Raw genomic sequence first — 228625 nt, forward strand, 5'->3', positions numbered from 1 at the left:
CGCTCAGCCTTCCGAGGGGGCGGGTGGATCAAGATCAAGAGCTGCAGGCGAGCTAACGCTCGGCCTGATGAGTGGTGAGAAGCGTGGGTGTACGCCGATCAACTGTAGGAGCTGGCTTGCCAGCGAAGGCGGCCTGACAGCCGACCAATCTCTCACAGACATACTCGGAACAACTGTAGGAGCTGGCTTGCCAGCGAAGGCGGCCTGCCAGCCGACCAATCTCTCGCAGACATACGCTGATCAACTGTAGGAGCTGGCTTGCCAGCGAAGGCGGCCTGCCAGCCGACCAATCTCTCGCAGACATACGCCGATCAACTGTAGGAGCTGGCTTGCCAGCGAAGGCGGCCTGACAGCCGACCAATCTCTTGCAGGCATACCCGGATCAACTGTAGGAGCGAGCCTGCTCGCGATGACGGCCTGTCAGTCGACCAGGTACCTCACAGACGAACGCACCCGACAACCAGGCCGGCCGGTAGGCCGCCTCGGATGCTGTTGCGGTGTACGCCCCCTCGTGAGGCCGAGAGGAGGTTCTGCGCAGTGGGCAACCCGGCATGGATGCCGGGTTAGCCGCGCACGGCCATGGAGGGCCGATCGCGGCGGGCCCACGGAGCAGGACCGGAGCGAGGGCATGCCGAGCCTAGGCGAGGCACCGAATGTCAGGGGCAAGAGCGTTTGGTTACTTTGCGCTTTTTAAAGTGACCCGCTGTAAGAGCGGAACCCTAAGCGGCCGTTACCGCAGAAACGGATATGTACACCCTCAAAAATCCATGCCGCCTGACACAAGGCCATCGTCGGAACGCCGCCCGGACCAAGCTCGCTCCCACAGGGATCTTCAGTGGCCACAAGTCCCGATTAAAACAGGGGGACCAATGTGGGCCTGCCCGCGAAGACGGCCTGCCAGCCAACACATCACTTTCTGATACACCCCCCAGATACCTGTTCCCCCAATCCCACATGGTCCGTTTGAGGGATGTCCCCTGCGTTGTGCATTGCTTGAATGCGAGTGTAGGGGCGCTACACCCGCCCCGTTGCACGCGCGCCCCGGCGGATGGGGTGAACAAAGGAGAACAATAAAAATGCTCAACCAAGACCTGATTCGCCAGCGTCTGAGCCAACGTGCCCGCGAGTTGGTGCCGATCCTGCGTGAACGCGCCCTGAATGCCGCGCAAGCAGGCCAGTTGCCTGAAGAAACCCTGAAGGATTTCCAGGACGCCGGTTTCTTTCGCATCCTGCAACCGTCCCGTTGGGAAGGCTATGAACTGGAGCCCAAGGATTTCTTCGACGTGCAGATGACCCTCGCCGAAGGCTGCATGTCCTCGGCCTGGGTGCTGGGGGTGGTGGCGATCCACAACTGGCAACTGGCACTGTTTGACGACCGCGCCGCGCAGGATGTCTGGGGCAGCGATTCCAGTGTGTTGATCTCGTCTTCCTATATGCCGGTGGGCAAGGTCGAGCGGGTCGACGGTGGCTTCAAGTTGAGCGGACGCTGGGGCTTTTCCTCCGGCAGCAAGCATTGCGACTGGGCGTTCCTCGGTGCGCTGGTGCCGCCGGCGGAGGCGGGCGGGGCGCCGGATTACCGGACGTTCCTGGTGCCGCGCAACGACTACCAGATTCTCGATAACTGGAACGTCATGGGCCTGGAAGCCACTGGCTCCCACGACATTCTGGTGGAAAACGCCTTCGTGCCCGAGTACCGCACCCATCGCGCGTTCGACGGTTTCATGCAAAACAGTCCGGGCAACGAGGTAAACACAGCACCGTTGTTCCGCCTGCCATTCGGACAGATTTTCGTGCGTGCGGTTTCCTCCTCAGCCATCGGTGCCCTGCAAGGCGCAGTGGATCAGTTTGTCGAACACAACCGCACCCGGGTCGGGGTCAATGACGGTCGCAAGATGGTCCAGGACCCGGCCGCGCAATCGGCGCTGGCCAATGCCATGGTCTGCGTCGACGAGTGCAAGACCGTGCTGCATCGCAACTTCGCCCTGATGCTGGAGCGTGCGCAAAAAGGCGAGCCGCTGAGCATGCCCGAGCGGGTAAAGATGCGTTACGACTCGGCACTGGTGGCCGACAAGTGCGCCAAGGCCGTTGGCGAGCTGATGTTCAACAGCGGTGCTTCGACGATCTTCCGCAGCCATCCGATCAACCGTGCGTTCCGCGATATTCACACCGGGCGCGCCCACGTCGCCAACAGCCCGGCCAAGTACGCCTGGAACCTCGGCGGGGTCAGCATGGGCCAGGACAGTAGCGACTTTTTCCTCTGACGTTTCCCTGCAAACCGGCTAGTCCGTTTGCGTGATTCGAGCGCCCTGCCAATACCCGAGCATGGGCGCAAGGCACAGGTCTCTGGCGCCGACTGCGCATCCAAATAAGCACAAGGATCAACCATGAAATTTTCCCTGATTTACGAAGCCCAGACGGTGGACTCCAGCCGCGAAGGCGACCGCAAGATTTTCGAAGACACCGTCGAACAGGCGGTGCTGGCCGACAAGCTTGGCTTCGACACCTTCTGGTGCGTGGAGCACACCGCACTGAGCAACTACTCGCACATGTCCGCGCCGGAAACCATGCTGGCGTTCGTTGCCGGTAAAACCGAACGCATCGGCATTGGCCACGGCGTGGTCTGCCTGCCGCCGGCGATGAACCACCCGGTGAAGGTCGCCGAGCGCATCGCCACCCTCGACCTGCTGTCCAAGGGCCGTGTGCATTTCGGCGTGGGCAAGGGCGGCACCCAGCAGGAAGCCGGCACCTTCGGTTATGACCTGGCGACCTTGCAGCCGCAGATTGACGAGATGATGTACCTGATCCCGAAAATGTTCGTGCAGGACGAGATCGAGCACAACGGCGACTTCGTGCAGATCCCCAAGCGCCCGATCCATCCAAAGCCTTACCAGGATCCGCACCCGCCGATGTACCTGGCGTGCACCAACACCGAGTCGCTGAAGAATGCCGGCGGCCGTGGTATGGGCGCGCTGGTGCTGGGCTTCGGTGGCCCGGAAGAAATCGCCAAGAAGGTCGAGGTGTATCACACGGCCTACGACAACCGCGATGAGAAGAAGCAAGTGGGCTTCCGTCCTAACCGTCACATCGCCGCGCTGTGCCCGGCCATCGTGCTGGACGACAATGAAGAAGCGCGCCGCATCGGTATCCGTGGTCAGCGCTACTTCATGGAATCCCTGGGCTACTGGTACGGCGGCGGCGAGCGTCCGGACCCGGAGAAGTGGAAAGACGACACCTTCGTCGATGGCAACGGCCAGAGCGTGATCAAGTCGCGCTTTGCCTCGGAAGAAGTCAGCGTCGATTTCTCCGACCCGACCATGGCCATGATGAACCCGAACCACGCCTACGGTACCGTCGAGGATTGCATCGGCTACGTGCAGCGCCTGATCGATGCCGGCGCCGACGAAATCCTGTTCATCTGCCAGATGGGCACCGTGCCGCAGTGGGCACAGCTGGAGACCTTGAAGAATATTGGCGAGAAGGTGATTCCGCACTTCCGCAAAGCGTGATGCCCCCCTGTAGGAGCGAGCTTGCTCGCGATAAACCGAAGAGCGCCGCGTGGTGTCAGACTTGCAGCGTTATCGTTGGCGACCATCGCGAGCAAGTTCGCTCCTACAGTTTGATCGCATTTCAGGCCTGGCATGGACATCAGGCCAACTTTCCTACGGGTCCCCAAGACCCGTTTTTTTATGCCTGCATCAATCTTGACCACGACATACCCCTTGTAGGAGCGAGCCTGCTCGCGAAAAACCGGAGAACGCCGCGTGGCGTCAGACTTGCAGCGTTATCGTTGACGACCATCGCGAGCAGGCTCGCTCCTACAGGTTTTGGGCCTATAGATAGGGCCTGTTTAACGGCTGTCAGTGTTACTTGATGAAAGCTACAACGCCTTGCGTCGTTGCCTACAGGTACGCCAGAATCCGCCGGCTTGTGCGCCTTGGGGCCCCTCGGTAACTTGATTCGCGTCACTGCCCATCAGTGATCGGGTTTAGTCGCCCGTTGTGACACGAAGCGCATTTGCATCCCAAACAGTCAGGCCATTTCATGCCCTGCACTTCATGGTAGCTGTGCGCAGGGCGCCTTCGGGCGCGCCGGTTTCGTGCTCCGCCGGTCGACTAACCTGCGTACAGCTGCCACCCCTCTTGTTTAGTCGCAAGTAGGTGACGGCTCCACATTTTGGAGCATTCAACTATGGTCAAACCTTCACCAAATCCGCCGGACACCGATCCAGCATCCCCGTACGAACCCGATTCAAAAAAACTCAATGAGGCCGCCGAGCGTGCCCTCGCTTACCACTTCCCCTCGACAGCCGACATCAAAGCCACTCCTCGAACAATCAGCACACTGTTTACCGTCGACCCTGAGGCCACAACCGAAACCCTGGTGGTTTATCTGGTCGAGACGCTGGCCTCGGTGGATGTGATGGTGCATCAATTGGTGGATCACCTCGAGGGCGGTGACCGCAATGCGCTGCTGGGCATTTCCAACAGCGTCATGCTCGCCGAAATCACCGCGAACCGCGTGCTCGATCAAATCGACCCCTCTGAGTAACTCTCCCCTGTAGGAGCTGCCGCAGGCTGCGATCTTTTGATCTTGATCTGAAAAACAAAATTAAAAGATCGCAGCCTGCGGCAGCTCCTACAGGAATTGCGTTCTGCCTGTTTTCCGCTAGTCCCATTGGACGATGTTGCCCCTCCCCGAACCCGTTTGAATAGGCCCTACATAAAGTCTCCCCCGGCAGTCGCCGAAGGGCGGCACCGCCTGAGAAAAACGAGGAGTGCATCCATGGATATCCGTGGTCTGGGTTACGTCACCCTGCTGTCCAGCGACCTGGCGCAATGGCGTCACTACGCAAGCCAGGTGCTGGGCATGATGGTCAGCGGCGACGATGAGCTTTTGTACCTGAAGATGGACGAGCGTCATTACCGCGTGCTGGTGCAGAACAGCGCCGAGAACGGCTTCGGTGCCTGCGGCTGGGAAGTGGCCGGTAAAGCGGCGCTGGAACAGGCGGTCAGCGAGCTGCAACAGGCCGACGTGCAAGTGACCCGTGGTACCGCGGCCGAGGCCGAGTTGCGCAAGGTCCAGGAGCTGGTGCACTTCAGCGACCCGGATGGCAACTGTCACGAACTGTTCTGGGGCCCGTTGCAGGACTTCGCCCGTTTCGTCTCACCGGTCGGCGTCAAAGGTTTCGTCACCAACGACCTCGGCATGGGCCACGTGGTACTACCAGCTCCGGCCTTCGAGCGCTGCCGCGACTTCTACGAACAGGTGATGGGTTTCGGCCTGTCGGACCTGATGAAAGTCCGCTTCACCCCGGACCCGGCCGAGCCGCAAAAGCGTATTCACTTCCTGCACTGCAACAACGGCCGGCACCACTCGCTGGCGATTTTCGAGTGCCCGATGCCCCACGGCTGCGTGCACATGATGGTCGAGGTCAACGCGCTGGACGAAGTCGGCCGTGCGCTGGATCGCGTCCACGCCAACGGCGTGAAGCTGTCGGCCACCCTCGGCCAGCACACCAACGACCAGATGATTTCTTTCTATATCAAGACCCCGTCCGGGTTTGACCTGGAATACGGCTGCGACGGCCTGGTGGTCGACTGGGACCGCCACACGCCGTTCGAAAGCACCGTGGTCAGCCACTGGGGCCACGACTTCAGTGTCGGTCGCCAATGAGGAACAAGACGATGGACAAGCAAATGAGCACCGCCGAGATCGTCGGCCAACTGCGTGACGGCATGACCATCGGTATCGGTGGCTGGGGCCCGCGTCGCAAGCCGATGGCGTTGGTGCGCGAAATTCTGCGTTCGGACCTCAAGGACCTGACCGTGGTCGCCTACGGTGGTGCCGATGTCGGCATGCTCTGCGCGGCCGGCAAGATCAAGAAACTGGTGTTCGCCTTTGTTTCCCTGGACTTCATTCCGCTGGAGCCGTACTTCCGCAAGGCGCGCCAGGAAGCGGCGCTGGAAGTGATGGAGATCGACGAAGGCATGCTGCTGCTCGGTCTGCGCGCGGCGGCGATGAATGTGCCGTTCATTCCGACGGCGGTGGGCCTGGGCACCGATGTGCTGCGCCACAACCGCCAGATCAAGTTGATCGCCTCGCCCTATGCCGATGGCAAGGACTGGGTGGCGATGCCGGCGCTCAAGCTCGACGCGGCGCTGGTGCACGTCGACCGTGCCGATAAACGCGGGGTGTGCCAGATCAGCGGTCCGGATCACTACATGGACGACCTGTTTGTGCGGGCCGCGACCCACAGCTACGTGACCTGCGATGAACTGGTCGACAGCGAGTATTTCCATCAGGACAGCGCCCACGCCCATCAAGTGTTCTGGGAACGCAACCTGACCACCGCCGTGGCCCATGTGCCGGGCGGGGCGCATCCGTCTTCGTGCGCGCCGCTGTACGGTTTCGACGTCGCGCACTTCAAGGCCTACAACGCCACGGTCCAGGCGGCCGATGGCTGGCAGGGCTATGTGCGCGACTACGTCGACTGCACCCACGAACTGTATCTGGAAAAGGTCGGCGGCCTGGCTGCGATCCGTGAACTGCCGTTGCCGATTTTCTAAGGGAACCTTCCGATGAGCACTACTGATTACAGTCTCGCCGAGTTGATGATCTGCGCGGCCTCCGAAGCCTGGCGCGAAGACGGCGAAGTATTGGCCTCCGGCATCGGCGTGATTCCGCGTCTGGCCGCTTCGCTGGCCATGCTGACCAGCAACCCGCAACTGCTGATGACCGACTCCGAAGCCTACATGGTTGCCGAGCCGGTGCCGTTGGGCGCGCGCAAAGGCTATGAACCCAAGCGCGACAGCTGGATGGGTTTCTCGCGGATTTTCGACAACGTCTGGGGCGGCAAGCGTCATGCGCTGGTCGGCCCGACCCAGATCGACCGTTACGGTCAGGCCAACATTTCCTGCATCGGCGACTACGCCAAACCCAAGGCGCAGATGCTCGGTGTACGCGGTTTCCCCGGCAACTCGATCAGCCACGCCAACTCGTTTTGCGTGCCGAGCCACAACCGCCGGGTATTCGTCGAAGGCGAGGTCGATATGGTCGCCTCGGTCGGCTACAACCCGGCCCGACTGGCACGGGGCTGGTCGATGAACGACATCGACATCCGCCTGATCATCACCGACCTCTGCGTGCTGGATTTCCAGGGCCCGCAACGGCAGATGCGCATCCGTTCGCTGCACCCCGGCGTGACGGCGGCGCAAGTCCAGGACAACACCGGCTTCGAGTTGCATGTGCCGGACGATTGCCCGACCACTGCCGCGCCGACGGCCGAGCAGTTGCAGCTGATCCAGCGTCTGGACCCGCACAACCTGCGCGCCCTGCAACTCAAAGACAACCCGCCAGGCCAACGCTGAGCAACGCGTTGCGGAGAAAAGTGATGGCTGAACATAACGATAACAATCAGGCCGAGGTGGTGCTGTACGAGGTGCGTGGCGCGGTGGCCCTGGTCACCATGAGCCGCCCCGAGTTCCACAACGCGCAGAACTCGCAGATGACCTATGCGCTGGACGCGGCGTTTCGCCGGGCCTGCGATGACGATGAAGTGAAGGTCATTGTGTTGCGTGGCGCCGGCAAGCATTTCTCCGCCGGGCATGACATCGGCACCCCGGGCCGCGACGTCGACAAGACGTTCGACCGCGCCAGCCTGTGGTACGACCATGTGAACAAACCGGGCGGCGAGTTTTTGTATGCCCGTGAGCAGGAAGTCTATCTGGGCATGTGCCGCCGTTGGCGCGAGATGCCCAAGCCGACCATCGCCATGGTCCAGGGCGCGTGCATTGCCGGTGGGTTGATGCTGGCCTGGGTCTGCGACCTGATCGTGGCCAGCGAGGATGCTTACTTCGCCGATCCGGTGGTGCGCATGGGCATTCCCGGGGTCGAGTATTTCGCCCACGTGCACGAATTGAATCCACGCATCGCCAAGGAATTTTTGTTCCTCGGCGAGCGCATGCCGGCACCGCGTGCCTATCAGATGGGCATGCTCAATCGGGTGGTTGCTCGCGACGAGCTGGAACAACAGACCCTCGACATCGCCGGGCGCATCGCACAGATGCCGCGCCTGGGACTGCAGCTGAGCAAGCAAGCGGTGAACAACGCCGAAGACCTGATGGGCAAGCGCGCGACCATGGACATGGTGTTCGGCCTGCATCACTTCGCCCATGCCCACAATGAACTGGTGTCCGGCGACCGCCTCGGCGGCTACGACGCCAAGGCCATGGCCAGTTCCCAACGCAAAACGGGCGAGGCGTGAGCATGGCGATTTCGTTGAATACCCGTTTGACACAACTGCTCGGGTGCCGTTATCCGATCATCCAGACCGCCATGGGCTGGGTCGCCGACCCGAAACTGGTGGCGGCCACGGGCAATGCCGGTGGTTTCGGCTTTCTCGCCGGGGCGACCATCGAACCGCAGCAGATGGAAGCGGCGATCATCGAAACCCGGCGCCTGACCGATCAGCCGTTCGGGGTGAACTTCCACATGTACCAGGCCAATGCCGGCGAGATCGTCGAACTGGTGTTGCGCCATAAAGTCCGGGCGGTGAGCTACAGCCGTTCGCCGGGCAAGCAGATGATCAGTCGCCTGAAGGACGCCGGCGTGGTGTGCATTCCCACCGTCGGCGCGCTCAAGCATGCGCAGAAAGCCGTGGAAATGGGCGCCGATGCGGTGACCGTACAGGGCGGCGAGGGCGGGGGGCATACCGGTTCCGTACCGACCTCGATGCTGCTTGATCAGGTGGTTAACGCGGTGTCGGTGCCCGTGGTGGCGGCCGGTGGTTTCAAGGACGGCAAGGGCCTGGTTTCGGCCCTGGCCTACGGCGCCGAAGGCATCGCCATGGGCACACGATTTTTGATGTGCGCCGACAGCCCGGTGCCCCAGGCGACGTTGGCCCGTTACCTGGCGGTCAAGGACCCGGCGGCGATCATCATCAGCCGCGCCATCGACGGCATGCCGCAACGAATGATCCGCAACGAATTGCTTAACCAGCTGGAAAACAGCGGTGGCCTCAAGCGCCTGTTGCTGGCGTTGCAGAGTGGCCTGGCCTACCGCCGCCACACCGGCATGAGTCTGACGCAACTGCTGACCAGCGCGCTGAAGATGCGCGGCAGCGGAGAGTTGACCGCCGCGCAAAGCATCATGGCCGCCAACGCGCCGATGGTGATCCAGAAAGCCATGGTCGACGGGCAACCGGCCGCGGGCGTGTTGCCCGCCGGGCAGATCGCCGCATCCATCGACAGCTTGCCCAGCTGCGCCCAATTGATTGAACAGATCGTCCGCGACGCCGAAGCGCGCCTGGGCGAGCTGTGCCGCCGTGTGTCGTAAGGGGCCATGCATTGTGAAGGAAGGAAACCATGAAACCATTTAGCGTCAGCATCGATAACGGCATTGCCGAACTGGTCTTCAACCGACCACCGGTCAACGCCTTCAACTGCCAGGGCTGGGCCGATATCGCCAGCGAGATCGAAGGCCTGGGCCGCAACAACGACGTGCGGGTGATCGTGATCCGTGCCGAAGGTCGCGGCTTCTGCGCCGGGGTCGATATCAAGGAACTGGCCGCCGACGGCAACCTGATCGTTGCGGTGAACAAGGGCAATTACGACAGCTTCAAGGCCATTCACCGTAACCCGAAACCGGTAATCGTGGCCGTGCACGGCTTCGTGCTGGGCGGCGGCATCGGTATCTGCGGCGCTGCTGACATCATCGTCGCGTCCGAGTGCGCCACCTTCGGCGTGCCGGAAGTGGATCGCGGGGCCATGGGCGGCGGTGCGCATTTACAGCGTTTGTTCCCGGTGCAGAAAGTCCGCCACATGTACTTCACCGGCGAGGCCATCGACGCCGCCGAGGCTTACCGCCTGGGCGCGGTGGAGCGGGTGGTCAAGCGCGAAGACTTGCGCGAAGCCGCGTTGCAGATCGCCCGCACCATCGCCGCCAAGAGCCCCGGCATGATCAGCCTTGCCAAGGAAGCGCTGAGCGGTATCGAAGACGGCAATCTGGAAGACAAATACCGCTGGGAGCAGGGCTTCACCCTCGAAGCCTACCGCTCACTGGACTCTCAGGAAGCACGCGACTCGTTCGTCGAGAAACGCGATGCCCGATTCAACGGCTGAAGGCATATCCATGGACCTGACCTATACCCCGGCCCAGCAGGCCTTTCGTGCCGAGGCACGGACCTGGCTGGCGGCCAATGTACCGAGTGAACCGCTGCAATCGTTCGACACCGAGCCTGGCTTTGCCCAGCACCGGGCCTGGGAAGCCAAGCTCAATGAAGGCCGTTGGGGCATGGTCACCTGGCCGACCGAACTCGGCGGACGCGGCTGCGACCTGATCGAGTGGTTGATTTTCGAAGAGGAATACTACCGTTCCGGGGCGCCGGCACGGGTCAACCAGAACGGCATCTTCCTGCTCGGCCCGACCCTGATGGAATACGGTAGCGAAGAACAAAAGGCACGGTTTCTGCCGCGCATGGCCACTGGCGAAGACATCTGGGCCCAGGCTTGGTCGGAGCCGGGCGCCGGTTCCGACATGGCGGCGATCCGTTCCAAGGCTGAACGGGTGGGCGACCACTACGTGATCAATGGCCAGAAAACCTGGTCGACCCGTGCGGTGTGGGCCGATTGGGCGTTCGGTATTTTCCGTACCGACTCGCAGTCCCAGCGTCATCATGGCCTGACCTTCATCCTGCTGCCGCTGGACACGCCGGGCATCACTGTGCGGCCGATTCCGCAGCTCAACGGTTTGCCAGGTTTCGCCGAAATTTTCTTCGACGACGTCAAGGTGCCGGTGGAAAACGCCCTCGGCGGCGAAGGCATGGGGTGGCATGTGGCGATGTCCACCGCCGGTTTCGAGCGTGGTTTGTTGCTGCGTTCACCGGCGCGCTTCCAGGAAACTGCCAAGCGTCTGGTGCAGTTGTATCAGGCCAACCGTGAGCAGGCCGACCGCGACCCGGCCATCGGCGAAGCGGTCATGCGCGCCTGGCTCGATGCCGAGGCCTACACCCTGAGCACCTACATGACTGCCTCGCAACTGGTGCAGGGCGGCAAGATCGGGCCGGAGTCGTCGACCAACAAGATCTTCTGGTCGGAACTCGATCAGCGCATGCACGACACCGCCATGAGCATTCTCGGATTGCGTGGCGAACTGCTGCCGCAAGCCCCGGCCGCCGGTGACGTCAGCCATTGGCTGGAAGGTTTCCTGTTTGCCCAGGCCGGGCCGATCTACGCCGGCACCAACGAGATCCAGCGCAATATCATTGCCGAACGCATGCTCGGCATGCCGCGTGCCTGAGGAATAGACCATGGACTTTAGTTTCAGCCGCGACCAATTACTGTTTCAGGACAACGTCCGCAGCTTCCTGATCAACGAAGTCACCCCGGAACGCATCCGCGAGCTGTGGCAGAGCGACAGCGGGCGCAGTGAGCAACTTTGGGCGCAACTGGTGGAACTCGGCCTGACCGCCCTGACCGTGCCCGAGGCACAGGATGGCATGGGCATGAAGGAGCTGGATTTCGTGCTGATTGCCCAGGAATGCGGTTACGCCGGTCTGCCCGAACCGCTGGTGGACACCATGCTGGTCGGCGTGCCGCTGCTCGCCGCCCTCGATGAGCAACACGCGCCACTCAAACAAGAATGGTTGTCGCGGGTTGCAGAGGGCCTTGCGCGGCTGGCGGTAGCCGAGCCGGGTAACCCGCTGGTGAGCGATGCCCATGTTGCCGATCTGCTGCTGTTGGCCAATGGCGATGAAGTGCACGCCCTGGAGCGTGATGCCGTGCGCCTGACCCGCAACGAGTCGGTCGACCCGAGCCGTCAACTGTTCCAGGTCGAGTGGACGCCAACGCCCGCCACCTGCGTCGCCAGCGGCGAGGAAGGCCGGCGTTTGTGGGCGGCCGCCTGCAACCGTGGCGCCCTCGCCAGTGCCGCGCAATTGCTCGGGCTGGCCAAACGCATGGTCGACCTGGCGGTGGACTACACCTTCGAGCGCAAACAGTTCGGCAAACCGGTGGGTTCGTTCCAGGCGGTCAAGCACTTGATGGCCAACGTCGCGGTGCAGATCGAGTTCGCCAAAGGCCCTCTGTACCGCGCCGCTTATGCGCTGGCCGAGCAGCAACCGGGGCAGGACGTGCTGGTGTCCCACGCCAAGCTGGCAACGGCGGAAGCGGCGATGCTCGCGGCGAAGAACAGCATCCAGGCCCACGGCGCCATGGGTTACACCTGGGAAGTCGATTTGCATCTGTTCATGAAGCGCGCCTGGGCTCTGGACAAGGTCTGGGGCGATCGCAGCCATCACAAGGGGCGGATTCGCGCGGCGCTGTTTGACGGCAACCCAGAGCTGGGTGCGGGCAGTACGTTCTAACCAGTCAGTAAGGGTGACTACGTCCCTGTGGGAGCGAGCTTGCTCGCGATGGCGGTGCGTCAGATGGCATCAATGTTGGATGTGCCGGCCTCATCGCGAGCAAGCTCGCTCCCACAGGTTTTTCGGCGCTCTCAATACCAGATTTCAATTTCTTCACCGAGGTAGACCATGCCTGAAGCTTATATTGTCGACGCCCTGCGCACGCCCACCGGGCGGCGCAAGGGTGGTCTGAGCCAGATCCACGCCGCCGACCTGGGCGCCCACGTATTGCGCGCGCTGGTCGAGCGCAATGCCATTCCCGACGAGGATTACGACGACGTGATCTTCGGCTGTGTCGACACCATCGGCCCGCTGGCCGGGGACATCGCCCGCACCAGTTGGCTGGCGGCCGGCCTGTCGCAATCGGTGCCGGGCACCACCATCGATCGCCAGTGCGGTTCGTCCCAGCAAGCGGTGCACTTCGCCGCCCAGGCGGTGATGAGCGGCACTCAGGATGTGGTCATCGCCGGTGGTGTACAGACCATGACCCAGATCCCGATTTCCTCGGCGATGATCGCTGCCGAGCCCCTGGGCTTCACCGATCCGTTCAGCGGCTCCGAAGGCTGGGTGCGGCGCTACGGCGCCCAAACCCCGACGCAGTTCCGTTCGGCGCAGATGATCGCCGAGAAATGGGACCTGTCCCGGGCGCAGCTTGAAGCTTATTCGCTGGAGTCCCATCGACGAGCCTTGCAGGCCATCGAGCAAGGCCGCTTCAACCGCGAGATCGTGCCCCTGGCCGGTGTGCTGCACGACGAAACCCCACGCCAGACCAGCCTGGAAAAAATGGCCGAGCTGGAGTTCCTGTTCGGCTGCGACCGGGTGACTGCCGCGGTATCGAGCCAGACCTGTGACGCGGCCAGCGCAATGCTGATCGTCTCGGAGGCGGCGCTCAAGCGTTACGGCCTGACGCCACGAGCACGTATCCATCACCTGAGCGTGCGCGCCGAAGACCCGATCTGGATGCTCACCGCGCCGATCCCGGCCACCGCTTACGCGCTCAAGCGTGCCGGCATGAAGCTCGAAGACATCGACCGGGTGGAGATCAACGAAGCCTTCGCTTCGGTGGCCATGGCCTGGTTGAAAGAGACCGGCTATCCCCATGAGCAGACCAACGTCAACGGCGGCGCGATTGCCCTCGGTCATCCATTGGGCGCCACCGGCACCCGCTTGATGTGCACCTTGCTCCATGAGTTGGAACGCAGCGGCGGCCGTTATGGCATGCAGACCATGTGCGAAGGCGGCGGCCAGGCCAACGTGACGATCATCGAACGTTTGTAAAGCCAGATGTACACCGATCCTGTAGGAGCGAGCCTGCTCGCGATGGACTCAAGAACGACGCGGTTATCCAGATACCCCGCGTATTCGTTAACGACCATCGCGAGCAGGCTCGCTCCTACAGACGATTGTGTCGACCATTGATGAATTTGAAGGATGAACAACATGAAGATCTGTGAAAACCGTGTGGTGATCATCACCGGTGCCGGCGGTGGCCTGGGCCGGGCCTACGCGCTGGCCTTCGCCGCTGAAGGCGCGAAAGTGCTGGTCAACGACATCAACCGCGAAGCGGCGCTGGCCGTGGTCGGCGAAATCCTCGGCCAGGGCGGCAGCGCCGTGGCCAACAGTGACGACATCATCCGATATGACTCGGCGGGGCTGATCGTGCGCCAGGCCATCGAAACCTTCGGCGACCTGAATGTGGTGGTCAACAACGCCGGCATCTGCCGCGACCGCATGTTCGCCAGCCTCAGCGAAGCCGACTGGGACGCTGTGGTAGCCGTGCACCTCAAGGGCCACTTCTGCATTTCCAGCCACGCCGTGAAGTACTGGCGTGAGCAGGTCAAGGGCGGCGCCAAGGTCGATGCGCGGATCATCAACACCAGTTCCGGCGCCGGTTTGCAGGGCTCCATTGGCCAGTCCAACTACGCGGCGGCCAAGGGCGGTATTGCCTCGCTGACCTTGGTGCAGGCGGCGGAACTGGGCCGCTACGGGATCACCGCCAACGCCCTGGCGCCGGCCGCGCGCACTGGTATGACCGAGCAAGTGTTCGCCGACACCATGAAAAAGCCTGAAGAGGGCTTCGATTACTTTGCCCCGGAAAACGTCGCGCCGCTGGTGGTGTGGCTCGGTTCCGAGGCTTCCGCCGAGGTGACCGGGCAGATGTTTGAAGTCGAGGGCGGCAAGTTGTCGATCGCCGACGGCTGGCGCCGTGGTCCGCAACTGGATCGCGAGGGCCGCTGGGCAGTCGGCGAGATGGGCGATGCCGTCGCACAGCTGGTGGCTCAGGCCGTTCCGGCGGCCAAAGTGTACGGCAGCTGAAAAAGACCGGTCTCGGGAGGGCGGCGCGCGGCTATAATCGGCCCCTGATGCCGATCACCTGTAGGAGCGAGCCTGCTCGCGAAGAACTCAAGCGCAACGCGTTCATCCAGACAGGGCGCGTTTTCGTTAACGTCCATCGCGAGCAGGCTCGCTCCTACAGATGCAAATGACCCACGTTCCCTCCAGACGAGACCTGCCATGACCATTTCCCTGTACGACGCTTCCGTGCCTGTTTTCCAGCAAATGCTCAACGCCCTGAGTGATGTACTGAAAAAGGCCGAGGCTCACGCCACCGAAAAAAACATCGACCCTAACGCCTTACTGCAAGCGCGCCTGTTCCCGGACATGTTCCCGCTGGTGCGTCAGGTGCAGATCGCCGTTGATTTCGCCAAAGGCATTTCTTCACGTCTGGCCGAAGTCGAACTGCCGAAGTACGACGACACTGAAACCACCTTCGCCGAGCTGCAAGCACTGATCGCCAAGGTTCTGGCTTACATCGGCGAGTTCACGCCAGAGCAGATCAACGGCAAGGAAGGCATCGAGATCGTCACCCGTCCGGGCACGCCTAAAGAAAAACGTTTCAGCGGCCAGTCCTATCTGCTGACCTACGGCCTGCCGCAGTTCTTCTTCCACGTCACCACCACTTACGCACTGCTGCGCCACAACGGCGTGGAAGTGGGCAAGCGTGACTACATGGGCGCGTTCTAAACCGTCCAGGTACAAAAAAGCCCGCCAAGGTTTGCGCCTTGGCGGGCTTTTCATTGGTGAATCAAAAGATCGCAGCCAGCGGCAGCTCCTACAGGTGCACGCTCTCCAAAGTAGGAGCTGCCGAAGGCTGCGATCTTTTGATCTTTTTCGGTATCAGGCCAGGCGTTCTGTTTTTGCCTCTTCACCCAGGCAAGCCGCCGCGGTGAACAGCACATCGGTGGACGAGTTCAGCGCGGTTTCCGCCGAGTCCTGCAATACGCCGATGATGAAACCGACCGCCACCACCTGCATGGCGATTTCGCTCGGGATGCCGAACAGGCTGCATGCCAGCGGAATCAGCAACAGCGAACCACCCGCCACACCCGAAGCACCGCAGGCGCAGATGGCTGCGACGACGCTCAGCAGGATCGCGGTGGGAATGTCCACGGCGATGCCCAGCGTGTGCACCGCCGCCAGGGTCAGCACGGTGATGGTGATCGCCGCGCCGGCCATGTTGATGGTCGCACCCAGCGGGATCGATACCGAGTAGGTGTCTTCGTGCAGGCCCAGACGCTTGCTCAATTCCAGGTTGACCGGAATGTTCGCCGCCGAACTGCGGGTGAAGAACGCGGTGATGCCGCTCTCGCGCAGGCAGGTCAGGACCAGCGGGTACGGGTTGCGACGCAGTTTCCAGAACACGATGAGCGGGTTCATCACCAGCGCCACGAACAGCATGCAGCCCAGCAGTACGGCCAGCAGGTGGGCGTAGCCGATCAAGGCGCCGAAACCGGAAGTGGCCAGGGTCGAAGCCACCAGGCCGAAGATGCCCAGCGGGGCGAAGCTGATCACCAGGCGCACGATCACCGTCACGCCGTTGGACAGGTCACCCAGCACTTCACGAGTAGTGTCGCCGGCATGACGAATGGCGATGCCCATGCCGATGGCCCACGCCAGAATGCCGATGAAATTGGCGTTCATCAGGGCGCTGACCGGATTATCGACCACGCTCAGCAACAGGCTTTGCAACACCTCGCCAATCCCGCCTGGCGCTGTGACCGCGACGTCCTGGGTCGACAGCACCAGGCTCGACGGGAACGTCATGCTGGCAACCACCGCGACCACGGCCGCGGCGAAAGTGCCCAGCAGATACAGGAACAGAATCGGCCGGATATGGGTTTCCTGACCGTGCTTGTGGTTGGCAATCGACGCCATGACCAGTACGAACACCAGAATCGGCGCGACGGCTTTCAGTGCCGAGACAAACACTTTGCCGATGAACGCCGTGGACTTCGCCATGTCGGGGGCAAACAGCGCCAGGGCAATACCGGCGATCAGGCCGATCACGATCTGCGTGACCAGGCTAAGGCGTTTGAGGCGGTGCAATAGAGAAGGGGATGAAGCAGTCATAAAACGGCATCTCTGATTTTTTATAAGTGCGAGGTTTCGCCGCGCTTGCAGCAACGAACAGGGCAGGCCGCAGGCAGGAAACCGAGAAGGAAACACAGGGTGTAGAACGCCGCAATCCTTGTGGGAGCGAGCTTGCTCGCGATGACGGTGGCACAGTCGACACTTGCGTTGTCTGACAGTCCGCCATCGCGAGCAAGCTCGCTCCCACAGGTTTTGTCCCTTAAATGATCGACATTGAACACAGGGTGTACGTTTTTCAGGGCGCGGACTTTATCACAGCGTAGGAGCGATCTTTCACACCTGTGACGAACTGCCACCATGGCATTCAACGAGATAGGCAGGTTCGTGCAACCGCGTTCGGAAACACTCTGTTAAGATTCGCCATCCTCATTTTCATGTCTGCCAGTGGGCCTCCGGGCTATCGCTGGTGTCGTCGTTTTTTCTGGAGTTCTGCATGCTGTTGCCCATTCTTCTGTTGTCTGCAGCCGGTTTTACGGTGCTGACCACGGAATTCATCATCGTTGGCCTGTTGCCGGCCATCGCCCGGGACCTTGACGTCAGCATCCCGCAAGCGGGTTTGCTGGTGACTTTGTTCGCCTTCACCGTGGCCGCGTTCGGGCCGTTCCTGACGGCGTACTTCGCCCGCTTCGAACGGCGCAAGCTGTTTATCTCGGTGTTGATCATGTTTGGCCTGGCCAACACGCTGGCGGCGCTGGCGCCGAATATCTGGGTGATGGCGTTTGCCCGGTTGATCCCGGCGCTGGGGCTGCCGGTGTTCTGGGCGCTGGCCAGTGAAACGGCGGTGGACATCGTCGGGCCGGATTACGCCGGTCGCGCCATCGCCAAGATCGGCTTCGGTATCGTCTGCGCAACGGTGTTCGGCATTCCCGTGGGCACGCTGATTTCCGATGCGTTCGGCTGGCGCAGTGCCTTCGCGATTCTGGCGGTCATCGCCTTTGCCAAGGCGTTGCTGCTGTTTATCTATCTGCCCAAGACCAACCTGCACCAGCATCAGGTGAGCTTCCGCTCGCAGTTCAAGATCCTGCGCAGCCCGCTGATGCTCGGTCACGTGCTGCTGTCAGTGATTGTGTTCAGCGGTATGTTCACCGCCTACACCTACCTGGCTGACATCCTCGAACGTCTGGCCGGCTTCAACGGCACCGTGGTTGGCTGGTGCCTGATGGGCTTCGGTGCGGTCGGGTTGATCGGCAACTCCCTGGGCGGCCGGGCGGTGGATCGTCATCCGCTGATGGCGTCGATGATGTTCTGCGCGTTCATGATCGCCGGCCTGGTGGCGCTGGTGCCGAACATTCATTCGCCGCTCGGTCTGGCGGCGGCGATGGGCATCTGGGGCGTGACCCAGGCGGCGTTGTTCCTGGTCAGCCATGTGCGCCTGATGAAAGCCGCGCCCGAAGCGCCGGCCTTCGCCGCGTCGCTGAACATCGCCGGGGCCAACCTCGGTATCGGTCTGGGCGCGATGATCGGTGGTCGGGTGATCGACAGTGTCGGTCTGCAAGGCCTTGGCTTCGCCGCGGCGGCGTTCATCCTCGCCTCGATCCTGCTGGCGATAGCGCTGATGACCTTCAAGCCGCGTGAAGTGGTCACAGCGCTGTAAACAGCTCGCGTCGGGCACCTTCGGTAATGGCGACAATGCCGGGGTGCCTGACCTTGCGCTCCACTGAGATGGCATAGAACGACTCGCTCACCGCGTCGGTCTGGCCGATCACTTCCACGCCATATTGGCGTTGCACTTCATCGGCAATCACGCTCGGGCCGATGAAGATCCCGCTGCCGGATTGGCCGAAGGCCTGCATCAGGGCGCTGTCGTCGAACTCGCCGACAATTTTCGGCTGGATCTGCTGCTCGGCGAACCAGCGTTGCAAACGGCTACGCACCACGGTTTCCGGCCCGGGAATCAGCAGAGGAGCACCGTGCAGATTGCGCGGGAAGTCCTGACCGTAACGTGCCGCCAGCTCCGGGGTGGCGAAAAAGCTGATCCCGCACTCACCGAGTTTCTGGCTGTAGCCCTTGATGTCCAGGTGCGACGGCATCGGGCTGTCGGAGATCACCAGGTCCAGGCGCTGGATCGCCAGGTCTGCCAACAAACGTTCAAGCTTGTCTTCGCGGCACGTGATGCGCAGCGGTTCGCTCAGCTCCATGGTCGGTGCGATCAGGCGATAGACGATGGATTTGGGCACCACGTCGGCCACACCGACGCGAAACAGGATCTGCTGTTCATTGGGTTGTGCCCGCAGCATCAGTTCCAGTTCGCCGCCCAGCTGAAACATTTGTTCGGCGTAGGGCAGGGCCTGGCGGCCGGCCTCGGTCAGTTCGAGTTGCCGCCCAACGCGCCGAAACAATTCGATGCCAAAGGTCTGTTCCAGCAATGAAATCTGCCCGCTGATGGTTTGTGGCGTGAGGTTCAGTTGCTCGCAGGCGCGCACGATGCTGCCGGTCTTGGCCACCACCCAGAAGTAATGCAATTGCCGATAATTCAACATATGTATGGCCCTCTGTAGGAGCTGTCGAGTGAAACGAGGCTGCGATCTTTCAATCGCCCGAGAAAGTCAACATCAAAAGATCGCAGCCTTCGGCAGCTCATACATTCGTAAAAACCGAAGTATACATGGCAAAAATACGAATTTTCCTGAAGTGTTCACTTCCCTAGAATGCATCGCTATCAACGGGCCATTGTTCAGGTCCCGTTTGTTCTAACGAGGGAAGCATCATGAAGCTGAAAACCACGGCACTGTTGATCACGTCTTTACTGGTACTGGCCGGTTGCGACCAGGCCGAGAAAAGCGCGCAACAATTGATGGGCAAGGCTGCCGAAAGCGCCAAACAGGCGATTGACGATACCCACAAGGCCGCCGAGCAAGCACTCAGTGACGCCACCAGCGGGTTGATCAGCAAAAAAGAATCATCGGAAAAAGAGTCGGAAAAAACCGAATCTTCCTCCCGGGAAATCTAAACCGTATTACAACGAGTCAGGACTGACCCATGGACTACCTTTTACAACTTGCCGCCAGCCCCACCGCCTGGGTCGCCCTCGCCACCCTGATCGTGATGGAAATCGTGCTCGGCATCGATAACCTGATCTTCATCTCGATCCTGACCAACAAGCTGCCCTTGCACAATCGCCAGCGGGCACGACGCATCGGTATCGGCATGGCATTGATCCTGCGCCTGGGCTTGCTGAGCACCATCGCGTTCATCGTGCAGTTGACTGCGCCGGTGATCGAGATTCTCGGCCACGCGTTTTCCTGGAAAGACATGATCCTGATTGCCGGTGGCCTGTTCCTGTTGTGGAAGGCAACCACCGAGATCCATCACAGCATGGACCCGGCACCGGAAGATCCGAAGTCGGCGACCTCGACCGTGACCCTGGGTTTCGCTGCCGCGATCGGTCAGATCCTGATGCTGGACATGGTGTTCTCCATCGACAGCATCATTACCGCTGTCGGCATGACCGAGCATTTGCCGATCATGGTCATCGCGGTGGTGGTGTCGGTCCTGGTGATGTTGCTGGCGGCGGATCCGCTGGCCAAGTTCATTAACGACAACCCGACGGTGGTGATGCTGGCCCTGGGCTTCCTGATCATGATCGGCATGACGCTGATCGCCGAAGGCTTTGGCGCCCATGTACCAAAAGGCTACGTCTATGCGGCCATGGCATTCTCGGCTTCGATCGAGGCGTTGAACATGATGTCCCGCCGGGCCAGGCAGAAGCGCGTAGCCACTGAAGCCTGACGGTCGCTGAAAGAAGCGGCCGCCTGAACTCCAAGGAGTGCAGGCGGCCGTTTTTGTTGGTCTCGGGTAAAGGTGTTTGTCAGTGAGCGTTGGCGTGTTGGCTCCGCGTTTTGTCCGCTTGCGGTGCAGGTGCTGGCTGAACAGGGTGATGGTGGCGGCGAGTAATGCGCAGCACGCCCCACAGCATGGCGGCGGCTACCGCCAGCCAACCGCCAATCAACATCACAATGATCATGGTCAGGCTCATCTTTGCCTCCTCTTTGCCCTGCTGTGGGCACACGCGCTTCGCTGTCGTCCCTTCAGGGAACAGTCTAGCCGTTGCTGTATTTCAGGCTATTGAGCGAAAGTCGGCAGTCACCAACCAGTTCGCTCTATCGAATGCACGCGACTACCGTTTAGAGCTATACCGTAGCGGCGCGGCGCCCTATGATCGACGGCCAAGCCGGGAATGGGATTGCCTGGCGTCTGAACCTGAACAAGAGAGAGATGATGGTGCGGGTATTTTCTCGAATTTTGTCGACCATGCTCATAGCCGGTTGCGTGGCAAGCCTGGTGGGCTGTGCCGGTAGCGTTGCGCCCGAGATCAAGCGTTTGCCGGAGCGTGTCGAGCTCAGCGGCCGATTCTACCGAGGCGATGCGTATCAAAGCGGACCGCAGGTGCTGGCCAGCATGCTGTCCCAGCAGGGTATCGTGATTACCCCGGGGTTACTCGACAAACCCTTGCATTTGCCGGGGGCCGAAGCCCAGTTGCAACAGAACATGCAGAACCTGGCCCGCGAGTACGGGATGGTGGTCTATCCCCTTGACAGCAACCTGCCGGCCTTGTTGACGCAAGTCGCCGCCGGTTATCCGGTGATGGTGCGCTTTACTGAAGGCTCGGCCATGTGGGCCGAACCGCGATACGCCATTCTGGCCGGCTACAACCGCCAGAAGCAGACGGTCCTGCTGCGGGCCGGGATGAATCACCGCGAACTGATGAGCTTCAGCTCCTTCGAGTCGGCGTTCAAGGACGCCGGCGGTTGGGCCGTGCTGATCCAGAATCCGACGCAAATCCCGGCCCAGGTCGATCAGCAGCGTTGGCTCAAGGCCGCCAGCGATCTGGCTCAGGCCGGTCAGGAACAGGCCGCCGCCAGGGCAAAAAAAGCCTTGGCCAGCCAGTAAGTCCGTTGGTCACCCGCCGGGCACCTTCGCCCGTCGCCAGCCTCTGATCCTTAAGGGCCCGGAATAATATCCCGGGCCGAGATCAGGAGGCGCCCATGGCTCATTCCACAACGCCCGTCGGTCCGCACTCGTCTGAGCATTCGTCTGGCAATGAGCTGGGCTTCGATCCCGATTCTCCGGACCTTGCCGATCCACAGGTCGACCCCATCGGGCCCGCCAAGGCACCGAGGGATGTGAAGCCGGGGGATAATCCCAAGGCCCCGGCCAAGCCCTACGATCCACTGGCAAATCTGAAACCCTAGGTCCAATGGAGGTGCGTATGTCTACCGACTCCAGTTTCGACGACAAGCGTCCAGAGGCTGTTCCCACAACCCCCGAGCAAAGCACCGATCCGGTGATGGATCCCGACAGCCCGTTGAGAGATCCATTGGCGAGGCCAACGGTGGTGCCTACTGAAAAACCAAAGGGTTGGAGAGATCCAAGTACCGGCGACGGCATCCCGGATGACGACCAGATGCCACTGCCTAACGACTAACTTCGCGACGAAAAAAAGCCCCGAATGTTCGGGGCTTTTTCATGCGTTTGCAGCAAGGTTACTTCGACGCTTCAACCACGCCGCTCTGCCGATGCTTGAGGTTCTTGTCTGCCTTGTACTGCAAGGCTACGGAAGGCACGTCCGCGCTCCTTCCGCTCTCTACCCAATTACGCATGCGCGTGGCATCGGCAAAATGGGTGTACTTGCCATAGGCGTCAAGAATCACCAAGGCCACCGGGCGGTTACCCATTCGGGTCACCAGCACCAGGCAGTGACCGGCTTCGTTGGTGAAACCGGTTTTCGTCAGCTGGATGTCCCAGTCCGGCTTGCGGACCAAATGGTCGGTGTTGCGAAAGCCCAGGCTGTAGTTGGGTTTACGGAACGAGACGGTTTTTTCCTTGGTCGTGCTCAGCTCGGTCAGAAGCGGGTACTTATGCGCGGCGATCAACAGCTTGCTCAGGTCGCGAGCGGTCGATACGTTGCGCGGGGAGAGACCGGTCGGCTCGACGAAATGCGTGTTGGTCATGCCCAGTGCCCGGGCCTTGGCGTTCATTGCAGCAATGAACGCGGCATAGCCGCCCGGATAGTGGTGCGCCAGAGTCGCCGCGGCGCGGTTTTCCGAGGACATCAGGGCAATCAGCAGCATTTCCCGGCGCGGCAGTTCGCTCCGGAGTTTGACCCGGGAGAACACGCCTTTCATTTCCGGTGTGTCGCTGATGTTGACGTCGATGTATTCGTCCATGTTCTGTCGGGATTCAACCACGACCAGGCCAGTCATCAACTTGCTGACGGAAGCGATCGGCACTACCACGTCAGGATTGCTGGCATAGATGACTTTGTTGGTCTGCATGTCCAGCAGCAAGGAGCTACCGGAAGCGAGCTTGAGTGTCTTCGTATCTCGCGGCGCTGCGGTGGTCTCGTCAGCACTGGCGATTGGCGTGAGGAAAGTCCCTGTAACTGCAAAAAATAGGCTCAGGATGGAAAGACGGATTTTCACGCTGGCAGACTCATAAAGGGTGTTGATAAGCCGTTTTGTAACGGGCTGTTTCCTGAAAAGCGCGACATTCTGGAGTATGGCTGAATAACTGTCGATGGTTGTTCAAGTAACAGGTGAAAGTCCTGAGAAGCATAAAAAAAATGTCATTTTCCGGCGGGCGGTCGAGGTTTTTTCGCAGGCAAAAAGAACCCCGCCGGGGGCGGGGTTCTTTGACTCGCTGTCAGCGTCCGCGTTGAAACTCAGCTGTGCAGGGTTTCAGCAGCGTACAGGGTGTTCTCCAGCAGACAGGCACGAGTCATCGGGCCTACGCCGCCCGGTACCGGAGTAATCCAGCCGGCGCGGGGCAGGGCGGTTTCGTAGATCACGTCACCGACCAGCTTGCCATCGTCCTGACGGTTGATGCCGACATCGATCACGATCGCGCCTTCCTTGATCCATTCACCCTTGACCAGGCCCGGCTTGCCGGCGGCCACGACGACCAGGTCCGCACGGCCGACATGGCCGGCAAGGTCCTTGGTAAAACGGTGGGTGACCGTCACGGTGCAACCGGCCAGCAACAATTCCATGGCCATCGGGCGGCCAACGATATTGGACGCGCCAACAACCACGGCATCCATCCCGTAAAGGTCGACACCGGTGCTTTCCAGCAGGGTCATGATGCCTTTGGGGGTGCATGGGCGCAGCAGTGGAATGCGCTGGGCCAAGCGACCGACGTTATAAGGATGGAAACCGTCGACGTCTTTATCCGGACGAATGCGCTCCAGCAGTCTGGAGGCGTCGAGGTGTTCGGGAAGCGGAAGCTGAAGCAGAACGCCGTCGATTGCAGGATCGTCGTTCAGGCGATCGATCAGCTCGGTCAGCGCTTCTTGAGTGGTTTCGGAAGGCAGGTCATAGGCTTGGGATAGAAAGCCGACCTCTTCGCAGTCTTTACGCTTGTGCGAGACATAAACCTGAGAGGCAGGATCGCTGCCGACCAGGATCACCGCAAGGCCGGGCGTGCGCAGGCCTTGCTGGCGACGCTCGGTGACACGTTGGGCGATCTGCTGGCGCAGGCTGGCGGCGATCGATTTGCCGTCGATAAGTTGTGCAGTCATTGCGCGTGATTAACCATCGAGAGGGGAAAAAAAGAGAACGCATTCTCGCATGTCATGCGGTGAGGGCAAAGGCGCTTGGTCTGCAAATTCCCCTAACTCCTTTAATTAAATGAATTTTTTTTAAAAATGATTTGACGACCTTCGGGGGGCTCTATACTATTCGTCGCACTTGTCGGGCACAGCCTAGCACTGGTTAAGAAGGTTAAGCGGGATTACGGTTCTGCGAGACTGGAAAGCACTTAGTTTGTAGTCCTCCAAGGGTACAGCTAACAAGGCGCCCGTAGCTCAGCTGGATAGAGCATCCGCCTTCTAAGCGGATGGTCGCAGGTTCGAGTCCTGCCGGGTGCGCCATTAGGCAGCTTTGGCACAAGTAACGCGATATGGTGGGCGTAGCTCAGTTGGTAGAGCACGGGATTGTGACTCCCGTTGTCGTGGGTTCGATCCCCATCGTCCACCCCATATTTCGAAAGGCGCCAGATTAACAGTCTGGCGCCTTTGCTTTAAAGGCTTCATCCGCGGATGTGGTGGAATTGGTAGACACACTGGATTTAGGTTCCAGCGCCGCGAGGCGTAAGAGTTCGAGTCTCTTCATCCGCACCAATTAAAGCTTCACTCAGGCTGTTGGCCTGGCTGGAGCTTGATAAAGAAGTTTGTTTGACTTCTTTAACAGGCAATATGGTGGGCGTAGCTCAGTTGGTAGAGCACGGGATTGTGACTCCCGTTGTCGTGGGTTCGATCCCCATCGTCCACCCCATATTTCGAAAGGCGCCAGATTGAAAAGTCTGGCGCCTTTTTTGTTTCAGCGGCCGCGGGTTCCGGGTCGCAGGGGTGGGGCGTTTCGTCGTATTTATGTTTCTCGATGATGCAGTCCTGCCCGCCGGCCTTGCTTGCGAGATCGGCTGTCAGGGAGATGATTGGCTGCCTTCTCTATATATGGAAAGGTCGGCGCAGAGCCCTGGCGTGATTGGTTGTATTTGCCATCGGGGCGAGGTGCATTCGTGCATTCGCACCTATAAATTGCCTGCTGCGTTTTTACCCGTTTTCAGTAGGGTGACTTCTTGAGTTTGACCCACTAGAATGCATGCCCTTGATTCTGGGGTCGGAAACGGCCGGCTAACGTCTGTGCAACGAGGAATATCCATGCAAGTTTCTGTTGAAAATACTACTGCTCTTGAGCGCCGCATGAGCGTCACCGTGCCGGCTGAGCGCATCGAGAGCCAGGTCAACAAGCGTCTGCAGCAGACCGCCCAAAAGGCCAAGATTGCTGGCTTCCGTCCAGGCAAAGTGCCAATGAGCGAAATCAAGCGCCGTTTCGGTGCCGACGCTCGCCAGGAAGCTGTAGGCGACGTGATCCAGTCTTCCTTCTACGAAGCGGTGGTTGAGCAGAAGCTGAACCCGGCTGGCCAGCCTTCGATCGAGCCTAAGTCCCTGGAAGCGGGCAAGGACCTGGAATACGTTGCCGTATTCGAAGTGTTCCCTGAGTTCACCGTTGCCGGTTTCGAAGGTATCACCGTCGAGCGCCTGAGCGCTGACGTGGCTGATGCCGATCTGGACAAAATGCTGGAAGTCCTGCGCAAGCAGAACACCCGTTTCGAAGTGGCCGATCGCGCTGCCCAGAACGAAGATCAGCTGAACATTGATTTCGTCGGCAAAGTCGACGGTGAAGTGTTCGCTGGCGGTTCCGCCAAGGGTACTCAGCTGGTTCTGGGTTCCGGCCGCATGATCCCTGGTTTCGAAGATGGCCTGGTTGGCGCTAAAGCCGGTGAAGAACGCGTTCTGAACCTGACTTTCCCAGAGGACTATCAGAACCTGGACCTGGCTGGCAAAACCGCCGAGTTCACCGTGACCGTCAACACCGTTTCCGAGCCAAAGCTGCCAGAACTGACCGAAGAATTCTTCGCTCAATTCGGCATCAAGGAAACCGGTCTGGATGGCTTCCGTGCCGAAGTTCGCAAGAACATGGAGCGCGAGCTGCGTCAGGCGATCAAATCCAAGGTCAAGAATCAGGTAATGGACGGTCTGCTGGCCACCAACCCGATCGAAGTGCCAAAGGCTCTGCTGTCCAACGAAGTTGACCGTCTGCGCGTGCAGGCTGTCCAGCAGTTCGGCGGCAACATCAAGCCAGACCAACTGCCGGCCGAGCTGTTCGAAGAACAAGCCAAGCGCCGCGTAGTGCTGGGCCTGATCGTGGCTGAAGTGGTCAAGCAATTCGACCTGAAGCCTGACGAAACCCGCGTTCGCGAGATGATTCAGGAAATGGCTTCGGCCTACCAGGAGCCTGAGCAGGTTGTGTCCTGGTACTACAAAAACGACCAGCAACTGAACGAAGTTCGTTCGGTTGTGCTGGAAGAGCAAGTTGTGGATACTGTTCTGCAGAAAGCTAGCGTGACCGATAAATCGGTCTCTTACGAAGAAGCGGTCAAGCCGGTAGAAGCACCACAAGCCGACTGATCACTTTTGCGGTAAGAAGCAAACACCATAAGCCAGCCTTCGTGCTGGCTTATGCGTATTCAAGACATAACTATTTGGGAGTGACTGCAGAGCATGTTCCGTAATTCGTATATTCAGCAGAACTCTGATATCCAGGCCGCAGGCGGCCTGGTCCCGATGGTTGTCGAGCAGTCCGCTCGTGGCGAGCGCGCCTACGACATCTACTCGCGCTTGCTCAAGGAGCGAGTGATCTTTCTGGTTGGCCCGGTAGAGGACTACATGGCCAACCTGATCTGTGCGCAACTGCTGTTCCTTGAAGCGGAAAACCCGGACAAGGACATCCATCTCTACATCAACTCCCCGGGCGGTTCGGTGACGGCGGGCATGTCGATCTACGACACCATGCAGTTCATCAAGCCCAACGTGGCAACCACCTGTATCGGTCAGGCGTGCAGCATGGGCGCGTTCCTGCTGACGGCCGGTGCCCCTGGCAAGCGTTACTGCCTGCCAAACTCGCGTGTGATGATTCACCAGCCACTGGGCGGTTTCCAGGGGCAGGCGTCGGATATCGAAATCCATGCCAAGGAAATCCTCTTTATTCGTGAGCGTCTCAACACGCTGATGGCCCTGCATAGCGGGCGCACTCTTGAAGAAATCGAGCGCGATACCAACCGCGACAATTTCATGAGTGCAGAAGCCGCGCGTGAGTACGGGTTGATCGATGAAGTGATCACCCAGCGCCCTGCTTGAAATAAGCAGCTCAAAATAGGGCTGGTCGGCGGGTCCGATCACCAGCGGGCTTGAAAAAGCCCGCAATAGCCTTCATCTTGTGTTGCAAGCCTATCGGATTTGGATCGAACGAATGACTGACACCCGCAACGGCGAGGACAACGGCAAGCTGCTCTATTGCTCCTTCTGTGGCAAAAGCCAGCATGAAGTACGCAAATTGATTGCCGGCCCCTCGGTCTTTATCTGCGACGAGTGCGTCGACCTGTGCAATGACATCATCCGCGAGGAGGTGCAGGAAGCACAGGCCGAAAGCAGCGCGCATAAATTGCCTTCGCCTAAAGAAATCAGCGGCATCCTTGATCAGTATGTGATTGGTCAGGAGCGTGCGAAAAAGGTTCTGGCCGTAGCGGTGTACAACCACTACAAGCGCCTGAATCAGCGTGACAAAAAGAATGACGACGTCGAACTCGGCAAGAGCAACATCCTGCTGATCGGCCCGACAGGCTCGGGTAAAACCCTGCTTGCCGAAACACTGGCCCGCTTGCTGAACGTTCCGTTCACCATCGCTGATGCAACCACCCTCACCGAGGCGGGTTACGTGGGTGAAGATGTCGAGAACATCATTCAGAAGTTGCTGCAGAAATGCGATTACGACGTGGAAAAAGCCCAGATGGGTATTGTCTACATCGATGAAATCGACAAGATTTCGCGCAAGTCTGACAACCCGTCGATCACCCGGGACGTATCCGGTGAGGGCGTGCAGCAGGCCCTGCTCAAGTTGATCGAAGGCACGGTCGCTTCCGTTCCGCCTCAAGGTGGTCGTAAGCATCCGCAGCAGGAATTCCTTCAGGTCGACACCCGTAACATCCTGTTCATTTGCGGTGGTGCGTTCTCTGGTCTGGAAAAGGTTATTCAAAACCGTTCCACCAAGGGCGGCATCGGCTTCAATGCAGAAGTGCGCAGCAAGGAAGAAGGCAAGAAAGTCGGTGAGTCCCTGCGTGAAGTCGAGCCTGACGATCTGGTCAAGTTCGGTCTGATCCCGGAATTCGTCGGTCGTCTGCCGGTACTTGCCACGCTGGACGAGCTTGACGAGGCTGCATTGATGCAGATTCTCACCGAGCCGAAAAATGCTCTGACCAAGCAGTATGCCAAGCTGTTCGAGATGGAAGGCGTTGATCTGGAGTTCCGTTCCGACGCACTGAAATCGGTCGCCAAGCGTGCCCTGGAGCGTAAAACCGGTGCCCGTGGCCTGCGTTCGATTCTCGAAGGTGTATTGCTCGACACTATGTATGAAATCCCCTCGCAATCGGAGGTGAGCAAAGTAGTGATCGATGAAAGCGTGATAGAAGGCAAGTCCAAGCCACTGTATATCTACGAAAACAGTGAGCCAACCGCCAAGGCCGCGCCAGACGCTTAAGCGTCACGCAGCCGGTATAAAGAAGGGGCCTTCGGGCCCCTTTGCTTTTTGCGCGTTTTACACAGTCTTTGTGCTTGTTTTTTTTGAAGGCTGCCCCCATCTTGGTTTCAAGCTTACTTCCATCTGTTTCCGGCCTTACGGCCGCCGTAGAGGCGAAATCATGAAGACAACCATCGAATTGCCTCTCCTGCCATTGCGTGATGTCGTGGTTTATCCGCACATGGTTATCCCGCTGTTCGTGGGACGCGAGAAATCCATCGAAGCCCTCGAGGCTGCGATGACGGGTGACAAGCAGATTCTTCTGCTGGCCCAGAAAAACCCGGCTGATGACGATCCCGGTGAAGATGCCCTGTATCGCGTGGGTACGATTGCCACCGTTCTGCAGCTGCTGAAGCTGCCTGACGGTACGGTCAAGGTTCTGGTCGAGGGTGAGCAGCGGGGCGCCGTTGAGCGCTTCAGCGAAGTGGACGGCCACTGCCGTGCCGAAGTCTCCCTGATCGACGAAGTCGACGCGCCAGAGCGCGAGTCGGAAGTATTCGTACGCAGTCTGCTATCCCAGTTCGAGCAATATGTGCAGTTGGGCAAGAAAGTCCCGGCTGAAGTCCTGTCATCGCTCAACAGCATCGATGAGCCAGGCCGCCTGGTGGATACCATGGCCGCGCACATGGCCCTGAAGATCGAACAGAAGCAGGAAATCCTCGAAATCATCGATTTGTCGGCCCGGGTCGAGCACGTTCTGGCGTTGCTGGATGCCGAGATCGATCTGCTGCAAGTCGAAAAACGCATTCGCGGTCGCGTCAAAAAACAAATGGAGCGCAGTCAGCGCGAGTACTACCTGAATGAGCAGATGAAGGCCATTCAGAAAGAGCTCGGCGACAGCGATGAAGGTCACAACGAAGTCGAAGAGCTGAAAAAGCGTATCGATGCCGCCGGCCTGCCAAAAGACGCGCTGGCCAAGGCCACGGCCGAACTGAACAAGCTCAAGCAAATGTCGCCAATGTCCGCGGAAGCGACTGTGGTGCGTTCGTACATCGACTGGCTGGTTCAGGTGCCGTGGAAGGCCCAGAGCAAAGTGCGCCTGGATCTGGCGCGTGCAGAAGACATTCTGGATGCCGACCACTATGGCCTGGAAGAAGTCAAAGAGCGCATCCTCGAATACCTCGCCGTGCAAAAACGCGTGAAGAAAATTCGTGGTCCGGTGTTGTGCCTGGTCGGTCCTCCCGGGGTGGGTAAAACGTCCCTGGCGGAGTCGATTGCTCACGCCACCAACCGCAAATTCGTACGCATGGCCCTCGGTGGCGTGCGTGATGAAGCGGAAATTCGTGGCCATCGCCGTACTTACATCGGTTCGATGCCAGGAAGATTGATTCAAAAGATGACAAAAGTGGGTGTCCGCAATCCGCTGTTCCTGCTCGATGAAATCGACAAAATGGGCAGCGATATGCGTGGCGATCCGGCATCAGCGTTGCTGGAAGTGCTCGATCCCGAGCAGAACCACAACTTCAACGATCACTATCTGGAAGTCGACTACGACTTGTCCGATGTGATGTTCCTGTGCACCTCGAACTCGATGAACATCCCGCCGGCGTTGCTGGACCGGATGGAAGTGATCCGTCTGCCGGGCTACACCGAAGACGAGAAGATCAACATCGCCGTCAAATATCTTTCGCCAAAGCAGATCACGGCCAACGGCTTGAAGAAAGGCGAGCTGGAGTTTGACGCAGAAGCGATCCGCGACATCATCCGCTACTACACCCGTGAAGCCGGTGTGCGTGGGCTGGAGCGTCAGATTGCCAAGGTTTGCCGCAAGGCCGTCAAGGAGCACGCGCTGGAAAAACGCTTCTCGGTGAAGGTGACCGCAGACATGCTGGAGCACTTCCTGGGCGTGCGCAAATTCCGCTACGGCCTGGCCGAGCAGCAGGATCAGATCGGTCAGGTGACCGGACTGGCGTGGACTCAAGTGGGCGGCGAATTGCTGACCATCGAAGCCGCTGTCGTGCCGGGCAAGGGCCAGTTGATCAAGACCGGTTCCCTGGGTGACGTGATGGTCGAGTCGATCACCGCAGCCTTGACCGTTGTTCGCAGCCGGGCGAAGAGCCTGGGCATTCCCCTGGACTTCCATGAGAAGCGCGATACGCACATCCATATGCCGGAAGGGGCAACGCCGAAAGACGGTCCTAGCGCCGGTGTGGGCATGTGCACGGCCCTTGTTTCGGCCTTGACCGGTATTCCGGTTCGCGCAGATGTCGCCATGACCGGCGAAATCACTTTGCGTGGCCAGGTACTGGCCATTGGCGGCTTGAAAGAAAAACTGCTGGCTGCCCATCGTGGCGGAATCAAGACCGTGATCATTCCTGAAGAAAATGTGCGCGATCTCAAAGAGATTCCGGACAATATCAAGCAGGATCTACAGATTAAACCGGTTAAATGGATTGACGAGGTCCTGCAAATTGCGCTGCAATACGCGCCGGAGCCCTTGCCGGATGTGGCTCCGGAGATAGTCGCGAAGGATGAGAAACGCGACGCAGATTCTAAGGAAAGAATTAGCACGCATTAGTACGTATTTGCCTGGGGGGCTTTCTTGACAGCTTTTTAGAGCCCTTGTTATAAAGCGGCTCTTAAGTGTCTGTAGGCCATTCAGCACTCGTTTTTGCTTTCACCAAAAAAACTTAGAATCATACTCAAATAGATATAAGGGGACTTAGAGTGAACAAGTCGGAACTGATTGATGCTATCGCTGCATCCGCTGATATCCCGAAAGCTGCTGCTGGCCGTGCGCTGGACGCTGTAATCGAATCCGTCACTGGCGCTCTCAAGGCTGGCGACTCTGTTGTTCTGGTTGGTTTCGGTACTTTCTCCGTAACTGATCGTCCAGCTCGCATTGGTCGTAACCCACAGACCGGTAAGACGCTGGAAATCGCAGCCGCCAAAAAACCAGGTTTCAAAGCCGGTAAAGCACTGAAAGAAGCTGTCAACTAAGTTCGATTCAGGTTTTTACCCATCCGGGTCGGGGTCATGCCTGACTTGGCAGCGGAGCGGCAGTCCTGACTGCAGGTCGCCGGTTCAAGACACCGAGGGTCGCCAGTTCGAGCCCTCGATCCGCTCCGCCAGTTACGAGAAGGCGCATCCTCGGATGCGCCTTTCTTCTATCCGGACTCTACCCACGCTCCACGGTTGCCTAATTTTGAAGTTCAACCGTTTCTGGGGGACGCATGCTGCAGAATATCAGGGACAATTCACAAGGCTGGATTGCCAAGACTATTATCGGGGTCATCGTTGTTCTGATGGCTTTGACCGGTTTCGACGCCATTTTCAAGGCCACGTCGCACAGTAATGATGCGGCCAAGGTCAATGGCGATGAAATCAGCCAGAACGAGCTGAGCCAGGCGGTCGATATGCAACGCCGTCAGCTCATGCAACAGCTTGGCAAGGATTTCGATGCATCCTTGCTGGATGAAAAAATGTTGCGCGAATCGGCGCTCAAGGGCCTGATCGATCGCAAACTGTTGCTGCAAGGCGCAGAAAACTCAAAATTCGCTTTCTCCGAAGCGGCGCTTGATCAGGTCATCCTGCAAACACCAGAGTTTCAGGTTGATGGCAAGTTCAGCACCGAGCGTTTCGACCAGGTGATTCGCCAACTCGGCTATAGCCGCATGCAATTCCGCCAGATGCTGGCCCAGGAAATGCTGATTGGTCAGCTGCGTGCCGGCCTGGCAGGTAGCGGTTTCGTGACCGATGCACAGGTGCTGGCGTTTGCCCGTCTGGAAAAACAGACCCGCGATTTCGCCTCCCTGAACATCAAGGCCGACCTGGCGGCTGTGAAGCTGACCGACGATGAGGTCAAGGCTTATTACGACGAACACGCCAAGGAATTCATGACGCCGGATCAGGTGGTCATCGATTACCTCGAGCTGAAGAAGGCTTCCTTCTTCGACCAGGTCAGCGTCAACGACGAAGACCTGCAAGCGGCCTATCAGAAAGAAATCGCGAACCTGTCCGAGCAACGTCGGGCTGCGCACATTCTGATTGAAGTGAACGACAAGACCACCGAGGCGCAAGCCAAGGCGAAGATCGAAGAAATTCAGGCCCGTCTGGCCAAGGGTGAGAAATTCGAGGCGCTGGCCAAGGAGTTCTCCCAGGATCCAGGTTCGGCGAACAACGGTGGTGACCTGGGTTATGCCGGTCCTGGCGTCTACGACCCAGCGTTCGAAAAAGCCCTGTATTCGTTGGGCCAGGACCAGGTCTCGGGGCCGGTTCGTACCGACTTCGGTTTCCACCTGATCAAGCTGTTGGGCGTTGAAGCTCCAGAAGTGCCAACGTTCGCCAGTCTGAAAGACAAGCTGACCCGTGGTCTGAAAACCCAGCAGGTCGAGCAGCGTTTCGTTGAGGCGAGCAAGCAATTGGAAGACGCCTCGTTCGAATCGTCCGATCTGGCTCAGCCAGCGCAGGACCTGAAACTGACCGTCCAGACGTCCAAGCCATTCGGTCGTGAAGGCGGTGAGGGTATTGCGGCCAACCGTGCCGTAATCACTGCTGCGTTCAGCCCGGAAGTGCTGGATGAGGGGGCGAACAGCACCGCCATCGAGCTCGATCCGGAAACCGTGGTCGTGTTGCGTGCCAAGGAGCATCTGAAGCCTTCGCAATTGCCGCTGGAAAGCGTTTCTGCCGCGATCCGTGTGCAATTGGCCAAGGAGCACGCCAGCGCCGATGCCAAGACCAGGGCTGAAGCCTTGATTGCCAGCCTGCGCGATGGCAAGACCCCGCTGGATCAGGCAATAGGTGGCCAGGCCTGGAAAGTCACCGAAGCGGCGACCCGCGCTCAGGAAGGTGTTGACCCTGCGGTGCTGCAAGCGCTGTTCCGCATGGCCAAGCCTGCGGCCAAGGACAAGCCGACCTTCACCAGCGTGACGCTGGCTGATGGCAGTCTGATGATCGTGCGCCTCAATGGCGTGAACGAAGCAGCGGCGCCGACCGAGGACGAGAAAGCACAGTATCGTCGCTACCTCGCTTCCCGCATTGGCCAGCAAGACTTTGCGGCTTATCGCAAGCAGCTGGAAAGCCAGGCGGACATCAAGCGTTACTGATGGCTGACCAGGTTTAGCGCTGCACAGGAGACCCCGGCCGAAAGGCCGGGGTCTTTTTATTTGGCCGTACGTCATTTGCTGCGGTGACTTTTCCGCAAAACCGGGGTCAATCAGCCTGTAACCGTTTTAAGACACGATCGATGCTCCGCTAAGCATCGATCTGTTGCACAATATGCCCCGAACCGTTTTCCTCAGGATGTTCAATGTTTAAATCACTTCCCATGCGGGTTGTCGGGCTGGCAGCCATGCTTGCCGCTGCGGCCGGTTGTTCATCGAACAAGGCCGCCATCTACGAGCATGAGAACTTCGACGATTCCGGAACCTTTTCCCGCAACTATCCGGTAACCGATGCGCAGAGCTGTGAAGCCGCCCGTCGTGCCTTGCTCAGCCAGGGTTACATTATCACCAGCAACGATTCGAAGCTGGTCAGCGGTCACAAGAGCTTCCAGCAGACCGGCGAGAACCACATGGAGATCAGCTTCAGTGTGGTCTGTACCGATGACGGCAGCGAAGGGCACCACGCGACCGTATTCGCCAACGCCCTGCAGGATCGTTACGCACTGAAGAAAACCAACAACTCCGCCAGTCTCGGTGTGGGTGTGTTGGGCTCGGTGTCGATGCCGATCGGCTCCTCTGATGACTCGATGGTCAAGGTCGCCAGCGAAACCGTATCGTCCGCCAAGTTCTACGAGCGTTTCTTCGCACTGGTCGAGCTGTTCCTGCCGCCGGAAGCGAAAAAGGCTGCGCACATCACCGAAAAGCCGAAAACAGACCTGGGCATGCCTGAAGCCAAGGCTGCACCGGCAGCGGTACCCGCTACACAGCCAGCTGCAGCTGCCCCTGCACCTGTACCCGTTGAAGCGGCGCCTGCGGCCTCCGAGCCGGTTGCCCCGCCTCCTGAAGTGGCGCCGATCACGCCGACCGGGAGTGTAGTGCCGGCACCGTCCCCGGAAATCGTCACGCCACCGTCGAACCCGAGTGACTTGCCGCCGCCGAGCGAACCCATTCCGGCGATGCCTGTCTCCGGCCAGTGAGGGTGACCCCACAGGGTCGGATCAAATGACCCGATCCTGTGACCAGCCAAAAGATTGACCCGCATCAAGCAAGTCCGCTGTTCTGCGGTCTCCCGCGAAAAAAACCAATGATAAATTCCTGACCAACTGCTACGTTTTATTCAGTGGCGACAGAGTGTCGTATCCGCGTCATTTTTCTTTCACGCGGGCACTTTATGCTCATGGAATGGGTCATTTATTCAGACGTTTTTCAATACGGGTTGGGGGATTCAAAAATGGACGATTATCAAGAAGAACTGCTCGAGTACCAGGCTTTCGAACTCGACCCACTGGAGCCGGCGGAAGACGCTACCGAGTTGTAGGCATCAGGCGGATTGGCGATGGCTGCGGCGAAATTCGCCTGGTGTCTGCCCGTTCCAGCGTTTGAATGCGCGTTGAAACGCTTCGGCTGAGGCAAAACCCAGCAGGTAGGCGATCTCTCCGAACGCCAGTTCGGTGTCGCGTATGTAGGTCATGGCCAGGTCGCGACGGGTGTCGTTGAGAATCGCACGAAATTGTGTGCCTTCATCGGCGAGCTTGCGGCGCAAGGTCCAGGTGGGCAACTTCAGGCGTGCCGCCACCTCTTGGAGGTCAGGCTCCCGGCCACCACTGAGCAACGGTCCCAGCAGCGCGATGATGCGCTCACGCAGGCTGCGGGTGCGTGTCAGTTGTTCCAGTTCCCGCTCACACAGTTGCAGCAAATGTCTCCAGGTGCTCGGGCAATGCTCGGGGTTGCGCTGGGCGAGACTTACCAGGCTCAAGCGCAGTTGATTGCGCTCGCCGCCAAACTGAATCGGACAGTCACCTAAAACGTCATAGGCCGCGCGGTAACCGGGCTCTTCGAATTCGATCTCGATGCGTTCGGCACGCAGCGGGGCAGGGCTGACACTCGACAGTTGCTGCAACCAGCCGGCGATGATCGAATCCACCACGAAGCGGTTGTAGGCGTTATAGGGGCTGATCGAATAGAAACGCAGCCAGGCGCCCTGGGCGTCTTCGTGAAAGCTTGATTGACCCCGATAATTCGAACCATACAAGGCTTCGAACCGGATCAGGCAGCGCGCGGCTTCACGTACGGTCGGCGCCTGGGCGGCGGTGACCCCTGCGAGGCCGATCTGGCTCAGGCGACTGAGCTGACCCATGCGCAAGCCAAGGGCCGGGTTGTCGGTCAGTTGAATGGCGCTGTGGCCCAGGCGCATGTAGCGCGGTATCGACAGTCGGGCACCGGCTTCGCTCAGGCGTGCTGCATCGAGGCCGTATTGATCGAGCAGTGGCTGCGGATCGACGCCATGACTGCGCACGGCATCGGCCAGGCTATGAACAAAGCCCACCGACAGATCGCCGAGGCGCATCGGCTGCGGTTTCATGGCTTACAACCAGAGGTTCAGCAAACGCGCACCCTGGGCGTTGCCGTCGGCAAAGTGCTGGCCGTTACTGCTGAGAAAACTGTGCCCGGCGCTGCCCTGATCCCAGAACTGACCCCGCAGGAACACACTCATGCCAGCGACAGCCTGACTGGCCGGTATCTGGGTCGTGAGGGTCAGGCGCTGCCAGGCCTGGCCTTCACTGACTTCTCCAGGCTTCAAGTTGACCGATGCCGGCTCCGGCGAACCCCTGTAGCCGCGCCACGGTTGATCCCAAGTGCTACGGCCGGCCACAAAGGCTGGTACTGCAACCAGCTGTACGCTTTGGTCGTTGAGCTTGAGGTAGTTTTCCGGGTACCAGCTGTCGTGGCCGATCAATACGCCCAGCCTACCTGCAGGGGTATCAACGACGCTGAGCGAGTGCTCGCCGTTCGCCTTGATCCCGTTCTGTTCTGCGAAGAACGGGTGCATCTGGCGCTGGGGCTGGCCGATCGGCAGGCCTTCGCTGTTGAACACCACGCTGCTGTTGTACAGCGCGCCGCGGCCGATTTTCAAGGTGCCGTCGATGATGCTCGGTTCGGGCAGCACGATGGAGCCCGCCACCAGCGTCACGTGGAATTCCCTGGCCAGCCCTCCGAACAATGCCTGGTAGTCTCTGGCCATCGCCTTGGCTTTCATGCGCAGGTGGGCATCGTCCAGGCGGTTGCCACCCTCGGCGCTGATCAACGCCTTGGCGAACTTCAGGGGATTGCTCACCGCCAGCCAGTTCATGGCCTCCTTGAAGGTGCTGGCCTGATACAACTCATCCTTCTCGCCACTGACCATCAGCCATGTACCGACGTGTTCCGGCAACACCACGACGGTCTTGCCGTTCAACAAACCCTGGTCCCGGGCTGCTTGCAGATAGGCCGCGAGCTTGCGGTGCAAGCGCTCGGGGCTTTGATAGTCGGTAGGAAACAGTTCGGGCTGGACGCCCAACAGATTGCCACGGTCCGCAGGCGTGCCCTGGTCGACAGCCAGGTTGATCCGCAGGTCCGAAAGGTAATGACCCACCGGCCGGTCCGCGGCCCACATCGCGTAGGTCGTGAGGGCGGCGAGCAACGCCATGGAAAATGTCAGGTACAAAAGTTTGCGCATGGGGAAACAGTTTACAGCCTGGAGCCGGGCGTGGCTTTTCAATAGGAACTGAATCGAGCATAAAGGGAATCAAGGGCTTAGTGGGCAAATTTCAGCGTTGACGTTTTTTTCGCTAACGGCTGCCGTCCTGCGCCGAGATGCCACAACGAAGGACCGGGTTGAATGAGAGCTGATTTGAAGGGGTGGGGATCGAGGAGGGGAACGCCGGTCAGCCATCATTTGGCTTGACCGGCCGGCAGGTTAGCGTTATTTGGTGACCAGCAGTTCCGGGCCGAGGTAGTCGTTGATCTGGTTGATATCGTCGTCACCCAGGCTGCCCACCGATGAGGCCAGGCGCAGGCGCGACATCAAATAGCGCACCTTGGCTTCGAACAGATCGTGGCGCGCAACGAAGAGCAGCTCTTCGGCATTGAGGACGTCCGAGTTGGTGCTGGTGCCGCCCTCTTTGAAGCCCTTGCGTGACGATGCCAGTGAGCGTTCGTTGGACTCCACTGCCTTCTCCAGCGCGCGAATACGTTTGGCGCCGCTCAGAATGCCTTGATACTCACGGGTGGTTTCGGTGATGACTTCCTGTCGCGCGGCGTCGAGTTCGTCCACGGCCTTATCGCTATTGGCACTGGCCTGGCGTGTCAACGCGCTGACGCCGCCACCGCTGTACAGTGGGATATTGACTTCCAGCCCGATCGAGCCGTAGTGGTTGCGTTGATTCAACTCGGAGAGTGACTGGCTCTCACCCGCGGTGTAGCCGGCAATGAAATCCAGTGTTGGCCAATGGCCGGCGCTGGCACGCTTCACTTCTTCTGCTGCGAGGTCGCTGCTATAACGGCGCGCATGAATCAGCGGGCTATCGGTCTGGGCTTTGACCAACCAGTCCTGCAGGCTGCTCGGTAGCAGCGGTGGTGTATCGAAGCTCGGGCGCAAGGTGGTCACTGACTCGGGGGTTTCACCGATATATTCCTCGAGCTTGCGGCGCGCGTTGATCAGGTTGTCCTGCGCTTCGATCAGCTCGGCTTCGGCGAGGTCGCGGCGAGCGGTCGACTCGTCGATGTCGGTGACGGTGCCGGCCCCCAGCTCCATGCGCCGCTTCGCCGAAGCGAGTTGCTCTTCGAAGGCGGTCAGCTTGGACTTGGCCAAGACGATGGTTTCGCTGGCCAGGAGCACATCGAAATAGCTTTCGGACAAGCGCACCGCGGCGTCCTGGGTCTTGGCATCGAACACCGCGTTGCTGTAGTCGGCACGCTGCTGACCCTGGCGGTATTCGGCCATCTTCTGTTTGTTGAACAGCGGTTGGCGCAGGCGCACGTTAGCGCCCTTTGAGTCGTAATGGAGATCTCTGTCGATGCCGCTCTGGCTTTGGGAGCCATTGACCTTGTTGTGGTAACCCGAGGCATTGATCTGCGGTAGCAGACCGGCCTTGCCGATGGCGCGGTTTTCCTCGCCGGCCTCTTTTTCATGCACGGAGGCTTGGTAGATAGGGCCCTGGAACTGCAACAGATCCCAGGCTTGTTTGAGGTCCATGGCACCAGCCGGCAGGGACAGCCCCAGCAGGCAGAAGAGCAGGCAACGACATTCCATCTCATTGTTCCTTGAATGAGCTGTCCACACGATCAAGCATTGGTTTTAGAAGATAGCTGATCATGTTGCGCTCGCCAGTCTTGATGGTGACGCTGGCGGGCATGCCGGGGCGAATGTGGTTGCTGCCAAGCAGGCCCATGCCATCGGGCGTGACCTCCACCTGAGCCAGATAGAACGGTTGCTTGCTTTCCTCGTCCATCAGCCGGTCGGCGGAAATGGTCTTCACGCGGCCGGGGATGTTTGGCGTCCTGGCATGGTTGAAAGCCGGGAAGGAAATGTCCACGGGCAGGCCGGGGACCATCTTGTCGATAGCCTGCACGGGAATCATCGCGTCGACCTGCAACGGTTCGTTGAGCGGAACGATTTCCATGATCTTGAAGCCGGGCTGAATGATCCCGCCGACGGTGGCAATGCTCAGGCCCTGGACCATGCCATCGATCGGCGAACGAATCACCGTGTGGGTCACTTCATAGTCGAGCGAGCGCAAGCGGTCGGCCAGGGTGGTGTTTTCCTTGGCGGTTTCAGTCAGCTGCGATTCGACTTCCTTCAGGTAATCGTGCTGGCGCTGCAGGATGCGCAGCTTGATTTCGGTGGTCTGGCTACGTATGCGGGCGATGTTGTTGAGGTTCTCGGCCTGGCCGGCGGAGAGGTCGGCATTGCTGCGTTCCAGCTCAAGCAGGCGGTTGCGCGGCACATAGCCTTCGGCCGTCAACACGCGGGTGCCTTGCAGTTCCTGGTTGAGGAAGCTGATCTGCGAGGCGCGGGCGCTATAGACCTGCTGCAGGCCCTTGAGCTGCACTGCCGAGGCTGCCAGGTTTTCCTGCAGGATGCTGATTTCGCCAGCGAGTCCGGCGCGCCGGGTGTCCAGCAGGCGCTGTTGCAGGTCCATGGCGGCCTCCAGGCGGTGATCACCCTTGAAGCGCGTGAGCATCTCGGGATCGAAGTTCACCACATCGCGACCGTCACGTTCCGCTTCCAGGCGGTTCTCCACCGTCTTGCTGACGATGTACTGGGCGCTGACCGCACCCTCTTCGGCAACGGCACGCAATGAGTCGAGGCGGACCACCTCCTGGCCTTTTGTCACTAAATCGCCTTCGCGAACGAGAATGGCCTCCACGGTACCGCCACTCAGATGCTGCACGGCTTTGCGATTGTTGGTGACTTTGACCGTGCCTGTCGCGACCACGCCGGCATCCAGCGGCGCCAGCCAGGACCACAGGAGGAAGCCGCCGAAGCCGGCGAGCACCAGCCACACGCCCCATCGCGCGGGTTTACCGACGTCCAGATCTACCATGCTCCGGGTATCGGCTTTGATCATCTCGGTGTGTTGGCTCATTTGCATGATCGGTCACTCCCGTGCTTTGACGGAGGCCAGAGGGGTCGACGCGCCTGCCGGCATCACACTGGCCTTGCGCAGCGCTGCGAATACTTCATCGCGCGTACCAAGCATCTGCACGCCGCCGTCGCGCAGCATCAGCACCTTATCGACGGCGCAGAGTACGTTGGGACGGTGGGAAATCAGAATGACGGTGGCGCCGCGGCCCTTGAGTTCGGCCAACGCATCGACCAGGGCCTTTTCGCCGACGTCGTCGAGGTTGGCGTTCGGCTCATCCAGCACGATCAGATTGGGCTCGCCATACAGCGCGCGGGCCAAGGCGATGCGCTGCTTCTGGCCACCGGAAAGCGGGCTGCCATCGGTGCCCAGACGGGTGTCATAACCCTGCGGAAAACGCAGGATCATCTCGTGCACGCCAGTGATCTTGGCGGCGCGGATGACCGCTTCGCTGTCTACTTCGCCAAAACGCGCAATATTGTCGGCGATGTTGCCCTCGAACAGCTCAACGTCCTGTGGCAGGTAGCCGAGCCAGGGGCCAAGTTCGCCCTTGTTCCAGGTGAATATGTCCGCGCCGTCCAGGCGCACTTTGCCAGCCTGCGCCGGCCAGACGCCAACCAGCAGGCGGGCGAGAGTGGATTTGCCCGAGGCGGATGGGCCGATAATGCCAAGGCTTTCGCCAGGGACAAGGCTGAAGCCCACCCCACGCAGAATCGTGTTGTTGGTACCGGGGGCGCCGGCATACACATTCTCCACCGCAACCATCCCCTGCGGCCGCTGCAGCGACATGCTCGGTGGCCGGCGCGGATAGTCATGCAGCATCTCGTTGAGCCGGCCCCAGGCCGAACGGCAGCCGAGCAGTTGCTTCCACGACGCGATGACCTGTTCCACCGGACCCAATGCGCGGCCGGTGAGGATCGAGCAGGCAATCATCATCCCCGGGGTGATCTTGCCTTCGATCGCCAGCAGCGCGCCGGCGCCGAGGATCAGCGACTGCAAAGTGATGCGCACGAAGCGCCCGGTGCTGCTGATCAAGGCGGCGCGGTCGGAGGCCAGGGTCTGCATTTCCAGAATGCGTAAATGGCTTTGGAACCAGCGCTTGCTGATCGACGGCAGCATGCCCATGGCCTCGATGACCTCGGCATTGCGCAGGTTGTTGTTGGCGTACAGGGCGGAGGAGAGGGCGGCCTGATTGGCTTCGGACAGCGGCTTCTGCGTCGCCTTTTCAGTGAGATAAGCCAGGCCCATCAGAATCAGCGAGCCGATCAACGTGAGCAGTCCGAGCAATGGGTGGATCAGATAGGCGACCAGCAGGTAGATCGGCGTCCACGGTGCATCGAAGAAAGCGAACAGGGAATTGCCGGTGACGAACTGACGAACCTGAGCGAGATCTTGCAGGGCCTGGGCCGGATTACCTCCGGCGCGGCTCAGGTTGCGCTCGAATGCAGCGGTGAAAATGCGCTGGTTGAGGTCCATGTCGAGGCAGTTGCCGACCCGGATCAGCACGCGGGTGCGGACCATTTCCAGCGTAGACATCAGCAAGAACAGACCTACCACCAGCACAGTCAACATCGCCAGCGTCGTGACGTTGCGACTGACCAGGGCTCGATCATAGACCTGCAGCATATAAACGGCTGGCGTCAACATCATGACGTTTATGACGCCGCTGAACGCTGCCAGCGAATAAAAACTGCGGCGCATGCGAAAGAGCGCGTCGGCCAGTTCGGAACGGATGCTCGACTGCTTGGGCATTTTTGTCCTCCCACTTCGAATAGCCGGTTGCCCTGGTGGCGCAACAGGTAACAGTAAATGTAGTCCCGTAAACAGCTTATGGGCACGCAGGCTGGTCGCTCTATGGGTGGCGAGTCTTCCGAAATCGCTGCGTTGCTCCCTTATGCAGCAGCGTAGGTGGCGGCGAAACAGTTCGAAATAACATTTTGCTCTATACCTGCACTCAACTTTCTATATGTCTTTTAAAAACAGCTAGTTGTGAGGCTCAGCACCAGTCGTCTGTTTTAACGACGTAATATTGACAAAAATTTGCTATGGAACTTTAGTCTTAGTTATCGGGTGGGCCGCCCGCCTGAAGCTTGCCATTGCTTTGGCAACGCAAGGCGCGGTGATTCTCCTGAGAGGAGCCGAATCATGTCGATCATTCCGTTCTTTTGCAGAGGGAAGGGGCTGTCCAGGACGTTCGCCTTCACTTCCAGATTCCATGGCCCGCCCAGGGCTCGAATCCGCTCTGCCTGATCGCCCGGCGAGCAATTCATTTCGCGAATTCCAGACGGGTATCCCGGGTCTCGGGTAACGCCAGAGCTCTCGCTAAAAAACATAACCAACACACTGCGCAAGCCAGCACTTGACTTGGCGCGGGAGGATTTTCTCGTCCCGTGCCTTTACCCAGACAGATCGAGGGCAATCCAAAATGGCCAACTTTAATCAATCCGATCTTGAGTTCGTTCTCCAGCAGATTTTCATCGCGGAAGCAAACTCGGCCGGCCAGTCGCTCGCCAGCCTGATACCGAGCCCGGAATTTGCTTTCGGTCTGCGTACGGTCGACGGGACCTTTAACAACCTGAGACTGGGTCAGAGCGAGTTCGGCGCAGCCGACAACTTTTTCCCGCGCTTGACCACTCCAGTCTTCCTCCCGGCTGAGGCGGGCACCTCTTACACCCAGACCAGCGGCCTGGTGATCGACTCGCAGCCACGCACCATCAGCAACCTGATCGTCGACGATACCGCCAACAACCCGGCGGCGGTCGCGGCCACGTTCGATCCCGGTCTGGATGGCATCCTCGGCACGGTTGACGATGTCTTGAAGGACGGTGCGCAGGTCGTTACTGGAACCCGTACCGACGGCACGACTTTCCAGACCTTTTTCATGCCTAACGAGGCGCCGGACGCGGGCCTGTCCGCGCCGTTCAACTCGTGGATGACCTTCTTCGGTCAGTTCTTCGACCACGGCCTCGACTTGGTGACCAAGGGCGGCAGCGGCACGGTGTTCATCCCGCTGCAGCCGGACGATCCGCTGTTCGTCCCGGGCAGCCCGACCAACTTCATGGTGTTGACGCGGGCCACCAACCTGCCCGGGCCCGATGGCATCCTTGGCACCGCCGACGACATCCACGACGCTTCAAACACTACCACGCCGTTCGTCGACCAGAACCAGACCTACAGCTCGCATCCCTCGCACCAGGTGTTCCTGCGCGCCTATGAATTCGATGCCGCCGGCAAGCCGGTGGCGACCGGCGAGCTGATCACCAATCGTGACCTGGGCGCCGATGGCCTGTTCGGCACTGCCGACGACGTTGAAATCGGCGGGATGGCCACCTGGAAAGTGGTGAAGGCGCAGGCGCGCGACATTCTTGGCATTGAGCTCGACGATCTCGACGTCCTCGACCTGCCGCTGTTGGCGACCGACCCATACGGCAACTTCATTCGGGGGGCGAACGGCTTTGCGCAGATAGTGACCGCGACCGGCTTGGTCGAGGGCAATCCGCTGGCGCCGATCGACGCATCGCTGGCGATCCGCACCGGTCACCAGTTCCTCATCGACATTGCGCACAATGCCAGCCCGGTGGACAGCCAGACCGGTACGCCACTGACGGCCGATGCCGACCTCGTTGCCGGCGGCCCGGTGGCCGCAGGCTTCTACGACAACGAGCTGCTCGACGCGCACTACATCGCCGGCGACGGCCGGGTCAACGAGAACATCGGCCTGACCACCGTCCACTCCATCTTCCACTCCGAGCACAACCGGCTGGTCCAGCAGACCAAGGACACAGTCCTCGCCTCAACGGCCGCCGGCGACCTGACGTTCCTGAACCAGTGGCTGCTGACGCCCGTCACGTCTGTTCCTGCTGATCTGTCGACCTTGAACTGGAACGGTGAGCGCCTGTTCCAGGCGGCGAAATTCGGCACCGAGATGCAGTATCAACACCTGGTGTTCGAAGAGTTCGCGCGCACCATTCAACCGCAGGTCGATGCCTTCATTGACTTCGATGACACGATCGACCCGTCGATCGTCGCCGAGTTCGCGCACACGGTCTTTCGCTTCGGCCACTCGATGCTAACCGAGACCATTGACCGGCTGGACCCCAACTTCGTCTCCAGCGAGATCGGCCTGATTCAGGCCTTCCTCAACCCGCTGGCGTTTGCGGCCAGCGGCCCGACGCCTGCGCAGGCGGCCGGCGCCATCGTCCGCGGCTTGACGCGCCAGGTCGGCAACGAGATCGATGAGTTCGTCACCGAAGCGGTGCGCAACAACTTGCTGGGCCTGCCGCTCGACCTGCCCGCCCTCAACATCGCGCGCGGCCGCGATACCGGCATCCCGTCCTTGAACGCGGCGCGCCGTGAATTCTACGCCGGCACCGGCGACAACCAGCTGAAGCCCTACACCAGCTGGGTCGATTTGGTGCAACACCTGAAGCACCCGGAATCGCTGATCAACTTCATCGCCGCCTACGGCACGCACGCCTCCATTACCAGCGCCACCACGCTCGACGCGAAACGCGCAGCGGCCACGCTCCTGGTGTTGGGCGGCGTTGGTGAGCCGGCGGATCGCCTGGACTTCCTCAACAGCACCGGCGTCTATGCCAACCTGGCAAATGGGGCAACCATTACCGGCGTTGATGCCATCGACTTCTGGATCGGCGGCCTGGCCGAGGAAAAAATGCCGTTCGGCGGCATGCTCGGCTCGACCTTCAACTTCGTCTTCGAGGACCAGCTCGAGAAGCTGCAGAACGGCGACCGGCTCTACTACCTGCACCGCACCCAGGGACTCAACTTCCTGAGCGAGCTCGAGAACAACTCGTTCGCCAAGATGGTGATGCTCAACACCGACGCGACCCATCTCCCGGCGCTCATCTTCTCGACCCCGACCTTTACCCTTGAGGTCGACCCGACCAGGCAGTTCAACTCGAGCGTGATTGCCGGTCTGGACGGCATTGTGGGCACCGCCGACGACCTGCCTGGCAACACCGATCCCACTGGCGGCATCATGATCAACGGGGTCGTGATCACGCCGCTGGTCATCCGCGACAACCCCAACACGGTCGGTCCCGATACCAACTACTTGCAGTACACCGGCGAAGACCATGTCGTGCTCGGCGGTACCGCCGGCAATGACATTCTCGTCTCTGGCGACGGCGACGACACGCTCTGGGGCGACGCCGGCAATGATCGCCTCGAAGGCGGCTATGGCAACGACGAGATCGAGGGTGGCGATGGCGATGACATCATCACCGACATGGGCGGCGACGACGTCATCCACGGAGAGGCCGGCAACGACGTCATCCACGGCGGCAACGGCACCAATATCATCCTCGGCGGTGACGGCAACGATTTCATCGTCACCGGCGAGGACTTTACGGAGGTCTTCGCCGGCGCCGGCGATGACTTCATGCTCGGCAGCCGGCTGAACGCACAAATGATGGGCGGCGATGGCGACGACTGGATCCAGGTCGGGACCCAGGACGGCGCCCCCGGCGACAATTTCACCGGTAACCTGCCACCGGCTTTGCTGGCAAAGTTGACCGACGGCAACGACGTCTTCAGCGGTGACGGCGGCTTCGATGAAATGATCGGTGAAGGCGGCGATGACATCTTCATCGGCAGTGAGGGCCCGGACAAGATGTTGGGCATGTCCGGTTTCGACTGGGCCACCTACAAGGATGATCATTACGGCGTGACTGTGGACATGAGCCGCATCGTCTTCGAACAATCGGCCCTGTCGCCTTCAGTTGCAGGCGTGCATACCAAGTTCGCCCAAGTGGAAGGTCTGTCGGGGTCGGCGTTCAGCGACATGCTGACCGGCGATGATGCCGACGCGCTCGCGATCGCCGCTGCCGGTGTCCAAGGCAGCGTGCTCACCAATATTGACCTCGTCGCCGGTCTGCGGGCGTTTCTTGGCGCGGCTGCAGCCGGCCCGGACGGTATCCTGGGCACGGCAGACGATCAGTTCGGCGCGGGCAACATCCTCCTCGGCGGTGGTGGCAGCGACATCATCGAAGGCCGCGGCGGTGACGACCTGATCGACGGCGACATGTGGCTGAATGTGCGCATCAGCGTGCGCCAGAACCTTGACGGAACTGGGCCGGAGATCGCCACCTTCGACAGCATGGAGCCCATGATCCCGTTCATGCTCGATGGTACCTTCAACCCCGGTCAGTTGGTCATCGTCCGCGAGATCCTGACGGAGGCCCCCGCCTTCGACACGGCCTTGTTCACGGGCAACCAGCTCGACTATACCGTCACCACTGTGGGCGGCGTGACCACCGTGGTCGACAGCGTCGTCGGTCGCGACGGCACCGACCGCCTGACCAATATCGAGCGGCTGCAGTTCAACGATCAGTCGCTCACCCTGCCTGGCGGGGTCGGGCTCAACAACGACCCGCTGGGCTTGCTGACCATACTCGATGCTGCCAGCAACACCCCGGACGCTACGCCGACCACGGGTCAGTTGCTGAGGGTGTCGGCTGCCGGCGTGACCGATGCCGACAACGCCGGCGGTGCCATCACCGGACCGATCGCCTTCTACTGGCAGTTCGAAGCAGTCCCGGGTACGGGCGTCTTTCAGGACATCACCCGTATTGCGGACGGGGGCGCAGCATTGGCGCACATAACCGGGCCGACCTTCAGGGTGACCCCGGATCTCGCCGGGCTGGAATTGCGCGTCAGGGCCGTTTATAAGGATCAAAATGGTGTGCTCGAGACGGCGTTCTCTGCTCCAACCGCAGCGGTCGTAGCCGGCGTTGCTCCGCCACCGGCAGCCCCGCTGCCGGTCGAGACTCCGGTCGCCAGCACCGGTGTGCACTATATCCGGGCCGATCTGCAGTTCATTCTCGATCAGATTCTGATCTCGGAAAGGAATGCGGCCGGTGAGGATCTCCTCAGCATGCTGCCGAATGCACGGATGCCTTTGGGCCTGCGCACGGTCGACGGGTCGTTCAACCACCTGGTGGCGGGTCAGAACGAGTTCGGTGCAGCCGACACGGTCTTCCCGCGACTGGTTCCGGCACAGTTCGATACGGCGGAGGCGGGCACCTCTTACGCCCAGACCAGCGGCCTGGTGACCGACTCGCAGCCTCGCACCATCAGCAATCTGGTCGCCGACAACACCGCCAACAACCCGGCAGCGATCGCGGCCACGTTCGATCCCGGTCCGGATGGCATCCTCGGCACGGTTGACGATGTCTTGAAGGACGGTGCGCAGGTCGTTACTGGAACCCGTACCGACGGCACGACGTTCCAGACCTTTTTCATGCCTAACGAGGCGCCGGACGCGGGCCTGTCCGCACCGTTCAATACCTGGATGACCTTCTTCGGTCAGTTCTTCGACCACGGCCTCGACCTGGTGACCAAGGGCGGCAGCGGCACGGTGTTCATCCCGCTGCAGCCGGACGATCCGCTGTTCGTTCCGGGCAGCCCGACCAACTTCATGGTGTTGACGCGCGCCACCAACCTGCCTGGGCCCGATGGCATCCTGGGCACCGCCGACGACATTCACGAGGCTGCAAACACCACCACGCCGTTCGTCGACCAGAACCAGACCTATACCTCGCATCCCTCGCACCAGGTGTTCCTGCGCGCCTACGAGTTCAATGCCGCCGGCGACCCGGTGGCGACCGGCAAGCTGATCACCAATCGTGACCTGGGCGCCGATGGCCTGTTCGGCACTGCCGACGACGTCGAAATCGGTGGGATGGCTACCTGGAAAGTGGTCAAGGCGCAAGCTCATGACCTGCTCGGGATCAACCTCACTGATGCCGACTTCGACAACGTGCCGCTGCTCGCCACCGACGCCTACGGCAATTTCATCAAGGGCCCGAACGGCTTCCCGATGGTCATGATGAGGGGCCCGGATGGTATTGCTGATACCGCCGATGATGTTCTCGTCGAGGGTAATCCTGCTGCGCCGATCAGCCTGGTCAATGCCGTGCGCACCGGCCACCAGTTCCTCATCGATGTCGCCCATAACGCCGTTCCGGTGGACGGCCAGACCGGTGCGCCACTGACGGCCGATGCGGACAATGTCGTTGGCGGTACGCCTGCGCCGGGCTTCTATGACAATGAACTGCTCGACGCGCACTACATCGCCGGCGACGGCCGGGTCAACGAGAACATTGGCCTGACCACCGTCCACTCCATCTTCCACTCGGAGCACAACCGTCTGGTCCAGCACACCAAGGATGTGGCCATCGCCTCCAACGATGTCAACTTCCTGAACCAGTGGCTGATGCCCGATGCCCAATTGTTGGTGTTGCCAACAACCGCGGCTGAGATCGCTGCCCTGCACTGGAACGGAGAGCGCCTGTTCCAGGCGGCGAAATTCGGTACCGAGATGCAGTACCAGCACCTGGTGTTCGAAGAGTTCGCGCGTACCATTCAGCCGAACATCGATCCCTTCCTTGGCGAACACCAAAATTATCAAACCGAGATCGACCCGGCGATCGTCGCCGAGTTCGCGCACGCGGTCTACCGCCTCGGCCACTCGATGCTGACCGAGACCATCGACCGGCTGGACCCCAACTTCGTCTCGAGCGATATCGGCCTGATTCAGGCATTCCTCAATCCGCTGGCGTTTGCGGCCAGCGGCCCGACGCCTGCGCAGGCGGCCGGTGCCATCGTCCGCGGCGTGACGCGCCAGGTCGGTAACGAGATCGATGAGTTCGTCACCGAAGCGGTGCGCAACAACTTGCTGGGCCTGCCGCTCGACCTGCCCGCCCTCAACATCGCGCGCGGCCGTGATACCGGGCTTCCGACCCTGAACGAGGCGCGTCGTGAGTTCTACACCACGACCGGCGACAGCAACCTGAAGCCCTACATCAGCTGGGCCGATTTGGTGCAACACCTGAAGCACCCGGAATCGCTGATCAACTTCATCGCCGCCTATGGCACGCACGCCTCCATTACCAGCGCCACCACGCTCGACGGGAAGCGCGCCGCGGCCTCTCTCCTGGTGTTGGGCGGCGCCGGCGAGCCGGCGGACCGACTGGACTTCCTCAATAGCACCGGCGCCTGGGCGAGTGGCCCGACCGGCGTCACCATTACCGGTCTGGACAACATCGACCTCTGGATCGGCGGCCTCGCCGAGGAAAAAATGCCGTTTGGCGGCATGCTCGGCTCGACCTTCAACTTCGTGTTCGAGACCCAGATGGAGAAGCTGCAGAACGCCGACCGCTTCTACTACCTGGAACGCAACGCGGGGCTTAACTTCGTCACCGAGTTGGAGAACAACTCGTTCGCGAGACTGGTGATGGCCAACACCGATGCGACCCACCTCCCGGCCGTCATGTTCTTGACTCCGGCCTTTACCCTCGAGGTCGACCCGACCAGGCAGTTCAACGCGAGCGTGATTGCCGGGCCGGATGGCATACTGGTCGACAATCCATTGACTCCAGTCAATGAGGCCGCCGACAACCTGCCGGGCAATGCCGACCCTGTCGGCGGCATCCTCCTCACGCCGCTGGTCATTCGGGACAACCCTGCGACGGTCGGCCCTGATACCAACTACCTGCAGTACACCGGCGAAGACCATGTGGTGCTCGGTGGCTCGGCCGCCAATGACATTCTCGTCTCTGGCGACGGCGACGACACGCTCTATGGCGACGGTGGCAATGATCGCCTCGAGGGTGGCAACGGCAACGACTTCATGGTCGGGGGCGACGGCGACGACATCATCACGGACATGGGCGGCGACGACACCATTCATGGCGGCGACGGCAACGACGTTATCCACAGTGGCAACGGCCTGAATCTGAACCTCGGCGGCTCCGGCAAGGACTTCATCGTCACCGGTGAGGACTCCTCGGAGGTCTTCGGCGGCGCGGGCGACGACTTCATCATGGGCAGTGTCGCCGACGAACAACTGATGGGTAACGAAGGCGACGACTGGATCGAGAAGGGAACCGCCGATGGTGCTCCCGGCGATAATTTCGACCCGAACGGGCTCGACCTGATACGCGGTAACGACATCTTCATCGGCACCGGCGGGCCCGACAGATTCATGGCCGAAGGTGGCGACGACATCATGTTCGGCAACGGCGGCGCGGGGGACCGCTACCTGGGTGGCTCCGGTTACGACTGGGCCGGCTTCAAGGACGACCCGTTCGGCGTGTCCGTCGACCTGGGCCTCGCCGAAATCGCTCTCGCGCCGCCACTGCCGGAGTTGGCCGCAACCGTGGCTCGGTTCCAACTGGTGGAAGGTCTGACGGGATCGCACTTCAGCGACATCCTGCGTGGCGATGATGCCGATGCCACCGTGATCGCGGCTGCCGGTGCTCAGGGCAGCGTGCTCACCAACTTCGACCTGGTCAGCGGCCTGCGCTCGTTCGTCGGCACCGCAGCAGCCGGCCCGGACGGCATTGTGGGCACGGCAGACGATCAGTTCGGCGCCGGCAACATCATCCTCGGCGGCGGCGGCAGCGACATCATCCAAGGCCGTGGTGGCGATGACCTGATCGACGGTGACAAGTGGCTCAACGTACGTATCAGCGTGCGCCAGAACATTGATGGCACAGGTCCGGAGATCGCAACGTTCGACAGCATGGTCCCGTTGGTGCCGCTCATGCTCAACGGCACTTACAACCCCGGCCAACTCGTCGCCGTCCGTGAGATCCTGACGGATGCGCCTGACCCCCTTAACCCTGGCCATTCCTTCGACACGGCCCTGTACACCGGCCTTCTGGCTGACTACACCGTCATCGAGAACGTCGACGGCACGACCACCGTGGCCGACAGCGTCGTCGGTCGGGACGGTACTGACAGGCTCAGCAATATCGAGCGGCTGCAGTTCGCCGATCAGTCGCTGGTCCTGGTGGCGGGCTTGAACGCCGAGCCGGTGGGCTTGCTGAGGATCAGCGATGGCACGCCGGCCGTTGGCCAAGTGTTGACAGTGTTGGCCGACACCGTCAGCGATGCGGACAATGTCGCTAGCGGAGGTGCGATCACCAGTCCCATCGCCTTCGTATGGCAGGTCGAAACAAATCCGGGCAGCGGTATCTTCGACGACATCGGTATTGCGCTCGGAGGCGGACTAGGAACCGCGACCGGTCCGACCTTCACGGTGACCGCGGCTGAGGAGGGACTGCTGCTGCGCGTCAGGGCCGTCTATCAGGACGCCCACGGCGTGCTGGAAAGCGTGTTCTCGGCGCCGACCGCGCCAACTGCGCCGCTCGGCGGCAGCCCCGTCAACGTCCTGCCGGTTGGCACTGTGCTGATCAGCGATACGACCCCCACGTTAGGCTCGGACTTGACCGCCACGGATGCGTTCACCGACGCCGACGGGACCACGACCTCGGTGATTACCCACCAGTGGCAGGTGGGGAGCGGTGCGGTCTTTGCCGACATCGCCGGTGCGACGGGCACGACCTTCACGCTCAGCCCGGCGCAGGTCGGTCAGCAACTGCGTGTCGTCGCGAGTTACACCGATGACCTCGGCACAGTTGAGCGAGTCACCTCTGCCGCAACGACAGTGGTCGGTAATCTGTTTGTCGGTACCGCGGGTGTCGACATATTCACCGGCACGGCAGGCGACGACGTGGCCAGTGGAGGTGATGGCAACGACATCCTGAACGGCTTGGGCGGCAACGACATCCTCAATGGTGAYGCSGGCAATGACATTCTCATCGGGGGTRCGGGTGCCGAYACSATGGCCGGCGGTGTTGGCGACGATGTCTACGAAGTCACCGACCTYGGGGACGTGGTGACCGAGCTCGCCGGTGCCGGYAACGACACGGTCTGGACCTCGCTCKCGRGCTACACSCTGRGTGCCAAYGTCGAAAATCTGTTTTTCGGCGGCAGCGGCGACTTTGCGGGCASCGGCAACGCGCTCGACAACACGCTCGTGGGCGGTGCGGGTAACGACGTCCTGATCGGTGGCGCAGGTGCCGACACGATGGTCGGCGGTGGCGGCAACGATGTCTACGAAGTCACCGAGCTTGGGGACGTGGTGAKCGAGCTCGCCGGTGSCGGCAGCGACACGGTCTGGACCTCGCTCGGGAGCTACGTCCTGGGCGCCAACGTCGAAAACCTGTTTTTCGGCGGCAGCGGCGACTTTGCGGGCACCGGAGCGACACGGTCTGGACCTCGCTCGCGAACTACAGCCTGGGTGCCAACGTCGAAAATCTGTTTTTCGGCGGCAGCGGCAACTTTGCGGGCWCCGGYAACGTGCTCGRCAAYACGMTCGYGGGCGGTGCKGGTAACGACRTCMTCATCGGTGSCGSAGGTGCCGACACGATGGCCGGYGGTGCTGGCAACGATATCTAYGAAGTCACCGACCTTGGGGACGTGGTRRKCGAGMWCGCCGGTGSCGGCARCGACACGGTCTGGACCTCGCTCGCGARCTACASCCTGGGTGCCAACGTCGAAAATCTGTTTTTCGGCGGCAGCGGCAACTTCGCAGGCACCGGCAACGTGCTCGGCAATAATATCGTGGGTGGTGCGGGTAACGACGTTCTCACCGGCGGTGGCGGTAACGACGTGATGAGTGGCGGCGTCGCCGGCAACGATACGTTCGTGTTTGCTGCCGCGGGTTTCGGCAACGATACGATCCTGAACTTCGGAGCCAATCCGGCCGGGCAGGACTTGCTCAATATCACGGCGCTGGGGATCAACAGCGCGACGTTCGCTGCCAACGTGACCATAACGGCTAACGGGGCGGACACGGTGGTAGGGATCGGGGCGGACACCATTCACCTTGTTGGTGTCAACAGCGCGGCCGTCGATCAGACGGACTTCATTCTGGCCACCTGAGGTCCTGGTCAGTACTGTCGCAGGGAGCGTGGACAGCGGAGGGGAGGGCAATGGATGCCCTCCCTTTCTCCTTCCATTCAATTGTCCACTGGCTATCGGGATGCCAGCAGCGTACTGGAACTCATCAAGGCAAGTTGGAACCGAACTGCGAAATCAAAGAAACAATGGAAAAAGGAAACCCGGCCTTGAACATTTCAGCCATCTGCCTCTTGAGCAGCCTATTGGTTGCGGTCGCGGCTTCTGCTACCGGGATCACCTCGGTCTTCGACCTGGGCTTCACCAGGTCAGCCACAGAAACGCTGAAAAAACTGGACATCAACGACGCTTTTATTATCGCCGTCTCAAGTCCTGCAGCGTTTACTTTCTGCCGCAAAGGTTCGTCAACGCTCTGGAAGTATCAGGTGTTGGATCTAGAGCAACAGGCGGCGATCCAGATTGGCCAAAAGCGGTCTTCGACGGACTATCAACTAATTACCGTTGCGCATGTCAATAGCATTGCCTGCGAACAGGGTCACCTTGCACCATTGGTTAAACCGCCTGTCAGGCGTGGACTTGTCCTCGGCCTGATCACCCTGTTTCTGTTGGTCGGCCTCCGATATACCTACCGGGCAATCATGGATTGCCGTTATGACCAAACCGGGTTTTCCAAGCCCGGCTTACAGCGCTTGAGCGAATCCCGGTTACCGCACAATTCGACAGTCATGGCGTTGGCCGCATGGGGTATAGCGGCAGCCACGGCATTTGTTTACTTCGGGTTTTGAGCATGAGCGCAGAGACTTGATTTACACCCTTATTGTTTAAGTTAATCCTGCGTTGCCATCTGCCTGAAAGGGTGGCCGAATCAGCGTGGAATTCGCAATCGGAGTTTGCTCTGGATGAGAGTCGCTCGCTATTGCGCGTGTTGTCGGATGTATAACAACTGGCGGATCCAATATGTAGTTGTAAAACTGCATGTAATCAAGCAGGCCAGTTGTGGTGGGGCATAGCGCGAAAGTTGGTTCATTACTGTCGCTTCTGGCGCACTTGCGCTATGCACCGTTTGTCGGTGGTTTGTTTAAGAAATGAACATTGGAGCGTCTGTGGCCTCTGATTCCCAAGCACGTCAGTCATGACCTGCCCCTGCAATCGCAAAAAAAGAAGTGGAAGTTGAGTCTCAAATGCAGTGAGTGCAAATTGGGGTTTTTTATCTGAAGTTCAGGGAGGTGATAAACAAGCCGTTCATTGATTTGCCGAGCGAATCAATGAGGTTAACAGTGCCGAGTCCATGATTTGGCTTATCTTTTAGAAGTAAGGTCGTACAGGGTTTTTAATAATTAAAGATTCTGTCAGGTGGTCGATCCGTACTCTCGAATAAGGTGGAGAAAATACCGTGGCGATAAATACCATTATGAGTCTGCTGGAAAATAAGGAATTCATGGAGTTTTTGCGTCTGGGCGTTATTTACGTTCATTTGGTGGCGTGTTGTGTGGCCATCGGTTTGGTGCTGACCAGTGATGTTGCGATGGTTAGAGATCTTTTAAAACGGAAAGTATTGACTGAGCATGATAATGCTCACATGGAAAGTCTTCAAAAGTCTGTCATCGTTGCACTAATAGCTCTTTGGGTAACGGGTGTCGCTGTCGTCGGTATTGATTACCTGGGTAAAGGTGTCGAATACTTCATGAATCCAAAGCTTCAAGCCAAAGTCATTATTGTCGCGTTGCTCAGTTACAACGGCGTCTTGTTGCATCGCCTGGTACTGCCGGCACTGCAAAAGGCAGGCTCCCTGCTCAATCTCGGATTCAGTGCACGGATGCTGGCGTTGGCCTGCGGCTCGTTGTCGGCCGTGTCCTGGATGTATGCCGCCATGCTGGGTGTCGGGCGCCCTTTGGCCTGGAAGTATTCCCTTTCCGAACTGTTGATGGCTTATCCGGTACTGATTGTGCTCGGGTTCCTGACGATGCTGGTGTTGACCCAGCGAGCGAAACAACAGGACGACTACGTTGCGCCTGCGCGGACGGTAGCAAGCGCATGCTAAGCCGGTTCCGCGCGTAAATCTTGCGGGCTTGTCCAGAGTCCGAAAGGTAGCGACCTTCCTGGAGCAGGTTTCAACCCGGACCTGCACCGGAAGGTCGTTTTGGTTTTGAGTTGTAGCTGCTCACTTCGATCATTAAGTTGTCAGTTACGGTCATTGAGCGACAGCGTCGCGACTCTTAGTCTGTCGAACATGACTGATGGGGGCCGTAGAGCTTCCGCACTTTCCGTGATCGCTCGATGTGGAGTTACCGATGACCGCCGCTCAATACCCGCACCTGTTGGCTCCGCTGGACCTGGGTTTCACCACGCTGCGCAACCGCACCCTGATGGGGTCGATGCACACTGGCCTTGAAGAGAAACCGGGTGGCTTCGAGCGCATGGCGGCGTACTTTGCCGAGCGTGCCCGTGGTGGTGTCGGCCTGATGGTCACCGGCGGTATCGGCCCGAACGACGAGGGTGGCGTGTATTCCGGTGCGGCCAAGCTGACGACCGAAGAAGAGGCGCTCAAGCACCGTATCGTCACCCGTGCCGTGCATGATGCGGGCGGCAAGATCTGCATGCAGATCCTCCATGCCGGTCGTTATGCCTACAGCCCGAAACAGGTTGCACCTAGTGCGATCCAGGCGCCGATCAACCCGTTCAAGCCCAAGGAGCTGGACGAGGAAGGCATCGAGAAGCAGATCGGCGATTTCGTCACCTGCTCGGTACTGGCGCAAACCGCCGAGTACGACGGTGTGGAAATCATGGGCTCGGAGGGTTATTTCATTAACCAGTTCCTCGCCGCCCACACCAACCACCGCACCGACCGCTGGGGCGGCAGCTACGAAAATCGTATGCGCCTGCCGGTGGATATCGTGCGTCGCGTGCGCGAAGCGGTAGGCCCGAACTTCATCATCATTTTCCGCCTGTCGATGCTCGACCTGGTCGAAGGCGGCAGCACCTGGGAAGAAATCGTGCAGTTGGCCAAGGCCATCGAGCAGGCCGGCGCGACCATCATCAACACCGGTATCGGCTGGCACGAAGCGCGGATTCCGACCATCGCCACCAAAGTGCCACGCGCGGCCTTCAGCAAGGTCACGGCCAAGCTGCGTGGTTCGGTCACTATTCCGCTGATCACCACCAACCGTATCAACACCCCGGAAGTGGCCGAGCAGATCCTGGCCGAAGGCGATGCCGACATGGTGTCCATGGCGCGGCCGTTCCTCGCCGACCCGGATTTCGTCAACAAGGCCGCTGAAGGTCGCGCCGATGAGATCAACACTTGCATCGGTTGCAACCAGGCCTGCCTCGATCACACCTTCGGCGGCAAGCTGACCAGTTGCCTGGTCAACCCGCGTGCCTGTCACGAAACCGAACTCAACTATCTGCCGGTGCAGCAACTGAAGAAAATCGCTGTGGTCGGTGCCGGCCCGGCTGGTTTGTCCGCAGCGACCGTGGCCGCCGAGCGTGGCCATCAGGTGACGTTGTTCGATTCGGCCAGCGAAATCGGTGGTCAGTTCAACATCGCCAAGCGGGTGCCGGGCAAGGAAGAGTTCTTTGAGACCATTCGCTACTTCAACCGCAAGCTGCAGACCACCAACGTCGAAGTGTGCCTGAACACCCGAGTCGACGTGGCCGGGCTGGTCGAGGGCGGCTACGACGAGATCATTCTGGCCACCGGCATTGCGCCGCGAGTGCCGGCGATTCCGGGCGTGGAAAACGCCAAGGTGCTGAGCTACCTGGACGTGATCCTGGAGCGCAAACCGGTCGGCAAGCGCGTCGCGGTGATTGGTGCCGGTGGTATCGGTTTCGACGTCTCCGAGTTCCTTGTGCATGAAGGCATCGCCACCAGTCAGGATCGCGCCGCGTTCTGGAAGGAATGGGGCATCGATACGCACCTTGAAGCGCGCGGCGGTGTCGCCGGTATCAAGGCCGCGCCCCATGCCCCGGCCCGCGAGGTGTTCCTGCTGCAACGCAAGAAATCCAAGGTCGGCGACGGCTTGGGCAAGACCACCGGCTGGATTCATCGCACCGGCCTGAAGAACAAACAGGTGCAGATGCTCAACAGCGTCGAATACCTGAAGATCGACGACGAAGGCCTGCACATCCGCATCGGCGAAACCGGCGAGCCGCAGGTGCTGCCAGTGGACAACATCGTGATCTGCGCCGGGCAGGATCCACTACGTGAGTTGCATGACGGTCTGGTGGCGGCGGGGCAGAGCGTGCACCTGATCGGTGGCGCGGATGTTGCGGCAGAGCTGGATGCCAAGCGGGCGATCAATCAGGGTTCGCGGTTGGCGGCGCAGTTGTAATCCACGTCCGACAAGCTCACTCGCCACAAAGGTGCTGCTAAGATGCCGGATCACTCCAATGATCCGGCATCATGCTTTCTCCTCCTGACAACTGGCTTCCTCAAGTCCCCCTCGACCCCCTTCACCTCGACTGGCTCACTCACGCCGGCATCGAAGTGGCGATCCTGCGCCTGGACCAGATCGACCCGCTGATCAGCGGCAACAAATGGTTCAAGCTCATCGAGCACCTGAAGACCGCCGAGCGCCTCGGTGCCGAAGGCATCATCAGTCTCGGTGGCGCGCACTCCAATCACCTCCACGCGTTAGCGGCGGCAGGCAAGCGTTTCGGCTTTTCCACCGTCGGCCTGCTGCGCGGGCATCCTCAGGAAACCCCGACGGTCAAAGACTTGCAGGCGTTCGGCATGCAGTTGCACTGGCTGGGTTACGCAGGCTATCGAGCGCGGCATGACGCGGGTTTCTGGCAACTCTGGCAAACCCGCTATCCGACGTTGTATCCGGTGCCTGAAGGGGGAGGTGGTTTGCCTGGCGCCCTGGGTTGCATGCAACTGCGGGCCAGCGTTTGCGCGCAACTGGAGGGCTTGGGCTGGAGCGATTACGACGGCTGGTGGCTGGCCTGCGGAACCGGCACGACCCTGGCCGGCCTGGTGCTGGGCGAAGCGGGGGATCATCCGGTGTACGGTGCCCTGGCGGTGCCTGGTGACCACGGGGTGGCTCAGCAGGTCGAGAGGATGGTGCAGGAATCGGGTGTGGTCGATGCGGTGTATGAGCTGTTCGAGGCCAGTCGCGGCGGGTTCGCCAAGGTTGATCCACTGCTGCTCGACTTTATCGAACAGACAGAGCAGGTAGGAAATATTCCACTGGAGCCGCTGTATACCGGCAAGGCACTGCTGGCACTCAAGCACCAAGTCGAAGCGGGCCGATTCGCCCAAGGTACGCGACTGATCTTCATCCACACCGGCGGCTTGCAGGGGCGGCGGGGATTGAGCTCAAAAAGCTGAGCGGCGCTGCGATCCAGTGTGGGAGCAAGCCCGCTCCCACATTGGAATTCATTGGTCTCAGGTATCGCGGTTTACCCGCTTGGGCATCATCCGCAGCAAGGTGTTATCGCCCACCACATAATGGTGATACAACCCGGCCACGGCATGCAGGCCGATCAGCCAATAGCCGATCGTGCCGCCGAGCTCATGCCAGCCCTGGAGTTGTTTGGCCAGGTCCTTGTTTTCTGCTATCAGCATCGGCAGGTCGAAACCGTAAAACATCACCTGATTGCCTTTGGCGCTGGTGACCAGCCACCCGAGAATCGGCGTGACGATCATGAAAATGTACAGCGCCCAGTGCATCAGCCTGGCCAGCGTCGTTTGCCAGTGTGGCGAGGCCGGGAAGATCTGCGGCGCCGGGCCGAGACTGCGCGCGAACAATCGCACCCAGACCAGAACGAATACGGTCAGACCGAGCAGGAAGTGTGATTCGACGATCAGCGTGCGCCCGCCACTGCCCTTGGGAAAGATCCCGCGAAACTCGATACAGGCGTAAACCAGCACCAACAGGACCAGCATCAACCAGTGCAGCGCGATCGATACGGTGCTGTAGCGCGATTCGGAGTTTTGCCACGGCATACGGTATTCCTCAGAGGTCCGGTTTAAAGCCACCGCTCTTGTCCGACGGTGTGCGTTAACTGTAATCCTGTTTCACCGGGTTTGCCTGAGGCGATTGGTCGCTGGATGCGCAGGCTCAGGTAATAAGCAGAAAAACACATTCCCCTGTAGGAGCGAGCTTGCTCGCGAAGGTCACCGACGATGACGCACACCCACTGGGTAACCGCGGCATGCTTGAGACCATCGCGAGCAAGCTCGCTCCTACAGGGGGAGTTGCGATTTCTTAGCTCGATTGCGGCATTTCGCCGTTGGCCAGACGCTTGTTGATGTGGGCGATCACGTCCGGCAGATCAGTGATGGTGTCGATCATGTAGTGCGGGCGCGAACCTTCGAACATGGCGTGGATGCGCTTGCGCTCGCTGTCCAGTTGGTCGCTGCCCAGCGCGCGATAACCTTCGTAGTCCAGGCCCAGGGCGTTGCCCGAGCAGATCAGCGCCACGGTCCACATGCCGGCGCGGCGACCTTCGAGAATGCCCGGCACCGTGTCATCGATCTTCACGCACGCGGCGACATCGTCGATGCCCAGGGCGATGACGTTGGCCAGTGCCTGGGCGGGCCATGGGCGGCCATTCGGGACTTCGTCGGTGGCGACCACATGGTCGGCGACGTAGCCGTTGGTGGCAGCCAGTTCGACCACTTTGTCCATGACCTGTTTCGGGTAACCGGAGCAGGAGCCGATCCTGATTCCTTGCTGGCGCAGGTTGGCGATGGTCTCCAGTGCCCCCGGAATCAGCGCCGAGTGTTCGGCGATTTTTTCGATCTGCAGCGGCATGAAGCGCTGGTAAATCGCGGTGACGTCATCGTCGGTCGGCGTGCGGCCGAACACGGCGCGATAGCGTTCGGCAACTTGCGGCTGATCGCACAGGGTGCGGATGTGGTCCCACTTGCCCATGCCCATCGGGCCACGGGCTTCTTCGATGGACACCTGGACATCGAACTCGGCGAAGGCCTCGACGAAAATCTGCGTCGGGGCGAAGGAGCCGAAGTCGACCACGGTGCCGGCCCAGTCGAGGATGGCGGCTTGGAGTTTGGTTGGGTTGGTGTAGTTCATGGCGTTTGGATTCCTGTGAGAACGAGCTATTCGGAAATTCAGCTTTTCTGTGGGAGCGAGCTTGCTCGCGATGAGGCCAGGTCAGTCGACACAAATGTTGAATGAAAGACCATCGCGAGCAGGCTCGCTCCTACAGGGGGAATGCGGAGTGGGTTAGATTTCGAGCACTTCCATCTCGCGCAACACTTCAGCTACCGCCGCCACCGCTTCGCGCATTTCGGCTGGCTGGACATGGCCGATGCAGCCGACGCGGAAGGTTTCGACCTGGGTCAGTTTGCCGGGATAGAGGATGTAGCCCTTGGCTTTGACCCGTTCGTAGAACTCTTTGAACTGGTAGCGAGGATCTTTCGGGGCATGAAAGGTGGCGATGATCGGCGCCTGAATAGCCGCCGGCAGGAAGCTGCGCAGCCCCAGTTTGCCCATCTCTTCCATCAACACCTGGCAGTTGGCGGCATAGCGTTCGTGCCGGGCCGGCAAGCCACCTTCTTCGTTGTATTGCAGCAGGGCTTCGTGCAGTGCGGCGACCACATGGGTCGGCGGGGTGAAGCGCCACTGGCCGGTCTTGGCCATGTAGGCGTGCTGGTCCTGCAAGTCCATGGCCAGCGAATGCGAGTTGCCGGCGGCGTTGGCCAGGGATTCTTTGCGAGCGAAGACAAAACCCATGCCCGGCACGCCCTCCAGGCATTTGCCCGAGGCGGCGATCAGTGCGTCGAACGGCACTTGCTGTGCATCCACTGGCAGGGCGCCGAAGGAACTCATGGCGTCGATGATCAGGCGCTTGCCGTGTTGCGCCACGACCTGGGCAATCTCTGGCAGCGGATTGAGGATCCCGGTGCTGGTTTCGCAGTGAATCAGGGCAACGTGGGTGATGCCGTTATCGGCGCGCAGCAGGCGGTCGACGTCGGCGGCGGTGGTCGGTTCGTCTTCTGCGGTTTCGAAAGTGCTGAAGGAGCGACCGAGCACTTCGCAGATTTTCGCCAGGCGTTTGCCGTAGGCGCCGTTGATCAATACCAGAATCTTGCCGTCCCGAGGCACCAGCGTGCCGATCGCTGCCTCGACCGCGAAGGTGCCGCTGCCTTGCAGGGGCACGCAGTGGTGAGTGGCGGCGCCGTTGATGATTGCCAGCAGTTGCTCGCAGAGGCTGGCGGTTAGTTGATTGAAGCGGTCATCCCATGAACCCCAGTCGATCATCATCGCCTGACGGGTGCGGGCCGACGTGGTCAACGGGCCGGGGGTGAGCAGGATGGGTTCGGCAGTACTCATTCTCGTGTCCTCGCAATCGATGGGATGAAGCTACGGGACCTAAATTGCAATTTGCCGTGTTATCAATCAAATTGTTTATTGTTATGCCAGCCATCAGTGAGGATTATTCATGAATCTGTTTCAGCTGCGCGCATTCGATGCCGTGGCGCGGGAAGGCAGCTTTACCCGGGCGGCGGCGCGGCTGTTCATCAGCCAGCCGGCGGTTACCGGGCACATCAAGGCGCTGGAGGAGCACTACCAGATCACCTTGCTGCGCCGCACCGCCCGCCGAGTGGAACTGACGGAGGAGGGCACCAAATTGGCGGCTATCACCCGGGCGATGTTCGGCTTGGCCGAAGAGGCGCAGGTGATGCTCGAAGCCAACCGGCAACTGCTGACCGGGCGTCTGGAGGTGGCGGCGGACGGTCCGCACATGGTCATGCCGATGCTCGCCAGCCTGCGGGCGCGCTATCCGGGGATCACGGTGAACCTGCGCCTGGGCAACGCCCAGGAAACCCTGGCGGCGCTGCTGTCCGAACATGCCGACGTGGCGGTACTGACCGAGGTCGAGCCGCGCAAGGGCTTGCATCTGCAGGCGCTGAACGAATCACGGATTTGCGCGCTGGTGCCCGCCGGGCATCCTTGGGCGCAGAAGGCCAAAGGCGTGCAGCTCAAGGAACTGGATCAGGTGATCATGGTGCTGCGCGAACCGGGTTCGATTACCCGGCGCACCTTCGATGAGGCTTGCGCCCAGGCCAGGGTCAATCCGCGGGTGCTGCTGGAACTGGACAGCCGCGAAGCGGTGACTGAAGCGGTGGCCGCCGAACTGGGGGTGGGGGTGGTGTCGTCGGTGGAGGTCAGCCACGACCCGCGGGTGGCGGCGGTGCCGATTACTGGCGAGGGGCTGGTGAATCGGCACATGATCGGGTGCATGGAGCGGCGACGGGATTTGCGCTTGATTCAGGCGTTTTTCGGGTTGGCGCCAGGCAGGTAGACCGAGTCGCCTGCAATCGCGAGCAAGCTCGCTCCCACAAGGGATTTGCGTCGACCACAGATTATGTTGACGACACACCACCACTGTGGGAGCGAGCTTGCTCGCGATGGCGTCGGACCTGCCTAAACAAGACTCTCGCGAACCATCTGCAGAAACGTCGCCACCACCCGTCGCGAACTCTGCTCGCGCAGGCAAACCAGTGTTTCAGTCAGCCGTCGTTCGCAATCGGTAATCGGCAGTGCACAAACCCTGGAGTCGGCGCCAAACTCCGCGGCCGACACCACGCCCACCCCGATCCCGACCACCACCGCTTCCCGCGCCGCCTCCCGGCCTTCGACCTGAATCGCCGGGCGAATGCGGAACCCGGCGCGTTGCATTTCTTCTTCCAGGGTCTGCCGGGTCACCGAACCGATTTCCCGCAACACCAGCGGCGTGTCGTCGAGGTCCGCGAGGGTGATGGATTCGCGATCTGCCCACGGATGATTGCGCGACACGAACGCCACCATCGGGTCGTTACGCAGGGACAGGGAGATCAGGCGTTCATCGCTGACGTCACGGCCCAGTAACGCCAGGTCGGCCTGATAGTTGAACAGTCGAAACAGCGACTCATCGGTGTTGCCGGTTTCGATCTTCACGCTGATCCCGGGGTAGCGTTCGCAGAAGCGGGCAATCTGCGGCAGCACATGCACCGGTGCATCCACCGCCAGAATCAGGCTGCCGGTCTGCAAGGCCTGGGAATCCTGCAACAGCTCCTGCGCTTGCGCCTCAATCACAAAAAGCCGCTGGGTAACGCTCAGCAGGCGCTCGCCCAGATCGGTCAGGCGCACCGAGCGCTTGTTGCGGTGAAACAGCAAGACGCCGTAGCGCTCTTCGAGTTTGCGCACCTGGTCGGAAATCGCCGGCTGCGTCAGAAAAAGCCGCTCGGCGGCTTTGGTAAAGCTTCCATGGACCGCCACGGCATGGAAGGCTTTGAGCTGGGCGTGGGACACCGACATGGAAATCTCCAGTAACAAGCTGGGCTTATTTTTGAAATACGATAAATCGATTTCACTTATTAATCAGTAATTGTTTTTATCCACCTCAGCCCCGCTGACGGGTCAGTCGAACAGCAGCGGGAGCCATGAGCCTGGGCGTGCAAAAAACAGGACTCATCTGACCGGTATCCGCCGTAGGGACAGGGCGATATCGCAGTGCTCAACAATAAAAAAACAGGCGTTTCTTCCAATTCTGCCGGCACACTCACACCCTGAGGTCAGAACCACAATGAACAAGCACATCGGCACCATCAAGCGTTGGCGCATGCAGATCTTCGCGATCACCTGGCTCGCCTACGCCGCTTTCTACTTCACCCGCAAAGCCTTCTCGGTGGCCAAGCTCGGCATCGCCGAAGACCCGACCTTCATGCTCGACAAAATGGCCATGGCCAACCTCGACGCCATCTACTTGACGGCCTACGCCGTCGGCCAATTCACCTGGGGCATCCTTGCCGACCGCTTCGGGCCGCGGGTGGTGGTGCTGGGCGGGTTGCTGATTTCCGCCTGTGCGGCGCTGGTGATGGGCAACTTTGCAACGTTACCGATTTTCGCTACCTGCATGCTGATCCAAGGGCTGGCGCAGTCCACCGGTTGGTCGGGGCTGTGCAAGAATCTCGGCAGCTTCTTTCCCTCGGAGCAACGCGGGCGGGTACTGGGCCTGTGGAGTTCCTGCTACGCCTTTGGCGGTCTCGTGGCGTCGCCGTTTGCCGGTTGGTGGGCGTATACGCTCATCGGCACCTGGCATGCGGCGTTTGTTTCCAGTGCGGCGGTGGTTGGGCTGGTCGCCGTGCTGTTTTTTATTTTTCAACGTAACAAACCGGAGGACGTCGGCTTGCCGGCGGTGGAGCCGGAACCTGAGCTGACCGCCGAACAAGCTGACGCGCAAAGCAAAATCAGCATGTGGGAGCCTTTGAAGGAAATCCTGCGCAACCGCACGGTGCTGGTGCTCGGGCTGGCGTACTTCATGCTCAAACCGGCGCGCTACGCGATTCTGCTGTGGGGGCCGGTGATCGTTTTCGAACAGATGCCTTCGGTGGGTAAGGTCGGTGCAGCAATCATTCCGACCTCGTTCGAGCTGGCCGGATTGCTCGGACCGATCATGATCGGCCTGGCCTCGGACAAACTGTTCGGCGCCCGACGCATGCCGGCTTGCGTACTCAGCCTGTTGGCGCTGACCGTGTCTTTGGCACTGTTCATGGGCGCCTTGCATACCGGTAGCGTGGTCCTGGTGGTGGCGCTGCTGTTCGTCATGGGCCTGACCCTCTACGGACCGGACTCGATGATCAGCGGCGCGGCGGCCATCGATTTCGGTACTGCCAAGGCCGGCGCCACAGCAGCCGGTTTCGTTAACGGCTGCGGCTCGGTCGGGGCGATTCTCGGTGGCCTGCTGCCTGGCTACTTCGACACCGTTACCGTGTTCATTGTCTTCGCCGGCTGCGCCATGTTCTCGGCGCTGGTGCTGATCCCGCACTGGAACAGCCGCCCGGGCGGTCTGAAAACCAACTACCCGTTCGTGCCCAATCGGACGATGACCATCAAACCCCTGCGCACCTGAATCCTGTCCCTCGTCGCCTGCTGCGTCCGCGGCAGGCTGGCGTGTGGGCCATTGACTGGAGATTTCCCATGAGACCCTTTTGGCTGGACCAGGCCTTGAAGGCTGATGCGTCCGAAACCTGTCCGCCACTGCAAGGCGACAGCCGCGCCGACGTGTGCATCGTCGGCGGCGGTTATACCGGTTTGTGGACCGCGATCATGCTCAAGGAGCAGAACCCCGAGCTGGACGTGTTGCTGGTCGAAGCGGATATCTGCGGCGCCGGGGCCAGTGGACGCAATGGCGGTTGTGCGCTGTCGTGGTCGGCCAAGTATTTCACCCTTGAGCGTTTGTTCGGCGTCGAAGAGGCCGTGCGTCTGGTCAAGGAGTCCGAGCGCAGCATCCATGCCATCGGCGCCTTCTGCGAACAGTATGCGGTGGACGCCGATTACCGCCTCGACGGAACGCTCTACACCGCCACCAACCGTGCCCAATGCGGCTCGACCGATGCGGTCATCGCCGCACTGGAGCGCCACGGCATCAACTCGTTCACCCAGCGGCCGGTGGCCGATGTGCAGCGCATGGCTGGCTCCGGCAAACACCTGGAGGGCTGGTTTTCTCCGGCCGCGGCCAGTGTGCAGCCGGGCAAGCTGGTGCGCGGTCTGCGCCGGGTTGCCTTGCAGTTGGGCGTGAGGATTCACGAAAATACCGCGATGACCGGGCTGGAAGAGGGCAAGCCGGTGGGCATTCAAACCCCCAGCGGCACCGTCCGCGCCGACCGGGTGGTGCTGGCGATGAACGCCTGGATGGCCCGAGCGTTCCCGCTGTTCGAGCGCAGCGTGGCGATCGTTTCCAGCGACATGCTGATCACCGAGCCTCGGCCGGATTTGCTCGACGAAATCGGCCTGACCAGTGGCGTCACGGTGCTCGATTCACGGATTTTCGTGCACTACTACCACAACACCCCGGACGGCCGGATCATGCTTGGCAAGGGTGGCAATACCTTCGCTTACGGTGGACGCATGCTGCCGGTGTTCGATCAACCTTCGCCTTACGCCGGTTTGTTGCAGAGCAGCCTGGCGGATTTCTTCCCGGCGTTTGCCGACGTCAAGGTCGAAGCGACCTGGAATGGTCCGTCGGACCGTTCGGTGACCGGGCTGCCGTTTTTCGGGCAGATGAGCGCCAGTGGCAACGTGTTCTACGGTTTTGGCTACTCCGGCAGCGGTGTCGGGCCCTGCCATATGGGCGGGCAGATTCTGGCGTCGATGGTCCTGGGCCTGGACAACCCCTGGACCCGTTCGCCACTGGTCAACGGACCGCTGGGTTTTTTCCCGCCGGAACCGATTCGCTACATTGGCTCGCTGATGGTGCGCAACGCCATTCGCCGCAAGGAGCGTGCAGAGGATCACGGGCGTCGGCCGCGGCATCTGGATGTGCGATTGGCGAAGTTCGCCGCAGCAGCCGGCAAGGCTGACAAGGGCTGAGTGTCAGGGCGCAAGGTCCGAGCGGCTGAGCAGCCAGTCGAACAGCAGGCGGGTATCGCCACGGGGCTCACGCGGACGAGGGCCGCGAGGTTGTGGCCGAGGGCCCATGGCCGTACAGAGCACCGGGCGATCCGGGTCACTGTCGAGGAAAATCACCAGTACCTCGCTGCCGGCCAAGGGCAGGCGGGACGGATCGATCCAGTCCTCGGCGGTGGTCAGCGCCAGCGGTAACCACAGACCGGTGGCCGTCTCTGCGGCGGATTGTGTAGCGGGCCAGAGGTTCACCTGAACCCGGCCATCCTCATCCACTGTCGCCGGTTGCCCGACCGGGCCGCACACCTGGCCGGGCTGATACCCGGGAATACTCGGCCTGGGTTGTTTGAGCTCGGGTCTGAACACCGTCGACCAGGGGATGGCGCTGAATTGATTGCGGTAACCTGGGGCCATGCCCGATGTGTCGTCGAGCAGAATCGATGAATGACGCCCCTGATGGCGGATTTCGGTGACCAGCCATTGGTCATTGAAACTCGCCAGCGGGTGCTCGGCCACCTGTACGATCCGGCCGCTGCGTAGTGCACCCTGGTTACTTTGGCCGTGGATCTGCAGGTGTCGGCAACGCAGACGTTCCAGTTGTCGACGGCTGAGCTGATCGCGATGTTGTTGTTCGCGAGCAGGAAAGTGTCTCGTCGTGGCGAACGAGTGATTGGCTGCGCCATCGCTGGTGTCCGCTGCACCAGGATTCCTGGCACCCGGGCGCACGGGGGAGAGCGCCGCGTCATGGCGCTGGAACAGTTCGCTGATCACAGGTTCGTGATGTTCGTCGAGGGCGCCGCTGCGCATCGGCATGAGCAGCGGTTCCTGGGGGAAACTCAGGCTGTCATCGGCCAACACCAGGACATGGCCATCGCGTTGATGCTCGAAGTGGTAGTGGATGCCTTCTTCCTCGCACAGCCGTTGCAGCAGCGCCAGGTCGGTTTCTTCGTACTGAATGCAAAAGGGACGCAGGGGATAGTGCCCGGTTGCCAGTTCAAAGCGATAGCTGCCGGCGGGCAACCCATGCTCCTCCAGCAAATGGCGCAGGATCATGGGCACGCTGGCACGCTGGAAAATACGTCGGCATCGTTGCTGTTCCAGCGTCTGGACACGGGGTACCAGCGCCAGTTTGTAAGCGACCCGGTATCCGCTTCGATGTTCACAACTGGCGCTGTGCAGCACGCCATGAATGCCTTGGTCGTGGCCGAAGTCGAGGAACGCCGGTCGGCGCAGTAATCGCTCAAGGTTCAGGGCCGGTGCCAGCCCGATCACCTCGATGTCGAATCGATAGGGCTGATTGAGTGCTTCATGACCACTGAACCGGACCACCTGGAAATTCAGGTCGTCGTCGAGAAGCGTCAGGGTGGTGGGACTTTCCTTGTCGTTGTGCATCGAACACGCTACCGCCGTGAAGTAGGGTGCAAAGCGTACGAAACCCCGGCGCATTGCGGGCACGGCAAAGCGACATTTCCGAATCGCCCTACAACCGTTGGTGAAGATGTCGATGCAAGTCGGGAATTTTTGGTCGATTGCCAACTTTAGGCCGTATAAACTTGCGCAAAGCGTCGGCCAATAGATGTCTCGGCGCCACAGATGCCACAGATAAGAGAGTGAGAAATGGGCGCACAGTGGAAGGTTAAACACAAAGAAGCGGCAGCCAATGCCAAGGGCAAGATCTTCGGCAAACTGGTGAAGGAAATCACCATTGCTGCGCGCAACGGCGCTGATATTGCTACCAACGCGCACTTGCGCCTGGTGGTTGAGCAGGCCAAAAAAGCTTCGATGCCCAAGGAAACACTGGATCGCGCCATCAAGAAGGGCGCGGGCCTGTTGGGCGAGACCGTGCAATACCACCGCGTGACCTATGAAGGGTTCGCCCCGCATCAGGTGCCGTTGATCGTTGAGTGCGTGACCGACAACATCAATCGCACCGTCGCCGAGATCCGCGTGGCATTCCGCAAGGGTCAACTGGGCGCTTCCGGTTCCGTGGCCTGGGACTTCAACCACGTCGGCATGATCGAAGCGTCGCCGGACACCCCGGACGCCGATCCGGAAATGGCCGCCATCGAAGCCGGTGCACAGGATTTCGAGCCGGGTGAAGAGGGTGCAACCCTGTTCCTGACCGAGCCGACCGACCTCGATGCGGTACAGAAAGCCCTGCCGGAACAAGGCTTCACCGTGCTGTCGGCCAAACTTGGCTACCAGCCGAAAAACCCGGTCAGCGGCCTGAGCGATGAGCAGATGGCGGAAGTCGAAGCGTTCCTCGAAGGCCTCGATAACCATGACGACGTGCAGGACATGTTTGTCGGCTTGGCGGGTTAAGTCTTTGTGTCAATGACGGCTCTGTTGTCTGGCAGGCCGTCATCGTCGGATCGCCGCCCGGAGCAAGCTCGCTCCCACAGGTTTAGCGCTACCCTTGTGGGAGCGAGCCGGCTCCGGGCGGCGATCCGACGATTGACCGCGCAGCGGTCACAGATTTTTCAGTTGCTCCACGACTTCGCCAAACCCCGGCCGCTCCAGCACGTGCGGCTGACAGCAACGCCGCTCCAGATCTTCCAGCACCCCACGCTGTTCAGTGCTCAACCCCGAATCAACCCGCTCCAGCAACTCCCCCAACAACACCCCGAACGCCCGCACCTCGATCCGCTGCAAGGCACGGCTTTCAAGGCTGTCGGAAATCGCGTGGAACGACGCCGCACCAAAGTCCCCCAGCAAGCAATCACCCTGTTCATTCCACAGAATATTGTGCCCATAGAGATCACCATGGGTGATGCCATGACCGTGCAGGTGCTCGGCCACCGAGGCAATGCCCGAGGCAATGCGCAGCGCCACCGCGGCACTGAAACGCAAATCGTCGGGGTAAATGTCGCGGCTGCATGACGCCAGGCTCGGCAGCGCGGCGAGGTTGCGAAAGCTCGGTGCGATCAGTTGCATCACCAGCCCGGCGGTTTGCTGCGGGTGATCGACAATCCGCCCTTCGACGCGGATCAGACTCGGGTGCAGGCCAGCGGTGATGCAGGCGTTCATTTCGTGCAATGGCGAACCGTCGCTGGTCATTTCGCCCCTGTAGAGCTTCACCGCAACGGCCATGGGCGGCTGCCCGGCGGGTTGCCAGGCGGCCTGATGAATCACCCCGGACGCACCTTCGCCGAGTTTCTTCTCCAGACGTAACGCCGACCAGTCAATGCGCGGTGTGGCGTCGAGGGCCGCGGCATCGGCTTCGGTTTCCAGCGGGTTACCGGCGTACGCCAGCCAGGTCAGGTTCGGCAGTTCCAGCAGCCATTGCGGCAACCCGGTCAACCGGTTGGCGGCGATGCGGATCAGTTCCAGCCGATGGCACTGGCGCAAAGACTCCGGCAGCGCGTGCAAACGGTTGCCGGCGAGCATGAGCTTTTGCAGGAACGGGCGCTCTCCCAGTTCGGTCGGCAAGGTTTCGATGCAGTTGTCGGTCAGGATCAGCCAGCGCAGCAGCGGTGGGAGCGCCGCTGCGGGCACGTGGTCGATGCGGTTGGCCTTGAAGCCGATCATCGTCAGTGCGGTGCATTGGCCCAGGCAGGCCGGCAACTCGGTGAAGCGGTTATCGGAACAGAACAGCACGCGCAAACGGGTCAGGCGATGCAAGTCCTCGGGCAGGGCGCTCAAGGCATTGCCGCTGAGGTTGAGCACTTCCAGCGAGTCCGCCAGATCGAAGATCTCCCGGGGGAATTCGGTCAGGCCGTCGACCAGATCCAGCCGCGTGATGCCCGACAACTCGCCGTTACGCAATTGAGCAAGGGTATGCATGAACAGATTCGCTATTGATCAAGGAATAGGCGCGTGGCCCCGGAAATGCGCGACATGATAGCGGGAAAGATGTGGCGACTGTCAGGCCGCCTTCGTCGGAACGCCGCCCGGAGCAAGCCCGCACTCACAAGGTCATGCCGATGCCCACACGGCTGTGCGTTGCCAGTGACCTAGCGCTCGATACTGCGGCTCCACCGCGCATTCCATGCCGGACGTTGTTCGTTGACCTGATCCCAATCCAGGGCAATCGCCGTATCGAGGTAATGTTTCATGGCTTCGACCTGACCATGGGTTCGCTCGGTGGTTGGGGTGTTGGGGTTGGACGGAATCTGGTCGCCATCCTCGAGTGCGACGGCCTGGGCTTGCGGGGTCAGCAAGAAGGCGGCAAGTTTTTGCGCCAGCTCCGGTTGCGTGTTATTGGCGATTGCGCATTCGGCGACGTTGAGCACCACGGCGCCTTCCTTCGGCTGTGCGTATTCCACTGGCATGCCCTTGAGCTTCAGAGCCGTCACCTGGGTCGGCGTCAACGGGAACAGCGCCGCTTCGTCGGTCTGAAGCATTTCGGAGATCTTCGCCGAGCTCGGAATGTATTCCAGTACGTTACGCCCGACGGTGTTCGGCCAAGCCTTGAAACCAGGGTCGACATTGGTTTCGGTGCCGCCCTGGATCCGGTTGAACATCAGGAAACCGTGCAATCCGAACGTCGAAGAGGCCATCGACTGGAACACCAGTTTGTCCTTGAAGCGCGGGTCGGCCATGTCCATCCAGGAGGTCGGCGCGCTCCAGCCTTTTTCTTTGAACAAGCGGGTGTTGTATGCCAGCCCGGTGACCCCGAGGCTGACCGCCACGGCCTGGTCCTTGATCCGTCCCTTGGCCGGAATCTGTTCCAGCGTCGGGCTGTCTTCGAGTTTGTCGCACAGTCCCATGGAGATCGCGCGGTACATGATGCCGTCGTCGAGGAACATCACGTGCATCTGCGGATTGCCCTTGCTGGCCTGGACCTTGGCCAGGATATCGGCTGAGGTGCCCGGCACGATCACCACTTTGACGTTGTTGGCCTTCTCGAAAGCCGGCAGCACCTTGTCGGCATAGAGCCGTTCCATGGTCCCGCCGTTCATGCCCAGATAAAGTGTCGGCTCGGCCTGGGCCTGAGTGACCGTGAGCAGGGCGCCCACGCAAGAAAAACTTAGCCAAGAGAAACCGAGCAGTGCACTGCGTTTGACATTATTCATTGGCGCGACCTTCCTCTATCAAGCTACGGAGATGGAGTGAAACCGGGTGATGGAAAACGCATCCAGCGACGTCTTTGACGCGCCGCTACAGATGATTTCGGTGAGCGCCTGGCCCACCGCGGGACCGATCTGGAAACCGGCGCCGGCAAAGCCGAACGCGTGCAACAGACCGGGTTGGGTGCCACTGTGGCCGATCACCGGTTGGCGATCGGGCAGATAACCTTCGGTGCCGCTCCAGGTACGAATCGCCTGGGCACCTTCAAGAAACGGGTAGAGCTCGACGGCCTGGCGGAGTATTTCCAGCACTGCGCCTTGACCGGGGCGGGCGCGGGCCTCGTCGAGGGAAAAGCCCTGGCCGCCGCCCAGTACGCAATTTCCCCGGGTAACCTGACGGGCATAAATGCCTCCGCCCTCGACGCCGGTGCTGGCATCCATCACCAGCGGCAACGGTTCGGTGACCAGCATCGCCGGGTGACCTGAATGCATCGGCACCGGTTCGCCGAACTGCGTGGCCAGGCTGCCGGCCCAGGCTCCGGCGCAGTTCAACAGCCAGGGTGCACGCCATTCCAGGCCAGTTTGCGTATGTACACGAAATCGTTGTCCGTCATGTTCTACAGCGCTCACCGCGCATTGTTCGTAAACCTGCGCGCTCTGTTGCCGCGCCGCCCGAGCGAACGCCGGAGACACCAGGCGCGGGTTGGCGTGACCATCGTCAGGGCAATAGGACGCGCCTGCCGCCACGTCTCCAACCCACGGAAAACGTGCGCGCAATTGGGTTCGGTCGAGCACTTGCAGATCGAGACCGAACCCCCGACTGCTATCGGCGTAGTCCCGCAGGGCTTGCAGATCGTTGAGACTGCGGGCCAGTTTAAGGTGACCGCTGCGCTGGTATTCGCCGTCGATGCCAATCAGTTGTGGCAACTGCGCCCAGATTTCGTGGGCCTTTTGCGACAGCGGCAATTGCGCCAGGGGACGACCCTGACGCCGCACGCCGCCGTAGTTCACGCCGCTGGAATGTGAGCCGCAAAAATCCCGTTCCAGCAGCGCCACGCGCCGACCGGCCCGACTGAGAAACAGGGCGGCGCTTGCACCGACAATGCCACCGCCAATGATGACTGCATCGACTTCGTTCAAAGCTCGATCTCCAGGCCAAACGGCAGCGGTTTGATCGGTGCCTGGGCACGCAACCGGCCGATATCGGACACAGCGCGCCGGCTCTGGCAGGCAATGATTTCTGCTGCTGCGGCACCGCACATCCGACCCTGGCAACGCCCCATGCCGACACGACAATGAGCCTTTACCCGGTTGATTTCCCAATGACCTTCGCGCACCACGTCGCGAATATCCCCGGCGCGTACTTCTTCACAGCGACAGACCATCACGTCATCGGCGACACCGGCGGCCCAGTTGTCGGGAAATGTAAAGGCACGTTCGAGGCCCTGACGAAATTCGCCAATGCGTTCCAGGTGGTGTTCCAGTAGCGCAGGGCGCTGTGCCGGAATCAGATGACCCATGTCTTCGAGCAGTGCTAACGCGGCGCGCTCACCGGCCATTTCCGCCGCGTCCGCACCCATGATGCCGGCGCCGTCGCCCGCCAGATAAACCTCGGCGACACTGCTGCGGCCCGCACTGTCACGCTGGGGTAACCAGGCGCGATTGAGCGGGTTCCAGGCGAATTCACAGCCGAGCAGATCGGCCAGTTGGGTTTCACTGCGCAGGCCGTGAGCGAAGGCCACAGCGTCGCAGTCGAGTGAGTGGTTGCCCCTGGCGTTGGACCAGCGCAGCGAATGCACGCGTTGCTCGCCGTCGATGGCTGCCAGGGTCGCGCCTTGATGCACAGGGATGCCGTGCGCAGTCAGCCAGCCGCGGTAATAAATACCTTTGGCCAGCGTGGACGGTTGCGCCAGCAGGCCGGGCAGGGCTCGGGCCTGTGCGTTGAAGGGTGAGCTGTCAATCACCGCGACCACGTTGGCGCCAGCCTTGGCGTATTGATAGGCGACCAGATACAGCAACGGGCCGCTGCCGGCGAACACCACGCGTTCGCCGATGGCGCAGCCCTGGAACTTCAAGGCGATTTGCGCCGCACCGAGACTGTAGACCCCCGGCAATGTCCAGCCCGGTACGGGCAGAATCCGGTCGGTGGCGCCGGTGGCGACGATCACCCGGGAGAACTCCAAGCGTGCTGCGCGGCCGTTCTGCAAAGTGTCGAGGGCGCCGTCTTCGGCATTCCACACCAGGGTTTCGGGACGGTAATCGATTTGTTCGCGCAGTGTGTCAATCGTCTGATGCAGCGCATTGGCTTTGCGTGCTTCGAAGCCATACAGCTTGACCGGCGATCGTTTGAAGTTGGCCGGTTGACGCCGATAAATCTGCCCGCCGCCGCGTGCGGCTTCGTCCAGCAGCACCGGACGCACGCCATGGGCAACCAGCGTTTGAGCCGCACGAATGCCCGCCGGACCGGCGCCGACGATGACCACAGACTTCATACTCTCACCCCTGTGGGAGTGAGCCTGCTCGCGATGACGGCGGCCCATTCAATAATTGTGCTGACTGACAGCCTGCAATCGCGAGCAAGCTCGCTCCCACATCGGATTGGCAGTGATCCTGTTTTTTGTGCCCGACGTTGCCCCCCTGTGGGAGCGAGCTTGCTCGCGATGACGGCGGCCCATTCAATAATTGTGCTGACTGACAGCCTGCAATCGCGAGCAAGCTCGCTCCCACATTGGATTGGCAGTGAGCCTGTTTTTTGTGCCCGACGTTGCCCCCCTGTGGGAGCGAGCTTGCTCGCGATGGCGGCGGCCCATTCAATAGTTGTGCTGACTGACAGCCTGCAATCGCGAGCAAGCTCGCTCCCACAAGGGATTCGGTTTCTGCAGATGGAATGTTTATTCATAACGATCGCCCCGGTTCGCGGCAGACCTGCTGCCCGGCTTCGAGCAGCGTCGAGCAGGCGCGCACCCGGCGACCATCGCCCAGTCGCACCCAGCAATCCTGACAGGCCCCCATCAGGCAGAAGCCGGCGCGGGGTTCGGCACTGAAGTCGCTGCCGCGCAGGTGTTCGCTGCAAGTCAGCACGGCGGTCAGCACGGTATCGCCGAGCAAACCGCTGGCGCGATGGCCGTCGAGGGTAAAGTCCAGGGCCGGGCGGTCAGCTTCGGCCAGTCGTTTCAGCAGAGCCATGGCGCCCTCATTGTTTACCCACCAGAACCCGATCCAGGCCGTAGACCCGATCAAGCAGAATCATCGTCAGTGCGGTCAGCGCAATCACCAGTGCCGACACCGCCGCCATCATCGGATCGATGGACTCAGTGGCGTACACGTACATGCGCACCGGCAGGGTTTGTGTGGCCGGCGAGGTGACGAAAATCGACAGCGTGACTTCGTCGAAACTGTTGATGAACGCCAGTAGCCAGCCACCGGCCACCCCCGGCAGAATCATCGGCAGGGTGATCTGGCGGAACAGCGTGAAGCGCCCGGCGCCCAAGGATTGTGCGGCGTGTTCGGCGCTGCGATCCAGGCCAATGGCCGAGGCCAGCACCAGACGCAGCACATACGGTGTAATCACCAGCACGTGGGCGAAAATCAGCCAGACGAAGCTGCCATTGACACCCAGCAACGCAAACAGGTGCAGCAACGCCACACCAAGTACCAAGTGCGGAATGATGATCGGCGACAGAAACAGGCCGTTGAGAAAGTCTCGACCGGGAAACTCGAATCGGGTGATCGCCAGCGCGGCGGGCACCGCGATCAGCGTCGCCAGGGTGGCGGCACTGAACGCCAGGATCAGGCTGTTGTAGAACGCATCGACAAAATCGGCACGCTCGAACACCGCGCGAAACCAGCGTAGAGAGAACTCCGTGGTTGGCAGGCTCAGGGTATTTTCCGGGGTGAAGGCCACGAGGCAAACCACTACCAGCGGCGCCATCATGAACAACACCACGAGGGTATGAAACAGCAGGGCTAAAGGACCGTTCCTGGACATGACGAATTATCCCAATGACTTCTTGTAGCGGCCTTCGATCATGCGATTCCACGACAGCATGATCAGCAGGTTGATGAGCAGCAGAGCCACGGCAATAGTCGCGCCCATGGGCCAATTGAGTTCCGACAGGTACTGGTCGTAGATCAGCGTGGCAACCATCTTCAGCCGACGACCGCCGAGCAGGCCGGGGATCGCGAAAGAGCTGGCGGCCAGGCCAAACACGATCAATGTGCCGGACAACACCCCCGGCATGACCTGTGGCAGCACGACCTGGCGAATCACCGTGAAGTGACTGGCGCCCAGCGACTGCGCGGCTTGTTCGGCGGCGGGATCGAGTTTCTGCAGCGAGGTCCAGACCGGAATGATCATGAACGGCAGCATCACGTGGACCAGCGCAATCACCACCGCGAACGGCGTGTAGAGCAGCTTCATCGGCGAGCCGCCGAGGGCTTGCAGGGTCTGGTTGACCAGTCCGTCGGCACCGAGCAACAGGCTCCAGCCGAAGGCGCGCACCACCACCGAAATCAGCAGCGGGGTGAGGATCAGAATCAGGAAAATCGAGCGCCAGGGTGTGCCCATGCGGCTGAGGATGTAGGCCTCGGGCACCCCGATCAACACGCAGAGCAAAGTGGTCAGGGCGCTGATCCACAAGGTGCGCAGAAAGATCTCGTAGAAATACGGATCGCCCAGCAGGTTGCTGTAGTGCTCGACAGTGTAGGCGTCGCCGTTGATCCCCGAGCTGTAGTCGAAGACGTTGAACGACAGTACCAGGGTCAATCCCAGCGGGATGATCAACAAGCAGAGGTACAAGGCCAGGGCCGGTGCAGACAGCCAATACCCCTGGCGTCCCTGGTGGATGGCGGTGAGCGTACTCATGCTGGCACCTCGTCGACACTCAGCACTCGCAGCAGCGCCGCGTCCCAGTCCAGACCGACTGCAGTGCCTTCGTTCAACGGCGCAGAGCCATCGTTGCGGCGCACCACGCAGAGTTCGCCCAGGCTCGTCCCGACGCCGTACAGCCATTGGCTGCCGAGGAAAAACCGACTGACGATCTTGCCTTGTAAACGACCGTGGCCGGCATCGCGCAGATCGATTTTTTCCGGCCGCAGGCTCAGGTTCAGATCGCCTTTGCCAACACCGCACACCTGAACCACACCGGCACCATTGCGCTCGCCGGGCAGCAGATTGGCCTTGCCGACGAATCCGGAAATGAACTCGGTGCGCGGGTGTTCGTAGAGGGTGTAGGGCGCGTCGATCTGGGTGATGCGCCCGGCCTGCATCACCACGACACGGTCGCTGATGGACAGCGCCTCCGACTGGTCGTGGGTGACCATCAGCGTGGTGATTGCAACTTCGCGCTGGATGCGGCGGATCTCGAATTGCATCTCTTCGCGCAGATTGGCGTCGAGGTTGGACAGTGGTTCATCCAGCAAAAGTACCGGCGGCTGAATCACCAGGGCGCGGGCCAGGGCGACGCGCTGGCGCTGGCCACCGGAAAGCTCCCGCGGGTAACGCTCGGCGTGCTGATTCAGGCGCACCAGTTTCAGAACCCGGTCGACTCGCTGCTGGATATCAGCGTTCGCCACCTTGCGCATGCGCAGGCCGAAAGCGACGTTGTCCTTGACGGTCATGTGCGGGAACAGCGCGTAGCTCTGGAATACCACCCCCAAACCGCGGCTGGCGGGTTTGGCGTGGGTGATGTCGCGGCCATCGAGCACGATGCGCCCGCTGGTGACTTCGACGAAGCCGGCAATCATTTGCAGAGTGGTGGTCTTGCCGCATCCCGAGGGGCCGAGCAAAGACACGAATTCACCTTTCTCGACCGAGAGGTCGGTGGCGACGACGGCGTCGATTTCGCCGTAGCGTTTGCAGAGTTTTTCAAGTTGCACAAAAGCCATGACTGCGCTCCACCTGAGATTGTTATGCGTCACCCAAAGGCGCGCTTTTTTGTATGGGCAGATACGAAAAGATGTTGCCGGGGTGCGTGGCGCTCGACTTGAGTCGGCTGCCGCTGTTGTTCGAATCGCCCCTGTCTGGACGCAGAGTAGGACGAAGACTAGGATGGGCTCAATGGCCTATTTCACTGAGGCGATGACTATTTTAAGTTTTATTCGATCAGTAAATTAATAATCGGAAAACAAGATGCAGGATTCCATTGAGCGGAATGAAAGCAAAAGTGAAGTCGGTGTCGGCGCGGTCTCAAGACTGTTTGCGGTACTGCGAACACTGGGTGATACCGTCGAGGGCGGCGAGCGGGTGACGCAACTGGCGCAGCGCATCGGCTTATCGCAACCGACGACGCATCGGTTGCTGCGCAGCCTGATGGACGAGGGCATGGTCGAGCAGGATGGGCGCAGTAAACGCTATCGCCTGAGCCTGGATTTTTTCGCGCTGGCGGCGCGTGCGGGCAACACCGGAAACTTGCGCGAACTGGCACGGCCGGCGCTGCTGCGACTCTCGGCTTCGCTGGGTGATTCGTTGTTTTTGCTGGCGCGCTGCGGCTTTGATGCGATCTGTCTGGACCGCAGCGAAGGGCCGTTCCCGATCCGTACCTTTACCGGGGATATCGGCGGGCGTGTGGCGTTGGGCGTGGGTCAGGGCAGCCTGGCGATTCTGGCGTTCCTGCCGGAGGAAGAGCGCGACACCGTCATCCATTACAACTTGCCGCGCCTGAAAGACTTCCACCTGTATGACGAGGTGTTCCTGCGCTCGGAAGTCGACAACGTGCGCGCCCTGGGTTACGCCGGGCGCAATACCGGCGTGCTGCAGGGCATGGCCGGGGTGGCCGTGCCGATTCTCGATCGTGAAGGTCGCGCGGTGGCGGCGTTGAGTGTGGCGACCGTGAGTGACCGATTGGGCCCGGATCGCCTGCCGACGGTGGTGGACATGCTCAAGCGCGAAGCGGCGCTGATCGGGCCGCGGATCAATCCGTTCGACCCGCTACTGCGCCGGCCTTCGCAGGTGTTTGGGCAAGGATGAAAAGATCGCAGCCTGCGGCAGCTCCTACAGGTTCATGTGTACATCTGTAGGAGCTGCCGCAGGCTGCGATCTTTTGATCTGTCAGAACTGAGTGGTCTGTTTGAGCATCCGGGAGGCCGGCGTATCCGCCGGGCTGACCATCGCATAGTTGTAGCCGCTTCCCGACCAGTACTCGGCCTGCAACTCGCCATCACTGCGACTGCCCCTCGGCAACATGTAGTTTTTCGGCCCTGGCGGGCGCACGTAGAAACTGACTTTCTGCCCGCCCTGGTTCTCGTAGACCACCATCGCCGCCGGGCCTTGCTCGGTGCTCAGCAGGCGCCCACTGACCGGTTTGAAACCGGCATCGGAAAGGTCGGGCAGGCGATTGGCCTGAGTGAAATAACGGTCGAGCCAGCCTTGCATATCACCGTCCTCGCCGACGTTGTAATCGGCCGGGAGGATGCCTTGCTGGGCAATCAGGCGATAGGCCTGTATAGCGTCGGCCATCGGTGCCGGGGCGCTGGCCAGGGTCATTTCCCGTGCTTGCCAACCGCTGAAACCGCCGACACTGACTGCGATCAACAGCACCGCCGCGCTGGCCAGGTGCCGACGGGACTGGCGTTTCAGGTGTTGGCGAATCACGGCTGGATCGAGGTTCGGATTGACCGGTTGCTGCAAGGCGCCACCGAGGGTCGCGCGCAGTTGCTGGGCGTCCAGTTGCCAGGCGCGCACTTGTGCGGACATTTGCGGATTGCTCGCCAGAAAAGTCTCTACCAGGCGTCGGTCGGCGTCGCTCAGTTGGTGATCGACATAGGCGTGCAGGTCACGCTCGCTGGGGGGCATGCTGATCATTTGAGTCTCCGCAGGGAAGGGCGGTTGATTTCGCCATCACTGAGTTGGCGCAGGGCCTGGCGAGCCCGGGACAGGCGGGACATCACGGTGCCGGTGGGTACGTCGAGAATCCCGGCGACCTCTTTGTAGCTCAGGCCTTCCACCGACACCCAGAGCAGCAGCGCGCGTTGCTCGGTGGGCAATTGATCGAAAGCGCTGAGGGTCGATTGAGCGATAACGGTGCGCTCCACCGAGGGCTGGGCATCGTCACGCCCGGTGAAGAATTCGAGCATGCGCGCATAGCGCCGGGTGCGACGGTGCGCATCGAGAAACTGCCGGTAGACAATCGAGAACAGCCAGGCGCGCAAGTCGCCCTCGGCGCGTTTGCCGCTCCAACTCGACAATGCCCGCTCCAGGCTCGCCTGCACCAGGTCGTCAGCGCTGCTGGTGTTGCGCGTCAACGACACGGCGAACCGTCGCAATCCTGGAATGATTTCCCTCAGTTGTTCGTCGATATCGTTCATGAAGTTCTGACTGGTCGCTACGCTTGGGACTAGGAAGACGTCCGGTACCGGAGGTTATTCCACGTCAGAAAAAATAAACACCGCATGGGGGAATAAACCTGCGTGCGGTTCGTCTGCTTGATTCTTCTCACTTGTGGCCGATGGCCCTGGAGTCTTTCATGGTAGATCGATCATCACCGCCACCCCGGCCACCCTTGAGTGCGGCGAGCCTGACGTTGCGTCTGGCCGGCATTGCCGTGGTCGTTGCGGCCGTGGCTGGGGCGTTTGCCTACGTCAACGGCACCTTCGACCCACAGCGCCTGACCCCGAAGAAACTGATCAACGTGCTGGAAACCAATAACGGCGTGCATCAGGGTTTCCGTCGCAACCATTCCAAAGGCGTGTGCGTGATCGGGCATTTCGAGAGCAGCTTTGATGCGCGCAGCTATTCCACCGCTCAAGTGTTCAACGAAGCGCGGACGCCGGTGGTGGGGCGTTTCGCCTTGCCGGCCGGTAACCCTTACGCGCCGGACAGTGCTGTGCCGATCCGCAGCATGGCCTTGCGCTTCACCCAGGCCAACGGCCAGCAGTGGCGCACCGGGATGAACAGCATGCCGGTGTTTCCGGTGGGCACGCCCGAGGCGTTCTATCAACTGCAAAAAGCCCAGTCGCCAGACCCGACCACCGGCAAACCGGACCCCAAGGCGGTACCGGCGTTTTTTGCTTCGCACCCGGAAGCCGCACCGTTCCTGGCCTGGATCAAGACCGCCAAGCCGTCGGCCAGTTACGTGACCGAAAACTACAACAGCGTGAATGCGTTCTACCTGGTCAACGCGGCCGGCCAACGCCAGGCCGTGCGCTGGAACATGGTGCCACTGGCCCAGGACGCACCGGGGGGCACTGCACCGGAGGGCAATGATTTCCTGGAGAAAGACCTGGTTCAGCGAATCGCCGCCGGCCCGTTGCGCTGGCAGTTGAACATCACCCTGGCCAACCCCGGCGATCCGGTCAACGACGCCAGCAAGGCCTGGCCCGAAGGGCGCAAGGTGTTGAATGCTGGCACCCTGGTGCTTGAAAAGACTCAACCGCAACTCAACGGTGAATGCCGTGACATCAACTTCGATCCGCTGGTGTTGCCTGCCGGGATCGAAGGTTCCGACGACCCGTTGCTCGCCGCCCGTTCAGCCGGTTACGCCAATTCCTACCTGCGTCGCACCAGCGAAGTCAGCCAGTTGCCCGCCGCCAAACAGGAGGCCCAGCAATGAGCAACCAACCGAACCACTTCGCCCCGCTGGCGCGCCTGCTGCACTGGCTGATGGCGCTGATGATCATCGCGATGCTGTTTATCGGCGCCGGCATGGTCGCCTCGGTGTCCGAGCGTCATGAATGGCTGATTCATCTGCACAAACCCTTGGGCATCGCGATTTTGCTGTTGGTGATCGTGCGCCTGGTGGTGCGTTTCTCCACCACACAGCCACCATTGCCGGCGGACTTGCCGGGTTGGCAGGTGCGGGCGGCCAAGGCGTCGCATGTGTTGCTGTACGCCTTGATGCTGGTTCTGCCGCTGCTGGGCTGGGCGATGATTTCGGCGTCGGGCGAGCCGGTCATGCTCAGCAGTTCGCTGCAACTACCGTCAATTGTGCCGGCGAACGCGCAGGTGTTTGCGTTTTTGCGCAAGGCGCACGGGTATCTGGCGTATCTGTTGTTTCTGACTGTGTTGCTGCATTTGGCGGCGGCGTTGTTTCACGGTTGGGTGCGTCGCGATGAGGTGCTGGACAGTATGTTGCGGGGTAAGGATCGCGGATAATAGCCGGGCGAAAAAAGATCGCAGCCTGCGGCAGCTCCTACAGGGAAACGCATTCCAATGCAGGAGCTGCCGCAGGCTGCGATCTTTTGATCTTGAAGGGCAATTAACGCAGGCTATCGACCATCTCGGCCACGGTGGTCAGCACATCCTTGCCCAATTGCTTCGAACGTTTGCCCGACCAACCGGTTTCCGCGTTCGGGTGGTCGTCGTGATCCTTGAACGGCATTTCCAGGGTCAACGACAGGCAGTCGTACTTCTGCCCGACGCTGTTACAGGCCAGCGTCATGTTGGCCCGGCCCGGTTCGTCGCGGGTGTAGCCGTACTTGGTCTGGAAGTCTTTGGTGGTGTGCTTCAGATGACTGCGGAAGTGCTCCTCGAGCTTTTCGATTCGCGGCGTGTAACCGGGGTTGCCTTCGCAACCGGCGGTGAATACGTGAGGGATTTCCTCGTCACCATGGGCGTCGAGGAACATGTCGACGCCGTACTTTTCCATCTGCTGCTGAACGAACAGGACTTCCGGGCTGATTTCCTGGCTGGCGCTCTGCCAGGCGCGGTTGAGGTCCTGGCCCATGGCGTTGGTGCGCAGGTGGCCGTGGAAAGCACCGTCCGGGTTCATGTTTGGCACCAGGTACAGGTCGGCGCTGGCCAGCAGTTTATTCAGCACAGGGTCGTCGTGTTTTTCCAGGCGTTCGATCACGCCTTCCATGAACCACTCGGCCATGTGCTCGCCCGGATGTTGCTGGGCAATCATCCATATCTTGCGTCGGCCTTCGGCCCCGGTGCCTTTGCGCAACAACTGAATGTCGCGACCTTCGACACTTTTGCCGGTGGCCAACAGTTCGGTGCCGGCCTTGGTCAGTGCCTGCTCGATCAGCCAGTCGTGGCGACCACGGCTGTAGGGTTCGAAGTAGGCGAACCAGGCGTGGGTTTGCTCGGCTTCAAGGCTGAAACGCAGGCAGTCGCCTTCGAAAATGGTCGGTACGCGGAACCAGTTGACGTGATCGTAGGACGCCACCGCCTGATAACCGGTCCAGGCTTTGTTATAGGAGGATTGGCTGGCATTGTTCAGGCGAAACCAGTGCTCCTGGCCAACATGCAGGCCGCTGGCCTTGAAGTGGAACCACTGGAAATGCGGACTGCGGGTGTCCGGGCGAATGGCCAGAAGCGGTTTGAGCGGGTCGCTGATGTCGATGACTTGGATGTTGCCGCTGTCGAAATTGGCACTGATGTCGAAAGAGGATTTAGCCACGCTCATAATCGGGTCCTGAATATGATTTTTATGGCGGCTACTTTACACGCAAGAGTGGGGTGAAACCGAGGGAAATTGCGGGGTGCAGGGGTGGGGGCGTCCTCCTTGACGCTGTCGCAGCTTAGAGGCTGTGCGATTGATTCTCAAGTGCTATCTGTCACTGGTTTGAACCCATGATTCCGGGCCTCTCTTGCCAACTGGCATTCTTTTGATATCATCCGCGCCATCGAATTTGCGGCACCCAAAGACTTCATTAGCCTGAAGCCAAAAGCCAGAAAACTGGCAAAAAAAGACCCGGCAAAAAGCCGGGTCAAAAACCGTGATTAGCCTGATGAGGAGATAGTCCAGGAGACCGACCTAAGGTCACCTGGTCCATCGACTGATCTCGCGATCAGCTGATGAAATAATAATCATTCTCGTTTGCAAGTCAAACGCTTTTACCTGCGCGATAGGAAAATTCTTTCCTGTCCTCTCTAATCGCCTTTTCACCTCAACCGTTTTCATACTTCTCCAGCGATCGATCGACCATCGCCTTGGCCATGTCGATCATGTGCACCGTCGAAAATGCCAGGTCGCGGTTTGCGCCTTGCAGGTGATTGGCTGATTCGTACGCGGTGGCGGCAGCACAGCGCAACAGGTCCAAAGCATGGACCAGCGCCTCTTCGCCGCTGATGTTGCGGTTCACATCAAAAAAGCGCGGTTCGGTCACTTCCTCTGAAATAGCTGGTTTCAAGTAATAGTCCAGCGCGCGTTGTGCCGCCGCTGAGCCCTGGGGCGAGGTGAGGGTGGTGTCGATTTGCATGTCCGACAGGTCATTGGTGGGTGGGTTCATGGCGATGGCAAGCTCCGTGTTAGATTCAGATCCGTGAATCGATCCTAATACGTAATGTATTTGTGACGATAATTTAAATACTACAATATGTGTTTTGATGGCCGGAGTTGCCCACGTATCGTGCCGCACATGGATAAATGGATTGAATTGGTCAAGGCCAAGATGAGTGAACTCAAAATCACTCAAGAGATACTCGCCGAGCGCCTCGGGATGTCCCAGGGCGGCATTGGTCACTGGCTCAACAAACGTCGTGAACCCGGCATCGAAGACATGAACCGTGTCCTGCGGGCGCTGGGTCTTGAATTTCTCGAAGTGGCGCTGGTAATCCGGGAACCGCAGGCGTCAACGGACGACGAAATCCCTTTGACACAGAAGTACAATCCGTACTTCCGCTACCCGGTCAGTGACTGGCGCGAACCTGTCGAAGTGCGCGATGGCGAGGTCGCGGTGTATGGGAAAGGGCACTTTGAATTGTCCGATTATCACGCGCAGGGACCGGCATTCTGGTTGAGAGTGTCAGGTGATGCGATGACCGCACCCACTGGCATCAGTATTGCGGAAGGCATGCTGATCCTGGTGGACCCGGCGGTGGACGCCGAGCCTGGCAAACTGGTCATTGCCCAGTGGCCGGGCAGCGCCGAAGCCACGTTCCGCAAGCTCATCGAGGAGGGCGGGCAGCGTTATCTGGTACCGCTCAATCCGACGTATCCGAAAGCCTTGTACGCCGAAGATTGTCGAATCATCGGCGTAGTGGTTCAGGCAACAGCCAGGTTCTGATCAGATCGGTCCTCGCGATGCGCAGGACCGATCTTCATTTCACGCTTCTTCCAGTTCAACCAGTGCACTGCCTTCGCTGACCATCTCGCCTTCCTGACAATACAGCGCCTTGATCACCCCGGCATGGGGCGCGCGAATGCTGTGCTCCATCTTCATCGCTTCCAGTACCACCAATTGCGCCCCGGCTTCGACCGATTGCCCGGCGTCCACCAGCACGCGCACGATGCTGCCGTTCATCGGTGCGGTCAGCCCGCCATGATGGCTGTGGCTGGCCTCGACGGCGCTGATCGGGTCGTAAGCCTCGATGCGGCGCAACTCGCCATCCCATTGCAAATACACCTGTTCGCCACGGCGTATTGCGCGGTGTTGACGGCGCACTCCAGCCTGCTCGGTCAGCAGCTGCTCGCCCTTGAGCCGAGCGCTGTGGGCATTGATGTCGCCCAGCGTCAGCGCCCGGTCCTGGCCTTCACAACTCAGGTGCAGGGTGATTGCTCTCGGCAGTCCGGCACGCAGGCCATTACGCGCCGCCCACGGCGAACTCGGGTCATCGGCGCGGGTGGCAGGTGGCTGGCTCTGGGCAAACGCCTGGGCGGCGGCTTGCCAGAACTCATCGCTGAGTTGCGCAGGCGTCGGCAGCAATTGTTCCTGATAGCGCGGAATGAAGCCGGTATCGAGTTCGGCAGCGGCAAATGCCGGGTGGCCGATGATGCGCCGCAGGAAATTGATGTTGGTCTTCAGTCCGCCGATGGCGAATTCGTCGAGCATGCTCAGCAGACGCAACCGCGCCTGTTCACGGTCCTCGCCCCAGGCAATCAGCTTGCCGAGCATCGGGTCGTAGAACGGTGAGATCTCGTCGCCTTCTTCAACACCGCTGTCCACTCGACGCCCCGGTCCTTGGGCGGATTCGCGATACAGCTCCAGGCGACCGGTCGCCGGCAGGAAGTCATTGCCCGGATCTTCGGCATACAGCCGCACCTCGATCGCGTGCCCTGCCAGCGGCACCTGGTCTTGCGTCATCGGCAACGCTTCGCCGCGTGCCACGCGAATCTGCCAGGCCACCAGGTCGAGGCCGGTGATGGCTTCGGTGACCGGGTGTTCCACTTGCAGGCGGGTGTTCATTTCCATGAAGAAGAACTCGCCCCGCGCATCCAGCAAAAACTCGACGGTGCCGGCACCGACATAACCGATGGCCTGCGCTGAACGCACAGCGGCTTCGCCCATGGCGCGTCGCAGCTCCGGGCTCAGGCCAGGTGCCGGCGCTTCTTCGACGACTTTCTGGTGACGGCGCTGAATCGAGCAGTCGCGTTCGTTGAGGTACAGGCAGTTGCCGTGCTGGTCGGCGAACACCTGGATTTCCACGTGACGTGGTTTAAGCAGGTACTTCTCCACCAGCATCCGCGAGTCGCCGAACGACGATTGTGCTTCGCGCTGGGCTGAGGCCAGGGCTTCGGCCAGTTGGCTGACGTCCTCGACCACTTTCATGCCTTTGCCGCCGCCACCCGCGGTAGCTTTGAGCAGCACCGGGTAGCCGATGCGTTCGCAGGCGGCGCGGAAGGTTTCCAGGTCCTGGGCTTCGCCGTGATAACCGGGCACCAGCGGCACGCCAGCGGTTTCCATCAAGGCTTTGGCCGCGGACTTGCTGCCCATGGCGTCGATGGCCGAGGCGGGCGGGCCGAGGAAGATCAGGCCGGCGTTTTCGATGGCGCGGGCGAAACCGGCGTTCTCCGACAAGAAGCCGTAGCCGGGGTGAATCGCCTGGGCGCCGCTGGCCTTGGCGGCGGCAATCAGTTTGTCGATCTGCAGATAGCTGTCGGCGGCTTTGCTGCCACCCAGGTCGACGCGAATATCGGCTTCGCGGCTGTGCCGGGCGTCACGGTCGGTGGCGCTGTGTACGGCCACGGTGGTCAGGCCCAGGGCCTTGGCGGTGCGCATCACCCGGCAAGCGATTTCGCCACGGTTGGCCACCAGCAGGGTGGTGAGGACAGGTGCGCTCATCAGCGGGGCTCCTTGGTGGATTCGGCTTGCCAGCTCGGCGGACGTTTTTGCAGGAAGGCACGCAAGCCTTCCTGGCCTTCAGGGCTGACGCGAATGCGGGCGATGGCGTTTTCGGTGTAGCGACGCAATGCCGGGGTCAGTGAGCCGTCGCCGACTTCGCGCAGCAGATCCTTGCTGGCGCGCATGGCCGCCGGGCTGTTGAGCAGCAGATTGTCGATCCACTGTTCGACTTTCTGTTCCAGCTCGGCACTTGCATAACTCTCCGACAACAAACCGATTTCCCGAGCCCGTTGCCCGCCGAAACGCTCAGCGGTCAAGGCATAGCGACGGGTAGCGCGTTCGCCAATGGCTTGCACCACGAACGGGCTGATCACCGCCGGTGCCAGGCCGATGCGTACTTCCGAGAGGCAGAACTGCGCGTCATCGGCACCGATGGCCATGTCGCAGCAACTGATCAGGCCCAGTGCGCCACCAAAGGCTGCGCCTTGCACCACCGCCAGGGTCGGGACTTTCAGCTTGGCCAGGTTGTACATCAACTCTGCCAGTTCCCGGGCGTCATCGAGGTTGGTGGCGTAATCGAGTTCGGCCGATTGCTGCATCCAGGCCAGGTCGGCGCCGGCGCTGAAATGCTTGCCGCGACCGCGCACGATCAGAAATCGCAGGCTGGCATCGCTCGCGACTTTGTCGAGGGCGAGGATCAGTTCACGGATCATTTCGGCGTTGAAGGCGTTGTTCTTTTCTTCACGGCTGAGCCACAGGGTGGCAAAACCCCGAGGATCGCTCAGCAGTTCGAGGGTGTTGAAGTCGCTCATATTCGTCCGTCTCCACGGTCCTTGTAGGAGCGAGCCTGCTCGCGATGGTTTACAGGGCGGCGCGTTTATTCAGAAAACACGCGTTATCGTTAACGTCCATCGCGAGCGAGCTCGCTCCTACAAAAAAATCACATCCGGAACACGCCGAAGCGGCTCGGTTCGATTGGCGCGTTCAACGACGCGGACAAGGCCAGGGCCAGTACGTCGCGGGTCTGGGCCGGGTCGATGACACCGTCGTCCCACAGGCGCGCGCTGGAATAGTAGGGGTGACCCTGTTCTTCGTACTGGTCGAGGATCGGTTGCTTGATCTCGGCTTCCTGCTCGGCGCTGAAACCCTGGCCGCTGCGTTCAGCCTGTTCGCGCTTGACCTGCACCAGCACGCCGGCCGCCTGCTCGGCACCCATCACGCCGATGCGCGCATTCGGCCACATCCACAGAAAGCGCGGATCGTAGGCGCGACCGCACATGCCGTAGTTACCGGCACCGAAGCTGCCGCCGATGATCACCGTGAATTTCGGCACCTTGGCGCAGGCCACCGCCGTCACCAGCTTCGCGCCGTGCTTGGCGATGCCGCCGGCCTCGTATTTCTGGCCGACCATGAAGCCGGTGATGTTCTGCAGGAACAGCAGCGGGATGCCGCGTTGGCACGCCAGTTCGATGAAGTGCGCGCCTTTCTGCGCCGCTTCAGCGAAGAGAATGCCGTTGTTGGCGAGGATTGCGATCGGGTAACCGTGCAGGTAGGCAAAGCCGCAAACCAGCGTGGTCCCGAACAGCGCCTTGAACTCGTCGAACACCGAACCATCCACCAGCCGCGCAATCACTTCGCGCACGTCAAACGGTTGCTTGGCGTCGGCCGGGACCACGCCGTACAACTCGTCACTGCTGTAGAGAGGGGCGATCGGAGTGCGTTGCTGAACCTCGCCCTGCTTGCGCCAGTTGAGGTTGGCGACGCTGCGTCGGGCGAGCGCGAGTGCGTGTTCATCGCTCTCGGCGTAATGGTCGGCCACCCCGGAAATCTTGCAGTGCACATCGGCCCCGCCGAGATCTTCGGCACTGACCACTTCACCGGTCGCGGCTTTCACCAGCGGCGGGCCGGCGAGGAAGATCGTCGCTTGTTCGCGGACCATGATCGCTTCGTCGGCCATCGCCGGTACATAGGCGCCACCAGCGGTGCAGGAACCCATGACCACGGCAATTTGCGGAATGCCCATGGCGCTCATGTTGGCCTGATTGAAGAAGATCCGCCCGAAGTGCTCGCGGTCCGGGAACACTTCATCCTGGCGCGGCAGGTTGGCACCGCCCGAATCCACCAGGTAGATACACGGCAGGCGATTTTGCTGAGCGATGGTTTGCGCGCGCAGGTGTTTTTTCACCGTCAGCGGGTAGTACGAGCCGCCTTTCACGGTGGCATCGTTGGCGACGATCATGCATTCGACGCCCTCCACACGGCCGATCCCGGCAATCACGCCAGCGGCGGGGACGTCTTCGCCATACACCTCGTACGCCGCCAGTTGGCTGATTTCGAGGAACGGCGAACCCGGATCGAGCAAGCGGTTGATGCGCTCACGGGGCAGCAGTTTGCCCCGCGAGGTGTGGCGTTCTTGCGCCTTCGGGCCACCACCTTGCGCCACTTGGGCGAGCAGGGTGTGCAACGCGTCGACCTGTTTGAGCATCGCCGCGCTGTTGGTGGCGAACTCCGCTGAACGGGGGTTGAGCTGGGTATGCAGGGTAGCCATGGGCAGCTCCGTTTAGCGGGTTTCGTTGAACAGTTCGCGACCGATCAGCATGCGTCGGATCTCACTGGTGCCGGCACCGATTTCGTACAGTTTGGCATCACGCAGCAGACGACCGGCCGGGAATTCGTTGATGTAGCCGTTGCCACCGAGAATCTGGATCGCGTCGAGGGCCATTTGTGTGGCGCGTTCGGCGCTGTACAGGATTACCCCGGCGGCGTCCTTGCGCGTGGTTTCGCCGCGCTCGCAGGCCTGGGCCACGGCGTACAGGTAGGCGCGGCTGGCGTTGAGTTGGGTGTACATGTCAGCGACCTTGCCCTGGATCAGCTGGAATTCGCCGATGCTTTGGCCGAACTGCTTGCGGTCGTGGATGTACGGCACGATCAGGTCCATGCACGCCTGCATGATCCCGGTCGGGCCGCCGGAGAGCACGACGCGCTCATAGTCGAGGCCGCTCATCAGTACCTTCACGCCGCCGTTGAGTACGCCGAGGATGTTTTCTTCAGGCACTTCGACGTCATCGAAAAACAGTTCGCAGGTGTTCGAACCGCGCATGCCGAGCTTGTCGAACTTGTTGCTGCGGCTGAAGCCCTTCCAGTCGCGCTCGACGATGAAGGCGGTGATGCCGTGGGGGCCCTTTTCCAGGTCGGTCTTGGCGTAGATCACGTAGGTGTTGGCGTCCGGACCGTTGGTGATCCAGGTCTTGCTGCCGTTGAGCACGTAGTGATCGCCGCGCTTGTCGGCGCGCAGTTTCATCGACACCACGTCGGAACCGGCGTTCGGCTCGCTCATGGCCAGCGCGCCGATGTGCTCGCCGCTGATCAGCTTGGGCAGGTATTTCGATTTCTGTTCGTGGTTGCCGTTGCGGTTGATCTGGTTGACGCAGAGGTTGGAGTGGGCGCCGTAGGACAACGCCACCGAGGCCGAGCCACGGCTGATTTCTTCCATGGCCACCACGTGGGCCAGGTAACCCAGGCCGGCACCGCCGTACTCTTCCGGCACGGTAATGCCCAGCAGGCCCATGTCGCCGAACTTGCGCCACAGGTCGGCGGGGAACAGGTTGTCGATGTCGATCTGAGCGGCGCGCGGGGCGATCTCTTTGGCGACGAAGGACTGGACCTGATCGCGCAGCATGTCGATGGTTTCACCGAGGGCAAAGTTCAGGGATGGATAGCTCATGGGTCACCTTTTGGCTTTTTTGTCGGTTGGTGAGACTGTCAATGGGTTCTCACCTTTACGTTAACGTAAGCCTGTGACGAGTGGCTGTCAATCACCCTTTACGTTAACGTCAACTTAGGTGATTCTGTAGGAGCGAGCTTGCTCGCGAAGGACGTCAACGATAACGCGTGTTGTCTGGATAAACGCGGCGCCCTGACGTTCTTCGCAAGCGAGCTCGCTCCTACAGAATAAAGACAATAGGGGTCGTCATGGATCAACCCAGTGCAAGCCCGCAACGCAGTTACACCCGTGGTTCACAGGACAAAGCCTTGCTGGCGATGACCATCGGCCAGGCGTTCGATAACACCGTCGCGCAATACCCGGACGGGGAGGCGCTGGTGGTGCGCCATCAACAGCTGCGTTTGAGCTGGCGGCAATTGGCCGAGGTCGCGGACCTGCACGCCAGAGCGTTGCTGGCGTTGGGGCTGCAGACGGGTGACCGCCTCGGCATCTGGGCGCCGAACTGTGCGCAATGGTGCATCAGCCAGATTGCCACGGCGAAAATCGGCGTGATCCTGGTCAATATCAATCCTGCGTATCGCAGTTCCGAACTCGAATACGTACTCAAGCAATCCGGTTGCCAATGGCTAGTGTGTGCCGGGGCCTTCAAGACCTCGAACTATCACGCGATGCTGCAAGGCCTGGTGCCGGAGCTGGCCGGGCAGTCCATCGGCAAGTTGCAGAGTGAGCGGTTGCCGGAGTTGCGTGGCGTCATCAGCCTGGATGCGCAGCCGCCGAGCGGTTTCCTGCCGTGGTCGCAATTGGCCGGTCTGGCGGGCAGCGTGACGGTCGAGCAACTGCATGAGCGCCAGGACAGCCTGCATTTCGATCAACCGGTGAATATCCAGTACACCTCCGGCACCACCGGTTTCCCCAAGGGCGCGACCCTCAGTCACTACAACATTCTCAACAACGGCTACATGGTCGGTGAAAGCCTGGGCCTGACGGCGGCCGATCGGCTGGTGATCCCGGTGCCGCTGTATCACTGCTTCGGCATGGTCATGGGCAACCTCGGTTGCATCACCCATGGCAGCACGATGATTTACCCGAGCGACGCGTTCGATCCATTGCTGACCCTCGGTACCGTGGCCGACGAAAAAGCCACGGCGCTGTACGGCGTGCCGACCATGTTCATCGCCATGCTCGATCAGCCTCAGCGTGCCAGGTTCGACCTGTCGAGCCTGCGCACCGGGATCATGGCGGGCGCAACCTGTCCTATCGAGGTGATGCGCCGGGTCATCAGCGAAATGCACATGAGCGAAGTGCAGATTGCCTACGGCATGACGGAAACCAGTCCGGTGTCATTGCAGACCGGTCCTTCAGATGACCTGGAGCTGCGCGTGACCACCGTCGGCCGCACCCAGCCACAACTCGAAAGCAAGATCATCGACGAAGCGGGCAACCTGGTGCCCCGTGGCACCATCGGTGAGCTGTGCACCCGCGGTTACAGCGTGATGCTCGGCTATTGGAACAACCCCGAAGGCACGGCGGAAGCCATCGACCAGGCCGGCTGGATGCACACCGGCGACCTGGCGAGCATGAACGACGAGGGTTACGTGTGCATTGCCGGGCGCAACAAGGACATGATCATCCGCGGTGGTGAGAATGTTTACCCGCGGGAGCTGGAAGAATTTTTCTTCACTCATCCGGCCGTTGCGGATGTTCAGGTGATCGGTATTCCTTGCTCGCGCTACGGCGAAGAGATCGTCGCCTGGATCAAGTTCCACCCCGGCCACAGCGCCACCGAGCAAGAACTGCAAGCCTGGTGCAAGGAGCGCATCGCGCACTTCAAGACGCCGCGTTACTTCAAGTTCGTCGAGGCGTTTCCGATGACCGTGACCGGCAAGATCCAGAAATTCCGGATGCGCGAGATCAGTATCGAGGAGTTGCGTAGCAAGCAGGTCTGACGAAGGCCGACTGTAGGAGCGAGCTTGCTCGCGAAGAACGTCAACGATAACGCGTGCAGTCTGGATAAACGCGGTGCCCTTGAGTTCTTCGCGAGCGAGCTCGCTCCTACAGGGGGCGTTGTAAACCTGAACGCCAGACAGCACAAAGGGGAGCCGAAGCTCCCCTTTAATTTCGTTGCGCGTGCTCTTTTTTTATTATTGAGGGTCGGCCTGTTGTTGTTTTTGGCAGCCGTTGCCCTTTACCGCTGTTTTTGGCGATCCCCATCCGGGATCAAGAGCAAACGTATTTTTTTGAGCGCTGATCTACTTTTTCGCTGAGCGATCCAACCAGTACGGGAGCTACCTGAAGGTAGTTTTATTATTCTCTGTCCGGTTGCGGGTAACTCCGAAAAGCACCCTGAAAAGCACATCTTCTCCAAAAAAATCTGTTAGCTGCGTCTCTGCCGTGTTGTTTTTGTTATGTCAGAGTCGTTACGTCTTGTTTTTATTAGGTTTGCCGCAATTTTTTTATTCTTGTTGTGCGATAGAGATAGCAGGAGCCATGCCAACTTTTTAAAAGCCTTTAAAATCAACGATTTGGAGAGTTGTGAGGTTTTGCGCTTCAGGCAAAACCCCACATTTTGTTTCCGTGTTACTCGCTTGCGCCCACGTTTCAGACACAGCGGTAACACCCGGACACACTCAGCACACTCACTGTGCGCTGCGAGCCTTGGCCACGCGGGAACCGGTAGGGCGACCCAGTACGGTACAAATCTGTTGACCGGCAACCATCAAGGCGTCGAGGTCGATTCCGGTATCGATGCCCAGGCCGTTGAGCAGGTAAACCACGTCTTCGGTCGCGACGTTACCGCTGGCGCCCTTGGCATAGGGGCAGCCGCCCAGACCGGCGATGGAGCTGTCGAACACCGAGATGCCTTCCAGCAGGCTGGCATAGATGTTGGCCACGGCCTGACCGTAGGTGTCGTGGAAGTGCCCGGCGAGTTTTTCCCGGGGCACATCCTTTGCTACCGCTTCAAACATCTTGCGGGTTGCGCCAGCGGTGCCGGTGCCGATGGTGTCCCCCAGCGAGACCTCATAGCAGCCCATGGCATACAGTTCACGTGCGACCACGGCGACTTGCTCCGGGGCGACGTTACCTTCATAGGGGCAGCCCAGCACACAGGACACATAGCCGCGCACGGTAATTCCGTGTTGTCTGGCGGCGTCCATGATCGGCGCGAAACGCTCCAGGCTTTCGCTGATCGAGCAATTGATGTTGCGTTGGGAAAACGCCTCTGAAGCCGCCGCGAACACGGCCACTTCCTTGACCCCGGCGGCGAGGGCATCTTCGAAACCGCGCAAGTTGGGAGTGAGCGCGCCATAAACCACACCCGGTTTGCGCTGGATCTGCGCGAAGACTTCGGCGGAGCCGGCCATCTGAGGTACCCACTTGGGCGACACAAAACTGCCGACTTCTATATAGCCAAGCCCGGCTGCGGTCAGTGCATCGACCAGTTGTACCTTGTCGGTAACACTGATGGGCCGGGCTTCGTTTTGCAGGCCGTCGCGTGGGCCGACTTCGACAAGGCGTACGTGGGTGGGGAGGGGCATGGGGTTCGACCTGTGTGAATTGTTCGAAGAACACTGTAGGAGCGAGCCTGCTCGCGATGGACTCCCAGGCACCGCGTTTATCCAGCAGACTCGCGTTATCGTTAACGACCATCGCGAGCAAGCTCGCTCCTACAGGGGGCGGGTTTTATTGAATGGCTTCCTGGTTTTTGAGCGTCTGCTCCAAAGCCTGCACACAGCGCTCTTCGGCGGTATCGAGCTCAAGCTTCATCTGTTCGATGTCCAGCAACTGCTGTTCAAGCTGCTCACGGCGCTCGCTGATTTTCGCCAGCATGCTATGCAACTGCTTGGTGTTACCGCTGGACGGGTCGTAGAGCTCGATCAGTTCGCGGCATTCAGCCAGCGAGAAACCGATGCGCTTGCCCCGCAGGATCAGCTTCAGGCTGACCTTGTCGCGGGGTGAGTAAATACGTTCCTGGCCACGACGCTCAGGGCTGAGCAGGCCTTGCTCTTCATAAAAGCGAATGGCCCGGGTGGTGATGTCGAGCTCGCGGGCGAGATCGGAAATGCTGTAGGTCTGGCTGCTCATGGAAGCGCTCGCAAAAGGTCATGGCGCTAAGCTAATGGCAGGTTGACGTTTACGTCAAGGGAGAAAAGATCGCAGCCTGCGGCAGCTCCTACCCGGGATTTGTATTCACCCTGTAGGAGCTGCCGCAGGCTGCGATCTTTTGATTTTTCTCAAACCGGTTGTTTATCCAGTTTTCTCTCCTGCGCCGTCACCTGCTGGCACAACTCGATCATCTGCTCGCGCATCCAGCGGTTCGCCGGGTCCTGGTCGGTGCTTTCGTGCCAGTAAAGGTGGGTTTCCACTGGCGGCACATCGTTGACCGGCAGATAAAAGGCGTGCAGGTCATTACGCCGGGCGAAGCGTTCCGGCACGGTCATGACCATGTCCGTCTGTTGCAGCACTTGCGAAGCCATCAGGTAATGCTGGGAGCGCAGGGCGATCTTGCGCTGGATGCCCATCTTGCCCAACGCCAGGTCGACATAGCCGAGGCCGCTGCGGCGGCTGGAAATATGGATGTGGGTCAGGCCCAGGTAATCATCCAGGGTGAGTTTCTCCTTGCCCGCCAGCGGATGCCCCTTGCGCATGGCACACACGTAGCGGTCTTCCATCAATTTGACGTGGCGCACCTGCGGGTCGGTGTTGAGCGGTGCATCGACCGCGAAGTCGAGCCGACCGGCCGCCAGCTCCTTGGTGGTTTCACGGCGTTTGGACAGGAAGCTTTCGATGATCACCGTCGGCGCCAGGCGGCGCAGGCGCTGGAACAGCGGCGGCAGGATCACCGCTTCGGTGAGGTCGGTCATGCTGATGCGGTAGGTCTTGACCGCTTGCTGCGGGTTGAAAATGCGGCTTTCCTGCACCGATACGCGCAGCAGCGAGAGGGCGTTGCGCACCGGGCCGATGATGTTCTGCGCCATAGGCGTGGGCACCATGCCCTGGGCGGTGCGCACGAATAGCGGGTCGTTGAAGGTTTCGCGCAGACGCGCCAGCGCGTTCGACACCGCCGGTTGGGTGATGCCGACGATTTGCCCGGCGCGGGTCAGGTTGGCTTCGGTGTAGATCGCGTCGAAGACGATGAAAAGGTTGAGATCGACCTTGCTCAGATTCATTACGCGGCTCTCTTATTGTGTGGGCGGACTGACCTTGACGATCAGCCGATCATATATCGGTGATGAATGTTTATACACGCCGAGAATAGGCTAGGTAAATTATCAACGCTGTTCTAGCATCGATACATGACCTAAACAACCTCCCCCAAGAAGGTATCTTGCTCATGGATTTCGCTTATTCGCCCAAGGTTCAGGAACTGCGCGAGCGCGTGACTGCGTTCATGGACACCTACGTTTATCCCGCCGAAGCCGTGTTCGAGCGCCAGGTCGCCGAAGGCGATCGCTGGCAGCCGACCGCGATCATGGAAGAACTCAAACTCAAGGCCAAGGCCGAAGGCCTGTGGAATTTGTTTCTGCCTGAGTCCGAACTGGGTGCCGGCCTGACCAACCTCGAATACGCGCCGCTGGCGGAAATCATGGGCCGCTCGCTGCTAGGGCCAGAGCCGTTCAACTGCTCGGCACCGGACACCGGCAACATGGAAGTGCTGGTGCGTTACGCCAACGAAGAGCAGAAACAACGCTGGCTCGAACCATTGCTGCGCGGCGAGATCCGCTCGGCCTTCGCCATGACCGAACCGGACGTTGCGTCCTCCGACGCCACCAACATGGCTGCCCGTGCGGTGCGCGATGGCGACGAGTGGGTGATCAGCGGCAAGAAATGGTGGACCTCGGGTGCTTGCGACCCGCGCTGCAAAATCCTGATTTTCATGGGGCTGAGCAATCCGGATGCGCCACGCCACGCGCAGCACTCGATGATTCTGGTGCCGGTGGATGCGCCTGGTGTGAAGATCGTGCGTCCGCTGCCGGTGTTCGGTTACGACGATGCACCTCATGGCCACGCCGAAGTGCATTTCGAAAACGTCCGGGTGCCGTACGAAAACGTCCTGTTGGGCGAAGGACGCGGCTTTGAAATCGCACAAGGTCGCCTTGGCCCTGGCCGGATTCACCACTGCATGCGTTCGATCGGCATGGCCGAGCGCGCACTGGAACTGATGTGCAAGCGCTCGGTGAGCCGCACCGCATTCGGCAAACCCCTGGCGCGGCTGGGCGGTAACGTCGACAAGATCGCCGACTCGCGGATGGAAATCGACATGGCACGCCTGCTGACGTTGAAAGCGGCGTACATGATGGACACCGTCGGCAACAAAGTGGCCCGTAGCGAGATCGCGCAGATCAAGGTCGTCGCGCCAAACGTTGCGTTGCGAGTGATCGACCGGGCGATCCAGATTCATGGCGGGGCAGGGGTTTCCAACGATTTCCCGCTGGCCTACATGTACGCGATGCAGCGTACCCTGCGCCTGGCCGACGGCCCGGACGAAGTGCACCGTGCAGCGATCGGTAAATTCGAAATCGGCAAATATGTGCCGAAGGATATGATGCGTAGCGGGCATTAAGAAAAGTTAAAAGATCGCAGCCTTCGGCAGCTCCTACAGGATACGCGCACATCTGTAGGAGCTGCCGAAGGCTGCGATCTTTTCAGTACACCCAAACCTCAACCCGCCGATTCCTGATCCTTCCCTCATCGGCGTTATTGGCCGCCACTGGCATTTCGGCACCGAATCCACGAATCTCGCGAAACACCACGCCGCTCTTCACCAACTCCCGCCGTACCGCCATGGCCCGCAGTTTCGACAACAGATCGGCACGCGCCGGGTCGCTCTTGGCATCGCCAAACCCTACCAGCGTCACTTGCCCAGACATTTTGTCTTGCTGCTTTATATAGTCGAGCACTCGCGTCAGGTCTTGCCGCGCCTTGTTGTCCAGGCTGGCACTGCCTTCTTCGAAGCGAAAATTCACCGACAATCGCTGGGCATGCCGACTCAGCGCCTGATACCCCTCGGGCATCAACGCATTGGGGGTGACGGCCATGGCCTGGACGGTTTGTGCAATAAAACCGTTGGCCGCGACGATGGCCTGGCCATTGCTGCTTTGAGCGAAGGCCACTAGCGCGTAGGCCCAGGGATTTTTGCCATTGGGTGGCAGGTAGAAGAACAACCGGCGGGACAGCGGATAGTCTTCCGTGGCAATCAGGCTGTTGAGCGGCAACATGGCTTGCGATTGCCCGTCGACAATGGCCACGGCTTTGGCCTGGCGCACATAGGGCAATCCGATAAATCCGATGCCTTGCGGGTCGGCGCTGACCGCATCGGACAGTTGCTCGCTGGACTCGAAGCGTTTTGCCGTGCTGCTCAGAGTTTTCCCACGGCTACTGAGGACCAGTTCCTTGAAGGTGTCGTAGGTCCCGGACTGATCATCCCGTGCATACAGATGAATCGGCCCGCCGCTGCTACCTATGTCTTCCCAGGTTTTCACCTCGCCACTGAAAATGCGCGCCAGTTGCACGGTGTCGAGTTGGTTCAGCGGATTGTCCGGGTGAAGGATGATCGCCAGGCCATCGATGGCGATGACCTGTTCGGCGCTCGGACTTTTCAGGTCACCGAGGGATTGCAGGCTGGCCAGTTCGCTGTCCCTGATCGGGCGCGACGAGGCGGCAAGATCGGCACTGGCGGTTTTTAGCGCGGTGAAACCGGTGCTGGAACCATGGGCCGCCACCTCCACCACGACCCGATGGCCTTGAACGGTTTCACCGACAATGCGCAGTTCGTTGGCGGTGTCCGAGGCTTCGCGGTGAATCCTGCGCAGGCCTTGTTCACTCATCAGGCCCTCGACCAGCGCCGGTCCCAATGCCGCGCCAATGGTGTTGGAACCCTGGATGCGCAGCACGGTGCCGTGTTCGGGTGTCGGCAAGTCGCCGGCCGGGGCCGCCTGCGGCAAGCCCATGCACAGCATCAACAGGAACAGCACGCGCAGCATCATGCCGGCACCTTACATAGCCAAAGGAGGTGCCGGGAGATTAAGTCAGTAAGGTTTCCGAAAAATGACACTTGTAGGAGCGAGCTTGCTCGCGATGGCGGACTGTCAGTCAACATTGGTGCTGAATGTCACACCGCAATCGCGAGCAAGCTCGCTCCCACAGGGGATTGTGGTTGGTCCTGAATCAGCTCAATTCAAGCCAGATCGGCGCATGGTCCGAAGGTTTTTCCATGCCGCGCAGTTCGTAGTCCACCCCTGCGGCTTTCACCCGTGGCAGCAAGCCGTGGGAGGCGAGGATCAGGTCGATGCGCAGGCCACGCTTGGGCTCGTCTTCGAAGCCACGGCTGCGGTAGTCGAACCAGCTGAAGGTGTCGCTCACGTCCGGGTTCAGGTGGCGGAAACTGTCGACCAGGCCCCAGTTCTTCAAGCGGGCCATCCACTCGCGCTCTTCCGGCAGGAAGCTGCATTTGCCGGTTTTCAGCCAGCGCTTCATGTTGTCCGGGCCGATGCCGATGTCGCAGTCTTCCGGGGAAATGTTCACATCGCCCATCACCACCAGCGGCTGGTCGTTCTTGAACTGGCTTTCCAGCAATTGCTGCAAGTCGCTGTAGAAACGTTCCTTGGCCGGGAATTTGGTCGGGTGGTCGCGGTTTTCGCCCTGTGGGAAATAACCGTTCATGATGGTCACCGGCACACCATTGGCGTCGGCGAAGGTGCCCCAGATGAAGCGCCGCTGGGCGTCTTCTTCGTCGGTGGCGAAACCCTTGTGCAGGGCCAGCGGTTCCTGGCGCGAGAGCAGGGCGACGCCGTAATGCCCCTTTTGTCCGTGGAAATACACGTGGTAGCCCAGTGCTCTGACTTCATCGAGGGGAAACTGGTCGTCGTGGACCTTGGTTTCCTGCAAGCCGATCACATCGGGTTGGTGCTTTTCGATCAGCGCCGCCAGCTGATGGGGACGGGCGCGCAGCCCGTTGATGTTGAAGGAGACGATCTTCATGGTCGGCAGTCCTGGCAAAAAGGCGATGCTAGCTGACATGTGGGAATCGGGCCAGTGTGGGGTGAGGGGATTTAATGTGTTCTGTCAGATCTGCGTTGACCGTCCCGACTTGCTCGCGAAGGCGATTTCATTGCCTACACTCATTTCGGATCTGTAAGGAACTGTGTCAGCGCCGATCAGCTCGTAACAACAAGAGCGCAGCCACCCGAGCTGTGCCGGGGAGATCAACCGTCATGCCCGAAACCTCGACTGCCATCGCCGATATTCACATGCTCGACAGCGGCTACGCCCGCGAAGCGCGTTCGCTGCTGTACCAGGCTTATCGACACGAGCCGACTTTCGGCTATTTGTTTGAAGCCGAACGCCCCGGTTACGAACAGCGGGTTCGCGCCACCGTGCGCGAACTGGTGAGCCAGCATTTTCTCCAGGACCTGCCTGCCATCGGCCTGTTGGTCAACGACCGCCTGATCGGCATCGCTCTGATCGCGCCGCCGCAACGTCGTCTCGGTGTCACTGAAAGTTGGGCCTGGCGCCTGCGGATGCTGCTCAGCACGGGATTTCGCTGCACCCGTCGCTACCTCGAATATCACGCTGCCGTGGAGGCCTGCGTGCCGAATGACTCGGTGCATGTCTTGCCATTGCTGGGGGTTCATCCGCAGTTCCAGGGCAAGCATTTCGGCGAGCAACTGTTGCAAGCCGTGCACAACTGGTGCGCCGTGGATGAAAACTCACAGGGCGTGATCCTCGATACCGGGAATCCTCGCTATCTGGAGTTCTATAAGCGCCAGGGCTATGAGGAAATCGGTGAAGTTGCCGTAGGACCGATTCGCGAGCATGTGTTTTTTCACCCCAATCCCCAGGTGTTACAAACAGCAACGGCTTGAACGGCGAACTTTCCGGGCATGTCAGGCTCTATCACGCTCTCAAGCTCGTGATAGCATCCGCGCCTATGAAGTTTCCAGGAAGAATTACCAGCGGTGTGCTGATGCTGATGACCAGCTGCACGGCGCTGGCTCAAAGTGAATTGGATGTACGGATCAAACCGTCCAATGATGAGCTGAAGGCCAATATAGAAGGCTATATCGGCAGCCTCGGCGATCGCGACGAGCAGGCGTTGCTGCGCTTCAGCCGTGGCGCTGAAGAACAGGCGCACAAGGCCGCCCAGGCCTTGGGCTACTACCAGCCGCACATCGACAGCGAGGTGAAGGGCGGCGAAAAGCCGCGCCTGGTGCTGAAAGTCGACCCCGGCGAGCCGGTGCACTTGCGTAACGTCACGGTGCGTGTCGACGGTCCGGCAGCCTCCCTCAAGTCCTTTCGAATCCCTAAAAGCGACGCGCTCAAGCCCGGCGCCGTGCTCAACCATGGGCATTACGAGGACGCCAAGCGCCTGATCCAGAATCAGGCTTCGCGCTATGGCTTTTTCAGCGGCCGATTCACCCGTTCAAAATTGTCGGTCGACCCGCGTGCCGGCGTCGCCGATATCGAACTGATCTATGAAAGCGGTCCGCGCTATACCTTGGGCAAGGTCAGTTTCGAGGGCGATACGCCGTTCGACGACGAGCTGCTGCAACGCATGGTGCCGTTCAAGGCCGGTACGCCGTATGACTCGGAACTGATCGCCGAACTCAATCAGAACCTGCAATCGAGCGGCTACTTCGAAGGCGTGCGCGTGGACGCGGCACCCGCGGCGTCCAAGGACGATGCGATCCCGGTGGACGTCAAGCTCGAAACCCGCAAGCCGCGGACCATGGGCCTGGGACTGGGTTTCTCCACCGACGTCGGCCCACGTGCCAAGGCCAACTGGACCCGACACTGGGTCAACGCCCAAGGGCACAGTTATGGCTGGGAGACCGAAGTCTCGGCGCCGCGGCAAAACGTCGGGTTGTTCTACGACATTCCACTGGACCCGCCACTGACCGACAAGCTGCGTTTTGCCGGCGGCTATCAGAATGAGGACATTGCCGGCACCGACACCCACAGCAAGTTGCTGACCCTCGGCCCCGAATGGCACAGCAAATTGCCCAGCGGCTGGCAACGGGTGGTGTCGCTCAAATGGCAACGCGAGGATTACCAGCTCGGCGACGACTCGGGCCTGAGTAACTTGCTGATGCCCGGCGTGAATTATTCGTACCTGAAAAGCGACAACCGCATCGACCCGCATAACGGCTATCGGCTGCAATTCGAATCCAAAGTGGCCAAGGAAGGTCTGGGTTCCGACAGCAACCTGATCTACGGCACGGCGCTGGTCAAAGGCCTGACCACGGTGTTCGACAACCATCGTTTCCTCGGGCGGGTGCAGGTCGGCGGCAGTGCCACCAACGGCTTCAAATCGGTGCCGCCATCGCTGCGCTTCTTCGCCGGTGGCGATCAGAGCGTGCGCGGTTACGACTATCAGAGCCTGTCCCCGGAAAACTCCGACGGCGACCGCATCGGTGGCCGCTACATGGTCGCCGCCAGCGCGGAATATCAGTATTCCATCGCTGAAAAATGGCGGATCGCGACCTTTGTCGATCAGGGCAACTCCTTCAACACACTCGAACTGCCGAACCTCAAGACCGGGGTCGGTATCGGCGTGCGCTGGGTATCGCCGGTGGGGCCGATCCGCCTCGACCTGGCCCACGCGCTGGACGACGATGGCGGCATTCGACTGCACTTTTCCATGGGGCCTGAGCTGTGAAGCGTGGTTTGAAAGTAACGCTGCTGGCGATAGCGGCACTGTTGATGCTGGTTGTCCTGACGCTGGCCACAGTGCTGGGCACGGCGACGGGCAGCCGCTGGGCGTTGGGCTTCGTACCGGGGTTGACCCTGGACAACTTCCAGGGCCGGCTGGGCGGGCAGTGGAGCGCCGACCGGGTGTTATGGCAACAGGCCAACAACCGGGTTGAGCTGAGCAAGGTGATTTTTGCCTGGTCGCCGTTGTGCCTGTCCCGCAGGGCCTTGTGCATCGAGCAATTGCAGGCCGATCAGGTCAGCCTGACGTTCCCGCCGGGTGCCGAAGAGCCAGACAGCGGCCCGATCACGCTCCCGGAGCTCAAGTTACCGTTGGCCCTCGAACTGGGGGAGATCAAGGTCGGTAGCCTGTTGTTCAACGGCAGCGAGGAGCTCAAGGGCTTGCAACTGGCGGCGCACTGGACGGCGGCCGGTTTGAGGATCGATTCGGTGGCATTGCAGCGCGATGACCTGAGCCTGAACCTGTCCGGCCTGCTGCAACCCTCCGGTAACTGGCCCCTCAGTGCCGAAGGCAAGCTGACCCTGTTGTCGACGCCTGAGCCCTTGGCGCTGGCGCTGAAAGTCGACGGCGACCTGCTCAAGACTCTGAACCTGAAAGCTGACAGCAGCGGTTACCTCAACGGGCAACTGACCGGCGAACTGCAACCGCTGGTGGAAAACCTGCCGGCCAAGGTGCGGATCACCGCCGATGGCTTCAAGCCCGGTGCCGATCTGCCGGACACCCTGCAACTCAATCAGCTTGAGCTCACGGGTTCCGGCGACTTGATGAACGGCTACGCGCTGCTCGGCAAAGCCACGCTACCCGCCGAGCAAGGGCCAGTCGCCCTGGCGCTGCAAGGCAAGGTCGACGCCAAGGGTGCGCAGATCGCCGCGCTGGACCTGACCGCCAACGACAAGCAAAGCCTCAAGCTCACAGGGCTTGTGGATTGGAGCAAGGGCCTGAGCGCCGAGGCGAAGATTGACTGGCTGGACTTCCCGTGGCACAGGCTCTATCCGCTCATCGACGAACCGCAAGTAGCGCTTCGCACGTTCACCGGCGAAGTTTCTTACACCGACGGCAAGTACCTCGGGCATTTCGCCGCCGCGGCGGATGGTCCGGCCGGCGCTTTCACCCTGGCCAGCCCTTTCGCGGGCGACCTGACGAAAATCTACCTGCAACAGATTCAACTCCAGGCCGGGCAGGGCAAGGCTGAAGGGCACCTGAGCCTGCAATTCGCCGACGGCATTGCCTGGGACACCGCGCTGGACCTGTCGGCGATCAACCCCGCGTACTGGGTCGCAGAGCTGCCGGGTACGCTGGCCGGGCCGTTGCGCAGCCAGGGCGAGATGAAGAGCGAAATGCTCAGCCTCAATGCCGACCTGGACCTCAAGGGCAAACTGCGCGGTCAACCGGCGGTGATCCAGGCCAAGGCCGATGGCCGTGGTGAGCAGTGGAACCTCAACGCCCTGCAAATCCGCCTCGGTGACAACAGCATCACTGGCAAGGGCAGCCTGCAACAGAAACTCGCCGGGCAGGTTGACCTCAAGTTGCCGCGCCTGGCCCAGCTCTGGCCAGAACTGCGCGGCCAGCTCAATGGCCGCGTGGATGTCGCCGGCACACTCAAGGCGCCCCAGGGCAAGCTTGACCTGCAAGGCTCGCAATTGGCTTTCCAGGACAATCGCCTGCAAAGCCTCAACCTGGACGCCACGCTGGACAGCGCGCAACGGGCGAAAATCGACCTCAAGGGCAGCGGCATCCAGGCCGGCGACACCTCACTGGGAACCCTGACCGCCAGCGGCCAGGGCGACATCGAAAACCAGAAGCTGAGCCTCGATCTGCAAGGGCCGAAGTTGAAACTGGCGCTGGGTCTGGACGGTGCGCTGGACAAGGGCAATTGGCGCGGACGCCTGGCCAGCGGTGATATCCAGGCCGGTGGCCAGGACTGGAAGCTACAAGGGCCGGCGAAACTCGAACGCCTGGCGGACGGCAAAATCAATTTTGGCGCCCATTGCTGGGCATCCGGCCAGGCCAGCCTGTGCGGTGAAGACTCGCGCCTGATGCCCGAGCCGAAGCTGCGTTATCACCTCAAGCAATTCCCGATCGACAGTCTCGCGCAATGGTTGCCGAAGGATTTCGCCTGGCAGGGGCGGCTCAATGCCGACCTGCAGCTGGACCTGCCGGCCAGCGGCCCGAACGGCCAGATCAGTGTCGATGCCGGCGGTGGCACCTTGCGCATCAAGGAAAAGGACCAGTGGCTGGACTTCCCGTACCAGACCCTGAAACTCACCAGCAAACTCACGCCCAAACGCATCGACACCGAGCTCAATTTCGTCGGTGGCAAACTCGGTGAACTGAGGGTGCAGGCGCAGCTCAATCCGTTGCCGAAAAACAAACCGTTGAGTGGCTCGTTCCGCTTGAGCGGGCTGGACCTGTCGGTGGCGCGGCCGTTTGTGCCAATGGTCGAAAAGCTGGCCGGGCGCCTGAATGGCAGTGGCACGATTTCCGGTGGGCTGTTGGCGCCACAGGTCAATGGCAGTCTGCAACTGAGCGACGGCGTGATTGCCGGACCTGAGCTGCCGATGGAGCTGCAAAACCTGCACGTTCAAGCGCTGATCGCCGGCGAAAACGTATCGATCAATGGTGGCTGGAACAGCGGCAAGGTTGGGCAGGGCAGCCTGAACGGCAACATCGCCTGGGGCCAGGCGCTGGTGGTAGACCTGGCGCTCAAGGGCTCGCAGTTACCAGTCACCGTCGAGCCTTATGCCAAGCTTGAGGTCGCTCCGGACCTGAAAATCTCGATGAAGGATGACGAGTTGGCCATCGCTGGCAAAGTGCTGGTGCCCCGGGGCGAAATCACCATTCGCGAATTGCCGCCGTCGACGGTCAAGGTCTCCGATGACACGGTGATCGTCGGTCAGCAAACCGAGGAGGGTAAACCGCCGCTGGCGATGAAGATGGACATCGAAGTGCTGGTCGGCGAGGACAAGCTGAGCTTTGCAGGATTTGGCCTGACCGCGAATGTGCAGGGGCATGTGCACATCGGTGACAACATGGACACCCGTGGCGAGCTGTGGCTAAACGATGGCCGATACCGCGCCTACGGCCAGCGGCTTTCGGTGCGCCGGGCACGCTTGCTGTTTGCCGGGCCCATCGATCAGCCGTACCTGGACATCGAGGCCATTCGCAAGACCGACGATATCATCGCCGGCATTCGCCTGAGTGGCAGCGCCGAGCAGCCGACTACGCAGATCTTTTCCGAACCGGCCATGAGCCAGGAACAGGCCTTGTCCTATCTGGTGCTCGGGCGTCCGCTGAGCAGCAATGGCGAAGACAACAACATGCTCGCCCAGGCGGCCCTCGGTCTGGGCTTGATGGGCAGTTCCGGAGTGACCAGTGGCCTGGCCAAGAACCTGGGCATCCAGGACTTCCAGCTTGACACCCAGGGCAGCGGCACTGCCACCAGTGTGGTGGCCAGCGGCAATATTTCCGAGAAGCTCAGCCTGCGCTACGGTGTCGGCGTGTTCGAACCGGCCAACACCATTGCCTTGCGCTACAAGCTGAGCAAGAAGGTCTACCTCGAAGCCGCGGGTGGCGTGGCCAGTTCGCTGGACATCTTCTACAAGCGGGATTTCTAGTCCCTTCAAAATCAAAAGATCGCAGCCTTTAGTCAACTAAATACAAAGCTTCCTAACTATTACGTTGACATTCGCTGCTTAGGCAGTAATATCTCGACATACATTCACTGCCTAGGCAGCTAATTGGTGGTCAGATGAAACATTTCTCTCCAGACGATTTCCAGAATTGCCATCTCGGTTTGTTGCTCGGACGCGCCGCGCTGCTCAAGGACCGGATCATCGACACCCACATGGAACCCCACGGCATCACTGCCGCGCAGTTCAAGGTGTTGATCATCATGGCCCAGTTCGGCGTCGATTCGCCGGGCGAGTTGTGCCGCCACCTGTCCCTGGACAGCGGTTCAATGACCCGCATGCTCGATCGTCTGGAACAGAAAGGTTTCCTCGCTCGCCAACGCTCCGAGGCGGATCGTCGCCAAGTGCAGCTTGTGCTCACGGAAGAAGGGCAGAAGCTCGCCGGGCTGCTGCCGCACATCGGCGCCGAAGCCATGAATGAACTGGCCGGTGCCATCACTCCAGAGGAGCTGAAAACCCTGGAGTTGATCCTGAAGAAAATTTTGGTGGCAGCCGGTGACGCGATCACCCTGCTGCGGGTAGGTGACAAATGAGCAGTACCCCCTTGCGTACCGGTCTGAGCCTGGTGCTGTTGGCCATGAGCGTCGCCGGTTGCGCCAGTTACAGCGGCCTGAAAACCGAAGGCGTCAGCCTCGACGCGAAAAACCTCAAGGCCGGACAATCCCTCAGCGGCGTGACGTTGTCGCCGGCCGCCTGGCCGAAAAGCGACTGGTGGAAAAGCCTCGGCGACCCGCAACTCGACGGCCTGATCCGCGAGGCCTTGCGCGACAGCCCGGACATGCAGATCGCCGACGCCCGTGCCCATCAGGCCAGCGCTGCCGCTTCCGCAGTCGACGCCGAGCGGATGCCGACCCTGGATGCCAGCGCCGGTGTCAGCCGCTCGCGCCAGGCCCGGGACCAGGACCCGCGCGGGCAGGGCGACACGTACGCCACCATTCGCAACATCAGCACCAGTTTCAATTACAACTTCGACCTGTGGGGCGGTCAGCGCGATGCCTGGGAAGCGGCCCTCGGCCAGGCCCGCGCCGCCGAAGTCGACCAGCAGGCTGCGCAATTGACGCTGGCCGCCGATGTCGCCCGCGCCTACAGCGATCTCGGCCAGGCACACATCGTCTATGACCTGTCCAACGAAGACCTCAAGCGCACCCGGCAAATGCTCGACCTGAGCCAGCGGCGCCTGACTGCCGGGATCGACAGCCAGTACCAGTTCCAGCAGACCGAAAGCCTGGAAGCCACTTCCCAGGCCAACCTGATCGACGCCGAAAAGCGCTTGAACAGCGCGAAAATCGCTCTCGCGGTGCTGCTCGGCAAAGGCCCGGACCGTGGCAATGAAATTGCCCGACCCAACATTCTTCAGCCGAGTGCGGTAGCGCTACCTTCGGTGCTGCCGGCCGAGTTGCTCGGACGTCGCCCGGACCTGGTGGCCGCGCGCTGGCGGGTCGAGGCGGCGAGCAAAAGCATCGATGCCGGCAAGACCCGGTTCTATCCCAACCTGAACCTCAGTGCCGCCGCCGGTGCCGAATCCTTGTTGGGCGATGCGATGTTTGGTTCGGCCAGCCGCTTCTTCAACATTGCACCGACGATCTCGGTGCCGATCTTCGACGGTGGTCGCTTGCGCGCCGACCTCGATTCGCGCGACGCCGATTACGACCTCGCCGTGGCGCAGTACAACAAAAACCTGGTGAAGGCGCTGGGGGATGTCAGCGACAGTATCAACCAGTTGCGCGATATCGGCCGGCAGATCGCTGCCCAGCAGCACGCCACCGACATCGCCCAGGATTCCTACAACACCGTGGTCCAGCGTTACGGTTCCGGCATCGGCAACTACCTGGACGTACTCAGCATCGAGCAGCAACTGCTCCAGGCCCAGCGCCAGCTGGCCAACCTGAATGCCGAGCAGATTGACCTGTCGATCCAGTTGATGCAGGCGCTGGGCGGCGGCTTCCAGCCTGAGGCCATTGCCTCGGCCAACGCCGCGCCAGCCACGCTGACCCACTAATTCAAGGTATTTGTCATGGCCACTGCCGATACAACTCAACCTCCTGAAAACACCCCGGGCAACCCCAATTCGGGCAAGCGCAAATTCATGTTGTTGATCCTGGCGGCCGTCGTCGTGCTGAGCGGCGCGGGCGTCTGGGCCTACCACGAGTTCTACGGGCGCTGGAGCGAAAGCACCGACGACGCCTATGTGAACGGCAACGTGGTGGAAATCACGCCGCTGGTCACCGGCACCGTGGTCAGCATCGGTGCCGACGACGGCGATCTGGTCCATGAAGGCCAGGTGCTGGTGAACTTCGACCCGAACGATGCCGAAATCGGCCTGCAAAACGCCCAGGCCAACCTGGCGCGCACCGTGCGTCAGGTGCGTGGCTTGTACAGCGATGTGGATGGCATGAAAGCCCAGGTCAACGCCCAGAAAGCCGAAGTGCAAAAGGCCCAGGACAACTTCAGCCGCCGCAAGAACCTCGCCGCTGGCGGGGCTATTTCCCAGGAAGAGCTGTCCCATGCCCGCGACGACCTGACCTCGGCGCAAAACGCCCTGGCCAACGCCGAACAAAAGCTCAAGACCACCAGCGCGCTGGTCGATGACACCGTGGTTTCGTCGCACCCGGACGTAATGGCCGCTGCCGCACAACTGCGTCAGGCGTACTTGAATAACTCGCGCAGTACGCTGATTGCACCGGTGACCGGTTACGTGGCCAAGCGTTCTGTACAACTTGGCCAGCGCGTGCAACCAGGTACCGCGCTGATGGCGGTGATTCCGCTGGATCAACTGTGGATCGACGCCAACTTCAAGGAAACCCAGCTGCGTGACATGCGCATCGGCCAGCCGGTCGAGATCGAAACCGACCTCTACGGCAGCGACGTCAAATACAGCGGCACCATCGACAGCCTCGGCGCCGGGACCGGCAGCGCCTTTGCCCTGCTGCCGGCGCAGAACGCCACCGGTAACTGGATCAAGATCGTGCAGCGCGTGCCGGTGCGGATCCACGTCAACGCCGAAGAGCTGGCAAAACACCCGTTGCGGGTTGGCCTGTCGACCATGGTCGATGTGAATCTGCGCGACCAGAGCGGGCCGGTGTTGGCGCAACAACCGCCGCAGAAGGCTTCGTTCAGCACTAACGTCTACGACCGTCAGTTGGCCGAGGCCGACGCGATGATCACCCAGTTGATCCACGACAACAGCGCCGCGGTCAGCAAAACCGCGCAACGCTGATTCGCCAATCCGTCATCACACCGACCCCTGTGGGAGCGAGCCTGCTCGCGATAGCGGACTGACATTCAACATCAATGTCGACTGAACCGACGCAATCGCGAGCAAGCTCGCTCCCACAGGGCCAGTTGCGTCTGTAACAGGCGCAGCGCCAGCCCAGTTTCAAAGGATTCGCGATGAGCAATAACGCGTCTTTCACGCCACCCAGCCTGCTGCTCAGCACCATCGGCCTGTCGCTGGCGACCTTCATGCAAGTGCTCGACACCACCATCGCCAACGTGGCGCTGCCGACGATCTCCGGCAACCTGGGCGTGAGTTCGGAGCAGGGCACCTGGGTCATCACCTCGTTCGCCGTGAGCAACGCCATCGCCCTACCGCTGACCGGTTGGCTCAGTCGGCGTTTCGGCGAGGTGAAGCTGTTTGTCTGGGCGACACTGCTGTTCGTGCTGGCCTCGTTTTTGTGCGGGATTTCCACCTCAATGCCCGAGCTGGTGGGCTTCCGGGTGCTGCAAGGGGTGGTGGCGGGGCCGTTGTACCCGATGACCCAGACCTTGTTAATTGCCGTTTATCCTCCAGCGAAACGGGGGATGGCACTGGCATTGCTGGCAATGGTGACGGTGGTCGCGCCGATTGCCGGTCCGATCCTCGGCGGCTGGATCACTGACAGCTATAGCTGGCCGTGGATCTTCTTTATCAATGTGCCGATCGGCCTGTTCGCGGCATGGGTGGTGACTCAGCAGATGAAAAAGCGTCCGGTGGTCACCAGCCGCCAACCGATGGATTACGTCGGCTTGATCGCGCTGATCATTGGCGTCGGGGCGCTGCAGATCGTGCTCGACAAGGGCAACGATGCCGACTGGTTCGAGTCCAGTTTCATCGTGATCGGTTCGGTGATTTCGGTGGTGGCCCTGGCGTTCTTCGTGATCTGGGAAATGACCGACGAACACCCGGTGGTCAACCTGCGCCTGTTCGCCCATCGCAACTTCCGTTACGGCACCATCGTGTTGATTCTGGGGTACGCCGGGTTCTTCGGGATCAATCTGATCCTGCCGCAATGGTTGCAGACGCGACTGGGCTACACCGCGACCTGGGCAGGTTTTGCCGTGGCGCCGCTGGGGATCCTGCCGGTGCTGCTGTCGCCGTTTGTCGGCAAGTACGCGCCGCGATTCGACATGCGCGTGCTGGCGGGCGGGGCGTTCCTGGCCATCGGCCTGAGCTGTTTCATGCGAGCAGGCTTCACCAATGAAGTGGACTTCCAGCACATCGCGCTGGTGCAGTTGTTCATGGGGATCGGCGTGGCGCTGTTCTTCATGCCGACCCTGACCATCCTGCTGTCGGACCTGCCACCGAGCCAGATTGCCGACGGTTCGGGGCTGGCGACGTTCTTGCGTACCTTGGGCGGCAGTTTCGCGGCGTCGTTGACCACCTGGATCTGGATTCGCCGGGCGGATCAGCATCACGCCTACCTGACCGAAAGCATCACCCCGTTCGATCCGGCGACCCGCGAAGCGCTGACCAACCTGGGCGGGGCAGGGGTCAAGGCCTACACGCAGCTGGAGCAGACGGTGATCAGCCAGGCGTACATCATGTCCACGGTGGATTACTTCACCTTGCTGGGCTGGATGTTCATGGGGTTGATCCTGATTGTATGGCTGGCCAAGCCGCCGTTTACTGCCAAGGCGGGGCCTGCTTCGGCAGGGCACTGATTAGCCAGGATCGCAGCCTTCGGCAGCTCCTACAGAGGCATGTGTACACTCTGTAGGAGCTGCCGAAGGCTGCGATCTTTTGATCTTTAAGGCGCTGCGAAATCGAAAGGCGCCAGCGCAAACCCTTGCTCATCCACCTGCAACGCCCACCCTTGACGATCCCAATCCCCCAGCACAATGCGCCGGGCCGCCTGCTCGCCAAGCTGCAACTTGTGAATCGCGGGACGATGGGTATGCCCGTGGATCAAGGTTTTCACCCCGTACTCCTGCATGATCCGCGGAATTTCCTCGGGCGTGACATCGACGATGTCATTGGCCTTCATCCGCACCTGCGCACGGCTTTCACTGCGCAGCTTGCGTGCCAGCTTGTGCCGGGTGCTTAACGGCAGGTTGCGCAGGATAAACAGGGTGATCGGGTTACGCAGGTAGCGACGCAGCTTCATATAGCCTTCGTCGCGGGTGCACAGGCTGTCGCCGTGCATCAACAGCACCGGTTCGCCGTTGAATTGCACGACACTCGGGTCTTTCAGCAGGGTGCAGCCGGCCTGTTTGCAGAAGGCCTTGCCGAGCATGAAGTCGCGATTGCCGTGCATCAGGAAAATGGCCGTGCCGCTGTCGCTCAAATCGCGCAGGGCCTGGCAGATGGAGCGCTGGAAGGGCGTCATGGCGTCGTCGCCAATCCACACCTCGAAGAAGTCGCCCAGAATGTACAACGCACTCGCCGAGCGGGCGCGTCCGGCGAGCAAATCCAGAAACGCCCGGGTAATGTCCGGGCGCTCCTCTTCCAGATGCAAGTCTGAAATCAGCAATATCACTCAATGATCTCGGCTTTCTCGATGATCACGTCGTCTGCCGGTACGTCCTGGTGGCCGGACTTGGAAGTGGTGGCCACGCCTTTGATCTTGTCGACAACGTCGGTGCCGGCGGTCACTTTACCGAATACCGCGTAGCCCCAGCCCTGAACGTTCTTGCCGCTGTGGTTGAGGAAGCTGTTGTCGGCCACGTTGATGAAGAACTGTGCGGAAGCCGAATGCGGCTCCATGGTGCGGGCCATGGCGACGGTGTACTTGTCGTTGGAAAGGCCGTTGTCAGCTTCGTTCTGGATGCTTGGGCGCTTGTCTTTCTTTTCTTTCATGCCTGGCTCGAAACCGCCGCCCTGGATCATGAAGTTACCGATGACACGGTGGAAAACGGTGTTTTCGTAGTGACCGGCTTTAACGTACTCGACGAAGTTGGCCACGGTGATCGGGGCTTTGTCGGCGTTCAGTTCGAGGACGATGTCGCCATGGTTGGTAGTCAGTTTGACTTGGGTCATGATCGGTACTCTTTTGAGATGAAGCATATCTAAGGAATTCGTGGTTTTGGGACATTCCGTCCCGCAACCGGTTCAGCCTGTCTCGGCCAAGGTGCGCAGTTTAGCGTGACAGGCACGAATTTCGAGGCTGTTTTTTCATTTACGGCCTATTAAATGCGACGGTTTACAGAGTGCGCTCTGTCAGGTACTTGACGGCATCGGCTATGATAGCGGCTTTGTTTTGTCCGGCCTTCATTACGGCCACGCACTTGTACGTTCAAGGATCCTATGAGCAAGCCCACTGTCGACCCTACCTCGAATGCCAAGACCGGCCCTGCCGTGCCGGTCAACTTCCTGCGGCCGATCATCCAGGCAGACCTGGACTCGGGCAAGCACACGCAGATCGTCACCCGTTTTCCGCCTGAACCCAACGGCTACCTGCACATCGGCCACGCCAAGTCGATCTGCGTGAACTTCGGCCTGGCCCAGGAGTTCGGCGGCGTCACGCACCTGCGTTTCGACGACACCAACCCGGCCAAGGAAGACCAGGAATACATCGACGCGATCGAAAGCGACGTCAAATGGCTGGGCTTCGAGTGGTCCGGTGAAGTGCGCTACGCCTCGCAGTATTTCGACCAGTTGCATGACTGGGCGGTGGAGTTGATCAAATCCGGTAATGCCTACGTCGACGACCTGACCCCGGAGCAAGCCAAGGAATACCGTGGCAGCCTGACCGAGCCGGGCAAGAACAGCCCGTTCCGCGACCGCAGCGTCGAAGAGAACCTGGACCTGTTCGCCCGCATGAAAGCCGGCGAGTTCAAGGACGGCGCACGGGTACTGCGGGCCAAGATCGACATGGCCTCGCCGAACATGAACCTGCGTGACCCGATCATGTATCGCATCCGCCACGCCCACCACCACCAGACCGGTGACAAGTGGTGCATCTACCCGAACTACGACTTCACCCACGGTCAGTCGGACGCCATCGAAGGCATCACCCATTCGATCTGCACCCTGGAGTTCGAAAGCCATCGTCCGCTGTACGAGTGGTTCCTCGAGCACTTGCCGGTGCCGGCCAGCCCGCGCCAGTACGAGTTCAGCCGCCTGAACCTGAACTACACCATCACCAGCAAGCGCAAGCTCAAGCAGCTTGTGGACGAAGGTCACGTCAACGGCTGGGACGACCCGCGCATGTCCACGCTGTCGGGCTTCCGCCGCCGTGGCTACACGCCGAAATCGATCCGCAATTTCTGCGAAATGATCGGCACCAACCGTTCCGACGGCGTGGTGGACTTCGGCATGCTCGAATTCAGCATCCGTGACGACCTCGACCACAGCGCTCCGCGTGCCATGTGCGTACTGCGTCCGCTGAAAGTCGTGATCACCAACTACCCGGAAGGCCAGGTCGAGAACCTCGAACTGCCGTGCCACCCGAAAGAAGACATGGGCGTGCGCGCACTGCCGTTCGCCCGTGAAATCTACATCGACCGTGACGACTTCATGGAAGAGCCGCCGAAGGGCTACAAGCGCCTGGAACCGGCCGGTGAAGTGCGTCTGCGCGGCAGCTACGTAATCCGCGCCGACGAAGCGATCAAGGACGCCGATGGCAACATCGTCGAACTGCGCTGCTCGTACGATCCGGACACCCTGGGCAAGAACCCGGAAGGCCGCAAGGTCAAAGGCGTGGTCCACTGGGTGCCGGCCGCTGCCAGCGTCGAGTGCGAAGTGCGCCTGTACGATCGTCTGTTCCGTTCGGCCAACCCTGAGAAGGCCGAAGACAGCGCCAGTTTCCTGGACAACATCAACCCTGATTCGCTGCAGGTACTCACCGGTTGTCGTGCCGAGCCTTCGCTGGGCAATGCACAGCCGGAAGACCGTTTCCAGTTCGAGCGCGAAGGCTACTTCGTCGCGGATATCAAGGACTCGAAACCAGGTCAGCCGGTATTCAACCGTACCGTGACCCTGCGTGATTCGTGGGGCCAGTGATTTAGCGTCAAGGAATTAACGTGCTTACGATCTACAACACGCTCACCAAGAGCAAAGAAGTTTTCAAGCCGCTGGATGGCAACAAGGTGCGCATGTACGTGTGCGGCATGACCGTGTACGACTATTGCCACCTGGGCCACGGCCGCAGCATGGTCGCGTTCGATCTGGTGACGCGCTGGTTGCGCTTCAGCGGCTACGACCTGACCTACGTGCGCAACATTACCGACATCGACGACAAGATCATCAACCGGGCCAACGAGAACGGCGAGTCGTTCGAAGCGCTGACCGAGCGCATGATCGCGGCGATGCACGAAGATGAAGCGCGCCTGAACATCAAGAAGCCGGACATGGAGCCGCGTGCCACGGATCACATCCCGGGCATGCACGCGATGATCCAGACCCTGATCGACAAGGGCTACGCCTACGCCCCGGGCAATGGCGACGTGTACTACCGCGTCGGCAAGTTCATGGGCTACGGCAAGCTGTCGCGCAAGAAGATTGAAGACCTGCGTATCGGCGCCCGCATCGAAGTCGACGAGTCCAAGCAGGACCCGCTGGACTTCGTGCTGTGGAAAGCCGCCAAGCCGGGCGAGCCGAGCTGGGAATCGCCGTGGGGCGCCGGGCGTCCGGGTTGGCACATCGAATGCTCGGTGATGTCCACCTGCTGCCTGGGCGAGACCTTCGACATTCATGGCGGCGGCAGCGATCTCGAGTTCCCGCACCACGAAAACGAAATCGCCCAGAGCGAAGCGGCCACCGGCAAGACCTACGCCAACGCGTGGATGCATTGCGGCATGATCCGTATCAATGGCGAGAAGATGTCCAAGTCCTTGAACAACTTCTTCACCATTCGCGACGTGCTCGACAAGTACCACCCGGAAGTCGTGCGTTACCTGCTGGTGTCGAGTCACTACCGCAGCGCCATCAACTACTCGGAAGACAACCTCAAGGACGCCAAGGGCGCCCTGGAGCGTTTCTACCACGCGTTGAAAGGCCTGCCGAACGTTGCACCGGCTGGCGGCGAAGCCTTCGTCGAGCGTTTCACCCAGGTGATGAACGACGACTTCGGCACACCGGAAGCCTGCGCGGTGCTGTTCGAGATGGTCCGTGAGATCAACCGCCTGCGCGAGAGCGATCTCAATGCCGCGGCCGGTCTGGCAGCCCGTTTGAAAGAACTGGCCAGCGTGTTGGGTGTGTTGCAGCTCGAAGCCGATGATTTCCTGCAAGCGGGCGCTGAAGGGCGCGTGGATGCAGCCGAAGTCGAAGCGCTGATCGCTGCGCGCCTGGCGGCACGTGCCGGCAAGGACTGGGCCGAATCCGACCGCATCCGCGACCAGCTCACCGCCATGGGCGTGGTGCTGGAAGACGGCAAGGGCGGCACGACCTGGCGTTTGGCTGACTGATTGCTTTGCTTATTACAGACAAAACCCGCCTTGTGCGGGTTTTTGTTTATGGGGTTGGACTCCAGGCTTGTGTTGACAGGGCTGGCGCCATCGCGAGCAAGCTCGCTCCCACAGTGTCCGTGTCGAACACAAAATCTGTGGGCATCTCTGAACCTGTGGGAGCGAGCTTGCTCGCGATGGTCTCAAGTCGAGTACCGCCAGTGCGGCTAACCTGTCATTCAACCTGGCGCAACCGCTTGTACAGGGTATTGCGACTAACCCCCAACCGCCTCGCCAGATACGAAATATTCCCCCCAGCCGCCTGCAACTGCCGGTTCAAATCCTCGGCATCATTCAGATCCACGGCCAACGGTTCCGGCGAATCGACCGGCTCCATCTCCAGATCAACAAAAAAATCATCCGGCAAATGTTCCGGCCTTATCGGCTGTTCCTCGGCCATCGCCAGTGCCACCTGCATCACACTGCTGACCTGGCGCAAATTCCCCGGCCACGGATGGCGGTCGAACAACTCCAATACTTCGCGGCTCAGTCCAGCCCATTGGCTGGGTTCGCGATGCTGTTCCCAAAGGCGTTTGAACAGTGCCTCTTTATCGCTGCGCTCTCTTAACGGTGGCAATTCCAGAGTCAGGCCGCCGATGCGGTAATACAGGTCTTCACGAAACCGCCCCAGTTGTACCTGTTCGCGCAACGAGCGATTGGTCGCGGAAATGATGCGCAAGTCCACCGGGAACAACTCGCTGCTGCCCACCGGTTGCACGCAACGCTCCTGCAACACCCGCAACAGTCGCGCCTGGGTCGGCAGCGGCATGTCACCGATTTCGTCGAGAAACAGCGTGCCTTTGTCAGCCTTGCGGATCAGCCCGATGCTGCCTTTCTGGTTGGCGCCGGTGAACGCGCCTTTCTCATAGCCGAACAACTCGGATTCCACCAGTTCGGCGGGAATCGCTGCACAGTTGACGGCGATGAACGCTTGTTTGCTGCGCGAGCTGGCCTGATGCAGGGCTTTGACGAACACTTCCTTGCCGACCCCGGTTTCGCCGTGGATCAACAAGGGAATGTCTTTTTCCAGCAAACGCTCGGCCTGACGCACGGCTTTTTCCACGCGACTGTCGCCGAAGTGCAGGGTGTTGAGGCTGATGGCCGCGGGTACCGCTACAACCGGTTCGGTGAACACTCGAGGTTGAATTGATGCCTGTTTCGGCCGCTTCAACAGGCACTGGAAGCGGTTGCGCCCCGAGGTCTGCAGGGCGAAGGGCAGGCCTTCGGGCTGGTTGAGCAACTCCAGCAGCGAGACCTTGAACAGGCTTTCGACACTGACCCGCGACAGGCTGATGCCCAGCAGGTTGTCGGCCCGGCGATTGGCCGACAACACCTGGCCGGTCTCATCGAATATCAGCAACCCCGCCCACTGGCTGTCGAGGTTGTTCAGTCCGGTGTTGAACGTCAGTTGGAAATGCTGGCCATGGAACAGGTTGAGGATCAGCCGGTTTTCCACGGTCTGGCTCATCATCTTGACCATGCCCAGGGTGTGGGAGGGCGGCAGGTAGCTGTCACTGGACACATCCAGCACCGCGATCACCTTGCGCTCGGCATCGAAAATCGGCGCGGCGGAGCCGGTCATGAAGCGGTTGGCCTTGAGGAAATGTTCGTCGTGCTCGATGTGCACCGCTTGTTCACAGGCCAGGGCGGTGCCAATGGCGTTGGTGCCGCTGCAGCGTTCCATCCAGCTGGCGCCGGCGCTGAACCCCCGTGCCAGTTTGGGTTCGATAAAGCGCTGCGTTCCCCACGACGTGAGCACCTGGCCCTGATGGTCGGCGAGCATGATCAGGCAATTGGAGTTGCTCAGGATGTTCTCGTAGTAGGGCAGCACTTCCTGGTGGGTGGTTTGCACCAGTGAATGTTGGCTCTCCAGCAATTGCGCAATGCCCGCTGCCGGCAATTGGTCGAATGCCGGTGTGCTCTGATGACTGAGGCCGAACGCGCGGCAACGGGACCAGGAGTCCTGGATGATGGCGTCGTGGGACAGCGGCGAGGCAGGTGCGGCCATGGCGGTCGATCTCTGAACAATCTTTATTGTTTTTATGGGATAGCGCCGATCCCTGTAGGAGCGAGCTTGCTCGCGATGCACGTGAGAGCGCCGCGTTTATTCAGGCAGCCCTCGTCAACGTTAACGTCCATCGCGAGCAAGCTCGCTCCTACAGGGGCCGTGAACAGTCCGTAGAGTGTTGTTCACTATTGTTCACTGTCAATTCCTGAGCTGTTCAATTGTTCATTTTCGATTGTTCATTTGTGTTCAGCAACGAACGCGGTTTGTACGTCCCGTTCGGGAATTTCAAGCTGAATCAATAGCTTGAATTTTTTGGCACGGATGTCGCTATGTAGCTCCGGTCGCTTGACTCCAAAAATAAAAAAGGCCGAGCCATGTCATTAACCCTGGAGCACGTCAGCCGCACCGTCGAGGGCCAGACCTGGATCGACGATGCCAACCTGAGTTTTGAACCCGGTTCCTTCAACGTTTTGCTGGGTCGCACCTTGTCCGGCAAAACCAGCCTGATGCGCTTGATGGCCGGTCTGGACAAGCCCGACAGCGGCCGCATCCTGATGAACGGCGTCGATGTCACCCAGCGCCCAGTGCGCCTGCGCAATGTGTCGATGGTGTATCAGCAGTTCATCAATTACCCGACCATGACCGTCTTCGAGAACATCGCCTCGCCGCTGCGCCAGGCCGGTGTATCCAGCGAGCTGATCCAGAGCAAGGTGCTGGAAACCGCGAAGATGCTGCGCATCGAGAAATTCCTCCAGCGCCATCCCCTCGAACTCTCCGGCGGCCAGCAACAGCGCACGGCCATGGCCCGGGCGCTGGTCAAGGATGCCGAGCTGATCCTGTTCGACGAACCGCTGGTCAACCTCGACTACAAGTTGCGTGAAGAGCTGCGCCAGGAAATGCGCGAGCTGTTCAAGGCGCGCCACACCATTGCGATCTACGCCACCACCGAGCCCAACGAAGCCCTGGCTCTGGGCGGTACCACGACCATTCTTCACGAAGGCCGGGTGATCCAGAGCGGCCGCTCTTCCTCGGTCTATCACCAGCCGCAAACGGTGCTGGCGGCCGAGCTGTTCTCCGAGCCGCCGATCAACCTGATGCCGGGACGCATTGCCGGCAACGAAGTGAGTTTCGCCAACTTCGTGCACTTTCCGTTGAACGTCGATTTACGTCCGGTGGGCGAGGGCGAGTTCCGTTTCGGCGTGCGGCCCAGTCATATCTCGCTGGTGCCGAGCAACGACGATGACCTCGAATTGGCGGTGACCGTCGAAGTCGCGGAAATCAGCGGCTCGGAAACCTTTCTTCACGTGCGCAACGAGCACTTCCTGCTGGTGCTGCACTTGCCGGGTGTTCACGAATACGACGTCGATGCGCCGATCCGCATCTACATCCCGACCCATAAACTGTTTGTGTTCGATACGCAGGGGCGGCTGGTCCAGGCGCCGGGCCGGCGTGTCACGAGGGTTGCCTGATGGCCGAAATCCGTTTGCACAACCTCGCCCACAGTTACACCAAAACCCCGGTGGGACCTGAGGACTACGCGATCCGCGAGATGGACCACATCTGGGAGCAGGGCGGCGCCTACGCGTTGCTCGGACCATCGGGCTGTGGGAAATCGACCTTGCTCAACATCATTTCCGGGCTGCTCAGCCCGTCCCAGGGCCATGTGCTGTTCGACGGCAAAGCGGTCAATGACCTGACCCCGGAGAAGCGCAACATCGCCCAGGTTTTCCAGTTTCCGGTGGTCTACGACACCATGACGGTGTTCGATAATCTGGCCTTTCCGTTGCGCAATCAAGGCATGGTGGAAGCGAAAATTCACAGCAAAGTGCAGGAAATCGCTGAAGTCCTCGACCTCCAGGCATTGCTTTACAAGAAGGCGCGCAACCTCACCGCCGACGAAAAACAGAAAGTCTCCATGGGCCGCGGGCTGGTGCGCGATGACGTGTCGGCGATCCTGTTCGACGAGCCGCTGACGGTGATCGACCCGCACCTGAAGTGGAAACTGCGGCGCAAGCTCAAGCAGATCCACGAGCAGTTCAACATCACCATGGTCTACGTCACCCACGATCAGCTGGAGGCCTCGACCTTCGCCGACAAGATTGCGGTGATGTACGGCGGGCAGATCGTGCAGTTCGGCACGCCAAGGGAATTGTTCGAGCGCCCGAGCCACACCTTTGTCGGCTACTTCATTGGTAGTCCGGGGATGAACCTGATCGACGTGCAGCCGCAACCGGGTGGAGTCGGTTTTGCCTCGACCCATCTGACGCTGTCCGAGGCCATGCAGCAGCGCATCGCCGAGTCCGAATGGAAAACCCTGAAGGTCGGCATTCGACCGGAGTTCGTCCATGTGTGGGACGAAGCCTTTGATGACGCGCTGCGGGCACAGGTCGTACACGTCGAAGACCTGGGCACCTACAAAATCATGACCCTCAACCTCGATGGCGTCCCCCTGAAGGTGCGCCTGGCCGAAGACAAATTGGTGCCGCAAGGCACGGCCTACATCAGTTTTCCGGCGCAATGGCTGATGGTCTATGCCGACGAATTCCTCCTGGAAACCCAAGCCAACATTGAGGTGCAGCCATGAACAAGGTGCAGAACAACAAGGCCTGGTGGCTGGTACTGCCGGTGTTCCTGCTGGTGGCGTTCAGTGCGGTGGTCCCGATGATGACCGTGGTCAACTATTCGGTGCAGGACATCTTCGACCAGTCCAGCCGTTATTTCGTCGGCGCCGACTGGTACAAGCAGGTGCTGCTCGACCCGAGGCTGCATGACTCGTTGCTGCGTCAGTTCATCTATTCCGCCTGTGTGCTACTGATCGAAATTCCGCTGGGCATCGCCATTGCCCTGACCATGCCGACCAAGGGCCGCTGGTCTTCGGTGGTGTTGATCGTGCTGGCAATCCCGTTGCTGATCCCGTGGAACGTGGTCGGCACCATCTGGCAGATCTTTGGCCGCGCCGATATCGGCCTGCTGGGGGCGAGTCTCAAGGCCATGGGCATCAGCTACAACTATGCGGCGAACACCATGGACGCCTGGGTCACGGTGCTGATCATGGACGTCTGGCACTGGACCTCGCTGGTGGCGCTGTTGTGCTTCTCCGGGTTGCGGGCGATTCCCGACGTGTATTACCAGGCGGCGCGGATCGACCGTGCCTCGGCCTGGGCGGTGTTCCGGCATATCCAGTTGCCCAAGCTCAAGAGTGTGCTGCTGATCGCGGTGATGCTGCGCTTCATGGACAGTTTCATGATCTACACCGAACCGTTCGTACTCACGGGCGGCGGTCCTGGCAATGCCACGACCTTCCTCAGTCAGACCTTGACCCAGATGGCCGTAGGGCAATTCGACCTGGGGCCGGCAGCGGCATTCTCGCTGGTGTACTTCCTGATCATCCTGTTGGTGTCCTGGCTGTTCTACACCGCCATGACTCACTCTGACGCCAACCGTTGAGGACCGCGCCATGAGCAAAAGAAAACTTATCCCCTTGCTGCTCTACATCCTGTTCCTGCTGGTGCCGATCTACTGGCTGCTGAACATGTCCTTCAAGAGCAACACCGAAATCCTCGGCGGCCTGACGCTTTTCCCACAGGATTTTACTCTGGCCAACTACAAGGTGATCTTCACCGATCCGAGCTGGTACACCGGCTACATCAACTCGGCGTACTACGTGAGCCTGAACACGATCATTTCCCTGACCGTGGCGCTACCGGCGGCCTATGCCTTCTCGCGCTACCGCTTCCTCGGTGACAAGCACCTGTTCTTCTGGTTGCTGACCAACCGCATGGCGCCGCCGGCGGTGTTCCTGTTGCCGTTCTTCCAGCTGTATTCCTCGATCGGCTTGTTCGACACCCATATCGCCGTGGCCCTGGCCCATTGCCTGTTCAACGTGCCGCTGGCGGTGTGGATTCTCGAAGGCTTCATGTCCGGCGTGCCCAAGGAAATCGACGAAACCGCCTACATCGATGGCTACAGCTTTCCCAAGTTCTTCGTGAAGATTTTCATCCCGCTGATCGGCTCCGGCATCGGTGTCACGGCGTTCTTCTGCTTCATGTTTTCCTGGGTCGAACTGCTGCTGGCGCGAACCCTCACCTCGGTGAACGCCAAACCCATCGCGGCGGTAATGACCCGCACCGTCTCGGCATCCGGTATCGACTGGGGGGTACTGGCGGCGGCGGGGGTGTTGACCATCCTGCCGGGCATGCTGGTGATCTGGTTTGTTCGCAACCACGTGGCCAAGGGCTTTGCCCTGGGCCGGGTATGAGGAACTGATGATGGAATGGATGAGCTGGACCGTCCCCACGGCGGCATTCTTCAGCGTGATTGCCCTGATCCTGGTGGTCATGACCACTTGGGAATTGCGTTCGCCGAGCATCCTTCGGCGTGGTTTTCTGCCGATTGCCACCACCCGTGGCGATCGCTTGTTTATCGGTCTTCTCGGCAGCGCCTACCTGCACTTGCTGGTAATCGGCGTCACCGACTGGAGCATCTGGGTCGCCTTCGCGATGTCCCTGGTGTGGCTGTTGGCTGTGATGCGTTGGGGCTAGTCGAATCGCTCGGCAATGTTGCTCCGAAACTTAAACAGGAGGTCTCTATGTTCGACAAAAACAATAAGCTGCGACATAGCATTTCATTGGCAGCCATGCTGGCACTCAGCGGTTTGAGCGCATCTGCCTGGGCCGATGCCTACGAAGATGCCGCGAAAAAATGGATCGGCAGCGAGTTCAAGCCGTCCACCCTGACGGCCGATCAGCAGCTCGCGGAATTGAAGTGGTTCATCAAGGCGGCGGAGCCATTCCGCGGGATGGACATCAAGGTAGTGTCGGAAACCATTGCCACCCACGAGTACGAGTCCAAGGTGCTGGCCAAGGCCTTCACCGAAATCACCGGCATCAAAGTGACCCACGACTTGCTGCAAGAAGGCGACGTGGTGGAAAAATTGCAGACCGTGATGCAATCGGACAAGAGCATCTATGACGGCTGGGTCAACGACTCGGACCTGATCGGCACGCACTTTCGTTACGGCAAGACGGAATCGATCACCGACCTGATGGCCAACGAGGGCAAGAACTTCACCTCGCCGACCCTGGACATCAAGGACTTCATCGGCATCTCGTTCACCACCGCGCCGGACGGCAAGATCTATCAATTGCCTGACCAGCAGTTCGCCAACCTGTACTGGTTCCGCGCCGACTGGTTCGAACGCGCAGACCTCAAGGCCAAGTTCAAGGAAAAGTACGGCTATGAGCTGGGCGTGCCGGTGAACTGGTCAGCCTATGAAGACATCGCCAAATTCTTCAGCGAAGACGTCAAGGAAATCGACGGCAAACGCGTCTACGGGCACATGGACTACGGCAAGAAAGACCCGTCCCTGGGCTGGCGCTTCACCGATGCCTGGTTCTCCATGGCCGGTGGCGGCGACAAGGGCATCCCCAACGGCTTGCCGGTGGACGAATGGGGCATTCGTGTCGAGGACTGCCATCCGGTGGGTTCCAGCGTGACCCGCGGCGGCGACACTAACGGGCCGGCGGCGGTGTTCGCCACCACCAAGTATGTCGACTGGTTGAAGAAGTACGCGCCACCGGAAGCGGCGGGCATGACCTTCTCCGAATCGGGTCCGGTGCCATCCCAGGGCAACATCGCCCAACAGATTTTCTGGTACACCGCCTTCACCGCCGACATGACCAAACCGGGTCTTGCGGTGATGAACGCCGACGGCACGCCGAAATGGCGCATGGCGCCGTCGCCGCGCGGACCGTACTGGGAAGAGGGCATGAAGCTGGGGTATCAGGACGTGGGTTCCTGGACCTTCATGAAATCCACGCCTGAGAAGCAGAAACTGGCGGCCTGGCTCTATGCGCAGTTCGTGACCTCGAAAACCGTGTCGCTGAAGAAGACCATCGTCGGCCTGACGCCGATTCGCGAGTCGGACATCAACTCGCAAGCGATGACCGACCTGGCGCCGAAACTCGGTGGCCTGGTGGAGTTCTACCGCAGCCCGGCCCGCGTGCAATGGACCCCGACCGGGACCAACGTGCCTGATTATCCTCGCCTCGCGCAGTTGTGGTGGAGCCACATCGCCGAAGCCGCCAGCGGCGAGAAAACCCCGCAAGAGGCGCTGGACGGCCTGGCCAAGGATCAGGACGCAATCATGAGCCGTCTGGAACGCTCGAAGGCACAAGCTACCTGCGCCCCGAAAATGAACCCCGAGCGCGACGTGCAATATTGGTTCGATCAACCGGGCGCACCGAAACCGAAACTGGCGAACGAGAAGCCTAAGGGCGAGACCGTTAGCTACAACGAACTGCTGAAGTCGTGGGAGGCGGCGCGTAAGTAAGTTGGTTGTATTGTGAAAGGCGAACGGCACCGGAAGGTGCCGTTTTCATTTGTGCCTGATCCACCGCCTCCGGGCGGCGGTCTGACGAAGAGGCCATGCCAGACGGCCAGCTTTTTCAGCCGAACAAGCATCTGTCAGAAACGCTGATCGCTGAGCTGGCTAACCGCTTATGGAACAGAAATCTTATTCGTGGGTGCCTTCGAAATCATCATGTATGTCATCAGGCAGAGGCGCGTCGAAGTCTTCGGGAAGCACCAATTTAACTTTCATTGCTCCTATACGTTGGTGACAGGGTTCAGCATCACTCAGACGCTCGGTAGCCAACGCATCAAAGCCTTCTACGGGTTCGGAAAAGCTGTCACGGTTCATTTTCGTTCTCGCATTAATTTCGTCATCCAGCAGCTTGAGGCACAACCTATAGATGTCAGTGCTCCAAGCACCATTGGCGGGGTACAAACTAGTCCGCTAATGGTGCGTTGCGACTGAAAGTCAGCTGAAGCCACAGCTGCCGGGTCTATTCAGGCGGGTCAAGTTGGTCCAGCGCGCGATTGACCGCTAGTTCGCCCAGCATGATGACTTGCGCAATACCTAGTAGGGAGTTGCGCCTGGGCCCATCCATATGGTCCGCCAAATCCATGGTCATGACATTTGCCGAGGCCAGCGACTCGCAAGCATGGGCCAGGAGGGTTTCGGTATCTAGTTCGGGATTGACGATGAACATCGTGCCGGGTGTGCGCGGAGTCTCCATGATGGGGACCTCTGGCTTTAGGTGATAGTCGATGTCGCGCTCTGCGGCTTCGTGAAGGCTTTTTGAATCGAGGGTTTCGTACGGGGAAGCCGGATCGGTGTCTGGCGGATTAGGTGTGACCTTGAACATAGATGGAACTCCGATGCTATTTAAAAGGAGCCATCACCACCTCGCTACCAAACGAAGGGTGGCGACCATACGAAGGTTGGTAGACCGGGCATCGGAACCGGCGCTCCCGAAGGAGCCCTGCGCATGGCCACCATAAAAATACCGCCCAAACATTGGACAGCAAAAAGGTGACGCTATGCGTCGATGCTACGGGTCTACCAAACCCGGTCACTGTTTTTTTCAGCGACCGGCAAACGATAGAACCCATGTCAAAGACGCACAAGCCGGCGGATTCTGTCTTACCTGTAGGTAACGCCGCAAGGTGTTGTAGCTTTCACGAAGTAACTTTCCGAAACGATTAAACGGAAGTATTTAAATTTCTTTGAGCGCCGCGCAGGTGAGCAGGGTTCTCACGCAGTCTGGGAAGATGTCGTTTATTAGTCTACCCATCGGGCTACGCTCGCTCGTGAAAAACACCACACACAGTGCCCTTCAACTGCGCGAAAAATTATCTTTTATAACTACCGCTGTAGGAAATGGGTTGTTGGTTGTTAGGAAAATTCCTATTCGTTCATTTGGCTATGCCATTGGATTGCGTTCAGCACGCGTTCCACCGTCTTATTCGTCGTCGCCCAATATTCTCTCTGCTCAGCGCTTCTGCCGAGATGAGAAGGAAAGGCACTCAATCCGAAGACGATAAGGAAGTTGCAAATGAATGCACCTGTGCACCCCTTGTATACCAACGAAGTTTCTCCTGAGTTTCTCTGCCGCCTGGACGACTCGTCTTTCACCGAGGAGCAACTTGCGGGATTTGACGACGAAGTCATGGCGATCATCCGTCAACAGCAGGTTTACGCGGAAGCACATCCCCCTCGCGCGATTTTCCGTGTGGCAACCGAGGGCAGCCAAACCCGTGATGGCGGAGTGATCCAACAGGCAGCAGCGCCGCTGACGTTCACATTGGACAGCGGTCAGAAAGTTACTGCGGCACAGAAAGGCGATTACGTCGTGTATGCCGATGGGCGTACGGCGCAGATCGTCACGGGCGCAGGTCAAGGGAATAGCCATTTAGCGCTGGTCGGCAGCCGTCTTTGCAATGGCGACGAGATCATCAATACAGCGCAAGGTGGTTATTTGTACGTGGCGCGTGAAGGTGTGCCGATGGCCAAGGATTTCCTGCCCCCTATCGAGGGAGTAGAAAACTAATGGAGAAAGGATATTTCATTGGTCTGGACGACAAGACCACCTGTGGCGGCAAGGTCCTGGATGGTGACACCCGGATCATGATGTATGGCATTGCCCATGCCCGCGATGGTGATCGAGTCACCTGTGGCAAGGACGGCAAGACTTACAAAATTGTCGGTGGCATTTCGCACATGATCAGTCATGGCAAAGCCATGTCGGGCACGCTGGATAGCCATAGTGGTTGCCCCTGTAAAGCCCGGCTGATCCCTTCTGTGGTCACGGCGACCTATCGCAACGCTGACTCCGCACCGCGAACGGGCAGGGACGTTGTGCAACCCGTTTTCAGTGCGGCAACCAGTCAACCGGCCGCGCCACGTCAGCCTGGTTTCGCCCCTTCGTACCCACCGGCGCCTGTCATATTCGCCCGCGTAGACCCTCAAGAACCGGGCTTCTATGTGGTGCCCAAAAGCATGACTCGCGAAGCCTTGGAGGCGACGCTTTTCCCTACGCCCGACCCGGGCGTGATGCGCAAGTTTCAGGCACTGAACCCTGGGTATGGCGACTTAAAAGCTGGCTCGCTGATCGTGCTGAGCGATCCGAACAACACCTCCTGCACCTATCAGGAAGCGCAACTGATGCAGGCCGCGCAGCAGGTCAAATCGGCACTCGATCCCCTGACGCCGGAAGAAGCCGAATTCATGTTTCGCCACGCGGCTGAAATCGCCAGTTTTACCGGCGATACTTCGACCTGGCTTGGCGTCGGCGCGGTGGTGATGGAGAAACACCTGGCCCAACTGCGCGACACCCTGCAAGGCATGGAGCGCCTGCATCAGGACAGCTATCGTCAGCATGGCCACCTGCGATCGCCGCAGTTCTTCGCCGAGCGCCAGCGCCTGCTCGCCCAACTGGATGCCCACTTGCTGAACTCCACTCGCCTGCGTGGCCAGACCACCTTGGGCGATCACCCCAAGTTGAAGACCGCCCTCGGCATTTCCAGTCGCAGTCTGGTTCACCACTGGGACAAGGCGGGGGCGCCGGGGCAGATACCGGGGTATTCCAACCACGTGAATGCGACCAGTCGGGCTGTCAAATACATGCAGAGCGGCGGTTATATCGGTATTGGTATTGGCGGGGTTTCTTCGTTGCTGGCTATTCAGGAGGTTTGTGTTGGCGACTCTGGAGTGGCTTGTGAGAAGGTTAAGTTTACCGAAAGTGGCAAGTTCATTGGATCGACAGGTTTAGGGTATTTGGGAGGAGAATTGGCACATGTTGCCAGTCCCACTATCTGCGCCGCGCTTGGCGTGACTACAGCTATAGGTGGTGTTGTCTGTGTCGCGGCCGTAGTTGGGATTGGTGCATTGGTGGGGACGGAAGTCGGTGGTATGGGGGGCGAATTCACAGCTGACAAAATTTTCGAAGTCACACAGCCATGATCAGTATCGAAACTTGGTCTCCCTGGGCTGCGATCATTGTTGTTGGCGGCCCAATCCTGCTGTGTTACGTGAGTTTCTTTTACAGTCTGTACCTGAGCCGCCGTCACCTGGATCGCTTTCTGCAATCCTTGAACGGTAGTCGGCAAATCGTAATTAGCGCCGCAGGACTGGCGCAGAGCGGATGGTTAAGTCGGCTTTTGTTAGTCGCAAAGATCACGTTCATGGTGATGTGGCCTGGTCCAGGACTTCGTGCGGGAGATCTTGATCCTAATGATATCCGCAACTTTCCTGCGGATCTGAAGCTCTTGCTAAAGGCCAAGGCAATACTGACGTGCGTCATCCTGGTCTGGGGAACGCTTGCGTTTACGCTGGTGAAATTCAAGTAACTATATATCGTGGAGTACGAACGGCACCGAAAGGTGCCGTTTTCATTTGTGCCTGTTCCGCCGCTATTGCGTTCAAGCTTGCTCCCACAGTGACTGAGTGTGACCACAATTCTTGTACACGACACATAACCTGTGGGAGCGGCGGTGCGACGATTCGACTTGCTCGCGATGAGGCCATTGCGGAAAGTAGGGCTCTGTGAACAGCATTACTTCTCAAAAACAATGACCCGTGGCGAGGGAGCTTGCTCCCGCTGGACTGCGCAGCAGGCCCCTTTCGCAAGTTCCGGTCCACCTGGTAAAGAGCGAAGACCTCAAATTCTGGCGACTGCTTCGCCGCCGAGCGGGAGCAAGCGCCCTCGCCACAAAAAACGGCACCCGAAGGTGCCGTTTCTGTTTACTGCCAAGTGTCGCCTAAGCGATCAACCCGCCAGGCCCGATTGCTGAACCAGGTTCAGCAGCGGTTGTGGGTAGACGCCGAGGAAGAACGCGACCAGGGCGATGGCCAGCAGCATCACGCCGCCTGCCTTCTGTTCCCAATGCAGCTGTGCGTCGACGCGACGCAGGTTCGGTTCGATCAGGTACAGGGTGACCATCACACGCAGGTAGTAGAACACGCCGATGGCGCTGCCCAGTACCAGGGAGCCGACCAGCCACCATTGGTGCGATTCGACACCGGTGGCGATGATGTAGAACTTGCCGATGAAGCCCGCGGTCAGCGGGATACCGGCCAGGGACAGCATCATCACGGTCAGTACGGCGGTCAGGTACGGACGGCGCCAGAACAGGCCGCGGTATTCGTACAGGGCGTCTGCGTCACGGCCTTTGTACGGCGAGGACATCAGGGTGATCACACCGAAAGCACCGAGGCTGGTGATCACGTAGGTGACCAGGTACACACCGATGGCTTCCACGGCCAGACCCTTGCTCGCCACCAGGGCGATCAGCAGGTAGCCGAAGTGGGCGATGGACGAGTAACCCAGCAGGCGCTTGAGGTTGCTCTGGGTCAGGGCCAGCAGGTTACCGAACAGGATCGACGCGATGGCGATGATGGTCAGTACGTTGCTCAGCACGCCGCTGCTCGCCGCTGGCGAGATCTGGAACAGACGCACCATCACCGCGAACACGGCAACCTTGGAAGCGGTAGCGAGGAACGCTGCAACCGGTGCCGGAGCACCTTCGTAGACGTCCGGAGTCCAGAGGTGGAAGGGTACCAGCGACAGCTTGAACGCCAGGCCGATCAGCATCATGCCCAGGCCCAATTGAGCCAGAGAGCTTGGCAGGCCAGTAGCCGCCAGCGCCTGGCCGATGCCGACGAAGCTCAGGGAACCGGCGTCAGCGTAGAGCAGGGCCATACCGAACAACAGGAACGCGGAACCGGCAGCCGACAGCACCATGTACTTGATGCCGGCTTCCAGCGAACGCTTGTTGAAGAAGGCATAGGCCACCAGACCGTAGACCGGTACCGAGAGCAGTTCCAGACCGACGAACAACCCGGCCAGGTGCTGCGCGCTGACCAGCACCAGGCCACCGGCGGCGGCCATCAGGATCAGCAGGTACAGTTCTTCACGGTTGCCCGGGTAACCCGTGCCGCCATCGCCGAGGTAGGCATGGGCGAGGGTCACACAGGCGAGGGTGGCGACCAGGATCAGCGCCATGTACAGGCAGGCGAAGCTGTCGATCTGCAGCAATGGGGTCACGGCCAGGGGCGCGACTTTCAGGGCAGGCAGGATCGACAGCAGTGCCAGGTTCAGACCCGCCACCGACAGCAGGAAGGTCTGGGAGTGGTTGCGGCGCCAGGCGATCGCCAGCATCACCACGATGATCGTGGCGCTGGTGATCAACAACGGCGCTAGCGCGATAAAGTGTTGAGTCGTGAATTCCATAGCGCTCTTACCGGGCCGAAGCGAGTTGAGTGAAGGCGGTGCCGAGCCATTGCTGCACGCCATGCATCGTAGCGGCAGAGGTATCGAGGAACGGTTGTGGGTACACGCCGATGTAAATCAGCAGTGCGGCCAGACCGACCACCATGATCATTTCGCGACCGTCCATGCCATGTAACACCGCGTCCGATTTCGACGGGCCGAAGTAGGCACGGTGGATCATGATCAGCGAGTAGACCGAACCGAACACCAGGCCGGATGTCGCGATGATGGTGACCCATGGAGCGATCGGGAAGGTGCCGATCAGAATCAGGAACTCACCGACAAAGTTACCGGTCGCCGGCAAGCCCAGGGAAGCTGCTGCGAAGAACAGGCTTAAGGCTGGCAGGTAAGCGATCTTCGACCACAGGCCACCCATCTCGCGCATGTCGCGGGTGTGAGTACGCTCGTACAACTGACCGGAGAGGATAAAGAGTGCCGCCGCCGACAGACCGTGCGCCAGCATCTGCATCACCGCACCCTGCAGCGCCAGTTGGCTGCCGGAGTAGATGCCGATCAGTACGAAGCCCATGTGGGAAACGGACGAGAAGGCAATCAGGCGCTTGATGTCGGTTTGCGCGAACGCCAGGAACGCACCGTAGAAAATCCCGATCAGACCCAGGGTCATCGCAAACGGCGCGAACTCGGCCGAGGCATTCGGGAACAGCGGCAGGGCGAAACGCAGCAGGCCATACGCCGCAGTCTTCAACAAGATACCGGCCAGGTCCACGGAACCCGCGGTCGGCGCCTGGGCGTGAGCGTCAGGCAGCCAGGAGTGGAACGGCACCACTGGCAGCTTGACCGCGAAGGCGATGAAGAAGCCGAGCATCAGGATGTACTCGGTAGTCGTCGACATCCTGGTTTTCAACAGATCGGCGTAGTTGAAAGTAATCACGCCGGTGTCGTTGAAGTTGACCAGTACCAGACCCAGGATCGCCACCAGCATGATCAGGCCGGAAGCCTGAGTGAAGATGAAGAACTTGGTCGCCGCGTAGATCCGGGTTTTCTTGCCGTCCGAAGAACTGTGACCCCAGAGCGCGATGAGGAAGTACATCGGCACCAGCATCATTTCCCAGAAGAAGAAGAACATGAACAGGTCGAGGGCGAGGAACACGCCGACGACACCGCCCAGGATCCACATCAGGTTCAGGTGGAAGAAGCCAACGTGACGCTGGATCTCTTTCCACGAGCAGAGTACCGAGAGGACACCCAGCAGACCGGTCAGCATGATCATCAACAGCGACAGGCCGTCGAGGGCCAGGTGCACATTGATGCCGAAGCGCTGGATCCAGACGTGTTTGAACTCAAGCGCCCAGGTCGGATCGGCACCCGGTGCCGGAGCAAATGAATAGTCACCGTTGGCCCACAGCCAGAGGCCGAGGGAGAGCAGCAGGGACATGGTGATCAGCGCAATCCAGCGCGGGAGGGTGGCGCCGAAGCGCTCACCCATCCAGCACAGCAGGCCGCCGATGAAGGGGATCAGGATTAGCCAAGGCAGAATCATGACGGGTTCGTTTCCTTTCGCAAATTCGCAAGGTTCATATCAGACCGCTACCAGCACGACGGCGCCAATGACCAGCACGGCACCAGCAGCCATCGAGGCGGCGTACCAACGCAGTTGACCGGTCTCGGTACGGCTCAGGGCGGTGTGACCGCCTTTGGCCATGCGCGGGATCAGACCGATGGTCTGGTCGAGCGGGTCTTTGCGCAGGATGTGGCTGATCGCCAGGTACGGCTTGACGAACAGTTTGTCGTAGATCCAGTCGAAGCCCCAGGCAGCGAACCACCAGGCCGAGAGGATGCGGCCGATGCCGCTGTTGGCGATGGCGGTGACGAAGCGACGCTTGCCGAGGAACAGCAGCGCGGCCAGCAGGATACCGGACAGGGCGATGGCGCCCGAAGCGATTTCCAGACTGTGCTTGGCTTCGCCGCCGGCATGGCCGACGCTTTCCGGCAACACACCGTGCAGCGGCGGAACGATCATCGCGCCGACGAAGGTCGACAGTACGATCAGCACCGACAGTGGCAGCCAGTGAGCGATACCGTGACCAGCGTGGGCTTCGGTCTTCGCTTCACCGTGGAACGCGATGAAGATCAGGCGGAAGGTGTACAGCGAAGTCATGAACGCGCCGACCAGACCCGCGTAAAGCAGACCGTTGTTGCCGCTGGCGAATGCTTCCCAGAGGATTTCGTCCTTGGAGTAGAAGCCTGCGGTCACCAGAGGCAGGGCCGCCAGGGCCGCGCCGCCGACGATGAAACTGGCGTAGGCCAGTGGCAGTTTCTTCCACAGGCCGCCCATCTTGAAGATGTTCTGCTCGTGGTGGCAGGCAACGATCACCGCACCGGACGCAAGGAACAGCAGGGCCTTGAAGAAGGCGTGGGTCATCAGGTGGAAGATCGCGCCATCCCAGGCACCAACGCCCAGGGCCAGGAACATGTAGCCGATCTGGCTCATGGTCGAGTAGGCGAGGATACGCTTGATGTCGGTCTGAACCAGTGCGGCGAAACCTGCGAGAACCAGGGTCACACCGCCAACGATGCCCACCAGGTGCAGGATTTCCGGCGCCAGGGTGAACAGGCCGTGGGTACGGGCAATCAGGTAGACACCGGCGGTCACCATGGTTGCGGCGTGGATCAGTGCCGAAACCGGAGTCGGGCCGGCCATCGCATCCGCCAGCCAGGTTTGCAGCGGCAGTTGCGCGGATTTACCGACAGCGCCGCCCAGCAGCATCAGGGTAGCCATGACCATCCAGAAATCGCCGGACTGGAATTTCTGCGGAGCCAGCACCAGCAGTTCCTGGATGTTCAGGGTGCCCAGTTGGGCAAACAGAATGAACAGGCCGATGGCCATGAACACGTCGCCGATACGGGTCACGATGAAGGCCTTGAGTGCGGCGTTACCGTTGTTGCGGTTGCTGTAGTAGAAACCGATCAACAGGTACGAGCACAGACCCACGCCTTCCCAACCGAAGTACACGAACAGCAGGTTATCGGCCAGGACCAGGAACAGCATGCTGGCGATAAACAGGTTGGTGTAGGCGAAGAAACGCGAGTAGCCGTCTTCACCGCGCATGTACCAGGAGGCGAACAGGTGGATCAGGAAGCCGACGCCAACCACCACACCGAGCATGGTTACGGACAGGCCATCCAGGTGCAGGGCGAAGTTCGGCGTGAAGCCTTCCACCGCCATCCACTGCCACAACACCAAGGTGTAGTGACCGCCTTCCGGCGGGGCGACGTTGAACTGCCAGATCACATAGGCCGCGACGATCGCCGACAGGCCAATGGAGCCGACGCCGATCAGCGCCGAAAGGTTTTCCGAGAGACGGCCGCGAGAAAACGCCAGCAGCACAAAACCGATCAGGGGGAACAGGAAAGTCAGATAGAGAAGGTTCATCCGCGCATCTCACTGGCAGCGTCGATATCGAGCGTGTGGAAGCGGCGATACAGTTGCAGCAGGATCGCCAGGCCAATACTGGCCTCGGCGGCTGCCAGGCTGATCACCAGGATGAACATGATCTGTCCATCCGGCTGCGCCCAGCGGCTACCGGCAACGATGAACGCCAGGGCGGAGGCATTCATCATGACCTCCAGGCTCATCAGCACGAAAAGGATGTTGCGGCGGACCATCAGGCCGACCAGGCCGAGGCAGAACAGGATGCCGGCGACCGCCAGACCATGCTCCATGGGGATAGCAGGCATCGTCATTGCTCCTTGGCTTCGTTGCGGCCCAAGTGGAACGCCGTGACGGCTGCGGCGAGCAGCAGCATCGAGGCGAGTTCGACCACCAGCAGGTAAGGACCGAACAGGCTGATGCCCACGGCCTTGGCGTCTACGGTGGTGTGGCCGATGGCTTCACCGGTCTGGTGGGAGAACAGCACATACAGCAGTTCCACCAGCAGCAGCGCAGCGAGGAGGACCGGGCCGCCCCAGATGCCGGGCTTGAGCCAGGCGCGCTCTTGCTGAGCCGAGGCCGGGCCCAGGTTCAGCATCATCACCACGAACACGAACAGCACCATGATGGCGCCAGCGTAGGCGATCACTTCCAGGACACCGGCAAACGGTGCGCCGAGGGCGAAGAACGTCATCGCCACGGCGATCAGCGAAATGATCAGGTAGAGCAGGGCGTGCACAGGGTTGGTGTTGGTGATCACGCGAAGCGTGGACACCACAGCGATACCCGATGCGAAATAGAAAGCGAATTCCATCTTTCTTCCTTAAGGCAGCAAGCTCTTCACGTTGATCGGTTCGGCTTCATTCTGCGCGGAGCCTTTCGGCTTCCCGGCAATCGCCATACCTGCAACACGATAGAAGTTGTAATCAGGGTTTTTGCCGGGGCCGGAGATCAGCAGATCTTCTTTCTCGTAAACCAGGTCCTGACGTTTGAACTCGGCCATTTCGAAATCCGGCGTCAGCTGGATCGCGGTGGTCGGGCAGGCTTCCTCGCAGAGGCCGCAGAAAATGCAGCGCGAGAAGTTGATGCGGAAGAAGTCCGGGTACCAGCGACCGTCTTCGGTTTCAGCTTTCTGCAGCGAGATGCAACCAACCGGGCAGGCCACGGCGCACAGGTTGCAGGCTACACAACGTTCTTCGCCATCAGGGTCGCGGGTCAGGACGATACGCCCACGGTAGCGCGGCGGCAGGTAGACCGGTTCTTCCGGGTACTGCAGTGTGTCGCGCTTGCGGAAGGCGTGGCTGAAGATCATCACCAGGCTGCGAAGCTGGGTGAAGAAGCCATGCACGATGTCAAATATGTACTTCATGATTCTCTATCCTCACTGAGCCGCGACGGCGGGCGTGTTGAGCAACACGATCGCAGCGGTCACCAGCATGTTGACGAGGGTCAGCGGCAGGCAGAACTTCCAGCTGAAATCCATCACTTGGTCATACCGTGGGCGCGGAATCGAGGCGCGCAGCAGGATGAAGAACATGATGAAGAACGCGGTTTTCAACGCGAACCAGATGAACGGGATCTGCGGCATGATGCCGAACGGACCGTGCCAGCCACCGAAGAACAAGGTCACCAGCAGCGCCGAAATCAACACGATGCCGATGTACTCGCCGACGAAGAACATGCCCCATTTCATGCCGGCGTATTCAATGTGGTAACCGTCGGCCAGTTCCTGCTCCGCTTCCGGCTGGTCGAACGGGTGACGGTGAGTCACGGCCACGCCAGCGATGAAGAAGGTCAGGAAACCGAAGATCTGCGGAATGACGAACCACAGGTTCTGCGCTTGATATTCAACGATGTCGCGCATGTTGAACGAGCCGACCTGGATCACGATGCCCATCAGCGACAGGCCCATGAACACTTCGTACGACACGGTCTGCGCCGAGGCACGCAAGCTGCCCAACAGGGCGAACTTGTTGTTGCTCGACCAGCCGGCGAACAGCACCGCGTAGACCGACAGGCCCGCCATGGCGAAGAAGAACAGGATGCCGATGTTGATGTCCGCGACACCCCAGGTCGGGGTGATCGGGATGATTGCGAAGGCAATCAGCAAGGCGCTCATGGCCACGACCGGCGCCAAAGTGAAGATCACTTTGTCGGCGAACGGCGGCGTCCAGTCTTCCTTGAAGAACATCTTGATCATGTCGGCCGCGATCTGGAATGCGCCGAACGGACCGACACGGTTCGGACCGTAACGGTCCTGCCAGAGGGCGAGCAGACGACGCTCGACCCAGCTCAGCAGGGCGCCGCAAACCACCACGGCAAGCAGAATCACCACGGCCTTGAGGACCGCGATGATGATGTCGATCACTTCAGGAGTGAACAAGGTCATTGAGCTGCCTCCTGCAGACCGTCAACGGAAAAGCCTGCGATCGCTGGCGGAATGCCGGCGATGCCCGCAGGCAATGCCACCAGACCTGCGCCCAGCTCTTCATTGATGCGCAGTGGCAGACGCAGGGTCTGACCAGCCACGTTCAGGCTCAGCATGGCGCCATCGTTGACGCCCAAACGGTCGGCTTCGGACTTGGCCAGCGCAACATAAGCAGCCGGAATGCGTTCCTGAACCGGAGCGGCTTTCGAAGAGTTCTCTTCGCTGCCGAACAGGTGGAAGAACGGCACAACCTGCCAGGTACCTGGAGCAGGGTTGAACGCGCGCGGAACACTGGCGAACCAGTTCAGCGAGTCACCAGTGCTTTCGATCAGGCGGGTGCCCGGGTCGCCAGCGCGGATGTGACCACCGACTTCGTCCTGGAACTTGTTCCAGGCTTGCGGCGAGTTCCAGCCCGGAGACCAGGCGAATGGCACTTGCTGACGCGGTTCGACCGAGCCCGAGTAACCTTCCATCGAGAAGTTGAACGCGGTGTCGTTGTCTTGCGGAGTACGCGGTTCATGCACGTTGATGTCGGCGCGCATGGCAGTACGACCGGAGTAGCGCAGCGGTTCGCGGGCCAGTTTCATGCCCTTGATGCGGAACGCGGCGGACGGTGCGGCATCGACAATGCGGTTCAGGATCGAGGTGCTGGAAGCGACAGCGGCGGTGACGTGGTCGAGTTGGGTCCAGTCGATTGGCTGGTTCAGCAGGGTCGCGCGCAGGGCATGCAGCCAGCGCCAGCCTTCGTGAACCAGGATGCTCGCGTCCATGTACTTCGGATCGAAGACCTGGAAGAAGCGCTGGGCGCGGCCTTCCTGGCTGACCAGCGTACCGTCGCCTTCAGCGAAGCTGGCGGCTGGCAGAACCAGGTGCGCGCGATCGCTGGTGGCAGTCTTCTGATGGTCGGCGACGATCAGCACTTTGGCGGCGGTCAGGGCAGCATCGACACGGGCTTTGTCGGTACGGGTGTACAGATCGTTTTCCAGCACGACGATGGCGTCGGCCTTACCGTCGATCACCGCTTGTAGCGCGGCATCAACCGATTCGCCACCGAGCATGGCCAGGCCGAGGCTGTTGGCCTCTGGCACGATCAGGCTGATGGAACCGTTCTTCTCGCGCAGCTTCAGGGCTTTGGCAATGTTGGCAGCAGCCTCAATCAGCGCCTTGGAGCCCAGAGAGGTACCGGCGATGATCAGTGGGCGCTTGGCAGCGAGCAGGGCGTCGGCGATGCGCTTGGCCAGCTCGAGTGCTTCGCTGTCCAGGCCTTCAACGGCTGGAGCGCTGGCGTCGAGGGCGTGAGCGACGGCGAAACCGATGCGGGCCAGGTCGTCTGGAGCCGCGTGTACGCATTCTTCAGCGATGTCGTCGAGCTTGGTTTCAGCGATGCTTGCGATGAACAGCGGGTTCAGCGCGTGCTGGCCGATGTTCTTCACGGCGGCGTCGAGCCAAGGCTGGACGCGCATGGCGTCGGCCATGTCTTCGGCCTTGCCCTTGACCGATTGGCGCAGGGACAGGGCCATGCGCGCAGCAGTCTGGGTCAGGTCTTCACCGAGGACGAACACGGCGTCGTGGTCTTCGATGTCGCGCATGTTCGGCACTGGCAGCGGGCTGTCTTTCAGCACTTGCAGGACCAGGCGGATGCGTTCCAGTTCGGAGGCTTCGATACCCGAGTAGAAGTGTTCGGCGCCGACCAGTTCGCGCAACGCGTAGTTGCTTTCGAGGCTGGCGCGGGGCGAACCGATACCGACGATGTTGCGACCGCGCAGCAGGTCGGCGGCTTTATCCAGCGCTTCGTCGAGGCTCAGCTTGGTGCCGTTGGCCAGCAGCGGCTGACGCGGACGGTCTTCGCGGTTGACGTAGCCGTAGCCGAAACGACCACGGTCGCACAGGAAGTACTGGTTTACCGAACCGTTGAAGCGGTTTTCGATGCGACGCAGTTCGCCGTAACGCTCGCCCGGGGAGATGTTGCAACCGCTGGAGCAGCCATGGCAGATGCTCGGCGAGAACTGCATGTCCCACTTGCGGTTGTAGCGCTCGGAGTGAGTCTTGTCGGTGAACACACCGGTCGGGCAGACCTCGGTGAGGTTGCCGGAGAACTCGCTTTCCAGGGTGCCGTCTTCAACGCGACCGAAGTACACGTTGTCGTGGGCGCCGAATACACCGAGGTCGGTGCCGCCGGCGTAGTCTTTATAGAAGCGCACGCAGCGGTAGCAGGCGATGCAGCGGTTCATCTCGTGGGAAATGAACGGGCCCAGTTGCTGGTTCTGGTGGGTACGCTTGGTGAAGCGGTAACGGCGCTCGTTGTGGCCGGTCATTACCGTCATGTCTTGCAGGTGGCAGTGACCGCCTTCTTCACAGACCGGGCAGTCGTGAGGGTGGTTGGTCATCAACCATTCAACAACGCTGGCGCGGAAGGCCTTGGACTCTTCATCTTCGATGGAGATCCAGGTGCCGTCGGTGGCAGGGGTCATGCAGGACATCACGATACGACCACGGGTGTCGTTCTCGTCGGTGTACTGCTTGACCGCGCACTGGCGGCAAGCGCCAACGCTGCCAAGGGCAGGGTGCCAGCAGAAATAAGGGATATCGAGGCCTAGCGACAGACATGCCTGTAACAGGTTGTCTGCCCCATCGACTTCGAGCTCTTTGCCGTCTACGTGGATAGTGGCCATGGTTCAAAGTTCTTCGTTGGCCCGGTGTCAGCGGGCGTGGCTAATGGAATCTTGTTATCCGCGTGAATCAACACAGCCGTTAAAGGCGTCATCACACGAAAAGCGAAGGGCACGGACCCTTCGCCTTTTTTAAGCGTTTACGCGCCGACCAGGATCGGCCTTGCCAGAGGCGGGACGGCGGCGCTGACTGGCGCGATACCGGCTTCGAACTCATGGCGGAAGTATTTGATCGCGCTGCCCAACGGCTCCACGGCGCCCGGTGCGTGAGCACAGAAGGTCTTGCCTGGGCCGAGGAAGCCGACCAGACCCAGCAGGGTCTCGATGTCGCCGGCTTGCCCTTCACCGTTCTCGATGGCCATCAGGAGCTTGACGCTCCATGGCAAGCCATCGCGGCACGGGGTGCAGAAGCCACAGGACTCGCGGGCGAAGAACTGTTCCATGTTGCGCAGCAGGGACACCATGTTGACGCTGTCGTCCACCGCCATGGCCAGGCCGGTACCCATACGGGTGCCCACTTTGGCGATGCCGCCGGCGTACATTTGTGCGTCCAGGTGTTCCGGCAACAGGAAACCGGTACCGGCGCCGCCAGGCTGCCAGCACTTGAGCTTGTAACCGTCGCGCATGCCGCCGGCGTAGTCTTCGAACAGCTCGCGAGCGGTGACGCCGAATGGCAGTTCCCACAGGCCCGGGTTCTTGACCTTGCCGGAGAAGCCCATGAGCTTGGTGCCCATGTCTTCACTGCCTTCGCAGGCCAACGATTTGTACCAGTCCACGCCGTCGGCAATGATCGCCGGCACGTTGCACAGGGTCTCGACGTTGTTCACGCAAGTCGGCTTGCCCCACACGCCAACGGCGGCCGGGAACGGCGGCTTGGAGCGCGGGTTGGCGCGGCGGCCTTCGAGGGAGTTGATCAGTGCGGTTTCTTCACCGCAGATGTAACGCCCGGCGCCAGTGTGGACGAACAGCTCGAAATCAAAACCCGAACCCAGGATGTTCTTGCCCAAGAGGCCTGCGGCCTTGGCTTCTTCCACGGCACGGTTCAAGTGCTTGGCGGCGGTGGTGTACTCGCCACGCAGGAAGATGTAGCCACGGTAGGTTTTCAGCGCGCGGGCACTGATCAGCATGCCTTCGATCAGCAGATGGGGCAGTTGCTCCATCAGCATGCGGTCTTTCCAGGTGTTCGGCTCCATTTCATCCGCGTTGCACAGCAGGTAGCGGATGTTGATGGATTCGTCCTTTGGCATCAGGCCCCACTTCACGCCAGTGGGGAAGCCTGCACCGCCGCGGCCCTTGAGGCCGGAGTCTTTCACGGTCTGGACGATGTCGTCCTGAGCCATGTCGGCGAAGGCCTTGCGCGCAGCGGCGTAACCGTTCTTGGCCTGGTACTCGTCGAGCCATACGGCTTCGCCGTCGTCACGCAGACGCCAGGTCAGTGGGTGAGTCTCGGCCGAACGCTTGATGAGGTTGGCCGGACCGAAGGAAGTCAGGGTCATACGTAGCCCTCGAGCAATTTGGCAACGCCTGCTGGCTGCACATCACCGAAAGTGTCGTCGTCGATCATCAACGCCGGCGCCTTGTCGCAGTTGCCGAGGCAGCAGACCGGCAGCAGGGTGAAACGACCATCGGTGGTGGTCTGACCCAGGCCGATGCCCAGTTTGCTCTGGATTTCACTGACCACGGACTCGTGGCCGCCGATGTAGCAGACCATGCTGTCGCAGACGCGAATGATGTGACGGCCCACTGGCTGACGGAAGATCTGGCTATAGAACGTCGCCACACCTTCAACGTCGCTGGCCGGGATGCCGAGGATCTCGCCGATGGCGTACAGGGCGCCGTCCGGCACCCAGCCACGTTCCTTCTGGACGATCTTCAGGGCTTCGATCGACGCCGCTCGCGGGTCTTCATAGTGATGCAACTCGTGCTCGATGGCCGAGCGCTCGGTTTCACTCAAGGTGAAACGGTCTGTCTGGATAAGCGTGCTGTTCATGCTTAGCGGTCCACGTCGGCCATAACGAAATCGATACTACCCAGGTACGCAATCAAGTCCGCGACCATGCTGCCTTTGATCACCGAAGGGATCTGCTGCAGGTGCGGGAAGCTTGGGGTACGAATCCGGGTGCGGTAGCTCATGGTGCCGCCATCGCTCGTCAGGTAATAACTGTTGATGCCCTTGGTCGCTTCGATCATCTGGAAGGATTCGTTGGCCGGCATGACCGGGCCCCACGAAACTTGCAGGAAGTGTGTGATCAAGGTTTCGATGTGCTGCAGGGTGCGCTCTTTCGGCGGCGGCGTGGTCAGCGGGTGATCCGCCTTGTACGGGCCTTCCGGCATGTTGCGCAGGCACTGGTCGATGATCCTGATGCTCTGGCGCATCTCCTCGACACGCACGATGCAGCGGTCATAGGCATCGCCATTGGCGGCCAGCGGCACTTCGAATTCGAAGTTCTCGTAGCCCGAGTACGGACGCGCTTTGCGCAGGTCGAAATCGCAACCGGTCGAACGCAGGCCGGCACCGGTGACGCCCCATTCCAGGGCCTCTTTGGTGTTGTAGTCGGCGACGCCGATGGTCCGGCCACGCAGGATGCTGTTGTCCAGTGCGGCTTTCTGGTATTCGTCCAGACGCTTGGGCATCCACTCGACGAAATCCTTGACCAGTTTTTCCCAGCCGCGCGGCAGGTCGTGGGCGACGCCACCGATGCGGTACCAGGCCGGGTGCAGGCGGAAACCGGTAATGGCTTCGATCACCGTGTACGCGCGCTGACGGTCGGTGAAAGTGAAGAACACCGGGGTCATGGCGCCGACGTCCTGGATGTAGGTACCCAGGAACAGCAGGTGGCTGGTGATCCGGAAGAACTCGGCCATCATGATGCGGATGACGTCGACCTTCTCCGGCACCTTGATGCCGGCCAGCTTCTCGACCGAGAGCACGTACGGCAGGTTGTTCATCACGCCGCCGAGGTAGTCGATACGGTCGGTGTACGGGATGAAGCTGTGCCAGGACTGACGCTCGGCCATCTTCTCGGCACCACGGTGGTGGTAACCGACGTCCGGTACGCAGTCGACGATCTCTTCACCGTCCAGCTGCAGGATGATGCGGAACGCACCGTGCGCGGACGGGTGGTTCGGGCCGAGGTTGAGGAACATGTAGTCCTCGTTCGGGCCGGAACGCTTCATGCCCCAGTCTTCCGGCTTGAAGCGCGCGGACTCTTCCTCGAGCTGCTGCTTGGCCAGGTTCAGGGTGAACGGGTCGAACTCGGTGGCACGCGCCGGGAAGTCCTTGCGCAGCGGGTGACCTTCCCAGGTCGGCGGCATCATGATGCGCGACAGGTGAGGGTGGCCTTTGAAGTCGATGCCGAACATGTCCCAGACTTCACGCTCGTACCAGTTGGCGTTCGGCCAGATGCTGGTGACGGTCGGCAGGCTGAGGTCGCTCTCGGACAAGGCGACCTTGATCATTACGTCACTATTACGTTCGATCGACATCAAGTGATAGAACACGGAGAAGTCGACGCCGTTCGGCAGCCCTTGACGCTTGGTACGCAGACGCTCGTCCACGCCGTGCAGGTCATAGAGCATGACGTACGGCTTGGGCAGGTTACGCAGGAAAGTCAGGACTTCGACGAGTTTGGCGCGGGCAACCCAAAGCACCGGCATGCCGGTGCGGGTTGGCTGGGCGGTGAACGCCTCCGGGCCAAAACGGTTGTTCAGTTCGACGACCACATCCTGGTCGTCTGCCTTGTAAGGCGGGATGTACAGAGCACTGCCTGTAGTCATGGTTATTTTATCGCTTTCGGTCAACGTAAAGAATGAAGCCAGGTTCTCGTTCTATGGAAAGAAGCAGATCTGGATCAGACTTCGTCGGGGCTGCGCAGGTTGGTGACTGCGATTCGCTGTTCGCGGCGCTTTTCCTTTTCGGAAGGCATCTCGGCGCGATACACGCCTTGATCGCCAACGACCCAGGAAAGTGGGCGACGCTCCTGGCCAATCGACTCCTGCAACAGCATCAGGCCTTGCAGGAAAGCTTCAGGGCGGGGCGGGCAGCCAGGCACGTAGACGTCCACGGGCAGGAACTTGTCCACCCCTTGAACGACGGAGTAGATGTCGTACATGCCACCGGAGTTGGCGCACGAACCCATGGAGATGACCCATTTAGGTTCGAGCATTTGCTCGTAGAGACGCTGAATGATCGGCGCCATCTTGATGAAGCAGGTACCGGCGATAACCATGAAATCCGCCTGGCGCGGTGATGCCCGGATAACCTCGGCGCCAAAGCGCGCGATGTCGTGGGGCGCCGTGAAGGCGGTGGTCATTTCCACGTAGCAGCACGAAAGACCGAAGTTATACGGCCACAGGGAGTTCTTGCGCCCCCAGTTGATCGTGCCGTTAAGCACGTCTTCGAGCTTGCCCATGAAAATGTTTTTGTGGACTTGATCTTCTAACGGATCGGAAACGGTTTCCCGCTGGCCAATCGGATACTGCTCGTTAGGAGCATCGGGGTCGATCCTGGTGAGATTGTATTGCATTGCCAAAGCCTCATTGTTTCAGCTTCGCTTGCCGCTTGCGCCGAGCTTCCGGAGCCCAGTCAAGGGCGCCCACTCGGAATAGGTAGACAAGGCCTGCCAACAGAATTGCTATGAAAACGAGAGCTTCGACGAATCCGGTCCAGCCGCTTTCGCGGACGGACACAGACCATGCAAAGAGAAAGAGGGCTTCGATATCGAAGATCACGAAGAGCATCGCGACCAGATAGAATTTGGCTGAGAGCCGCAAGCGGGCGCCACCTGTAGGTAGCATGCCGGACTCGAACGGTTCGTTTTTGCTGCGGCCCCAGGCTTTTGACCCAAGGAGGCTGGAAACACCGAGCATGAAGGCGCAGAGGCCGACAACGCCTAGAAGGAAAATGGCAAAGCCCCAGTTGTGGGCCATGAGTCCTGTCGCTTCGGGCATGCTGGTAATCCTTAACAGAGAGCAAAGGTCTCTGAGCTTGAAAAGAAACAAAGGCAGTGACGATATGTCGCAGCAATCAATCCCGCTGATTTTATGGCTAAACACCCGGCAAGTAAAATTCCTATAGCGAAATTTATTATAGGAATAAGGACATAGTGAGCATGAAAACCCCCACAGGCCTTGCGGCTTGGGCATTAGCCGGCATTTCGTCAATTATGTTTTGTAGGGAATGTAACGAACATTGTTCGCGCTAAATGATAATCAGTATTGTTTGGCGTGGTTTTTAAACTGCTTGTCCTTCGGATACTCGGGAAGTTGTCTTATATGAGCGTTACAGCAAGTAGCGGTGGTGAGCGTTTTAGCGGATTTTCGGACGGTGGATGACGCGCTGGATCAATGTTTTTGTCGAGGCCGCCGCCGATCCTTGTAGGAGCGAGCTTGCTCGCGATGGTCGCGAACGATAACGCGCAAAACCTGACTCCCAGCGGTGCTCTTGAGTTTTTCGCGAGCAAGCTCGCTCCTACAGAGGGGCATTCATTGAATCGCGCGCAAAAAAAACGCCCCGAACCAGTCGGGGCGTCAGATGTGCAGCGCTGCGGTTAGCTTTCTATTCGGTCCGCAGCGGCTGATGTCTCAGGCGAAGCAGATCAGTGGAACTGTTCTTCTTCGGTCGAACCGGTCAGTGCGGTCACTGAAGACGAGCCACCCTGGATCACGGTAGTCATGTCGTCGAAGTAGCCGGTGCCCACTTCCTGCTGGTGCGCCACGAAGGTGTAACCCTTGGCGGCGTCAGCGAATTCCTGCTCTTGCAGCTTCACGTAGGCAGTCATGTCGTTGCGGGCGTAGTCGTGCGCCAGGTTGAACATGCTGTGCCACATGTTGTGAATGCCGGCCAGGGTGATGAACTGGTGCTTGTAGCCCATGGCGGACAGTTCGCGCTGGAACTTGGCGATGGTCGCGTCGTCCAGGTTTTTCTTCCAGTTGAAGGAAGGCGAGCAGTTGTACGACAGCAGTTGGTCCGGGTATTCCTTCTTGATCGCTTCAGCGAAGCGACGAGCCTCGTCCAGGTCTGGCTTGGCGGTTTCGCACCAGATCAGGTCGGCGTACGGAGCGTAGGCCAGACCGCGAGCGATGGCCTGGTCCAGGCCGGCGCGCACTTTGTAGAAGCCTTCCTGGGTACGTTCGCCAGTCACGAATGGCTGGTCGTACGGGTCGCAGTCGGAAGTCAGCAGGTCAGCGGCGTTAGCATCGGTACGGGCCAGGATGATGGTCGGAGTACCGGCAACGTCAGCAGCCAGGCGAGCAGCGGTCAGCTTCTGTACGGCTTCCTGGGTAGGAACCAGTACCTTGCCGCCCATGTGGCCGCATTTCTTCACGGAAGCCAGTTGGTCTTCGAAGTGAACGCCGGCGGCGCCTGCTTCGATCATGCTCTTCATCAGCTCGTAAGCGTTCAGTACGCCGCCGAAACCGGCTTCAGCGTCAGCCACGATTGGCGCGAAGTAGTCGATGTAGCCAGCGTCGCCCGGGTTCTTGCCGGCTTTCCACTGGATCTGGTCGGCACGACGGAACGAGTTGTTGATGCGCTTGACCACGGTTGGAACCGAGTCCACCGGGTACAGCGACTGATCCGGGTACATCGATTCGGCGGAGTTGTTGTCCGCAGCCACTTGCCAGCCCGACAGGTAGATCGCCTGGATACCGGCCTTGACTTGTTGTACAGCCTGGCCGCCGGTCAGGGCGCCCATGCAGTTGACGAAATCTTTCTCGGGACGGAAGGCCGGCTTGGCACCCTGGGTGACCAGGTTCCACAGCTTCTCGGCGCCCATTTTTGCAAAGGTGTGCTCAGGTTGAACCGAGCCACGCAGGCGGACGACGTCAGCAGCGGAGTAAGTGCGTGTCACGCCTTTCCAGCGCGGGTTTTCAGCCCAGTCTTTTTCGAGGGCTGCAATTTGCTGTTCGCGTGTCAGTGCCATGGGAGATAAACCTCGTCGCGTCTTTATGAAAAGTTGTTCTGCGGTGGAAAATTCCTGCGCTCGCTGACCAGAAGCTTAAGCGGTCAAGTCGGATTCGGCGGGGAGGGCGACGGGATGAACGATCGGCTCGAGGGGAAGTGAGCAGGTAAAGGCGAACTGCGGGCGCATTCGGGCGTCGTGGGCCTTGGTGCGAACATCAGTGTGGTGCCGGGTTACCTATTACGCTTCCGTCCCTCGGGACAACTTCGTTCCAGTCGACAACCTCGTCAAACACACCTTGTGGGCGGTACAGACACGAAGCGGTTCGCGGGGGTAGGTGCGAACATCGCCTCGAAGGCCCTTGCCAGGGCCTCTGATTAGCGGGAGCGAGGCCATCATGCCTTCGCTTTTTTGGCTCGTCAAACGTTTTGTAGTGCTTTTTTTCAAGCACTACATCTTTGGTCTAATACGACTCGTCAGTCAGTTTTTGGTGCTTTGGTCCAGGGTGTCGACTTTCACCCGCAATGTCATGTCGTTGCGGCTCTGGCTCGAGTAGCTGCGGGTCAGGCCCTGTTTGTCGGCCTGGGTCTGGCCATTCACCCCGGCCAGCAGGATCCACTCACCGAGGTGACCGGTGACGGTTGTGTCGGTGCTTTGTACGTTCACTACATCTGGACGTTCCTGGCTCATGCGGTCACGGTTGGTACTGATCGACAGGTGAACGATGTCGCCGGTGACGTTTGCCGTGACGTAGAAGCCCTGGGTGACATTGCGGTATTCGGTCTGGCTGCTGTAACCGCCATAGGTGTCGCTCTGGCTGCTGGTGACCGGCACGCTCTGGCCGACCTGGATCAGTGCCGGTGCGCCTTCGCTGGCCTGCACTTGCTGAATGCCGCCGTCGCGGCTATTGGTGCTGTAGTTGATGATGCGGGTCTGGCTTGGCTTGGCGCCGTTCACCGAATAACCCTGGTCACCCTGGAAGTTGTTGTCGTTGGTGTCGACGGTGATCAGCAGGCGCTTGGGGGCGGTGTCGAGTTGCGAAAGAAGGGCTTTAAGTTCGTCGATCTTGCGTTGATCGGCGTTGACGATGAGTTGATTGCCGTAGGCGCTGACCTGTCCGTCCTTGCCGACGAAATCCTGCGCCACGGGCAGCATATCTGCGCTGGTGCGGTAGTTCAGTGGCACGATTTCGGTGGCTGCCAAGACCGAAAAACTGCAGGTCACCAGCAGCGTGGTGAGCAGGGTGCGTAGGGGCATATCCGTTATCTCCGCCAACTTGAATTGATGATAGTGCCAGTTTGTCGGCCTTGGGTGTGTAGGAGCGAGCTTGCTCGCGATGAATTTGCAGGCGACGCGATTTGCCTGGGGGTGCGAGTTATCGTTTACGTCCATCGCGAGCGAGCTCGCTCCTACAGGTATCAGGTTGTCGGCCTGGGGTGGCGCTAGTTGAATCGTAGGCAGCAAAACGCCCCGGCATCCGGAGATAGCGGGGCGTTTTGTGGTGTAGTCGAGTGCATTTGTGGCGAGGGAGCAAGCTCCCTCGCCACAAGGTCTCAGGCTGAGTGCCGAACCATGTCCACATGGGGAATCCCGGCTTCCAGGAACTCCTCACTGACCAGGTGAAAGCCCAGGCGCTCATAGAACGCCGTGGCTTGCACTTGAGCGCTGAGCATCTGCTGCTTCAACCCGTGCTCTTCAGCTTCGCCAATCACCGCTTGCATCAGTGCGTCGCCGACTTTCAGGCCACGCCAGTCCTTGAGCACCGACACTCGGCCGATGTGACCATCGGGCAGCAAGCGGGCGGTGCCAATCGGAAAGTCGCCTTCGTAAGCGAGGAAATGCACTGCATCAATGTCATCGGCGTCCCATTCCAATTCTGGCGGAACGGATTGCTCGGCGACGAACACCGTCTCACGAATGCGCCGGATCTCGGCGTTGTCCTTTTGCCAGTCTGCGACACGTACGTGAATCTTATTCATCGGCAAACCCCAGGCTTCCTTGCTTGACCAGTTCGCACAGCAGGCCGCGGCCGTCTTCGTCGCTCAGCCATTCGCCGAGGTTGTCGGCGTGCAGCGAGTCGGCGGCGCAGATCATCTTCAGCAGTTCGCGCAGCTTGCCTGGCAGGTAACGGCTCTGGCCGCTGGCGAACAGCAGCAGGTCGTCATCGACTTCAGACCACGCCAGGCGTGCGCTCGGGTTGCGAATCAGGATCGCGCCTTGCTCCAGGGCGGACATGAAGTCCTCTTCTTCGACGTCTTCCGGGCCCACCACCAGTTCCGGGTAACGTGGCTCGGTCATGAACTGGCCGAACCAGGTCAGCAGCAGGCGCTCGTCGCTCATGTGCTCGGCCAGCAGGCCTTTCAAGCGGTCGAGTGCATCGCGCTGGATCTGGTGAGGGTCGGCAGTCGGCAAGGCGTCGGCGTCGGTGTAGCGTTCTTCGTCCGACAGGAACTGGCTGAGGAAGTCAGTGAAGTGGGTCAGCACTTCAGCGGCGCTCGGTGCGCGGAAGCCGACCGAGTAGGTCATGCATTCATCAACGGCAACGCCGCAATGGGCCAGGCGCGGTGGCAGGTAGAGCATATCGCCCGGTTCCAGCACCCATTCATCGGTGGCTTCGAATTCGGAGAGGATGCGCAGGTCGGCGTGGGTCAGCATCGGGCTCTCGGTGTTGCACATCTGGCCGATCTTCCAGTTGCGCTTGCCGTGGCCTTGCAGCAGGAACACGTCGTAGTTGTCGAAGTGCGGACCAACGCTGCCACCTGGCGCGGCGTAGCTGATCATCACGTCGTCGATGCGCCAGCTCGGCAGAAAGCGGAAGTTTTCCAGCAGTTCGCTGACTTCCGGCACGAATTGATCCACGGCTTGAACCAGCAGGGTCCAGTCACGTTCAGGCAGCTTGCTGAATTCATCTTCGGCGAACGGGCCGCGACGCAGTTCCCACGGACGCTCGCCATTCTCGATGATCAGTCGCGATTCGACTTCTTCTTCCAGCGCCAGGCCGGCCAGTTCGTCGGCGTCGATCGGGCTTTCGAAATCAGGAATCGCCTGGCGGATCAGCAGTGGTTTTTTCTGCCAGTAGTCGCGCAGGAATTCCCGTGCCGTGATGCCGCCCAGAAGTTGAAGAGGAATATCAGGATTCATGTGTAACCTATTGAAAAAATGCACTTTTCAGACGGGAATAAAAACGCCCGGCGCTGCCGGGCGTCTTAAAAGGGTCTAGCGGTCGATCAGATGCGTCTGGCTTGTTCTACAGCGTTGCCGATGTAGTTGGCCGGGGTGAGCAATTTCAGCTCGGCCTTGGCGGCGGCTGGCATGTCCAGGCCGTCGATGAAAGTCTGCAGCGCTTCTGGGCTGATGCCCTTGCCGCGGGTCAGTTCTTTCAGCTTTTCGTACGGGTTTTCAATGTTGTAGCGACGCATTACGGTCTGGATCGGCTCGGCCAGTACTTCCCAGCAGGCGTCCAGGTCAGCGGCAATCTTCTGCTCGTTGAGCTCAAGCTTGCTGATGCCCTTGAGGCTGGCTTCGTAGGCGATCACGCTGTGGGCGAAGCCGACACCGAGGTTGCGCAGTACGGTGGAGTCGGTCAGGTCACGCTGCCAGCGGGAGATCGGCAGCTTGCTCGCCAGGTGCTGGAACAGTGCGTTGGCGATGCCCAGGTTGCCTTCGGAGTTCTCGAAGTCGATCGGGTTGACCTTGTGCGGCATGGTCGACGAACCGATTTCGCCAGCGATGGTGCGCTGTTTGAAATAACCCAGGGAGATGTAGCCCCAGATGTCGCGGTCGAAGTCGATCAGGATGGTGTTGAAACGCGCGATCGCGTCGAACAGCTCGGCGATATAGTCGTGCGGTTCGATCTGCGTGGTGTACGGGTTGAAGCCCAGGCCCAGCTCGTCTTCGATGAAGGCGCGGGCGTTCTCTTCCCAATCGATCTCAGGGTAGGCCGACAGGTGCGCGTTGTAGTTGCCGACAGCGCCGTTGATCTTGCCCAGCAGCGGAACGGCCGCGACTTGAGCGATTTGACGCTCCAGACGGTAAACCACGTTCGCCAGTTCTTTGCCCAGGGTAGTCGGCGAGGCCGGTTGACCGTGGGTGCGCGACAGCATTGGCACGTCAGCGAAACGGATGGCCAGTTCGCGGATGGCTTCAGCGGTCTGGCGCATCAGCGGCAGCATCACGTCATCACGGCCTTCGCGCAGCATCAGGGCGTGGGACAGGTTGTTGATGTCCTCACTGGTGCAGGCAAAGTGGATGAACTCGCTGACCTTGGCCAGTTCCGGCAGCTTGGCCGCCTGCTCTTTGAGCAGGTATTCAATGGCCTTGACGTCGTGGTTGGTGGTGCGCTCGATCTCTTTGACGCGCTCGGCGTGCTCCAGAGCGAAGTTTTCCGCCAGGGTGTTGAGCACAGCGTTGGCTTCGGCAGAGAACGCCGGCACTTCGCTGATGGCAGGGTGAGCGGCCAGGCGCTGGAGCCAGCGCACTTCAACCAGAACGCGGGCACGGATCAGGCCGTACTCGCTGAAAATTGGGCGCAGGGCCTGGGTTTTGCCGGCGTAGCGGCCGTCAACAGGGGAAACCGCAGTGAGCGAAGAGAGCTGCATGGGGTGTTCTCGGACAGTCGGGCAACGAAATGGGGCGCGTATCATACATGAAAAAATCCGCCGGTCCGTCGCCAACTGACCGGCGTATTACGCGTATTGCTATGTTCAGTTCTGTCGATGCGGGTTATTCGTTACGCATCAACGGGTAAAGCTCTTTCAGCAATTTGCGGCGGCTGATCACCAGCTGCCAGCGATGACCGCCCAATTGCCGCCACAGGCGCGCCGAACGGATGCCGGCCAGCAGCAGGGCGCGAATTTTCGAGGCATTGCTCGGTTGTTGCAGGTTGCGCATGTCACCGTGCACCTGGATGCGTTGGCGCAGGGTGCTCAGGGTGTCCTGATACAGCGCGCCGCATGCAGCGATCACGTTTTCGTGGGCCGGGCCGAAGTGTTCGACCTGGGACTGAATCTGCGGCAGACGCTTGCCGATCACGTCGAGCATGTCGTTGCGCTTGGCCAGCTGACGTTCAAGGCCGAGCATGGCCAGGGCATAACGCAGCGGTTCGCGCTGCAGGGCGCTTGGATCGCGTTCGAGGGCGCCAATCAGCGCGCGGTAGCCTTCACGCAGGTTGATGTCGTCGCCGCCGTAGACTTCCAGAGTGTCCTTGGGGTCGCGGATCAGCAGGCTACCGAGCATGCAGGTCAGTCCGGCTTCGTTGGTCTGGCCGGACTTGGCAATCCTGTCCACCAGCACGGCGGCGAGAAACACGCCGCCCAGTGCTGTCAGTTGCTCCTGAATCGGGTTCATAGGGCCTGGCCCTTGCTCGTCCACGGCTCGGCTACTTCAATCACGCCGCCGCCGAGGCAGATTTCACCGTCGTAGAACACCACGGACTGGCCCGGAGTGACCGCGCGTTGCGGATCATCGAAGGTCGCGCGATAACCGGTGGCGGTTTTTTCCAGGGTGCACGGCTGGTCGCTCTGGCGATAACGAACCTTGGCGGTCAGCTTGCGTGGCTGGCTCAGATCGATCGGGTTGACCCAGTAGATATCGGAAGCGAGCAGGGCGCGGGAGAACAGCCACGGGTGATCGTTGCCCTGGCCAACGATCAGCTCGTTGTGTTCCAGGTCCTTGATCAGCACGTACCACGGCTCATCGCTGGCATCTTTCAGCCCGCCAATGCCCAGGCCCTGGCGCTGGCCGATGGTGTGGTACATCAGGCCGTGGTGACGGCCGATGACTTCACCTTCGGTGGTCTTGATCTCGCCCGGTTGCGCTGGCAGGTACTGCTTGAGGAAGTCGCTGAAGCGGCGCTCGCCGATAAAGCAGATCCCGGTGGAATCCTTTTTCTTCGCGGTCGCCAGTTCGTATTTCTCGGCAATGGCGCGCACTTGCGGTTTTTCCAGCTCGCCGACCGGGAATAGGGTCTTGGCGATCTGTTCACCGCCGACGGCGTGCAGGAAGTAGCTCTGGTCCTTGTTCGGATCCAGGCCCTTGAGCAGTTCGGTGCAGCCGTCGATGTCGCGGCGACGCACGTAGTGACCGGTGGCGATCAGGTCGGCGCCGAGCATCATGGCGTAGTCGAGGAACGCCTTGAACTTGATTTCGCGGTTGCACAGGATGTCCGGGTTCGGCGTGCGTCCGGCCTTGTATTCGGCCAGGAAGTGCTCGAACACGTTGTCCCAGTACTCGGCGGCGAAGTTGGCGGTGTGCAGCTTGATGCCAATCTTGTCGCACACGGCCTGGGCATCCGCCAGATCATCCATGGCGGTGCAGTATTCCGTTCCATCGTCTTCTTCCCAGTTCTTCATGAACAGGCCTTCCACCTCATAGCCCTGCTCGATCAGCAGGAGGGCGGAAACGGAAGAGTCCACGCCGCCGGACATGCCGACAATGACGCGCTTCTTTTGTGTGTCAGAAGGGGCTGGATCACGCATAGGGATTCAATGAGTGTCTTGAAAAAGGACGCGATTCTAGCAGGCTAAGGCCCGCAAGGCTAAAGAGAAGGACGGATCAATTCGAGGCCGAAGTGTTGGCCTGTCAGATAGTCGTCGATGCAGCGGATGATCAGCTCGCTGCGCCAGTTGTCGCGCTGCTCGATTAATTCCTCGCGGGTCAACCACTTGGCGCCGATGATGCCGTCATCCAGTTGATAATCCGCGTGGTGTTTCAGTGGTTTGGCGATGAAGCAGACCCTCTGGTAGGTTACGCCGTTGCTCGGGGCGGTGTAGAGGTAAATGCCCAGTACGCCGGTGGGTTCGACGTCCCAGCCGGTTTCCTCGAGGGTTTCGCGCACGGCGGCTTCGGTCAGGGTTTCATTCGGGTCCAGGTGGCCGGCGGGCTGGTTGAGTACCGTGCGTCCGCCCTTGAGTTCTTCAACCATCAGGAAGCGGCCGTTGTCTTCGACGATGGTGGCGACGGTGATGTGGGGTTTCCAGTCCATGGGTTTTCCTCGGTAAGGTCTTCGGTGTATTCGGAATTGCCAAGATCGCAGCCTTCGGCAGCTCCTACAAGGATCGGTGTAGGAGCTGCCGAAGGCTCGGGCCGCGATCGGACGATCTTTTGATCTTCGCCAGAAACACAAACCCCGGCACAGGGCCGGGGTTTGTGATGTTCCCTTGCAACCTTAAACCAGCGCAGCAACTGCCGCGTTGAAGGTTGCGCTCGGGCGCATGGCCTTGCTGATCAGCTCGGCGTCGGCGTGGTAGTAACCGCCGATGTCCACTGGCTTGCCCTGAACGGCGTTGAGTTCGGCAACGATGGTCGCCTCGTTCTCGGTCAGGGTCTTGGCCAGGGTCGCGAACTGCGCTTGCAGTGCAGTGTCTTCGGTCTGGGCAGCCAGGGCTTGAGCCCAGTACAGTGCCAGGTAGAAGTGGCTGCCGCGGTTGTCGATGTTGCCGACTTTGCGCGATGGCGACTTGTTGTTGTCCAGGAACTGGCCGGTGGCCTGGTCCAGGGTCTTGGCCAGCACCAGCGCCTTAGGGTTGTTGTAGGTCACGCCCAGGTGTTCCAGGGACGCGGCCAGGGCCAGGAATTCACCCAGCGAATCCCAGCGCAGGAAGTTTTCTTCCAGCAACTGCTGAACGTGCTTCGGAGCCGAACCGCCAGCGCCGGTTTCGAACAGGCCACCGCCGTTCATCAGCGGCACGATCGACAGCATCTTGGCGCTGGTGCCCAGTTCCATGATCGGGAACAGGTCGGTCAGGTAGTCGCGCAGTACGTTGCCGGTCACCGAGATGGTGTCTTTACCTTCGCGGGTGCGCTGCAGGGTGTACTTCATCGCGTCGACCGGCGCCATGATCTGGATGTCCAGGCCGGCAGTGTCGTGATCTTTCAGGTAAGCCTGAACTTTCTCGATCACTACGCCATCGTGGGCGCGCATTGGGTCAAGCCAGAAAATCGCCGGAGTGCTGCTGGCGCGAGCACGGTTGACGGCCAGTTTGACCCAGTCCTGGATCGGCGCATCTTTGGTCTGGCACATGCGGAAGATGTCGCCGGCTTCAACAGCCTGTTCCATCAGCAGGGTGCCTTTGCTGTCGGTCACGCGAACAACGCCGTCAGACTTGATCTGGAAAGTCTTGTCGTGGGAACCGTATTCTTCGGCTTTCTTCGCCATCAGGCCAACGTTTGGCACGCTGCCCATGGTGGTCGGATCGAACGCGCCGTTGGCCTTGCAGTCTTCGATCACTGCCTGGTAGATGGTCGCGTAGCAGCGATCCGGGATCACGGCCTTGGTGTCGTGCAGCTGGCCGTCGGTGCCCCACATCTTGCCGGAGTCACGGATCATTGCTGGCATCGAGGCGTCGACGATGACGTCGCTCGGCACGTGCAGGTTGGTGATGCCTTTGTCGGAGTTGACCATCGCCAGGGAAGGGCGAACGGCGTAGACCGCCTGGATGTCAGCTTCGATCGCAGCTTGCTGATCGCTAGGCAAGGCCTTGATGCGAGCGTACAGGTCGCCGATGCCGTTGTTCAGGTTGAAGCCGATCTGTGCCAGCACGTCAGCGTGCTTGGCCAGTGCGTCTTTATAGAACTCGGCAACGATCTGGCCGAACATGATCGGGTCGGAGACCTTCATCATGGTGGCTTTCAAGTGAACCGACAGCAGCACGCCTTGTGCCTTGGCGTCTTCGATTTCGGCCGCGATGAAGCTGCGCAGGGCGTTTTTGCTCAATACCGCGCAATCGAGGATCTCACCGGCTTGTACGCTGGTCTTTTCTTTCAGGACGGTGGCGGTGCCGTCTTGAGCGATCAGTTCGATCTTCACGGCGTCAGCGGCGTCGATCAGGGCAGCTTTTTCGCTGCCGTAGAAATCGCCGGTGCTCATGTGTGCGATGTGGGACTTGGAGTCCTTGGCCCAGGCGCCCATTTTGTGCGGGTGCTTGCGTGCGTAGTTCTTGACCGACAGCGGAGCACGGCGGTCTGAGTTGCCTTCACGCAGAACCGGGTTTACGGCGCTGCCCTTGATCTTGTCGTAGCGCGCCTTGGCTTCTTTGTCGGCGTCGCTGGTGACGGTCTCAGGGTAGTCCGGCAGTGCGTAGCCCTGAGCTTGCAGCTCTTTGATCGCGGCTTGCAGTTGTGGAACCGAAGCGCTGATGTTCGGCAGCTTGATGATGTTGGCTTCAGGCGTAACGGCCAGGGCGCCCAGTTCGGCGAGGTGGTCGGCTACGGCTTTGTCACCCAGTTGCTCGGGGAAGCTGGCCAGGATGCGCCCTGCAAGAGAGATATCGCGGGTTTCAACGGCGATATCAGCCGAGGCGGTGAACGCCTCTACGATAGGCAACAGTGAATAGGTGGCGAGGGCAGGAGCTTCGTCGGTGAAGGTATAGATGATCTTCGAGCGGGTGGGCATATTCGGATTAACTCTCTCTTCTTTGCTAAAGCGTGCGCAGAAACTCGAGGGCGCCGGGTAAGCGCGTTCGTTCAAAGTCATCCATGAGCCGAATATCGAGGTTTCGTTGCTGTGATGTTGGGTGCATCAGTAGGGCGTCAAGTGGCCGGACTGCGATAACAGGCCAGCTTGCCGGGCGGAAAGTCTCGTCGTAGAGCACTTCAGCCGTCGTGACCCTGTGGTCAGCGGCGGCATTATACATAGGTAGCTGGCAATCTGCCGATGGTTCATACGCAACGAATGTCGTCCATTGGTCTAAAGGTCGCAGGGGCCAACACGGCGTAAGGTCATTCGTCGTGCTTGAGTTTGGCGCTTTTCCCTTTGCTTTCAGGCTTGTAGCTCGCGAGTTGTGAGGCTTTGCGGCAGATGGGCGGAACATAGGGTTTGCGCGCCGATTCAACTGGGTTACGCTCGAACCAAGCCAGATGTTCAATCCAATCAATGGAGTTCAGCATGGGTTACAAGAAGATTCAGGTTCCAGCCGTCGGCGACAAAATCACCGTCAATGCAGACCATTCTCTCAATGTTCCTAATAACCCGATCATCCCCTTCATCGAAGGCGACGGCATTGGTGTCGACATCAGCCCGGTCATGATCAAGGTTGTCGATGCTGCTGTTAAGAAGGCTTACGGTGGCGAGCGCAAGATTTCCTGGATGGAAGTGTACGCCGGGGAGAAAGCGACTCAGGTTTACGATCAGGACACCTGGCTGCCTCAGGAAACCCTGGACGCGGTCAAGGATTACGTGGTTTCCATCAAGGGCCCGCTGACCACCCCGGTCGGTGGCGGCATCCGTTCCCTCAACGTGGCCCTGCGTCAGCAACTCGACCTGTACGTCTGCCTGCGCCCGGTGCGCTGGTTTGAAGGCGTGCCTAGCCCGGTCAAGAAGCCAGGCGATGTCGACATGACCATCTTCCGCGAGAACTCCGAGGACATCTACGCCGGCATCGAGTGGAAGGCCGGTACGCCGGAAGCCACCAAGGTCATCAAGTTCCTGAAAGAAGAAATGGGCGTGACCAAGATCCGTTTCGACGAAAACTGCGGTATCGGCGTCAAGCCGGTGTCCCTGCAAGGCACCAAGCGTCTGGCACGCAAGGCCCTGCAATACGTGGTCGACAACGATCGCGATTCGCTGACCATCGTGCACAAAGGCAACATCATGAAGTTCACCGAAGGTGCCTTCAAGGAATGGGCCTACGAAGTGGCGGCTGAAGAGTTCGGCGCGACCCTGCTCGACGGCGGTCCGTGGATGCAGTTCAAGAACCCGAAAACCGGCAAGAACGTCATCGTCAAGGATGCCATCGCCGACGCCATGCTCCAGCAGATCCTGCTGCGCCCGGCCGAGTACGATGTGATCGCGACCCTGAACCTGAACGGCGACTACCTCTCCGACGCCCTGGCGGCGGAAGTGGGCGGTATCGGTATCGCGCCAGGTGCCAACCTGTCCGACACCGTGGCCATGTTCGAAGCCACCCACGGTACTGCGCCGAAATACGCCGGCAAGGACCAGGTCAATCCCGGTTCGCTGATCCTGTCCGCTGAAATGATGCTGCGCCACATGGGCTGGACCGAAGCAGCCGACCTGATCATCAAGGGCACCAACGGCGCGATTTCCGCCAAGACCGTGACCTATGACTTCGAACGTCTGATGGAAGGTGCGAAGCTGGTATCGTCTTCCGGTTTCGGTGATGCGCTGATCTCGCACATGTAAGAGCGCGCAGGCACACAAAAACCGCCTGATTCAAGTATTTGAGTCAGGCGGTTTTTTTATGACTGGATGACGGGTTGCGTCAGCTCGACACCGTTTCGTGCCGGGTGGCGGGCGCGGTCTGTTCGCTCGGGAGCGTGGCAGACGTGATATTCAATGCATGCAAGCCTTTGGGGCCCTGAACGATCTCGAAGCTGACGATTTGTCCGGCCTTGAGGGTTTTGTAGCCGTCCATCGCGATGGCCGAATAGTGAGCAAAGAAATCGATTTCCTTGCCGTCCTCATCACGGCCTTCTTTGGCATCGGTGTTAATGAAACCGAATCCCTTGGCATTGTTGAACCATTTCACCTTGCCAACTGACATACCCAACTCCCTCTGCAACAGACTCCATCACTGGAGTATCATCCAGTACATCCGCAGTCGAATCTGTAAATAAGATTGACTCCGCGGACCTTTTTTACCCACTGTGGGCTCTATTGGTTGTAACACCGTTTTGCCGATAGTCAAGCTGACCGGGCAGTCGGAGTTGAAAACGCTGATAGCCGCCCCCACCAATGTATTTGAACAACTGACGAACCTTTCTTTCCATGCATGCAATCAGCCAGATTCGACTAACATTCAATCAGGATCGCCCTGATTTACACGACGACGATTCCACAGGCATTGCTGTTCAGGAGGCAAAGCCTGCACTACAGGCGCCGCCGATGTACAAGGTGGTTTTGTTCAACGATGACTACACACCGATGGATTTCGTCGTCGAAGTGCTCGAGGTGTTTTTTAACCTGAATCGCGAGCTGGCGACCAAGGTCATGCTGGCCGTCCATACAGAAGGGCGGGCAGTATGTGGAGTGTTTACCCGCGACATCGCCGAGACCAAGGCCATGCAGGTCAACCAGTACGCCAGGGAAAGCCAGCATCCGCTACTCTGTGAAATCGAGAAGGACGGTTAATCGCCGACCACTTGGGTATGAGGTGAAGCTATGTTAAACCGCGAGCTCGAAGTCACCCTCAATCTTGCCTTCAAGGAGGCCCGTTCGAAGCGTCATGAGTTCATGACCGTCGAACACCTCTTGCTGGCCCTATTGGACAATGAGGCTGCCGCCACCGTTTTGCGTGCGTGCGGTGCAAACCTCGACAAACTCAAGCATGACCTGCAGGAGTTCATCGACTCCACCACGCCATTGATCCCCGTGCATGACGAGGATCGCGAAACCCAGCCAACCCTGGGCTTCCAGCGTGTCCTGCAACGTGCTGTGTTTCACGTACAGAGCTCGGGCAAACGCGAAGTGACTGGTGCCAACGTGCTGGTCGCGATCTTCAGTGAGCAAGAGAGTCAGGCGGTGTTCCTGCTGAAACAGCAGAGCGTCGCCCGTATAGATGTCGTCAACTACATCGCCCACGGCATTTCCAAGGTGCCGGGGCATGGCGATCACTCTGAAGGTGAGCAAGATATGCAGGACGACGAGGGCGGTGAGTCTTCTTCCTCGGGTAATCCCCTGGATGCTTATGCCAGCAACCTCAACGAACTGGCGCGCCAGGGTCGTATCGATCCGTTGGTAGGTCGTGAGCTGGAAGTCGAGCGTGTCGCGCAGATCCTTGCGCGTCGTCGCAAAAACAATCCGCTGCTGGTGGGCGAGGCGGGCGTGGGTAAAACCGCGATTGCCGAAGGCCTGGCCAAGCGCATTGTCGACAACCAGGTGCCGGACCTGCTGGCCAACAGCGTGGTTTACTCCCTTGACCTGGGTGCCTTGCTGGCCGGTACCAAGTACCGTGGCGATTTCGAGAAGCGCTTCAAGGCGTTGCTCAATGAGCTGAAAAAACGTCCGCAGGCGATCCTGTTCATCGACGAGATCCACACCATCATTGGTGCGGGTGCCGCGTCCGGTGGTGTCATGGATGCCTCGAACCTGCTCAAGCCACTGCTGTCGTCCGGTGATATCCGCTGCATCGGTTCCACAACGTTCCAGGAGTTCCGCGGGATCTTCGAGAAGGACCGTGCCTTGGCTCGGCGCTTCCAGAAGGTCGATGTGTCGGAGCCTTCGGTGGAAGACACCATTGGCATTCTGCGCGGCCTGAAGGGGCGTTTCGAAAGCCATCACAATATCGAATACAGTGATGAAGCCCTGCGCGCGGCTGCCGAACTGGCCTCGCGTTACATCAATGATCGTCACATGCCGGACAAGGCCATTGATGTCATTGATGAGGCGGGTGCCTATCAGCGTCTGCAACCGGTGGAAATGCGCGTTAAACGCATCGAAGTGCCTCAGGTCGAGGACATCGTTGCGAAGATTGCGCGGATTCCGCCAAAACACGTCACCAGCTCCGATAAAGAGTTGCTGCGTAACCTTGAGCGTGACCTGAAGTTGACCGTGTTCGGTCAGGATGCCGCGATCGATTCGCTGGCAACCGCGATCAAGCTGTCCCGTGCCGGCCTCAAATCCCCTGACAAGCCTGTCGGTTCGTTCCTGTTCGCAGGGCCTACCGGTGTCGGTAAAACCGAAGCGGCGCGTCAGTTGGCCAAGGCCTTGGGTGTCGAGTTGATTCGCTTCGACATGTCCGAGTACATGGAGCGCCACACCGTATCGCGTCTGATCGGTGCGCCTCCGGGTTATGTCGGGTTCGATCAGGGCGGCCTGCTCACCGAAGCCATCACCAAGCAGCCACACTGCGTGCTGTTGCTCGATGAGATCGAGAAGGCGCATCCGGAAGTCTTCAACCTGCTGCTGCAGGTGATGGATCACGGTACGTTGACCGATAACAACGGGCGCAAGGCGGATTTCCGTAACGTGATCGTCATCATGACGACCAACGCCGGTGCCGAGACCGCAGCCCGCGCTTCGATCGGTTTCACCTATCAGGATCACTCGTCCGATGCGATGGAAGTGATCAAGAAGAGCTTCACGCCGGAATTCCGCAACCGTCTGGATACCATCATCCAGTTTGGTCGCCTCAGCCATGAGGTCATCAAGAGCGTGGTGGACAAGTTCCTTACCGAGCTTCAGGCGCAACTGGAAGACAAGCGTGTGTTGTTGGAAGTCACTGATGCGGCCCGCAGCTGGCTGGCCGAAAGTGGTTACGACGCGGCGATGGGTGCTCGCCCAATGGCGCGCCTGATCCAGGACAAGATCAAGCGTCCGCTGGCGGAGGAGATTCTCTTTGGCGAACTGGCCGAACATGGCGGTGTGGTGCACATCGACATCAAGGACGGCGAGCTGACCTTCGAGTTCGAGACCACAGCCGAGATGGCCTGACGTTTGGAAGCAAAGCCAAAAGGCGCTGAAAGGCGCCTTTTTGCTATCTGTCGAAATCACCACGGTTCCCTGTGGGAGCGAGCTTGCTCGCGATAGCGGTGCATAAGCTTGCATCAACGTTGGATCAGCTGACGCCATCGCGAGCAAGCTCGCTCCCACAGGGTTCTGTGTTGTGGTTGCTAAATCGCCCACAAACAAAAACGCCCGGCATAAGCCGGGCGTCTTGTATTGACCTGATTAGCGAGCGCGGTAAGTGATGCGCCCTTTGCTCAAGTCATAGGGCGTCAGCTCGACGCGCACTTTGTCGCCGGTAAGAATACGGATGTAGTTCTTGCGCATCTTGCCGGAGATGTGCGCGGTTACGACGTGCCCATTTTCCAACTCCACACGAAACATGGTGTTGGGCAGGGTGTCGACGACAGTGCCTTCCATTTCGAAGCTGTCTTCTTTCGACATGCAGTAAAGCCCTCGGTGTCCAATGAATGGCCCGGTGCAACTGCGCCAGGCAAAAGCGGCGTGCATTGTGCCCGAAAAGTGGGGTTTAAGCCAAGGGGTTTAGGGCTGGCTCTAGTTTAGAACCACCCAGCGCTGATTAATCAGCAACTCAATGGGGCGATATTGAGTCTTGTAGTTCATCTTTTTGCAGTTTTTGATCCAGTAGCCGAGGTAGACCGCCTCCAGCCTCAGCCGGCTGGCCTCGGCGATTTGCCAGAGGATTGCGTAGCGCCCAAGGCTGCGACGCTCTTCGGCGGGCTCGTAGAAGGTGTAGACCGCCGAAAGACCGTTCGGCAGTAGATCGGTGACCGCGACGGCCAGCAGCCGGCCGTTCAGGCGAAACTCATAAAAGCGTGAAAACGGCAGGTCCCGCACCAGGAAAGTCGAAAACTGGTCGCGACTTGGCGGGTACATGTCGCCATCGGCGTGACGCTGTTCGATATAGCGCTGGTAAAGGTCGAAGTACTCTTCGTTGAAGCCGGGCTTGGCGGGACGCACCTGCAAATCCGCGTTGCGCTTGAAGATGCGTTTCTGTTGCCGGTTGGGCGTGAACTGTCCCACGGGAATACGCGCCGGAACGCACGCATTGCAATTCTGGCAATGCGGCCGATAGAGATGATCGCCACTGCGACGAAAACCCATCTCCGACAGGTCTGCATAGACATGCACATCCATGGGCTGACTAGGGTCGAGGAACAGGGTTGTGGCCTGCTCATCGGGCAGATAACTGCAAGAGTGCGGCTGAGTGGCATAGAACTTCAAACGCGCCAACTCGGTCATGATCAACCCTCGGGATAATGCTTTTGAATAAGTGTAAGCCACGCGCGCAAAAGTCGCTCAGCAAACCCAGGTGGCATGGTTGGGTTGGTCAAGGTGCCTGGCCAGATAATCGGCAAACTCGCGACGCGCAATCGCCCGGGCGCCCAGGCTATGCAGGTGGTCGGTGGGCATCTGGCAATCGATCAGTACAAAGCCCGAGTCCTTCAGATGCCGGACCAGCGTGGCAAAGCCGAATTTCGACGCGTTGTCAGCGAGGCTGAACATGGACTCGCCGAAAAACAACTGGCCCATTGCCAGGCCATACAGCCCGCCAACCAGTTCGTCCCCGTCCCATACTTCCACCGAGTGCGCGTGTCCACGCCTGTGCAACTCGATATAAGCGTCCTGCATGGCCTCGGTGATCCAGGTGCCATCGGCGTAATCCCGGGGGGCGGCACAGGCGCGGATGACGGCGGCGAAGTCCTGATCGAAGGTCACTTGATAGCGTTGCTGACGCAGCAGTTTGTTCAGGCTGCGCGAGACGTGCAATTCGTCGGGAAACAGAACCGTGCGCGGGTCCGGAGACCACCAGAGGATCGGCTGGCCTTCGGAAAACCAAGGGAAGCAGCCGTGGCGATAAGCCGAGATCAGCCGATCGGCGGACAGATCACCACCTGCAGCCAGAAGCCCGTTGGGGTCGCGCATGGCCTTTTCCAGCGGTGGGAAATGCAAGGTATTGCGTTGTAACCAGGTCAGCATGGCATCCGGACTTACAGAAGGGGAGGGCAGTGGCGGGTTTTGGCCCGCCATAAAGTTTGCCTTCAAACGGTTGGAATGTCGTCGAGGTATTTTTCGGCGTCCAGTGCCGCCATGCAACCGGCCCCGGCAGACGTAACGGCCTGGCGATAAACGTGGTCGGCCACGTCACCGGCGGCAAAAACCCCGGCAATCGCCGTAGCTGTGGCATCGCCTTCGCTGCCACCCTTGACCAGTAGATACCCGTCGCGCATTTCCAGTTGGCCCGTAAACAGGTCGGTATTGGGTTTATGGCCGATGGCGATAAACACCCCGGCCAGCGGCAGCTCTTTGGTTTCACCCGTTTGGCTGTCCCGCAGGCGGGCGCCGGTCACGCCGCGGGCATCGCCGAGCACTTCGTCCAGGTTCTGGTTCCAGTGCAGGCGGATATTGCCGTTGGCGGCTTTTTCGAAGAGTTTGTCCTGGAGGATCTTCTCCGAGCGCAGCTTGTCGCGCCGATGCACCAGGTGCACTTCCTTGGCGATGTTCGACAGGTACAAGGCTTCCTCGACCGCCGTATTACCGCCGCCGACCACCGCAACCACCTGATTGCGATAGAAAAATCCGTCACAGGTCGCACACGCTGATACCCCTTTGCCGGCAAACGTTTCCTCCGACGGCAGGCCCAGGTATTGCGCGGAGGCGCCGGTGGCAATGATCAAGGCGTCGCAGGTGTAGGTGCCGCCATCGCCGATCAATTCGAACGGCCGTTGTTGCAACTTGGCGGTGTGGATGTGGTCGTAAACGATCTCGGTGGCAAAGCGTTCGGCGTGTTTTTGCATGCGGTCCATCAGGACTGGTCCGGTCAGGCCTTCGACGTCGCCTGGCCAGTTATCCACTTCGACGGTGGTGGTGAGCTGGCCACCTGCCTGTATGCCGGTAATGACAACGGGCTTGAGGTTGGCGCGGGCGGCATAAACGGCCGCGCTGTAACCCGCAGGGCCGGAGCCCAGGATAATCAGGCGTGAATGCTTCGCTTCGCTCATAAAAACACCTCATAAGCCTTTGTCACCAAAGAGAATGCATGCTCAAATTGAACAGCATGTCATGTGCTGTTGACTATGCTACACCCAAGGGTCTCAAGCATGGCGTCGTGCGTACAAACCCGTACAATGCCCTGCGTGTTACATATATTCAGTGCGCGCCGTGTTTATAAAAACCGGGGCGCAGTGTTAAAAGTAGTCCCGGTTACGCGTGTTAACTTTTTTACCTGCCTGGATTGGGTAGTTTTTCGGCAGTTTTTATAGACATTCACCAGATGGACGCGCCATTGGCGCAGGAAAAGAAGCGTTTTGAAGAAATCCACCGCAGCACCTAAACCAGCCGTCGTTCCGCTCTGGCGTCAGCACTTGCACTACCGACTCAAGGAAGGTGCGCTGATCGCCATCGGTGCCTTGTGCCTGTTCCTGATGATGGCCTTGTTGACCTATGGCAAGGATGATCCGGGCTGGAGTCATAACAGCAAGATCGACGACGTGCAGAACTTCGGCGGGCCAGCGGGCTCCTACAGCGCCGATATCCTGTTCATGGTGCTGGGTTACTTCGCCTACATCTTCCCGTTGCTGTTGGCCGTCAAGGCGTACCAGATCTTCCGCCAGCGTCACGAACCGTGGCAGTGGAGCGGTTGGCTGTTCTCCTGGCGCCTGATCGGCCTGGTGTTCCTGGTGCTGTCGGGCGCCGCTCTGGCCCATATCCATTTCCATGCCGCGACCGGTCTGCCGGCCGGTGCGGGCGGTGCGCTGGGCGAAAGCCTTGGCGACCTGGCCAGGAACGCCTTGAATATCCAGGGCAGCACACTGTTGTTCATTGCGTTGTTCCTGTTCGGCCTGACTGTGTTTACCGATCTGTCGTGGTTCAAGGTGATGGACATCACTGGCAAGATTACCCTCGACCTGTTCGAACTGTTCCAGGGTGCGGCCAATCGCTGGTGGGCGGCCCGTACCGAGCGCAAACGACTGGTTGCCCAGTTGCGTGAAGTCGACGACCGTATAGATGAAGTGGTCGCGCCGACCGTCACCGACAAGCGCGAGCAGGCGAAGGTCAAGGAGCGGCTGATCGAGCGTGAGCAAGCCCTGAGCAAGCACATGTCCGAGCGCGAGAAACAGGTGCCGCCGGTGATTGCGCCCGCGCCGCCAAAGCCCGCCGCACCGAGCAAGCGCGTCGAGAAAGAGAAGCAGACGCCGTTGTTCGTCGACAGCGCCGTGGAAGGCACCTTGCCACCAATCTCGATTCTCGATCCCGCGGAAAAGAAACAGCTCAATTACTCGCCTGAATCCCTGGCGGCGGTCGGCCACCTGCTGGAAATCAAGCTCAAGGAATTCGGCGTTGAAGTCACGGTGGATTCGATTCACCCGGGCCCGGTGATTACCCGTTACGAAATCCAGCCGGCCGCCGGGGTCAAGGTCAGCCGCATCTCCAACCTGGCCAAAGACCTGGCCCGTTCCCTGGCCGTGACCAGCGTGCGCGTGGTGGAAGTGATTCCGGGCAAGACCACGGTCGGTATCGAGATTCCCAACGAAGACCGGCAGATCGTGCGTTTCTCCGAGGTGTTGTCGACCCCCGAGTACGATAACTTCAAATCCCCGGTCACCCTGGCCCTGGGTCACGACATCGGCGGCAAGCCGGTCATCACCGACCTTGCGAAAATGCCGCACCTGCTGGTGGCCGGTACCACCGGTTCCGGTAAGTCGGTGGGTGTGAACGCGATGATCCTGTCGATCCTGTTCAAATCCGGCCCGGAAGACGCCAAGCTGATCATGATCGACCCGAAAATGTTGGAACTGTCGATCTATGAAGGCATTCCGCACCTGCTGTGCCCGGTGGTCACCGACATGAAGGACGCCGCCAACGCCCTGCGCTGGAGCGTTGCCGAGATGGAGCGACGCTACAAGCTGATGGCCAAGATGGGCGTGCGAAACCTGTCTGGCTTCAACGCCAAGGTCAAGGAAGCCCAGGACGCCGGCGAGCCGTTGAGCGATCCGCTGTACAAGCGCGAAAGCATTCACGACGAAGCGCCGCTCCTGCAAAAGCTGCCGACCATCGTGGTGGTGGTCGACGAATTCGCCGACATGATGATGATCGTCGGCAAAAAGGTTGAAGAACTGATCGCCCGTATCGCCCAGAAGGCGCGGGCGGCCGGTATCCACCTGATTCTTGCGACCCAGCGTCCGTCGGTAGACGTGATCACCGGTCTGATCAAGGCCAACATCCCGACCCGTATGGCGTTCCAGGTATCGAGCAAGATCGATTCGCGGACCATCATCGACCAGGGCGGTGCCGAACAACTGCTTGGTCACGGTGACATGCTCTACATGCCGCCGGGCACCAGCCTGCCGATTCGTGTTCACGGTGCTTTCGTGTCCGACGATGAGGTTCACCGCGTGGTGGAAGCCTGGAAACTGCGTGGCGCGCCGGAATACAACGACGACATTCTCAATGGCGTCGAAGAGGCGGGTAGCGGCTTCGAAGGCAGCAGTGGTGGCGGCGACGGTGACGATCCTGAGGCCGACGCGCTGTACGACGAAGCCGTGCAGTTCGTGCTGGAAAGCCGTCGTGCCTCCATTTCCGCGGTTCAGCGCAAGCTGAAGATCGGCTACAACCGCGCCGCGCGCATGATCGAAGCCATGGAAATGGCCGGGGTCGTGACGTCCATGAACACCAACGGTTCGCGTGAAGTCCTGGCCCCGGGCCCGGTGCGCGACTGACCCGAGCATGAAAGGGGTGGCGCCCATTGGCGTCGCCCGCACTCCCACGAATGTTATGAGGACTCCCATGCGTCTGATCCGCATGTTGTTGCTGCCGGTACTGGCTTTGACCACGCTCCAGGCTAACGCCGATGACAAGGACGTGGCGCGCCTGACCCAATTGCTGGAAAAATCCAAGACGCTGACGGCCAACTTTTCGCAGTTGACCCTCGACGGCAGCGGCACCCAGTTGCAGGAAACCACCGGCGACATGACGCTGCAGCGCCCGGGCCTGTTCTACTGGCACACTAATGCGCCGGCCGAGCAGACCATGGTATCCGACGGCAAGAAAGTCACTCTTTGGGATCCGGATCTGGAGCAGGCGACGATCAAGAAGCTGGACGAGCGTCTGACCCAGACCCCGGCTCTGCTGTTGTCCGGTGACGTGTCGAAGATCAGCCAGAGTTTCGACATCACCGCGAAAGAGGCGGGTGGCGTGATCGACTTCACCTTGAAGCCGAAAACCAAGGACACTCTGTTCGACAACCTGCGTCTGTCGTTCCGCAACGGTCTGCTCAACGACATGCAACTGATCGACAGCGTCGGCCAACGCACCAACATCCTGTTCACCGGGGTGAAGGCCAACGAAGCAGTGCCAGCGTCCAAGTTCAAATTCGACATCCCGAAAGGGGCGGACGTGATCCAGGAATAACACGCAAAACCCTTGTAGGAGCGAGCCTGCTCGCGATGAACGCCAGGACACCGCTGGGTGTCAGGCTGCCAGCGTTATCGTTGACGTCCATCGCGAGCAGGCTCGCTCCCACAGGGGGGCGGTGTTCAATTGAGGTTTCAGAGATAGTCATGGACCTGTTTCGCAGCACCCCGATCGCCCAGCCCTTGGCCGCCCGTTTACGCGCGGCCAATCTGGACGAGTACGTCGGTCAGGAACACGTGCTCGCTCGCGGCAAGCCCTTGCGCGAAGCGCTGGAGCAGGGTGCCCTGCATTCGATGATTTTCTGGGGGCCGCCGGGGGTGGGCAAAACCACGCTGGCGCGGTTACTCGCGGAAGTTTCGGATGCGCACTTCGAAACGGTCTCGGCGGTGCTGGCCGGGGTCAAGGAGATCCGTCAGGCGGTGGAAATCGCCAAGCAGCAGGCCGGGCAATACGGCAAGCGCACCATCCTGTTCGTCGATGAAGTGCATCGCTTCAACAAGTCGCAGCAGGACGCGTTCCTGCCCTATGTCGAGGACGGCACGCTGATTTTTATCGGCGCGACCACGGAAAACCCCTCGTTCGAACTCAACAACGCCTTGCTGTCCCGGGCCCGCGTCTACGTGCTCAAAAGCCTCGACGAAGCGGCCCTGCGCAAGCTGGTGCACCGCGCATTGACCGAAGAGCGTGGCCTGGGCAAACGCAACTTGACCCTCAGCGATGAAGGGTTCCAGATGCTGCTGTCGGCCGCCGATGGGGATGGCCGGCGTTTGCTCAACTTGCTGGAAAACGCCTCGGACCTCGCCGAAGACAACAGCGAAATGGGTGTCGACCTGCTGCAAAGCCTGCTCGGCGATACCCGCCGGCGGTTCGACAAGGGTGGCGAAGCGTTCTACGACCAGATCTCCGCGCTGCATAAATCGGTGCGCGGTTCCAACCCCGACGGCGCGCTGTACTGGTTCGCGCGGATGATCGACGGCGGTTGCGACCCCTTGTACCTGGCCCGGCGCGTGGTGCGCATGGCCAGCGAAGACATCGGCAATGCCGACCCGCGTGCCTTGAGCCTGTGCCTGGCGGCGTGGGAAGTGCAGGAGCGCCTCGGCAGCCCCGAAGGCGAACTGGCCGTGGCCCAGGCCATCACGTATCTGGCCTGCGCACCGAAAAGCAACGCGGTGTACATGGGCTTCAAGACTGCATTGCGCGCCGCCGCCGAACACGGCTCGCTGGAAGTCCCGCTGCACCTGCGCAACGCGCCGACCAAGCTTATGAAGCAATTGGGCTACGGCGATGAATACCGCTATGCCCACGATGAGCCGGACGCCTACGCCGCCGGAGAAGACTATTTCCCGGAAGAACTCGACCCGATCCCGTTCTATCAGCCTGTGCCCCGTGGCCTGGAACTGAAGATCGGCGAAAAGCTCAATCACCTGGCGAAACTCGACCGTTCAAGCCCCCGGCAGCGGAGAAAATAGTGCTTCCTGTGATCGTTGCGGTTTCCGTCGGCGGGATGGCCGGCACTCTGTTGCGCTTCGCCACGGGCAACTGGATCAACGCGAATTGGCCACGGCACTTCTATACCGCGACGCTGGCCGTTAATATCGTGGGCTGTTTGCTGATCGGTGTTCTATACGGTCTGTTTTTGATACGCCCGGAGGTGCCTTTTGAGATTCGCGCCGGGTTGATCGTTGGCTTCCTCGGGGGGCTGACGACTTTTTCATCCTTTTCACTGGATACGGTGCGCCTGCTGGAAAGCGGGCAAGTGCCGCTGGCCCTGGGCTATGCGGTGCTCAGCGTATTCGGCGGGCTGCTTGCCACCTGGGCCGGCCTGTCCTTGACCAAACTTTGATAAACGAGAAACCGACATGCTCGATTCCAAACTGTTACGTAGCAACCTTCAGGACGTAGCGGACCGCCTGGCTTCCCGTGGCTATGCCCTGGATGTTGCGCGCATCGAAGCGCTGGAAGAACAGCGCAAGACCGTCCAGACCCGCACCGAAGCACTGCAGGCTGAACGTAACGCGCGCTCCAAATCCATCGGTCAGGCCAAGCAGCGCGGCGAAGACATCGCGCCGCTGATGGCGGACGTCGAGCGCATGGCGGGCGAATTGAGTGCCGGTAAAGTCGAACTGGACGCGATCCAGACCGAGCTGGACTCGATCCTGCTGGGCATCCCCAACCTGCCGCACGAATCGGTACCGGTCGGCGAAGACGAAGACGGCAACGTCGAAGTGCGCCGCTGGGGAACCCCGACGGCCTTCGATTTCCCGGTTCAGGACCACGTGGCCCTGGGCGAGAAGTTCGGCTGGCTGGACTTCGAAACCGCTGCCAAACTGTCCGGCGCCCGTTTCGCCCTGCTGCGCGGCCCTATTGCCCGTCTGCACCGCGCCCTGGCGCAGTTCATGATCAACCTGCACGTCACCGAGCACGGCTACGAAGAGGCCTACACGCCTTATCTGGTCCAGGCTCCGGCACTGCAAGGCACCGGTCAGTTGCCGAAGTTCGAAGAAGACTTGTTCAAGATTGCGCGCGAAGGCGAAGCAGACCTGTACCTGATCCCGACCGCCGAAGTGTCGCTGACAAACATCGTCGCCGGCGAAATCGTCGATTCGAAACTGCTGCCGATCAAGTTCGTTGCCCACACCCCGTGCTTTCGCAGTGAAGCCGGCGCGTCGGGTCGTGATACCCGCGGCATGATCCGCCAGCACCAGTTCGACAAGGTTGAAATGGTGCAGATCGTCGAGCCGTCGCAGTCGATGGAAGCGCTGGAAGGCCTGACCGCCAACGCCGAGAAAGTCCTGCAACTGCTGGAACTGCCTTACCGCACCCTGGCGTTGTGCACCGGCGACATGGGCTTCAGCGCGGTCAAGACCTACGACCTGGAAGTGTGGATCCCGAGCCAGGACAAATACCGCGAAATCTCGTCGTGCTCCAACTGCGGCGACTTCCAGGCCCGTCGCATGCAAGCGCGTTTCCGCAACCCGGAAACCGGCAAGCCGGAACTGGTGCACACCCTGAACGGCTCCGGTCTTGCTGTCGGCCGTACCCTGGTGGCGGTGCTCGAGAACTATCAGCAGGCCGACGGTTCGATCCGTGTGCCTGAAGTCCTCAAGCCGTACATGGGTGGCCTCGAGGTTATCGGCTAAATGAACTATCTGCCGCTGTTTCACAACCTTCGCGGCAGTCGTGTGTTGGTCGTCGGCGGGGGGGAGATTGCCTTGCGCAAATCCCGCCTGCTGGCCGATGCCGGTGCGCTGCTGCGGGTGGTTGCACCTGAAATCGAAGCACAACTGCGCGAGCTGGTTGCCGGCAGCGGTGGCGAGTGCCTGCTACGTGGCTACGCCGAAACGGACCTGGACGGTTGCGGGCTGATCATTGCCGCCACCGACGACGAAACGCTGAACGCACAAGTTTCCGCCGATGCCCATCGGCGTTGCGTGCCGGTCAACGTGGTGGACGCGCCAGCCCTGTGCAGCGTGATCTTCCCGGCGATCGTCGACCGTTCTCCGTTGATCATTGCAGTGTCCAGCGGCGGCGATGCGCCGGTGCTGGCACGTTTGATCCGCGCCAAGATCGAAACCTGGATTCCTTCCACCTACGGTCACCTGGCCGGTTTGGCGGCGCGATTCCGTCATCAGGTCAAAGGCCTGTTTCCGGATGTGCAGCAGCGTCGGGCGTTCTGGGAAGATGTTTTCCAGGGGCCGATTGCCGATCGGCAACTGGCCGGGCAGGGCGGTGAAGCCGAGCGGTTGCTCCAGGCGAAAATCGATGGCGAAGCGCCAGTGGCGACCGGTGAGGTCTATCTGGTGGGCGCAGGGCCAGGTGACCCCGACCTGCTGACGTTCAAGGCATTGCGTCTGATGCAGCAAGCCGATGTGGTGCTGTACGACCGTTTGGTGGCACCGGCAATTCTCGAACTGTGCCGTCGCGACGCCGAACGGGTTTACGTCGGCAAGCGCCGAGCCGATCACGCGGTGCCGCAGGATCAGATCAACCAGCAATTGGTGGACCTGGCCAAGCAAGGCAAGCGTGTGGTGCGATTGAAGGGCGGCGATCCGTTCATCTTCGGTCGTGGTGGTGAAGAGATCGAAGAACTGGCGGCCCAAGGCATCCCGTTCCAGGTCGTGCCGGGGATCACGGCGGCCAGTGGTTGCGCGGCTTATGCCGGGATTCCGCTGACTCACCGCGATTATGCGCAGTCGGTGCGATTCATCACCGGCCACCTCAAGGACGGCTCCAGCGATTTGCCATGGGCCGATCTGGTCGCGCCGGCGCAAACCCTGGTGTTCTACATGGGCCTGGTGGGCTTGCCGATCATCTGCGAGCAGTTGATCAAGCATGGTCGCGGTGCCGATACCCCGGCAGCGTTGATCCAGCAGGGCACCACGGTCAACCAGCGGGTGTTTACCGGCACCCTGGCAGACCTGCCACGACTGGTGGCGGAGCATGAAGTACATGCGCCGACATTGGTGATCGTGGGTGAAGTGGTGCAACTGCGCGAGAAACTGGCGTGGTTTGAAGGGGCTCAGGGACAGGTCTGAAGACCGAGTCGCCCCCATCGCGAGCAAGCTCGCTCCCACAGGGGATTTGTGAACGACACAAATCAATTGTGGGAGCGAGCTTGCTCGCGATGGGGCCATCAAAACCTACACAATTCTCAAGCTCTGCGCCAAACCCCTTTCCCGCTAAACCGCTCCCGATCATGGGCCGCGGTGAAGTCCTGTGCCGGCCCTTTCGGCACCACACCCGTCGGGTTGATGGTGCGGTGGCTGGCGTAGTAGTGGTTCTTGATATGGGTGAAGTCCACCGTCTCGGCAATCCCCGGCCACTGGTAAATTTCCCGCAGCCAGTTCGACAGGTTCGGATAATCGGCAATCCGCCGCAGGTTGCACTTGAAGTGCCCGTAGTACACCGCATCGAAGCGAATCAGCGTGGTGAACAGGCGGATGTCCGCTTCGGTCAGGTATTCGCCAGCCAGGTAACGGTTGGCACCCAGCAGCAGCTCCAGCCGATCCAGCTCGGCAAACACCTCATCGAAGGCTTCTTCATAAGCCTGTTGCGAGGTGGCAAACCCGGCGCGGTACACGCCATTGTTCACCGCCGGATAAATCCGCTCGTTCAGCGCATCGATCTCTCCGCGCAGCGGCGCCGGGTAGAAGTCCAGGTCGTTACCGGTCAGATCGTCGAAGGCGCCATTGAACATGCGGATGATTTCCGATGATTCATTGTTGACGATGCGATTCTGTTGTTTGTCCCACAGCACCGGTACGGTGACGCGGCCGGTGTAGTCGGCGGTGTCGGCGGTGTAGCGCTGGTGCATGAAGTCGAAGCGATCGAGCTTGTCGCCGGTCGAACCCAAGTGCTGGTCGAAGGTCCAGCCGTTTTCCAGCATCAACCAACTGACCACCGAAACGTCGATCAGGTTTTCGAGGCCTTTGAGTTTGCGCAGGATCAGCGTGCGATGGGCCCACGGACAGGCCAGGGACACGTACAGGTGATAGCGTCCGGGCTCGGCCGCAAAGCCGCCGACGCCGGTCGGTCCGGGCTTGCCGTCAGCGGTCAACCAGTTGCGTCGCTGCGCCTGTTCACGCTGGAACGCGCCGTCCTTGCTGCTTTCGTACCATTTGTCCTGCCAGCGGCCATCAACTAACAAACCCATGTTCGAGACTCCCGAAACCCATAATCGATGGAGTTGAGTCTATTCCGATGAGTTCGAACAAAAAGCGCAAAGATCGGGCGCGAATGATCGATTAAATTGATTTGTCCCGCGCAGCCCAGTATTTTTCAGCGGTTTCGAAGGCCTGGCCGCGGGTCTGTCCGAGGCCACGCAGGGCCAGGGCCATGGTCGAGATCAGGGCCATTTGCGGGTAGCTGTCGACCACATCGCCACGCCAGACTGCTTTCAAATGTTCAGGTTCAAGCGAAGCAGGTTTGACGTGACGTTGCGCCGACAACTGCGGCCATTCCTCGTCCCAGCTAACGCCGCCGGTGGTACCGTACAGGTGACTGTCGGCGTCCGGGTTGATCTCGATTTCGCCGCCATCGCCCTTGATCACGATGGCGGTGTCACCCAGCAGGCCGCTGGCATCGCGATGCACCGCCTGATAACCCGGGTGGAAAATGCTTTGCAGACCGCAACGGGCGCCCAGCGGATTGAGAATCCGCGCCAGGGAGTGGATCGGCGAGCGCAGGCCCAGGGTGTTGCGCAGGTCGATCATCCGTTGCAACTGTGGCGCCCAGTCCATCAAAGGCATGAACGCCAGGCCGCCGTTGTCCAGTGCCGAGCCGACTTGCTGCCAGTTGCGGCACAGCGGGATGTTCAATTCGCCCAGCAGTTGCTCGCTGTACAGCCGACCGGCCGTGTGGGCACCGCCGCCGTGCATGAAAATCCGCACGCCGTTTTGTGCCAGGCACTTGGCTGCCAACAGATACCACGGCAAGTGCCGCTTCTTGCCGGCGTAGGTCGGCCAGTCCAGATCCACCGCCAGTGCCGGAGGATTCAGGCGTTCGCGCAAGGCTTCGGTGAAGCCTGCCATCTCCTCGAAGCTTTCTTCCTTGTGCCGCAACAGCATCAGGAATGCGCCGAGTTGGGTTTCCTCGATCTTTTCATCGAGCACCATGCCCATGGCCTCGCGGGCCTCGACCCGGGTCAGGTCACGGGCGCCGCGTTTGCCTTTGCCAAGGATCCGCACGAATTGGGCGAACGGATGCTCGGCAGGTGTTTCGAGGGTCAGTGCTGGGTAATCAGTCATAAGCAATTCGTCGGTTTGGGCAGGCCCGCCAGTTTCGCGGCGAGTTTGGCGGGAGTGCCTTTGAACAGTCGGTTCAGGTGCAGGCTGTTGCCTTTTTCCGGGCCGAGTTTCAGGGCGGTGTACTTGATCAGCGGACGGGTGGCCGGTGACAGCTGGAATTCGGCGTAGAAACTGCGCAGCAGCTCGAGGACTTCCCAGTGTTCGGGCGTCAACTCGATGTCTTCGGCAGCCGCCAGGGCACTGGCCACGTCGGCGGACCAGTCACTCAGTTCGACCAGGAAACCATCCTTGTCCAGCTCGATGGCGCGGGCGCCGACCGTCAATGCATTCATAGCCAACTGTTGACCTTGTCGTAGTGAATCGACAGTTCGACGAAGGCCGGGTAATCGATGGCCTTGGCCCATTCTGGAACCGCAAGCGCACGGGCCTGGGCATCTTCAGCCAGGACGAACAGCTTCAGGCCGCGTGCGCTGAGCACCGTGAAGGGCGCGGTGCCTGGCTGCAACGCATAGGCGGCATCACCGGACAACAGCAACCCGTCGTTGGCGCCGATTACGCGCAGGCAACTGGTCAGGCGTTCGTCGCCGAACGGGGAATGAGACAACACATGCAAAGTCGACATCAGAGGGTGATCACCTGGTCGTAACGGTCAATGAGGGCGGTGATTTCAGGGGCGGCCAACACTTGGGCTTCTTCCAGCGACAGGCCGCTGGGGTCCAGGCCGCGCTGGGTGATGCTGTCGCCGCAGGCGAACAGTTCCTCGACACCGAACATCGGCAGGGCTTGCAGATTGGCGCTCAGGTCTTTCAGTTGCAAGGCCTTGGCGTCCTGACTGGCGACGAGCTGGAACACGCCGTCATCGAGAAACAACAGGCCGATCGGCAGGTCGAAGGCGCCCCCGGCCAGCACGATATCCAGCGCTTCGCGCGCGCCAGGGCCGGACCATGGCGACTGGCGGCTGATGATCAACAAGGATTTGGCCATGTCATGCGCCTCCGAAACAGATCAGGCGGTCGGCATCCTGCGCGGCGTCATGCAATTGGCCGAGGCCCGACAATTCCCACGGCGCACCGACGGCAACAGCCTCGCGCTGATAGCGCCTGGCTTCTTCATCGTTCAACACGCCACGACGCAGCGCGGCGGCGATGCACACCACACCATCGAGTTGATGGTCGCTGACGAATACCCGCCATTGGCTGGGCAAGTCCAGTTCATCCTGGGGCGTGACCACACTGGCGGACGCGTTGTAGACGCCGTCCTGATAGAAAAACAGCCGGACAATCTCATGCCCGCCGGCCAGCGCCGCTTGGGCGAACAGCAAGGCGCGGCGCGAGGAGGGCGCATGGGCGGCGGAAAACACGGCGATGGCGAATTTCATGACGGACTCGATCAGCGAAACTGCGGCCATGATAAAGCTTTATCGGCGGGGCGGCGAAGGGCTTTGCCGCGAAGGTAGCCTGCCATATACACGCAAGCCCTCTGTAGGAGCTGCCGCAGGCAGAGATATTTTCGGCGAACATGCCGGTCCAGGGGATCAGTTGCACGCGCCAGCCATTACGACGCTCACCGAGCATCCAGCGGCCCAGCCCGCGGCCGAAACGCGACAGGGCGCCGGTGACGTAAGTCAGGCCCACCGGCAGGCCGTTCACTTCTTCCACCGCGGCGTTGAGCATTCCCATGGCGATGATCGCTGCCAGCAGTGCGGGCAGTTGCGCGTCGAAAGGCCAGGCCGCGGCGGCGCATAACAACGTGGCAATGCTCAGCAACAAGGGCAGGGCCCGGCGTCTGCCTAGCCGGCTGACGATAATGCCCAGCGCGTTGCCGACGATGAAGGTGGCGACGAGGATCACCAGGCGCAGGGTCAACCCAAGGTCGCCAGTACTGATGGCGACAGCCATCCGGGTGGTATTGCCGCTCATGAACGAGACGAAGTCGCCGCTGGCCATGAAGCCGATGGCGTCGGTCATGCCGGCGAGCACCGAGAGCATGGCCACCAGGCTCAGGCCTATGCGCCCGCGCCATTTCTGCGTGTGCAAGTGACCGGGGCTGGCGTGGGTCCTGGCGGTGTTGGGCAGCATCGGCGATGGTATCCCTGAACAGTGCTTAGGGTTTTATCCCATTCAACTCGCAATATTCCAGCCAGTCCATGCCGGCCATTTCCGCCACTTCCCGGTGCACTTCCAGGCGCTGCGCTTCGTAATCCTGGGGTGTGGCGGTGGTTAACTGCAACGTCAGTTCCCAAGCGAACAACTTCTGGCGTTCTGCTTCAGCTTCAAACGCTTCGTGCAGCCGTTCCTCGCGATACTGAGCCGCCGTTTCACCCTTGGCCTGAGCCAACAGCGGGTTGAGGTGGTCGAGTTCTTCGCGCAACTCGGGGCGCGCCTCGAGAAACTTCTTGAGTGCTTGCTCATGCTGCAGTTCGGTTGCCGCCATGGTTGCTCCTTGAGTGGGGATTACGAAGACTGCTTCTTGCTGGCCTTGGCCGCTGCCGCCAGGCATTCGAGGGCAAACTGTTCGGTGTAGGTCATCTGGATCGGCGTGGTTTCGCCTTTGACGGTTCTTTCGCCGTCGAGGATGTAGCGAATCCGCTTGTCGGTGACGCCGATTCGCTTGGCTATCCAGGAAGGCGTCTGGCCGATCTGGCTGATCAGCTTGTCGGCATATTCAGTGCTCGGTTTGTAGAACTCGGCATTAGGTGTCATCAGATTTCCAGTCAGGGGTGCGATGCGGCGTTATTGGCGCGACAGGGTGCGCGAATCGTTGCGCGCTGTCGCGGTATAAATGCAGTAAAGCAGAACGATACGGGCTGCCGGGGTGATAAAGTCCGCTTTTTCCTGATGAGTGAATGCAATGCGAATTCTGATGGTGGCGCTGGCCGCGACGTTGCTGGCGGGATGCGCCGGCTCGGCGATGAACGACGCCCGCACCAAGGCCCCGTACAAGACCCTGAACTCGGAAAAACCGGCAAAAGACGTCGCCCAGTGCGTGCAGTTTTCCTGGCAGGACGAGGCCGTGTTCGGCGTCGATGCCGCTGCCTATTTGCAACCAGGGGAGAAGGGCGGCACGACCGTTTACACCCGTTCGGCGGAGTCCTTCGTCGACGTGACCACCGATGCCTCGGGCACGGTGTTGAGCTACTACGCACAGCACGATGATTTCGTGGCCAAGCGCCGGCTGGCGGCGCTGGCGACTTGCCTGTGATTTGAAGGCTAACGCAAGTCCCCTGTGGGAGCGAGCTTGCTCGCGATAGCGGATTGTCTTCAACATTGATGCCGACTGACCTGACGCCATCGCGAGCAAGCTCGCTCCCACAGGGATTTGTGTGTGTCAGTAGCTCAGGCGCTTCTGGAAGAAAAAGTGCTTGTGCCCCGGCGGGTAGTCGGCAATGTGTCCGATCTCGCTGTAGCCGCATTTCTTGTAGAACTCCGGCGCCTGGAATTCAAAGGTGTCGAGCCACAGCCCGACGCAGCGTCGTTCCCGCGCCAGGTCCTCGGCCATCTGCATCAGTTTCGAACCCAGGCCCTGTCCCCGGGCCTGTTCCGGCACCACCAGCAAGTCGACGTACAGCCACTGGTAAAACAATCGGCCATGCAGGCCGCCGAGGATTTCGTCGTTGTCGTCGCGCACCAGCAAGGCGATGTGCTCAGGCACGTTACCTTCGGCCTTCGAGCCGTTGTAGGCGCGCAGCGGTTTGAGGATGGCCTGGCGTTGTTCTTCCGTGGGGTTTTGCGACAGTTCGATACGCAGGTTCATGGCTATATCCATATGGCATTGAAGCCGCAGCCTATCCCGGTTGCAGCGATTGTTCCATCCCCGGAAAAGTTGAACCGTCGCCAAGGCGGCGCTTGCTTGAGGGGGCAAATGCTGTCCGTTTTCACTTAACATGTGGACCCTCAGACAAATAACAGGACGCGTTGTCATGTCGAACACAGCCGAGCGGGTCAACATCCTTGAGTCTCAGGTGTTGTCCCACGACTGGTACCTGCTCAGGAAAATCACCTTTGATTACCAACGCAACAACGGCGAGTGGCAACGCCAGACGCGAGAGGTCTACGACCGTGGCAATGGTGCGGCGATTCTGTTGTACAACCGCGAAAAGAGAACCGTGGTACTGACCCGGCAATTTCGCTTGCCGGTGTTCGTCAATGGCCACGATGGCCTGTTGATCGAAGTGGCGGCGGGGCTGCTGGAAGGCGCGGCGCCTGAAGACCGCATCCGCGATGAAGCCGAGGAAGAGACGGGTTACCGCGTGCACCATGTGCAGAAGGTGTTCGAGGCGTACATGAGCCCGGGTTCGGTGACGGAAAAGCTGCACTTTTTCATTGCCGAGTACGATGCGAAGTCGAAAGTCAGCGACGGTGGTGGACTGGAGGCGGAAACCGAGGAACTGGAGGTGCTGGAGTGGGCGTTCGAGGATGCGCTCGAAGCGTTTTACCGCGGCGAGATCTGCGACGCCAAGACCATCATGCTGTTGCAGTATGCGGCGATGAAACCCCTTTTCAATTAAACGCAATCTCCCGTAGGAGCTGCCGCAGGCCGCGATCTTTTGATCTTGCTTTTGAAAAGCACAGTCAAAAGATCGCAGCCTGCGGCAGCTCCTACAAGATCAAAAGATCAAAAGATCAAAAGATCAAAAGATCAAAAGCCTGGCAGGCGTGCCGTGCCGGGCCACTGCCCACCCTCCAGCGTCAGCAACAACGCCTTCGCCTCAAGCCCACCGGCAAACCCGGTGAGCTTGCCCGACGCACCAATCACCCGGTGACACGGCGCCACGATCGAAATCGGGTTCTTGCCATTCGCCGCCCCCACCGCCCTGACCGCCGCCGGGTTGCCAATCTGCTCGGCGATCTGGCTGTAGCTGCGGGTCTCGCCGAACGGGATGGTCAGCAGCGCCGCCCAGACCTTCTTCTGAAATTCCGTACCGGCAAAATCCAGTTCCAGTTCGAAGCGATCGCGGGTGCCGGAAAAATATTCGCGCAACTGCGCAGCCGTGTGAACCAGGATCGGGTTGTCCGGCGCTTCGCTCATCGGCCCCAGGCGAACCCGGCCGGGTTTGTCGTTTTCCCAGAGGATGGCCGCCAGTCGCGAACCGTTCGCGACCAGCTTCAACTGGCCCACAGGTGACGCCACGGTGGTGCAGGTATAGGTCATGCCAGGGCTCGCGGGAAATTGCTGAACAGGCGTTAAGGATACTGTCTCGACGGGGAGGCGCAAACCGTAATCCCGACCATACTTGGCTACGGCTTTTGAAGCGTTTTCCTACGAAATAACAAGAAGAGACCGACTCATGAAGTACGAACCTTTTGCCAAATCGCTGATTGCGACCTCGTTGGCGCTCAGCTGCCTGACCGCCCATGCCGCCTCCGTGGCCCCGGCTACCGGGGAAAACGGCATGGTGGTCACGGCCCAGCACCTGGCTAGCCATGTGGGCGTGGATGTGCTCAAGAACGGCGGCAACGCCGTGGATGCGGCGGTCGCGGTCGGCTATGCGCTGGCGGTTGTGTACCCCGCGGCAGGCAACCTCGGCGGCGGCGGTTTCATGACCATTCAACTGGCGGACGGGCGCAAGACTTTCCTCGACTTCCGTGAAAAAGCCCCGCTGGCCGCTACCGCCAACATGTACCTGGACAAGGAGGGCAACGTCGTTCCCGATTTGAGTACCCGTGGCCACCTGGCCGTGGGCGTGCCGGGCACCGTTTCGGGCATGGAACTGGCGCTGTCCAAATACGGTACCAAACCGCGCAAGGAAATCATCGCCCCGGCCATCAAGTTGGCTGAAGACGGTTTTGAACTGGAGCAGGGCGACGTCGATCTGCTGGACTACGCCACCGACATGTTCAAGAAGGACATGAAGGATTCCGGCTCGATCTTCTTGAGCAAAGGCGAGCCGATGCAGGTCGGCCAGAAACTGGTGCAAAAGGACCTGAGCAAGACCCTGCGGGAGATCTCCGAGAAAGGCGCCGACGGTTTCTATAAGGGTTGGGTGGCCGACGCCATCGTCACCTCCAGCCAGGCCAACAAGGGCATCATCACCCAGGCCGACCTCGACAAATACAAGACCCGCGAACTGGCGCCCATCGAGTGCGACTACCGTGGCTACCACGTGGTCTCGGCACCGCCACCGAGCTCCGGCGGCGTAGTGATCTGCGAGATCATGAACATCCTCGAAGGTTATCCGATGAAGGATCTGGGCTACCACTCGGCCCAGGGCATGCACTATCAGATCGAAGCGATGCGCCACGCCTATGTGGACCGTAACAGCTACCTGGGTGACCCGGATTTCGTGAAGAACCCGATTGCCCATCTGCTGGATAAAAACTACGCGACCAAGCTGCGCGAAGCGATCAAACCACAAAAAGCCGCGGTTTCCAGCGAACTCAAGCCCGGCGTAGCGCCCCATGAAGGCAACAACACCACCCATTACTCCATCGTCGACAAGTGGGGCAACGCGGTGTCGGTGACCTACACCCTCAACGACTGGTTCGGTGCCGGCGTGATGGCGAGCAAGACCGGGGTCATCCTCAACGATGAAATGGACGACTTCACCTCGAAAATCGGCGTGCCGAACATGTACGGCCTGGTGCAGGGCGAGGCCAATGCCATCGCCCCCGGCAAGGCGCCGTTGTCGTCCATGAGCCCGACCATCGTCACCAAGGACGGCAAAGTGGTGATGGTGGTCGGTACGCCGGGTGGCAGCCGGATCATCACCGCGACCTTGCTGACCATGCTCAACGTGATCGACTACGGCATGAACATCCAGGAAGCGGTGGATGCACCGCGGTTCCACCAGCAGTGGCTGCCGGAGGAAACCAACCTGGAAGCCTTCACCACTAGCCCGGACACGGTGAAAATCCTCGAAAGCTGGGGCCACAAGTTCGCCGGTCCCCAGGATGCCAACCACCTGGCGGCGATCCTGGTCGGCGCGCCATCCCTGGGTGGCAAGCCGGTAGGCAAGAACCGTTTCTACGGGGCGAACGACCCACGGCGTAACACCGGGTTGTCGCTGGGTTATTGAGGCTTGTGTCCGGAGGGGGACGGGCTTATGTTCGTCCCCTGATCCATCGACATCACAAGGAAGGAAATCATGACCACTGCACTGTTAATCATCGACGTCCAACAGGCTTTGTGTTCCGGTGAGTACGAGTGCTTCGAGATTGGACGGGTCATCAACACCATCAATGACCTGTCTGCCCGGGCGCGCAAGGCGGGAGTGCCCGTGGTGCTGATCCAGCACGAAGAAGCGGGCAGTCCGCTGGCACATGGCGCTGCCGGCTGGCAACTGGCCGAAGGGCTGGAAACCTCGCCCAAGGACCACCGCGTGCGCAAGACCACCGGGGATTCGTTCTACCAGACCAACCTGCAAAAACTGTTGCCGAAGGAGGACTTCGAGCGCCTGGTCATCTGCGGCCTGCAGACCGATTACTGCGTCAACGCCACCGTGCGTCAGGCCCTGAAACTGGGCTACGACGTGGTGCTGGCGGGCGATGCGCATTCCACCGTCGACAACGGCAACCTGACCGCCGAAGACATCATCGCCGAGCACAACAAGGACCTGGCGCACCTGACCGGTTCCGTGGCGCGGATCGATGTGATACCGGCCAAGGACATCCATTTCTGAAACCACCACATTTACCTGTGGGAGCGAGCTTGCCCGCGATGAGGCCAGCACATTCAACATTGATATCGGCTGACCCACCGCCATCGCGAGCAAGCTCGCTCCAACAGTGATTTCGGTTGCTCGCAGATGTTGCGCACACCTACCAACCCTGTGGGAGCGAGCTTGCTCGCGATGGCGTCATTACAGCCAGCATCGGTGTCGGCTGACCCACCGCTATCGCGAGCAAGCTCGCTCCCACAGTAATTTCAGTCGCTGGCCGATTTTGCATACACCCATTTACCCCGTGGGAGCGGGCTGTTTGTAACTATTGACGTCACGGCAAGCTGGACGCCATTCCCGACGCTATGGCATCGTCGAAACACCAGACCATGCAGTGAACGGGATCGCAACGATGGAGGAGGGAAACAAGGTCGACGACAACAGGTCGCTGGCCACGCTGAAGGCGTTCAATCATTGCGTATTGCACCTGGGCCGGCTGGCGCGGGACAGCGGGGCGTCGCGATTCATCGCCGATGGCCTGCAGGCATTCGGTCCCCTGGTGCCGTTCGCGTCTGCCTGGTGGGGCGAGATGTCTACGCCTGGTCCTGATGTGCCCCCTCAGAGCTGGATGCATGGCAGCATCAATCTCCCCGAATCCTTTGCCGCCGAGTGGCATCCGGTGGCAGCCAATGACAAATTCTCTCACGACACGTTGAATCAGCCCGGCGAGGTATTGCGCGACAGCGGCTTCAACGACCCTTGCGAAGCGGTCAATGAGTTCGCCCGGCGCCATGACCTCTACCACCTGATGTGCATCACCTACGAGTTACCCGAAAGTGGCTTGATGTTCTTTGTCTGCCTGTACCGGGGCCGGCATGAGCAGTCGTTCAGCACAACCGAGGCCGGTTTGTTTGCGGCCTTTTGCGATCACCTGTTCCAGCTGTGGCGGTTCCAGGTGCAGGACATGATTCGCTTCGATAGCGAAAACGGCGCGAGTGATTTTGGCGTCGCGCGCATGGACGGCAGTCTGCTGTATGTGGGCGCCAGGTTGTGCGCCGCCATTCAACGCGAATTACCCGGCTGGAGCGGTTCGATGCTGCCGGGCGAGGTGATCGCGCAACTGTCGAAGGCGCCCTGCGTGATCCGCCTGGGCCGCTGCGCCCTGACCCTGAGCCCCAACGCCGAACACGTCATCCTGTCCCTCGAAGCGCCGTCCGGCGGGGACGGCCTGGCACCTCGGGAGCGCACGGCAGCGATGCTGTTCGCCGCCGGCCACTCCTACAAGGAGATCGCCAAAATGCTCGCCCTGAGCCCCGCGACCGTGCGCACCTATTTGCGTAATTGCTACTTGCAGCTCGGTGTGAAAAGCAAGGTGGAACTGGGCTCCGTCCTGCGTTCGCCAGGCGCGCTGGCGGAGTCCGTGCGCCGGGATTAATCCCAGCCGTTTCAATTATTTGCCTGACCCCTCCTCATTTGCAGAGGTCCATTCGCACGCTGCGCCCTATAGGGTAGGCCCTGTCTATCAGGGGCTGACGCAGTCGCTTCGGGCCGCTTCAAAACAATAAGAACAGGGGTGAGGCATTTGAGACTTTCCAGGTTGTTCATCGCCATTGCGTCGACAACGGCGTTTTCCTGCGTGGCATTGGCGGCGACACCCGCCGACACGGTCATGCGCAATGGCTACGTCTACACCGTCGATGGCCAGAATTCCGTGCAGCAGGCCATTGCCATTTCGGGGGGCAAGATCGTCTATGTCGGCAGCGATGCCGGGGTCGACGGCTACATCGGCAAGCAAACACAACTGATCGACCTGGCCGGGCGCATGCTGATGCCGGGCTTCGTCGATGCGCACATGCACCCGGGGGATGGCGGCCGCGCCATGACCTTGTGCGACCTGAAATACCAGACCATGACCCGCGCGCAGTTTCAGACGAGCATCCAGGCCTGCCTCGATGCCGACAAGGACAAGGGCCCGGACGTCTGGCTGGAAGTCGGCAGCTGGGATCGCATGGGGATGACCGGGCTCGATGGCGACGCTGACAAATCGACCCTGGACGCGCTCAAGACCCAGCGTCCGATCCAGGTGCGCTCCACCGACTTCCACACCGTGCTGACCAACTCTCGCGGCCTGGAACTGGCCGGCATCAACAAGAACACCGCCGACCCCGAAGACGGCAAATACCGGCGCGACAGCGCCGGCAACCCGAACGGCATCTGTGAAGACGGCGCCGCCGAATCGTTGGCCGCCGTGGTCCCGCCTGCGACCGACGCGGAAAAACTCAATCAGGTTCGCGCAGCCCTCGACGCCATGCGCCAGCAAGGCATCACCAGTTTCTTCGATGCGCTGTCCGGCCCGGAAAACGGCAAAGCCTTCACCAGCCTGCAAAAGTCCGGCGAGCTGACAGCCCGGGCCTTGCTGGCGATCAAGCTGGACCCGGCCGCCGCTGCCGCCGACCCGGTGAAAACCATCGCCGAGGCCAAGGCCCTGGCCAGTACCTACGACCAAGGCGAAGTGCATGTCGCGCCGGGCGTGAACATGCGCCACGTCAAACTGTTCATGGACGGCATCATCAATGCCCCGGCGGACACCGGCGCCATGTTGACCCCGTACCTGCACAACAGCGGCACCGACCAGGCGCCGAAGTGGACGCCGGGCAAGAACCTGGGCGAACTGTACTTCCCGCCGCAAGTGCTCAATCCGTTGTTGCTGCAAGCGGTCAAGGCCGGTCTCGATCCGCACCTGCACGCTACCGGCGAGCGCGCGGTGCGCGATGCACTGGACAGCGTCGCCTACGTGCGCAAGGAACTGCCCGGTACTGATTTCCGTCCGGCCATCGCGCACGCCGAGTCTGTCGATCCTGCCGACTATTCGCGCTTCAAGGCACTGGACGTCACGGCCACCATGTCGTTCCAGTGGGCACAGCAGGCACCGTCCACGGTCGACGGCACCAGTGATCACCTTGGCGCCGCGCGATTTGCGCGTATGGAACCCTCGGGCAGCATCGCCCATGCCGGCGGTCGAGTGGCGTTTGGCAGCGATTGGCCGGTCGATCCGCTGGATGAATTCCTGGCGCTGAAAGTCGGTGTCACCCGTTCCGGCGACCCCACCAATCCGCACAGCTATGGGCCCAAATATGCCGGGCGACTCAATGCCGATCCGGCGCTGTCGCGAGCCGAAGTGCTGCGCAGCATCACCCTCGGTTCCGCCGAACAGCTGAAGCTCGATGCGGTGCTGGGTTCGGTCGAAGTCGGCAAGTTCGCTGACCTGATCGTGCTCGACAAGAACTTCATGCAGGTGCCCGAGGAGGAACTGGGCCGCAATGACGTGCTGCTGACGCTGGTCGGCGGCAAGGTCGTGTGGGCCAAGGCGCCGTTCCTTGGGCTGGCGCCGCAGGTTGCTTCCCAAGTCGTCACTTCCCGATCCGTCCAATAAAAACCAGAGAGCGTTCCGATGCGATTCATTCCAAACCTGTTGGCCGCCGCGCTGGCCTTGTCCTCGGTACAAGCGATGGCCGCCGCTGACCTGGTGTTGTTCAACGGCAAGGTCTTTACCGCCGAACCCGGCCAGGCGCTGGTGCAGGCTGTTGCGGTGCAAGACGGCAAGATTCTGAAAGTGGGCAGCGATGCCGAAATCAATGCCCTGGCCGATGCCAAGACCCAGCGCATCGACCTGGCGGGCAAAGTGTTGATGCCGGGCATGATCGACACCCACAGCCACCCGGTCTCGGGCGCTTTCGACAGCATGAAGGCCAACCTGCTGGACGAGGTCAAACCCTTGCCGGAACTGGAGCAATGGTTGATCGAAGAAGACAAGGCCGGACGTGCCCGGTCCGGCGATGTGATCAGTGTGGCCGGGGTCAGTTCGGCCTATTGGGAGAAGAGCCGTGAACTGGGCAAGGTGTTCAACCAGGGACGCTGGGCCGATCAGCCCATCGTTTTCAGCGGCATCGATGGCCACACCGGTTGGGCCAACAACGCGATGCTCAAGCGTCTGAACATCGACGCGGCATTGGTGAAAAGCCTGCCGGAAAAAGAACGCGGCTACATCGGCCATGAGGCGGACTTCACCCCTAACGGCTACTTCGCCGAATCCCGCTGGGACGTGGTGCGCAATGGTATTCCGGCGCCCAGCCCGGAGTCCATGCTCAAGGCCGCTCGCGAGGCGGTGAAGATCAACAATCAATTCGGCGTCACCGCCTGGATGGACGCGGCGGCGAACGGCGGCAGTGAAGATTCGCTGTTCGATTTCCATGCCACCGCGGAAAGTGTCGGCGTACTGCCGCTGTACAAGGAGCTGGCGCAGAACGGCGAACTCAGTGCCCACGTCGCCGCGCTGATGGTCACCAACCCGAAGAGCAAACCTGCCGACCTGGAAGTGATCGCCACGGTGATGAAGCAGTTCGAGGGCGTGCCAAACCTGACGTTCCCCGGCATCAAGGTGTTTGTCGACGGCATTCTCGAATTCCCGGGGCAAACCGCAGCGGTCATCGTGCCGTTCAAGAATAGCCATAAAAATGGTCAGTTGCTGACCGACCCGGCGCACTTTGGCGAACTGGTGGTGGCGGCGGAAAAACGCGGCTGGATCGTGCACATGCACGCCGTCGGCGACCGTGCGGTGCGTGAAGCGCTCAATGGCGTGGCGTATGCGCGCAAGCTCAGCCCGACGCCGGTGCCGCACAGCATCGCGCACTTGCAACTGGTTAATCCCAAGGAGTTTCCACGCTTCAAGCAACTGGGCGTGATCGCTTCGATGCAACTGCTGTGGGCCACCGGCGAGTCCTACACCGTCGAACTGGTCAAGCCCTACATCAGCGCCTTTGCCTACGGTTACCAGTATCCCGCGCGGTCCCTGCATAACGCCGGCGCGACGATTGCCGGTGGCAGCGACTGGCCGGTGTCGAGCGCCAACCCGTTCAACGCCATTGCCCAGGCCAGCACGCGCAAAGGTCCGTTGGGCGTACTCAATGCCAAGGAAAGCATCGACCGCCAGACCATGTTCTACGCCTATACCCTCAACGCGGCGAAAACCCTGCGCCTGGACAAGCAGATCGGTTCGCTGGCACCAGGCAAGCAGGCTGACCTGATCATCCTCGACCGTGATGTGTTCAAGGTCAGCGATGACGACCTGTTCGAAACCAAAGTCCTGAACACTTTCTTCGCCGGCAAGCAGGTCTACGCCCCCGCGTCCTGACCTGCGTACACCCAGCACACGCAAAAAACTGCCAGCCCCTCGTAGCGCGAGGGGCCTGGCATCGCCATGCCTGAAATTCCCCGTACGCCATAACAACAAGAGAACTGTATGAACGCATTTTCAGCATTGACCCTCGCCGCGCTGGCACTGGCCCCCCTGACCAGCCAGGCCCTGGCCCTCAACGATGATTTCAGCCTGGACATGACCCTGGGCGTCGTCAGCGACTACCGTACCCGCGGCATCTCGCAAACCCTGGGCGATCCGGCGGTGCAGGGCGGCGCAACGCTGCTGCACAGCAGCGGCCTGTACATCGGCGCCTGGACCTCCAATGTTGATTTCGGTGGCGGCTTCGATACCCGGCAGGAGCTTGAGTACTACGCGGGTTACTACTGGCAGGCGACCGACGCGATCAGCCTGGATCTGGGCTACATCAAGTACGACTACCCGAAGAATTCAGAATTCAACCTCAGCGAGGTCTACGCCGTCCTCGACCTGTACGGCGTGAAGCTGGGTGCCTATTACTCCAAGGACACGCCGAATTTCTTCGGCGAGGACCAGGACACCCTTTACACCTACCTGGGCTACAAAATCGATTTGCCGGCCGAAGTCGGCCTGGACTTGCGCTTTGGGCGCAACGATGTGAATGACCCCGCGTTCTGGTCCGCCAGTGGCGATAGCCGTGAGTCTTACTACGAGTGGGAAGCCAAGCTGACCCGCGACTTCGTCGGCGTCACCTGGGGCCTGAGCTATATCGACACGGACTTGTCGAAAAGCGAGTGCGCCAGTTGGTACGGCTATGACGACCTGTGCTCGGCCACGGTCGTTGCCAGTGCCACCAAGACCTTCTAAGTTCATCCCCGACAACAAAAACAGTTCCTCAAAGGAAACATCGTCATGAGTGCGCAACGCAGTCCCCTGATCGAGACCCGCTCGATTGATTTCATTCCCGAGGCTGAGCGTCACGGCAGCCTCTACAGCCAGTTCACCCTGTGGCTCGGCGCCAACCTGCAGATCACCGCTATCGTCACCGGTGCCCTGGCGGTGGTACTGGGTGGCGATGTGTTCTGGTCGCTGATCGGCTTGCTGATCGGGCAAGTGCTCGGCGGTGCCGTGGTGGCGCTGCACGCGGCACAAGGGCCGAAGCTCGGGCTGCCGCAGATGATCTCCAGCCGAGTGCAGTTCGGCGTGTATGGCGCGGCGATCCCGATTGTTCTGGTGTGCCTGATGTACCTGGGTTTCAGCGCCACCGGCGCAGTGTTGTCGGGGCAGGCGATTGCGCAGTTGATCAGTGTCAGCGACAGCGCCGGCATCCTGATTTTCGCCGCGTGTATCGCGTTCCTGACGATCTTCGGGTATCGGGTGATTCACCTGGTCGGGCGGGTGGCCAGCGTGCTGGGCATCATCGCCTTCGCCTACCTGTTCACCCGGTTGATGACCCTCAACGACATCGGCCTGCTGCTTGACAATCGTCATTTCGGCTGGAGCACCTTCCTGCTGGCGGTGTCGCTCTCGGCGTCCTGGCAGATCGCCTTCGGCCCTTACGTGGCGGACTACTCGCGCTACCTGCCGAGCAAGACTTCGTCGTGGAAAACCTTCGCCGCTGTCGGCCTCGGCACGGTGCTGGGAGCGCAGACTTCGATGGTGCTGGGGGTGTTCGCCGCCGCACTGGCCGGGGCGAATTTCCGTGGGCACGAAGTGGCGACCATTGTCGGCCTGGGCAGCACCGGGGTGATCGCGTCCTTGCTGTACCTGAGCATTGTCTTCGGCAAGGTCACGGTGTCCACCCTCAACGCCTACGGCAGTTTCATGTGCATCGCCACCATCATCAGTGGCTTTCGTCGTCGCCTGGAGATCACCGCCCGCCAGCGCATGTTGTTCGTGCTGCTGATTGTCGCGGCATCCACCACGCTGGCATTGCTGGGGCAGTACTCGTTCCTCAGCTCGTTCAAGTACTTCATCCTGTTTTTGCTGACGTTCTTCACCCCGTGGAGCGCGATCAACCTGGTGGATTACTACTTCATCAACAAGGAGCGTTACGACATCCCGGCGCTGTCCGACCCGGCAGGGCGCTACGGTCGCTGGAACGTCTTGGGGATCAGCGTGTACGTGATCGGCGTGTTGATCCAGTTGCCCTTTGTCGATACCCATTTCTACTCCGGGCCGATGGTTGCGCAACTGGGCGGCGTGGACATTTCCTGGATCGTCGGGCTGCTGGTGCCGGGTGTGATCTATTACGCGCTGGCCAAGCCGTCAATGAGTGCGGTGGTGGTTGAGCGGGGTTAATACCAGCTTTTGTGGCGAGGGGGCCAGCGTTGACTAGCGCTTTGGTAGTTTCCAGCGCTCACGCAACCGTTCGTACTGCGCTTCAGGCAGTTGCACCAGCACCGGGGATTTACTTGGGTTGAGCCAATCGAACAACCGTGCGATGTTCGCCGGGTCCATGGCCGTACAGCCACGGGTCGGCGCCGTGGGGCCGCGCCAGATGTGGAAGAAAATGCACGAGCCGGCGGTGGGAGTGGCCGGGGTGTTGTGCTGGATGAAAATGCCCTGGTGGTACAAGTCATCGCTGCGGCGCATGCGTTCGGAACTGCTCCAGTCCTTGGCAACCACCGAGCCATCGACCAGTTGGTTGTAGCGAGCCGATTGGCTGTCATCCACGCATTCGATGGTCGGTGTCAGCGACAGATAGGGCAGGCGGGTGTCGGCGGAAGGTTCGTAGCCAAATGCCGTACCCAGCTTGAACATTCCAGCCGGTGCCTTGCCGTCGCCTTCCTGTTTGACCGGGCCTTCAGGTTGCCCGGTGTCGAGTTGGCCTTTGCCCCAGCCCATGCCGTTTTTGCCGAGCACCACTGCAAACGGCGCTTCGAACTTTTCAAAGGTCTTGCCGCGCCGTTCATAGCGCTGGGCAGTGGCCTGAACGTCATCCCAGTTTTTGCTGGTGACCACGATCAGTTGGTCGCTGCCGTCGAGTCCCTGGGCCATTGCGGCCAGCGGAAAAAACGTCACCAACAGGGTCTTGAGCAGAATGTTCATGGTGCAAGCGGCGTGATGGGGAAGTCCATGACGTCCGGCTTCTGCGGATTCCCGCTGTACGTGAAGTGCCACCACTCGGCCGAATAACCCACAAAGCCTTCCTTGGTCATGGCACTGGTCAGGCGCTGGCGATTGGCTTTGGCCGTGGCGTTGATCAGCGCCGAGTCGGTGTGGGCCCGCTCATCGAAGCAATCGAAACCGGTGCCCATGTCGAGCGCGCCGTCGTGCCAGCGCTGGCCGTAAGGGGCGGTGCAATCCACTGGCGTGACCGAAGGCGTCCAGGTGTCGGCGAGCAGGGCGTCGGGGCCGGTCAGCGTCAGGTCGACGGTGTTGCCTCGGGAGTGGTTGGACACCCGGGCCACATAACCCAGGCGCCAGAAGTCCTGCTTGTCGACCCGTGGATAGAACTCGGTCTTCAGCGGGTCACCGGGTTCGGTGGCGAAGCGGCCCATGTCCGCCACCGCGCGCTTGGGTCGATAGCAGTCGAATACCTTCAAGCCGTAGCCTTCGGCTTTCAGTGAGCTTTGCACTCGGGCCAATGCCTTTGCAGCGTCCTCCGACAACAGACACTCCGCCGCCTGGTAACCGTCGAGCGGGTGCCCGGTGAAGTTGTGCGCGCTGGCGTAGCGGATGTCCTGCTCGATGCCCGGGGCGACGCTGCGCACATACACCATGTGCCCGGGTTTCGCCTCGTCGGCCATGCACGGCGTGGCAAGGCTCAGGCACAGCAGCAACAAACAGGGTGAACGCGACATCGGGAACGGCTCCATGCATGACCAGTCATTCCATCATGGCTTGAAACCGTCCGTACCTCCATGAAGTTGTTGATCGGCGTGATAGGACGAACGCACCAGCGGCCCGGACGCTACGTTCTTGAAGCCCATGCGCGTGCCTTCCTCGGCGAACCAGGCAAAGGTGTCGGGATGCACGAAGCGCTGTACCGGCAAGTGACTGCGGGACGGTTGCAGGTACTGGCCGAGGGTCAGCATGTCGATGTCGTGCTCGCGCATGCGTTGCATGACCTCGATGACTTCCTCGTCGGTTTCGCCCAGTCCCAGCATCAGGCCGGACTTGGTCGGCACATGGGGTACCGCGTGCTTGAATTTTTGCAGCAGGTCCAGCGACCACTCGAAGTCCGAACCCGGCCGCGCGGCCTTGTACAGGCGCGGTACGGTTTCCAGGTTGTGGTTGAACACATCCGGCGGCTCATGGGCGGTGATCGCCAGGGCCACGTCCATGCGTCCGCGATAGTCCGGCACCAGGGTTTCCAGTTGCACGCCGGGCGACAGCTTGCGGATTTCCCGCAGACAATCGACAAAGTGCCGGGCGCCACCGTCGCGCAAATCGTCGCGATCCACTGAGGTGATCACCACGTATTTCAGGCGCAGTTCGGCGATGGCCACGGCCAGGTTCATTGGCTCGTTGGTGTCCAGAGGTTTGGGGCGGCCATGACCGACATCGCAGAACGGGCAACGGCGGGTGCAGATATCGCCCATGATCATGAAGGTCGCGGTGCCACCGGAGAAACATTCACCGAGGTTGGGGCACGAGGCTTCTTCGCAGACGCTGTGCAGCTTGTGCTTGCGCAGCAGTTGCTTGATCCGGTCGACCTCGGGAGAGATCGGCATGCGCACGCGAATCCAGTCGGGTTTGCGCGGGAATTCATCCGTGGGAATGATCTTCACCGGTATCCGCGCGACCTTTTCCGCGCCGCGTAGCTTGGTGCCGACTTCTACTTTGGCCGGGCTCTTGCCGGTCGATTCGACAATGGCATTCATCGTTATTTCCTTGTGCACAGAACCTGTAGGAGCGAGCTTGCTCGCGATGGTCGCCAACGATTACGCGCGCATTCAGGATTAACGCGGTGCCTTTGGGTTCTTCGCGAGCAAGCTCGCTCCTACAGGGGGTGTGTGGTGTGCTCAGTCGCGGTAGACCGGGAAGTCGGCACACAGGGCGGCGGCTTGTCGAGCGACATTGGCCTCGATATCGGCATCGCCGAGGTGATCGAGGATGTCGCAGATCCAGCCGGCCAACGCAATGCTCTGCGCTTCCTTGAAGCCACGGCTGGTGATCGCCGGCGTACCAATGCGCAGGCCGGAGGTCACGAACGGCGATTGCGGATCGTTGGGCACGGCGTTCTTGTTCACGGTGATGCCGGCACGGCCGAGGGCGGCGTCGGCGTCCTTGCCGGTCAGGCCCTGGCGGATCAGGCTGACCAGGAACAGGTGGTTATCCGTGCCGCCGGACACCACGTCGTAACCGCGCTCGATAAACACCTGCGCCATGGCCTGGGCGTTACGGATCACTTGCGCCTGATAGGTCTTGAATGCCGGCTCCAGCGCTTCCTTGAAGCACACGGCCTTGGCGGCGATCACGTGCATCAGTGGGCCACCCTGACCGCCGGGGAACACCGCGGCGTTGAGCTTTTTCTCCAATTCGGGATTGGCCTTGGCCAGAATCAGACCGCCACGCGGGCCGCGCAGGGTCTTGTGCGTGGTGGTGGTGACCACATCGGCGAAGGGCAGCGGGTTCGGGTACAGACCCGTGGCCACCAGACCGGCGACGTGGGCCATGTCGACGAAGAACCAGGCGCCGACCTTGTCGGCGATCTGGCGGAAACGCGGGAAGTCCAGAGTCTTCGAATAGGCCGAGAACCCGGCGATGATCATCTTCGGCTGGTGCTCGACCGCCAGGCGCTCGACTTCGTCGTAATCGATCAGGCCGGTGCTGGTGTCGATGCCGTACTGCACGGCGTTGTACAGCTTGCCGGAAAAGCTCACCTTGGCACCGTGGGTCAGGTGACCGCCGTGGGCCAGGCTCATGCCCAGCACGGTGTCGCCGGCTTGCAGCAACGCCAGATAAACCGCCGCGTTGGCCTGGCTGCCGGAGTGCGGCTGGACGTTGACGTAGTCGGCGCCGAACAGTTGTTTGGCGCGGTCGATGGCCAGTTGCTCGACCACATCGACGTGTTCGCAGCCGCCGTAGTAACGCTTGCCCGGATACCCTTCGGCGTACTTGTTGGTCAGGCCGCTGCCTTGTGCCTCCATCACCCGCTGGCTGGTGTAGTTTTCCGAGGCAATCAGTTCGATGTGGTGTTCCTGCCGCTCATCCTCGGCGTTCATCGCCGCCAGCAGTTCGTCGTCATAGCCTTTGATCTGGTCGTGCTTGCTGAACATGGTGTGGTCCTTTTTCTGGATTCGGGGGCTTCAAGCGTCGGCGTGTTCTGCGGTCAGGCGTTCATAGGCGTCTTGATCCAGTAGATCGCTCAACGCCTCTACATCGACCGGTTTGAAGCGAAAGAACCAGCCTTCGCCCAATGGGTCTTCGTTGACCAGTTCCGGGGTGCTCTCCAGCGTCGAGTTGATCTCGACCACTTCACCGTCCAGCGGCATGCCGATACTGCTGGCGGCTTTCACCGATTCCAGCACCGACACTTCAGCGCCTGCATCGAAGGCGCCCAGTTCAGGCACTTGAACGAACACCACATCCCCCAGCGCCTGCTGGGCAAACGCCGTGATGCCGACGGTGACCAGGCCATCGGCGTCAAGCCGCAGCCATTCGTGATCGACTGTGAAACGCAATTGGCTCATCTCAGTTCCTTATTGTTTTGGACGCATTCAGGGCTCGTGGCAGGGCAACGAGCGGGGCTGAGGTTGAGATAGCAAGGGCGGTGCCAATGTTGATTAGTTGTTTAAAATCAACGGCTTGATAGGTTTTTTCGAAATGGCGACGACTAACGTTGTATTGAAATCAATACAGGCAGGTGAAGCCTTGGACGCAAGCACCGTGATTGCTGGCAGGGCAAGGTTGTCTTGATTTCGCTACGCTGTATCGATTTGAAGACGAAGAATTCAGCAACACCACTGATCCCCTGTGGGAGCGAGCTTGCTCGCGATTGCGGTGTGACAGGCAAAATTGATATCGACTGACACGGCCTCATCGCGAGCAAGCTCGCTCCCACAGGGGAATGTGTTGTCGGTGAAAATATGTTCCGACAGATCACTCAGGGCTTGGCGGGAATCCCGTACTTGCGCAAGCGAATCGCAATGGCGCTATGGGACGTCTGCAACCGCGCCGCCAACAACCGGCTGGACGGATAGCTGAGATAAAGCTGTTCCAGCAGGTTCTTTTCGAAGTCGCCAACCGCCTCTTCCAGGCTGCCGACTTCGCCGTCGTTTTGCCGCTCTACCGCCGTGCGCGCAATGTCGAGGTCATCGATGTCCACCAGCGGATTTTCGCAAATCGCCGCCGCGCGAAAGATCACGTTTTGCAGTTGCCGCACGTTGCCCGGCCAGCGGTTGCCGAGCAGGGCGCTGAAGGTACTCGGTGCCAAACGACACGCCGGTCGCTGGATCTGCGCGCAGGCCTGTTGCATGAAGTGATTGGCCATCAGCAGGATGTCGTGCCCGCGCTCGCGCAGCGGCGGCACTTGCAGGTTGAGCACGTTGAGGCGGTAGAACAGGTCTTCGCGAAAACGCCCTTCGGCGACCATTTTTTCCAGGTCACGGTGGGTGGCGCTGAGCACCCGCACATTGACCCGGACCTCTTTGTCGCCACCGACCCGGCGGAAGCAGCCATCGCTCAAAAACCGCAGCAACTTGGCTTGCAGGTAGGGCGACATTTCCCCTACTTCATCGAGGAACACCGTGCCCTGATCGGCCAGTTCCAGCAGGCCGAGCTTGCCGCCCCGTTGCGCGCCGGTGAAGGCGCCGGGGGCGTAGCCGAACAACTCGCTCTCGGCCAGGCTCTCCGGCAGCGCCGCACAGTTGAGGGCCAGAAACGGCGCATCGTGCCGTGGGCTGATGGCATGACAGGCGCGGGCCACCAGCTCCTTGCCGGTGCCGGTTTCACCCTGGATCAGCAACGGCGCATCGAGGGCCGCCACCCGTTGCGCGCGGGCCTTGAGCGCACGGATCGGCGGCGATTCGCCAAGCAGCGCATCGAAGCCTTCGGCATGGTCATGGTGCAGCGCCGACAGGCGTTCACCAATGCGGTTCGGTTGATACAGGGTGAGCAGGGCGCCGGCGTCGGTGATCGGCATCGCGTCGAGGAGCAAGGTCTGGCCGCCTAGGCTGACCTCGTGCATCGGCAGGCGGAAATGCTGAGCGATCAAGGTGCGCTGCAAATCGGCATCGTCGAACAGCGCGGTCAGCGATTCACCGGCCGGTTCGCGTCCGCACAGAGCGATCAGCGCCGGGTTGGCCAGCAACACGTGACCTCGGTCATCCACCGCCAGCACCGGGTCGGAACTGGCGGCCAGCAACGCGTCCAGTTGCAGGCGCCGGCGTTGCCCCGGAAGGATGTCGACCATGGTCACCGCTTGCACGCCGCGCACGTCGAACAGCGCTTCGCGCAGCTCCTCCAGCACCTCGGCGCCAAGGGTCGGGGCGTCGATGTAAACGTTCGGCGGGACCATCTCCACCGCGTCCAGGTTGAAACTGCGTCCACCGAGCAGGGCCAGCACTTCCTGGGTGATGCCGACGCGGTCGATGAAGGTGACGTGGATGCGCATGACGGGCCTGCAAGGTTGGCGAACTAAAATCAGTATGCCCGGCAAAATTTGAATTTGGCGAGCGTCACATCACGGCTTGGCGGTTTTACGGGCGCTGGCGGCCAGGTCCTCGAGGAACGCCTGGAGGATCGGCGGCGGTGCAATGCCGCGCCGGGTGATCACGTCGAACGGCGATTTCAGACGCAGACTCCCGGGGGCCAACTGGTGCATCTCACCGCTCTTGACCCACTGGGCGGCGAAGTGCTCAGGCAGAAAGCCCAGGTAGGCACCGGAAATGATCAGGATCGCCGTGGCTTCGATGTTGTCCACGGTGGCTGCCGCCTTGCTCACGCCCAGGTGTTCGAGGTCGTATTGCTGCATGTAGCCGCGCACGACGATCCGCCCGGCAGCGACTTCTTCGAGCAGTTCCTCACCTTCGGCGTGGCTGCCGTACAAGGGGTGACGCCGCCCGCAATACAAGCCCAGGGCTTCCTGGTACAGCGGCGATTGCAGCAACCCCGGCACATGGATCGGGAAGTGCCCGATGGCGAGATGAAGGCGACCGTCGAGCACCCGTTCCTCGAGTTCCGCCGGGGTGCCGACGTAAACGTTCAGGTGCACGTCATGCCCGCGGGAGACGAAACGCTGGGTGGTGCGTGGAATCGGCGAGTCGGGGTCGGTGATCGTGGTGTCGATGATCCCCAGGTTGAGCTTGCCGCTGATGTGCTGCTTGAGTACATCGGCGTCCATGCAGAAGTTTTCCACCGCCGACAGCAGGCGCTGGGTGGCTTCATGAATCGCCACCCCTTGTTCGGTCAGGCGGAAGCCACTGCGCCCGCGCTGGCAGAGTTTGACCCCGAGGCGGGTTTCCAGGTGGGTCATCTGTTCGCTGATGGTCGACTGCCCGGCATTGAGCGCCGCCTGCGCGGCCGAGAAACCCCCGCAGCGCACAATCGTGGCAAACACCCTGAGCAGTTTCAGGTCGACATCGTGCAGCTGGATCATCTTGGACCTCCGGCCTGTGGATGCATCGGGAATGCCGATATGAGTATCTGATGTTTAGCATTTTTTCCACGAAAACCTGCGCCCATAGTCTTTCCAACGGCGGTCGCCTTGCAGTCCGTCAAGCCGATAACAAGAAGTGGAGAGGCTAGAAATGTCGAACAACGGTTATGAATCCGGTCGCCTGAACCTGCCATTCGTAGGTCATTGCACCTTTGGCAAATCCCCGGTGTGCACCGATTGGGATGCACTGGATGCCGACGTCGCGGTGCTCGGCGTGCCCAACGACATGGGTACCCAGTGGCGCTCCGGCGCACGCTTCGGACCACGCGGGATTCGCGAAGCATCGACGCTGTTTTCCTTCGGTCACGCCGGCGCCTACGACCACGAAGATGACGTGATGTACCTCACCGCATCGGACGTGCGCATGGTCGACGTCGGTGATGCCGACATCGTCCATACCGACATGGCCACCAGCAACAAGAACACCGAATACGCCGTGCGCAAGATCCTCGATGCCGGCGTGATGCCGGTAGTACTCGGCGGTGACCACTCGGTGCACGCGCCAGTGATCAAGGCCTTCGAAGGCCGCGGCCCGATCCACATCATCCACTTCGATGCGCACCTGGACTTCGTCGACGAACGCCACGGTGTGCGCTACGGCCACGGCAACCCGCTGCGCCGCGCCTCGGAAATGAACCACATTGTCGGCATGACCCAGATGGGCATCCGCAACGTGTCGTCGTCCAACCGTGATGACTATGAAGCGGCCCACGAAGCCGGCTCGAAAATCCTCTCGGTGCGCGATGTGCGCCGCCTCGGTGTCGAGGGTGTGCTGGCGCTGATCCCGCAGAACATCAACTACTACATCACCATCGACATCGACGGTTTCGACCCGTCCATCGCCCCTGGCACCGGCACCCCGAGCCACGGCGGCTTTCTCTACTACGAAGTGCTGGAAATCATCCAGGCCCTGGCCAAGCGCAGCAAAGGCAACATCGTCGGCATGGACCTGGTGGAAGTGGCACCGGTGTACGACCCGACCGGCATGACCTCGATCCTCGCCGCGCAACTGCTGCTCAACAGCATCGGTTTCATCTTCCACGAGCGTGGCAAGGTGCGGGCAGCCGCCGAGAGCGAAGCCGCATCAGCCTGATCATCGAAACCAGTGACCCGGCAGGCTCTGACTGCCGGGCAGAGAGAACAAAAATGGACACGATCGTCAAAAGTTACCTGCAGAAATTCGGCGTCAGCGAAGCCACCCAGACCTTCCTCAGCAAGGTCCAGAAAATGTTCATCGGCGGCGCCTGGGTCGAAGCCAGCGACGGCCAGACTTCCGATGTGATCGAACCTTCGACCGAAGGCCTGATCACCCGCATTCCCATGGGCACCACCGATGACCTGGACCGCGCCGTGCAAGCCGCACGCGCGCAGTTCGACGGCGGCGTCTGGCGTCAGGCCAAACCGGCCGAACGCGAGCGCATGATGCAGCGCCTGGCTGACCTGATCGAGCAGAACGCCGCGGAGCTGGCGGAAATCGAATCCATCGACATGGGTAAATCGGTTGCCTTCGCCAAGGACGTGGACATCCAGGGCACCGTCGATACCCTGCGTTACTTCGCCGGTTGGGCCACCAAGCTGCACGGCCGTACCGTCGAGCCTTCGCTGCCGGGCAATTACCTGGCCTATACCCGCAAGGAAGCGGTGGGCGTAGTCGGCGCCATCGTGCCGTGGAACTTCCCGCTGCAAACCATGGCCTGGAAGCTCGGCGCGGCACTGGCGACCGGATGCACCGTGGTGGTCAAGCCTGCGGAGCTGACCTCGTTGTCGGCCCTGCGTTTCGCTGAATTGGTACAGGAAGCGGGCATCCCTGATGGCGTGATCAACATCGTCACCGGGCGCGGCAGCGTGGTCGGTGCGGCCATGGCCACCCACCCGGGCATCGACAAACTGACCTTCACCGGTTCGACCCCGGTCGGCCAGACTGTCGGCCGTGCAGCGCTGGATGACATGAAGCGCCTGACCCTCGAACTCGGTGGTAAATCACCGGTCATCGTCTGCGCCGACGCCGACATCCCGGCCGCCGCCCAAGCGGTCGCCAACGGCGTGTTTTTCAACTCCGGGCAGGTATGCGACGCCGGTACACGGGCCTATATTCATAGCAGTGTCTACGACGAATTCCTGCGTGAGCTGATCGCCTACACGCGCACCCTGAAAATGGCCCCGGGCCTGGATCCTGATTGCTTCATCGGCCCGCTGGTTTCGGCCCTGCAAAAGCAGCGCGTAACCGAGTACATCGAAACCGGCAAGGCCGAAGGCGCCGAACTGGTCTACGGCGGCCAACCGGTCGATGGCCCGGGCTTCTTCGTCGAGCCGACCATCTTCGCCAATTGCCGCAACGACATGCGCATTGTCCAGGAAGAAATCTTCGGCCCGGTGCTGGTCACCGCACCGTTCGACGACGAGGAAGACGCGCTGGCCCTGGCCAATGACTCGCCCTACGGCCTGGCGGCGGCACTGTATTCCAACGACCTGGGCAAGGTGCACAGCCTGATTCCACGCTTGAAAGCAGGCTCGGTCTACGTCAACGCCCACGGCACCCTCGATCCGTCGATGCCGTTCGGTGGCTACAAGCAGTCCGGATTCGGCAAGGACCTGGGCGCCGAGCAGCTCGATTACCTGCTCGAAACCAAGGCGGTGTGGATCACGCTGCCAAGCTGACGCCACCCCTTTGTAGGAGCGAGCTTGCTCGCGAAGGTCGTTAACGAAAACGCGTGCTTGCCGGTTAAACGCGGCGCTCTTGAGACCATCGCGAGCAGGCTCGCTCCTACAGTCCTGTACGGTTCCAGCAACAACGCCAGGTAGGCACGCGTGAGCTCAGCCCATGTAGGAGCGAGCTCGCTCGCGAAAGACGTCAGAGCGCCGCGCTCACCCAGGCAGCCCTCGTCATCGTTAACGTTTTTTCGCGAGCAGGCTCGCTCCCACAGGGGAGTCGTTCACCCGAAAGAACGCGGTTATCTCGTCATGATCTTCCAACAATAAGAGTCCATCATGAACACTAACGCCAAGTCCGCCACGAGCGTGTCCAGCCCCGACGAAAAATCCGTCGTCGAGGGGCATTCGATTGACTTCATCCCCGAGAACGAGCGCACTGACAAGCTGGCCAGTCAGGGCCCGTTCTGGTTCCTCGGCAATTTCACCTTCTTCACCATGACCATCGGCTTCGTTGGCCCAAGCGTCGGCCTGACCGCGCTGTGGACTACGCTCGCCGGTACGCTGGGCATCATGTTCGGCACACTGTTCATGGCGTTTCACGGCTCCCAGGGCCCGCACCTTGGCCTGCCGCAGATGATCCAGTCCCGCGCGCAGTTCGGCTATCGCGGGGTGATTTTGGTACTGCTCGCAACGCTGTTCGTGTTCGCCGGCTTCAACATCGTCAACCTGGTGCTGATGATGCAGGGGCTGCATACGCTATTCGGGTTCAACCCGGCGGTGATCGCGGTGGCGGTGACCATACCGGCGGCGGTGCTGGCGATTCTCGGCCATGACTGGATGCACCGCAGCTTCAAATGGGCGCTGTACCTGTCGTTGCCGCTGTATGGCCTGGTGACCGTGGCGGTGGTGATGGGCTGGGTGCCGGATGCAGTGCTGCCGGCGCTAGCGGAGGGCGAAGTGGCCCGGGAGCCGCTGGGTTTCAACTGGACCGGTTTCATCGCGCAGTTTGCGGCGGCCGCCAGCTACAACATCGCCTATGCGCCTTATGTGTCGGACTACTCGCGCTACCTGCCGAAAAACACCTCCAGCGGCAAGTTGATCGCCGTGGTGTTCCTCGGGGCTTCGCTGTCTGGCGCGTGGATGATTTCCGTGGGTGGCTGGCTGGCCGATCACCTGCACTCCACTGACGTGCTGGTGGCCCTCGGGCAAGTCGGCAACACCGTGTCGCCGCTGGTGGGCACGGCGGTGGTGGTCGTCACCATTCTGGCGTTCCTGCCGGTGATCGCGATGAACATCTACAGCGCCAAACTGACCACGCTGACCTGCGTCGACTCGATCAAGCACATCGAACCCACCCGCAGGGCTCGCATCCTGGCCATCGGCTTTGTGATCCTGCTGCAACTGGGCGTGGCCCTGAGCATCCAGAGTTCCGGCAAAGGCCTGTCGGTGCTGGGGATCTACCTGGTGGTGATGCTGTACTTCCTGGTGCCCTGGACCTCGGTCAACCTCACCGACTACTTCTTCGTGCGCAAGGGCCGCTACGCCATCCCGCACTTCTTCATGCCCCACGGCAACATCTACGGCAGCTGGGGCCTGCGCGGCATCGCCGCCTATGCCATCGGTTTTATCTCGATGATCCCGTTCTTCTACATCTTCGACGGCGTTGAACAGCGCGAGGTGTATGTCGGCCCGCTCGCCAAGGCGCTGGGCAGCATCGACATCGCCTGGCTGGTCGGGCTGATCGTATCCGGCCTGGCGTACTACTGGCTGAGCCGCTCGATCGATCTCAAGCGCGAAGAAGTAGTGATCCAGCAGATCGAGAAAACCTCCCCGCAATACACCACCGGCGACACGTTGACCCACAAACAGCCACCACAACCGGTATTCACTGAATCGACGGTCGGGAGATAGTCATGACCACGCAAAAATACGACTACATCATCATTGGCGCAGGCTCGGCAGGTTGTGTGTTGGCCAACCGCCTGAGCGAAGACCCGGCCACCTCGGTGCTGGTCCTGGAATTCGGCGGCAGTGACAAGAGCGTAGTGATCCAGATGCCGAGCGCATTCTCGATCCCGATGAACACCAAGAAATACAACTGGCGCTACGAAACCGAGCCGGAGACCCACCTCAACGGCCGACGCATCCACTGCCCACGGGGCAAGGTGCTGGGCGGTTCGTCGTCGATCAACGGCCTGGTGTACATCCGTGGCCACGCGCTGGACTTTGACGAGTGGGAATCCCTGGGTGCCGAAGGCTGGGGCTATCGCAACTGCCTGCCGTACTTCAAGCGTGCCGAGAGCTACGAGTCGGGCGGCGACAGCTATCGCGGGCAGACCGGGCCTCTGCACACCACCAACGGCAACCACATGAAAAACCCGCTGTACGGTGCCTGGGTCGAAGCCGGCGCGGAGGCGGGCTACATCAAGACCGAAGACTGCAACGGCTACATGCAGGAAGGTTTCGGCGCCATGCACATGACCGTGAAGAACGGCGTGCGCTGCTCCACGGCCAACGCTTATCTGCGCCCGGCCATGGGCCGTCCGAACCTGACGGTGATCACCCATGCGATGACCCGCCAGATCATCCTCGAAGGCAAGCGTGCGGTGGGGGTCATGTATGACCACGGTGGCCAGACTCACCAGGTGTATTGCAACCGCGAAGTGCTCATCTCGTCCGGGCCGATCGGTTCGCCGCACCTGCTGCAACGCTCGGGCATCGGCCCAGCGGAAGTGCTGCGCAAGGCCGGGATCGGCGTACGGCATGACCTGCCGGGAGTAGGGGAGAACCTGCAGGATCACGCCGAGGTGTACATCCAGTTCGGCTGCAAGGAACCGGTGACCCTCAACAACAAGATGGACCCTTTGAGCAAGCTGATGATCGGTCTGCGCTGGTTGCTGTTCAAGGACGGCCTGGGCGCCACCAACCATTTCGAGGCCGGTGGTTTCATCCGCTCCGAGAAGGGCCTGCGCTGGCCGGACATCCAGTTCCACTTCCTGCCGGCGGCGATGCGCTACGACGGTAACAAGCCGATCAAGGGCCACGGCTTCATGGTGCTGACCGGCCCGAACAAACCAAAAAGCCGTGGTTATGTGCGGGTGCGTTCGGCCGACCCGTACGAGCATCCGGAAATCCGCTTCAACTATCTGGAGCGGGAAGAGGACCGCGAAGGCTTCCGCCGCTGCATTCGCCTGACCCGCGAGATCATCGGGCAGAAAGCCATGGACCGCTTCCGCGACGGCGAGATCGCCCCGGGTGCCCAGGTGACCAGCGATGAAGACCTCGACGCCTTCGTGCGCGACAACCTGGAAAGCACCTACCATCCGTGCGGCTCGTGCCGCATGGGCGAGGACGACATGGCGGTGGTCGATTCCGAATTGCGCGTGCGCGGCATCGCCGGTCTGCGGGTGATCGATTCGTCGGTGTTCCCGACCGAGCCGAACGGCAACCTCAATGCGCCGACCATCATGCTTGCCGAGCGTGCTTCGGATCTGGTGCGTGGCGTGCAGATGCTGCCGTCAGCGGATGTGCCGGTGGGGCTGGTCGAGGGCTGGGAGAGCAGCCAGCGTACTTCGTTGCCGGGGCGAAACGTGCGGGTCTGATCCAAACGCGAAGATCGCAGCCTGCGGCAGCTCCTACAGGGAAACACATTCCAATGTAGGAGCTGCCGCAGGCTGCGATCTTTTGATCTTGCCTGGAAAAATATCCCTTCCTATTCCACACCATTGCTAGTCTGTAATTCCTTGAGACCGCAATGGAGCACCCTCATGGCTATTCAGGCCCTGCGCGCCGACGCATCGCACATCGACCAGATCGCCCCCTTGTTTGACGCCTACCGGATGTTCTACAAGCAGCCGTCGAACCTTGCGCAATCGCGCGCCTTCATCGCTGAGCGACTCGCCCGGGATGAATCGGTGATTTTTCTTGCCCGGGACCCCGACGGTGAAAACCTCGGCTTCGTCCAACTGTTCCCGACTTTTTCCTCTATCGACGCCCATCGCACCTGGCTGCTTGGTGATCTGTTCACCACGCCCGCCGCCCGGGGCAAAGGGGTCGGTAAGTTGCTGATGAACACCGCCCGGGATTTTGCGAAGCTGGCCGGCGGCAAAGGCATGACCCTGGAAACCGCCACCGACAACTTCACTGCCCAACGCCTGTATGAATCCCTGGGCTGGGTGCGCGACCCCGGTTACTACACCTATTGCCTGGATCTGAAAAAAGTCTGACTCAGCGATCCTGTTCGCCAAATACCGGGCGCATGAATGAACGCTCGTAGCTGAAGATGAACTTCCTCTCTTCGGCGTACTTGAACGCCGCGATGCACTCCGGATCGTTCATCGACTGCTGCCGGTAATGTTCGTACGCCGCCAGGCTGGGGAAGGTGAACAGCGCCAGGGCGATGTTGTTGGCGCCCTCCGACGGCAAAAAGTAGCCGTGGTGCTGGCCGCCGAACTTTTCCACCAGGGGAATCCACAACTTGCCGTAGTGCTCGAACGCTTCGAGCTGGTAGGGATCGAGCACGTATTTCAGGTAGCAGGTCACCATTGTTTCGTTCCTTGATCAGGTTTTGAGGGCAGTCGCCACTGTAATCAACCGTGGGCGCCCGGCACAGCCGCTTGTTCGACATTGACCGGTAACTTTGCGCCAGAGGCAGGCGCTGGCGTCGCCGCACTATTGGTTCAGTCAATAGTCACCATCAAGAATCGCAAGTTCTGTTTTTTGCGCAAAGGCGGAAAATTGCCTGCATTGAACACGCTGCTCAAGGAACCTGCGCGATGAAAATCTTGACCCGACTGGCTGTGATTGCCCTGTTGCTGGGCAGTGTTGCATCCACCGCATCGGCCTACGCCGAGGACGCACGCGCCTGCCATCTGCCGCCCATCACCGCTGGCCAGGGCGGATTGCAATACGGGCAGACGGTCGGGGTGCTCTACAGCGAAAACACCGTGGAAAACCTGCAATACCTTGAGCAATACCACTCGGTGGCCGTGAATGGTGCGAAAAACGCACTGGATGCGCGGATTCGCCAAGCCTTCGTCAACAGCTCCGATCCGCAACTGGCGATCGACTGGCTGATGAGTTCGCTGCACCACACCTTTGTGTCGGTGACGGTCTACGACAACCTCGAAGCCCTGGTGCAGGCCCACCCGGACGTGGTGGTGATGCTCGATACCCACAACCAGTTGCTGACCCAGCGTAACGATCGGGTCGAGGCGCGATTCGCCGCGCGGTTCTACGACGCCAACCTGCAGTACATCGGCAAGGCTGAAGGCGCGGTGGAAAAACAACTGCCGTCGGTGTGGGTGCATGACAAGGCCGCGCCCGAGATCGCCGCGCAAATCGAACAACAACGCGACCTGCAACTAAGTGCATTGAAACAGTTCGATGCGTCGTTGAAGGCGCTGGTAACCGCCGGATTGACCGCAGCAACCAATTAACAAGCCCGACGTCCGTTGAACGGCGGGCAACCCAATCCATCGTCGATTTCTTTTCAGGACCTGATTCATGCGCACTTTTTTTGCCCCGACCCTGGCCTTCGCTTCGCTGCTGCTGGCCGGTTGTGCCACGCCGAACAATCCGACGCTGACCTTGCAGACCAGCAAGTCGCCCGAGGAGTACACCCATTGCGTGGTGCCGAAGTTGCAGCACGATGCGCTGGTACCCACGGTATCGCAGACCCAGCGCAGCTACCGGATCGTCGTCCCGAGCAAAGTGGCGGCGGACAACGTGCTTGAAACCTACAAAGCCTCGAATGGCGGCAAGGTGTTCCTGTACGAGCGCAAGCTGCTGGCCTCGGCGTTCGTGCCGTCGACGTTCGAGCGTGCGGCGCAGGAGTGTCTGTAAGCAGAATTTCAGGCAAAAAAAAGCCACCAGAATTGGCAGCAGAAAAGTAAAGCACGCATTGAATGACTTGATTATGCCGCCCGGTTCATGACGATTCGATGACGGTTTGATGGCCATTCATCCGGATGCCGCAAATCCTGCCACTTGTGGTGTGGGTCAGATCTCCAGGCGGTGTCATCTGGGTGTCATCGAAGCAATGGCAAGATCCTCGCAATCCGTCTTGAGTGCCCGACGGCCGCCAGTCCGCCGGCAGATGAATGTGCAAGGAACCCCCTATGAAAGACGCCCCGCTGTTTGCCGCCATCGACCTGGGTTCCAATGCGTTTCGCCTGATGATTGGCCAGTCGGTAAGACGGAACCAGCAGATGGTCATCCAGGAAGTGAAAACCCTGCGTGAACCGGTACGTCTGGCCGAAGGCCTGCAGGGTGGGGCACTCGATGAGTTGGCGCTGGACCGTGGCTGGCAGGCGCTGGCGCGGTTCGGCAAAAAGTTGCGCGGCTTCGAGGCCGGGCGCGTGCGGGCGGTGGCCACCAGTGCCGTGCGCGAAGCAGACAACGCTCCGCTGTTCCTGGCCAGTGCCGAGCGCCACCTGGGCTTTCGCATCGACGTCATTTCCGGTCACGAAGAGGCGCAACTGGTTTACGCCGGCGTGGCCCACACCTTGCCGGCGCAAAGCACACGGCTGGTGGTGGACATCGGCGGTGGCTCCACGGAAATGATCATTGGCCGTGGCGACCAATTGCTGCTCACCGAGAGCATTGCCATCGGCAGCGGCACCTTCGGTGCGCATTATTTCCACGGCGGGCGGATCATGGCCGAAGCGCTGCTGGAGGCCGAACGCGCGGCCACCGTGCAATTCGAATGCATTGCCCGCCGTTACCGCGCCATGGGCTGGCAGCAGACGATCGGTTCTTCCGGGACGGCGCGGATGCTGGCCAAGGTGCTCAAGGCCAATGGCTTGAATGATGACGACCAGAGCGGCATCACCTACGGTGGCCTGTTGCGCCTGTCGTTGCGCCTGCTGGAAGTCAAACATGTGAAACACCTCAAGCTGGCGGGGTTGCCCACCCATCGCCTGAGCATTTTGCCCGGCGGCCTGGTGTTGATGCTGGCAGCGTTCAAGGTGTTTGGCATCACGCATATGATTGCGTCGGAACCGGGTTTGCGGTTCGGCGTGCTGCATGGATTGATGAGCAAACACTGAAACCCTGCCAGCCGAGGTAACCCCATGACCGACCCACGTCGCGTGCTGTTCGTCTGCGCCAGAAACGATGTCCGCTCACCCATGGCCGAAGCCCTGCTGCGCCATACCGATCCTGCCGATTTCCAGGCCTTCAGCGCCGGGCTCGAGGCCACCGGGATCGATCCACGCACCTTCGAATCCCTCGATCACATCGGCGTTGATGCCAGCGGTCTGCGCAGCAAGTCCCTCGAAGATTTCGAAGGTCAGGCGTTCGACTACGTCATCACCCTGTGCGACAAGTCCTCCGAAGAGGTCTCGCGCATACCGTTTACCGGTGAAGTGATGGTCTGGAGCTTCGAAGACCCGACCACCAGCGAAAGACACGACCCATTCCGTCATACCCTCCAGGAAATCGGCGACCGCATCAAAATGTTCGTCACCGTGAAAACCCGCCCCGTGCCCCAGGCGCCGTCAGTCAGCGATTCCTGAAAACTTTGGAGCACCGTCTACCCTCATCGGTCACAACCATCATGATGAGGGTCGAAACGGTGATGAAAACGGACAAGGTTGAAACAAACGAAGCCTCGGCGCTGATCGACGAACGAATCCGGGAACTGGCCGACTGGCGCGGCGAAACCCTGGCCCACGTCCGCCAGATCATCCGCCAGGCCGACCCCGAAGTGATCGAAGAGTGGAAGTGGCGCGGCGTGCCGGTGTGGTCCCATGCCGGCATCATCTGCACCGGCGAGACCTACAAGCAGGTGGTGAAGATGACCTTCGCCAAGGGCGCTTCACTGGACGATCCGTCGAAGTTGTTCAACTCAAGCCTTGAAGGCAATACCCGGCGTGCCATCGATATCCACGAGGGTGAGCCGATCGATGAAAGGGCGCTGAAGGCGTTGATTCAGGCAGCCGTGGCGCTCAATACATCTCGCACCCAAAAATAAACCAGTGCACATAACCCCTGTAGGAGCTGGCTTGCCAGCGAAGAGGCCATCACATCCAGCAGAGAAGGTGACTGATCCATCGCATTCGTCGGAACGCCGCCCGGAGCAAGCCCGCTCCTACAGAATGCACAGGGCTGGCGGACATGTTCCAATAGCGAGCACTCGCAGACTGGAAACGCAACATGAAGAAAATCGCCGCCCTGACCCTCGCCCTGGCGCTCACCGCTGGCCTGTTCAGCACTCCCTCCCTTGCTGCGGGCGATGCACAAGCCGGGGAAAAACTGTTCAAGCGCCTCTGCAGCGGCTGCCATCAGATCGGCGAGTCGGCCCGTGCGTCCTTCGGTCCGCAACTCAATGGCGTGATCGGTCGCCACTCCGCCGTCACCACGGACTACGTGTATTCCGACGCGATGAAATCCGCCAACCTGGTCTGGGACCGCGAAACCCTGATCGCCTACCTCGAAGCGCCGAAGAAAGTTGTCCCTGGCACCCGCATGATTTTCTGGGGCCTCAGCGACCCGGAAAAAATCGAAGACCTGCTCGCCTACCTGCAAACCTTCCCGGCGCAATGATCACGCCGTGGTCTGGGGGGCGGCCGCCAGGTTGTCGGCCAGCCATTCGGTGAAGGCCCGCGCCATCGGGATGTTCTCGCTGTCACGGTGGGTGAGCAGTGCCCAGTTCGGGCCGCGGATGGTTTGCTCCACCATCGGCAGCAACAGCCCGGTGGCCCGCGCCTGCCGACTCAGCAACTGACTGACCAGCGCAATGCCCAGCCCGGTGCAGGCCGCGTCGAGCAGCAACCCCGGATCGGAAAAATTCAGCCCCTGATCCATCTGCCCCACATCGATTCCCGATTCCACCGCCCAGTGGCTCCAGTCCATTTCCCGCTCGCCGTGCAGGGTGGTGCGCTGATCCACCGGTACGGCCAACAGGCTCGGATGACACGCCGGGTAGAGGCGGTCGGCGTGCAGCACCCTGAAACTGCATTCAGCCTGAGAACCGATGTCGTCGCGCACCGCCAGGTCGATGGTCTGGCTGGCCATGTCCGGCACTTCATCGGTACTGAAAATCCACAGATCGACCTGCGGATGCTGGCGACGGAAATCCCCCAGGCGCGGCAACAACCAGTGCCGGGCAAACGCCGGGGTGGTGTTGAGCACCAGTTGATTGGGTTTCTGGTATTGCCCCAACCGGCGAATGCCCACCGCCAGTTGCTGCAACAGCGCCTGGGTGGTGCTCAGCAGATCGTGCCCGGCATCGGTCAGGCTGACGCTGCGCCCGCTGCGATGGAACAGCGGTTGTTCCAGGTAGGCTTCAAGGCTGCGGATCTGCTGGCTGATCGCCGATTGGGTGAGGTGCAACTCGTCGGCGGCCTTGTGAAAACTGCCCAGCCGGGCGGCGGCTTCGAAGCCGCGCAGGGTGCTCAGGGGCGGCCAGTGTTTGAGCATATCGATAAGTTCCTCTAATCAGTTTCCTGCAAAATCCATCGTTTGTTTGCCTGTTTTTCCAGCCGTAGCATGCATGCCAAGACCGCCAAGACCGCCAAGACCGCCAAGGCCGTTTTCATTGAACACAATGACTTAACTCAGAGGTGCTTGTCATGCAGCAGAACCAAATTCAAAACAGCGGTTGGACGATGCCGGCCGAGTGGGTCACCCACGCCGCCACCTGGATGGTCTGGCCGCACAACAAGACTCTGTGGGAGTCAGGCTGGCGGGTGACACTGCCCCAGGTTCAAGAAGACTTCGCCCGGGTGGCCAACGCCATCGCCCGTTTTGAGCCGGTGAAACTGGTGGTCGATCCGTCAGCCGTCGCCAGCGCCAAGGCCTTGTGCGGGCTGAACATCGAATTGATCGAACTGGCGGTCAACGACAGCTGGTGCCGCGACTCCGGCCCGAGCTTCGTTTGCCATCCACAGCAAGGTCTGGCTGGTGTGAGCTGGCGCTTCAACGCCTGGGGCGGCAAGTCTGCCCACGATCTGGACGAAAGCCTGGCCCGTCGTGCGCTCAACCATTTGGGGCTGGAGTGTTTCGGCACCGCGCTGAGCAACGAAGGCGGCGCGATTCACGTGGACGGCGAGGGCACGCTGATCACCACCGAGTCGGTGCTGCTCAACCCCAACCGTAACCCGGGCGTGACCAAGGCCGAGATCGAAGAGATCTTCACCCGCCTGCTGGGCGTGAAGAAAACCATCTGGCTGCCGGGCGATCCGGACTACCTGACCGGCGACATGACCGACGGCCACGTCGACGGTGTGTGCGCCTTTGCCCGCCCCGGCGTGTTGCTGGTGGACGCCACCCACGACCAGGACTCTGTGTATGCCGCAGTCGCACGGGAAAACCGTCGCGCTCTTGAACTGGCCACCGATGCCCAAGGCCGCAAGTTCGAGCTGATCGAACTCTATGAAGCCTCCGATGCGGTGGACACCGAGGCCGAAGTGTTCTGCGCCTCCTACACCAACTTCTACATCGCCAACGGCGCGATCATCATGCCGGCCTACGGCATCGATGCCGACAAGGTCGCTGCCGAAGTACTGGCGCAGGCATTCCCGGGGCGCGAAGTGGTGCCGGTGCGGATCAACCATCTGGCCCATGGCGGCGGCGGTGTGCATTGCATCACCCAGCAACAGCCGGCCTGGCCGGTGCGGGGTTGATGCCATGACCTTACTCACCATCGCCACCACCCAGATGCCCTGCACCTGGGACTTGAAACACAACCTCGACCAGGCCGAGCAACTGGTCCGCGAAGCCGCAGCCAAGGGCGCGCAGGTCATCCTGTTGCAGGAGCTGTTCGCCACGCCGTATTTCTGCATCGAGCAACACCACAAACACCTGGCGCTGGCCGAGGAGTATCGCGACAGCCACGTGCTCCAGCGCCTTGCCGCATTGGCGAAAGAGTTGGGCGTGGTGCTTCCACTGAGCTGGTACGAGAAGGCCGGCAATGCGTACTTCAATTCACTGAGCGTGGCCGACGCCGACGGGCGCCTGTTGGGCGTGTACCGCAAGACCCACATCCCCAACGCCATCGGCTATCAGGAGAAGGAATACTTCAGCCCCGGCGACAGCGGTTTCCGGGTCTGGGACACCGCGTTCGGACGCATCGGCCTGGGCATCTGCTGGGACCAGTGGTTCCCGGAAACCGCTCGCTGCCTGGCCTTGATGGGCGCCGAAGTGCTGCTGTTCCCCACGGCCATCGGCTCCGAACCGGGTTGCGCCACCCTCGATTCCCGGGATCACTGGCAAATGACCATGCGCGGCCACGCCGCCGCCAACCTGCTACCTGTAGTGGTGGCCAACCGTGTCGGCCGGGAAGCAGCAACCACCGACCCGACCCTGCAAATGAGCTTCTACGGCTCGTCGTTCATCTGCAATCACAAGGGAAAATTGCTCGCCGAGGCCGACCGCGACAGCACCGGCGTGCTGGTCCACAGCCTGGACCTGGCGGCCATGCGCGAAGACCGCCTGACCTGGGGCATCTACCGCGATCGCCGTCCGGACATGTACGGCGCCTTGTTGGCCCAGGACGGTCGTCAGATCCACTCACGCTGGGCAACCCAAGGGGTGTGACATGAACATGATCAACAGGCTGTGCCTGGCCATGGGGCTGGCGCTGAGCTGTGCGGTGCCTGCGTTGCACGCCGAGGAGAAAACCCTGCGCCTGTACAACTGGGCCGATTATTTTGCCGAAGACACCCTCAGCAAGTTCACCGCCGAAACCGGGATCAAGGTGATCTACGACGTCATGGACGGCAGTGAAACCCTGGAAGCCAAGATGCTTGCCGGTGGCAGTGGCTACGACCTAATCTTCCCCGGCGACACCGTGGCCGAACGCCTGATGCGCGCCGGCAGCCTGCAACCGCTGGACCAGTCCAGAATCACCGCTATCAACGACGTCGAGCCCGGTTTGCAAAAGCTGCGCTCGCACTATGAGCATTCGAGCCAGGCCACGGTCCCGTATACCTGGGGCACCATCGGCCTGACCTACAATGCCGAGCAGATCGCCAAGCGTGCACCGGACGCGCCGGTCAACAGCCTGGACATGCTGTTCAAGCCGGAACTGGCGGCGAAGTTCGCCGACTGTGGCATCTCGATGATCGACTCGCCGGACGAAGTGCTGGCGGTGGTGCTCAACTACCTCGGCCGCGACCCGCGCAGCGCCAAACCGGCGGACCTGGCGGCGGCCAGTGACTTGCTGATGAAGTTGCGGCCGTACATCCGCAAGTTCCAGTCGCAACCGGTGACCGATCTGGTCAACGGCAATCTGTGCATGTCCCTCGGCTACAGCGGCGACATGACCCAGGCGCAGCGCACGTCCGACAGTGCCGGCAAGAAAACCACCTTCCACTACCGCATTCCCCGTGAAGGCACCACGGTGTGGATGGACACCATGGCCATTCCCGTCGACGCCCGGCACCCGGAGTACGCCTACGCCTTCATCAACTTTGTCATGCGCCCGCAGAACATGGCAGCCATCAGCAACTTCACCGGCTACCCGACCTCCAACGCCAAGGCCCGCCCGGACGTCGATGCCGCGATGCGCAACAACCCGGACATCTACCTCGATGACGCCACCTACGCACGGCTGATTCCGGGCAAGGACATTCCCCAGGCCGACATGCGGGCACGCATGCGCACCTGGACCAAGTTCAAGACCGCTACCGTTAACTGATCACCGGCCGGCCCGAGGGCCGGCCAAACCTCGATTTCAGGAAAACACATGCCGACACGTCGAACATTCATCAAGCAGGTATCGGTCGCCGCCGGACTGGGTGCGGTGGCGTCCATGGGATTGGGTTTTGCCTGCCTGCCGGTGCGAGCGGCCGGCAACGGCAAGTGGTACATGCCCGATGAAGGGGACAAACACCAGCGGGCCTTCATCGCCTTCGGCGCACAGGCCGCGATCTGGGAGGACTTCACGCCCCACGTGCAAGACGCCCTTGGCCGGATTGCCCGCGCGATAGCCGAATACGAGCCGGTCACCGTGTTCTGCCGCCAGGGCGAACGGCGCCTGGCCGAAGCCAAATGCGGCAGCCGCAACACCGCCTTCGTGATCACCGAACTGGACGACATCTGGATGCGCGACATCGGCGCCAATTTTGTCGTCGACGGCAGCGGCGGCCTTGGCGCCGTGGACTTCAACTTCAACGGCTGGGGCAACAAACAGCAGCATGCGGACGATGCACAACTGGCCGCCCAGGTCGCCGAAAACGCCAAGGCGGATTACCTGCGCAGCGAGCTGGTGGGCGAGGGCGGTGGCATCGAAGTCGATGGCCACGGCACCGGGATCATGACCGAAAGCAGCTGGGTCAACCGCAACCGCAATCCCGACTGGAGCAAGGCCGAGGTCGAAGAGGAACTGAAACAACGGCTGGGCCTGCGCAAAATCATCTGGCTGCCGGGCATCAAGGGCAAGGACATCACCGACGCCCATGTCGACTTCTATGCGCGTTTCGTCAAGCCTGGTGTGGTGATCGCCAACCTCGACAACGACCCTGAGTCCTACGACTACAAGGTCACCCGCGCCCATCTGAAAGTCCTGGAAAACGCCACGGATGCCGATGGCCGCAAATTGCAGGTGCATACCGTGTCGCCGCCGCTCAACCCGCGCAACAGCCAGTTCAGCAAAGACAATCAGGACTTCGCCGCCGGCTACATCAACTACTTCGTGATCAACGGCGCGATCATCGCTGCGCAGTTCGGTGACAAGGAAGCGGATGCCAAAGCCTTCGACCTGTTGTCCGAACTCTACCCGGACCGCGAGGTGGTGCAGCTCGACATCGACGCGATCTCCGCGGGCGGGGGCGGGATTCACTGCGTAACCAGTCACCAGCCGATGGTGTGAGGATTCCAGACTTTACACAAAACCTGTAGGAGCGAGCCTGCTCGCGATGGACTCAAGAACGCCGCGTTTATCCAGCAAGCACGCGTTTTCGTTAACGCCCATCGCGAGCAGGCTCGCTCCTACAAGGGATTTTTGGTGAATCAGGTAAATCAGGCCTTGCTGGCCTTCAGATAAGCCCCCAACCGCCGCCCCATTTCCTCACCCAACGCCTGCAAGCCACTCAACGGTCGCACCATCACTTCAAACTCGACAATCTTGCCTTGTTCATTGAAGCGGATCATGTCGATGCCCTTCAGCTCTTTCCCGCCGACCTTGGCGCTGAATTCGAGAATCACGTTCAAGCCATCCGCCGTCGCCAACTCGCGGAGATAGGCAAAGTCCTCGAACACGTTCATGACCGTGTTGAGGATCATCGACACCACCGGCGCTCCCGGATACGGCGTGTGCGCCATCGGCGAACGGAACACCGCCTGCGGATCGAGCAGTTCGGGCAAGGCGCTCAAGTCGCGCTTGCCGATCATCGCGTGCCACTGCTTCAGGGACGCTGCGACATTGGGGTTCAGGTTCAGCTCAGACATCTTCAACTCCTGTTTTTATTGTTGTGGTGCGAAAGCGTTGGTCGATAGCCCTGGCGGCATCGTCGGCCCATTGACGGTAGAGCATCGGCCCCGGATGAAAACCATCGCTGGCCATCAAGCCCGGTTCGGGTACCAACGGGGTGGTGAGCATCGTACATTGATCCAGGCGTGCGGCCAGATCCGCCAAATGTGCATTGAAACGACGCGCCCTGAACCCCAGAAACCAGCGCAAGGGTTGCGGCAGCGCGGGGAACAGATGCATCGGCGGAAGCGGCGACACCACGATCTGCCTCACCGCGAACTTGTCGCACAGCAGCGCGATCAAGCGCCGTTGCCGGGCGAGCCACTGATCCAGGTTGAGTGAGCTGGTGACATCGTTGACGCCAATCGACAACAGCACCACATCGAACGGCTCGGGGGCGTGCTGTTCGAGCAGCTCCAGCAACCCTTGCGAATCCAGGCCCGAGCGCGCCCAGAGTTTCCACGCCACCTGATAATCATCGGCCAGGCGCTCCACCAACCGACCGCTGAGGGCCTCACCTTGAGTCGCCGCACCCACGCCTGCAGCGGCGCTGTCGCCGACAATCAACAACCGCAGAACGTCGCCGCTGCCGGCATCGCCCTGACGTTCGCCTTCGGCCTCCGGCAACCTCGGCGTCACCCGCCTGGTGTAGAGACCTTGCGCCAGCAACACCGGGCCGAGGAAGATTTTAGCGAGGATTTCAGTATGGCTCATGGACGGGCGCCTGATTGAAGAGGGAGATTATCCAGCGAACTCATCATCGAAAATGCTCTCAATAGGCAGCGCAAATGCCCGGGCAATCTGAAACGCCAAGGGCAGGCTAGGATCATAGCGGCCATTTTCGATGGCATTGATGGTCTGCCGCGAAACATTCAGCAACGCCGCCAGATCGACCTGAGACCACTTGCGTTCGGCACGCACTTCCTTGAGACGGTTTTTCATTGGTAGCGCCGCTTGGCAAGTCTGAGCCCGATCATCCACATCAGGCCCATCACTGGCCACACACAGACCCAGGACACGTGCGCAAAGCCGACATTCTCCAGAAAACCGTAAGTGAAGGTCAGCAATGCCGAAGCGGCAAAGGCAAAACCGAGAGCTTCGTACTGAATACGCAAATGCATTTCGTCCAGCGCGCGCATATTGCGCACCACCGCCCAACACATCAGCCCCGCAGGAATCACAGGCAACAGCGTGATGATGATCTTCAGCATCATTGCCATTTCTTGCTGGTCTTTAAGCAAGATCACCGACACCAGCAACAACACGGCGTACAGCGTAATCGCGACGCCCATTTCGATGTAGTAGCGTTTCAATGCATCCTCCTGATGTAAAAGCCCGGCTGATTGGGCCGGGCTCTTCGTCTGGATCACTTCGCTGTGATCGACTCACAACACACAACTCGCCCGTTGCGCGAGGTAGGCACAGAATAGAGCGTACACAGGTTGGCGGTCAGCCGACTGTCTCCGGTTGCCGCGCAGGCGGAGCCTCTTGTGTACGCAACTGATGGCTCATGTCGTTGCAGTTACGCGACCAGTCCGTCAGCCATGGCGGCATCGACGGCGATTGCTCTGGCAAACCCAGTTCCAGCGCGAATTCACCGGGTGCCACCGTGCCTCTGCCCGCGCGGAACAGACCGCGCATCACCACCACGCCGACCACCCGGCCCTTGCTCACGAAACGGTGCTCCATAAAGGTCCACTTGTCGTCCCAGCCAAGCATGCGGGTATGTATTTCAAAGGCTTCGAACAGGCGCAACTCTCGGCGGAACTTGCCCCAGGTATCGCCGACAATCGGCACGGCCTTATGACGAAGCGCCACGCGAAAGGCGCCGCTGCGCAGTACGTAATCCATTCGCCCGATGTCTGCCAGCGTGAAATAGCGACCGTTGGTGACGTGCCGGTTGAGGTCCAGATCCAGCGGCCACACGCGCATGCACACAACGGTGGTCGCCGAGGCGTCCACGGGGTTGCGCCACGGGCGACGCAACAGCATAAGGAAAAGTCGAAACCAGAGATTCATAAGTGCGCCACTGTTGGGTTGATGGCTGCACTTTAGGCCATGGAAATCGGCTAAGGTAGGTGCGCAAATGACATTTTTCATGCGGAAAGTGCAATGGAGTCGCTATGCACATCACCTTGTTACTGGCCGATCAATGCTCCGCCGCCAGCGCAACCATGGCCCTGGAAGTGCTCAGTGCCGCCAACCTGTTCGCCGATAGCGACCCACCACCGTTCAGGGTGGTCAGCGCTTCGCTCGATGGCGCCGATGTGGCCGCCTGGGGCGGGCAGCGCTTGCATGTGAACCGTTCCACTCGCGAGATCCCGCGAACCGATCTGGTCCTGATCCCGGGATTCCTCTTCACCCTCAAGGACGCCTTACCGGCGTTTTGCGCCTATGGACCGTGGCTGCGTGAGCAGCACGCCCAAGGCGCGGTGGTGGCTTCCATGTGCACGGCGGCGTTCATGTTGGGTGAGGCCGGGCTATTGAACGGCACCCGTGCGACCACGCACTGGGCTTTTGCCGAGCTTTTCCGTCGCCGCTATACCGAAGCGTTGCTGGACGAAGGGCAAATCATTTGCGAGGACAATCGCGTGGTCACCAGTGGCGGCGCGAGTGCGGCCATGGACCTGTTGCTGCACCTGGTGCGTCGCTTTGCGTCACTGGAACTGGCGCAAAAGTGTGGCAAGTACCTGTTGGTCGACTCGGTGCGCAGCGAGCAGTCGGTGTATGTGATGTGGTCAATGCCCAAGAGCCATGGTGATGGCGACATCCTGCGGGTGCAAAACTGGCTGGAAGAACGCTTCGATCAGCCGTTGTTGATCGATGATGTGGCCCAACAATTCGGCTTCGGCGTGCGCAACTTCAAGCGACGTTTCAAGGACGCCACCGGCTACACGCCGATTACCTACCTGCAGACCTTGCGTCTGGAAAAGGCCAAACAGTTGCTTGAATCCACACGCATGACGCTGGACAGCATCACCTATGCCGTGGGCTACGAGGATGGCAACTCGTTTCGCAGGCTGTTTCAACAACGCGTCGGGCTACTGCCGGCGGCTTACCGCAAGCGGTTTCAAGCGGCGGCGAACTGAAGAAGAAAGAGCGTCCATGAAAGCCCGGCCGATTGGGCCGGGCTCTTCGTCTGGATCACTTCGCTGTCATCGACCTACAACGCACAGCTCTCCGGTCGCACGAATCATCGCCTGGCCATGCAGGTAATCCTTGATCAGCGCGGAGCGTTCGGTGGCCAGCCATTGCGGGCAGTTCGGGTCTTTGCGGTAGGGCAGGAAATCGGCGTACTGCTGGAGCAGCAGGTTTTGCAGCTTGTCGAGCTTGGGCCGGATGTCGTTAATGAGGTCCGGCCGTGGCGTGTCCGGTGCCTTGTGCGCCGCTTGCCATTGCGCGAGCCGGCCGTATTGCACCAGTTTGCTGGCTTCGATCTGCGCAGCGATGAGGTCGGCGACATCGTCGGGGTCGAGCTGGCGCTGGGTGGCTTGCTTGCGGGCGTTGGCGATGACTTGCGCTTCCCGGGCGTTGTCCTGGACCGGTTTACCGCTGTCCCACTTGGTCAGCGCCACCAGCTCGCTGATGTACAACCGCTCATTCATCGTTGCCAGCAAGGGTTGCAAGGCATCGGGCGCCGGGGGCGGCGCGCTGGCCTGGGCACCGCCAGCGAACAAGCCGAGCAGGGCGCCGGCCAGCCAGTGCGGCAGGCGTGGGGAACGGGGCATGGGCAGAACCTCCTTGGACGCGAAAATCACTGCGGCTTGTTTATCACAAGTGCGGCCAGGGAACGACAGGTTGCGAAGGATTCAGGCCAGCAGCCGTTCAATCTGCGCCAGCTCCCAGGTGCTGAGCAGGCTCACCGGGTCGGTGCCGAAGCGTTGCCCGTTGTCGAACACATATTCACGGCCCTCTGGGCTTTGGCCGTGCAGGCAGTGGCGCAAGTGGCCGGTGTCGACGTCGAGCGTCAGGCGCCAGCCGTCGATGTCGACCCGTACATGGCCAGACTCGCAAGCGTCGTCGACTCGCTTGAAGGTGCAAATGCCCTGGGCGGCATCGCGCAACGGCTGGTAAACCTCGCGGGCGGTGAGGGCGGGCACAGGTGACTCCGGTGTGAAATCGGGGGGCACAGGATAGATCATCGCCATAAAAAACCGACACACCGCAATTCCTGTAGGAGCTGGCTTGCCAGCGAAGGGGCCGGCACGTTCAGCATCAATGTCGCCTGACATACCGCCTTCGCGGGCAAGCCCGCTCCTACAGGCCCTTTATTTGCTGTTCAATGCCGCTTCCGCCGCGGCGATTTCAGCCTGGCGCTTGACGATCATGTCGCCCACCGGCGGCCCCTGGAAGCGCCGCGCTTCAAAACCAAACCAGACGATGGCGGTCAGGATCAGGAAGCCGATGGTGATGTACAGCGCCCAATCGTTCGGTGGCTGGATGCCGATGACGAAAATGATGATCATCGACAGGATCGAGAGGATGGCGAACACCGAGTACCAGAACCGCCCCATGTTCCACGGCCCCATGGTCGGCCACTTCGAAGTCCCAAAGGTAAACAGGCCGAGCACGATGGGAATGGCGAAGGAGAAGAACAGGAAGATCACCGTGCAGGACACCACGATCGTATAGACCGGCGTTGCCCCGACCGAGATCACCGACGAGCCCCAGTCGAACAGGACGGCAAGGGTGGCACCGGTCCAGATGGCTGCCACGGGGCTGCGAAAGGTCGGCGAGACGGAGGCCAGGGCTTTGGAACAGGGCAGGCCGCCGTCACGTGAGAAGGCGAAGATCATCCGTGAAACCGAGGTGACGGTGGCCAGCCCGCAGAGCACCTGCGAGATGAAGATCGCCACGTAAAGCACCAGTTTCAAGGTCGGGTTGACCTGGGTGTTCATGGCCCAGAAAAACACGTTCCAGCCTTGCTTGGCCGCTTCGTCCATGTTCGGCAGCATCAGCACGAACGCGCTGAGCATCAGCCAGCCGAACAGTAACGACCAGACCACCGACATGACCATGCCGCGCGGCACCGACATGGCCGCGTTGCGGGTTTCTTCGGAGGTGTGCGCGGAGGCGTCATAGCCGGTGATGGTGTAGATCGGCAACAGCAGGCCGAGCATGAACACCCAGCCATTGGAGACCTGCGGCCAGACGCTGCCACCCGCCTCACCGGAATAGTTGCTGAAGGTCCACAACCGCGCGAATTCATAGCTGGGTGCCGACATCAGGCAGACGATGGTCAGTGCCAGCGCGGTGGCGAAGATCAGGTAGCCGGAGAAGTCGGTGAGCTTGGCCGTCAGGCCGATGCCCAAGTGGTTACACAAGGCCTGCAAGCCCGTGAGGATCGCCAGGAAAATCACCCTGACCGTGGTCGTATCCTCCATGCCCAGTGCCGGTCCGAAGGCGCCGAAAAAGAAGTAGTAGGTGCCGACGTTGATCGCGCCCAGCACCGTGACCAGTCCCAGCAGGTTGAACCAGGCGGTCAGCCAGCCAGTGAAGCGGTTACCGAGAATCGAGCCCCAGTGGTACAGGCCGCCAGCGGTGGGATAGGCCGAGGAAATCTGCGCCATGGCCATGGCGAACACCCCGGAGATCAGGCAGCCGATCGGCCAGCCGATGCCGATGGATATACCCCCCGCGCCCGAAGTGCCTTGGGCCAGCGAGTTGATGCCACCCGAGAGGATGCAGATGATCGAAAAGGAAATCGCAAAGTTGGAGAAAACCCCCATTCGTCGTGAGAGTTGCTGGGCATAGCCCATGCTGTGCAGCACCTTGACGTCATCGTCGTGCGTTTCGGTGCCCGGCTGGCTTGCTGGGTTCATGATGTGTGCCCCTTCAGGTTTTGGACAGGTCGAACTGAGCCGCCGTAGGCTCGACCTTGGTTTTCTGTAGGAGCGAGCTTGCTCCGGGCGGCGTTCCGACGATGGACTTGAGGAAGACGCGGGGTGTCAGGCTCCCCGCGTCATCGTTGACGTTCATCGCGAGCAGGCTCGCTCCTACAGACGGCCGTGAAACGCCGCGTCGAAAATCTTTGCCACGCCGTCCCGGGTCAATGGCAGCGGGTTACCGCCGGCGCAGGGGTCGACAACCGCCATGTCCGCGATCAGGTCGGCCTGCCGGTCATCCACGCCCAGTTCAAACAGGGTATGGGGCACGCCGATGTCCTTGCGCAGCTTGAGGATGAAGGCCATGAAACTGTCGAAGCCGGGTGAGGGCAGGCGCAGGTACGCGGCCAGGCGGGTGATGCGCTCCTCGATGGCCGTGCGATTGAACTGCAGGACATAGGGCATGAAGGTGGCATTGGTCATGCCGTGATGGGTGTCGTACAGCGCACCCACCGGATGCGAGAGCGCATGCATCCCGCCCAGGCCTTTCTGGAATGCCGTGGCGCCCATCGCCGCCGCCGCGAGCATTTGTGCGCGCGCCTCGAGGTCCGACGGCGTGTGTACCGCCTTCACCAGTGAATTGGCTACCAGGCGCATGCCTTCCACGGCAATGCCGTCGGCCAGGGGGTGAAAACCGGGGGCGCAGTAGGCTTCCAGGCAATGGGATAACGCGTCCATGCCAGTGCCGGCGGTGATTTTCGCCGGCATGCCGACGGTGAGGGCCGGGTCGCTGATCACCACGCGCGGCATCATTTTCGGGTGGAAGATGATGCGTTTGGTGTGGGTGCGCTCGTCGATGATCACCGCCGCACGACCGACTTCTGAACCGGTTCCCGCCGTGGTCGGCACGGCAATGATCGGGGCGATGCGGCTGTCGTCGGCGCGGGTCCAGTAGTCGCCGATGTCTTCGAAGTCCCAGACCGGGCGGGTCTGGCCGCTCATGAAGGCAATCAGCTTGCCCATGTCCAGGCCACTGCCGCCGCCGAACGCGATCACGCCGTCGTGCTGGCCGGCACGCCAGGCGTCGAGCCCGCCGGCCAGGTTGGCTTCCACCGGGTTGGGCTTGAGGTCGCAAAACAGCGCCACGCCAAGACCGGCGGCGCGCAACGCATCCAGTGCCGCCGTGGTGATCGGCGCGCGCGCCAGGCCGCTGTCGGTCACCAGCAAGGGGCGCTGGATGCCCTGGCTGCGACAGACGTCGGCCAGCTCGGCGATGCGCCCGACACCGAACCGAACGCTCGTGGGGTAGCTCCAGTTTCCTGTCAGGTTCATGGTCTACACCTCGTGAAGCAGATGAAAGGATTTGGCCCGGGTCAGGTGCTCGTAGCCCAATGGCGACAGGGTGACGCCGCGCCCGCTGTTTTTCACGCCGGTCCAGGCCAGAGCCGGGTCCAGGTAATCGCAGCGGTTCATGAACACCGTGCCGGTGGCGATCTCGTTGCCCAGGCGTTCGGCCGCTGCGAGGTCCTGGGTCCAGATGGAAGCGCTGAGCCCGAACTCACTGTCGTTCATCAAGGCGATGGCTTCTTCATCGCTGGCCACCGGCATGATGCCGACCACGGGGCCAAAGCTTTCGTCGCGCATGACCGACATTTGATGGGTCACGTCCACCAGCACTTGCGGCGCGAGGTAGGCGCTGCCCTGCACGTCGGCGGGAAAGGACTTCGGATCGATCAGCGCTTTGGCGCCCTGGGCCATAGCTTCGGCGATCTGGCCACGAACGAAGAATGCGGCGCCCGGTGTCACCAGCGGGCCGAGGGTGGTGGCTTCGTCCAGCGGGTTGCCCAGCACGTATTGGCGGGTCAATTCGGCGAAGCGCTCGACAAACACCGGGAAGATTTTCTGGTCGACATAAATGCGTTCCACGGCACAGCAACTCTGCCCGGAATTGAAGAAGCTGCCGTCCACCAGATTTTCCACCGCATGTTCAAGGTTGGCGTCTGCCCGGACATAGGCCGGGTCTTTTCCGCCGAGCTCCAGGCCCATGCCGAGAAATTGTCCGCTGGCGACGCTTTCCATGACTTTGCCAGCCTCCACGGAACCGGTGAAGTTCACTTGCTGCACGCGCCCGGAAGTAATGATCGCCCCGGTCGACACATGGTTGAGCAGCAGATTCTGGAACAGCCCTTCGGGCAGTTTTGCGCGACGCATGGCCTCGGCGAAACGCTCGCCCACCAGCAGGGTTTGCGACGCGTGCTTGAGGATCACGCTGTTGCCGGCCATCAGCGCCGGGATGATCGTGTTCACCGCCGTCAGATAGGGGTAGTTCCACGGGGCGACCACCAGCACCGTGCCCAGCGGCTCGCGTTTGATGTAGCGTCGAAAACCCGCCTTGGGCGCAGGCTCTACAGCGGCCAGGGCCCGTGGAGCGATGGCGATCATGTGTCGGGCGCGTTCGGCAAAACCGCGCAGCTCGCCGGCGCCGTAACGCACCGGGCGGCCCATCTGCCAGGCCAGCTCCGGCACGATGTCCGCCTGCATCGACAGCATCGCGTCCACCGCGGCACTGCAATAAGTCGCACGTTCGCTCAGTGAGCGGCGTTGCCATGACGCCTGTGCATTGGCAGCGGCCATCAGTGCCTGCTCGACCTGCTCCGCATCGGCCACCTCGCGTTCGACATACACCCGGCCATCGACCGGGGAGATCAGTTGTACCTTCTCAGTCATGATGTTCTCAGTAGCGCTCGAAACCGCGCTGCAATTCCCAGTCGGTGATTCGCCGGTCGTACTCCTTCTGCTCCCACTCGGCGGTGTGCACGTAATGGTCGACCACCTCATCGCCGAACGCCTCGCGCAACATGCTTGAGCTCTTGAGGGCGGCGCTTGCCTCGCGCAGGGTCTTGGACACTTCCGGCAAATGCTCATCGAGGTAGGCGTCGCCTTCGAACGGCGGCGCCAGATCGAGCTTCTCGTCGATACCGGCCAAACCTGCCGCGATCAACGCGGCGAAGGCCAGATAGGGGTTGAGGTCGGCACCGCCGATGCGGCATTCGATGCGAATGGCCTTGCTGCCTTCAGCACACAAGCGAAAGCCGGCGGTGCGATTGTCGCGGCTCCACACCGCCCGCGTCGGCGCAAAAGTGCCAGCCTGAAAGCGCTTGTAGGAGTTGATATAGGGCGCGAGAAAACAGGTGATGTCGTTGGCGTACTTGAGCTGCCCGGCGACCCAGGCACGCATCAGTTTCGACATGCCGAACTCGGCTTTGGCGTCGAAGAACAGCGGCTTTTTGGCGTTCTTGTCCCACAGCGAATTATGGATATGACTGCTGGAACCGGCGGCGTCGTAGCGCCACTTGGCCATGAAGGTGATCGCCTTGCCCTGCAACTGCGCGATCTCTTTGCAGGCGTGCTTGATAATGACGTGGTGGTCGGCCATGGTCATGGCGTCGGCGTAGCGGATGTTGATTTCTTCCTGCCCCGGGCCCCATTCCCCCTTGGAGTTTTCCACGGGAATGCCCGAGGCCTGCAAGTGCTTGCGAATCGCCCGCAGCACCGGCTCCTCGCGGGTGGTCTGCAGGATGTTGTAGTCCTCGATGTAATGGCCGGCGGTTTTCGGTTTGTGATAGTTGCGCTGGTGGATCGCCTCGTAGCTCTCATCGAACAGATAGAACTCGAGTTCCGAAGCAAACATGCCGGTATAGCCGCGCTCGCGCAGGCGCTCGACCTGCTTTTTCAGAATCGCCCGAGGGCTGTGGGGCAGGTCCTGGCGATGGTGATGATCGAGCACGTCGCACAGCACCAGCGCCGTGCACTCAAGCCAGGGCACGCGCCGCAGGGTGGACATGTCGGGCTTGAGCACGAAATCGCCGTAACCCTTGCTCCAACTGGCCGCGGCGTAACCCGGCACCGGCTCCATGTCGATGTCATCGGCCAGCAGGTAGTTGCAGCAGTGGGTTTCTTCGTGGCCGCTGTCGATGAAAAACTCGACCTGGAAGCGCTTGCCGACCAGGCGTCCCTGCATGTCGACCATGCAGACCAGCACGGTATCGATTTCGCCGGCAGCCGCGGCGCGCTTGAGTGCATCAAAGCTGAGAAGGGGCTCGGTCATCACGGCAATCCTGCGTGAAAGGTTGGGGCCAGTCTGGGATAGCTGTTGCAGACGCTCTCCAGAAAAACCCAAAACCTGCAGAACCGAGCATCATGAGCAACGAGTTGCTCAAAGCTTAGCCTACCGTTGCAATTGTAGGAGCGAGCTTGCTCGCGATGGACTCGAAGACACCGCGATTAATCAGAACCCCCGCGTCATCGTTGACGACCATCGCGAGCAAGCTCGCTCCTACAGGGTTGGTCGCCTTCACTCCGGCAACCCGGCCAGCCGCAGTCCATCGACGAAACGGGCGAAATCCTCAGGCCGTTGAATGGGCAGCCAGTCCTTGAGGGTGCCCAGGCGCAAAGAAGAATCCAGCTTTTGCAGACGTTGCATCGCCCACTTCGCTTTATCCATTCGTCCGCCGAGCGCATGACTGGCCGCCACCAGCGCCGCCGCAACCAGCAGACTGGGCAGGTTGCCCAGTCCCTTTTCCGCCCAGTCCGCAGCGGCATTGAAGTGCCCGGCGAAGAAATGCGCGAGCGCCATCCCGACCTGCATCCTGAACATTTCCGGATCCAGCGGACTCAAGCGAACGGCATGGTTCAAATGCTCGATGGCAGCGTCTGTTTCACCGTGCAGCGCCCGCAGGATACCGCCCAGGAACCAGGCGGGGGCGAGGTTGGGATTGAGCAGGCGCGCCCGGTCGAGCAGTGCAATGCCGCCGTCGACTTCGCCGGCGAGGTGAGCCAGCGCATGTCCGCCCCGGGTCAACGCGACGGCATCATCGCGACCGAGGGTCACCGCCAGCCGCGCCAGCCGTATGCCCTCGGCGATTTCTGCAGGCCGATCGACCATCCAGCCATTGAGCTTGCGCCAGAAGTGGCACCAGGCGGCCATGCCATAGGCCGAGGCAAACTCCGGATCGAGTTCGATGGCCTGGTAGAACATCGGCAGCGCCTGCTCGATGGCTTCCCGGGTGCCGCTGTGCAGTTTGGCCATGGCGCGCAGGTAATAGTCGTAGGCGTCCAGGCTGTCCGTCGGCTTACGCTTGGCGCGTTCGATTTCTGCCCGCTCCAGCTGCGGCGCGATCGCGCCGACGACGCTTTCGGCGATCTGGTCCTGCAGTTCGAAGATATCGTCGAGCAGGCCTTCGAAGCGCTCTGCCCAGATGTGCGCCCCGCTTGTCGCGTCGATCAGTTGTCCGGTAATGCGCACCTTGTTCCCGCACTTGCGCACGCTGCCTTCGAGCACGTAGCGAACGCCCAGCTCCAGGCCAACGCCCTGGGCGTCCACGGCCTGGCCCTTGTAGGTGAAGCTCGAATTGCGCGCGATGACGAACAGCCAGCGAATCCGCGACAGGGCGGCGATGATGTCCTCCACGACGCCGTCGGCGAAGTACTCCTGCTCCGGATCGCCGCTCAGGTTCTGGAACGGCAGGACGGTAATCGAGGGTTTATCCGGCAGGGCGAGCGTAGAGGAGGGGATTTGTTTCGGGGTAGCGGTCGAGCGTTCATCGATATCAGACTGTCGCGCTTCCCCGGTCATGGCGCCGTTGATCCTGCCAACGAAACGGTAGCCCTTGCGGGCGACGGTACGCACCAGGCGCTGCTCCTCACCGGTATCACCAATGGCCTTGCGCACCGCATTGATGTGACTGGTGATTGTCGATTCGGAAACGATCCGGCCGCTCCACACTGAATTGAGCAATTCGTCCTTGCTGAGGACTCGATCGGGATTGTTGACGAACAGCAGCAACAGGTCGAAGACCTGCGGGCCGACGGCTACGACCTGCCCGCGCAAGGTCAGCTCCCGGCGCTCCTGATCGAGTACGTAGTCTTCAAACGCAAATGGCAAGTTGAGCATCCCCTGGCAAAGCGCCCTCAACTCCGTGTCCCAGGCGGCGGGTGGTTGGTAACTGAGGCAGATGATACGGCAGCTCGACACCCGCTGCACCGTCAGCGGCAAGGGAGCCTGGAAGAACCTCAGTAGCTTTGGACATAAATCCAAGCGCTCGCCAAGGTAAACCCAAGCCCGGCGCAAGGACTTGCCTGATGCGCGCAGGCAATCTCTCTACACCGACGCAATGGTTGCAGTCGACAAGTGGAGAAAAGTCATGAAGATCGTCGTCATCGGAGGCTCCGGCCTCATCGGATCGAAACTTGTGAATACACTCCGCGAGCGCGGCCATGACGCGCTCGCCGCCAGCCCCAGCACCGGCGTGAACAGCATCACCCGCGAAGGCCTGGCCGAAGCGATGGATGGTGCTGATGTGGTGGTCGACGTGGCGAACGCGCCGTCGTGGGAGGACCAGGCCGTTCTCGATTTCTTTGAAACGTCGAGCCGTAACCTGCTGGCCGCCGAAGCCGCTGCCGGGGTTCGTCATCATGTTGCCCTGTCGATTGTCGGCAGCGAACGGCTTCCCGATACCGGCTATTTCCGCGCCAAGGTCGCGCAGGAAGCCCTTATCAAGGCGTCCGGCATGCCTTACACCATTCTGCGTGCCACGCAGTTCTCCGAGTTTGCCGGCGGCATTGTCCAGTCGTTCGCCGTTGGCGAGGAAATTCATGCTTCGCCGGCGCTGATCCAGCCGATTGCGTCCGACGATGTGGTAGCGGCGCTGGCCGATGTCGTGCTGGCAGCACCGGTCAATGGCACGGTGGAAGTCGGCGGCCCGGAAGCCATGCCGATCGACGAACTGGCCAGGCGTTATCTGCGGGCGACCCAGGACAGCCGCAAGGTCGTGCCGGACGTGCATGCGCGTTACTTCGGTGCCGTGCTCAACGATCAATCGCTGGTCACCGGCAAGAACGCACGCCTGGGGGCGATCCGCTTCGACGACTGGCTGGCCCGGTCGACGGCGCAGTAACGGATCGCACCCTCACATATCCCTACGAATCCAGGAGAAATCCCATGGTTACCCGATTGCTGATGGCTGCTGTTTTCGCAGCGCTCTCGATCAGCGCAGCGGCGGCCGCCGAGCCGCCTCCCGGCAAGGTGACGGTGGTGTTTGACCGTCCCATTCCCAACATCCCTGGCAAGAGCATGAGAGGCGTGGTCGTCGAGTATGGGCCGGGTGCCGCGTCGCCGGCTCACACCCATCCGAAAACGGCCTTCATCTATGCAACGGTGCTGGAGGGCTCGTTTCGCATCCAGGTCAAAGGCCAGCCGGAAAAGATCTACAAGGCCGGCGAAAACTTCGTAGAAGAGCCGGGTTCCGTGCACCTGGTCAGCGCCAACGCCAGCGACACCCAACCTGCACGCCTGTTGGCGGTGTTCGTCCTCGACACCGACGAAAAGGTACTCGTCACACCGATCAAACAGTGAGCCGGTCAACCCGCTCATGAAGGCTCGACAGCCGGGCGGCAGACCCTGCCGCCCAGTGGCTGCGTCAGTTCTTGGCACTGAACAGGAAATGAAAAAATGAACTCGCTCCTGGACAAGGCCGCCATTGTCACCAGCGCAAGTAGCGCAACGCCTGTGGTCGTGGTGCGGCGAAACAAGCGCAAGACCATCGGCCTGTTGCTGTGCGTCGCGGCCTTGATGGTCGTGGCGGTTTGGGGAGCCCTGGCGTTTTCCAGTGGCGTGACCTCGACCGACAACGCCTATGTCCGCGGGGATGTCACCTCGCTCGCCGCCAAGGTCGCCGGCTATGTCACGGCGGTCGAGGTCGAGGACAACCAGGCCGTGCACGCCGGTGATGTGCTGTTTCGTATCGATGACCGCGACTATCGCGCCAGACTTGCGCAAGCCGAGGCCAATGTCAGCGCCGCCCAGGCGCGCCTGACCCATGTCGACGCGCAGATCCAGCTTCAGCATGCGCTGATCAGGCAGGCCGAAGCGCAAAGGCGCTCTGCCACCGCCGACATGAGCCTGGCGGCCAAGACCCACGACCGCAGCCGCAAACTGATCGTCAGCAACGCGGTCAGCCAGGCCCTGGTCGATGAAACCGGCACGGCGCAATCCAGAGCCGTGGCCTCGGTGTCGGCCGCTTCGGCCACGGTCGAGGCACAACAGCAACGCATCGCGGTGTTTGTGGCCGAGCGCGAGGCTGCCGTGGCCGCAGTGACCCAGGCACAGGCCGCGCGGGATCTCGCCCGGATCGATCTCGATCACACCGTGGTGCACGCACCGGTGGATGGCGTGGTCGGTAACCGTCAGGTTCGCCTCGGCCGCTTCGTAACGCCGGGCGGCTCCCTGCTCGATATCGTGCCGGTCAACGATGTGTGGATCGTGGCGAACTTCAAGGAAACCCAGCTCGAACATATCCGCCCCGGTCAGCCCGTGCGCGTCACGGTCGATGGCTACCCCGATGCGGCACTCGATGGCGTGGTCGACAGCTTTGCACCGGGCAGTGGCTCGGCGTTCAGCCTGCTGCCGCCCGACAACGCCACCGGGAACTTTGTGCGTGTCGTGCAGCGCGTGCCGGTGAAGATCCGCCTGGCCCACAATCCGCTGCCGGGGCGCATCGTACCGGGCCTGTCCGCGCGGGTAGAGGTTGCGCAAGGGGCAGGTTCATGAGCAGCGTTGCCTGTGCCACGCCGAGCAGCGCCAGAACGACGAACGGCGTCCTGCTCATGGTGGGCATCGTGCTGGCGACGTTGACGGAAGCGATCGCCAGCACCGTGCTGGCCCTCGGCCGCAGCGACATCATCGGCGACACCTATGCCACGCCTGATGAGTTCGCCTGGCTGGATGTCGGCTACATCGCGTTCAAGCTGATCGGGTTCATGCTTGCCCCTTGGCTGATGCAGCGATTTTCCGTGCGCAACGTGATCATCGGCGCCACCCTGGTCATGGGCCTGGCGTGCTGCGTGGCCGCCGTTACCGCCCGGCTGGAGCTGCTGATCGCACTGCGCATCCTGCAAGGCTTCGCCGGCGGTGCTCTGCTGGTGGCGGGCCAGGCAATCATTTTCCGCGGCTATCCGCGTGCCCTTCAGCCGGTCCTGCAAGCCCTGTTCGCCATGGCGGCCGTGGTCGCGTCGGCGACCCTCGCGCCAGCCCTGCAAGGGTGGTTGATCGACAGCCAGTCCTGGACCTGGATTTTCTTCAGCGTGGTGCCGCTGGCCCTGGCGGCGACGGGGCTCTTGCTCATCGCTGACCACCCCGTGCCCGCCAGGGGCCGGCAACGTTCGTTCGACTGGCTCGGCTGTGCACTGATCGGTGCTGTGCTGTTCTGCTTCACTTACGTGCTCAGCCAGGGCAGCCGCTGGGACTGGTTCGAGGAGCCGCGCATCCTGATACTGACGGTGATCGGCGGCGCCGCGCTGCTGGCCTTTCTCGGCCAACAGGTCTTGGCCAACGGCCAGGGGCTGCTCGACTTCAGCCTGTTCAAAACTAGCGATTTCACCTTTGCCTTTATCGTCAGTTTCATCGCCGGAGCCGCGCTGTTCGGCAGTGCCTACCTGATCCCGGCGTTCGCCCTGTCGGTACTCGCATTCACACCGACCGATGCCGGCCTGCTCCTGTTGCCCAGTGGCGTTTTTTTTGTCGGCTCGCTGCTCATCGCTGCCTGGTTGATCAAGGTCCGCCGCGTACCACCGGTGGCGACCGTGCCCTTTGGCATCCTGCTGATCATGGCGGCGATGTGGATGCTCTCCGGCTCCACCAACGAAAGCGGCAGCGACGACATGATGGCGGCCATCCTGTTGCGCGGCCTGGGCCTTGGCTTCCTGTTTCTGTCGATCACCCTGATCGCCTTCACCCACCTCAATAGCCGCAACCTGGCCAACGGCATCGGCCTGTTCAATACCGGGCGCCAGTTGGGGGGCTTAATGGGCGTCGCCGGGCTTCAGACCTTGATCGACCATCAGGTTGTCAGCAATGGCGTGGTCCTCGGCGCCAACGTCACCCCAGGGGGGGTCGCGGTCATCGAACGGCTGACAACCACAACCGCGATGCTGGTAGGGAAGGGTATGGATCAGGTGGCCGCTGGCCGGGCAGCCACCAGCCTGCTGGGCAAGGCGGTGTCAGGTCAGGCCACGGTGATTGCCTTCGATACGGCGTTCTTCGCCGTGGCCCTGCTGTTCGTCTTTGCCGCGCCCATTCTGGTCGCCATCAAGATCGGTCTCTCGCGATACGCGAAAGCGCACGGACAACCGACGAATTGATGACCCGCACGAAAAAGCCCGGCGGGTGAGGCCGGGCTTTTCGTTGAGTCCTGCGGTAAAGCACTGCATTCAGACAGCGCGGCTTTCGATCAGACGATCCGAACCGCCTTCGGCGACGCGGTTTTCCAGCAGTTTGTCGGAGCCGCCTTCGGCAACGCGGTTTTGCAACAGCTTGTCGGAACCGCCTTCAGCAACGCGGTTTTGCAGGAGCTTGTCGGAACCGCCTTCGGCAACACGTTTTTCCAGCAGGCGATCCGAGCCACCTTCAGCCACACGATTCTCGATCAGACGATCGGAACCACCCTCAGCCACACGGCTTTCAATCAGACGATCCGAGCCGCCTTCAGCGACCACAGGTTGAGCGGAGGTGGCGGCAAAAGCGTTAACTGCGAAAACCGAGAAAGCGATGCTGAGGAGGGTCTGGCGTTTCATGATGGTGTGCTCCGGGGTGCTTATGGGTTGGTATGGAGCTGATGTTACGCCGGGGATTTTTTAAGAGAACTTCATTGAATCAATGGTGACTATCGACGCAGTCAATGGATCGAACCCCCCTGTGGGAGCGAGCTTGCTCGCGATGGCAGTTTCACATTCAACATTTGTGTCGACTGACACACAGCAATCGCGAGCAAGCTCGCTCCCACAGGTTTTCATGCACCTGACAACGGGGTCAAGCCTCACTGATCTGACTCACACTCGTGATCTGCCCATTCCAGACCATCTCGTAATGAGCCGTCTGCACAATCGACGAAACAGGCCTTGGCGTCATCAACGCCCAACAATAACTGCCCGGCATCCG

The 228625-nt window shown here is 60.6% G+C and carries 201 protein-coding genes, 4 tRNA genes and 3 pseudogenes (1 of these 208 cut by a window edge); 103 read left to right on the forward strand and 105 right to left on the reverse strand.

Annotated features, from left to right (window positions below; translation table 11 throughout):
* The first annotated feature begins 1076 nt into the window (after window positions 1-1076).
* On the forward strand, window positions 1077-2261 hold the full coding sequence (locus AC1DKH_RS20665) for an acyl-CoA dehydrogenase family protein (RefSeq protein WP_477799142.1): 1185 nt from the start codon (window positions 1077-1079) through the stop codon (window positions 2259-2261).
* Window positions 2262-2384: 123 nt separating this feature from the next.
* Entirely contained in the window at window positions 2385-3506 is a 1122-nt protein-coding gene (locus AC1DKH_RS20670; RefSeq protein WP_046043082.1) for an LLM class flavin-dependent oxidoreductase, read from the forward strand.
* A gap of 214 nt (window positions 3507-3720) precedes the next feature.
* Here AC1DKH_RS20670 and AC1DKH_RS20675 read toward each other — a convergent pair.
* Window positions 3721-3798 (reverse strand): annotated as a pseudogene (locus AC1DKH_RS20675) (outer membrane lipoprotein carrier protein LolA); the annotation flags it as partial.
* 390 nt (window positions 3799-4188) lie between these two features.
* Here AC1DKH_RS20675 and AC1DKH_RS20680 point away from each other — a divergent pair.
* The 12 genes from AC1DKH_RS20680 to AC1DKH_RS20735 all read left to right on the forward strand — a co-directional run bounded on the left by AC1DKH_RS20680 (window position 4189) and on the right by AC1DKH_RS20735 (window position 15424).
* Window positions 4189-4548 (forward strand): DUF6124 family protein, encoded by a 360-nt coding sequence (locus AC1DKH_RS20680; RefSeq protein WP_477799143.1) that lies wholly within the window; start codon window positions 4189-4191, stop codon window positions 4546-4548.
* A 234-nt stretch (window positions 4549-4782) separates the two neighbouring features.
* Complete coding sequence (locus tag AC1DKH_RS20685; RefSeq protein WP_477799144.1) at window positions 4783-5673, forward strand: VOC family protein; 891 nt, start codon at window positions 4783-4785, stop codon at window positions 5671-5673.
* Window positions 5674-5684: 11 nt separating this feature from the next.
* Complete coding sequence (locus AC1DKH_RS20690) at window positions 5685-6566, forward strand: CoA transferase subunit A (RefSeq protein WP_477799145.1); 882 nt, start codon at window positions 5685-5687, stop codon at window positions 6564-6566.
* Window positions 6567-6578: 12 nt separating this feature from the next.
* Window positions 6579-7367 (forward strand): CoA-transferase subunit beta, encoded by a 789-nt coding sequence (locus AC1DKH_RS20695; RefSeq protein WP_154861392.1) that lies wholly within the window; start codon window positions 6579-6581, stop codon window positions 7365-7367.
* Between the two features lie 23 nt (window positions 7368-7390).
* Window positions 7391-8263 carry an enoyl-CoA hydratase gene (locus AC1DKH_RS20700; RefSeq protein WP_477799146.1) on the forward strand — a complete coding sequence of 291 codons (873 nt, stop codon included), beginning with the start codon at window positions 7391-7393 and terminating at the stop codon, window positions 8261-8263.
* A 2-nt stretch (window positions 8264-8265) separates the two neighbouring features.
* Window positions 8266-9333: an NAD(P)H-dependent flavin oxidoreductase gene (locus AC1DKH_RS20705; protein ID WP_223449191.1), complete on the forward strand. Its 1068-nt coding sequence runs from the start codon at window positions 8266-8268 to the stop codon at window positions 9331-9333.
* A 29-nt stretch (window positions 9334-9362) separates the two neighbouring features.
* Window positions 9363-10118, forward strand: a complete 756-nt coding sequence (locus AC1DKH_RS20710) for an enoyl-CoA hydratase family protein (protein ID WP_223515324.1) — start codon at window positions 9363-9365, stop codon at window positions 10116-10118.
* Window positions 10119-10128: 10 nt separating this feature from the next.
* Window positions 10129-11295, forward strand: a complete 1167-nt coding sequence (locus AC1DKH_RS20715) for an acyl-CoA dehydrogenase family protein (protein ID WP_477765373.1) — start codon at window positions 10129-10131, stop codon at window positions 11293-11295.
* Between the two features lie 10 nt (window positions 11296-11305).
* Window positions 11306-12361 (forward strand): acyl-CoA dehydrogenase family protein, encoded by a 1056-nt coding sequence (locus AC1DKH_RS20720; RefSeq protein ID WP_477799147.1) that lies wholly within the window; start codon window positions 11306-11308, stop codon window positions 12359-12361.
* 168 nt (window positions 12362-12529) lie between these two features.
* Window positions 12530-13678, forward strand: a complete 1149-nt coding sequence (locus AC1DKH_RS20725; protein WP_477755467.1) for an acetyl-CoA C-acetyltransferase — start codon at window positions 12530-12532, stop codon at window positions 13676-13678.
* A gap of 162 nt (window positions 13679-13840) precedes the next feature.
* Window positions 13841-14716: an SDR family oxidoreductase gene (locus tag AC1DKH_RS20730; RefSeq protein ID WP_477799148.1), complete on the forward strand. Its 876-nt coding sequence runs from the start codon at window positions 13841-13843 to the stop codon at window positions 14714-14716.
* Between the two features lie 198 nt (window positions 14717-14914).
* Window positions 14915-15424, forward strand: a complete 510-nt coding sequence (locus AC1DKH_RS20735; RefSeq protein ID WP_477799149.1) for a DUF1993 domain-containing protein — start codon at window positions 14915-14917, stop codon at window positions 15422-15424.
* Between the two features lie 153 nt (window positions 15425-15577).
* Here the strand turns inward: AC1DKH_RS20735 and sstT are convergent, their stop codons facing one another.
* Entirely contained in the window at window positions 15578-16810 is a 1233-nt protein-coding gene (gene sstT / locus AC1DKH_RS20740; protein ID WP_477765334.1) for a serine/threonine transporter SstT, read from the reverse strand.
* 454 nt (window positions 16811-17264) lie between these two features.
* Here sstT and AC1DKH_RS20745 point away from each other — a divergent pair, with 454 nt between their 5' ends.
* Window positions 17265-18425 carry an MFS transporter gene (locus tag AC1DKH_RS20745; RefSeq protein WP_477754833.1) on the forward strand — a complete coding sequence of 387 codons (1161 nt, stop codon included), beginning with the start codon at window positions 17265-17267 and terminating at the stop codon, window positions 18423-18425.
* Here the strand turns inward: AC1DKH_RS20745 and nhaR are convergent.
* A complete protein-coding gene (gene nhaR / locus AC1DKH_RS20750) occupies window positions 18412-19311 on the reverse strand; it encodes a transcriptional activator NhaR (protein WP_477754834.1) in 900 nt (299 codons plus the stop codon). The two genes, AC1DKH_RS20745 and nhaR, sit on opposite strands and share 14 nt — an antisense overlap.
* 227 nt (window positions 19312-19538) lie before the next feature.
* On the opposite strand from nhaR, the gene AC1DKH_RS20755 reads away from it, so the two are divergent.
* Window positions 19539-19781: a hypothetical protein gene (locus AC1DKH_RS20755; protein WP_477799150.1), complete on the forward strand. Its 243-nt coding sequence runs from the start codon at window positions 19539-19541 to the stop codon at window positions 19779-19781.
* A gap of 29 nt (window positions 19782-19810) precedes the next feature.
* Entirely contained in the window at window positions 19811-20560 is a 750-nt protein-coding gene (locus tag AC1DKH_RS20760) for a TerC family protein (RefSeq protein ID WP_477754836.1), read from the forward strand.
* 79 nt (window positions 20561-20639) lie between these two features.
* On the opposite strand, the gene AC1DKH_RS20765 is transcribed toward AC1DKH_RS20760, so the two are convergent.
* Window positions 20640-20807 carry a hypothetical protein gene (locus AC1DKH_RS20765; RefSeq protein WP_477754837.1) on the reverse strand — a complete coding sequence of 56 codons (168 nt, stop codon included), beginning with the start codon at window positions 20805-20807 and terminating at the stop codon, window positions 20640-20642.
* A gap of 179 nt (window positions 20808-20986) precedes the next feature.
* Here AC1DKH_RS20765 and AC1DKH_RS20770 point away from each other — a divergent pair, with 179 nt between their 5' ends.
* The 3 genes from AC1DKH_RS20770 to AC1DKH_RS20780 all read left to right on the forward strand — a co-directional run bounded on the left by AC1DKH_RS20770 (window position 20987) and on the right by AC1DKH_RS20780 (window position 22256).
* On the forward strand, window positions 20987-21721 hold the full coding sequence (locus AC1DKH_RS20770) for a peptidase C39 family protein (protein ID WP_477754838.1): 735 nt from the start codon (window positions 20987-20989) through the stop codon (window positions 21719-21721).
* 95 nt (window positions 21722-21816) lie between these two features.
* Entirely contained in the window at window positions 21817-22023 is a 207-nt protein-coding gene (locus AC1DKH_RS20775) for a DUF6021 family protein (RefSeq protein ID WP_477754839.1), read from the forward strand.
* 17 nt (window positions 22024-22040) lie between these two features.
* On the forward strand, window positions 22041-22256 hold the full coding sequence (locus tag AC1DKH_RS20780; RefSeq protein WP_477754840.1) for a hypothetical protein: 216 nt from the start codon (window positions 22041-22043) through the stop codon (window positions 22254-22256).
* Between the two features lie 58 nt (window positions 22257-22314).
* Here the strand turns inward: AC1DKH_RS20780 and pbpG are convergent, their stop codons facing one another.
* Window positions 22315-23253 (reverse strand): D-alanyl-D-alanine endopeptidase, encoded by a 939-nt coding sequence (pbpG, locus tag AC1DKH_RS20785; protein ID WP_477765332.1) that lies wholly within the window; start codon window positions 23251-23253, stop codon window positions 22315-22317.
* Between the two features lie 239 nt (window positions 23254-23492).
* Window positions 23493-24347: a bifunctional methylenetetrahydrofolate dehydrogenase/methenyltetrahydrofolate cyclohydrolase FolD gene (folD, locus tag AC1DKH_RS20790; protein WP_046043051.1), complete on the reverse strand. Its 855-nt coding sequence runs from the start codon at window positions 24345-24347 to the stop codon at window positions 23493-23495.
* A gap of 274 nt (window positions 24348-24621) precedes the next feature.
* Here folD and AC1DKH_RS20795 point away from each other — a divergent pair.
* The 11 genes from AC1DKH_RS20795 (at window position 24622) to AC1DKH_RS20845 (ending at window position 35041) form a co-directional block, all read left to right on the forward strand.
* Window positions 24622-24698, forward strand: a tRNA-Arg gene (locus tag AC1DKH_RS20795).
* A 32-nt stretch (window positions 24699-24730) separates the two neighbouring features.
* Window positions 24731-24806 (forward strand) — tRNA-His (locus AC1DKH_RS20800).
* 56 nt (window positions 24807-24862) lie between these two features.
* Window positions 24863-24947, forward strand: a tRNA-Leu gene (locus tag AC1DKH_RS20805).
* 78 nt (window positions 24948-25025) lie between these two features.
* Window positions 25026-25101, forward strand: a tRNA-His gene (locus AC1DKH_RS20810).
* Window positions 25102-25487: 386 nt separating this feature from the next.
* Complete coding sequence (tig, locus tag AC1DKH_RS20815) at window positions 25488-26798, forward strand: trigger factor (protein ID WP_477754842.1); 1311 nt, start codon at window positions 25488-25490, stop codon at window positions 26796-26798.
* Window positions 26799-26891: 93 nt separating this feature from the next.
* Entirely contained in the window at window positions 26892-27527 is a 636-nt protein-coding gene (gene clpP / locus AC1DKH_RS20820) for an ATP-dependent Clp endopeptidase proteolytic subunit ClpP (RefSeq protein WP_477754843.1), read from the forward strand.
* 112 nt (window positions 27528-27639) lie between these two features.
* Entirely contained in the window at window positions 27640-28923 is a 1284-nt protein-coding gene (clpX, locus tag AC1DKH_RS20825) for an ATP-dependent Clp protease ATP-binding subunit ClpX (RefSeq protein ID WP_007982210.1), read from the forward strand.
* A gap of 160 nt (window positions 28924-29083) precedes the next feature.
* On the forward strand, window positions 29084-31480 hold the full coding sequence (lon, locus tag AC1DKH_RS20830; RefSeq protein WP_477765331.1) for an endopeptidase La: 2397 nt from the start codon (window positions 29084-29086) through the stop codon (window positions 31478-31480).
* Between the two features lie 149 nt (window positions 31481-31629).
* Window positions 31630-31902, forward strand: coding sequence for an HU family DNA-binding protein (locus AC1DKH_RS20835; protein ID WP_002552737.1), 273 nt, complete (start codon window positions 31630-31632; stop codon window positions 31900-31902).
* A 233-nt stretch (window positions 31903-32135) separates the two neighbouring features.
* Window positions 32136-34007, forward strand: coding sequence for a SurA N-terminal domain-containing protein (locus AC1DKH_RS20840; RefSeq protein WP_477799151.1), 1872 nt, complete (start codon window positions 32136-32138; stop codon window positions 34005-34007).
* Window positions 34008-34210: 203 nt separating this feature from the next.
* Entirely contained in the window at window positions 34211-35041 is an 831-nt protein-coding gene (locus tag AC1DKH_RS20845; protein ID WP_477754733.1) for a DUF2242 domain-containing protein, read from the forward strand.
* Window positions 35042-35385: 344 nt separating this feature from the next.
* Here the strand turns inward: AC1DKH_RS20845 and AC1DKH_RS20850 are convergent, their stop codons facing one another.
* From AC1DKH_RS20850 to AC1DKH_RS20870, 5 genes are all read right to left on the reverse strand, one after another.
* Entirely contained in the window at window positions 35386-36426 is a 1041-nt protein-coding gene (locus AC1DKH_RS20850) for an AraC family transcriptional regulator (RefSeq protein WP_477754734.1), read from the reverse strand.
* A 3-nt stretch (window positions 36427-36429) separates the two neighbouring features.
* Window positions 36430-37560 carry a nitrilase-related carbon-nitrogen hydrolase gene (locus AC1DKH_RS20855; RefSeq protein ID WP_477799152.1) on the reverse strand — a complete coding sequence of 377 codons (1131 nt, stop codon included), beginning with the start codon at window positions 37558-37560 and terminating at the stop codon, window positions 36430-36432.
* 246 nt (window positions 37561-37806) lie between these two features.
* On the reverse strand, window positions 37807-39135 hold the full coding sequence (locus AC1DKH_RS20860) for a TolC family outer membrane protein (protein ID WP_477754736.1): 1329 nt from the start codon (window positions 39133-39135) through the stop codon (window positions 37807-37809).
* A 1-nt stretch (window position 39136) separates the two neighbouring features.
* Window positions 39137-40477 (reverse strand): HlyD family type I secretion periplasmic adaptor subunit, encoded by a 1341-nt coding sequence (locus AC1DKH_RS20865; RefSeq protein WP_477754737.1) that lies wholly within the window; start codon window positions 40475-40477, stop codon window positions 39137-39139.
* A 6-nt stretch (window positions 40478-40483) separates the two neighbouring features.
* Window positions 40484-42220: a type I secretion system permease/ATPase gene (locus AC1DKH_RS20870; protein WP_477754738.1), complete on the reverse strand. Its 1737-nt coding sequence runs from the start codon at window positions 42218-42220 to the stop codon at window positions 40484-40486.
* A 673-nt stretch (window positions 42221-42893) separates the two neighbouring features.
* Here AC1DKH_RS20870 and AC1DKH_RS20875 point away from each other — a divergent pair.
* The 5 genes and pseudogenes from AC1DKH_RS20875 to AC1DKH_RS20895 all read left to right on the forward strand — a co-directional run bounded on the left by AC1DKH_RS20875 (window position 42894) and on the right by AC1DKH_RS20895 (window position 58526).
* Window positions 42894-53221, forward strand: a pseudogene (locus AC1DKH_RS20875) (peroxidase family protein).
* Between the two features lie 50 nt (window positions 53222-53271).
* Entirely contained in the window at window positions 53272-53982 is a 711-nt protein-coding gene (locus AC1DKH_RS20880; RefSeq protein ID WP_477799153.1) for a hypothetical protein, read from the forward strand.
* Between the two features lie 608 nt (window positions 53983-54590).
* On the forward strand, window positions 54591-55238 hold the full coding sequence (locus tag AC1DKH_RS20885; protein WP_477799154.1) for a hypothetical protein: 648 nt from the start codon (window positions 54591-54593) through the stop codon (window positions 55236-55238).
* A 250-nt stretch (window positions 55239-55488) separates the two neighbouring features.
* The gene (locus AC1DKH_RS20890; RefSeq protein WP_477799155.1) at window positions 55489-57528 is read left to right on the forward strand and encodes an oxidoreductase; all 2040 of its coding nucleotides are present in this window, start codon (window positions 55489-55491) and stop codon (window positions 57526-57528) included.
* 71 nt (window positions 57529-57599) lie between these two features.
* Window positions 57600-58526 carry a 1-aminocyclopropane-1-carboxylate deaminase/D-cysteine desulfhydrase gene (locus tag AC1DKH_RS20895; protein WP_477799156.1) on the forward strand — a complete coding sequence of 309 codons (927 nt, stop codon included), beginning with the start codon at window positions 57600-57602 and terminating at the stop codon, window positions 58524-58526.
* A 57-nt stretch (window positions 58527-58583) separates the two neighbouring features.
* Here the strand turns inward: AC1DKH_RS20895 and AC1DKH_RS20900 are convergent, their stop codons facing one another.
* From AC1DKH_RS20900 to AC1DKH_RS20910, 3 genes are all read right to left on the reverse strand, one after another.
* Complete coding sequence (locus AC1DKH_RS20900) at window positions 58584-59144, reverse strand: cytochrome b (protein WP_477764610.1); 561 nt, start codon at window positions 59142-59144, stop codon at window positions 58584-58586.
* 262 nt (window positions 59145-59406) lie between these two features.
* Entirely contained in the window at window positions 59407-60234 is an 828-nt protein-coding gene (gene phnX / locus AC1DKH_RS20905; RefSeq protein WP_477799157.1) for a phosphonoacetaldehyde hydrolase, read from the reverse strand.
* Window positions 60235-60387: 153 nt separating this feature from the next.
* The gene (locus AC1DKH_RS20910) at window positions 60388-61497 is read right to left on the reverse strand and encodes a 2-aminoethylphosphonate--pyruvate transaminase (protein WP_477799158.1); all 1110 of its coding nucleotides are present in this window, start codon (window positions 61495-61497) and stop codon (window positions 60388-60390) included.
* 109 nt (window positions 61498-61606) lie between these two features.
* On the opposite strand from AC1DKH_RS20910, the gene AC1DKH_RS20915 reads away from it, so the two are divergent.
* Window positions 61607-62470: a LysR substrate-binding domain-containing protein gene (locus tag AC1DKH_RS20915; RefSeq protein ID WP_477755674.1), complete on the forward strand. Its 864-nt coding sequence runs from the start codon at window positions 61607-61609 to the stop codon at window positions 62468-62470.
* A gap of 122 nt (window positions 62471-62592) precedes the next feature.
* Here the strand turns inward: AC1DKH_RS20915 and AC1DKH_RS20920 are convergent, their stop codons facing one another.
* Complete coding sequence (locus AC1DKH_RS20920) at window positions 62593-63465, reverse strand: LysR family transcriptional regulator (protein WP_477755675.1); 873 nt, start codon at window positions 63463-63465, stop codon at window positions 62593-62595.
* Between the two features lie 268 nt (window positions 63466-63733).
* On the opposite strand from AC1DKH_RS20920, the gene AC1DKH_RS20925 reads away from it, so the two are divergent.
* Complete coding sequence (locus tag AC1DKH_RS20925; RefSeq protein WP_477764605.1) at window positions 63734-65059, forward strand: MFS transporter; 1326 nt, start codon at window positions 63734-63736, stop codon at window positions 65057-65059.
* A 68-nt stretch (window positions 65060-65127) separates the two neighbouring features.
* On the forward strand, window positions 65128-66519 hold the full coding sequence (locus AC1DKH_RS20930; protein WP_477764604.1) for an FAD-dependent oxidoreductase: 1392 nt from the start codon (window positions 65128-65130) through the stop codon (window positions 66517-66519).
* Window positions 66520-66522: 3 nt separating this feature from the next.
* On the opposite strand, the gene AC1DKH_RS20935 is transcribed toward AC1DKH_RS20930, so the two are convergent.
* On the reverse strand, window positions 66523-67944 hold the full coding sequence (locus AC1DKH_RS20935) for a type VI secretion system Vgr family protein (RefSeq protein ID WP_477799255.1): 1422 nt from the start codon (window positions 67942-67944) through the stop codon (window positions 66523-66525).
* A 225-nt stretch (window positions 67945-68169) separates the two neighbouring features.
* On the opposite strand from AC1DKH_RS20935, the gene AC1DKH_RS20940 reads away from it, so the two are divergent.
* A complete protein-coding gene (locus AC1DKH_RS20940; RefSeq protein ID WP_008051121.1) occupies window positions 68170-68874 on the forward strand; it encodes a YebC/PmpR family DNA-binding transcriptional regulator in 705 nt (234 codons plus the stop codon).
* Between the two features lie 147 nt (window positions 68875-69021).
* On the opposite strand, the gene AC1DKH_RS20945 is transcribed toward AC1DKH_RS20940, so the two are convergent.
* The 8 genes from AC1DKH_RS20945 to AC1DKH_RS20980 form a co-directional block, all read right to left on the reverse strand.
* The gene (locus tag AC1DKH_RS20945) at window positions 69022-70335 is read right to left on the reverse strand and encodes a leucine-rich repeat-containing protein kinase family protein (RefSeq protein ID WP_477799159.1); all 1314 of its coding nucleotides are present in this window, start codon (window positions 70333-70335) and stop codon (window positions 69022-69024) included.
* A gap of 170 nt (window positions 70336-70505) precedes the next feature.
* Window positions 70506-71567, reverse strand: coding sequence for an ABC transporter substrate-binding protein (locus AC1DKH_RS20950; protein ID WP_477799160.1), 1062 nt, complete (start codon window positions 71565-71567; stop codon window positions 70506-70508).
* 18 nt (window positions 71568-71585) lie between these two features.
* Window positions 71586-72701, reverse strand: a complete 1116-nt coding sequence (locus AC1DKH_RS20955) for an NAD(P)/FAD-dependent oxidoreductase (RefSeq protein ID WP_477799161.1) — start codon at window positions 72699-72701, stop codon at window positions 71586-71588.
* Window positions 72698-74053: an FAD/NAD(P)-dependent oxidoreductase gene (locus AC1DKH_RS20960; RefSeq protein WP_477799162.1), complete on the reverse strand. Its 1356-nt coding sequence runs from the start codon at window positions 74051-74053 to the stop codon at window positions 72698-72700. Before AC1DKH_RS20960 ends, AC1DKH_RS20955 begins: the two co-directional genes overlap by 4 nt.
* 403 nt (window positions 74054-74456) lie before the next feature.
* Window positions 74457-74747: a (2Fe-2S)-binding protein gene (locus AC1DKH_RS20965; protein ID WP_477764599.1), complete on the reverse strand. Its 291-nt coding sequence runs from the start codon at window positions 74745-74747 to the stop codon at window positions 74457-74459.
* Between the two features lie 7 nt (window positions 74748-74754).
* Complete coding sequence (locus AC1DKH_RS20970) at window positions 74755-75549, reverse strand: ABC transporter permease (RefSeq protein ID WP_477799163.1); 795 nt, start codon at window positions 75547-75549, stop codon at window positions 74755-74757.
* 6 nt (window positions 75550-75555) lie between these two features.
* On the reverse strand, window positions 75556-76425 hold the full coding sequence (locus AC1DKH_RS20975; RefSeq protein ID WP_477755131.1) for an ABC transporter permease: 870 nt from the start codon (window positions 76423-76425) through the stop codon (window positions 75556-75558).
* Window positions 76422-77447 (reverse strand): ABC transporter ATP-binding protein, encoded by a 1026-nt coding sequence (locus tag AC1DKH_RS20980; RefSeq protein ID WP_477799164.1) that lies wholly within the window; start codon window positions 77445-77447, stop codon window positions 76422-76424. Before AC1DKH_RS20980 ends, AC1DKH_RS20975 begins: the two co-directional genes overlap by 4 nt.
* 244 nt (window positions 77448-77691) lie before the next feature.
* Between AC1DKH_RS20980 and AC1DKH_RS20985 the strand changes: the two genes are divergently transcribed.
* Window positions 77692-78528, forward strand: coding sequence for an IclR family transcriptional regulator (locus AC1DKH_RS20985; RefSeq protein ID WP_477764598.1), 837 nt, complete (start codon window positions 77692-77694; stop codon window positions 78526-78528).
* Window positions 78529-78609: 81 nt separating this feature from the next.
* Here AC1DKH_RS20985 and AC1DKH_RS20990 read toward each other — a convergent pair whose 3' ends face one another.
* Window positions 78610-79362: an anti-sigma factor family protein gene (locus AC1DKH_RS20990; RefSeq protein ID WP_477799165.1), complete on the reverse strand. Its 753-nt coding sequence runs from the start codon at window positions 79360-79362 to the stop codon at window positions 78610-78612.
* On the reverse strand, window positions 79359-79865 hold the full coding sequence (locus AC1DKH_RS20995) for a sigma-70 family RNA polymerase sigma factor (RefSeq protein ID WP_477799166.1): 507 nt from the start codon (window positions 79863-79865) through the stop codon (window positions 79359-79361). The genes AC1DKH_RS20990 and AC1DKH_RS20995 overlap by 4 nt, the downstream gene beginning before the upstream one ends.
* Before the next feature lie 158 nt (window positions 79866-80023).
* Between AC1DKH_RS20995 and AC1DKH_RS21000 the strand changes: the two genes are divergently transcribed.
* Both AC1DKH_RS21000 and AC1DKH_RS21005 read left to right on the forward strand, forming a co-directional pair.
* Window positions 80024-81109 carry a catalase family peroxidase gene (locus tag AC1DKH_RS21000; protein WP_477799167.1) on the forward strand — a complete coding sequence of 362 codons (1086 nt, stop codon included), beginning with the start codon at window positions 80024-80026 and terminating at the stop codon, window positions 81107-81109.
* Window positions 81106-81651, forward strand: a complete 546-nt coding sequence (locus AC1DKH_RS21005; RefSeq protein WP_477755125.1) for a cytochrome b — start codon at window positions 81106-81108, stop codon at window positions 81649-81651. Before AC1DKH_RS21000 ends, AC1DKH_RS21005 begins: the two co-directional genes overlap by 4 nt.
* 103 nt (window positions 81652-81754) lie before the next feature.
* On the opposite strand, the gene AC1DKH_RS21010 is transcribed toward AC1DKH_RS21005, so the two are convergent.
* Window positions 81755-82906 carry a M14 family metallopeptidase gene (locus AC1DKH_RS21010; RefSeq protein ID WP_477755124.1) on the reverse strand — a complete coding sequence of 384 codons (1152 nt, stop codon included), beginning with the start codon at window positions 82904-82906 and terminating at the stop codon, window positions 81755-81757.
* A gap of 484 nt (window positions 82907-83390) precedes the next feature.
* Complete coding sequence (locus tag AC1DKH_RS21015) at window positions 83391-83732, reverse strand: DUF6124 family protein (RefSeq protein WP_477755123.1); 342 nt, start codon at window positions 83730-83732, stop codon at window positions 83391-83393.
* A 129-nt stretch (window positions 83733-83861) separates the two neighbouring features.
* Here AC1DKH_RS21015 and AC1DKH_RS21020 point away from each other — a divergent pair, with 129 nt between their 5' ends.
* The gene (locus AC1DKH_RS21020) at window positions 83862-84509 is read left to right on the forward strand and encodes a LexA family protein (protein WP_477799168.1); all 648 of its coding nucleotides are present in this window, start codon (window positions 83862-83864) and stop codon (window positions 84507-84509) included.
* A gap of 39 nt (window positions 84510-84548) precedes the next feature.
* On the opposite strand, the gene AC1DKH_RS21025 is transcribed toward AC1DKH_RS21020, so the two are convergent.
* From AC1DKH_RS21025 to AC1DKH_RS21040, 4 genes are all read right to left on the reverse strand, one after another.
* A complete protein-coding gene (locus AC1DKH_RS21025) occupies window positions 84549-86504 on the reverse strand; it encodes an acetyl/propionyl/methylcrotonyl-CoA carboxylase subunit alpha (RefSeq protein WP_477755121.1) in 1956 nt (651 codons plus the stop codon).
* Window positions 86504-87316, reverse strand: coding sequence for a gamma-carboxygeranoyl-CoA hydratase (locus AC1DKH_RS21030; RefSeq protein ID WP_108219087.1), 813 nt, complete (start codon window positions 87314-87316; stop codon window positions 86504-86506). Before AC1DKH_RS21030 ends, AC1DKH_RS21025 begins: the two co-directional genes overlap by 1 nt.
* A gap of 128 nt (window positions 87317-87444) precedes the next feature.
* On the reverse strand, window positions 87445-89052 hold the full coding sequence (locus AC1DKH_RS21035) for a carboxyl transferase domain-containing protein (protein ID WP_056724065.1): 1608 nt from the start codon (window positions 89050-89052) through the stop codon (window positions 87445-87447).
* Window positions 89053-89064: 12 nt separating this feature from the next.
* A complete protein-coding gene (locus AC1DKH_RS21040; RefSeq protein ID WP_008031893.1) occupies window positions 89065-90228 on the reverse strand; it encodes an isovaleryl-CoA dehydrogenase in 1164 nt (387 codons plus the stop codon).
* A 248-nt stretch (window positions 90229-90476) separates the two neighbouring features.
* On the opposite strand from AC1DKH_RS21040, the gene AC1DKH_RS21045 reads away from it, so the two are divergent.
* Both AC1DKH_RS21045 and AC1DKH_RS21050 read left to right on the forward strand, forming a co-directional pair.
* Window positions 90477-92174: an AMP-binding protein gene (locus tag AC1DKH_RS21045; RefSeq protein WP_477799169.1), complete on the forward strand. Its 1698-nt coding sequence runs from the start codon at window positions 90477-90479 to the stop codon at window positions 92172-92174.
* 24 nt (window positions 92175-92198) lie between these two features.
* On the forward strand, window positions 92199-92492 hold the full coding sequence (locus AC1DKH_RS21050; protein ID WP_477799170.1) for a hypothetical protein: 294 nt from the start codon (window positions 92199-92201) through the stop codon (window positions 92490-92492).
* A 372-nt stretch (window positions 92493-92864) separates the two neighbouring features.
* On the opposite strand, the gene AC1DKH_RS21055 is transcribed toward AC1DKH_RS21050, so the two are convergent.
* From AC1DKH_RS21055 to AC1DKH_RS21065, 3 genes are all read right to left on the reverse strand, one after another.
* The gene (locus AC1DKH_RS21055) at window positions 92865-93764 is read right to left on the reverse strand and encodes a hydroxymethylglutaryl-CoA lyase (RefSeq protein ID WP_477799171.1); all 900 of its coding nucleotides are present in this window, start codon (window positions 93762-93764) and stop codon (window positions 92865-92867) included.
* 145 nt (window positions 93765-93909) lie between these two features.
* Window positions 93910-94311, reverse strand: coding sequence for a MerR family transcriptional regulator (locus AC1DKH_RS21060; RefSeq protein ID WP_477799172.1), 402 nt, complete (start codon window positions 94309-94311; stop codon window positions 93910-93912).
* A gap of 149 nt (window positions 94312-94460) precedes the next feature.
* Window positions 94461-95396: a LysR family transcriptional regulator gene (locus AC1DKH_RS21065; RefSeq protein WP_477755012.1), complete on the reverse strand. Its 936-nt coding sequence runs from the start codon at window positions 95394-95396 to the stop codon at window positions 94461-94463.
* A gap of 164 nt (window positions 95397-95560) precedes the next feature.
* Here AC1DKH_RS21065 and AC1DKH_RS21070 point away from each other — a divergent pair, with 164 nt between their 5' ends.
* Window positions 95561-96790 (forward strand): acyl-CoA dehydrogenase, encoded by a 1230-nt coding sequence (locus AC1DKH_RS21070; RefSeq protein WP_477799173.1) that lies wholly within the window; start codon window positions 95561-95563, stop codon window positions 96788-96790.
* A gap of 82 nt (window positions 96791-96872) precedes the next feature.
* Here the strand turns inward: AC1DKH_RS21070 and AC1DKH_RS21075 are convergent, their stop codons facing one another.
* Both AC1DKH_RS21075 and xthA read right to left on the reverse strand, forming a co-directional pair.
* Window positions 96873-98213 carry a substrate-binding domain-containing protein gene (locus AC1DKH_RS21075; RefSeq protein ID WP_477799174.1) on the reverse strand — a complete coding sequence of 447 codons (1341 nt, stop codon included), beginning with the start codon at window positions 98211-98213 and terminating at the stop codon, window positions 96873-96875.
* 181 nt (window positions 98214-98394) lie between these two features.
* Entirely contained in the window at window positions 98395-99207 is an 813-nt protein-coding gene (gene xthA / locus AC1DKH_RS21080; RefSeq protein WP_477799175.1) for an exodeoxyribonuclease III, read from the reverse strand.
* A gap of 233 nt (window positions 99208-99440) precedes the next feature.
* On the opposite strand from xthA, the gene AC1DKH_RS21085 reads away from it, so the two are divergent.
* The 7 genes from AC1DKH_RS21085 to AC1DKH_RS21115 all read left to right on the forward strand — a co-directional run bounded on the left by AC1DKH_RS21085 (window position 99441) and on the right by AC1DKH_RS21115 (window position 110547).
* Window positions 99441-100091 carry a GNAT family N-acetyltransferase gene (locus AC1DKH_RS21085; protein ID WP_477755008.1) on the forward strand — a complete coding sequence of 217 codons (651 nt, stop codon included), beginning with the start codon at window positions 99441-99443 and terminating at the stop codon, window positions 100089-100091.
* A 65-nt stretch (window positions 100092-100156) separates the two neighbouring features.
* A complete protein-coding gene (locus tag AC1DKH_RS21090; protein ID WP_477755007.1) occupies window positions 100157-101884 on the forward strand; it encodes an autotransporter assembly complex protein TamA in 1728 nt (575 codons plus the stop codon).
* Window positions 101881-105552, forward strand: a complete 3672-nt coding sequence (locus AC1DKH_RS21095; protein WP_477799176.1) for a translocation/assembly module TamB domain-containing protein — start codon at window positions 101881-101883, stop codon at window positions 105550-105552. Before AC1DKH_RS21090 ends, AC1DKH_RS21095 begins: the two co-directional genes overlap by 4 nt.
* 134 nt (window positions 105553-105686) lie before the next feature.
* On the forward strand, window positions 105687-106160 hold the full coding sequence (locus tag AC1DKH_RS21100) for a MarR family winged helix-turn-helix transcriptional regulator (protein WP_477755444.1): 474 nt from the start codon (window positions 105687-105689) through the stop codon (window positions 106158-106160).
* A complete protein-coding gene (locus tag AC1DKH_RS21105) occupies window positions 106157-107626 on the forward strand; it encodes an efflux transporter outer membrane subunit (RefSeq protein ID WP_477799177.1) in 1470 nt (489 codons plus the stop codon). Before AC1DKH_RS21100 ends, AC1DKH_RS21105 begins: the two co-directional genes overlap by 4 nt.
* A 15-nt stretch (window positions 107627-107641) precedes the next feature.
* Window positions 107642-108844, forward strand: a complete 1203-nt coding sequence (locus AC1DKH_RS21110) for an EmrA/EmrK family multidrug efflux transporter periplasmic adaptor subunit (protein WP_477799178.1) — start codon at window positions 107642-107644, stop codon at window positions 108842-108844.
* A gap of 173 nt (window positions 108845-109017) precedes the next feature.
* Entirely contained in the window at window positions 109018-110547 is a 1530-nt protein-coding gene (locus AC1DKH_RS21115) for a DHA2 family efflux MFS transporter permease subunit (RefSeq protein ID WP_477799179.1), read from the forward strand.
* A gap of 86 nt (window positions 110548-110633) precedes the next feature.
* Here the strand turns inward: AC1DKH_RS21115 and lpxH are convergent, their stop codons facing one another.
* Together lpxH and AC1DKH_RS21125 are read right to left on the reverse strand one after the other, a co-directional pair.
* Complete coding sequence (lpxH, locus tag AC1DKH_RS21120; protein WP_477799180.1) at window positions 110634-111362, reverse strand: UDP-2,3-diacylglucosamine diphosphatase; 729 nt, start codon at window positions 111360-111362, stop codon at window positions 110634-110636.
* Entirely contained in the window at window positions 111359-111862 is a 504-nt protein-coding gene (locus AC1DKH_RS21125; RefSeq protein WP_046037821.1) for a peptidylprolyl isomerase, read from the reverse strand. The genes lpxH and AC1DKH_RS21125 overlap by 4 nt, the downstream gene beginning before the upstream one ends.
* A 267-nt stretch (window positions 111863-112129) precedes the next feature.
* Between AC1DKH_RS21125 and AC1DKH_RS21130 the strand changes: the two genes are divergently transcribed.
* A complete protein-coding gene (locus AC1DKH_RS21130; RefSeq protein WP_477799181.1) occupies window positions 112130-113827 on the forward strand; it encodes a glutamine--tRNA ligase/YqeY domain fusion protein in 1698 nt (565 codons plus the stop codon).
* Between the two features lie 20 nt (window positions 113828-113847).
* Window positions 113848-115230 carry a cysteine--tRNA ligase gene (gene cysS / locus AC1DKH_RS21135; RefSeq protein WP_007970481.1) on the forward strand — a complete coding sequence of 461 codons (1383 nt, stop codon included), beginning with the start codon at window positions 113848-113850 and terminating at the stop codon, window positions 115228-115230.
* A gap of 214 nt (window positions 115231-115444) precedes the next feature.
* On the opposite strand, the gene AC1DKH_RS21140 is transcribed toward cysS, so the two are convergent.
* Window positions 115445-117277: a sigma-54-dependent Fis family transcriptional regulator gene (locus tag AC1DKH_RS21140; protein WP_477799182.1), complete on the reverse strand. Its 1833-nt coding sequence runs from the start codon at window positions 117275-117277 to the stop codon at window positions 115445-115447.
* A 374-nt stretch (window positions 117278-117651) separates the two neighbouring features.
* On the opposite strand from AC1DKH_RS21140, the gene AC1DKH_RS21145 reads away from it, so the two are divergent.
* The 6 genes from AC1DKH_RS21145 to AC1DKH_RS21170 are packed head-to-tail and all read left to right on the forward strand — an operon-like array spanning window position 117652 to window position 123608.
* Window positions 117652-118746 (forward strand): ABC transporter ATP-binding protein, encoded by a 1095-nt coding sequence (locus AC1DKH_RS21145; protein ID WP_477753962.1) that lies wholly within the window; start codon window positions 117652-117654, stop codon window positions 118744-118746.
* The gene (locus tag AC1DKH_RS21150; RefSeq protein ID WP_477799183.1) at window positions 118746-119861 is read left to right on the forward strand and encodes an ABC transporter ATP-binding protein; all 1116 of its coding nucleotides are present in this window, start codon (window positions 118746-118748) and stop codon (window positions 119859-119861) included. Before AC1DKH_RS21145 ends, AC1DKH_RS21150 begins: the two co-directional genes overlap by 1 nt.
* On the forward strand, window positions 119858-120724 hold the full coding sequence (locus AC1DKH_RS21155; protein WP_108219065.1) for a carbohydrate ABC transporter permease: 867 nt from the start codon (window positions 119858-119860) through the stop codon (window positions 120722-120724). Before AC1DKH_RS21150 ends, AC1DKH_RS21155 begins: the two co-directional genes overlap by 4 nt.
* Window positions 120725-120734: 10 nt before the next feature.
* Window positions 120735-121535, forward strand: a complete 801-nt coding sequence (locus AC1DKH_RS21160; RefSeq protein ID WP_110662253.1) for a carbohydrate ABC transporter permease — start codon at window positions 120735-120737, stop codon at window positions 121533-121535.
* 10 nt (window positions 121536-121545) lie between these two features.
* Complete coding sequence (locus AC1DKH_RS21165; protein ID WP_095943787.1) at window positions 121546-121818, forward strand: DUF2160 domain-containing protein; 273 nt, start codon at window positions 121546-121548, stop codon at window positions 121816-121818.
* 47 nt (window positions 121819-121865) lie between these two features.
* Entirely contained in the window at window positions 121866-123608 is a 1743-nt protein-coding gene (locus AC1DKH_RS21170; RefSeq protein ID WP_477799184.1) for an ABC transporter substrate-binding protein, read from the forward strand.
* Between the two features lie 183 nt (window positions 123609-123791).
* Here the strand turns inward: AC1DKH_RS21170 and AC1DKH_RS21175 are convergent, their stop codons facing one another.
* Together AC1DKH_RS21175 and AC1DKH_RS21180 are read right to left on the reverse strand one after the other, a co-directional pair.
* The gene (locus AC1DKH_RS21175) at window positions 123792-123977 is read right to left on the reverse strand and encodes a hypothetical protein (RefSeq protein WP_477799185.1); all 186 of its coding nucleotides are present in this window, start codon (window positions 123975-123977) and stop codon (window positions 123792-123794) included.
* A gap of 145 nt (window positions 123978-124122) precedes the next feature.
* Window positions 124123-124485, reverse strand: a complete 363-nt coding sequence (locus AC1DKH_RS21180) for a DUF6124 family protein (protein ID WP_477799186.1) — start codon at window positions 124483-124485, stop codon at window positions 124123-124125.
* 690 nt (window positions 124486-125175) lie between these two features.
* Between AC1DKH_RS21180 and AC1DKH_RS21185 the strand changes: the two genes are divergently transcribed.
* Genes AC1DKH_RS21185 through AC1DKH_RS21195 form a run of 3 tightly spaced genes read left to right on the forward strand, consistent with a single transcriptional unit; the run spans window position 125176 to window position 127468 of the window.
* Window positions 125176-125670, forward strand: a complete 495-nt coding sequence (locus tag AC1DKH_RS21185; RefSeq protein ID WP_477799187.1) for a hypothetical protein — start codon at window positions 125176-125178, stop codon at window positions 125668-125670.
* Window positions 125670-127082, forward strand: coding sequence for a PAAR domain-containing protein (locus tag AC1DKH_RS21190; protein ID WP_477799188.1), 1413 nt, complete (start codon window positions 125670-125672; stop codon window positions 127080-127082). The genes AC1DKH_RS21185 and AC1DKH_RS21190 overlap by 1 nt, the downstream gene beginning before the upstream one ends.
* Window positions 127079-127468 carry a hypothetical protein gene (locus tag AC1DKH_RS21195; RefSeq protein WP_477799189.1) on the forward strand — a complete coding sequence of 130 codons (390 nt, stop codon included), beginning with the start codon at window positions 127079-127081 and terminating at the stop codon, window positions 127466-127468. Before AC1DKH_RS21190 ends, AC1DKH_RS21195 begins: the two co-directional genes overlap by 4 nt.
* A gap of 419 nt (window positions 127469-127887) precedes the next feature.
* Here the strand turns inward: AC1DKH_RS21195 and nuoN are convergent, their stop codons facing one another.
* The 23 genes from nuoN to AC1DKH_RS21310 form a co-directional block, all read right to left on the reverse strand.
* Complete coding sequence (gene nuoN / locus AC1DKH_RS21200; RefSeq protein ID WP_477799190.1) at window positions 127888-129351, reverse strand: NADH-quinone oxidoreductase subunit NuoN; 1464 nt, start codon at window positions 129349-129351, stop codon at window positions 127888-127890.
* Window positions 129352-129358: 7 nt separating this feature from the next.
* Window positions 129359-130891: an NADH-quinone oxidoreductase subunit M gene (nuoM, locus tag AC1DKH_RS21205; RefSeq protein WP_477753956.1), complete on the reverse strand. Its 1533-nt coding sequence runs from the start codon at window positions 130889-130891 to the stop codon at window positions 129359-129361.
* A 39-nt stretch (window positions 130892-130930) separates the two neighbouring features.
* Window positions 130931-132784: an NADH-quinone oxidoreductase subunit L gene (nuoL, locus tag AC1DKH_RS21210; protein WP_477799191.1), complete on the reverse strand. Its 1854-nt coding sequence runs from the start codon at window positions 132782-132784 to the stop codon at window positions 130931-130933.
* Window positions 132781-133089, reverse strand: a complete 309-nt coding sequence (gene nuoK / locus AC1DKH_RS21215) for an NADH-quinone oxidoreductase subunit NuoK (RefSeq protein ID WP_007946416.1) — start codon at window positions 133087-133089, stop codon at window positions 132781-132783. The genes nuoL and nuoK overlap by 4 nt, the downstream gene beginning before the upstream one ends.
* A 2-nt stretch (window positions 133090-133091) precedes the next feature.
* On the reverse strand, window positions 133092-133595 hold the full coding sequence (gene nuoJ, locus AC1DKH_RS21220; protein ID WP_046037836.1) for an NADH-quinone oxidoreductase subunit J: 504 nt from the start codon (window positions 133593-133595) through the stop codon (window positions 133092-133094).
* Between the two features lie 9 nt (window positions 133596-133604).
* The gene (gene nuoI, locus AC1DKH_RS21225) at window positions 133605-134150 is read right to left on the reverse strand and encodes an NADH-quinone oxidoreductase subunit NuoI (RefSeq protein WP_477799192.1); all 546 of its coding nucleotides are present in this window, start codon (window positions 134148-134150) and stop codon (window positions 133605-133607) included.
* A 12-nt stretch (window positions 134151-134162) separates the two neighbouring features.
* Window positions 134163-135170: an NADH-quinone oxidoreductase subunit NuoH gene (gene nuoH / locus AC1DKH_RS21230; protein WP_477799193.1), complete on the reverse strand. Its 1008-nt coding sequence runs from the start codon at window positions 135168-135170 to the stop codon at window positions 134163-134165.
* Window positions 135167-137881 carry an NADH-quinone oxidoreductase subunit NuoG gene (gene nuoG / locus AC1DKH_RS21235; protein ID WP_477799194.1) on the reverse strand — a complete coding sequence of 905 codons (2715 nt, stop codon included), beginning with the start codon at window positions 137879-137881 and terminating at the stop codon, window positions 135167-135169. The genes nuoH and nuoG overlap by 4 nt, the downstream gene beginning before the upstream one ends.
* A gap of 137 nt (window positions 137882-138018) precedes the next feature.
* Entirely contained in the window at window positions 138019-139374 is a 1356-nt protein-coding gene (gene nuoF / locus AC1DKH_RS21240; RefSeq protein ID WP_477753952.1) for an NADH-quinone oxidoreductase subunit NuoF, read from the reverse strand.
* On the reverse strand, window positions 139371-139868 hold the full coding sequence (nuoE, locus tag AC1DKH_RS21245; protein WP_008053447.1) for an NADH-quinone oxidoreductase subunit NuoE: 498 nt from the start codon (window positions 139866-139868) through the stop codon (window positions 139371-139373). The genes nuoF and nuoE overlap by 4 nt, the downstream gene beginning before the upstream one ends.
* Window positions 139869-139870: 2 nt before the next feature.
* Entirely contained in the window at window positions 139871-141655 is a 1785-nt protein-coding gene (gene nuoC, locus AC1DKH_RS21250) for an NADH-quinone oxidoreductase subunit C/D (protein ID WP_007981273.1), read from the reverse strand.
* A gap of 74 nt (window positions 141656-141729) precedes the next feature.
* Window positions 141730-142404: a NuoB/complex I 20 kDa subunit family protein gene (locus tag AC1DKH_RS21255; protein WP_046037844.1), complete on the reverse strand. Its 675-nt coding sequence runs from the start codon at window positions 142402-142404 to the stop codon at window positions 141730-141732.
* A 10-nt stretch (window positions 142405-142414) separates the two neighbouring features.
* The gene (locus tag AC1DKH_RS21260) at window positions 142415-142828 is read right to left on the reverse strand and encodes an NADH-quinone oxidoreductase subunit A (protein ID WP_003223812.1); all 414 of its coding nucleotides are present in this window, start codon (window positions 142826-142828) and stop codon (window positions 142415-142417) included.
* Between the two features lie 647 nt (window positions 142829-143475).
* Window positions 143476-144801 (reverse strand): isocitrate lyase, encoded by a 1326-nt coding sequence (gene aceA / locus AC1DKH_RS21265; protein ID WP_007970439.1) that lies wholly within the window; start codon window positions 144799-144801, stop codon window positions 143476-143478.
* Between the two features lie 459 nt (window positions 144802-145260).
* Window positions 145261-146037 (reverse strand): secretin N-terminal domain-containing protein, encoded by a 777-nt coding sequence (locus AC1DKH_RS21270; protein WP_477799195.1) that lies wholly within the window; start codon window positions 146035-146037, stop codon window positions 145261-145263.
* 296 nt (window positions 146038-146333) lie between these two features.
* On the reverse strand, window positions 146334-146759 hold the full coding sequence (locus AC1DKH_RS21275) for a GNAT family N-acetyltransferase (RefSeq protein WP_477799196.1): 426 nt from the start codon (window positions 146757-146759) through the stop codon (window positions 146334-146336).
* Window positions 146752-147921, reverse strand: a complete 1170-nt coding sequence (locus tag AC1DKH_RS21280) for a ribosomal protein uL16 3-hydroxylase (protein WP_477759982.1) — start codon at window positions 147919-147921, stop codon at window positions 146752-146754. Before AC1DKH_RS21280 ends, AC1DKH_RS21275 begins: the two co-directional genes overlap by 8 nt.
* 86 nt (window positions 147922-148007) lie before the next feature.
* Window positions 148008-149378, reverse strand: a complete 1371-nt coding sequence (gene purB / locus AC1DKH_RS21285; RefSeq protein WP_477799197.1) for an adenylosuccinate lyase — start codon at window positions 149376-149378, stop codon at window positions 148008-148010.
* A gap of 124 nt (window positions 149379-149502) precedes the next feature.
* On the reverse strand, window positions 149503-150126 hold the full coding sequence (gene hflD, locus AC1DKH_RS21290) for a high frequency lysogenization protein HflD (protein WP_108217855.1): 624 nt from the start codon (window positions 150124-150126) through the stop codon (window positions 149503-149505).
* Window positions 150123-151256: a tRNA 2-thiouridine(34) synthase MnmA gene (mnmA, locus tag AC1DKH_RS21295; protein WP_477755249.1), complete on the reverse strand. Its 1134-nt coding sequence runs from the start codon at window positions 151254-151256 to the stop codon at window positions 150123-150125. Before mnmA ends, hflD begins: the two co-directional genes overlap by 4 nt.
* Before the next feature lie 59 nt (window positions 151257-151315).
* Entirely contained in the window at window positions 151316-151762 is a 447-nt protein-coding gene (locus tag AC1DKH_RS21300; protein ID WP_477799198.1) for an NUDIX hydrolase, read from the reverse strand.
* Window positions 151763-151945: 183 nt separating this feature from the next.
* Window positions 151946-154171 (reverse strand): NADP-dependent isocitrate dehydrogenase, encoded by a 2226-nt coding sequence (locus AC1DKH_RS21305; protein WP_477799199.1) that lies wholly within the window; start codon window positions 154169-154171, stop codon window positions 151946-151948.
* Between the two features lie 326 nt (window positions 154172-154497).
* Window positions 154498-154665: a hypothetical protein gene (locus tag AC1DKH_RS21310; RefSeq protein WP_477777574.1), complete on the reverse strand. Its 168-nt coding sequence runs from the start codon at window positions 154663-154665 to the stop codon at window positions 154498-154500.
* Here AC1DKH_RS21310 and icd point away from each other — a divergent pair.
* Window positions 154664-155920: an NADP-dependent isocitrate dehydrogenase gene (gene icd / locus AC1DKH_RS21315; RefSeq protein ID WP_007972065.1), complete on the forward strand. Its 1257-nt coding sequence runs from the start codon at window positions 154664-154666 to the stop codon at window positions 155918-155920. The two genes, AC1DKH_RS21310 and icd, sit on opposite strands and share 2 nt — an antisense overlap.
* A 79-nt stretch (window positions 155921-155999) precedes the next feature.
* Here the strand turns inward: icd and AC1DKH_RS21320 are convergent, their stop codons facing one another.
* On the reverse strand, window positions 156000-156281 hold the full coding sequence (locus tag AC1DKH_RS21320) for a cold shock domain-containing protein (RefSeq protein WP_477799200.1): 282 nt from the start codon (window positions 156279-156281) through the stop codon (window positions 156000-156002).
* Between the two features lie 224 nt (window positions 156282-156505).
* Between AC1DKH_RS21320 and clpS the strand changes: the two genes are divergently transcribed.
* Together clpS and clpA are read left to right on the forward strand one after the other, a co-directional pair.
* Complete coding sequence (clpS, locus tag AC1DKH_RS21325; RefSeq protein WP_032829596.1) at window positions 156506-156868, forward strand: ATP-dependent Clp protease adapter ClpS; 363 nt, start codon at window positions 156506-156508, stop codon at window positions 156866-156868.
* A 30-nt stretch (window positions 156869-156898) separates the two neighbouring features.
* Entirely contained in the window at window positions 156899-159169 is a 2271-nt protein-coding gene (gene clpA / locus AC1DKH_RS21330) for an ATP-dependent Clp protease ATP-binding subunit ClpA (RefSeq protein WP_477759981.1), read from the forward strand.
* 237 nt (window positions 159170-159406) lie between these two features.
* On the opposite strand, the gene infA is transcribed toward clpA, so the two are convergent.
* From infA to trxB, 4 genes are all read right to left on the reverse strand, one after another.
* Window positions 159407-159625 (reverse strand): translation initiation factor IF-1, encoded by a 219-nt coding sequence (infA, locus tag AC1DKH_RS21335; RefSeq protein WP_002553999.1) that lies wholly within the window; start codon window positions 159623-159625, stop codon window positions 159407-159409.
* A 111-nt stretch (window positions 159626-159736) separates the two neighbouring features.
* Window positions 159737-160444, reverse strand: coding sequence for an arginyltransferase (locus AC1DKH_RS21340; protein ID WP_477799201.1), 708 nt, complete (start codon window positions 160442-160444; stop codon window positions 159737-159739).
* A gap of 57 nt (window positions 160445-160501) precedes the next feature.
* Window positions 160502-161182, reverse strand: a complete 681-nt coding sequence (aat, locus tag AC1DKH_RS21345) for a leucyl/phenylalanyl-tRNA--protein transferase (RefSeq protein ID WP_108217862.1) — start codon at window positions 161180-161182, stop codon at window positions 160502-160504.
* A gap of 62 nt (window positions 161183-161244) precedes the next feature.
* A complete protein-coding gene (gene trxB, locus AC1DKH_RS21350) occupies window positions 161245-162204 on the reverse strand; it encodes a thioredoxin-disulfide reductase (RefSeq protein WP_477799202.1) in 960 nt (319 codons plus the stop codon).
* 306 nt (window positions 162205-162510) lie between these two features.
* Here trxB and AC1DKH_RS21355 point away from each other — a divergent pair, with 306 nt between their 5' ends.
* From AC1DKH_RS21355 to cysG, 6 genes are all read left to right on the forward strand, one after another.
* A complete protein-coding gene (locus AC1DKH_RS21355; protein ID WP_477799203.1) occupies window positions 162511-164922 on the forward strand; it encodes a DNA translocase FtsK in 2412 nt (803 codons plus the stop codon).
* Between the two features lie 67 nt (window positions 164923-164989).
* Complete coding sequence (lolA, locus tag AC1DKH_RS21360) at window positions 164990-165613, forward strand: outer membrane lipoprotein periplasmic chaperone LolA (protein ID WP_477755027.1); 624 nt, start codon at window positions 164990-164992, stop codon at window positions 165611-165613.
* Window positions 165614-165762: 149 nt separating this feature from the next.
* Complete coding sequence (locus AC1DKH_RS21365) at window positions 165763-167085, forward strand: replication-associated recombination protein A (protein ID WP_477799204.1); 1323 nt, start codon at window positions 165763-165765, stop codon at window positions 167083-167085.
* Window positions 167085-167459, forward strand: a complete 375-nt coding sequence (gene crcB, locus AC1DKH_RS21370) for a fluoride efflux transporter CrcB (protein WP_477799205.1) — start codon at window positions 167085-167087, stop codon at window positions 167457-167459. The genes AC1DKH_RS21365 and crcB overlap by 1 nt, the downstream gene beginning before the upstream one ends.
* A 16-nt stretch (window positions 167460-167475) precedes the next feature.
* The gene (gene serS / locus AC1DKH_RS21375) at window positions 167476-168756 is read left to right on the forward strand and encodes a serine--tRNA ligase (RefSeq protein ID WP_477799206.1); all 1281 of its coding nucleotides are present in this window, start codon (window positions 167476-167478) and stop codon (window positions 168754-168756) included.
* Window positions 168757-170151: a siroheme synthase CysG gene (gene cysG / locus AC1DKH_RS21380; protein ID WP_477799207.1), complete on the forward strand. Its 1395-nt coding sequence runs from the start codon at window positions 168757-168759 to the stop codon at window positions 170149-170151.
* A 116-nt stretch (window positions 170152-170267) separates the two neighbouring features.
* Here the strand turns inward: cysG and AC1DKH_RS21385 are convergent, their stop codons facing one another.
* The 9 genes and pseudogenes from AC1DKH_RS21385 to AC1DKH_RS21425 all read right to left on the reverse strand — a co-directional run bounded on the left by AC1DKH_RS21385 (window position 170268) and on the right by AC1DKH_RS21425 (window position 175064).
* Window positions 170268-171269 carry a glutathione S-transferase family protein gene (locus AC1DKH_RS21385; protein WP_477799208.1) on the reverse strand — a complete coding sequence of 334 codons (1002 nt, stop codon included), beginning with the start codon at window positions 171267-171269 and terminating at the stop codon, window positions 170268-170270.
* 91 nt (window positions 171270-171360) lie between these two features.
* Window positions 171361-172362, reverse strand: coding sequence for a glycosyl transferase family protein (locus AC1DKH_RS21390; RefSeq protein WP_477799209.1), 1002 nt, complete (start codon window positions 172360-172362; stop codon window positions 171361-171363).
* The gene (locus AC1DKH_RS21395; protein ID WP_046037873.1) at window positions 172359-172694 is read right to left on the reverse strand and encodes a TusE/DsrC/DsvC family sulfur relay protein; all 336 of its coding nucleotides are present in this window, start codon (window positions 172692-172694) and stop codon (window positions 172359-172361) included. The genes AC1DKH_RS21390 and AC1DKH_RS21395 overlap by 4 nt, the downstream gene beginning before the upstream one ends.
* Window positions 172691-172984, reverse strand: coding sequence for a sulfurtransferase complex subunit TusB (tusB, locus tag AC1DKH_RS21400; RefSeq protein ID WP_477755019.1), 294 nt, complete (start codon window positions 172982-172984; stop codon window positions 172691-172693). The genes AC1DKH_RS21395 and tusB overlap by 4 nt, the downstream gene beginning before the upstream one ends.
* A complete protein-coding gene (gene tusC, locus AC1DKH_RS21405; protein ID WP_477755018.1) occupies window positions 172984-173346 on the reverse strand; it encodes a sulfurtransferase complex subunit TusC in 363 nt (120 codons plus the stop codon). The genes tusB and tusC overlap by 1 nt, the downstream gene beginning before the upstream one ends.
* 1 nt (window position 173347) lies before the next feature.
* Window positions 173348-173740 carry a sulfurtransferase complex subunit TusD gene (gene tusD, locus AC1DKH_RS21410; RefSeq protein WP_477799210.1) on the reverse strand — a complete coding sequence of 131 codons (393 nt, stop codon included), beginning with the start codon at window positions 173738-173740 and terminating at the stop codon, window positions 173348-173350.
* 133 nt (window positions 173741-173873) lie between these two features.
* Window positions 173874-174440 (reverse strand): annotated as a pseudogene (locus AC1DKH_RS21415) (YoaK family protein); the annotation flags it as partial.
* A gap of 25 nt (window positions 174441-174465) precedes the next feature.
* Window positions 174466-174795 carry a DUF6388 family protein gene (locus AC1DKH_RS21420; protein ID WP_477756587.1) on the reverse strand — a complete coding sequence of 110 codons (330 nt, stop codon included), beginning with the start codon at window positions 174793-174795 and terminating at the stop codon, window positions 174466-174468.
* A gap of 20 nt (window positions 174796-174815) precedes the next feature.
* The gene (locus tag AC1DKH_RS21425) at window positions 174816-175064 is read right to left on the reverse strand and encodes a hypothetical protein (protein ID WP_008015571.1); all 249 of its coding nucleotides are present in this window, start codon (window positions 175062-175064) and stop codon (window positions 174816-174818) included.
* 148 nt (window positions 175065-175212) lie between these two features.
* Here AC1DKH_RS21425 and AC1DKH_RS21430 point away from each other — a divergent pair, with 148 nt between their 5' ends.
* Window positions 175213-175563, forward strand: coding sequence for a hypothetical protein (locus tag AC1DKH_RS21430; RefSeq protein ID WP_477799211.1), 351 nt, complete (start codon window positions 175213-175215; stop codon window positions 175561-175563).
* Between the two features lie 126 nt (window positions 175564-175689).
* Here the strand turns inward: AC1DKH_RS21430 and AC1DKH_RS21435 are convergent, their stop codons facing one another.
* Window positions 175690-176115 carry a GNAT family N-acetyltransferase gene (locus tag AC1DKH_RS21435; protein ID WP_477799212.1) on the reverse strand — a complete coding sequence of 142 codons (426 nt, stop codon included), beginning with the start codon at window positions 176113-176115 and terminating at the stop codon, window positions 175690-175692.
* Window positions 176116-176281: 166 nt separating this feature from the next.
* Here AC1DKH_RS21435 and AC1DKH_RS21440 point away from each other — a divergent pair, with 166 nt between their 5' ends.
* Window positions 176282-176869 (forward strand): NUDIX domain-containing protein, encoded by a 588-nt coding sequence (locus AC1DKH_RS21440; protein WP_477756589.1) that lies wholly within the window; start codon window positions 176282-176284, stop codon window positions 176867-176869.
* A 131-nt stretch (window positions 176870-177000) separates the two neighbouring features.
* Here AC1DKH_RS21440 and AC1DKH_RS21445 read toward each other — a convergent pair whose 3' ends face one another.
* A complete protein-coding gene (locus AC1DKH_RS21445; RefSeq protein ID WP_477764565.1) occupies window positions 177001-177513 on the reverse strand; it encodes a methylated-DNA--[protein]-cysteine S-methyltransferase in 513 nt (170 codons plus the stop codon).
* A gap of 136 nt (window positions 177514-177649) precedes the next feature.
* Here AC1DKH_RS21445 and ggt point away from each other — a divergent pair, with 136 nt between their 5' ends.
* The 7 genes from ggt to AC1DKH_RS21480 all read left to right on the forward strand — a co-directional run bounded on the left by ggt (window position 177650) and on the right by AC1DKH_RS21480 (window position 187433).
* Window positions 177650-179377 (forward strand): gamma-glutamyltransferase, encoded by a 1728-nt coding sequence (gene ggt / locus AC1DKH_RS21450; protein WP_477754224.1) that lies wholly within the window; start codon window positions 177650-177652, stop codon window positions 179375-179377.
* Window positions 179378-179446: 69 nt separating this feature from the next.
* A complete protein-coding gene (locus AC1DKH_RS21455; protein WP_477764564.1) occupies window positions 179447-179980 on the forward strand; it encodes a cysteine hydrolase family protein in 534 nt (177 codons plus the stop codon).
* Window positions 179981-180371: 391 nt separating this feature from the next.
* The gene (locus AC1DKH_RS21460) at window positions 180372-181394 is read left to right on the forward strand and encodes a helix-turn-helix transcriptional regulator (protein WP_477799213.1); all 1023 of its coding nucleotides are present in this window, start codon (window positions 180372-180374) and stop codon (window positions 181392-181394) included.
* Between the two features lie 147 nt (window positions 181395-181541).
* Window positions 181542-183392, forward strand: coding sequence for an amidohydrolase (locus AC1DKH_RS21465; protein ID WP_477799214.1), 1851 nt, complete (start codon window positions 181542-181544; stop codon window positions 183390-183392).
* Window positions 183393-183410: 18 nt separating this feature from the next.
* Window positions 183411-185150, forward strand: coding sequence for an amidohydrolase (locus AC1DKH_RS21470; RefSeq protein WP_477799215.1), 1740 nt, complete (start codon window positions 183411-183413; stop codon window positions 185148-185150).
* A gap of 108 nt (window positions 185151-185258) precedes the next feature.
* Window positions 185259-185999 (forward strand): TorF family putative porin, encoded by a 741-nt coding sequence (locus AC1DKH_RS21475; protein ID WP_477754220.1) that lies wholly within the window; start codon window positions 185259-185261, stop codon window positions 185997-185999.
* A 45-nt stretch (window positions 186000-186044) separates the two neighbouring features.
* Entirely contained in the window at window positions 186045-187433 is a 1389-nt protein-coding gene (locus AC1DKH_RS21480; RefSeq protein WP_477754219.1) for a purine-cytosine permease family protein, read from the forward strand.
* A 33-nt stretch (window positions 187434-187466) separates the two neighbouring features.
* Here AC1DKH_RS21480 and AC1DKH_RS21485 read toward each other — a convergent pair whose 3' ends face one another.
* The 7 genes from AC1DKH_RS21485 to AC1DKH_RS21515 all read right to left on the reverse strand — a co-directional run bounded on the left by AC1DKH_RS21485 (window position 187467) and on the right by AC1DKH_RS21515 (window position 194679).
* On the reverse strand, window positions 187467-188183 hold the full coding sequence (locus AC1DKH_RS21485) for a L,D-transpeptidase family protein (protein WP_477754218.1): 717 nt from the start codon (window positions 188181-188183) through the stop codon (window positions 187467-187469).
* Window positions 188180-188938 carry a M15 family metallopeptidase gene (locus tag AC1DKH_RS21490; RefSeq protein ID WP_477799216.1) on the reverse strand — a complete coding sequence of 253 codons (759 nt, stop codon included), beginning with the start codon at window positions 188936-188938 and terminating at the stop codon, window positions 188180-188182. The genes AC1DKH_RS21485 and AC1DKH_RS21490 overlap by 4 nt, the downstream gene beginning before the upstream one ends.
* A 33-nt stretch (window positions 188939-188971) precedes the next feature.
* On the reverse strand, window positions 188972-189961 hold the full coding sequence (gene lipA, locus AC1DKH_RS21495; protein ID WP_477799217.1) for a lipoyl synthase: 990 nt from the start codon (window positions 189959-189961) through the stop codon (window positions 188972-188974).
* Between the two features lie 141 nt (window positions 189962-190102).
* Window positions 190103-191359, reverse strand: coding sequence for a serine hydroxymethyltransferase (gene glyA, locus AC1DKH_RS21500; RefSeq protein WP_477799218.1), 1257 nt, complete (start codon window positions 191357-191359; stop codon window positions 190103-190105).
* A gap of 30 nt (window positions 191360-191389) precedes the next feature.
* The gene (gene gcvH, locus AC1DKH_RS21505; RefSeq protein WP_477799219.1) at window positions 191390-191773 is read right to left on the reverse strand and encodes a glycine cleavage system protein GcvH; all 384 of its coding nucleotides are present in this window, start codon (window positions 191771-191773) and stop codon (window positions 191390-191392) included.
* Window positions 191774-192186: 413 nt separating this feature from the next.
* Window positions 192187-193695, reverse strand: a complete 1509-nt coding sequence (locus tag AC1DKH_RS21510) for a sigma-54-dependent transcriptional regulator (RefSeq protein WP_477799220.1) — start codon at window positions 193693-193695, stop codon at window positions 192187-192189.
* Window positions 193696-193764: 69 nt separating this feature from the next.
* On the reverse strand, window positions 193765-194679 hold the full coding sequence (locus tag AC1DKH_RS21515) for a LysR family transcriptional regulator (RefSeq protein WP_477799221.1): 915 nt from the start codon (window positions 194677-194679) through the stop codon (window positions 193765-193767).
* Between the two features lie 151 nt (window positions 194680-194830).
* Here AC1DKH_RS21515 and speB point away from each other — a divergent pair, with 151 nt between their 5' ends.
* The 5 genes from speB (at window position 194831) to AC1DKH_RS21540 (ending at window position 201617) form a co-directional block, all read left to right on the forward strand.
* Complete coding sequence (gene speB / locus AC1DKH_RS21520) at window positions 194831-195832, forward strand: agmatinase (RefSeq protein WP_477754214.1); 1002 nt, start codon at window positions 194831-194833, stop codon at window positions 195830-195832.
* A 53-nt stretch (window positions 195833-195885) separates the two neighbouring features.
* Window positions 195886-197397, forward strand: coding sequence for an aldehyde dehydrogenase family protein (locus AC1DKH_RS21525; RefSeq protein ID WP_477799222.1), 1512 nt, complete (start codon window positions 195886-195888; stop codon window positions 197395-197397).
* A gap of 330 nt (window positions 197398-197727) precedes the next feature.
* Window positions 197728-199302, forward strand: a complete 1575-nt coding sequence (locus tag AC1DKH_RS21530; protein ID WP_477799223.1) for a purine-cytosine permease family protein — start codon at window positions 197728-197730, stop codon at window positions 199300-199302.
* Between the two features lie 2 nt (window positions 199303-199304).
* Window positions 199305-200993 carry a choline dehydrogenase gene (betA, locus tag AC1DKH_RS21535; protein ID WP_477799224.1) on the forward strand — a complete coding sequence of 563 codons (1689 nt, stop codon included), beginning with the start codon at window positions 199305-199307 and terminating at the stop codon, window positions 200991-200993.
* A gap of 165 nt (window positions 200994-201158) precedes the next feature.
* Window positions 201159-201617: a GNAT family N-acetyltransferase gene (locus AC1DKH_RS21540; protein WP_477754258.1), complete on the forward strand. Its 459-nt coding sequence runs from the start codon at window positions 201159-201161 to the stop codon at window positions 201615-201617.
* A gap of 1 nt (window position 201618) precedes the next feature.
* Here AC1DKH_RS21540 and AC1DKH_RS21545 read toward each other — a convergent pair whose 3' ends face one another.
* Complete coding sequence (locus AC1DKH_RS21545) at window positions 201619-201936, reverse strand: NIPSNAP family protein (protein ID WP_477764554.1); 318 nt, start codon at window positions 201934-201936, stop codon at window positions 201619-201621.
* Between the two features lie 230 nt (window positions 201937-202166).
* Between AC1DKH_RS21545 and AC1DKH_RS21550 the strand changes: the two genes are divergently transcribed.
* The 6 genes from AC1DKH_RS21550 to AC1DKH_RS21575 all read left to right on the forward strand — a co-directional run bounded on the left by AC1DKH_RS21550 (window position 202167) and on the right by AC1DKH_RS21575 (window position 205938).
* Window positions 202167-202829: an ATPase gene (locus tag AC1DKH_RS21550; RefSeq protein ID WP_477799225.1), complete on the forward strand. Its 663-nt coding sequence runs from the start codon at window positions 202167-202169 to the stop codon at window positions 202827-202829.
* Window positions 202830-202896: 67 nt separating this feature from the next.
* On the forward strand, window positions 202897-203235 hold the full coding sequence (locus tag AC1DKH_RS21555) for a hypothetical protein (RefSeq protein ID WP_477799226.1): 339 nt from the start codon (window positions 202897-202899) through the stop codon (window positions 203233-203235).
* 275 nt (window positions 203236-203510) lie between these two features.
* The gene (locus AC1DKH_RS21560) at window positions 203511-204440 is read left to right on the forward strand and encodes a Ppx/GppA phosphatase family protein (RefSeq protein ID WP_477799227.1); all 930 of its coding nucleotides are present in this window, start codon (window positions 203511-203513) and stop codon (window positions 204438-204440) included.
* A 24-nt stretch (window positions 204441-204464) separates the two neighbouring features.
* Window positions 204465-204908: an arsenate reductase ArsC gene (locus AC1DKH_RS21565; protein WP_477754263.1), complete on the forward strand. Its 444-nt coding sequence runs from the start codon at window positions 204465-204467 to the stop codon at window positions 204906-204908.
* A 62-nt stretch (window positions 204909-204970) separates the two neighbouring features.
* Complete coding sequence (locus AC1DKH_RS21570) at window positions 204971-205366, forward strand: DUF1801 domain-containing protein (protein WP_477799228.1); 396 nt, start codon at window positions 204971-204973, stop codon at window positions 205364-205366.
* 182 nt (window positions 205367-205548) lie between these two features.
* Window positions 205549-205938: a c-type cytochrome gene (locus AC1DKH_RS21575; RefSeq protein ID WP_477799229.1), complete on the forward strand. Its 390-nt coding sequence runs from the start codon at window positions 205549-205551 to the stop codon at window positions 205936-205938.
* Here the strand turns inward: AC1DKH_RS21575 and AC1DKH_RS21580 are convergent, their stop codons facing one another.
* Entirely contained in the window at window positions 205939-206814 is an 876-nt protein-coding gene (locus AC1DKH_RS21580; protein WP_477799230.1) for a LysR substrate-binding domain-containing protein, read from the reverse strand. It abuts the gene before it with no gap.
* 152 nt (window positions 206815-206966) lie between these two features.
* On the opposite strand from AC1DKH_RS21580, the gene AC1DKH_RS21585 reads away from it, so the two are divergent.
* From AC1DKH_RS21585 to AC1DKH_RS21600, 4 genes are read left to right on the forward strand one after another with little or no spacing between them, the layout of a single operon-like run.
* The gene (locus tag AC1DKH_RS21585) at window positions 206967-208019 is read left to right on the forward strand and encodes an agmatine deiminase family protein (RefSeq protein ID WP_477799231.1); all 1053 of its coding nucleotides are present in this window, start codon (window positions 206967-206969) and stop codon (window positions 208017-208019) included.
* A gap of 4 nt (window positions 208020-208023) precedes the next feature.
* The gene (gene aguB / locus AC1DKH_RS21590; RefSeq protein WP_477799232.1) at window positions 208024-208932 is read left to right on the forward strand and encodes an N-carbamoylputrescine amidase; all 909 of its coding nucleotides are present in this window, start codon (window positions 208024-208026) and stop codon (window positions 208930-208932) included.
* A 1-nt stretch (window position 208933) separates the two neighbouring features.
* A complete protein-coding gene (locus tag AC1DKH_RS21595; protein WP_477799233.1) occupies window positions 208934-210034 on the forward strand; it encodes an extracellular solute-binding protein in 1101 nt (366 codons plus the stop codon).
* 48 nt (window positions 210035-210082) lie between these two features.
* Complete coding sequence (locus AC1DKH_RS21600; RefSeq protein WP_477799234.1) at window positions 210083-211207, forward strand: agmatine deiminase family protein; 1125 nt, start codon at window positions 210083-210085, stop codon at window positions 211205-211207.
* A gap of 149 nt (window positions 211208-211356) precedes the next feature.
* Here AC1DKH_RS21600 and AC1DKH_RS21605 read toward each other — a convergent pair whose 3' ends face one another.
* From AC1DKH_RS21605 to AC1DKH_RS21625, 5 genes are all read right to left on the reverse strand, one after another.
* A complete protein-coding gene (locus AC1DKH_RS21605; protein WP_477754271.1) occupies window positions 211357-211785 on the reverse strand; it encodes a nuclear transport factor 2 family protein in 429 nt (142 codons plus the stop codon).
* Window positions 211778-212521 carry an SGNH/GDSL hydrolase family protein gene (locus AC1DKH_RS21610; protein ID WP_477754272.1) on the reverse strand — a complete coding sequence of 248 codons (744 nt, stop codon included), beginning with the start codon at window positions 212519-212521 and terminating at the stop codon, window positions 211778-211780. Before AC1DKH_RS21610 ends, AC1DKH_RS21605 begins: the two co-directional genes overlap by 8 nt.
* Before the next feature lie 27 nt (window positions 212522-212548).
* A complete protein-coding gene (locus AC1DKH_RS21615) occupies window positions 212549-212749 on the reverse strand; it encodes a helix-turn-helix transcriptional regulator (protein WP_477799235.1) in 201 nt (66 codons plus the stop codon).
* The gene (locus AC1DKH_RS21620; RefSeq protein ID WP_477754273.1) at window positions 212746-213120 is read right to left on the reverse strand and encodes a hypothetical protein; all 375 of its coding nucleotides are present in this window, start codon (window positions 213118-213120) and stop codon (window positions 212746-212748) included. The genes AC1DKH_RS21615 and AC1DKH_RS21620 overlap by 4 nt, the downstream gene beginning before the upstream one ends.
* A 136-nt stretch (window positions 213121-213256) precedes the next feature.
* Window positions 213257-213826, reverse strand: a complete 570-nt coding sequence (locus AC1DKH_RS21625; protein WP_347911767.1) for a thioesterase family protein — start codon at window positions 213824-213826, stop codon at window positions 213257-213259.
* A 104-nt stretch (window positions 213827-213930) separates the two neighbouring features.
* Here AC1DKH_RS21625 and AC1DKH_RS21630 point away from each other — a divergent pair, with 104 nt between their 5' ends.
* Window positions 213931-214896, forward strand: a complete 966-nt coding sequence (locus tag AC1DKH_RS21630) for a GlxA family transcriptional regulator (protein ID WP_347911768.1) — start codon at window positions 213931-213933, stop codon at window positions 214894-214896.
* Between the two features lie 66 nt (window positions 214897-214962).
* Here AC1DKH_RS21630 and AC1DKH_RS21635 read toward each other — a convergent pair whose 3' ends face one another.
* From AC1DKH_RS21635 to AC1DKH_RS21670, 8 genes are all read right to left on the reverse strand, one after another.
* Window positions 214963-215535 (reverse strand): chorismate mutase, encoded by a 573-nt coding sequence (locus tag AC1DKH_RS21635; protein WP_477799236.1) that lies wholly within the window; start codon window positions 215533-215535, stop codon window positions 214963-214965.
* Window positions 215536-215616: 81 nt separating this feature from the next.
* Window positions 215617-215907: a DUF7693 family protein gene (locus tag AC1DKH_RS21640; protein WP_477788118.1), complete on the reverse strand. Its 291-nt coding sequence runs from the start codon at window positions 215905-215907 to the stop codon at window positions 215617-215619.
* Window positions 215908-216075: 168 nt separating this feature from the next.
* Window positions 216076-217629 carry an amino acid permease gene (locus AC1DKH_RS21645; protein ID WP_477799237.1) on the reverse strand — a complete coding sequence of 518 codons (1554 nt, stop codon included), beginning with the start codon at window positions 217627-217629 and terminating at the stop codon, window positions 216076-216078.
* 13 nt (window positions 217630-217642) lie between these two features.
* Window positions 217643-217786 (reverse strand): hypothetical protein, encoded by a 144-nt coding sequence (locus AC1DKH_RS21650; protein ID WP_477799238.1) that lies wholly within the window; start codon window positions 217784-217786, stop codon window positions 217643-217645.
* A 17-nt stretch (window positions 217787-217803) separates the two neighbouring features.
* On the reverse strand, window positions 217804-218964 hold the full coding sequence (locus tag AC1DKH_RS21655; protein ID WP_477799239.1) for an iron-containing alcohol dehydrogenase: 1161 nt from the start codon (window positions 218962-218964) through the stop codon (window positions 217804-217806).
* 3 nt (window positions 218965-218967) lie between these two features.
* Window positions 218968-220359 carry an aldehyde dehydrogenase family protein gene (locus AC1DKH_RS21660; protein WP_477799240.1) on the reverse strand — a complete coding sequence of 464 codons (1392 nt, stop codon included), beginning with the start codon at window positions 220357-220359 and terminating at the stop codon, window positions 218968-218970.
* Window positions 220360-220366: 7 nt separating this feature from the next.
* Window positions 220367-221740, reverse strand: coding sequence for a glutamine synthetase family protein (locus AC1DKH_RS21665; RefSeq protein WP_477799241.1), 1374 nt, complete (start codon window positions 221738-221740; stop codon window positions 220367-220369).
* Window positions 221741-221986: 246 nt separating this feature from the next.
* Entirely contained in the window at window positions 221987-223576 is a 1590-nt protein-coding gene (locus AC1DKH_RS21670) for a winged helix-turn-helix domain-containing tetratricopeptide repeat protein (RefSeq protein WP_477799242.1), read from the reverse strand.
* Between the two features lie 259 nt (window positions 223577-223835).
* Between AC1DKH_RS21670 and AC1DKH_RS21675 the strand changes: the two genes are divergently transcribed.
* The 4 genes from AC1DKH_RS21675 to AC1DKH_RS21690 all read left to right on the forward strand — a co-directional run bounded on the left by AC1DKH_RS21675 (window position 223836) and on the right by AC1DKH_RS21690 (window position 227829).
* Window positions 223836-224588 (forward strand): SDR family oxidoreductase, encoded by a 753-nt coding sequence (locus tag AC1DKH_RS21675; protein ID WP_477754283.1) that lies wholly within the window; start codon window positions 223836-223838, stop codon window positions 224586-224588.
* Window positions 224589-224632: 44 nt separating this feature from the next.
* Window positions 224633-225046, forward strand: a complete 414-nt coding sequence (locus tag AC1DKH_RS21680) for a cupin domain-containing protein (RefSeq protein ID WP_477799243.1) — start codon at window positions 224633-224635, stop codon at window positions 225044-225046.
* Window positions 225047-225142: 96 nt separating this feature from the next.
* Window positions 225143-226240 (forward strand): HlyD family secretion protein, encoded by a 1098-nt coding sequence (locus tag AC1DKH_RS21685; protein WP_477799244.1) that lies wholly within the window; start codon window positions 225143-225145, stop codon window positions 226238-226240.
* The gene (locus AC1DKH_RS21690; RefSeq protein ID WP_477799245.1) at window positions 226237-227829 is read left to right on the forward strand and encodes a DHA2 family efflux MFS transporter permease subunit; all 1593 of its coding nucleotides are present in this window, start codon (window positions 226237-226239) and stop codon (window positions 227827-227829) included. The genes AC1DKH_RS21685 and AC1DKH_RS21690 overlap by 4 nt, the downstream gene beginning before the upstream one ends.
* Window positions 227830-227898: 69 nt before the next feature.
* Here AC1DKH_RS21690 and AC1DKH_RS21695 read toward each other — a convergent pair whose 3' ends face one another.
* A complete protein-coding gene (locus tag AC1DKH_RS21695) occupies window positions 227899-228261 on the reverse strand; it encodes a hypothetical protein (RefSeq protein ID WP_477799246.1) in 363 nt (120 codons plus the stop codon).
* A gap of 235 nt (window positions 228262-228496) precedes the next feature.
* A protein-coding gene (locus AC1DKH_RS21700; RefSeq protein WP_477799247.1) for an RES family NAD+ phosphorylase crosses the window boundary here: on the reverse strand, window positions 228497-228625 show its end. 564 nt of this gene lie beyond the right edge of the window; only the last 129 of its 693 coding nucleotides appear in the window; its start codon lies beyond the right edge, outside the window; it ends in the stop codon at window positions 228497-228499.

The sequence above is a fragment of the Pseudomonas sp. 05L36 genome (assembly GCF_056398125.1).

What these genes read in the sequence shown, in the direction of transcription:
- AC1DKH_RS20665 (WP_477799142.1), top strand. Translation starts at nt 1,077, where the DNA reads ATGCTCAACCAAGACCTGATTCGCCAGCGTCTGAGCCAACGTGCCCGC.
- AC1DKH_RS20670 (WP_046043082.1), top strand. Translation starts at nt 2,385, where the DNA reads ATGAAATTTTCCCTGATTTACGAAGCCCAGACGGTGGACTCCAGCCGC.
- AC1DKH_RS20680 (WP_477799143.1), top strand. Translation starts at nt 4,189, where the DNA reads ATGGTCAAACCTTCACCAAATCCGCCGGACACCGATCCAGCATCCCCG.
- AC1DKH_RS20685 (WP_477799144.1), top strand. Translation starts at nt 4,783, where the DNA reads ATGGATATCCGTGGTCTGGGTTACGTCACCCTGCTGTCCAGCGACCTG.
- AC1DKH_RS20690 (WP_477799145.1), top strand. Translation starts at nt 5,685, where the DNA reads ATGGACAAGCAAATGAGCACCGCCGAGATCGTCGGCCAACTGCGTGAC.
- AC1DKH_RS20695 (WP_154861392.1), top strand. Translation starts at nt 6,579, where the DNA reads ATGAGCACTACTGATTACAGTCTCGCCGAGTTGATGATCTGCGCGGCC.
- AC1DKH_RS20700 (WP_477799146.1), top strand. Translation starts at nt 7,391, where the DNA reads ATGGCTGAACATAACGATAACAATCAGGCCGAGGTGGTGCTGTACGAG.
- AC1DKH_RS20705 (WP_223449191.1), top strand. Translation starts at nt 8,266, where the DNA reads ATGGCGATTTCGTTGAATACCCGTTTGACACAACTGCTCGGGTGCCGT.
- AC1DKH_RS20710 (WP_223515324.1), top strand. Translation starts at nt 9,363, where the DNA reads ATGAAACCATTTAGCGTCAGCATCGATAACGGCATTGCCGAACTGGTC.
- AC1DKH_RS20715 (WP_477765373.1), top strand. Translation starts at nt 10,129, where the DNA reads ATGGACCTGACCTATACCCCGGCCCAGCAGGCCTTTCGTGCCGAGGCA.
- AC1DKH_RS20720 (WP_477799147.1), top strand. Translation starts at nt 11,306, where the DNA reads ATGGACTTTAGTTTCAGCCGCGACCAATTACTGTTTCAGGACAACGTC.
- AC1DKH_RS20725 (WP_477755467.1), top strand. Translation starts at nt 12,530, where the DNA reads ATGCCTGAAGCTTATATTGTCGACGCCCTGCGCACGCCCACCGGGCGG.
- AC1DKH_RS20730 (WP_477799148.1), top strand. Translation starts at nt 13,841, where the DNA reads ATGAAGATCTGTGAAAACCGTGTGGTGATCATCACCGGTGCCGGCGGT.
- AC1DKH_RS20735 (WP_477799149.1), top strand. Translation starts at nt 14,915, where the DNA reads ATGACCATTTCCCTGTACGACGCTTCCGTGCCTGTTTTCCAGCAAATG.
- sstT (WP_477765334.1), bottom strand. Translation starts at nt 16,810, where the DNA reads ATGACTGCTTCATCCCCTTCTCTATTGCACCGCCTCAAACGCCTTAGC.
- AC1DKH_RS20745 (WP_477754833.1), top strand. Translation starts at nt 17,265, where the DNA reads ATGCTGTTGCCCATTCTTCTGTTGTCTGCAGCCGGTTTTACGGTGCTG.
- nhaR (WP_477754834.1), bottom strand. Translation starts at nt 19,311, where the DNA reads ATGTTGAATTATCGGCAATTGCATTACTTCTGGGTGGTGGCCAAGACC.
- AC1DKH_RS20755 (WP_477799150.1), top strand. Translation starts at nt 19,539, where the DNA reads ATGAAGCTGAAAACCACGGCACTGTTGATCACGTCTTTACTGGTACTG.
- AC1DKH_RS20760 (WP_477754836.1), top strand. Translation starts at nt 19,811, where the DNA reads ATGGACTACCTTTTACAACTTGCCGCCAGCCCCACCGCCTGGGTCGCC.
- AC1DKH_RS20765 (WP_477754837.1), bottom strand. Translation starts at nt 20,807, where the DNA reads ATGAGCCTGACCATGATCATTGTGATGTTGATTGGCGGTTGGCTGGCG.
- AC1DKH_RS20770 (WP_477754838.1), top strand. Translation starts at nt 20,987, where the DNA reads ATGATCGACGGCCAAGCCGGGAATGGGATTGCCTGGCGTCTGAACCTG.
- AC1DKH_RS20775 (WP_477754839.1), top strand. Translation starts at nt 21,817, where the DNA reads ATGGCTCATTCCACAACGCCCGTCGGTCCGCACTCGTCTGAGCATTCG.
- AC1DKH_RS20780 (WP_477754840.1), top strand. Translation starts at nt 22,041, where the DNA reads ATGTCTACCGACTCCAGTTTCGACGACAAGCGTCCAGAGGCTGTTCCC.
- folD (WP_046043051.1), bottom strand. Translation starts at nt 24,347, where the DNA reads ATGACTGCACAACTTATCGACGGCAAATCGATCGCCGCCAGCCTGCGC.
- tig (WP_477754842.1), top strand. Translation starts at nt 25,488, where the DNA reads ATGCAAGTTTCTGTTGAAAATACTACTGCTCTTGAGCGCCGCATGAGC.
- clpP (WP_477754843.1), top strand. Translation starts at nt 26,892, where the DNA reads ATGTTCCGTAATTCGTATATTCAGCAGAACTCTGATATCCAGGCCGCA.
- clpX (WP_007982210.1), top strand. Translation starts at nt 27,640, where the DNA reads ATGACTGACACCCGCAACGGCGAGGACAACGGCAAGCTGCTCTATTGC.
- lon (WP_477765331.1), top strand. Translation starts at nt 29,084, where the DNA reads ATGAAGACAACCATCGAATTGCCTCTCCTGCCATTGCGTGATGTCGTG.
- AC1DKH_RS20840 (WP_477799151.1), top strand. Translation starts at nt 32,136, where the DNA reads ATGCTGCAGAATATCAGGGACAATTCACAAGGCTGGATTGCCAAGACT.
- AC1DKH_RS20845 (WP_477754733.1), top strand. Translation starts at nt 34,211, where the DNA reads ATGTTTAAATCACTTCCCATGCGGGTTGTCGGGCTGGCAGCCATGCTT.
- AC1DKH_RS20850 (WP_477754734.1), bottom strand. Translation starts at nt 36,426, where the DNA reads ATGAAACCGCAGCCGATGCGCCTCGGCGATCTGTCGGTGGGCTTTGTT.
- AC1DKH_RS20855 (WP_477799152.1), bottom strand. Translation starts at nt 37,560, where the DNA reads ATGCGCAAACTTTTGTACCTGACATTTTCCATGGCGTTGCTCGCCGCC.
- AC1DKH_RS20860 (WP_477754736.1), bottom strand. Translation starts at nt 39,135, where the DNA reads ATGGAATGTCGTTGCCTGCTCTTCTGCCTGCTGGGGCTGTCCCTGCCG.
- AC1DKH_RS20865 (WP_477754737.1), bottom strand. Translation starts at nt 40,477, where the DNA reads ATGCAAATGAGCCAACACACCGAGATGATCAAAGCCGATACCCGGAGC.
- AC1DKH_RS20870 (WP_477754738.1), bottom strand. Translation starts at nt 42,220, where the DNA reads ATGCCCAAGCAGTCGAGCATCCGTTCCGAACTGGCCGACGCGCTCTTT.
- AC1DKH_RS20880 (WP_477799153.1), top strand. Translation starts at nt 53,272, where the DNA reads ATGGATGCCCTCCCTTTCTCCTTCCATTCAATTGTCCACTGGCTATCG.
- AC1DKH_RS20890 (WP_477799155.1), top strand. Translation starts at nt 55,489, where the DNA reads ATGACCGCCGCTCAATACCCGCACCTGTTGGCTCCGCTGGACCTGGGT.
- AC1DKH_RS20895 (WP_477799156.1), top strand. Translation starts at nt 57,600, where the DNA reads ATGCTTTCTCCTCCTGACAACTGGCTTCCTCAAGTCCCCCTCGACCCC.
- AC1DKH_RS20900 (WP_477764610.1), bottom strand. Translation starts at nt 59,144, where the DNA reads ATGCCGTGGCAAAACTCCGAATCGCGCTACAGCACCGTATCGATCGCG.
- phnX (WP_477799157.1), bottom strand. Translation starts at nt 60,234, where the DNA reads ATGAACTACACCAACCCAACCAAACTCCAAGCCGCCATCCTCGACTGG.
- AC1DKH_RS20910 (WP_477799158.1), bottom strand. Translation starts at nt 61,497, where the DNA reads ATGAGTACTGCCGAACCCATCCTGCTCACCCCCGGCCCGTTGACCACG.
- AC1DKH_RS20915 (WP_477755674.1), top strand. Translation starts at nt 61,607, where the DNA reads ATGAATCTGTTTCAGCTGCGCGCATTCGATGCCGTGGCGCGGGAAGGC.
- AC1DKH_RS20920 (WP_477755675.1), bottom strand. Translation starts at nt 63,465, where the DNA reads ATGTCGGTGTCCCACGCCCAGCTCAAAGCCTTCCATGCCGTGGCGGTC.
- AC1DKH_RS20925 (WP_477764605.1), top strand. Translation starts at nt 63,734, where the DNA reads ATGAACAAGCACATCGGCACCATCAAGCGTTGGCGCATGCAGATCTTC.
- AC1DKH_RS20930 (WP_477764604.1), top strand. Translation starts at nt 65,128, where the DNA reads ATGAGACCCTTTTGGCTGGACCAGGCCTTGAAGGCTGATGCGTCCGAA.
- AC1DKH_RS20935 (WP_477799255.1), bottom strand. Translation starts at nt 67,944, where the DNA reads ATGCACAACGACAAGGAAAGTCCCACCACCCTGACGCTTCTCGACGAC.
- AC1DKH_RS20940 (WP_008051121.1), top strand. Translation starts at nt 68,170, where the DNA reads ATGGGCGCACAGTGGAAGGTTAAACACAAAGAAGCGGCAGCCAATGCC.
- AC1DKH_RS20945 (WP_477799159.1), bottom strand. Translation starts at nt 70,335, where the DNA reads ATGCATACCCTTGCTCAATTGCGTAACGGCGAGTTGTCGGGCATCACG.
- AC1DKH_RS20950 (WP_477799160.1), bottom strand. Translation starts at nt 71,567, where the DNA reads ATGAATAATGTCAAACGCAGTGCACTGCTCGGTTTCTCTTGGCTAAGT.
- AC1DKH_RS20960 (WP_477799162.1), bottom strand. Translation starts at nt 74,053, where the DNA reads ATGAAGTCTGTGGTCATCGTCGGCGCCGGTCCGGCGGGCATTCGTGCG.
- AC1DKH_RS20965 (WP_477764599.1), bottom strand. Translation starts at nt 74,747, where the DNA reads ATGGCTCTGCTGAAACGACTGGCCGAAGCTGACCGCCCGGCCCTGGAC.
- AC1DKH_RS20970 (WP_477799163.1), bottom strand. Translation starts at nt 75,549, where the DNA reads ATGTCCAGGAACGGTCCTTTAGCCCTGCTGTTTCATACCCTCGTGGTG.
- AC1DKH_RS20975 (WP_477755131.1), bottom strand. Translation starts at nt 76,425, where the DNA reads ATGAGTACGCTCACCGCCATCCACCAGGGACGCCAGGGGTATTGGCTG.
- AC1DKH_RS20980 (WP_477799164.1), bottom strand. Translation starts at nt 77,447, where the DNA reads ATGGCTTTTGTGCAACTTGAAAAACTCTGCAAACGCTACGGCGAAATC.
- AC1DKH_RS20985 (WP_477764598.1), top strand. Translation starts at nt 77,692, where the DNA reads ATGCAGGATTCCATTGAGCGGAATGAAAGCAAAAGTGAAGTCGGTGTC.
- AC1DKH_RS20990 (WP_477799165.1), bottom strand. Translation starts at nt 79,362, where the DNA reads ATGATCAGCATGCCCCCCAGCGAGCGTGACCTGCACGCCTATGTCGAT.
- AC1DKH_RS20995 (WP_477799166.1), bottom strand. Translation starts at nt 79,865, where the DNA reads ATGAACGATATCGACGAACAACTGAGGGAAATCATTCCAGGATTGCGA.
- AC1DKH_RS21000 (WP_477799167.1), top strand. Translation starts at nt 80,024, where the DNA reads ATGGTAGATCGATCATCACCGCCACCCCGGCCACCCTTGAGTGCGGCG.
- AC1DKH_RS21005 (WP_477755125.1), top strand. Translation starts at nt 81,106, where the DNA reads ATGAGCAACCAACCGAACCACTTCGCCCCGCTGGCGCGCCTGCTGCAC.
- AC1DKH_RS21010 (WP_477755124.1), bottom strand. Translation starts at nt 82,906, where the DNA reads ATGAGCGTGGCTAAATCCTCTTTCGACATCAGTGCCAATTTCGACAGC.
- AC1DKH_RS21015 (WP_477755123.1), bottom strand. Translation starts at nt 83,732, where the DNA reads ATGAACCCACCCACCAATGACCTGTCGGACATGCAAATCGACACCACC.
- AC1DKH_RS21020 (WP_477799168.1), top strand. Translation starts at nt 83,862, where the DNA reads ATGGATAAATGGATTGAATTGGTCAAGGCCAAGATGAGTGAACTCAAA.
- AC1DKH_RS21025 (WP_477755121.1), bottom strand. Translation starts at nt 86,504, where the DNA reads ATGAGCGCACCTGTCCTCACCACCCTGCTGGTGGCCAACCGTGGCGAA.
- AC1DKH_RS21030 (WP_108219087.1), bottom strand. Translation starts at nt 87,316, where the DNA reads ATGAGCGACTTCAACACCCTCGAACTGCTGAGCGATCCTCGGGGTTTT.
- AC1DKH_RS21035 (WP_056724065.1), bottom strand. Translation starts at nt 89,052, where the DNA reads ATGGCTACCCTGCATACCCAGCTCAACCCCCGTTCAGCGGAGTTCGCC.
- AC1DKH_RS21040 (WP_008031893.1), bottom strand. Translation starts at nt 90,228, where the DNA reads ATGAGCTATCCATCCCTGAACTTTGCCCTCGGTGAAACCATCGACATG.
- AC1DKH_RS21045 (WP_477799169.1), top strand. Translation starts at nt 90,477, where the DNA reads ATGGATCAACCCAGTGCAAGCCCGCAACGCAGTTACACCCGTGGTTCA.
- AC1DKH_RS21055 (WP_477799171.1), bottom strand. Translation starts at nt 93,764, where the DNA reads ATGCCCCTCCCCACCCACGTACGCCTTGTCGAAGTCGGCCCACGCGAC.
- AC1DKH_RS21060 (WP_477799172.1), bottom strand. Translation starts at nt 94,311, where the DNA reads ATGAGCAGCCAGACCTACAGCATTTCCGATCTCGCCCGCGAGCTCGAC.
- AC1DKH_RS21065 (WP_477755012.1), bottom strand. Translation starts at nt 95,396, where the DNA reads ATGAATCTGAGCAAGGTCGATCTCAACCTTTTCATCGTCTTCGACGCG.
- AC1DKH_RS21070 (WP_477799173.1), top strand. Translation starts at nt 95,561, where the DNA reads ATGGATTTCGCTTATTCGCCCAAGGTTCAGGAACTGCGCGAGCGCGTG.
- AC1DKH_RS21075 (WP_477799174.1), bottom strand. Translation starts at nt 98,213, where the DNA reads ATGATGCTGCGCGTGCTGTTCCTGTTGATGCTGTGCATGGGCTTGCCG.
- xthA (WP_477799175.1), bottom strand. Translation starts at nt 99,207, where the DNA reads ATGAAGATCGTCTCCTTCAACATCAACGGGCTGCGCGCCCGTCCCCAT.
- AC1DKH_RS21085 (WP_477755008.1), top strand. Translation starts at nt 99,441, where the DNA reads ATGCCCGAAACCTCGACTGCCATCGCCGATATTCACATGCTCGACAGC.
- AC1DKH_RS21090 (WP_477755007.1), top strand. Translation starts at nt 100,157, where the DNA reads ATGAAGTTTCCAGGAAGAATTACCAGCGGTGTGCTGATGCTGATGACC.
- AC1DKH_RS21100 (WP_477755444.1), top strand. Translation starts at nt 105,687, where the DNA reads ATGAAACATTTCTCTCCAGACGATTTCCAGAATTGCCATCTCGGTTTG.
- AC1DKH_RS21105 (WP_477799177.1), top strand. Translation starts at nt 106,157, where the DNA reads ATGAGCAGTACCCCCTTGCGTACCGGTCTGAGCCTGGTGCTGTTGGCC.
- AC1DKH_RS21110 (WP_477799178.1), top strand. Translation starts at nt 107,642, where the DNA reads ATGGCCACTGCCGATACAACTCAACCTCCTGAAAACACCCCGGGCAAC.
- AC1DKH_RS21115 (WP_477799179.1), top strand. Translation starts at nt 109,018, where the DNA reads ATGAGCAATAACGCGTCTTTCACGCCACCCAGCCTGCTGCTCAGCACC.
- AC1DKH_RS21125 (WP_046037821.1), bottom strand. Translation starts at nt 111,862, where the DNA reads ATGACCCAAGTCAAACTGACTACCAACCATGGCGACATCGTCCTCGAA.
- AC1DKH_RS21130 (WP_477799181.1), top strand. Translation starts at nt 112,130, where the DNA reads ATGAGCAAGCCCACTGTCGACCCTACCTCGAATGCCAAGACCGGCCCT.
- AC1DKH_RS21140 (WP_477799182.1), bottom strand. Translation starts at nt 117,277, where the DNA reads ATGGCCGCACCTGCCTCGCCGCTGTCCCACGACGCCATCATCCAGGAC.
- AC1DKH_RS21145 (WP_477753962.1), top strand. Translation starts at nt 117,652, where the DNA reads ATGTCATTAACCCTGGAGCACGTCAGCCGCACCGTCGAGGGCCAGACC.
- AC1DKH_RS21150 (WP_477799183.1), top strand. Translation starts at nt 118,746, where the DNA reads ATGGCCGAAATCCGTTTGCACAACCTCGCCCACAGTTACACCAAAACC.
- AC1DKH_RS21155 (WP_108219065.1), top strand. Translation starts at nt 119,858, where the DNA reads ATGAACAAGGTGCAGAACAACAAGGCCTGGTGGCTGGTACTGCCGGTG.
- AC1DKH_RS21160 (WP_110662253.1), top strand. Translation starts at nt 120,735, where the DNA reads ATGAGCAAAAGAAAACTTATCCCCTTGCTGCTCTACATCCTGTTCCTG.
- AC1DKH_RS21165 (WP_095943787.1), top strand. Translation starts at nt 121,546, where the DNA reads ATGGAATGGATGAGCTGGACCGTCCCCACGGCGGCATTCTTCAGCGTG.
- AC1DKH_RS21170 (WP_477799184.1), top strand. Translation starts at nt 121,866, where the DNA reads ATGTTCGACAAAAACAATAAGCTGCGACATAGCATTTCATTGGCAGCC.
- AC1DKH_RS21175 (WP_477799185.1), bottom strand. Translation starts at nt 123,977, where the DNA reads ATGAACCGTGACAGCTTTTCCGAACCCGTAGAAGGCTTTGATGCGTTG.
- AC1DKH_RS21180 (WP_477799186.1), bottom strand. Translation starts at nt 124,485, where the DNA reads ATGTTCAAGGTCACACCTAATCCGCCAGACACCGATCCGGCTTCCCCG.
- AC1DKH_RS21185 (WP_477799187.1), top strand. Translation starts at nt 125,176, where the DNA reads ATGAATGCACCTGTGCACCCCTTGTATACCAACGAAGTTTCTCCTGAG.
- AC1DKH_RS21190 (WP_477799188.1), top strand. Translation starts at nt 125,670, where the DNA reads ATGGAGAAAGGATATTTCATTGGTCTGGACGACAAGACCACCTGTGGC.
- AC1DKH_RS21195 (WP_477799189.1), top strand. Translation starts at nt 127,079, where the DNA reads ATGATCAGTATCGAAACTTGGTCTCCCTGGGCTGCGATCATTGTTGTT.
- nuoN (WP_477799190.1), bottom strand. Translation starts at nt 129,351, where the DNA reads ATGGAATTCACGACTCAACACTTTATCGCGCTAGCGCCGTTGTTGATC.
- nuoM (WP_477753956.1), bottom strand. Translation starts at nt 130,891, where the DNA reads ATGATTCTGCCTTGGCTAATCCTGATCCCCTTCATCGGCGGCCTGCTG.
- nuoL (WP_477799191.1), bottom strand. Translation starts at nt 132,784, where the DNA reads ATGAACCTTCTCTATCTGACTTTCCTGTTCCCCCTGATCGGTTTTGTG.
- nuoK (WP_007946416.1), bottom strand. Translation starts at nt 133,089, where the DNA reads ATGCCTGCTATCCCCATGGAGCATGGTCTGGCGGTCGCCGGCATCCTG.
- nuoJ (WP_046037836.1), bottom strand. Translation starts at nt 133,595, where the DNA reads ATGGAATTCGCTTTCTATTTCGCATCGGGTATCGCTGTGGTGTCCACG.
- nuoI (WP_477799192.1), bottom strand. Translation starts at nt 134,150, where the DNA reads ATGAAGTACATATTTGACATCGTGCATGGCTTCTTCACCCAGCTTCGC.
- nuoH (WP_477799193.1), bottom strand. Translation starts at nt 135,170, where the DNA reads ATGACCTTGTTCACTCCTGAAGTGATCGACATCATCATCGCGGTCCTC.
- nuoG (WP_477799194.1), bottom strand. Translation starts at nt 137,881, where the DNA reads ATGGCCACTATCCACGTAGACGGCAAAGAGCTCGAAGTCGATGGGGCA.
- nuoF (WP_477753952.1), bottom strand. Translation starts at nt 139,374, where the DNA reads ATGACCCTGACTTCCTTCGGTCCGGCCAACCTCATCAAGCGTTCGGCC.
- nuoE (WP_008053447.1), bottom strand. Translation starts at nt 139,868, where the DNA reads ATGAACAGCACGCTTATCCAGACAGACCGTTTCACCTTGAGTGAAACC.
- nuoC (WP_007981273.1), bottom strand. Translation starts at nt 141,655, where the DNA reads ATGACTACAGGCAGTGCTCTGTACATCCCGCCTTACAAGGCAGACGAC.
- AC1DKH_RS21255 (WP_046037844.1), bottom strand. Translation starts at nt 142,404, where the DNA reads ATGCAATACAATCTCACCAGGATCGACCCCGATGCTCCTAACGAGCAG.
- AC1DKH_RS21260 (WP_003223812.1), bottom strand. Translation starts at nt 142,828, where the DNA reads ATGCCCGAAGCGACAGGACTCATGGCCCACAACTGGGGCTTTGCCATT.
- aceA (WP_007970439.1), bottom strand. Translation starts at nt 144,801, where the DNA reads ATGGCACTGACACGCGAACAGCAAATTGCAGCCCTCGAAAAAGACTGG.
- AC1DKH_RS21270 (WP_477799195.1), bottom strand. Translation starts at nt 146,037, where the DNA reads ATGCCCCTACGCACCCTGCTCACCACGCTGCTGGTGACCTGCAGTTTT.
- AC1DKH_RS21275 (WP_477799196.1), bottom strand. Translation starts at nt 146,759, where the DNA reads ATGAATAAGATTCACGTACGTGTCGCAGACTGGCAAAAGGACAACGCC.
- AC1DKH_RS21280 (WP_477759982.1), bottom strand. Translation starts at nt 147,921, where the DNA reads ATGAATCCTGATATTCCTCTTCAACTTCTGGGCGGCATCACGGCACGG.
- purB (WP_477799197.1), bottom strand. Translation starts at nt 149,378, where the DNA reads ATGCAGCTCTCTTCGCTCACTGCGGTTTCCCCTGTTGACGGCCGCTAC.
- hflD (WP_108217855.1), bottom strand. Translation starts at nt 150,126, where the DNA reads ATGAACCCGATTCAGGAGCAACTGACAGCACTGGGCGGCGTGTTTCTC.
- mnmA (WP_477755249.1), bottom strand. Translation starts at nt 151,256, where the DNA reads ATGCGTGATCCAGCCCCTTCTGACACACAAAAGAAGCGCGTCATTGTC.
- AC1DKH_RS21300 (WP_477799198.1), bottom strand. Translation starts at nt 151,762, where the DNA reads ATGGACTGGAAACCCCACATCACCGTCGCCACCATCGTCGAAGACAAC.
- AC1DKH_RS21305 (WP_477799199.1), bottom strand. Translation starts at nt 154,171, where the DNA reads ATGCCCACCCGCTCGAAGATCATCTATACCTTCACCGACGAAGCTCCT.
- icd (WP_007972065.1), top strand. Translation starts at nt 154,664, where the DNA reads ATGGGTTACAAGAAGATTCAGGTTCCAGCCGTCGGCGACAAAATCACC.
- AC1DKH_RS21310 (WP_477777574.1), bottom strand. Translation starts at nt 154,665, where the DNA reads ATGCTGAACTCCATTGATTGGATTGAACATCTGGCTTGGTTCGAGCGT.
- AC1DKH_RS21320 (WP_477799200.1), bottom strand. Translation starts at nt 156,281, where the DNA reads ATGTCAGTTGGCAAGGTGAAATGGTTCAACAATGCCAAGGGATTCGGT.
- clpS (WP_032829596.1), top strand. Translation starts at nt 156,506, where the DNA reads ATGCATGCAATCAGCCAGATTCGACTAACATTCAATCAGGATCGCCCT.
- clpA (WP_477759981.1), top strand. Translation starts at nt 156,899, where the DNA reads ATGTTAAACCGCGAGCTCGAAGTCACCCTCAATCTTGCCTTCAAGGAG.
- infA (WP_002553999.1), bottom strand. Translation starts at nt 159,625, where the DNA reads ATGTCGAAAGAAGACAGCTTCGAAATGGAAGGCACTGTCGTCGACACC.
- AC1DKH_RS21340 (WP_477799201.1), bottom strand. Translation starts at nt 160,444, where the DNA reads ATGACCGAGTTGGCGCGTTTGAAGTTCTATGCCACTCAGCCGCACTCT.
- aat (WP_108217862.1), bottom strand. Translation starts at nt 161,182, where the DNA reads ATGCTGACCTGGTTACAACGCAATACCTTGCATTTCCCACCGCTGGAA.
- trxB (WP_477799202.1), bottom strand. Translation starts at nt 162,204, where the DNA reads ATGAGCGAAGCGAAGCATTCACGCCTGATTATCCTGGGCTCCGGCCCT.
- lolA (WP_477755027.1), top strand. Translation starts at nt 164,990, where the DNA reads ATGCGTCTGATCCGCATGTTGTTGCTGCCGGTACTGGCTTTGACCACG.
- AC1DKH_RS21365 (WP_477799204.1), top strand. Translation starts at nt 165,763, where the DNA reads ATGGACCTGTTTCGCAGCACCCCGATCGCCCAGCCCTTGGCCGCCCGT.
- serS (WP_477799206.1), top strand. Translation starts at nt 167,476, where the DNA reads ATGCTCGATTCCAAACTGTTACGTAGCAACCTTCAGGACGTAGCGGAC.
- cysG (WP_477799207.1), top strand. Translation starts at nt 168,757, where the DNA reads ATGAACTATCTGCCGCTGTTTCACAACCTTCGCGGCAGTCGTGTGTTG.
- AC1DKH_RS21385 (WP_477799208.1), bottom strand. Translation starts at nt 171,269, where the DNA reads ATGGGTTTGTTAGTTGATGGCCGCTGGCAGGACAAATGGTACGAAAGC.
- AC1DKH_RS21390 (WP_477799209.1), bottom strand. Translation starts at nt 172,362, where the DNA reads ATGACTGATTACCCAGCACTGACCCTCGAAACACCTGCCGAGCATCCG.
- AC1DKH_RS21395 (WP_046037873.1), bottom strand. Translation starts at nt 172,694, where the DNA reads ATGAATGCATTGACGGTCGGCGCCCGCGCCATCGAGCTGGACAAGGAT.
- tusB (WP_477755019.1), bottom strand. Translation starts at nt 172,984, where the DNA reads ATGTCGACTTTGCATGTGTTGTCTCATTCCCCGTTCGGCGACGAACGC.
- tusC (WP_477755018.1), bottom strand. Translation starts at nt 173,346, where the DNA reads ATGGCCAAATCCTTGTTGATCATCAGCCGCCAGTCGCCATGGTCCGGC.
- tusD (WP_477799210.1), bottom strand. Translation starts at nt 173,740, where the DNA reads ATGAAATTCGCCATCGCCGTGTTTTCCGCCGCCCATGCGCCCTCCTCG.
- AC1DKH_RS21420 (WP_477756587.1), bottom strand. Translation starts at nt 174,795, where the DNA reads ATGGCGGCAACCGAACTGCAGCATGAGCAAGCACTCAAGAAGTTTCTC.
- AC1DKH_RS21425 (WP_008015571.1), bottom strand. Translation starts at nt 175,064, where the DNA reads ATGACACCTAATGCCGAGTTCTACAAACCGAGCACTGAATATGCCGAC.
- AC1DKH_RS21430 (WP_477799211.1), top strand. Translation starts at nt 175,213, where the DNA reads ATGCGAATTCTGATGGTGGCGCTGGCCGCGACGTTGCTGGCGGGATGC.
- AC1DKH_RS21435 (WP_477799212.1), bottom strand. Translation starts at nt 176,115, where the DNA reads ATGAACCTGCGTATCGAACTGTCGCAAAACCCCACGGAAGAACAACGC.
- AC1DKH_RS21440 (WP_477756589.1), top strand. Translation starts at nt 176,282, where the DNA reads ATGTCGAACACAGCCGAGCGGGTCAACATCCTTGAGTCTCAGGTGTTG.
- AC1DKH_RS21445 (WP_477764565.1), bottom strand. Translation starts at nt 177,513, where the DNA reads ATGACCTATACCTGCACCACCGTGGCGTCACCTGTGGGCCAGTTGAAG.
- ggt (WP_477754224.1), top strand. Translation starts at nt 177,650, where the DNA reads ATGAAGTACGAACCTTTTGCCAAATCGCTGATTGCGACCTCGTTGGCG.
- AC1DKH_RS21455 (WP_477764564.1), top strand. Translation starts at nt 179,447, where the DNA reads ATGACCACTGCACTGTTAATCATCGACGTCCAACAGGCTTTGTGTTCC.
- AC1DKH_RS21460 (WP_477799213.1), top strand. Translation starts at nt 180,372, where the DNA reads ATGGAGGAGGGAAACAAGGTCGACGACAACAGGTCGCTGGCCACGCTG.
- AC1DKH_RS21470 (WP_477799215.1), top strand. Translation starts at nt 183,411, where the DNA reads ATGCGATTCATTCCAAACCTGTTGGCCGCCGCGCTGGCCTTGTCCTCG.
- AC1DKH_RS21475 (WP_477754220.1), top strand. Translation starts at nt 185,259, where the DNA reads ATGAACGCATTTTCAGCATTGACCCTCGCCGCGCTGGCACTGGCCCCC.
- AC1DKH_RS21480 (WP_477754219.1), top strand. Translation starts at nt 186,045, where the DNA reads ATGAGTGCGCAACGCAGTCCCCTGATCGAGACCCGCTCGATTGATTTC.
- AC1DKH_RS21485 (WP_477754218.1), bottom strand. Translation starts at nt 188,183, where the DNA reads ATGAACATTCTGCTCAAGACCCTGTTGGTGACGTTTTTTCCGCTGGCC.
- AC1DKH_RS21490 (WP_477799216.1), bottom strand. Translation starts at nt 188,938, where the DNA reads ATGTCGCGTTCACCCTGTTTGTTGCTGCTGTGCCTGAGCCTTGCCACG.
- lipA (WP_477799217.1), bottom strand. Translation starts at nt 189,961, where the DNA reads ATGAATGCCATTGTCGAATCGACCGGCAAGAGCCCGGCCAAAGTAGAA.
- glyA (WP_477799218.1), bottom strand. Translation starts at nt 191,359, where the DNA reads ATGTTCAGCAAGCACGACCAGATCAAAGGCTATGACGACGAACTGCTG.
- gcvH (WP_477799219.1), bottom strand. Translation starts at nt 191,773, where the DNA reads ATGAGCCAATTGCGTTTCACAGTCGATCACGAATGGCTGCGGCTTGAC.
- AC1DKH_RS21510 (WP_477799220.1), bottom strand. Translation starts at nt 193,695, where the DNA reads ATGCGCATCCACGTCACCTTCATCGACCGCGTCGGCATCACCCAGGAA.
- AC1DKH_RS21515 (WP_477799221.1), bottom strand. Translation starts at nt 194,679, where the DNA reads ATGATCCAGCTGCACGATGTCGACCTGAAACTGCTCAGGGTGTTTGCC.
- speB (WP_477754214.1), top strand. Translation starts at nt 194,831, where the DNA reads ATGTCGAACAACGGTTATGAATCCGGTCGCCTGAACCTGCCATTCGTA.
- AC1DKH_RS21525 (WP_477799222.1), top strand. Translation starts at nt 195,886, where the DNA reads ATGGACACGATCGTCAAAAGTTACCTGCAGAAATTCGGCGTCAGCGAA.
- AC1DKH_RS21530 (WP_477799223.1), top strand. Translation starts at nt 197,728, where the DNA reads ATGAACACTAACGCCAAGTCCGCCACGAGCGTGTCCAGCCCCGACGAA.
- betA (WP_477799224.1), top strand. Translation starts at nt 199,305, where the DNA reads ATGACCACGCAAAAATACGACTACATCATCATTGGCGCAGGCTCGGCA.
- AC1DKH_RS21540 (WP_477754258.1), top strand. Translation starts at nt 201,159, where the DNA reads ATGGCTATTCAGGCCCTGCGCGCCGACGCATCGCACATCGACCAGATC.
- AC1DKH_RS21545 (WP_477764554.1), bottom strand. Translation starts at nt 201,936, where the DNA reads ATGGTGACCTGCTACCTGAAATACGTGCTCGATCCCTACCAGCTCGAA.
- AC1DKH_RS21550 (WP_477799225.1), top strand. Translation starts at nt 202,167, where the DNA reads ATGAAAATCTTGACCCGACTGGCTGTGATTGCCCTGTTGCTGGGCAGT.
- AC1DKH_RS21555 (WP_477799226.1), top strand. Translation starts at nt 202,897, where the DNA reads ATGCGCACTTTTTTTGCCCCGACCCTGGCCTTCGCTTCGCTGCTGCTG.
- AC1DKH_RS21560 (WP_477799227.1), top strand. Translation starts at nt 203,511, where the DNA reads ATGAAAGACGCCCCGCTGTTTGCCGCCATCGACCTGGGTTCCAATGCG.
- AC1DKH_RS21565 (WP_477754263.1), top strand. Translation starts at nt 204,465, where the DNA reads ATGACCGACCCACGTCGCGTGCTGTTCGTCTGCGCCAGAAACGATGTC.
- AC1DKH_RS21570 (WP_477799228.1), top strand. Translation starts at nt 204,971, where the DNA reads ATGAAAACGGACAAGGTTGAAACAAACGAAGCCTCGGCGCTGATCGAC.
- AC1DKH_RS21575 (WP_477799229.1), top strand. Translation starts at nt 205,549, where the DNA reads ATGAAGAAAATCGCCGCCCTGACCCTCGCCCTGGCGCTCACCGCTGGC.
- AC1DKH_RS21580 (WP_477799230.1), bottom strand. Translation starts at nt 206,814, where the DNA reads ATGCTCAAACACTGGCCGCCCCTGAGCACCCTGCGCGGCTTCGAAGCC.
- AC1DKH_RS21585 (WP_477799231.1), top strand. Translation starts at nt 206,967, where the DNA reads ATGCAGCAGAACCAAATTCAAAACAGCGGTTGGACGATGCCGGCCGAG.
- aguB (WP_477799232.1), top strand. Translation starts at nt 208,024, where the DNA reads ATGACCTTACTCACCATCGCCACCACCCAGATGCCCTGCACCTGGGAC.
- AC1DKH_RS21595 (WP_477799233.1), top strand. Translation starts at nt 208,934, where the DNA reads ATGAACATGATCAACAGGCTGTGCCTGGCCATGGGGCTGGCGCTGAGC.
- AC1DKH_RS21600 (WP_477799234.1), top strand. Translation starts at nt 210,083, where the DNA reads ATGCCGACACGTCGAACATTCATCAAGCAGGTATCGGTCGCCGCCGGA.
- AC1DKH_RS21605 (WP_477754271.1), bottom strand. Translation starts at nt 211,785, where the DNA reads ATGTCTGAGCTGAACCTGAACCCCAATGTCGCAGCGTCCCTGAAGCAG.
- AC1DKH_RS21610 (WP_477754272.1), bottom strand. Translation starts at nt 212,521, where the DNA reads ATGAGCCATACTGAAATCCTCGCTAAAATCTTCCTCGGCCCGGTGTTG.
- AC1DKH_RS21615 (WP_477799235.1), bottom strand. Translation starts at nt 212,749, where the DNA reads ATGAAAAACCGTCTCAAGGAAGTGCGTGCCGAACGCAAGTGGTCTCAG.
- AC1DKH_RS21625 (WP_347911767.1), bottom strand. Translation starts at nt 213,826, where the DNA reads ATGAATCTCTGGTTTCGACTTTTCCTTATGCTGTTGCGTCGCCCGTGG.
- AC1DKH_RS21630 (WP_347911768.1), top strand. Translation starts at nt 213,931, where the DNA reads ATGCACATCACCTTGTTACTGGCCGATCAATGCTCCGCCGCCAGCGCA.
- AC1DKH_RS21635 (WP_477799236.1), bottom strand. Translation starts at nt 215,535, where the DNA reads ATGCCCCGTTCCCCACGCCTGCCGCACTGGCTGGCCGGCGCCCTGCTC.
- AC1DKH_RS21645 (WP_477799237.1), bottom strand. Translation starts at nt 217,629, where the DNA reads ATGAACCCAGCAAGCCAGCCGGGCACCGAAACGCACGACGATGACGTC.
- AC1DKH_RS21650 (WP_477799238.1), bottom strand. Translation starts at nt 217,786, where the DNA reads ATGAACGTCAACGATGACGCGGGGAGCCTGACACCCCGCGTCTTCCTC.
- AC1DKH_RS21655 (WP_477799239.1), bottom strand. Translation starts at nt 218,964, where the DNA reads ATGAACCTGACAGGAAACTGGAGCTACCCCACGAGCGTTCGGTTCGGT.
- AC1DKH_RS21660 (WP_477799240.1), bottom strand. Translation starts at nt 220,359, where the DNA reads ATGACTGAGAAGGTACAACTGATCTCCCCGGTCGATGGCCGGGTGTAT.
- AC1DKH_RS21665 (WP_477799241.1), bottom strand. Translation starts at nt 221,740, where the DNA reads ATGACCGAGCCCCTTCTCAGCTTTGATGCACTCAAGCGCGCCGCGGCT.
- AC1DKH_RS21675 (WP_477754283.1), top strand. Translation starts at nt 223,836, where the DNA reads ATGAAGATCGTCGTCATCGGAGGCTCCGGCCTCATCGGATCGAAACTT.
- AC1DKH_RS21680 (WP_477799243.1), top strand. Translation starts at nt 224,633, where the DNA reads ATGGTTACCCGATTGCTGATGGCTGCTGTTTTCGCAGCGCTCTCGATC.
- AC1DKH_RS21685 (WP_477799244.1), top strand. Translation starts at nt 225,143, where the DNA reads ATGAACTCGCTCCTGGACAAGGCCGCCATTGTCACCAGCGCAAGTAGC.
- AC1DKH_RS21690 (WP_477799245.1), top strand. Translation starts at nt 226,237, where the DNA reads ATGAGCAGCGTTGCCTGTGCCACGCCGAGCAGCGCCAGAACGACGAAC.
- AC1DKH_RS21695 (WP_477799246.1), bottom strand. Translation starts at nt 228,261, where the DNA reads ATGAAACGCCAGACCCTCCTCAGCATCGCTTTCTCGGTTTTCGCAGTT.